This is a genomic window from Paenibacillus polygoni (assembly GCF_030263935.1).
GTDB lineage: Bacteria > Bacillota > Bacilli > Paenibacillales > Paenibacillaceae > Paenibacillus > Paenibacillus polygoni.
Window position 1 is genome coordinate 2,549,732 of the sequence record NZ_CP127162.1, and the last position, 230,686, is coordinate 2,780,417.

188 protein-coding genes, 15 tRNA genes, 1 rRNA gene and 2 pseudogenes (1 of these 206 only partly in view) are annotated in these 230,686 nt (G+C 40.7%); 26 read left to right on the top strand and 180 right to left on the bottom strand.

The genetic code is table 11. The annotated features are described in order from the left end of the window. Nucleotides 1–232: 232 nt before the first annotated feature. The 3 genes from QPK24_RS12380 to asnB all read right to left on the bottom strand — a co-directional run bounded on the left by QPK24_RS12380 (nucleotide 233) and on the right by asnB (nucleotide 2,853). Entirely contained in the window at nucleotides 233–1,183 is a 951-nt protein-coding gene (locus tag QPK24_RS12380; RefSeq protein ID WP_285741448.1) for a hypothetical protein, read from the bottom strand. A 411-nt stretch (nucleotides 1,184–1,594) separates the two neighbouring features. Continuing rightward, nucleotides 1,595–2,056, bottom strand: coding sequence for an asparagine synthase C-terminal domain-containing protein (locus QPK24_RS12385; RefSeq protein WP_285741450.1), 462 nt, complete (start codon nucleotides 2,054–2,056; stop codon nucleotides 1,595–1,597). A gap of 29 nt (nucleotides 2,057–2,085) precedes the next feature. After that, nucleotides 2,086–2,853 (bottom strand): asparagine synthase (glutamine-hydrolyzing), encoded by a 768-nt coding sequence (gene asnB, locus QPK24_RS12390; RefSeq protein ID WP_285741452.1) that lies wholly within the window; start codon nucleotides 2,851–2,853, stop codon nucleotides 2,086–2,088. Between the two features lie 405 nt (nucleotides 2,854–3,258). Here asnB and QPK24_RS12395 point away from each other — a divergent pair, with 405 nt between their 5' ends. Continuing rightward, nucleotides 3,259–3,495, top strand: a complete 237-nt coding sequence (locus QPK24_RS12395; protein WP_285741455.1) for a translation initiation factor 2 — start codon at nucleotides 3,259–3,261, stop codon at nucleotides 3,493–3,495. Between the two features lie 213 nt (nucleotides 3,496–3,708). On the opposite strand, the gene QPK24_RS12400 is transcribed toward QPK24_RS12395, so the two are convergent. The 7 genes from QPK24_RS12400 to QPK24_RS12430 form a co-directional block, all read right to left on the bottom strand. Beyond that, nucleotides 3,709–4,557, bottom strand: a complete 849-nt coding sequence (locus QPK24_RS12400; RefSeq protein WP_285741456.1) for an AraC family transcriptional regulator — start codon at nucleotides 4,555–4,557, stop codon at nucleotides 3,709–3,711. 165 nt (nucleotides 4,558–4,722) lie between these two features. Continuing rightward, nucleotides 4,723–5,322 (bottom strand): DUF2441 domain-containing protein, encoded by a 600-nt coding sequence (locus QPK24_RS12405; protein ID WP_285749291.1) that lies wholly within the window; start codon nucleotides 5,320–5,322, stop codon nucleotides 4,723–4,725. Nucleotides 5,323–5,434: 112 nt separating this feature from the next. Next, complete coding sequence (locus QPK24_RS12410; RefSeq protein ID WP_285741458.1) at nucleotides 5,435–6,316, bottom strand: phosphotransferase family protein; 882 nt, start codon at nucleotides 6,314–6,316, stop codon at nucleotides 5,435–5,437. Between the two features lie 141 nt (nucleotides 6,317–6,457). Continuing rightward, entirely contained in the window at nucleotides 6,458–7,219 is a 762-nt protein-coding gene (locus QPK24_RS12415; protein WP_407083020.1) for a helix-turn-helix domain-containing protein, read from the bottom strand. A 113-nt stretch (nucleotides 7,220–7,332) separates the two neighbouring features. Continuing rightward, entirely contained in the window at nucleotides 7,333–7,926 is a 594-nt protein-coding gene (locus QPK24_RS12420) for a class I SAM-dependent methyltransferase (RefSeq protein ID WP_285741462.1), read from the bottom strand. Between the two features lie 174 nt (nucleotides 7,927–8,100). After that, complete coding sequence (locus tag QPK24_RS12425; RefSeq protein WP_320416923.1) at nucleotides 8,101–9,231, bottom strand: phosphotransferase enzyme family protein; 1,131 nt, start codon at nucleotides 9,229–9,231, stop codon at nucleotides 8,101–8,103. 315 nt (nucleotides 9,232–9,546) lie between these two features. Beyond that, on the bottom strand, nucleotides 9,547–10,341 hold the full coding sequence (locus QPK24_RS12430; RefSeq protein ID WP_285741466.1) for a Cof-type HAD-IIB family hydrolase: 795 nt from the start codon (nucleotides 10,339–10,341) through the stop codon (nucleotides 9,547–9,549). A gap of 744 nt (nucleotides 10,342–11,085) precedes the next feature. Between QPK24_RS12430 and QPK24_RS12435 the strand changes: the two genes are divergently transcribed. The 3 genes from QPK24_RS12435 (at nucleotide 11,086) to QPK24_RS12445 (ending at nucleotide 15,152) form a co-directional block, all read left to right on the top strand. Then, nucleotides 11,086–12,324, top strand: a complete 1,239-nt coding sequence (locus tag QPK24_RS12435) for a saccharopine dehydrogenase family protein (protein WP_285741469.1) — start codon at nucleotides 11,086–11,088, stop codon at nucleotides 12,322–12,324. Nucleotide 12,325: 1 nt separating this feature from the next. Further along, on the top strand, nucleotides 12,326–13,453 hold the full coding sequence (gene nspC, locus QPK24_RS12440) for a carboxynorspermidine decarboxylase (protein ID WP_285741471.1): 1,128 nt from the start codon (nucleotides 12,326–12,328) through the stop codon (nucleotides 13,451–13,453). A gap of 316 nt (nucleotides 13,454–13,769) precedes the next feature. Beyond that, the gene (locus QPK24_RS12445) at nucleotides 13,770–15,152 is read left to right on the top strand and encodes an SMI1/KNR4 family protein (protein ID WP_285741473.1); all 1,383 of its coding nucleotides are present in this window, start codon (nucleotides 13,770–13,772) and stop codon (nucleotides 15,150–15,152) included. 210 nt (nucleotides 15,153–15,362) lie between these two features. Here QPK24_RS12445 and QPK24_RS12450 read toward each other — a convergent pair whose 3' ends face one another. Together QPK24_RS12450 and QPK24_RS12455 are read right to left on the bottom strand one after the other, a co-directional pair. Then, complete coding sequence (locus tag QPK24_RS12450; RefSeq protein WP_285741475.1) at nucleotides 15,363–16,433, bottom strand: HAMP domain-containing sensor histidine kinase; 1,071 nt, start codon at nucleotides 16,431–16,433, stop codon at nucleotides 15,363–15,365. Continuing rightward, nucleotides 16,430–17,107 (bottom strand): response regulator transcription factor, encoded by a 678-nt coding sequence (locus QPK24_RS12455; RefSeq protein WP_285741477.1) that lies wholly within the window; start codon nucleotides 17,105–17,107, stop codon nucleotides 16,430–16,432. The genes QPK24_RS12450 and QPK24_RS12455 overlap by 4 nt, the downstream gene beginning before the upstream one ends. Before the next feature lie 150 nt (nucleotides 17,108–17,257). Here QPK24_RS12455 and QPK24_RS12460 point away from each other — a divergent pair, with 150 nt between their 5' ends. Further along, on the top strand, nucleotides 17,258–19,186 hold the full coding sequence (locus tag QPK24_RS12460; RefSeq protein WP_285741480.1) for an ABC transporter ATP-binding protein/permease: 1,929 nt from the start codon (nucleotides 17,258–17,260) through the stop codon (nucleotides 19,184–19,186). Nucleotides 19,187–19,391: 205 nt separating this feature from the next. Here QPK24_RS12460 and QPK24_RS12465 read toward each other — a convergent pair whose 3' ends face one another. From QPK24_RS12465 to QPK24_RS12535, 15 genes and pseudogenes are all read right to left on the bottom strand, one after another. Then, nucleotides 19,392–20,255, bottom strand: coding sequence for an ADP-ribosylglycohydrolase family protein (locus tag QPK24_RS12465; RefSeq protein WP_285741482.1), 864 nt, complete (start codon nucleotides 20,253–20,255; stop codon nucleotides 19,392–19,394). 134 nt (nucleotides 20,256–20,389) lie between these two features. Next, complete coding sequence (locus QPK24_RS12470) at nucleotides 20,390–20,566, bottom strand: hypothetical protein (RefSeq protein ID WP_285741485.1); 177 nt, start codon at nucleotides 20,564–20,566, stop codon at nucleotides 20,390–20,392. Further along, nucleotides 20,563–20,898, bottom strand: a complete 336-nt coding sequence (locus QPK24_RS12475) for a hypothetical protein (protein ID WP_285741487.1) — start codon at nucleotides 20,896–20,898, stop codon at nucleotides 20,563–20,565. The genes QPK24_RS12470 and QPK24_RS12475 overlap by 4 nt, the downstream gene beginning before the upstream one ends. Nucleotides 20,899–21,005: 107 nt before the next feature. Further along, nucleotides 21,006–21,890 (bottom strand): YwqG family protein, encoded by an 885-nt coding sequence (locus QPK24_RS12480; RefSeq protein WP_285741489.1) that lies wholly within the window; start codon nucleotides 21,888–21,890, stop codon nucleotides 21,006–21,008. Between the two features lie 71 nt (nucleotides 21,891–21,961). Next, nucleotides 21,962–22,642: a DUF1963 domain-containing protein gene (locus QPK24_RS12485; RefSeq protein ID WP_285741492.1), complete on the bottom strand. Its 681-nt coding sequence runs from the start codon at nucleotides 22,640–22,642 to the stop codon at nucleotides 21,962–21,964. Nucleotides 22,643–22,720: 78 nt separating this feature from the next. Then, entirely contained in the window at nucleotides 22,721–23,047 is a 327-nt protein-coding gene (locus tag QPK24_RS12490; protein WP_285741494.1) for an NUDIX domain-containing protein, read from the bottom strand. 243 nt (nucleotides 23,048–23,290) lie between these two features. Further along, complete coding sequence (locus tag QPK24_RS12495) at nucleotides 23,291–25,555, bottom strand: hypothetical protein (protein ID WP_285741496.1); 2,265 nt, start codon at nucleotides 25,553–25,555, stop codon at nucleotides 23,291–23,293. Nucleotides 25,556–25,920: 365 nt separating this feature from the next. Then, nucleotides 25,921–28,204, bottom strand: a pseudogene (locus tag QPK24_RS12500) (preprotein translocase subunit SecA). Between the two features lie 306 nt (nucleotides 28,205–28,510). Further along, on the bottom strand, nucleotides 28,511–30,475 hold the full coding sequence (locus QPK24_RS12505) for an elongation factor G (protein WP_285741498.1): 1,965 nt from the start codon (nucleotides 30,473–30,475) through the stop codon (nucleotides 28,511–28,513). A 146-nt stretch (nucleotides 30,476–30,621) separates the two neighbouring features. Continuing rightward, entirely contained in the window at nucleotides 30,622–31,347 is a 726-nt protein-coding gene (locus QPK24_RS12510; RefSeq protein ID WP_285741501.1) for an alpha/beta hydrolase family protein, read from the bottom strand. Nucleotides 31,348–31,581: 234 nt separating this feature from the next. Next, nucleotides 31,582–32,112, bottom strand: a complete 531-nt coding sequence (locus QPK24_RS12515) for a CueP family metal-binding protein (RefSeq protein ID WP_285741502.1) — start codon at nucleotides 32,110–32,112, stop codon at nucleotides 31,582–31,584. 141 nt (nucleotides 32,113–32,253) lie between these two features. After that, the gene (locus QPK24_RS12520) at nucleotides 32,254–33,558 is read right to left on the bottom strand and encodes an alpha/beta hydrolase family protein (protein WP_285741504.1); all 1,305 of its coding nucleotides are present in this window, start codon (nucleotides 33,556–33,558) and stop codon (nucleotides 32,254–32,256) included. A 179-nt stretch (nucleotides 33,559–33,737) separates the two neighbouring features. Beyond that, the gene (locus QPK24_RS12525) at nucleotides 33,738–34,166 is read right to left on the bottom strand and encodes a DUF3021 family protein (RefSeq protein ID WP_285741506.1); all 429 of its coding nucleotides are present in this window, start codon (nucleotides 34,164–34,166) and stop codon (nucleotides 33,738–33,740) included. 12 nt (nucleotides 34,167–34,178) lie between these two features. Continuing rightward, entirely contained in the window at nucleotides 34,179–34,625 is a 447-nt protein-coding gene (locus QPK24_RS12530) for a LytTR family DNA-binding domain-containing protein (protein WP_285741509.1), read from the bottom strand. A 265-nt stretch (nucleotides 34,626–34,890) separates the two neighbouring features. After that, nucleotides 34,891–35,763 carry a hypothetical protein gene (locus QPK24_RS12535; RefSeq protein WP_285741512.1) on the bottom strand — a complete coding sequence of 291 codons (873 nt, stop codon included), beginning with the start codon at nucleotides 35,761–35,763 and terminating at the stop codon, nucleotides 34,891–34,893. A 738-nt stretch (nucleotides 35,764–36,501) separates the two neighbouring features. Between QPK24_RS12535 and QPK24_RS12540 the strand changes: the two genes are divergently transcribed. After that, entirely contained in the window at nucleotides 36,502–36,816 is a 315-nt protein-coding gene (locus QPK24_RS12540; RefSeq protein ID WP_285741514.1) for a DUF2071 domain-containing protein, read from the top strand. 25 nt (nucleotides 36,817–36,841) lie between these two features. On the opposite strand, the gene QPK24_RS12545 is transcribed toward QPK24_RS12540, so the two are convergent. After that, nucleotides 36,842–37,992, bottom strand: a protein-coding gene (locus QPK24_RS12545) for an IS3 family transposase (protein WP_407082915.1) whose coding sequence is annotated in 2 segments (ribosomal slippage) — nucleotides 36,842–37,731 and nucleotides 37,731–37,992 — 1,152 coding nt in all. Because the reading frame shifts where the segments join, the coding sequence is not laid out codon by codon here. Nucleotides 37,993–38,092: 100 nt separating this feature from the next. Here QPK24_RS12545 and QPK24_RS12550 point away from each other — a divergent pair. Further along, nucleotides 38,093–38,545: pseudogene (locus QPK24_RS12550) on the top strand (DUF2071 domain-containing protein); the annotation flags it as partial. Nucleotides 38,546–38,832: 287 nt separating this feature from the next. Here QPK24_RS12550 and QPK24_RS12555 read toward each other — a convergent pair. The 19 genes from QPK24_RS12555 to rrf all read right to left on the bottom strand — a co-directional run bounded on the left by QPK24_RS12555 (nucleotide 38,833) and on the right by rrf (nucleotide 45,037). Then, complete coding sequence (locus QPK24_RS12555; protein WP_285741519.1) at nucleotides 38,833–39,966, bottom strand: ABC transporter permease; 1,134 nt, start codon at nucleotides 39,964–39,966, stop codon at nucleotides 38,833–38,835. Continuing rightward, nucleotides 39,963–41,096, bottom strand: coding sequence for an ABC transporter permease (locus tag QPK24_RS12560; RefSeq protein WP_285741521.1), 1,134 nt, complete (start codon nucleotides 41,094–41,096; stop codon nucleotides 39,963–39,965). The genes QPK24_RS12555 and QPK24_RS12560 overlap by 4 nt, the downstream gene beginning before the upstream one ends. Nucleotides 41,097–41,116: 20 nt before the next feature. Beyond that, nucleotides 41,117–42,049, bottom strand: a complete 933-nt coding sequence (locus QPK24_RS12565; protein WP_320416891.1) for an ABC transporter ATP-binding protein — start codon at nucleotides 42,047–42,049, stop codon at nucleotides 41,117–41,119. Between the two features lie 1,372 nt (nucleotides 42,050–43,421). Beyond that, a tRNA-Gly gene (locus QPK24_RS12570) sits at nucleotides 43,422–43,492 on the bottom strand. Nucleotides 43,493–43,501: 9 nt separating this feature from the next. Next, nucleotides 43,502–43,575: transfer RNA gene (locus QPK24_RS12575), tRNA-Pro, on the bottom strand. A gap of 9 nt (nucleotides 43,576–43,584) precedes the next feature. Further along, nucleotides 43,585–43,664: transfer RNA gene (locus QPK24_RS12580), tRNA-Leu, on the bottom strand. 13 nt (nucleotides 43,665–43,677) lie between these two features. Continuing rightward, a tRNA-Arg gene (locus tag QPK24_RS12585) sits at nucleotides 43,678–43,754 on the bottom strand. Nucleotides 43,755–43,843: 89 nt separating this feature from the next. Further along, nucleotides 43,844–43,924: transfer RNA gene (locus QPK24_RS12590), tRNA-Leu, on the bottom strand. Between the two features lie 8 nt (nucleotides 43,925–43,932). Next, a tRNA-Lys gene (locus QPK24_RS12595) sits at nucleotides 43,933–44,008 on the bottom strand. 11 nt (nucleotides 44,009–44,019) lie between these two features. Continuing rightward, a tRNA-Gln gene (locus QPK24_RS12600) sits at nucleotides 44,020–44,094 on the bottom strand. 20 nt (nucleotides 44,095–44,114) lie between these two features. Beyond that, a tRNA-His gene (locus QPK24_RS12605) sits at nucleotides 44,115–44,187 on the bottom strand. A gap of 31 nt (nucleotides 44,188–44,218) precedes the next feature. Then, nucleotides 44,219–44,292: transfer RNA gene (locus QPK24_RS12610), tRNA-Trp, on the bottom strand. Between the two features lie 6 nt (nucleotides 44,293–44,298). Continuing rightward, nucleotides 44,299–44,384: transfer RNA gene (locus QPK24_RS12615), tRNA-Tyr, on the bottom strand. A gap of 9 nt (nucleotides 44,385–44,393) precedes the next feature. Beyond that, nucleotides 44,394–44,469, bottom strand: a tRNA-Thr gene (locus tag QPK24_RS12620). An 87-nt stretch (nucleotides 44,470–44,556) separates the two neighbouring features. Further along, nucleotides 44,557–44,632: transfer RNA gene (locus QPK24_RS12625), tRNA-Val, on the bottom strand. An 8-nt stretch (nucleotides 44,633–44,640) separates the two neighbouring features. Next, a tRNA-Glu gene (locus QPK24_RS12630) sits at nucleotides 44,641–44,712 on the bottom strand. Between the two features lie 2 nt (nucleotides 44,713–44,714). Continuing rightward, nucleotides 44,715–44,790 (bottom strand) — tRNA-Asn (locus tag QPK24_RS12635). Nucleotides 44,791–44,794: 4 nt separating this feature from the next. Then, a tRNA-Ala gene (locus QPK24_RS12640) sits at nucleotides 44,795–44,870 on the bottom strand. A 50-nt stretch (nucleotides 44,871–44,920) separates the two neighbouring features. Next, nucleotides 44,921–45,037: ribosomal RNA gene (gene rrf / locus QPK24_RS12645) — 5S ribosomal RNA — on the bottom strand. Between the two features lie 616 nt (nucleotides 45,038–45,653). On the opposite strand from rrf, the gene QPK24_RS12650 reads away from it, so the two are divergent. Next, on the top strand, nucleotides 45,654–46,187 hold the full coding sequence (locus tag QPK24_RS12650) for a copper amine oxidase N-terminal domain-containing protein (RefSeq protein WP_285741527.1): 534 nt from the start codon (nucleotides 45,654–45,656) through the stop codon (nucleotides 46,185–46,187). A gap of 530 nt (nucleotides 46,188–46,717) precedes the next feature. Here QPK24_RS12650 and QPK24_RS12655 read toward each other — a convergent pair. From QPK24_RS12655 to QPK24_RS12690, 8 genes are all read right to left on the bottom strand, one after another. Next, the gene (locus QPK24_RS12655; protein ID WP_285741529.1) at nucleotides 46,718–47,986 is read right to left on the bottom strand and encodes a cytosine deaminase; all 1,269 of its coding nucleotides are present in this window, start codon (nucleotides 47,984–47,986) and stop codon (nucleotides 46,718–46,720) included. After that, the gene (gene codB / locus QPK24_RS12660) at nucleotides 47,955–49,232 is read right to left on the bottom strand and encodes a cytosine permease (protein WP_285741531.1); all 1,278 of its coding nucleotides are present in this window, start codon (nucleotides 49,230–49,232) and stop codon (nucleotides 47,955–47,957) included. The genes QPK24_RS12655 and codB overlap by 32 nt, the downstream gene beginning before the upstream one ends. A 532-nt stretch (nucleotides 49,233–49,764) precedes the next feature. Continuing rightward, nucleotides 49,765–50,736: a 3-oxoacyl-[acyl-carrier-protein] synthase III C-terminal domain-containing protein gene (locus QPK24_RS12665; RefSeq protein WP_285741533.1), complete on the bottom strand. Its 972-nt coding sequence runs from the start codon at nucleotides 50,734–50,736 to the stop codon at nucleotides 49,765–49,767. A 14-nt stretch (nucleotides 50,737–50,750) separates the two neighbouring features. After that, nucleotides 50,751–51,110: a hypothetical protein gene (locus QPK24_RS12670; protein WP_285741536.1), complete on the bottom strand. Its 360-nt coding sequence runs from the start codon at nucleotides 51,108–51,110 to the stop codon at nucleotides 50,751–50,753. Nucleotides 51,111–51,373: 263 nt separating this feature from the next. Continuing rightward, a complete protein-coding gene (locus tag QPK24_RS12675) occupies nucleotides 51,374–52,597 on the bottom strand; it encodes an RNA polymerase sigma factor (protein ID WP_285741538.1) in 1,224 nt (407 codons plus the stop codon). A gap of 104 nt (nucleotides 52,598–52,701) precedes the next feature. Next, complete coding sequence (locus QPK24_RS12680) at nucleotides 52,702–53,658, bottom strand: IS30 family transposase (protein WP_285741540.1); 957 nt, start codon at nucleotides 53,656–53,658, stop codon at nucleotides 52,702–52,704. Nucleotides 53,659–53,823: 165 nt separating this feature from the next. Then, nucleotides 53,824–54,996, bottom strand: coding sequence for an MFS transporter (locus QPK24_RS12685; protein ID WP_285741542.1), 1,173 nt, complete (start codon nucleotides 54,994–54,996; stop codon nucleotides 53,824–53,826). A gap of 141 nt (nucleotides 54,997–55,137) precedes the next feature. Then, nucleotides 55,138–55,902 carry an MBL fold metallo-hydrolase gene (locus QPK24_RS12690; protein ID WP_285741544.1) on the bottom strand — a complete coding sequence of 255 codons (765 nt, stop codon included), beginning with the start codon at nucleotides 55,900–55,902 and terminating at the stop codon, nucleotides 55,138–55,140. Between the two features lie 139 nt (nucleotides 55,903–56,041). Here QPK24_RS12690 and QPK24_RS12695 point away from each other — a divergent pair, with 139 nt between their 5' ends. Then, nucleotides 56,042–56,455, top strand: a complete 414-nt coding sequence (locus QPK24_RS12695) for an Lrp/AsnC family transcriptional regulator (RefSeq protein WP_407082916.1) — start codon at nucleotides 56,042–56,044, stop codon at nucleotides 56,453–56,455. Nucleotides 56,456–56,806: 351 nt separating this feature from the next. Here the strand turns inward: QPK24_RS12695 and QPK24_RS12700 are convergent, their stop codons facing one another. After that, nucleotides 56,807–57,652, bottom strand: coding sequence for an aldo/keto reductase (locus tag QPK24_RS12700; protein WP_285741546.1), 846 nt, complete (start codon nucleotides 57,650–57,652; stop codon nucleotides 56,807–56,809). A gap of 145 nt (nucleotides 57,653–57,797) precedes the next feature. On the opposite strand from QPK24_RS12700, the gene QPK24_RS12705 reads away from it, so the two are divergent. After that, the gene (locus QPK24_RS12705) at nucleotides 57,798–58,178 is read left to right on the top strand and encodes a hypothetical protein (RefSeq protein ID WP_285741548.1); all 381 of its coding nucleotides are present in this window, start codon (nucleotides 57,798–57,800) and stop codon (nucleotides 58,176–58,178) included. A 231-nt stretch (nucleotides 58,179–58,409) separates the two neighbouring features. Here QPK24_RS12705 and QPK24_RS12710 read toward each other — a convergent pair whose 3' ends face one another. The 10 genes from QPK24_RS12710 to QPK24_RS12755 all read right to left on the bottom strand — a co-directional run bounded on the left by QPK24_RS12710 (nucleotide 58,410) and on the right by QPK24_RS12755 (nucleotide 67,361). Then, nucleotides 58,410–58,766, bottom strand: coding sequence for a DUF3221 domain-containing protein (locus QPK24_RS12710; RefSeq protein WP_285741550.1), 357 nt, complete (start codon nucleotides 58,764–58,766; stop codon nucleotides 58,410–58,412). Between the two features lie 195 nt (nucleotides 58,767–58,961). Then, on the bottom strand, nucleotides 58,962–59,450 hold the full coding sequence (locus QPK24_RS12715) for an NUDIX hydrolase (protein WP_285741552.1): 489 nt from the start codon (nucleotides 59,448–59,450) through the stop codon (nucleotides 58,962–58,964). Between the two features lie 93 nt (nucleotides 59,451–59,543). Continuing rightward, nucleotides 59,544–59,996, bottom strand: a complete 453-nt coding sequence (locus QPK24_RS12720) for an amidase family protein (RefSeq protein ID WP_285741554.1) — start codon at nucleotides 59,994–59,996, stop codon at nucleotides 59,544–59,546. 14 nt (nucleotides 59,997–60,010) lie between these two features. Beyond that, on the bottom strand, nucleotides 60,011–60,841 hold the full coding sequence (locus QPK24_RS12725; RefSeq protein ID WP_285741557.1) for an amidase family protein: 831 nt from the start codon (nucleotides 60,839–60,841) through the stop codon (nucleotides 60,011–60,013). Nucleotides 60,842–60,944: 103 nt separating this feature from the next. Then, nucleotides 60,945–61,556, bottom strand: a complete 612-nt coding sequence (locus QPK24_RS12730) for a histidine phosphatase family protein (protein WP_285741559.1) — start codon at nucleotides 61,554–61,556, stop codon at nucleotides 60,945–60,947. Between the two features lie 11 nt (nucleotides 61,557–61,567). Then, entirely contained in the window at nucleotides 61,568–62,593 is a 1,026-nt protein-coding gene (locus tag QPK24_RS12735; RefSeq protein WP_285741561.1) for an ABC transporter substrate-binding protein, read from the bottom strand. A 134-nt stretch (nucleotides 62,594–62,727) separates the two neighbouring features. Beyond that, entirely contained in the window at nucleotides 62,728–63,696 is a 969-nt protein-coding gene (gene yjfF / locus QPK24_RS12740; protein WP_285741564.1) for a galactofuranose ABC transporter, permease protein YjfF, read from the bottom strand. After that, nucleotides 63,686–64,726 (bottom strand): ABC transporter permease, encoded by a 1,041-nt coding sequence (locus tag QPK24_RS12745; protein WP_285741566.1) that lies wholly within the window; start codon nucleotides 64,724–64,726, stop codon nucleotides 63,686–63,688. Before QPK24_RS12745 ends, yjfF begins: the two co-directional genes overlap by 11 nt. Before the next feature lie 6 nt (nucleotides 64,727–64,732). After that, nucleotides 64,733–66,244, bottom strand: coding sequence for a sugar ABC transporter ATP-binding protein (locus QPK24_RS12750; RefSeq protein WP_285741570.1), 1,512 nt, complete (start codon nucleotides 66,242–66,244; stop codon nucleotides 64,733–64,735). A 103-nt stretch (nucleotides 66,245–66,347) separates the two neighbouring features. Beyond that, nucleotides 66,348–67,361, bottom strand: a complete 1,014-nt coding sequence (locus QPK24_RS12755) for an ABC transporter substrate-binding protein (RefSeq protein ID WP_285741572.1) — start codon at nucleotides 67,359–67,361, stop codon at nucleotides 66,348–66,350. A gap of 260 nt (nucleotides 67,362–67,621) precedes the next feature. Between QPK24_RS12755 and QPK24_RS12760 the strand changes: the two genes are divergently transcribed. Genes QPK24_RS12760 through QPK24_RS12770 form a run of 3 tightly spaced genes read left to right on the top strand, consistent with a single transcriptional unit; the run spans nucleotide 67,622 to nucleotide 71,981 of the window. Further along, nucleotides 67,622–69,427, top strand: a complete 1,806-nt coding sequence (locus tag QPK24_RS12760; protein WP_285741575.1) for a sensor histidine kinase — start codon at nucleotides 67,622–67,624, stop codon at nucleotides 69,425–69,427. A gap of 11 nt (nucleotides 69,428–69,438) precedes the next feature. After that, nucleotides 69,439–71,025: a response regulator gene (locus tag QPK24_RS12765; RefSeq protein ID WP_407083021.1), complete on the top strand. Its 1,587-nt coding sequence runs from the start codon at nucleotides 69,439–69,441 to the stop codon at nucleotides 71,023–71,025. Continuing rightward, entirely contained in the window at nucleotides 71,022–71,981 is a 960-nt protein-coding gene (locus QPK24_RS12770; protein WP_285741580.1) for a sugar ABC transporter substrate-binding protein, read from the top strand. Before QPK24_RS12765 ends, QPK24_RS12770 begins: the two co-directional genes overlap by 4 nt. 87 nt (nucleotides 71,982–72,068) lie before the next feature. On the opposite strand, the gene QPK24_RS12775 is transcribed toward QPK24_RS12770, so the two are convergent. The 8 genes from QPK24_RS12775 to QPK24_RS12810 all read right to left on the bottom strand — a co-directional run bounded on the left by QPK24_RS12775 (nucleotide 72,069) and on the right by QPK24_RS12810 (nucleotide 88,516). Further along, nucleotides 72,069–78,269 carry a family 43 glycosylhydrolase gene (locus QPK24_RS12775; RefSeq protein WP_285741582.1) on the bottom strand — a complete coding sequence of 2,067 codons (6,201 nt, stop codon included), beginning with the start codon at nucleotides 78,267–78,269 and terminating at the stop codon, nucleotides 72,069–72,071. 227 nt (nucleotides 78,270–78,496) lie between these two features. Further along, on the bottom strand, nucleotides 78,497–80,203 hold the full coding sequence (locus QPK24_RS12780; protein ID WP_285741584.1) for a cellulase family glycosylhydrolase: 1,707 nt from the start codon (nucleotides 80,201–80,203) through the stop codon (nucleotides 78,497–78,499). A 408-nt stretch (nucleotides 80,204–80,611) separates the two neighbouring features. Beyond that, a complete protein-coding gene (locus QPK24_RS12785) occupies nucleotides 80,612–81,178 on the bottom strand; it encodes a DUF4256 domain-containing protein (RefSeq protein ID WP_285741586.1) in 567 nt (188 codons plus the stop codon). 676 nt (nucleotides 81,179–81,854) lie between these two features. Beyond that, nucleotides 81,855–83,411 carry an ABC-F family ATP-binding cassette domain-containing protein gene (locus QPK24_RS12790; protein WP_285741588.1) on the bottom strand — a complete coding sequence of 519 codons (1,557 nt, stop codon included), beginning with the start codon at nucleotides 83,409–83,411 and terminating at the stop codon, nucleotides 81,855–81,857. A gap of 158 nt (nucleotides 83,412–83,569) precedes the next feature. Further along, on the bottom strand, nucleotides 83,570–84,730 hold the full coding sequence (locus QPK24_RS12795) for an oxalate decarboxylase family bicupin (RefSeq protein WP_285749294.1): 1,161 nt from the start codon (nucleotides 84,728–84,730) through the stop codon (nucleotides 83,570–83,572). Between the two features lie 50 nt (nucleotides 84,731–84,780). Next, entirely contained in the window at nucleotides 84,781–86,412 is a 1,632-nt protein-coding gene (ggt, locus tag QPK24_RS12800; protein ID WP_285741591.1) for a gamma-glutamyltransferase, read from the bottom strand. Between the two features lie 74 nt (nucleotides 86,413–86,486). Then, nucleotides 86,487–87,815, bottom strand: coding sequence for a uracil/xanthine transporter (locus QPK24_RS12805; protein WP_285741593.1), 1,329 nt, complete (start codon nucleotides 87,813–87,815; stop codon nucleotides 86,487–86,489). 269 nt (nucleotides 87,816–88,084) lie between these two features. Further along, the gene (locus QPK24_RS12810) at nucleotides 88,085–88,516 is read right to left on the bottom strand and encodes a hypothetical protein (protein WP_285741595.1); all 432 of its coding nucleotides are present in this window, start codon (nucleotides 88,514–88,516) and stop codon (nucleotides 88,085–88,087) included. 462 nt (nucleotides 88,517–88,978) lie between these two features. Between QPK24_RS12810 and QPK24_RS12815 the strand changes: the two genes are divergently transcribed. Then, the gene (locus tag QPK24_RS12815; RefSeq protein ID WP_285741597.1) at nucleotides 88,979–89,311 is read left to right on the top strand and encodes a hypothetical protein; all 333 of its coding nucleotides are present in this window, start codon (nucleotides 88,979–88,981) and stop codon (nucleotides 89,309–89,311) included. A 192-nt stretch (nucleotides 89,312–89,503) separates the two neighbouring features. On the opposite strand, the gene QPK24_RS12820 is transcribed toward QPK24_RS12815, so the two are convergent. From QPK24_RS12820 to QPK24_RS12885, 14 genes are all read right to left on the bottom strand, one after another. Next, entirely contained in the window at nucleotides 89,504–90,574 is a 1,071-nt protein-coding gene (locus QPK24_RS12820; protein ID WP_285741599.1) for a leucine-rich repeat domain-containing protein, read from the bottom strand. A gap of 35 nt (nucleotides 90,575–90,609) precedes the next feature. Then, the gene (locus QPK24_RS12825; RefSeq protein ID WP_285741601.1) at nucleotides 90,610–93,660 is read right to left on the bottom strand and encodes a DEAD/DEAH box helicase; all 3,051 of its coding nucleotides are present in this window, start codon (nucleotides 93,658–93,660) and stop codon (nucleotides 90,610–90,612) included. A gap of 233 nt (nucleotides 93,661–93,893) precedes the next feature. Next, nucleotides 93,894–94,979: a 5-methyltetrahydropteroyltriglutamate--homocysteine S-methyltransferase gene (locus QPK24_RS12830; RefSeq protein ID WP_285741603.1), complete on the bottom strand. Its 1,086-nt coding sequence runs from the start codon at nucleotides 94,977–94,979 to the stop codon at nucleotides 93,894–93,896. 156 nt (nucleotides 94,980–95,135) lie between these two features. Beyond that, nucleotides 95,136–96,008, bottom strand: coding sequence for a tetratricopeptide repeat protein (locus QPK24_RS12835; RefSeq protein ID WP_285741605.1), 873 nt, complete (start codon nucleotides 96,006–96,008; stop codon nucleotides 95,136–95,138). A 22-nt stretch (nucleotides 96,009–96,030) separates the two neighbouring features. Further along, on the bottom strand, nucleotides 96,031–96,990 hold the full coding sequence (locus QPK24_RS12840; RefSeq protein WP_285741607.1) for an ATP-binding protein: 960 nt from the start codon (nucleotides 96,988–96,990) through the stop codon (nucleotides 96,031–96,033). 193 nt (nucleotides 96,991–97,183) lie between these two features. Beyond that, nucleotides 97,184–98,056 carry a YitT family protein gene (locus tag QPK24_RS12845; protein WP_285741610.1) on the bottom strand — a complete coding sequence of 291 codons (873 nt, stop codon included), beginning with the start codon at nucleotides 98,054–98,056 and terminating at the stop codon, nucleotides 97,184–97,186. A gap of 210 nt (nucleotides 98,057–98,266) precedes the next feature. Further along, the gene (locus QPK24_RS12850) at nucleotides 98,267–99,121 is read right to left on the bottom strand and encodes a P-loop NTPase family protein (protein WP_285741612.1); all 855 of its coding nucleotides are present in this window, start codon (nucleotides 99,119–99,121) and stop codon (nucleotides 98,267–98,269) included. Nucleotides 99,122–99,169: 48 nt separating this feature from the next. Then, a complete protein-coding gene (locus tag QPK24_RS12855) occupies nucleotides 99,170–100,744 on the bottom strand; it encodes a S8 family serine peptidase (protein WP_285741614.1) in 1,575 nt (524 codons plus the stop codon). A 215-nt stretch (nucleotides 100,745–100,959) separates the two neighbouring features. Then, on the bottom strand, nucleotides 100,960–101,292 hold the full coding sequence (locus tag QPK24_RS12860) for a DUF3221 domain-containing protein (protein WP_285741616.1): 333 nt from the start codon (nucleotides 101,290–101,292) through the stop codon (nucleotides 100,960–100,962). A 115-nt stretch (nucleotides 101,293–101,407) separates the two neighbouring features. Then, nucleotides 101,408–102,571 carry an aminotransferase class I/II-fold pyridoxal phosphate-dependent enzyme gene (locus tag QPK24_RS12865; protein WP_285741618.1) on the bottom strand — a complete coding sequence of 388 codons (1,164 nt, stop codon included), beginning with the start codon at nucleotides 102,569–102,571 and terminating at the stop codon, nucleotides 101,408–101,410. Further along, entirely contained in the window at nucleotides 102,565–103,503 is a 939-nt protein-coding gene (locus QPK24_RS12870; protein ID WP_285749296.1) for a D-alanine--D-alanine ligase, read from the bottom strand. The genes QPK24_RS12865 and QPK24_RS12870 overlap by 7 nt, the downstream gene beginning before the upstream one ends. A gap of 16 nt (nucleotides 103,504–103,519) precedes the next feature. Next, a complete protein-coding gene (locus QPK24_RS12875; RefSeq protein ID WP_285741620.1) occupies nucleotides 103,520–104,971 on the bottom strand; it encodes an aminotransferase-like domain-containing protein in 1,452 nt (483 codons plus the stop codon). 99 nt (nucleotides 104,972–105,070) lie between these two features. Continuing rightward, a complete protein-coding gene (locus tag QPK24_RS12880; protein ID WP_320416892.1) occupies nucleotides 105,071–106,672 on the bottom strand; it encodes an alkaline phosphatase family protein in 1,602 nt (533 codons plus the stop codon). A gap of 226 nt (nucleotides 106,673–106,898) precedes the next feature. Then, nucleotides 106,899–107,891, bottom strand: a complete 993-nt coding sequence (locus QPK24_RS12885; protein ID WP_285741622.1) for an NAD-dependent epimerase/dehydratase family protein — start codon at nucleotides 107,889–107,891, stop codon at nucleotides 106,899–106,901. Between the two features lie 164 nt (nucleotides 107,892–108,055). On the opposite strand from QPK24_RS12885, the gene QPK24_RS12890 reads away from it, so the two are divergent. After that, nucleotides 108,056–109,738: a DUF2339 domain-containing protein gene (locus QPK24_RS12890; protein WP_285741624.1), complete on the top strand. Its 1,683-nt coding sequence runs from the start codon at nucleotides 108,056–108,058 to the stop codon at nucleotides 109,736–109,738. 300 nt (nucleotides 109,739–110,038) lie between these two features. On the opposite strand, the gene QPK24_RS12895 is transcribed toward QPK24_RS12890, so the two are convergent. From QPK24_RS12895 to glpX, 22 genes are all read right to left on the bottom strand, one after another. Continuing rightward, entirely contained in the window at nucleotides 110,039–110,944 is a 906-nt protein-coding gene (locus QPK24_RS12895; RefSeq protein WP_285741626.1) for a type II CAAX endopeptidase family protein, read from the bottom strand. Between the two features lie 35 nt (nucleotides 110,945–110,979). Then, nucleotides 110,980–111,606 carry a copper amine oxidase N-terminal domain-containing protein gene (locus QPK24_RS12900; protein ID WP_285741628.1) on the bottom strand — a complete coding sequence of 209 codons (627 nt, stop codon included), beginning with the start codon at nucleotides 111,604–111,606 and terminating at the stop codon, nucleotides 110,980–110,982. A gap of 168 nt (nucleotides 111,607–111,774) precedes the next feature. Further along, on the bottom strand, nucleotides 111,775–111,942 hold the full coding sequence (locus tag QPK24_RS12905; protein WP_285741631.1) for an N-acetylmuramoyl-L-alanine amidase family protein: 168 nt from the start codon (nucleotides 111,940–111,942) through the stop codon (nucleotides 111,775–111,777). A 133-nt stretch (nucleotides 111,943–112,075) separates the two neighbouring features. Continuing rightward, entirely contained in the window at nucleotides 112,076–113,218 is a 1,143-nt protein-coding gene (locus QPK24_RS12910) for a copper amine oxidase N-terminal domain-containing protein (protein WP_285741633.1), read from the bottom strand. A gap of 278 nt (nucleotides 113,219–113,496) precedes the next feature. Next, a complete protein-coding gene (locus QPK24_RS12915; protein ID WP_285741635.1) occupies nucleotides 113,497–114,063 on the bottom strand; it encodes a hypothetical protein in 567 nt (188 codons plus the stop codon). 59 nt (nucleotides 114,064–114,122) lie between these two features. Further along, nucleotides 114,123–114,410 (bottom strand): hypothetical protein, encoded by a 288-nt coding sequence (locus tag QPK24_RS12920; RefSeq protein ID WP_285741637.1) that lies wholly within the window; start codon nucleotides 114,408–114,410, stop codon nucleotides 114,123–114,125. Between the two features lie 129 nt (nucleotides 114,411–114,539). Continuing rightward, nucleotides 114,540–115,196: a GAP family protein gene (locus QPK24_RS12925; RefSeq protein WP_285741639.1), complete on the bottom strand. Its 657-nt coding sequence runs from the start codon at nucleotides 115,194–115,196 to the stop codon at nucleotides 114,540–114,542. Continuing rightward, entirely contained in the window at nucleotides 115,193–115,972 is a 780-nt protein-coding gene (locus QPK24_RS12930) for a MerR family transcriptional regulator (protein WP_285741641.1), read from the bottom strand. Before QPK24_RS12930 ends, QPK24_RS12925 begins: the two co-directional genes overlap by 4 nt. A gap of 24 nt (nucleotides 115,973–115,996) precedes the next feature. Then, complete coding sequence (locus QPK24_RS12935) at nucleotides 115,997–116,122, bottom strand: hypothetical protein (protein ID WP_285741643.1); 126 nt, start codon at nucleotides 116,120–116,122, stop codon at nucleotides 115,997–115,999. Between the two features lie 283 nt (nucleotides 116,123–116,405). After that, nucleotides 116,406–118,379: an FUSC family protein gene (locus QPK24_RS12940; RefSeq protein WP_285741645.1), complete on the bottom strand. Its 1,974-nt coding sequence runs from the start codon at nucleotides 118,377–118,379 to the stop codon at nucleotides 116,406–116,408. A gap of 21 nt (nucleotides 118,380–118,400) precedes the next feature. After that, nucleotides 118,401–118,841, bottom strand: a complete 441-nt coding sequence (locus tag QPK24_RS12945; protein WP_285741647.1) for a MarR family winged helix-turn-helix transcriptional regulator — start codon at nucleotides 118,839–118,841, stop codon at nucleotides 118,401–118,403. Nucleotides 118,842–119,065: 224 nt separating this feature from the next. Then, complete coding sequence (gene cntE / locus QPK24_RS12950; RefSeq protein ID WP_285741650.1) at nucleotides 119,066–120,292, bottom strand: staphylopine family metallophore export MFS transporter CntE; 1,227 nt, start codon at nucleotides 120,290–120,292, stop codon at nucleotides 119,066–119,068. 315 nt (nucleotides 120,293–120,607) lie between these two features. Further along, a complete protein-coding gene (locus QPK24_RS12955; RefSeq protein ID WP_285741652.1) occupies nucleotides 120,608–123,424 on the bottom strand; it encodes a glycoside hydrolase family 2 TIM barrel-domain containing protein in 2,817 nt (938 codons plus the stop codon). Between the two features lie 106 nt (nucleotides 123,425–123,530). Further along, a complete protein-coding gene (locus QPK24_RS12960; protein WP_285741654.1) occupies nucleotides 123,531–124,157 on the bottom strand; it encodes a polysaccharide deacetylase family protein in 627 nt (208 codons plus the stop codon). A gap of 72 nt (nucleotides 124,158–124,229) precedes the next feature. Then, nucleotides 124,230–125,087 (bottom strand): carbohydrate ABC transporter permease, encoded by an 858-nt coding sequence (locus tag QPK24_RS12965; protein ID WP_285741656.1) that lies wholly within the window; start codon nucleotides 125,085–125,087, stop codon nucleotides 124,230–124,232. Nucleotides 125,088–125,098: 11 nt separating this feature from the next. Further along, nucleotides 125,099–125,968: a carbohydrate ABC transporter permease gene (locus QPK24_RS12970; protein ID WP_285741658.1), complete on the bottom strand. Its 870-nt coding sequence runs from the start codon at nucleotides 125,966–125,968 to the stop codon at nucleotides 125,099–125,101. Nucleotides 125,969–126,041: 73 nt separating this feature from the next. Then, a complete protein-coding gene (locus QPK24_RS12975; protein WP_285741660.1) occupies nucleotides 126,042–127,361 on the bottom strand; it encodes an extracellular solute-binding protein in 1,320 nt (439 codons plus the stop codon). Nucleotides 127,362–127,498: 137 nt separating this feature from the next. Next, nucleotides 127,499–129,082: a response regulator gene (locus tag QPK24_RS12980; RefSeq protein ID WP_285741662.1), complete on the bottom strand. Its 1,584-nt coding sequence runs from the start codon at nucleotides 129,080–129,082 to the stop codon at nucleotides 127,499–127,501. Beyond that, on the bottom strand, nucleotides 129,070–130,899 hold the full coding sequence (locus QPK24_RS12985; protein ID WP_285741664.1) for a cache domain-containing sensor histidine kinase: 1,830 nt from the start codon (nucleotides 130,897–130,899) through the stop codon (nucleotides 129,070–129,072). The genes QPK24_RS12980 and QPK24_RS12985 overlap by 13 nt, the downstream gene beginning before the upstream one ends. Nucleotides 130,900–131,232: 333 nt before the next feature. After that, on the bottom strand, nucleotides 131,233–131,454 hold the full coding sequence (locus QPK24_RS12990) for a hypothetical protein (protein WP_285741666.1): 222 nt from the start codon (nucleotides 131,452–131,454) through the stop codon (nucleotides 131,233–131,235). A 74-nt stretch (nucleotides 131,455–131,528) separates the two neighbouring features. After that, entirely contained in the window at nucleotides 131,529–132,056 is a 528-nt protein-coding gene (locus tag QPK24_RS12995) for a hypothetical protein (RefSeq protein WP_285741668.1), read from the bottom strand. A gap of 187 nt (nucleotides 132,057–132,243) precedes the next feature. Continuing rightward, nucleotides 132,244–133,362, bottom strand: coding sequence for a class II fructose-bisphosphatase (gene glpX / locus QPK24_RS13000; protein WP_285741670.1), 1,119 nt, complete (start codon nucleotides 133,360–133,362; stop codon nucleotides 132,244–132,246). A 257-nt stretch (nucleotides 133,363–133,619) separates the two neighbouring features. Between glpX and QPK24_RS13005 the strand changes: the two genes are divergently transcribed. After that, nucleotides 133,620–134,405, top strand: a complete 786-nt coding sequence (locus QPK24_RS13005; protein WP_285741672.1) for a glucose-1-dehydrogenase — start codon at nucleotides 133,620–133,622, stop codon at nucleotides 134,403–134,405. Nucleotides 134,406–134,904: 499 nt separating this feature from the next. Beyond that, on the top strand, nucleotides 134,905–135,486 hold the full coding sequence (locus QPK24_RS13010) for a hypothetical protein (protein WP_285741674.1): 582 nt from the start codon (nucleotides 134,905–134,907) through the stop codon (nucleotides 135,484–135,486). 142 nt (nucleotides 135,487–135,628) lie between these two features. On the opposite strand, the gene QPK24_RS13015 is transcribed toward QPK24_RS13010, so the two are convergent. Together QPK24_RS13015 and QPK24_RS13020 are read right to left on the bottom strand one after the other, a co-directional pair. Continuing rightward, the gene (locus QPK24_RS13015; protein ID WP_285741676.1) at nucleotides 135,629–136,414 is read right to left on the bottom strand and encodes an AAC(3) family N-acetyltransferase; all 786 of its coding nucleotides are present in this window, start codon (nucleotides 136,412–136,414) and stop codon (nucleotides 135,629–135,631) included. A 55-nt stretch (nucleotides 136,415–136,469) separates the two neighbouring features. After that, complete coding sequence (locus tag QPK24_RS13020) at nucleotides 136,470–137,750, bottom strand: SGNH/GDSL hydrolase family protein (protein WP_320416893.1); 1,281 nt, start codon at nucleotides 137,748–137,750, stop codon at nucleotides 136,470–136,472. A 359-nt stretch (nucleotides 137,751–138,109) separates the two neighbouring features. Here QPK24_RS13020 and QPK24_RS13025 point away from each other — a divergent pair, with 359 nt between their 5' ends. Beyond that, a complete protein-coding gene (locus tag QPK24_RS13025) occupies nucleotides 138,110–139,813 on the top strand; it encodes an RICIN domain-containing protein (RefSeq protein ID WP_285741678.1) in 1,704 nt (567 codons plus the stop codon). Nucleotides 139,814–140,498: 685 nt separating this feature from the next. Here the strand turns inward: QPK24_RS13025 and QPK24_RS13030 are convergent. The 5 genes from QPK24_RS13030 to QPK24_RS13050 form a co-directional block, all read right to left on the bottom strand. Continuing rightward, nucleotides 140,499–140,924: a hypothetical protein gene (locus QPK24_RS13030; protein ID WP_285741680.1), complete on the bottom strand. Its 426-nt coding sequence runs from the start codon at nucleotides 140,922–140,924 to the stop codon at nucleotides 140,499–140,501. Between the two features lie 131 nt (nucleotides 140,925–141,055). Beyond that, a complete protein-coding gene (locus QPK24_RS13035; protein ID WP_285741683.1) occupies nucleotides 141,056–141,364 on the bottom strand; it encodes a hypothetical protein in 309 nt (102 codons plus the stop codon). 13 nt (nucleotides 141,365–141,377) lie between these two features. Further along, entirely contained in the window at nucleotides 141,378–141,800 is a 423-nt protein-coding gene (locus QPK24_RS13040) for a hypothetical protein (RefSeq protein ID WP_285741684.1), read from the bottom strand. Nucleotides 141,801–141,846: 46 nt separating this feature from the next. Beyond that, on the bottom strand, nucleotides 141,847–143,286 hold the full coding sequence (locus tag QPK24_RS13045; RefSeq protein ID WP_285741686.1) for a stalk domain-containing protein: 1,440 nt from the start codon (nucleotides 143,284–143,286) through the stop codon (nucleotides 141,847–141,849). Between the two features lie 436 nt (nucleotides 143,287–143,722). Beyond that, nucleotides 143,723–144,304, bottom strand: coding sequence for an LOG family protein (locus QPK24_RS13050; RefSeq protein WP_285741688.1), 582 nt, complete (start codon nucleotides 144,302–144,304; stop codon nucleotides 143,723–143,725). 85 nt (nucleotides 144,305–144,389) lie between these two features. Here QPK24_RS13050 and QPK24_RS13055 point away from each other — a divergent pair, with 85 nt between their 5' ends. Next, entirely contained in the window at nucleotides 144,390–144,707 is a 318-nt protein-coding gene (locus QPK24_RS13055) for a MazG-like family protein (protein WP_285741690.1), read from the top strand. Between the two features lie 99 nt (nucleotides 144,708–144,806). Here QPK24_RS13055 and QPK24_RS13060 read toward each other — a convergent pair whose 3' ends face one another. From QPK24_RS13060 to QPK24_RS13125, 14 genes are all read right to left on the bottom strand, one after another. Further along, nucleotides 144,807–146,282, bottom strand: a complete 1,476-nt coding sequence (locus tag QPK24_RS13060; RefSeq protein ID WP_285741692.1) for a DUF4179 domain-containing protein — start codon at nucleotides 146,280–146,282, stop codon at nucleotides 144,807–144,809. After that, nucleotides 146,269–146,796: a sigma-70 family RNA polymerase sigma factor gene (locus tag QPK24_RS13065; RefSeq protein ID WP_285741694.1), complete on the bottom strand. Its 528-nt coding sequence runs from the start codon at nucleotides 146,794–146,796 to the stop codon at nucleotides 146,269–146,271. Before QPK24_RS13065 ends, QPK24_RS13060 begins: the two co-directional genes overlap by 14 nt. 276 nt (nucleotides 146,797–147,072) lie before the next feature. Beyond that, on the bottom strand, nucleotides 147,073–147,879 hold the full coding sequence (locus QPK24_RS13070) for a polysaccharide deacetylase family protein (RefSeq protein ID WP_285741696.1): 807 nt from the start codon (nucleotides 147,877–147,879) through the stop codon (nucleotides 147,073–147,075). Nucleotides 147,880–148,088: 209 nt separating this feature from the next. Beyond that, nucleotides 148,089–149,849, bottom strand: coding sequence for a thiol reductant ABC exporter subunit CydC (cydC, locus tag QPK24_RS13075; protein ID WP_285741698.1), 1,761 nt, complete (start codon nucleotides 149,847–149,849; stop codon nucleotides 148,089–148,091). Between the two features lie 13 nt (nucleotides 149,850–149,862). Continuing rightward, nucleotides 149,863–151,632, bottom strand: a complete 1,770-nt coding sequence (cydD, locus tag QPK24_RS13080) for a thiol reductant ABC exporter subunit CydD (protein ID WP_285741700.1) — start codon at nucleotides 151,630–151,632, stop codon at nucleotides 149,863–149,865. Beyond that, nucleotides 151,632–152,645 (bottom strand): cytochrome d ubiquinol oxidase subunit II, encoded by a 1,014-nt coding sequence (cydB, locus tag QPK24_RS13085; RefSeq protein WP_285741702.1) that lies wholly within the window; start codon nucleotides 152,643–152,645, stop codon nucleotides 151,632–151,634. The genes cydD and cydB overlap by 1 nt, the downstream gene beginning before the upstream one ends. Continuing rightward, nucleotides 152,632–154,041 carry a cytochrome ubiquinol oxidase subunit I gene (locus tag QPK24_RS13090; RefSeq protein ID WP_285741705.1) on the bottom strand — a complete coding sequence of 470 codons (1,410 nt, stop codon included), beginning with the start codon at nucleotides 154,039–154,041 and terminating at the stop codon, nucleotides 152,632–152,634. The genes cydB and QPK24_RS13090 overlap by 14 nt, the downstream gene beginning before the upstream one ends. Nucleotides 154,042–154,284: 243 nt before the next feature. Further along, nucleotides 154,285–154,923, bottom strand: a complete 639-nt coding sequence (locus QPK24_RS13095) for a response regulator (protein WP_285749300.1) — start codon at nucleotides 154,921–154,923, stop codon at nucleotides 154,285–154,287. Nucleotides 154,924–155,090: 167 nt separating this feature from the next. Beyond that, on the bottom strand, nucleotides 155,091–155,435 hold the full coding sequence (locus tag QPK24_RS13100) for a type II toxin-antitoxin system PemK/MazF family toxin (protein ID WP_285741707.1): 345 nt from the start codon (nucleotides 155,433–155,435) through the stop codon (nucleotides 155,091–155,093). A 209-nt stretch (nucleotides 155,436–155,644) separates the two neighbouring features. Next, nucleotides 155,645–156,481, bottom strand: a complete 837-nt coding sequence (locus QPK24_RS13105; protein ID WP_285741709.1) for a formylglycine-generating enzyme family protein — start codon at nucleotides 156,479–156,481, stop codon at nucleotides 155,645–155,647. A gap of 135 nt (nucleotides 156,482–156,616) precedes the next feature. Further along, complete coding sequence (locus QPK24_RS13110) at nucleotides 156,617–157,252, bottom strand: glycoside hydrolase family 11 protein (protein WP_160031541.1); 636 nt, start codon at nucleotides 157,250–157,252, stop codon at nucleotides 156,617–156,619. A 286-nt stretch (nucleotides 157,253–157,538) separates the two neighbouring features. Next, complete coding sequence (araA, locus tag QPK24_RS13115) at nucleotides 157,539–158,963, bottom strand: L-arabinose isomerase (protein ID WP_285741713.1); 1,425 nt, start codon at nucleotides 158,961–158,963, stop codon at nucleotides 157,539–157,541. A gap of 71 nt (nucleotides 158,964–159,034) precedes the next feature. After that, nucleotides 159,035–159,730 (bottom strand): L-ribulose-5-phosphate 4-epimerase, encoded by a 696-nt coding sequence (locus QPK24_RS13120; protein WP_285741715.1) that lies wholly within the window; start codon nucleotides 159,728–159,730, stop codon nucleotides 159,035–159,037. A gap of 16 nt (nucleotides 159,731–159,746) precedes the next feature. Then, nucleotides 159,747–161,348 (bottom strand): xylulokinase, encoded by a 1,602-nt coding sequence (locus tag QPK24_RS13125; protein ID WP_285741717.1) that lies wholly within the window; start codon nucleotides 161,346–161,348, stop codon nucleotides 159,747–159,749. 343 nt (nucleotides 161,349–161,691) lie between these two features. Here QPK24_RS13125 and QPK24_RS13130 point away from each other — a divergent pair, with 343 nt between their 5' ends. Then, entirely contained in the window at nucleotides 161,692–162,774 is a 1,083-nt protein-coding gene (locus QPK24_RS13130; protein WP_285741719.1) for a GntR family transcriptional regulator, read from the top strand. Nucleotides 162,775–162,840: 66 nt separating this feature from the next. On the opposite strand, the gene QPK24_RS13135 is transcribed toward QPK24_RS13130, so the two are convergent. Beyond that, complete coding sequence (locus QPK24_RS13135; RefSeq protein WP_285741721.1) at nucleotides 162,841–163,737, bottom strand: LysR family transcriptional regulator; 897 nt, start codon at nucleotides 163,735–163,737, stop codon at nucleotides 162,841–162,843. A gap of 135 nt (nucleotides 163,738–163,872) precedes the next feature. On the opposite strand from QPK24_RS13135, the gene QPK24_RS13140 reads away from it, so the two are divergent. Then, nucleotides 163,873–165,063, top strand: a complete 1,191-nt coding sequence (locus QPK24_RS13140) for a coenzyme F420-0:L-glutamate ligase (protein ID WP_285741724.1) — start codon at nucleotides 163,873–163,875, stop codon at nucleotides 165,061–165,063. 147 nt (nucleotides 165,064–165,210) lie between these two features. Here the strand turns inward: QPK24_RS13140 and QPK24_RS13145 are convergent, their stop codons facing one another. From QPK24_RS13145 to QPK24_RS13155, 3 genes are all read right to left on the bottom strand, one after another. Continuing rightward, entirely contained in the window at nucleotides 165,211–166,446 is a 1,236-nt protein-coding gene (locus QPK24_RS13145) for an erythromycin esterase family protein (RefSeq protein WP_285741726.1), read from the bottom strand. 71 nt (nucleotides 166,447–166,517) lie between these two features. Continuing rightward, nucleotides 166,518–167,096: an LPXTG cell wall anchor domain-containing protein gene (locus QPK24_RS13150; protein ID WP_285741728.1), complete on the bottom strand. Its 579-nt coding sequence runs from the start codon at nucleotides 167,094–167,096 to the stop codon at nucleotides 166,518–166,520. Nucleotides 167,097–167,141: 45 nt separating this feature from the next. Further along, nucleotides 167,142–167,435, bottom strand: coding sequence for a hypothetical protein (locus QPK24_RS13155; protein ID WP_285741731.1), 294 nt, complete (start codon nucleotides 167,433–167,435; stop codon nucleotides 167,142–167,144). 302 nt (nucleotides 167,436–167,737) lie between these two features. On the opposite strand from QPK24_RS13155, the gene pelA reads away from it, so the two are divergent. Further along, complete coding sequence (gene pelA, locus QPK24_RS13160; RefSeq protein ID WP_285741733.1) at nucleotides 167,738–168,667, top strand: pectate lyase; 930 nt, start codon at nucleotides 167,738–167,740, stop codon at nucleotides 168,665–168,667. Between the two features lie 168 nt (nucleotides 168,668–168,835). On the opposite strand, the gene QPK24_RS13165 is transcribed toward pelA, so the two are convergent. From QPK24_RS13165 to QPK24_RS13260, 19 genes are all read right to left on the bottom strand, one after another. Next, complete coding sequence (locus tag QPK24_RS13165) at nucleotides 168,836–169,927, bottom strand: CHAP domain-containing protein (protein WP_285741735.1); 1,092 nt, start codon at nucleotides 169,925–169,927, stop codon at nucleotides 168,836–168,838. 96 nt (nucleotides 169,928–170,023) lie between these two features. Further along, nucleotides 170,024–170,827: a hypothetical protein gene (locus QPK24_RS13170; RefSeq protein ID WP_285741738.1), complete on the bottom strand. Its 804-nt coding sequence runs from the start codon at nucleotides 170,825–170,827 to the stop codon at nucleotides 170,024–170,026. A 223-nt stretch (nucleotides 170,828–171,050) separates the two neighbouring features. After that, nucleotides 171,051–173,021 (bottom strand): hypothetical protein, encoded by a 1,971-nt coding sequence (locus tag QPK24_RS13175; RefSeq protein ID WP_285741741.1) that lies wholly within the window; start codon nucleotides 173,019–173,021, stop codon nucleotides 171,051–171,053. Nucleotides 173,022–173,106: 85 nt separating this feature from the next. Next, nucleotides 173,107–174,753 (bottom strand): glucuronoarabinoxylan endo-1,4-beta-xylanase XynC, encoded by a 1,647-nt coding sequence (locus tag QPK24_RS13185; RefSeq protein WP_407083022.1) that lies wholly within the window; start codon nucleotides 174,751–174,753, stop codon nucleotides 173,107–173,109. Nucleotides 174,754–174,913: 160 nt separating this feature from the next. Then, nucleotides 174,914–176,299, bottom strand: a complete 1,386-nt coding sequence (locus tag QPK24_RS13190) for an ABC transporter substrate-binding protein (protein WP_285741743.1) — start codon at nucleotides 176,297–176,299, stop codon at nucleotides 174,914–174,916. A gap of 26 nt (nucleotides 176,300–176,325) precedes the next feature. After that, the gene (locus tag QPK24_RS13195) at nucleotides 176,326–177,144 is read right to left on the bottom strand and encodes an alpha/beta hydrolase (RefSeq protein ID WP_285741745.1); all 819 of its coding nucleotides are present in this window, start codon (nucleotides 177,142–177,144) and stop codon (nucleotides 176,326–176,328) included. A 107-nt stretch (nucleotides 177,145–177,251) separates the two neighbouring features. Next, nucleotides 177,252–178,277 (bottom strand): endo-1,4-beta-xylanase, encoded by a 1,026-nt coding sequence (locus tag QPK24_RS13200; protein ID WP_285741747.1) that lies wholly within the window; start codon nucleotides 178,275–178,277, stop codon nucleotides 177,252–177,254. 148 nt (nucleotides 178,278–178,425) lie between these two features. Next, on the bottom strand, nucleotides 178,426–180,747 hold the full coding sequence (locus QPK24_RS13205) for a glycoside hydrolase family 95 protein (protein ID WP_285741750.1): 2,322 nt from the start codon (nucleotides 180,745–180,747) through the stop codon (nucleotides 178,426–178,428). A 26-nt stretch (nucleotides 180,748–180,773) separates the two neighbouring features. Beyond that, entirely contained in the window at nucleotides 180,774–181,271 is a 498-nt protein-coding gene (locus QPK24_RS13210; protein ID WP_285741751.1) for a DUF1854 domain-containing protein, read from the bottom strand. Further along, nucleotides 181,264–183,462, bottom strand: a complete 2,199-nt coding sequence (locus QPK24_RS13215) for an ABC transporter ATP-binding protein (protein WP_285741753.1) — start codon at nucleotides 183,460–183,462, stop codon at nucleotides 181,264–181,266. Before QPK24_RS13215 ends, QPK24_RS13210 begins: the two co-directional genes overlap by 8 nt. Nucleotides 183,463–183,580: 118 nt before the next feature. Further along, nucleotides 183,581–184,531 carry a carbohydrate ABC transporter permease gene (locus QPK24_RS13220; protein WP_285741755.1) on the bottom strand — a complete coding sequence of 317 codons (951 nt, stop codon included), beginning with the start codon at nucleotides 184,529–184,531 and terminating at the stop codon, nucleotides 183,581–183,583. A gap of 17 nt (nucleotides 184,532–184,548) precedes the next feature. Beyond that, on the bottom strand, nucleotides 184,549–185,460 hold the full coding sequence (locus tag QPK24_RS13225) for a carbohydrate ABC transporter permease (RefSeq protein WP_285741757.1): 912 nt from the start codon (nucleotides 185,458–185,460) through the stop codon (nucleotides 184,549–184,551). After that, the gene (locus QPK24_RS13230) at nucleotides 185,457–188,021 is read right to left on the bottom strand and encodes a DUF5696 domain-containing protein (RefSeq protein WP_285741759.1); all 2,565 of its coding nucleotides are present in this window, start codon (nucleotides 188,019–188,021) and stop codon (nucleotides 185,457–185,459) included. Before QPK24_RS13230 ends, QPK24_RS13225 begins: the two co-directional genes overlap by 4 nt. A gap of 16 nt (nucleotides 188,022–188,037) precedes the next feature. After that, nucleotides 188,038–188,664: a YIP1 family protein gene (locus QPK24_RS13235; protein ID WP_213532336.1), complete on the bottom strand. Its 627-nt coding sequence runs from the start codon at nucleotides 188,662–188,664 to the stop codon at nucleotides 188,038–188,040. Next, a complete protein-coding gene (locus tag QPK24_RS13240; RefSeq protein ID WP_213532335.1) occupies nucleotides 188,661–190,121 on the bottom strand; it encodes a hypothetical protein in 1,461 nt (486 codons plus the stop codon). The genes QPK24_RS13235 and QPK24_RS13240 overlap by 4 nt, the downstream gene beginning before the upstream one ends. A 16-nt stretch (nucleotides 190,122–190,137) precedes the next feature. After that, on the bottom strand, nucleotides 190,138–191,001 hold the full coding sequence (locus QPK24_RS13245) for a carbohydrate ABC transporter permease (RefSeq protein WP_285749307.1): 864 nt from the start codon (nucleotides 190,999–191,001) through the stop codon (nucleotides 190,138–190,140). A gap of 14 nt (nucleotides 191,002–191,015) precedes the next feature. Further along, nucleotides 191,016–191,909 (bottom strand): carbohydrate ABC transporter permease, encoded by an 894-nt coding sequence (locus tag QPK24_RS13250; RefSeq protein WP_285749309.1) that lies wholly within the window; start codon nucleotides 191,907–191,909, stop codon nucleotides 191,016–191,018. A 78-nt stretch (nucleotides 191,910–191,987) separates the two neighbouring features. Beyond that, entirely contained in the window at nucleotides 191,988–194,792 is a 2,805-nt protein-coding gene (locus tag QPK24_RS13255; protein ID WP_407083023.1) for an extracellular solute-binding protein, read from the bottom strand. 188 nt (nucleotides 194,793–194,980) lie between these two features. After that, complete coding sequence (locus tag QPK24_RS13260) at nucleotides 194,981–196,366, bottom strand: ABC transporter substrate-binding protein (RefSeq protein WP_285741766.1); 1,386 nt, start codon at nucleotides 196,364–196,366, stop codon at nucleotides 194,981–194,983. A 272-nt stretch (nucleotides 196,367–196,638) separates the two neighbouring features. Between QPK24_RS13260 and QPK24_RS13265 the strand changes: the two genes are divergently transcribed. Further along, complete coding sequence (locus tag QPK24_RS13265) at nucleotides 196,639–197,388, top strand: helix-turn-helix domain-containing protein (protein ID WP_285741768.1); 750 nt, start codon at nucleotides 196,639–196,641, stop codon at nucleotides 197,386–197,388. A gap of 137 nt (nucleotides 197,389–197,525) precedes the next feature. Here QPK24_RS13265 and QPK24_RS13270 read toward each other — a convergent pair whose 3' ends face one another. The 11 genes from QPK24_RS13270 to QPK24_RS13320 all read right to left on the bottom strand — a co-directional run bounded on the left by QPK24_RS13270 (nucleotide 197,526) and on the right by QPK24_RS13320 (nucleotide 212,496). Further along, nucleotides 197,526–198,422, bottom strand: coding sequence for an ABC transporter ATP-binding protein (locus tag QPK24_RS13270; protein WP_285741771.1), 897 nt, complete (start codon nucleotides 198,420–198,422; stop codon nucleotides 197,526–197,528). 3 nt (nucleotides 198,423–198,425) lie between these two features. Continuing rightward, entirely contained in the window at nucleotides 198,426–201,302 is a 2,877-nt protein-coding gene (locus tag QPK24_RS13275) for an ABC transporter permease (protein ID WP_285741773.1), read from the bottom strand. Nucleotides 201,303–201,344: 42 nt separating this feature from the next. Then, nucleotides 201,345–202,409 carry an efflux RND transporter periplasmic adaptor subunit gene (locus tag QPK24_RS13280; RefSeq protein ID WP_285741775.1) on the bottom strand — a complete coding sequence of 355 codons (1,065 nt, stop codon included), beginning with the start codon at nucleotides 202,407–202,409 and terminating at the stop codon, nucleotides 201,345–201,347. Continuing rightward, nucleotides 202,390–203,097 carry an ABC transporter ATP-binding protein gene (locus QPK24_RS13285; RefSeq protein ID WP_285741778.1) on the bottom strand — a complete coding sequence of 236 codons (708 nt, stop codon included), beginning with the start codon at nucleotides 203,095–203,097 and terminating at the stop codon, nucleotides 202,390–202,392. The genes QPK24_RS13280 and QPK24_RS13285 overlap by 20 nt, the downstream gene beginning before the upstream one ends. Before the next feature lie 19 nt (nucleotides 203,098–203,116). Then, a complete protein-coding gene (locus tag QPK24_RS13290; protein WP_285741780.1) occupies nucleotides 203,117–204,583 on the bottom strand; it encodes a glycoside hydrolase family 43 protein in 1,467 nt (488 codons plus the stop codon). A 239-nt stretch (nucleotides 204,584–204,822) separates the two neighbouring features. Then, nucleotides 204,823–206,469 (bottom strand): response regulator transcription factor, encoded by a 1,647-nt coding sequence (locus QPK24_RS13295; RefSeq protein ID WP_285741782.1) that lies wholly within the window; start codon nucleotides 206,467–206,469, stop codon nucleotides 204,823–204,825. Then, complete coding sequence (locus tag QPK24_RS13300) at nucleotides 206,454–208,205, bottom strand: sensor histidine kinase (protein ID WP_285741784.1); 1,752 nt, start codon at nucleotides 208,203–208,205, stop codon at nucleotides 206,454–206,456. Before QPK24_RS13300 ends, QPK24_RS13295 begins: the two co-directional genes overlap by 16 nt. A 100-nt stretch (nucleotides 208,206–208,305) precedes the next feature. Continuing rightward, nucleotides 208,306–209,979, bottom strand: coding sequence for an extracellular solute-binding protein (locus QPK24_RS13305; RefSeq protein WP_285741786.1), 1,674 nt, complete (start codon nucleotides 209,977–209,979; stop codon nucleotides 208,306–208,308). A gap of 282 nt (nucleotides 209,980–210,261) precedes the next feature. Next, entirely contained in the window at nucleotides 210,262–211,581 is a 1,320-nt protein-coding gene (locus QPK24_RS13310) for a DUF4179 domain-containing protein (RefSeq protein ID WP_285741788.1), read from the bottom strand. Continuing rightward, complete coding sequence (locus QPK24_RS13315; protein ID WP_285741790.1) at nucleotides 211,508–212,110, bottom strand: sigma-70 family RNA polymerase sigma factor; 603 nt, start codon at nucleotides 212,108–212,110, stop codon at nucleotides 211,508–211,510. Before QPK24_RS13315 ends, QPK24_RS13310 begins: the two co-directional genes overlap by 74 nt. Before the next feature lie 173 nt (nucleotides 212,111–212,283). Beyond that, nucleotides 212,284–212,496, bottom strand: coding sequence for a hypothetical protein (locus QPK24_RS13320; protein ID WP_285741792.1), 213 nt, complete (start codon nucleotides 212,494–212,496; stop codon nucleotides 212,284–212,286). Between the two features lie 253 nt (nucleotides 212,497–212,749). On the opposite strand from QPK24_RS13320, the gene QPK24_RS13325 reads away from it, so the two are divergent. Further along, nucleotides 212,750–213,427, top strand: coding sequence for a pectate lyase (locus QPK24_RS13325; protein ID WP_285741794.1), 678 nt, complete (start codon nucleotides 212,750–212,752; stop codon nucleotides 213,425–213,427). Nucleotides 213,428–213,727: 300 nt separating this feature from the next. On the opposite strand, the gene QPK24_RS13330 is transcribed toward QPK24_RS13325, so the two are convergent. Then, nucleotides 213,728–216,295 (bottom strand): rhamnogalacturonan lyase, encoded by a 2,568-nt coding sequence (locus QPK24_RS13330; RefSeq protein WP_285741796.1) that lies wholly within the window; start codon nucleotides 216,293–216,295, stop codon nucleotides 213,728–213,730. A gap of 637 nt (nucleotides 216,296–216,932) precedes the next feature. On the opposite strand from QPK24_RS13330, the gene QPK24_RS13335 reads away from it, so the two are divergent. Next, nucleotides 216,933–217,796, top strand: coding sequence for an alpha/beta fold hydrolase (locus tag QPK24_RS13335; protein ID WP_285741798.1), 864 nt, complete (start codon nucleotides 216,933–216,935; stop codon nucleotides 217,794–217,796). Nucleotides 217,797–218,038: 242 nt separating this feature from the next. Here QPK24_RS13335 and QPK24_RS13340 read toward each other — a convergent pair whose 3' ends face one another. The 5 genes from QPK24_RS13340 to QPK24_RS13360 all read right to left on the bottom strand — a co-directional run bounded on the left by QPK24_RS13340 (nucleotide 218,039) and on the right by QPK24_RS13360 (nucleotide 222,273). After that, the gene (locus QPK24_RS13340; RefSeq protein ID WP_285741800.1) at nucleotides 218,039–218,833 is read right to left on the bottom strand and encodes a phosphotransferase; all 795 of its coding nucleotides are present in this window, start codon (nucleotides 218,831–218,833) and stop codon (nucleotides 218,039–218,041) included. Nucleotides 218,834–218,890: 57 nt separating this feature from the next. Continuing rightward, the gene (locus QPK24_RS13345; protein WP_285741802.1) at nucleotides 218,891–219,775 is read right to left on the bottom strand and encodes a class I SAM-dependent methyltransferase; all 885 of its coding nucleotides are present in this window, start codon (nucleotides 219,773–219,775) and stop codon (nucleotides 218,891–218,893) included. Nucleotides 219,776–219,876: 101 nt separating this feature from the next. Further along, on the bottom strand, nucleotides 219,877–220,377 hold the full coding sequence (locus QPK24_RS13350; protein ID WP_285741804.1) for an RrF2 family transcriptional regulator: 501 nt from the start codon (nucleotides 220,375–220,377) through the stop codon (nucleotides 219,877–219,879). Nucleotides 220,378–220,489: 112 nt separating this feature from the next. Next, the gene (locus QPK24_RS13355) at nucleotides 220,490–221,269 is read right to left on the bottom strand and encodes a Cof-type HAD-IIB family hydrolase (protein WP_285741806.1); all 780 of its coding nucleotides are present in this window, start codon (nucleotides 221,267–221,269) and stop codon (nucleotides 220,490–220,492) included. Nucleotides 221,270–221,289: 20 nt separating this feature from the next. Then, nucleotides 221,290–222,273, bottom strand: a complete 984-nt coding sequence (locus QPK24_RS13360; protein WP_285741808.1) for a phosphotransferase enzyme family protein — start codon at nucleotides 222,271–222,273, stop codon at nucleotides 221,290–221,292. Nucleotides 222,274–222,577: 304 nt separating this feature from the next. Between QPK24_RS13360 and QPK24_RS13365 the strand changes: the two genes are divergently transcribed. After that, complete coding sequence (locus QPK24_RS13365; RefSeq protein ID WP_285741810.1) at nucleotides 222,578–223,165, top strand: hypothetical protein; 588 nt, start codon at nucleotides 222,578–222,580, stop codon at nucleotides 223,163–223,165. Nucleotides 223,166–223,169: 4 nt separating this feature from the next. On the opposite strand, the gene QPK24_RS13370 is transcribed toward QPK24_RS13365, so the two are convergent. The 9 genes from QPK24_RS13370 to QPK24_RS13410 form a co-directional block, all read right to left on the bottom strand. Beyond that, complete coding sequence (locus tag QPK24_RS13370; RefSeq protein WP_285741812.1) at nucleotides 223,170–223,682, bottom strand: hypothetical protein; 513 nt, start codon at nucleotides 223,680–223,682, stop codon at nucleotides 223,170–223,172. 314 nt (nucleotides 223,683–223,996) lie between these two features. Beyond that, nucleotides 223,997–224,752 carry an ABC transporter ATP-binding protein gene (locus QPK24_RS13375; protein ID WP_285741814.1) on the bottom strand — a complete coding sequence of 252 codons (756 nt, stop codon included), beginning with the start codon at nucleotides 224,750–224,752 and terminating at the stop codon, nucleotides 223,997–223,999. After that, nucleotides 224,752–225,561 carry an ABC transporter ATP-binding protein gene (locus QPK24_RS13380; protein WP_285749311.1) on the bottom strand — a complete coding sequence of 270 codons (810 nt, stop codon included), beginning with the start codon at nucleotides 225,559–225,561 and terminating at the stop codon, nucleotides 224,752–224,754. The genes QPK24_RS13375 and QPK24_RS13380 overlap by 1 nt, the downstream gene beginning before the upstream one ends. Before the next feature lie 13 nt (nucleotides 225,562–225,574). After that, complete coding sequence (gene opp1C / locus QPK24_RS13385) at nucleotides 225,575–226,411, bottom strand: nickel/cobalt ABC transporter permease (RefSeq protein ID WP_285741816.1); 837 nt, start codon at nucleotides 226,409–226,411, stop codon at nucleotides 225,575–225,577. A gap of 2 nt (nucleotides 226,412–226,413) precedes the next feature. Continuing rightward, nucleotides 226,414–227,343 (bottom strand): nickel/cobalt ABC transporter permease, encoded by a 930-nt coding sequence (gene opp1B, locus QPK24_RS13390; protein ID WP_285741817.1) that lies wholly within the window; start codon nucleotides 227,341–227,343, stop codon nucleotides 226,414–226,416. A gap of 65 nt (nucleotides 227,344–227,408) precedes the next feature. Next, the gene (gene nikA / locus QPK24_RS13395) at nucleotides 227,409–229,007 is read right to left on the bottom strand and encodes a nickel ABC transporter substrate-binding protein (protein ID WP_407082917.1); all 1,599 of its coding nucleotides are present in this window, start codon (nucleotides 229,005–229,007) and stop codon (nucleotides 227,409–227,411) included. 34 nt (nucleotides 229,008–229,041) lie between these two features. Continuing rightward, the gene (locus tag QPK24_RS13400; RefSeq protein WP_285741819.1) at nucleotides 229,042–229,572 is read right to left on the bottom strand and encodes a GNAT family N-acetyltransferase; all 531 of its coding nucleotides are present in this window, start codon (nucleotides 229,570–229,572) and stop codon (nucleotides 229,042–229,044) included. A 147-nt stretch (nucleotides 229,573–229,719) separates the two neighbouring features. Next, complete coding sequence (locus QPK24_RS13405) at nucleotides 229,720–230,373, bottom strand: M48 family metallopeptidase (RefSeq protein ID WP_285749314.1); 654 nt, start codon at nucleotides 230,371–230,373, stop codon at nucleotides 229,720–229,722. A gap of 37 nt (nucleotides 230,374–230,410) precedes the next feature. Beyond that, nucleotides 230,411–230,686 carry the 3' end of an AraC family transcriptional regulator gene (locus QPK24_RS13410; protein WP_285741821.1) on the bottom strand. It continues 516 nt past the right edge of the window, so only the last 276 of its 792 coding nucleotides appear in the window; the start codon falls outside the window, past its right edge; it ends in the stop codon at nucleotides 230,411–230,413.

A 230,686-nucleotide genomic window follows, 5' to 3' on the forward strand; every position in this document is an offset into this window, starting at 1 on the left:
GCTTTGCCATATCCTTAACTGGCTTTGCATAGAGACATGCATGTAAGAACCCCACCCCGATTGTTTTCAATAGTCTCACCTCCATAGAAAACAGATAGCTGCTACCAGCAATTATATCAGAGTGTGTTGTTCAAGTGTTTAACCATGTCCTTTTTAAACTGCTGTTTTTTACTAACGTATTCTCCGTCAGAGAAGCATTTTCAGTACATTTTTTGAAACGTCCGTAAATATCTTAAAGGACGAATTCCTTTAATCCAGGTTCAAAATTTGTTAAATCAGAAAAGCTTTGACCTGTTTCGTTTATCTCCAAGAATCGGTTCATAACAGTATCTTTATCTCCTTCTGTTATCCATAGTGAAGATAAGTATTTTGCAAGACCGTAAGAATTCAGTTTATGTCCGTTATCTAACAAAAGTCCAAACATCCTTAGAGAATCTTCATGTTTTTCTATTCTAGTAAATGAGCATCCCAAATTATTTAGAGCGATGAGTAATGATTGCTTTGAAGTCCGGGGATAGTTTAGTTGACTCCAACTTCCCAACAATGGTGGTACTGATTCAACATTTTCTATCGAGCAAATTTCATCCAAAAGTGTTGGAAGTAATTGATATATACAAGAAATAATTGAATTTATCCCCTCTTCATCTTTATGTAAATAATTCCGTTCCAAGAGTAACGAAAAATATGTAATTTTTGAGAAAAGAAGATTCTGCCAAGTGTCGTCCTCTTGAATTAACCTCAGCATATTTTCAAGAGCAATATCGAGTAATTGTATATTATTTAATTTTAATGAGGATGCCGCAGCGGTCCGATGACTTTCAAAACGCACAGCCCGGTTTTCACGCGATCTATTCGAATGTGTACAGGCGTATAGATACCATTCAGTCCATTCATTGAAATGGTCTGCTAGGGACAAAGTTAATGCTTGGGTACCGTCTGATACTAACCAGTGGAGTTTTTCAGGATATAATGCTGTCTTCCCCCAGTTAACAAACTCTAAGTGATTCTGGTACAAATCATTCGTGTTCCTTAGTAAAGCATAGTTATCGGATAGATTCCAATATACCCAGCCTTCTTCATCTAATGATAGCTTCTTCGATTTCTTGAAATCATGAAGGAGGTCAATTATTTCGATACTATCGTTAGCGTTAACTAGTTGATTGAATTTTTCATAAATATCCATTTTTCCACCAACCTTTTCGAAGGGATATATGGATTATACATACTTATTCAAACTTATAACAGACTGGTAATTATTCCCTTCTTTGGTATAATTAAATTATGGTGAGAGGTAACGCTCATTAGAATCGCAGGTCTGGTCGAATTCATAGCAATCTTCTCACGTTTAGGTTGCCACTTATCTGGCAGTCTTTCTCCTAATTCACAATTATAATTTCAAACAAGGGATTTAGCGATTCATTAAAGCCTCAAAATCATCTGCTCATCACTATAACCATAATAATCATATCTAGATGCATTCCTTAACTTCTTTAAATTCATCATGAACAACTCTTCAGCTATCCTTATTGACTGCATAGTCACTGCGAACCCACAAAATATGCTTTCTTCTGTCCAGTGACTATGCCTTGGTTATTTACAACATGGCACTCTTTAAATGCCTCAGATCTTGTTTTATGAAAAGATTGTACCACACTGAAAAAAAATATATTAACCATATTCGACGTGAGTAGTCGCCTTTATTACTCCGATGCTGGATAAACATCTTTTCGATTATATTGGTATTGAATATCTCTTCAATGCCGCTATATCGTATTTCTTCAAACAATATATCTGAAGCTGGAGTCCTCAGCCAATCACGAAGGGGTACGGGAAATCCTAATTTCGGGCGATTCACTATAGCTTCGGGAACGATTCCTTCCATAGCTTTACGCAGAGCAAGCTTTGTTGTTTTTTTGCCAATCCGATTGGATACAGGTATTTTTTTCGCCGTTTCGAAGACCTCTTTATCTAAAAAAGGTACTCTTAATTCTAATGAATGTGCCATGGACAACTTATCTGCTTTTGATAAAATGTCTCCAGGTAACCAAAAATTCATATCAATATACTGCATTCTCGTCGTAGGATCTAGGTGAACTGTCTTATCGTAAAAAGGTCTAACAATATCCGCGGGATGTAAAAAACTACTATGAGCGTGGAGTCAATTCCACTGGACAAAAAACATCCTCTACTCACATCGCTTTGTAAATGAAGATTTACAGACTCTTTCAATTTCCACTGAATTTCTTCTGCATAGTCTGCTAATGATCTTTCTACTGGTTGAAAATTAGGTTCCCAATATTTCTCGATCTTCATGTCACCATTTGAGCTAACCATTAATCTTTCTGCAGGTCCTAATTTATGAATATCTTCAAACATCGTATCGGGTTGCGGGACATACTGAAAAGTTAAGTAACTGAATAAACTTTGATACTGAAGCTTTCTAGGAACCCCTTGAACCGCAAGTATGCTTTTGATTTCCGATGCAAACAAAAAATTATTCTCGTCTTTGAAATAATAAAAAGGCTTGATCCCGAAATGATCTCTTGCAGCAAAAAGAGTTTGCTCCTTAAGATCCCAAATCGCAAAACTAAACATTCCACGTAAATGATGAACACAGTCCTTACCGTACTCCTCAAATAAATGCACAATGACCTCTGTATCTGACTGCGTATGAAAATGATGTCCCTTTAGCTTAAGTTGATCTCGCAGGGTTTTATAGTTGTAGATCTCACCATTAAAAACAATCCAAAGGGTACCATTTTCATTCGCCATTGGTTGGTTGCCGTCTCGTAAATCTATAACCGACAACCTGCGGAAACCGAGACCCATCGAGAATCGAGCCAAACACCTCATGATCAGGACCTCGATGGTTCATTGCCCCAGTCATTTGTTTTAAGGTTTCTTCTTGTGGTTGCTGTCCGTTATACTTTAATATTCCTGCAATTCCGCACATACTATTCTAGTCCTTCCTATATTAAAGATATAGGATGTAAAGTGCCCACGATTGTTTGAATCAATCACCATTTTTCTAAAAAGATCACTTACTCATCTTTCGCAGTTCAGATCTTCAAATCTGACTCCGCGCTAGTCTTTTGTTCGAGCTACATGCTTGAACTTAGAAATATGAATCCTACAATTAAAGTAGAAGAAGTAATTGGATTAATCCACTTTTTCACAAACCGCTCACTGAAACGTGTACTTAACAATTCACGATTAAGAACATATATTAGTACATATAGAAATAAGGAGGCGTAGAAATTGCCCATTGATAAGGACCTACGAGATATAGAAATTGCCAAGCTTGCTTTTATAGGGAGTTCCATTGCTACATTAGGTGATGGAATCGCTGCGCTAGCTGCCGGATTAGCGCTAGAAGCTTTACAACAGGATTATAAAACCAAAAACAATAATCGTACCGCTTCTATTAAATCAACTAAGAAACAACTTGATCATTTTATTAACGAGTTAGTTAAGATCAGGAATAATGTTGGTTGACATTAACTAAATCCCCAGCTCTTCACCCGTTTTTTATTGCGCAGTATGCGTTAAATGTGACATAAAACCTCCACTTATTTTGTTCAACTCATCTGCCCATTATCATTATCCTTCAAGCAATATTTCCCTAATAAAAAGAGAAAAAAACGTCCACAACGTTGTGGACGCTTTCTCTTTGACTTGGTTATTCAGACCTGCCGTATGAAATAAAAACTATTTTTTCTTTACTGGTATCCAAATCTCCCCTGTATGGTGTCCTGCCGGTCCATAGTACATTTCAAAACTAGGTGCTTCAATCTGTTCATACTCCGATGTTGGAAACCACTCGAAATATATACGATCCCATAGTTTTTGTAAGTCACATTGCGGATCTGAGAAAATAGCCCAGGTTGAAGCAGGAACCGTAAGTTTTGTGAATTTATCGGGGATTTCAAGCCCCTTTGGTAGGTTGTAACATACCATGTACTTAAAAGATTCTCCGTTATCATCATATAAGGCAGCATGCAACATCGTGTCTGTAAAGCGTCCCAACAATTCGTTCATCAGATCAACACTGCCATCCTCATCACATTGTTTACGGAACTCAGGAACTTCAGAAAAAGCTATTTTCCTGTCAGAATTAATGAGACCATAAACTCCAAACATCTCAAAAGACCCTCTTTGTTCAATTCGGTAATTCATTTCGACATCTCCTTTTATTGAAATAGAGAAGGACATTCGAGGATAGGCTTTTAGAGAAACACCTTTATCGCGCGCAGATATCGGCATGATCCCATGAAGATTTTTAAACGCCCGTGCAAATGCTTCTGGCGAATCATATCCATATTTCATAGCTACATCAATAACCTTTGCACTCGTGGTCTGAAGTTCAAATGCTGCGAGTGTCAACCGTCGACGTCGAATATACCCAGATAACGAGACTCCTGTAATAAATGGAAACATTCTTTGAAAATGGTATGTAGAGCAACAGGCTTTCTGTGCTAATTCATCATAGGAGATGTTGTCCGCTAGATTTGTTTCGATATATTCCATGGCGCCGTTCATCCTCTCTAACCAATCCACCCGCTTCCCCTCCCTTCCATATCAATTTATCGTAGATAAGAAATGAATACCTAGCATTTACTGCACGAAAAAGTCAGTATGCCGAAGATAACTCCATCTATTAGTACAACCCCTGCTGCCTGTTACAGCATCATGCAACTACCTGCTACCTGCTACCTGCAAAATTTATAAATTCGCGCAGAAATCCTCAATAATTTCAATCACTTCAATTTTTCCATTAACTAAAAGCTCAGGGAGTTCCTTTTCGGCATTTCCCTTCCAATAGGTTCTAGCCTGTTCAATTTTTACGGAGAAGGGTACTGCATCCTCTTTCGGTAAAAGATTTCCATCACCCTCAAATATACTTCCTATAACACGAAGTTTAACAAGTTGCAATACATTTCGGTTATAGGAATCGAATAGATCTTTCCATTTCCATGCGTCTTCATAGCTTTTAGCAGCGTACAAACAAGATAATCTTGATGGGTATTCAGGATATTCTTGTAGTCTTACCATTTCAACGATAACTTCCCTAATCGCTCTGATTGTCTGTCCAACATAACTTATGGCTACTTCCGCATTTTCTTTATCCATCTTTAAACCGTTAGCTGTATAATGACCATTTAGAATCTGAATAAAGTCCTCGCCTTTGGAATTCAAACGCTCCTTTTCAAAAAAGAAGTGATACAGAGCATTTTTTTGGTTGTCATCAAAGCAGATGAACTGTCCCAAAGTCATTTTTTTCTTGGTAACTAAGTGATATACATAGTATTCGTTATCCTCCATGGTTTCTCCCCTACTACTTCGTTTTCCAACGGCATGATTCAATTCCATACTTTCAATCTCTCGATTCAATTGTCTGGTTATACACTAGGAAAAAGCTTCTTTATCTGCTAGCTCAATAACCTACGGATTTCTGCAATACAGAGATACTTTCCATGAGGAACGCTTTATTTTTATCAATCCCTCTATTTTTACACCAGACAACCGCACTAAAAGCATCGTAAAAAGTATAAAAAGGCAGTATCGTTTCCAAATCGATCATAGGACGAATTGTTGTATACCCTTCTGTGTAAGAAGTTTTACTTTGAGGATTCACTTCCCAGACATATCGATTGATTTTAGTAAAATCTATTTCTGAGGATCCGCCCCGAGCACTTTCAAAATCAATAATTCCAACAACTTCATTATCATTTATTAATATATTGCCTGGTCTAAAATCCATATGTACAACACAGGGACCATCAGGTTGTGGTAAAACGGAAAAGGCACTTTCAAAGTGATCTATACACTTTTCATAAAGCTCTCTTTCAAGCACATCCTTAGCAGGTTCTTTATGCTTTTCAAAGTTATTTTTAATATAGAGTCTCCAATTGTTCTGATTGGATAGTTGAAAACCGTCGGTTCCTTGAGCACCATATCCAGGCATCTTAGTTTCATGCAGCATTGCATGTAATACTCCCATTTGGAAAGCTAATTCATCGTTTATGGTTCCTGTACACGGTATACCCTTTATCTCCGATAAAAGTAAAGCACCTGAGATTATGTCGTCCCCACTCCAGATATCTAACACTCTTGGAACCGGTATTACCTCTCTCAACATTTCTAGCATTCGATATTCGCGATATAGTTTATCTCTGTTATATGGAACCTTCGCATATACCGTTTCTCCATTAGTAAGACTCAGCTTGTATACTTGTGAACTATAAGACTCAGGGACATGATCTATACTTATAACATTCAGGTTAAATCTATCTATAATCGTATGTACTAAGTTCAAATCGCACCTCGTGTATTATGAAATGAAATGGCAACCTATGGATTTCTGCATCTTATTGAGAAAGTCCTGCCTATGAACATAAAAGAAAAAGCAACCGGTCTTTTGATCGGCTGCTCATTTGTTTCGGATCAAGGCGAGATTTTACGAAAAATCAAAGGAAAACGAACTAGGTTTACTTACCACCCTATGAACGATGGAGAACAACCGAGTGGCAATATCACCTTTAACATTAAGCCTGTACCCACCTCGAACCCTATCCACAAAGCCAAGTTCAATGCAATCTATGATAACTTTGTCAAAATTTATGTCCTCGGGTAGACGTGAGCGAAGTATTGAATCCTCTACTGGAGTGAAGTCAGGCTGTAAGTTTTCATTGTTAAGCAATAACTCATATAGCACAGTGATCATATCCGGAGGTAGGATATTCATTGGAAACTCAACTGATTCATTCATTGCTTCAGTAGCTTTGTTTAAAAAAAGCGAGGTAGCGATACAAACTAATCTATCTTTCGCCCATAGCCCTAATCCAGATGGACCTAGCTGGATTTGAGTCAACGATGGATTTGATGCGGGTGTCTGTACATTGAATGATGTGGCAGCAATCACCTCGCCTAAAAAATTGATTTTTTGTTCTTGAGTCATCGTCCGAAGTTCCGTTTGAATTTGAGGCAGCATGGCGTGTAAATTGCTAGTTCTTCCAAGCAAAAAGTCGGTTGTGCAATCAAAGACCGTTGCCAACTCCGTTATAAGGGAAATATCGGGTAAGGAGTCGCCTTTTTCCCATTTAGACACTGCTTGTGCAGAAACATTTAGTAATAGACCTAATTGTTCTTGTGTCATACTTTTGCTGTGACGAAGCTGACTGATTCTTCCACCAAAATGACTAGCATTCGCTTCTATGATTTATAACACCTCCATGAATTTATACTTTAATTATAATTACACTGCTATCTAATGGTATGGAGGTATAGTTTACAACTAAACCATAAGTTGATTTTCTGTATCCATGAGTTGAATCACTTTTTGATTTTACAAATGAAGAAAGCGTATTCAGAATAAACTTCGTACAAATTCTTTTGTTCTAACTGAAAATTGGTTGTTGTTAGATATTCTTCTAACCTTTCCAACAATGAGTATTTTAAATTAGCCATAAACATAAGAAATCCACCTGTATTCAGTAAATCAAAACAGGAATCTAAGCATCTTTCAAAATCTCCAGTTTCTTTGATTGCAGAGCCGATTAAGGTTACAATATCATACTTTTCATTCGTTATTTCCTTATCGAAAATACTTTTACATAACACTTTAGATGGATTAGGATGACCTTCTCGTTGCTGTCTGTAAGCGAATATTTCGCATATATCTTTGTTAATATCAATGCTTGTTAAGTTACCTTTTCCTTTTAGCCAATATCCCAAGTAATCATCCCAATCCCCTGTTCCAATTCCAACATTACATACCTTAATTCCATCCGTGACTGGGAACTCTCTTCTTACGTAATCTCTAGTGATCAATTCAGTATGTATACATTCAGGTGAGGAATTCCATTCACCAGCTTCAGGACTTTTAAGTTCCAGATAATAGTTAAATAATTTGTCATCCATGTTCATTGAGGAACACCTCCATTTGTATTCGATATCTATATCTATTTTCTCTCTTAACATTCCCTTATGAAGTCTCGTATTTAATCAAGCAAACTGCCTGTTAGCTTAACTCTAGGAAATGGTTAGCAATCCGTCGTTTAATAAGAAGGCAACCGACGTTTACCGGCTGCCTCCTATTTATTAATCCATATTTTTGGGTATCTCGCTCTCGCTCAAAGCTGTTAATCGTTCCTCAAACTCAAAGGGTTCTTCGTAAGAATAAATTTGATGAAAGAAGCCTTTATACGGGATATCATCTTCTAAACATTTTATGAGATAGGATAGTTCCTCGTCACATGTCGGTTCCTCACTGGTGTGATGCATTACTTCAAATGCATCAACAATACTTTCCAAGATGTTTACCTGAATAAATAAAGGCAACTTATCCAACATCGAATCTTCGATGTTTGTCTCAGATCTGTACCCTGCGAGGACTGTTTCAAAATAATCATCCATAAACTTTTTGCGTTTACCAGCGTCTGGTTCAAATTGTATCCAGCCTACCCCGCTGATCCAGAGTCCTGCCAGATCAAACATATACCAGCAGTAACATGTATTATCAAAATCATATACGGTTATTTGTCCGGTATCAAAATCAATTGAATAATTCCCATCATTATAGTCAAAATGGTTCATACCGAAAGTCTCTTGGTTTCTCTCTAATCCTTGTAAGGTATTAAGGAGCTCGACTAGTTTCTCCTTAAGCAAAGAGAAGGATTCAGGTATCCGTTTATCGATATACAAGGCATTGTATTTATCAAAAAAGCTATAACGGCGATGGATAGGAGTATATCTTTTTGATATTTGGTGCAATTTGCCCAGGACTTTACCGGAATTATAGTAATATTCAGTAATTGGAGCTCCATCCCGGTACTGATAATTATTTTCGACTAGCATCTTCCCTTTCGCCTTATGAAACAGGGATATAAAATAGCTATGATGATTATGAATGATTTCTTCCAGCAAATTCCCCTTCTTGGAGCTGACAACATTCGAGACACTTCCTCCGTGCTCGAATAAATACCTGATATACTCAAGTTCTCCCAGAAAATCTTCCCGGCTCCTGTCAGGTAAGAATGCAATCCTGAGTATTTTGGAGTCGTTCCCCTCTTTTTCACAGGAGTATACAACATTCCGCCCACCTTCATGTGCCGGAATAAGCTGCATATTGTAACCTTCTAATTCGAACAACTCTGAGGCTAATGGAAGTAAATATTCTTCACTGATTTTAATAACCTTATTATGATTTATACGATCTCCTCCAGCTAACATTTTTGCAACGATGAAATTGCCACAGAGGAAATCCAATTACGAGATAAATCCTCTGTGGACCTAAATAATAACCACCTTGTTTAACATTGTTTGATCGCTCCTTTCAGCTATTCTGCTATAAATTCTACCTCAAAATTCCAGATGATTTCCAGGTAAAATATTTTTATAATCAATTACTTTTAAAATACAAATAAAAACAATTATTCTACCTGGGTATATAAAAAACAGCCGTTTTTATCGGCTGCTAACATGCTTTTGCTTAAGTCCTGACTAAAATAAAGGATCCCCGTTAGTTCAATCACCATCTGCACATCATTACACCATAAACCTTTCGATTGCAACAGCAACACCATCGTTATTATTTGATTCGGTTACATAGGCTGCACAATGTTTAAGTTCGACGATTGCATTTTCCATAGCGATGGGAAATCCGGACATATGAAATAGGCCTAAATCGTTAAAGTCATCCCCAAACACCATTACATTTTCTGAGTTTACACCGATATCATTTAACACCCATTGTACCCCTTGTTCCTTGGAAGCTGACTTATGCATAATTTGAACTAGTACCCCTTCATCGGTTGCGATTACGTTCACATGGTCACCGAATTGTTCGCCTATATCCTTCCATGCATTGCAACCTAGAACCAGTATTTTGGTAGGTGAAAGCGAACTTATATATTCTTTATCCATAACTTGGGGTTTGGGGTCATTTATACGGATACCCAATGGAGCGCACTCGGAGTCAGGTACTGGACTACTTGTATACCACGAATCGTTCACTTCATATGAGATAATGGACTTAGGTGCGCGTAACTCGATGAACTGGCTTATCTGTTGGCTTATCTCTATAGGGATACTAATATGCTGCTCATTCTGCTTCGATTTACATGTAACTAAAGCACCATTGTAATAAACCATATAGTCTACAAAAGGAAATTCTTTCAAAAATTGATCAGCTGCTCTAGGCGGCCGTGCCGTAGCGATAATAATATGAATTCCTGAATCAAAACATCTTTTGACAGCCTGATAATTCCTTGGAGATATTGATTTATCATTACTCAGCAAGGTCCCATCCAAGTCTAGTACAAGTGCCTGAATATTAGACATATGTATCCTCCCAGCATATAAGCTAAATTGGTAAGATCCTACTCCTTATTAAGAGAGCCGTCAACAATAAAGTATGAATTCAACGTTGTTAAAAGTAATAACTAGACTTTTTCTCGGTTACGAGAACCACTTTATTCAAGCAGCAGTTTTCCACATCTTACCCTTATCTAACCCTCATCTGACTCTAAAGTGATTTCAACCTTTTCATCTTTTTTGAAAATTTTTCTTGCGCTATAACTTCAAGCCTGCTACTATGAAGAAGCATTATTTTTGGAAAGCAAATATTCAACTCCTATTTAGGATCTTTCCAAGCAGATAATCTTTGACCACTTTCTTTACTGGAAGTCAAGGCCATACGGACAGCCGGGTCAAATGCCGATTGGCAACTTTGTTGCCTTATTGATTGAGTTAAAAGCTCGAATTTTATAAGTTGGTTACTTTACAACCAGTGCATTTTGCACACAACTTGTGAAACGGTCAATAAGAGTGGTAAAAGTAATTATTTGCTATATAGACTCTGATCCTAACATTGTATAGTTGAATATTAAGAACCTTTCCATGAGACGATTTATTTTATGATTGGCTGATGAACACGCAAGAGGTTTGTCCAGTCATGTTTATTGGGACTTTTCTTATTATTTGACTATATATTGAAGCAAGTGTGATGCGCATGATGCGTGTTTCGCTTGCTTTTTTTGTTGCCGTTTTTACATAAAAATCTAATTTAGAATAGGGGATTGAAAAATGGGAAAAGCACTAATCATTGGCGCCGGCGGCGTAGCTTCAGTAGCAATTCATAAATGCGTTCAAAACAGCGAGGTATTCGAAGAAATTTGTATTGCAAGCCGTACGAAGTCCAAATGTGATGAGCTGAAAGCAAAATTGGATGGTTGCAACACGAAAATTACCACTGCACAGGTGGATGCCAACAACGTAGATGAGTTAATCGCTCTAATTAACGAAGTAAAACCAGATATCGTCATGAACCTGGCTTTACCTTACCAAGATTTAACGATCATGGATGCTTGTTTGGCTACTAAAACGCATTATATGGATACAGCAAACTATGAGCCGGAAGATACGGCAAAATTCGAATACAAATGGCAATGGGATTATCGCGAACGTTTTGAAAAAGCAGGAATTACAGCACTTTTGGGAAGCGGATTTGACCCCGGCGTAACAGGCGTGTTTTCCGCCTATGCACTGAAACACTATTTTGACGAAATCGAATATATCGATATCTTGGATTGCAACGGCGGAGATCATGGTTATCCTTTCGCAACCAACTTCAATCCGGAAATTAACATCCGCGAAGTGTCCGCTAATGGACGTTACTGGGAGAATGGACAATGGATCGAAACGAAACCAATGGAAATCAAACGCGAATATAACTTTGCTGAAGTTGGCCAAAAAGATATGTATCTTCTCTATCATGAAGAGCTTGAATCCCTTGCGCAAAATATCCCTGGACTGAAACGCATTCGTTTCTTCATGACTTTCGGTCAAAGCTATCTCATGCACTTGAAAGCACTTGAAAACGTAGGAATGACTTCCATTGAACCAATCGAATTCGAAGGAAAACAAATCATTCCGCTTCAATTCCTGAAGGCTGTGCTTCCAGACCCTGCTTCTCTCGGTCCCCGCACGGTAGGTAAAACAAACATTGGCTGTATCTTCAAAGGGAAAAAAGACGGCCAAGACAAGACTTACTATGTTTACAATGTGTGCGACCATCAAGAGTGCTTTAAAGAAGTGGGCTCCCAAGCTGTCTCCTATACAACGGGCGTACCTGCTATGATCGGTGCGGCAATGGTCATGACTGGCAAATGGAATAAACCAGGTGTATTCAATGTTGAGGAGTTCGATCCAGATCCATTCATGGAAGAACTGAACAAATGGGGCCTTCCATGGGTAGAAGACTTCAATCCGGTGCTAGTTGATGCATTGCCTGAGGAAGCTAAAGAGTCGGAGCGCGTTCGCTAATATGAGGTTCGAGGAATTACCGACACCCTGTTTCGTAGTCGATGAAGCACTCATTGAAAAAAACCTGAAGATTTTGAACGGCGTTATGCAGCGTACAGGAGCCAAGATTGTGCTGGCGCAAAAAGCTTTTTCTATGACCGCTATGTATCCCCTCATCGGAAAATACCTCAGCGGGACAACGGCGAGCGGATTATTCGAAGCGCGGCTGGGTCATGAAGAGATGGGCAAAGAAACTCATGTCTTTGCCCCAGCTTATCGTGAAGATGAAATCGATGAGATTGTGTCTATTTGCGACCATATCATCTTTAATTCCTTCTCCCAGCTGGAAAAGTATAAGGAAAAAGCCATTGCGGCCGGCAAAAAGATTGGGATCCGGATCAACCCGGAATGTTCAACACAGTTAGGACATGAAATCTATGATCCTTGCTCACCGGGGTCTAGATTCGGAGTCAAACGGGAGGATTTCCTCCCCGAACTGCTTGTAGGCGTTACGGGACTGCACTTCCACACCCTTTGCCAACAGAACTCGGACGACTTGGAGACCACGCTGAATGCAGTCGAAGAAAAGTTCGGGCCTTGGTTGCCGCAAATGGAATGGATCAATTTCGGCGGCGGTCATCATATCACAAGAGATGATTATGATATTCCAAGACTGGAAGCCTGTATTTCGCGGATGCAGAATAAATACGGTTTGGAAGTCTACCTTGAACCTGGAGAAGCAATTGCACTGAATGCAGGCTATATGGTTACCTCGGTGCTGGATATCCATAAGAACGGGATTGAGATTGCCATCGTGGACACGTCAGCAACTTGTCATATGCCGGATGTTCTGGAAATGCCATACCGTCCGCCGCTTATCGGTTCCGGCGAAGCTGGGGAGAAGTCATACACCTATCGGCTTGGCGGTCCTACCTGCCTTACGGGCGATGTCATTGGGGACTATTCCTTCGATCAGCCGCTGAAGTGCGGTGACCGATTGGTCTTCGAGGATATGGCGATCTACTCTATGGTAAAAACGAACACCTTTAACGGAATGCCATTACCTGCGATCGCTGTACAGGACAAAGATGGAGATTGCCGGATCGTGCGCGAGTTCGGTTATCAGGATTTTAAATTCAGACTAGCTTAATGAATAAGAAACGAATAAGAAGCCGTAGCCCTATAAGTAGGGTCACGGCTTCTTTTATCGTTTCTGTTGTTTCTTATGGTAATGTGGCCAGTCATTATAGCACAATATTTCGTTTATACAGCAGGTTTTTTCCTCTCTCTTCTCTCTCCTTGTTAAAATAGCCTTATTTTCTAAATTATCTCGGAATACTTGCCCAACTTTAGTACCTCATTATGGAAAATTATAGTATCCTCTATTATAGTTCTTACTATTTTAAAGGTTGAAGCTTTCAAGAACAAATGAAGCTATTTTCTAAATAATCATCTTGGAGGTAGACATGAAACAAACGCTTATTGAACAACTAAACAATTGGCACGAAGAAGAGGAATACCAGAAAATTGTAGATTTGCTGAAAACTACTCCAGATGTAGAACAAAGTTATGAAGCAGTCTCTCTCCTGGCTAGAGCTTATAACAATTTGGGGCTTTATAAAGAAGCGCTCCACCAACTTGAGAACATTGCTGAAGCTGGCAAACAGGATCCCCTGTGGCATTATCGAGTAGGTTATAGTCTTTATCATTTGAAACGATATGAAGAAGCGGCTCAAGCTTTTCATAGATCAGATCAATTAGAAACCGGTGATCAAAGTACAGAGTACTTTTTAAGACGGAGCTTTCAAAAAGCAGAAAAACAGAAAAGAGAACAACTTCGGCTCGCGAGGAAGAAAGCTTCCCTCAAGCGTGGCGATTACATAGAGAGAAAGCTTCCTTTCTCAGATATGAACCTAACTGATTTTTGGGATGACAGCGAGTATGCGAGAACCTCCTATCAGTCTGATCCGCCTACGGATGAACGAATTGAATCTATTGAGAAAGAGCTTGGTTACAAGCTCCCCTCCTCTTATATCCAACTGATGAAACAGCAGAATGGCGGGATACCGAGAAACACCATTCTTCCAACAGAAGATTCGACCTCATGGGCTGAGGATCATATTGCGATCACAGGCATTATGGGCATTGGGCGCGAGAAAGACTATTCACTATGCGGTGAGTTTGGCAGTCCGTTTATGATAGAGGAATGGGGATATCCTGACATTGGAGTGGTAATCTGTGATTGTCCTTCCGCAGGACATGATGTGGTGATGCTAGACTACCGAGCTTGTGGCAGAGATGGCGAACCTGAAGTCGTTCACGTCGATCAAGAAGATGATTATGAGATTACCTTCTTAGCAGACAACTTTGAAGCTTTTATTAGAGGTCTAGTGAGTGAAGATGAATATGATACTTCTGAGGAAGATAAGCAGCATGATGTAGATAAAGTAATGCACGGGAAATTCTCTCCTCTGCTGGAGGAACTCTGTTCCCGTGTAACCGAAGTAGAACAAATGGAACAGAAAATCCGCAGTATATGTGCACGGATTGTTGAAGAAAAAGGGCATTTTACTTTTCATGCAAATGAATTATCTTATGTGATGTATGATGTACAGTTTTGGTTGTATACGAAGTCATACCCGAACACTAGTCGCGATCAATATGTGTCAGCCTATCAGAACATAATCGCTTTTGGAGGGGAATTCGGGCAAGGTGGATACGCACCTTCCTTTGTTACAGATTGGCTTGATCAACGCATCAAGGAAGGTCGGATTGTACAGAATGATGGGATTCTCCGATTAACCAATTCGTTTACAGAGGAAATAATGAAGCAACTAAATGAAGCTTAATAACAGATTAGTTCAATTTCTAGCAACGAGAAAAAGTCTGCTTCAGATTGAAACCTATAAAGCAGACATTTTTTAAAGGATTTAAGCGGCAGTGGGATGACTTTGGTGTGCTGCCGGAATCATCCCACTGCCGCTTGCTTTTTCTAATATATAGTGAACCATGTATTATCAATTATTTAAATCTAAAGGAAAGAAGACATTGATTTATCTTTATCCTTTTTTTGAATAAAACAAGACAGTAAATATACTGCCGCTTCCCAGCTCACTTTGTACTATAATCTCACCACCGCATAGATCAACGATTCGTTTGACCAAGGAAAGTCCCAGTCCGTTTCCCTTTTTGGCATGAGAAGCATCTCCCTGGAAGAACTTATCGAAAATATGAGCTATCGTTGCCTCATCCATCCCTACTCCTTCATCTTGAATCATAAACCGAATTTCATTATCCGATTTCGTCAGTCTAATATCAATCGAACCGCCTGGGTAAGAAAATTTGATCGCATTATCTAACAGGTTGATCCAAATCTGCTGAATGAATTCTTCGTTCCCGACAAAGGTCACTTCCTCTAAATCTAGATTTACATTCAAATCTTTGACCGACCATTTCGGTTCCATCAAAATAATGGTTCTTCGAATTTGTTCATCCAATCGGAATGGTGCTTGATCAACAACAATCTCTAAATTCTCATATTTAGCTAACGTAAGAACATTGGAAGAAAGCGTCGCTAAACGCTCTGATTCTGCCACAATAATATCTAAATACTCCTGCCTTTCCTCCTCGGTCAAATCATTCTCCTGAAGCAGCTTCGCGAAACCGCGAATAGACATGATCGGTGTTTTAAATTCATGAGAAAAGTTGTTGATAAAGTCACTTCGGAGTGTTTCGATGCTGGCTAATTCCTGCGTCATTTTATTGAAGCTTTCCGAAAGCTCCTCCAGCTCTCCTATTCCCTTAATATCAACCTTTACACTAAAGTCGCCGGCTGCGACCTGGTGAATTGAGGCAATGACTTTACGGATGGGGTTTAAAGCTTTTTTACTTAAGAAAGCGGTTAAGGACGTTCCAATTGCTATACAGATGATAAATAGATTAAATAAACCGAGCAGCGGACTTTCTTCATTCCCCGGTTGATTTTGGGATTCAGAAAACGTAATAACCCCAAGGTAATGCAGCAGTATAGCAATGAGTAGAATGGAAATAAAAGTCGTCACCAACACACCAAAGACTAATAACACTAACGTTATGGTTAGACTTAATCGCTTCTTGAAACGTTGGATCATATCTTGTGCACCACCGCTTTATAACCCAGTCCTCTAACCGTCACAATTTCGAACTCCTGCCAATCCTGAAATCTATTTCGCAGACGGTTTATATGGACGTTAAGCGTATGATCATCGGTTTCTGATTCAAGTCCCCATATTTCCTCCATCAGCTGTAATCGAGTAAAAATGACGTTTGGGTACGAGAGTAATTTAAATAGCAGCTGAAACTCTTTTTGTGGTAACGAAAAGACCTGTTCCTCCCTTGTTACGGTCAATGAATCATAATCGAGCACCACTTTCCCGATCCTCAGTTTATGTTCACTGGCAATCCGCGCTCTGCGAAGCAGTGCTTTAATACGTAACACCATTTCTACTTCATCCACCGGTTTTGTCATATAATCATCCGTTCCAGCAAGGAATCCTTTTCTTTTATCCTCACGTTCCTGTTTGGCTGTCACCATTAAAATCGGCAAATCTCTCCATGAAAGCCGGATTTGTTTTGTCAATTCATAACCGTCCATATTCGGCATCATTAAATCAAGAACGACTAAATCAATATGCTTCTTTTCCATTACATCAAGTGCTTGAATGCCATCCTCCGCCCAATAGGTAGTAAAGCCATGTTGTTTTAACACAGCACACATTAACTTTCTTATATTTTGATCATCTTCAACTACGAGAATTGTAAACAAACGGTTACCTCCATACGATTTGATGAACTTATTTTAACGAAAAAAGATAAATTAAAAATCAACAACCAATGTTCTATCCAGTTGATATTCAGTTTATGTTCAATCCTTACACTCTAAACAAGCAACCATATTAGAAAGTGGAGGAACAGAATGAACGTCTTAGAACTGCATCATATTGACAAAAACTACAAGTTAACTGGCGGAGAACTCTATCATGCTTTGAGAGATATCAGTGTTTCATTTAAGAAAGGTGAACTGGTCTCCATCATTGGTGAGTCTGGCAGCGGTAAATCAACGCTGATGAATATCATCGGCGGATTGGATTCTGATTTTACCGGCAAGCTGTTATTTAACGGCGAAAACATAGGAGAATACAGTGAAAAGCAGCTAGATGAATACCGAAAAAATAAAATCGGTTTTATTTTTCAGAGCTTTAATCTAATCTCCCACCTTTCGATATTGGATAATGTAACGATTGCAATGACTTTATCAAATGTGAGCAAAGAAGAACGTAAGAAACGTGCTGAAAAAATTCTCGAACAAGTCGGCTTGAAACAACACATACACAAAAAGCCGAATCAGCTGTCAGGCGGACAAAAGCAAAGAGTTGCGATTGCCCGGGCCTTAATCAACGATCCGGAAGTAATTATAGCCGATGAACCGACAGGAGCACTTGATTCAGGGACAACCGACCAAGTACTGAAAATCATCGAAGATATTGCCAAACGAGGTAAGCTCGTCATTATGGTTACCCACTCTGACAAAGTGGCAGCACACTCTTCGCGCGTCATCCGTATCGCTGACGGTGAAATTATTGATGACCGTAAAGGCAGAGAACTAGCATATGTAGAAGAAACAGCGGACTCTTCAGACTTCCCGAAAGGAACGAAGAATTTAAGCTTTGCCTCTGCTGTTACATTAGCTTTTCAAAATATGAAAGCGAAAATAACCCGAAATATTTGGGTATCTTTAGGCGCAAGTATCGGGATTATGAGCGTCATTCTCATGCTCTCCCTCGGCGGCGGATTAAAAGCGTATGTGAACCAAACGATTAACAGTATGATCAATCCACTTGTTGTTGAAGTAAATATGGACAATCATACGGAAGAACCTTCCGTAAGCAAGGAAGAGATGAACCCCCTGTCAGGTAATTCGACACCTTTTACAGAAGCCGATCTTGAAACATTATCGAAGATTGAACATGTAGATTCAATGGACAAATCCGTGAACATCATGGGTTTTGGTACCAATTCTATTATCTATGGAGACGAAAGTACTTCTGTGTTATCCATATCGACCATGTCACCGAATGTAACAGACTCGGCACTTCTGGATGGCTCCTTCCCGGGTGACAATGAAATTGTGATTCAAGATGAAATAGCCACTGCGCTTGGCGGTGATATGATTGGCAAGTCTGTCACACTCAAATGGCTCGTAGACGAACAATTTTATAGCGCCGACTTTATCGTCAGCGGGATTGCGAATAACAATTATGTGAACTTTGAAGATTTGGCGCAAGTCTATGCTGACAACGGCAATGAATTACAGCCGACAACTGTTTACTTAGTAACAGATGATGAAAGTCATACAGATGCGATTAAAGCAGAAATAGAGAAATTAGGATACAAAGGTTCTGCACAAGAAGCGATGATGAAGTTATTCAATGATATGATTGATGCCTTGACGTTTGTACTCGCTTCGATCTCCGGTGTATCTTTATTTGTATCAGCAATTATGATTCTGGTCATTCTCTACATCAGCGTTGTAGAACGCACGAAAGAAATTGGTGTCCTAAAAGCGATTGGAGCGAGGAGAAAAGATATTAAGCGGATCTTTGTATCAGAAGCTTTTTTGATTGGATTATTCAGCGGAATGATTGCCGTTACGATCACTTCTATATTAGGCTGGATTGCAAACCGCATTTCTTCCAGCTTGTTTGATATGAATATTGTACAAATGGAAATGAGTTATATTACTTTCGGGATCGTGACAAGCATTGTCATAAGTATGTTATCTGGACTATTACCAGCAAGCAAAGCTGCCAAATTGGATCCTGTTGATTCTTTAAGACGTGAATAAAGAGAAAAACTAGCATGAAGATAGCTCCTTTAGGCATTCTCATTTATAACGGGTGAGGGAAAAACTCTATTTAAGTTCAATGGTACACGAAAACCAGTCGATAACTCATCGGCTGGTTTCATTTTATTTCTTCAAATTTCAATTGTATCTTTAACTCACCTCAGGTCAAAGTTCACTTTAAACCTATCCTGTTTACTATTTGGCCTTAGGAAGTCTTCATTACATATAACTTCGTAATCGTATGGTCCAGTCTCTCTTTAATGAGAATCGCATTTTTATATTTAGCTGGAATGCCTTCATAACTATAATAAATACCAGCCAACCCTCCAGCAATGGCACCAATGGTATCAGAATCACCACCTAGATTAGCCGCCTTTTGTACAACTTCTTCAAAAGTAGTTGTATGAAGCAAAATATGTAGTACCCACCGGAAAGTATGGACGACAAAACCACTTGGCGGACAATCCGGAACTGATTTTATACTTTCTTCGTATTCACTTCCTGCAATCTCCGCCTTGATTGATGTTACAAGATCTTCCCCCTGCAGTAGACGGTGAGCGATTCGGTTGTACATGACACAGACTTCAGCACACCTAGGATCATAATGCGTCATTCGAGACTGCATGATTGTCACTCGATCGATATCAGACAGCTCCTTGTATGCCAGCGCCACCGGCAGACATCGCATGAGCGAGCCATTCCCGCCGCTTTGCCCCATGTCCATGTGTGCAATAAAAGCTGCTTCAAACCAATCTCCTTCAAATTGTTCAAAAACACGGCGAATAATGTTTCCTATATCTTTCGGCCGTGATTGGTACCATTCCTTAAAAAAACGCCCGATGGCTTCTACAGGTTCCTCCGTATTTTCGAGTATCCCATCAGCTACGCAAAGCGTCATCATTGTATCGTCGGTTACTTCTCCAGGTTCGAGGCTCCATACCCCGCCGCCAATGATTTCCGTCAAATATCCATGCTTTTCCTTAATCTCCTGTTCCGTCATAAACTCTGTTGTTCCGCCAAGAGCATCTCCGACAGCTACACCGTACATTCCGCCCTTGATGCGGGTCATTAATTTGTTGTCTATTCTAATCCCTCATTTCTGTACTAACATAACTTATTGAATTTTAATTTCCTTCCTCATCAGCTGAGGCATTGTAGAATCTAATACTACATTTTTAGAAAGGTGCAAATAGGCACCTTTACCTACTGACTTCCCGTCACTTCGGCCCGAGTAAGAAGTATCCAGTGATTAACTTCATCGTATCCACATACTTCAGCAATCACACGATAGCGTGGATACATCCATTCAGCAGGAGTTACGGATTTCAAATCGGATGTGCCCGTTATACCTACGGCATGAGGTTCCAGTAGGTTAATCAAGGTACCTTGTGGAAAAAAGCTTCTATATATCCTTCCACTCGAGTTCCAACAGGGAACAGACTTTTGGTGTTGCGCCAGTCTTCCATACCTAATTGAAGCTGCTCGGACCATAGCATCTCGAATTCTTGCTGACTAATCTCTTCGTAATAAGGTTCCTCCGCATCTAATGGATGTTCTGCCAGCATAAAGTGATAGGAATGATGCTTTCGATTCGATGTGATACAGATGTCGTCATCATGATACACCATCTGTCTGTACGCTGCACCGGCATTATCAATTTCAAAATACCAGGTCCCCATTCCTGACTCCTGTATATCTTTTAAATATTTCAATATCTTCACTCCATTTCGCTTGGTTGATCATACCGAGCTAATGTTCTTCAATAACGATAGGGTGTTTCGGGTTTTCGCAGGATAATGCATAATATCCGAAAGAATAGCTAACTCGAATATAAAGAGCAATACGTATTTGCGAAGTTCCCTGCAAGCAAATCTTCCTTTCGAATATAAAACTGCAGTTCTCCCGCATCCCACCAGCAGAATCCAACATCCTGATCGGAGTCTAGCGCGAGCAGCAATACGGTATCCTCAATTTCCTGCTTTGCTCTAATAGAATCACCTTGAAAATGATCCGTGATCTGTTTCAATGCTGATTCTGCCGAATAGTTATATTTGAGGCCAGTCAACAGATGAAGAGCTGCTTCGTATTCGCAGTCTCCGTGCTGAGTCGAGGGATAACCAAACATAACTGCCAAATCAGCTGAGTTTTCATCACTTAGCTCAAAACATAACTCTTCATACTGTTCATAGTCATGTTCATCATCTTCCACTATATCGTAATCTACATAGCCATAATTGGGAGGTTCCATGGTTGGTCTGGCGCTTACACGGTAACCGGTAAATTCACTTTCAAGGGCAGTCACTTCTGGTGAATGGTAACGTTTAGCTTCTTGCAAATTATCATCTGATAGATAGATCACCTTGTGCTCAATACCATAAGCAGGTTCATCTACTCCTACAAAAAAGTACAACATACCTTTTGCAGGAAGCAGTGCTGATACATCATGGGGAACCAATTCTATTAACTGGAGCTGGGCTAGAAAGGTCATTGGAATGCCATCGGAATTCACCGGCCATTTTACGGTAGCGGGAAGATCGGGATCGCCTCCTATACGAGAAACACCTATTTCGTTGTATGTTTCCATCTCTTTTTTAGATAAGCGAATGCCTTGCCGTACAGTTTCCTTTAAATAATCCATCGCATGTTCAAACTGATATTCGCGAACGATCCGTTCGAGTTTATTTTGATTATTTTCACTCAGCAATCGTTACACCTTCCTTATGTATGAATTTTCTATAACTTTGACCACCATCTACAGACAATAATCACTCCCTTTTAAAAACAATCCCAATATAAATACCAATCATTATCAATCTTTGATTTGTAAATATAGATGTTTCCATTATCACCGATCATCAGCCCTGGCTTTTCCTCTGAAGAGATTTGTAGAATAAATTTATATTCATCAGAAATAGGCGATTGAATATACGATGCATATCCTCCTATTTTGGTTTTAGTGTATCTATTAAACTCATCAAAGAATCGGTCGTTTAATTCTTCTTCTTCATTAATTTCGGTCAAGTCAACATATTCCCATGCTTCTTCCCAACACGGATAATCTAGTACTTCGTTCAAATTCCAACGTACTGGAAAAGGTTTAAGTATATTAGCAGGCTCAGGCGTCTCTGTAATTTCTAATAGATTTATGTCTTTATAAAAAACAATCTTCCAACCATCTCCGTTCCTATTTATATCCATAGGTAGATGATCTTTCTCAATGTAGATTTGCACTAACATATGATCTCCAAAAATCTTATGACCATCTTTGATATCTGGAATATAGATTTGAAGAAGCGGTACTAATAATGATCCATTAACTTCTGGCCATGCTTCCTTCGGATCACGTAAAAAATTCCCGCCGAACCAATCAAGATCTGTATTTTCAGGGCGGAATCCACCTATTTTTGCAACACAGGTATGTTTTCCAATTGATTTCATTTCATCGAAAATGTCCATTATTTAAAATCCTTTCCTATAAAGATGATATGTATTTCATCTAAAGTTTTTCTATGTGTTACGTATAAACGATGTGCTTTAAAATATCTTTGGATCTTTAAGTTCGGACCACTGCATTTCTGGTTCTTTTCCGAAATATACAAATTGCTGTCTAATTTCTTTCTCTTTTACTCGTAATAATATGTATCTTAATTTTAGTTCCTCAATCTCTTCCTCTAGTATTCCAGATTCTTCAAAGATTTCTCGAACACAAGCCCTCTTCGGAAAATTCAACTCATCAGCTTCTAAATATCCGCCAAGTCCAGTCCAAAACACAGGATCTGTGATTTTACTTGCTTCTTTCTTCATCATAATTACCTTGTTCTCATGAAATAAGAAGGCAGTCGACATTTGCCTTACTTCCATTTTTCATCATTCCCTTTTTAATATTCAGTTTTAAATATCAAATAAGTGTGCAGATTTTACTTCTCATGTATCTCAATATCATGTTTCCCGTCCTATTTACGTCTCTTTAATTATCAGATTAACAAAAAGTTGATAGACACTCAAGATTCAACAAATGTTGAAAATATATCAAAACAAATAGCCTGCCAAATCGACAGGCCTAGTTGTTTCTACTAAAGTTCTCGCGGTGTTCAAATTATCTTACTACCTAGAAGAATAATTAATAATCATGGCTTCTTTCGTATGTTCATCATAGGCTATCCACAATTCATCTCCCGCCACCACACCATGCACTGGTTCAATCGTCTGTTTAATGTAGTAGGTAACTCCATCCTTCTCTACGATAATGTCGGCTAGTGGTCGTTCTCCTTTTGTTCCGTCAAACTGAACGGAGAATACTTTAACCGCACCTTGCTTACCTCGAAGTAATCGGGTTTCCTTTTGTAAATCGTCTATTTCCATGGCGACGGGAAGGACGGTACCCACATTTACAGACTGATTTTGTGGCACAAAAAGACTATTAACTTTACGTATTCTATCCGCCCCGCTTGTTATTATGATTTCCATAAGCATAAGTTGCTTATTATCAATAACGATCGGCATCTTTTGCACATGGATCACTTCTCCCTGCAGAGAGAGTTGGTTCGATGCCTTTTCTAAGTTTTCGCTGCCGTATCTTAAGATTCTAGCCATTCCCTGAATCAAAATAAGGCTGGCTCGTTCACCCGTACGATATTCAAATCCTATAGGCTGAACAACCGGTACTGTGTAGTTCTGTCCTGCGGCTGAGAAATGAAGCTGAAGGGCTTCTCCTCGGTTTACTTTTCCATAACGTTCGATACGGATAAGAACCGCGTCTTTAATAACTTCTGGTTTGGACTCTTGCGCCGTATGTTTAAGATCCTCTTCAGTAATGAACATAGCCTTGTGTTTCTTGCGGTTGTAACTGATCAGCACCGGATCACCAACTTGAGTAGGATCCACAAAGGAGATGACCTGCTTGATTTCTACCTCTTTCAATTGACCCTCATCCTCAAACTGAACGACAAATCGAACCTGCGGACGTTCATTCACATATAAACCGGTCTCTTCCATATTAATAATCCGGCCTTGAATTTGCTTACCCTCCCTCATTTTTTTCGTTCTTGTTCCGGCCAACATTCGAGGGGCGACTGCAACGCTTAGAAATGTGAGCAGAATGATGAAGACCCAGACCGCCCAGTTAATAACGATCGGCCCACCTTGTCTAACATAATTCCAGAAACTTTGAATCGAGACTTTATTTTCAGATTCAGTAAGCATCCACTTTTCGACCTGTTCACTCGATAGAACCTTAGCTTCCTGGCTTTCCATATCGACATAGCCTGCTGTAATATCTCCACCACTATAATAAAGGACGTCACTGTCCATATTCTTATAAAATTCAGTTTGATCATTTTTCAAAATCTCGTAGGACAGCTGCTCCAGTAGAACAGTAGCATCTTGGAATTCTCCCGATTTCTCATTGAACACATATCCCATAACACTTCCATTTAATTCATCTTCTGCAGTAGATCCGGCAATCAGAACTTCCTCATCATTCAATAGAAATACTCGAGCTTGATAGATCGGCTTTGGCGTAGGAACGGCTTTACCCCAATGGTTCTCGTCAGCGTTATAAAATGATGCTTCTTCAGGATAGTTCCCATTCTCACGTACCAACTTGGCGTTATTGAAACCAAAGACCTTAGCGAACAAAGCGCCGGCCCGATCTTGTGCAGCAAACGTTCCTTCGTCCTCGCTCTGAAGCAGAACGGATAAATCACCATTTTCGTCTAGTATTCCGCTCACAAATGCCGTACTATCGTTCTTTAAAGCCACTGAAAATAGGGGTACTGCCTTTTCGTTCTTAAAACTACCATGCACTTCATCTATCCGAACAGGCCTGGCTGGAAGCAGATCCTGTTCAGCTAAATTAACTTTATTCAGCTTTCCGTCTTTTACCTGAGCTATGTACCATTCAGAATTATCCGATTCCCCTGCTACAATGAGTCTGCCGCGCCAGGAATAAACATTTGATCTCCATGATGCTGGAAGGTGCATCGTATCCTGAGCCAGCTCTTCAACCTTACCTGTTGAATGGAAGTAATTTATTTGCAGCCCATGTGAATCGTCGTAGGTTGGGATAATGATTCCATCTTGGCTGTAAGTTGCCGGTCCCAGACCAGCTTGAAAATTGGTATGTACAGTCGTATCTTTCATTATGTTTTCTTTATCGGTATCAAAAAGATAAACATCGTATTGCTCTCCAACAGGGTGTTTAGCTAAGCCAATTAATTTCTTTCCCTCATCCAGCATATAGACACTCTCAAAGGAGGGTTGATACTCATCAATGTAATCCTTGTAATCATTCCACATGAAATAACTTAACAATATTACTGGAATAAAAAACAGTAAATTGCCGAGAGATATCGCTCTGTTTTTTTTCATTTTGTTTCTCTCCCTTACATTATGTAAAAACTACAATTTGCCTAAGATCCTACCGCATTCGTTAGAATGATATAAGAACCCAGATTATTAGCACACTACCATACATACCCATAATGAGTCACTACCTTTTACGATTTTTGTGAATAAGGAACGGAGGCAATTACTTTTTATACCCGCTTTTTTAATAGCCCGAGAATATACGGTTCTATCTTGCTGCTTAACCTCAATTAACGATCTCTTGGTCTACGAATACAGAAAAAGCGTAATGGTCAACTGTGGCAACTGACCTTTCGCTTCTTCTGTTTGCTATGTTTTTTTGCTTGTTCAAGCTTTCGACCGTATATTTCGTCGGTTCAAAATTTCTGCTAACCGAATACCGGTCTCAAGATCTTACGGAGCCAGAAAGCGATTACCGTTCCTGGTGACCATGAACCGGGATTTTGAGAATATTCCATATACTGATCGTTCATAGTATAAGTCCAAGTTGAAGTAGGGGTCTTCAGTCCGAACTTTTCCCACAAGGCTGGATTATTTGAATCTCCCAGCTTTGAGAGCATATTTGCCGACTCTCTCCTTATTTTATCCGGTAATTCCTCGTATGCCTGGATAATTTGCATATGAAATTCGTCTATCGGATTTCGGTTAGCAAGGCTTGTCAAATGGATGCTTTCGCGTATGTAAGTAACGAATGCCAGATGGTCAGCCCAGAACTTGTCCATATAATAAAGTCGTACCCGCTGCTCCGATGGGCTCATCGCTGTCTCACCTTTCAAAATTCCAAGCCGTTCCTCGTATAAAAGACGCCTCTGTTCCTCTACCATATCAGAATAGCGATTCAGTTCCTGACGAATATGAAAGTTTTGTCCCATAATAACGCGCTGTATATGCGTGATTTTGCTATGGAGTACCGATTCTCCAAGGGCTTCTTCCTTCCTTAGACCTCGATACATAGGCGGGATCGCTTTATCGATTCCGAATTGAAGGATTAAGTCATCTTCTAAACTTACAAAAAATACGGAAGCTCCCGGGTCGCCTTGACGACCAGAACGCCCGCGAAGCTGATCATCGATCCGCATGCTTTGGTGCACATGCGTACCAATTACATACAACCCGCCAAGCTTAGCGACAACTTCCGCTTGGACGGGGTCACCGCCGCCAAGCCGAATATCGACACCGCGTCCAGCCATATTTGTAGAAACTGTCACAGCACCAATTTCTCCTGCTTTGGCGATAATCTCGGCTTCTTTTTCGTCGTTCTTCGCATTGAGTATATGGCAAGATACACCAGCTGTGGCTAGTGCCTCTGCCAATATGTCAGACTCTTCCACACTAGATGTACCAATGAGAATTGGACGTCCTGTCCGGTGGACGGAGGAGACTTCCTTAACAAGCGCCTTATGTTTGGCTTCTCTATGGGTGTATATCCGGTGAGGATGATCGATCCGTTTGTTTTGGCGGTTTGGCGGAATTTGCACCACCTGCAGCGCATAAATTTCTTCGAATTCCACCTTGGAAACGTACGCGGTAGCTGTCATTCCACAAATCTTGGGATATAGGCTGAGGAAATGTTGAAGAGTGATTGAACCTAGAATTTTCCCGCCGGATAAGGACTTGAGTCCTTCTTTTGCCGCAAGCGCGATTTGAAGTCCTTCCGGCAAATGTCTATTCTCTGCCACACGCCCGGTATATTCGTCGATGAGCTCAATTTTTCCGTCACGAACGATGTAATCAACGTCTTTTTTCAATAAGGTTTCCGCATGCAGCGCACAATTTAATGAAGACAACAAATGACTATTACGGCTTTCGTACAAATTGCCACATCCCAGCAGTGATTCCGCTTTTGCGGACCCCGCATCATTAATAAAAACGTTCCGCATGAACTCATCGAATTCGTAATGCTCATCTTGCACGAGCTGTCTTGCCACCTCTGCGAAACGAATGCCGTTATTGTTTGAAGATTCCGGGTCTCCGGCTTATAACTAGCGGCACTCTTGCTTCATCGAGAAGCAGTGAATCCGCTTCGTCAACGATGACACATTGAAAACGACGATGCACAGTATCTCCCTCACTCAGAGCGATCGTGTCTCGCAAATAATCGAATCCCGCCTCTTTGGCCGTAACATAAGTTATATCCGCAGCATAGGCTTCTCGTTTCTCAGACAAGCTCATGCCTGATTGAACCGCGCTTACCGTTAATCCGAGGAAATGATAGACCTTGCCCATCCAGTCCGCATCTCGCTTTGCCAAATAATCGTTAAAAGTGAGCACATGAACGCCATTGCCGGTTAACGCATTTAAATAAGCAGGCATAACAGCAGAGAGTGTTTTCCCTTCACCCGTATGCTGCTCGATTAAAAAGCCTTCATGAAGAGCGATAGCAGCCATGATTTGAACATCAAAAGGTTGTAAACCAAGCGTTCTCTTCGCTGCTTCACTGACTAATGCATAAGCATCAACAAGCAGTTCATCCAAAGGTGTACCGGACTTTGCTTCTTTTTTCAGCCGGAGAGATTCAAGCTGCAGTTGCTGTTCGTCCCATGCTTCTAAACTCCTTTTCCTGACAAGCTCTGCTTTATCCCGAAAGACTTTCAACCTTTGCCGATTATCATAGTCTTTGAATTCCCGCATTAACTTGACGGCTAAATTCATCAGAATTCAATTCCTCCTCGGTAGAAATACGCGTTTCTATTTTGGCTAAGAGTATAATTAAATTTTATGGGTATGGCAATGTTTGGAACAAAAATGGGGATGAGTTAGGCGAGAAAAGTAGTGATATCTGGTAAACCCCAGTCAAGTAACACCTTTACCTTTCGATTTTTCATATAGGTTTGTAAAGGTTAAATAGAAAAGACACTCACTTGGAGTGCCTTTATTTGCATTCTCGTTTTATCAGATTAACGACAGATGATAATTTCGCAGCTGCTTAGTATCCTATGAATTTTCCTGATTAATAACTCAAGCTTCTAATGCAAGATGCATCTTGGCTTCAGCCTCATCCCATGGAACCGAGTATCCTGCCCCTTTAGCACAAAAGATGGAGGAAGAAGTATATAGTGAATCTGCCTCTTTGCGGTAACCTATCTGCTCAATGACTTCCTCAGTATTATGGCATCGATCGTAACCGCCAAACACGCAGCGAATACTGCCTCGTCCATGTGTAAAAGATGCAAAATCTGTACTGTAGTTCATGAAAGTCGACACGGGCACCCTGCCTGTAACCACTGCTTGCGTTTCGTTCGTTTGCGGTGGATCAAAAACACCTGAAGCCCGCTGAATATCAGACAGTACCCTTCCCAGTTCATCCATAGCAACCTTGATTTTGAAATCGTAATAAGGCTCAAGCAGCACATTATCAGCTTTCTCAAGCCCCTGCCGCAGCGCCCGGAAGACAGCTTCACGAAAATCACCGCCATGGGTATGTTCTTTATGTGCACGGCCCCTCAGCAGTGTAATGTTCACATCGGTTATCGGCATACCTGTCAGCAGACCGTGATGCTCCCTTTCGTATAGATGATCCCGAATCAAATTCTGATAGCTGACATTCAAGTCATCGACATGACATTTGCTAACGAACTTGATCCCGCTGCCCCTTTCTCCTGGTTCAATCAGCAGATGGACTTCTGCATAGTGCCTGAGTGGTTCGAAGTGACCATATCCTTTTACAGCTGATTGAATCGTTTCCTTATACAAGATTTCGGGTTGTCCAAAAGAGATAGCAAAACCAAACCGCTCCCTCACGATCTGTTCCAGCACTTCTAGTTGTATTAGTCCCATAACGCGGATAGAGATCTCTTGGAATTTCTCATCCCAGACGACGTTTAGAGACGGTTCCTCTGCCTCCAGTATACGAAAAGCCGCTAGAACCTTCTGTAAGTGTACCCTATTGTCGAATAATACCTTCGATTGTAACGTCGGCTCCGAGTCGTAAGTTAACTTGTCTGATAACAATCCCAGGCCTTGCCCGGCCGCTGCCGCGGACAGTCCAGCAACCGCAAACAAATCACCTGCTGCCACTTGTTCTACGGGTTGGGACCTAAGGCCGTTCATCAAGAAGATCCGTGTAATTTTCTCATCATATGTAACCCCGTTGCTGTCGTAAGAAAGCTCTTCTCTCACTTTCAACTGCCCGCCAAGCGCTTTAATGAATGTGAGTCTCATTCCGCTCTCATCGTGCCGAATTTTATAAACCCGTCCCTGAAATGGAGCTTTCTCATCATAAGATGTTGTTGTCAGCATATGCAGCTGTTCTAGAAATTCAATGACACCTGAATCTTGTAGTGCAGAACCATAAGCATAGGGAAAGAGAAGACCTGCTGCTATCATCTTCTGCAAGGCATCCATCCAGAAGTTCGGATCCTCGCTTCCCTCAAGGAACGCTTCCAGCAAATCTTCGTCTCGCTCTGCCATCGTCTCCCGCAGCGATTCACCGATCATGCCGTCAGCCAAGTTCTGAGTTACGCAGCATACTTCCTCCGTCAAGTGCTGACGGATATCCGCCACCGTTCTGTCTACGTCTGCGCCGATCCGATCCGTTTTGTTAATAAAGAAGAATGTAGGAATCCGGTGTTTTCGCAGCAGCTGCCAAACCGTCTCCGTATGACCTTGAACTCCTTCAACCGCACTTACAATCAGGATTGCATAATCAATGACCTGAATTGCCCGCTCCATTTCCGGAGAGAAATCGACGTGTCCAGGCGTATCTATCAAATAATAGGTATCTCCTTTATATTCCATAACTGCCTGATCTGCAAATACCGTAATGCCTCTAGTTCTCTCGATGTCGTGGTTGTCCAGAAAAGCATCTTGATGATCCACCCGCCCGCGCGACCGGATACTGTTCGTATGATACAGCAGCTGTTCCGCAAAAGTTGTCTTACCTGCATCCACATGGGCGAACAGGCCTATTGTTAGTCGCTTCATAGAATCCCACTTTCCTCGTTTCTTGTTGATCCTGCTCATTTTATTAAAACATAAGTACTCCTATAAGTCCTCATAACGATTGACAACCGTAAAAGTTAGAATATGTTTTCATTCCAAAACGTATGGAACATTCAATTTTCACTAGATTAGCTATCCTGAGAATTCGTTTCCTGATCCAGTTCGTGAATTTTAGCGACTAATTTTTCTGAATTGGAACGAAACACTTGGTTCGAATCCGTCCAGTCCGATTTCAAAAAATAGGAAGCATGAAACTTCCATCCTTGATGGGCTGGGTTAAATTCCATTTGAATTTCACGTCCCGGTTTACCTGCGTATACCCTAGAACCCGGCTTACGCCATTTGCCAATTTGTGTGATTCTGTCCCGAATCTGTCCTGTAATATATGTAAACCTATGATTAAATGGAATGTCTTTCAAATGAAACTTTGGACACCCGACAGCAAATACTTGAAGCTGCTGAAATCCGTATTTTTGCTCCAATACAAGTCCTGTTCGATAAGCGATCACGCCTCCAGCACTATGCCCAATAAGGATTACGCGATCCGAAGTTTTCGCCCGCTCGCTGATGATTTGTGATACATTTGTTACTCGCTTAGACTCGTCATGGAATAGATCATAGCTGACTTTAGTAAGCTGCTTTGTCAAAAGCCGGATAAAAGAGAACCTCGTTATACCGTTTGCAGTCCCATAGGGAAAGATCGTCATCACTTTTACATCTTGATATCTCTTTGCAATCTCACTAGCCGCTGCTTCAAAATTATTACGATAAGTCAGTACACCAGCAAAAAAGCAAACCACCGTACGGCAATTTTCTGTACATGTACTATTGGAGGATAGGAATGTTTCGATCATGACTTTACTCCCAACATGAAACGATTATATTTTTAGGTGCAACTGAATCAATTTCATAACTTATTAAAATGATGAATTTGTAACTATATATAGACAAACAAAACCATTTTGATCTATATATACCCCTGATTAAAGCAACTAAAGGTATTATGAAATTGATTCAACTACTTTAAATTATAAAACAAAAAAAGCCTGAATGATCAGGCTTCGTTATATATGGAATGGAATGGAATGTTATGTTAGTTGCATCGTTGTAATACAAGTATTGCTATCCTTAAAAGTACCGATCTCAGATTCTGCTGTTTTGCCCTCATACGCTATCTTCACTTGATATGTCCGATCACGCGGTAGCCATAGATCAATAAAACCATTCTCAAATGAAGTCATCGTGTCATCCATCACTATAGTACCTTCTTCATCTTGAATAAGTACGTCGAAGGTTTTTTCTACTAATTCCCCTTGGCACCCCGTGAGACTGTGGATAGCACATTCATGTGTGTTTTCAATAAACGGTGCAATGGACACAAAAAACTCGTCCTCTGGAAGGTCAAAAGATGTCTTTTTGCCATGATCCGTCACAATCAGTTCCTCTGATGTAATAGATGCACTTACATCCTCAAAGGAACCAATACTATACGCATGCACTTTTTCTTTAATATTCGATGTTCCAGCTTCATTTGATGCACTATTATTACTTTGGTTATTACAAGCTGCGGTTACCAAAATTAATAAAACAAACGAAGCAATGAGCATACCTTTTTTCATAATATCCTCCCGTTATCTTATTTAAAAAGTAAAAGTCATATCATTTCGATGATATCACATTTCAGTCCATATGAATTATGAAATACCTATTAATCTTCATATTGATAGATTAGTATTACTCCCTGCATACAAAATAGAAACTTAATAGGTTACTTTCGGAACAAACTGGCCTTTATTCTTTAGCGCATAGTCGAAAAAATGAAGGATAATTTCATTTTGAGTTTCAATCGCATAGTATTTATTGATATCTGCTTTTCCACCTTGCAACAGGTATGTCAATATAGGAGAAAATAAAGGCAAGTCAGTTAAACTTAAATGTTTTGCGCCTTTAAAATGAACTGTATATGCACCAATAAAATTTTTATTTGAAATCTTATTTGCAATATACGAAGGACTGTTGTCCAGTTGTTTCCATACATCATCCGAATAAATGTTAAGCAGCGGAATGGTATAAGGTTCGGATTTTGCAGATATTTCGTTAGTAACTTCATCATACACAAGCTCGCTAAAGAACGGAGCATCTATATTTACCACGGCGTCAATGTCATGGCGTTCTCTACTCAGTGCTACGCTTGCTGCGCCGCCCATAGAATGACCGAACACGCCGATCTTCTGTGTGTCAATGAGCTTATATACTGAATCTTCTCCATGCCCCGCTTTTTCCCGAATTGTATCCATGACAAAATTCATATCATCTGTTCGTAGTTTCATCCATTTTTGAGTAAGCTCGAAATACTCTCCAAGCGAATAAATTCCTGCTTTATTTGCATTGTTTACTTCTCGCATATACTCGGGATTAACTGTCACGATCTTTCCATCCTCGGAAAAGGTATAAAAAGAATGGTAGGGATGGTCGATGGAAACAATCACATAACCGTGACTCGCAAGTTCTGTATAGGTAGAAGAGTTGCTTGCTTTTATCCCGTATGCTCCATGGGAGAACATGAGCAAGGGATAGGTTCCGTCTGCCTGTTCTGGATACCAAAATTCTACGTTCACAAAACGATTGTCATCTTGATCCGTAAATTCTTCGATACGATTCTTGTCCACATAGCTGTAAGTAGAGGTCGCCACTGCATAAGGACTTGTCACTTGCGGCAGCCTATGCTGTGGAAAAAGTAGGACCGGAACAAGGGTAACAACTATGGTCAGCGCTAACAAAAAGAATTTCCATATCATAGAGAAAGTTTTGTAACGAGGAGTTTGTTTTTGTTTGCGCAGGAGTGCTACGATTTCCTTGAACGCTAGTATAAAGAGCAAGCCTTGAAACAACCCCCAAGTTAAATCCCATACAACAACTTTCCCCAAGATCAGCATCATAAATCCTATAAATATTGCGATTCTCATCAAACTTTTGATCATGCTGCGGTTTTGCTTGGTTGCAATAGAATAAACGCAAATTGCCAGCTCAATGACCAACGTACCAACAAGTATTAAAGTCTCCATAAGATTTCTCTGCTCCTCCTTCACCTTCTATGAGTTCATCATAAGAAATGGCAGAGCAGGTGTATACGCATAAAAGATAAGCTGTAGCTGAGGGCCAATAAGTTGCAAAAATTCAATACAATGAAGTGTATTCTTACACTGCGAATAGGAATTAATTTAGGTGCGTTTATGTATATCTTCTAGATCTCTTTTTTAAATGAATTTAGTCTTTCATTGATCTTTTGAGCTTCCTTTTTGTCACTTTTATATGACAGTATGCGAACGATAGCATATACTGCGGCAATTTCTAAAGCCAATAATACAATGTCAAATGTACTGTATACAAGATTCAATATAACACTCAGAGTAATTAAGAATGCTTCCAGAAAAAGAAAATGGAAAATCACACGGAGACGCATTTTATTTTCGCTAATCGCATGCGGTGTATATAAAATGATTCCAGTCAAAGCACCTAGTAAAGAGAAAGCTATAATTGTAAAAATCGTCTTTAATTCGAAATATGCATTTGGAGCATAAATTTGTCGCAGGATCGTGATGATTATCATGATGGAGCCGAATATAGTTAGGAAGTCTCTGATCATTTCTTTAATGAGCTCGGAATACTTCATATAGGTCCCCTTTTATAATCCAAGGATGTGTTTAAGCATGGGCACATACTGCCGTGATATCACTACCTTCTCCCCATTGTCCAATAATGCTTGGAAACGGCCGCTAATCGATGGGTGAATACTGGAAATCTTCGTTACATTTAGAATGGTAGATTTGGAAGCGCGAAAACAATGTTTCCCTTTGCAAAGTTCTTCTAGTTCATAAAGCTTTTGTTTTACTTCATGGATGTTGTCCCTACAATACGCAAACACTTTTCCGTCAACAGCTTCAAAATAATAAATATCACTAACTTTGATCCGGCTGATTTTATCCTCATAATAACCGAGTATAACATGAGTTTCGGTTTTTATTTTATTAACGAGCGCATGTATTTCTTCATCAGCTTGGTGACACCTAATGAGAATCTCTTCCTCTTCTGTATATTCTATTAGTTCAACTGAAATTTTGATGAATATCACCCTCGGGAACTGGAGTTATAACGTTAATCATTCAACGAAACGCCCCTTAACTTCTTAGTCAACAAGTTTATTATTATGAAAAAAAGAGACAATCGATTTGGTACTGCAGGTCAAATCACCTTATGTGGGCAAAGAAGTTGTAAGAAGGCCAATTGAACGAACTTGGCCCTTTTCATCTGAGGTGCTTACGAGTTTGAAATAAATCTAAAGGAGTTAGATGAATATTTGTTATTTTCAATATATCACAAAATGCAAAAGAGAGAGATTACCAAGAAGATAGTTCTGTACGTTTCCAGTTATTTTCGGCTACACAAACATATACATGGTCATCATCCCACGCCATCTGTCCCTGGCTACAGGCGCTACTAGACGATGCAGGAGTATACTTCTCGCGAATACGCAGTTTGTCCCCATTTATATCGAGCTTAGTGTCAGGATCATTCGTGCCAATCCCAATGTTACCATTAGTGCGTTGTATGCTGAGCGGGGAATCAACTACTTTACCATGATCGTCATAACGGATAAACTGCAGGTTGGATCCCGTATTATCGCCCGATTCTTGTGAACTATCTGCCCGCATGACCCATCTTGGTGTCGTCTCATTCTCCTTACCGGATACACTTAACTCAATATCTCTATTCGAACCTTTTTCCCCAGCTACTCGCAATACTCCGCTCATCACATTGAAGTTAGATGAATGAGTACGAATCTCGCTTATATCCGTATCGAATGGAATTTCCAATCGGGTGAACAGTTGGTTGGCATATTGGCCAGTCGGTGACATTGTCGTCTCGAACGAGATATGTTTATGATCGTGTTGCTCAGGATTGTTTGCCTTATCATGGGAAATAATTGCTGTCTTGTTCTTGCCAGCTTCGTCCACCCAGACTATTGCAGGCTTAGCTCTTTCTGCCGTCCATTGCAGCCGGATTAGGTCTGATTGATGGCCTTCCTGCTCAATCCATTTCTTATCCGTGGATAAATTTAGCCGATCATTGTGCGGAATCATAATGTCGTTACCATTTTGCACGGCTTGTCCAAGTGTTGTCTTTCCTCCCTGACTCTGCTCCGCACACCCTGCACCAAGCAAACAAACGCCCCCTAATATAACGGTTACTGCCAATTTCTTTAATTTCATTTCGTATGTTCCTCCAATGATCGATATGAATTGAGTTCATTTCGTATTTGTGTAAAAAAGACCTTGTCTGATCGTAGTACATACACCACGCTGCGTACACCCATTTCATCAAATTTCCCGGAAAAATGATTCTTTTTGTCTATAAAATTCTCGCTAAAAATTGTCGATGCCCTTAACTATAGGACTCACTTTCATATGAATTTCTTCAATAAAAATGGGAGTAATAATCAAATCAGTCATAGGACTAACGTCAGAATTTCGTAATCAGCTGGAGTCATTTTGACCCACGATAAACCTGTTCCTACTTTCTAAAAGCGTTTTGGATTTGCTCAGTCTGTAACCTTTAAAGAAGTTAGTTCATCCATTTATTTTAACTCGCTCAATGAGGATTCTAGCGAACAGCAACACAAAAAGCCGCGTATTATGTGATTCATAAGTCAATTAACATTTAATTTAATTCTTTTTTTCTTTTTTCTACTTTTTAGATTGGATGAAAACAATCCGCATGATTAAAGCACTATATATACTTGTTGCAGAATGAAGTGTTTTTCGCATTTTATATTTAGTATTCCTTCTATAGTTAATACTTGTTCTGACTGGGTTAATTATCATAGATGATATTCTGGCTGCTGCAAAAGCTGTTAGGTATGTTTCACCATCATCATTAAAATATAAATTATAAGAGCACCCTTTTTTTAGATTGAGGAAGCACTTCTGTTTTAGAAAGGAGTAATGAAAATGAATCCCAAAGAAATTTTATCTCACACAAAGCATCGGCCGTTTCCGATTCCAGAAGGGCCATGGCTGATGAAACAGGGATGGAATGATTTGTTATGCGCCCATTGGCCGGTACATACTGAAGATCTGCTCCCCCTCATTCCCCGCGGTCTGGAATTAGAACTTTGGGAAGGTAGACCATGGATTAGTTTAATCCCATTTCGCTTGTCTCCTTTACGCGTTCGCGGGGTACCTCCTCTTCCCTTTGTTAGTGATTTTCTTGAACTAAACGTTCGTACGTATGTGACTCGAAATGGTCATAGCCCCGTCAAGTAGACATTAAAAAAAGAGGATTTTCCATTTACGCGGCGACTTTTTCCCGGAATTCGATTGGGGAGAGGTCGCCGAGTTTGTTTTGGAAACGTTCCTTATTGTAAAATGAAATATACTCCGTAATTTGGCTTCTTGCTTGTTCCAGATTATTAGGCTTTTCCAAATACAGCTTTTCCGTCTTTAAGTGGGAAAAGAACGACTCGATACAAGCATTGTCATAGCAGTTTCCACGTCGGGAATGACTCCCTGTCAACTGCTTCTCTTCAAGCAACTTAGCATAGCTTTTCGAGGTATACTGAAACCCTTGGTCCGAATGGAGCAAAGAGGGTCCATCTTTTAGTTGCTGCACAGTGTCCATAACGAGTTTTAGGTCATTGCGCTCGGAGAGTTCCCAGGCTACTATTTCGTTGTTATATAAATCCATTACAGCCGAGAGATAAGCAAATTCATGCCCAATCCGGACATATGTAATATCTGTCACAAGCTTCTGCACAGGAGCAGTCGCAGAGAATTCCCGATTTAAGACATTAGGGAACAAGGCCGATGGTTTGCGGCCACAAAACGGACGTTTCTTGCGAATAACAGAACGAATCTGAAGTTCTCTCATTAAGCGACGGACCTTCTTGTGATTCACAACGAAGCCTTCTTTTCCTAAAGCAGTACGCATTCGCTTGTAACCGAAATACGGACGAATTCGATGAATGCTCAAGATGTGTGCCTTTAGATCTGCATCACGATTTGCTCGTTTCTCTCGATGAACTAAATTCTTCTTCCATTTATAGTAGCCTGCACGTGATATTTCAGCGATTCTACATAGCCAAACTACGGGAGCCACTTTGCTTATTTCTCGAATGGACTGGCACCGGGCTTCGAAATCCAGCTTCCCTCCCCGTGCAAGTTTGGATTTAGCTTTTTTAGATATTCTACCTGCGCTTTCAGATATGCATTTTCTTCTTCCGCACTACTAAAATGCTTCTTCGCCCAACGTCCCCGGTAATCCTCAAACCCCTCACCATTTTGGCATTTACGAACCCATGTGATAATCTGGCTCTCACTTTTGATTCCAAACTTCTCCATGATTCGACTGTACGTCCACCCTTCTTCTACTCGCAAACGGACAGCCTCTTTCTTCGTTTCTTCACTATATCGATTAAAAGTTTGACCTTTCTTCGCTGACATAACAAAAATCCCCTCCGGTTTTCCAGTGTTTGAGTTCATTGTAACATGTTCTCTTTTTTCACTGTCTACCATGAGGGGATAATACCAAAAGGGCAAACCGGGTATTTTCTTTTTTAATTTGGAAGCTTCCAGCAAACTTGCTGTAGCCGGAGCGCGTACGGCAGCTCACCTTCCGTACCATCATGCACAAATGTCTATTCGTTACGGTAATCAAGAATCAATTCATTATGAAAGTGTTCGTAAACATCAACTTGCAGGTGATGTAGCATTTCAAGGTACGTATAAACCTTTGAACGATGAGGTTGCCCATGCTAATCCCGGTTCACTTATTCATTGGTTAACTGAACGTTACTGCTTGTATACGGTAAGTTCGAGCGGAGAGATCCTAGTTGGTGATATTCATCATTTGCCATGGCCGATTCAAGAAGCGGAACTTCAAATAGATACGAATACGATGACGAATTATCATGGGATTGAGCTGGCCGCTCCTCCTTCAGTAGTGACCTATTCAAAACGACTTGAAGTTTTATTCTGGGCTCTAAAAAAATGCTAATCACGATTAGTTTCACAACATAAGGCTCTGTTTATAACATAAGCAGCTTAATCCATTATCCTTTTTTTAACATTAAAATATAGTTTATACTTTTCACCAATACAAAAACCCTTCAAGCTAACACCCTATTATTAAACAGGGGAGCATTACTTGAAGGGTTTTGATTTGTTACACATTCTAAGAATAGAGTAGTAATTGAAGTGAATTGAAGTGAATTGAAGTGAATCACAATGTCTATTTCGAGTGTCACTTCCAGTAAGTTTTACATAACATAGGATTATGTAAACTCATCTCACCTTTTCTGACTTAATTGTAAACGACACGATCAATAACAAAGCAGAGAAGCCAATTAAGTACGACAGTTCAAGAATGGCACCGTTTAAACCTTTTCCATACAACACCGTTTCCCCTGCTTGTAAAAACCAAGTTGTCGGCACAAAATCGCCGATTCGCTGCATAAAGTCTGGCATGATTTCTCTCGGCCAAAAACATCCACCAAGCATCAGCATCGGGATATTGACTAATGCCGTTAGCGAGCTCACCATCAGTGCACTTTTTGCAAATCTGCTGATTGTAACGCCAATGGCTACGCAAGCAAGAGCAAACGCAAGACAAACTGTCATGACTTCCAGTTGTTGAACCAGTGTTGATCCATAGGATATATCGAATATTTTCGGTAACAAACTGATTAATACGACAACCTGAATCGTTGAAACTAGGAAGCTTGCTATCATATGTTGTGAAAAATAACGAGAGCGTGTCAGCGGTGTTGCGGTGATCCGATCATAAACTCCAGTTAGCTTATCCTCCAGGATTAAGCTTGTGGAGAAGGTAATCAAGAATAGCATACCAAATGCAATATAACCTAGGGACATTACCGCCGTGTTTATGTCTTTTTCAGATTTTTCAGAAGTTCCAGTAGAGAAGCTCTTATATTCTGCAGCGAATGCATTCTTCTTATAAGCTTCCATCCCCTTATAGAAGGCATCTTCATTCCCGTTGGCAGCTGCCGCAATTTGTTTTGCTGAAGATATATAACTCGATACGTATACTTGAACGGGTCTCGCCACATTAGAAGCCTCAAGGGCATAGCTCAGAGCAGATACATCTTTTCCTTCAAGCATCTCCGCAGTGAACCCCGCTGGAAAGGTAAAAGTACTGTCTAATTTTTTGTTTACAATCAAGCCCTTTACATCATCACCAGGAGTCAGTAATGTTACATTGTATTTCTCCTGCATATCCGATATAAGATCCACTATGAATGGGGTTGAATCCTGGTCCAGTATGCCTACATTATATTTTGTATCTTTGGTTACCGTCGAAATCAAAAACATATTTAGCAGGATCGGAAGCACAAGCATAAATAAGATGTTTATTGGTTTCCGAAAGATCCGTTTGATGCTGTTAAATAAGATCGTCATGCTCTCTTCCTCCTTGAAACCACAATGCTGATTACCGCAAATAACAACGTGATAGCCAACATCTGTCCAATGTTTACAAAAGCAGAACCTAGCTCGTCGTTATATACAACGTTGAATATCGCTGATTTTGCATAGTAGCTTGGGGAAATTGCTGCGATAGCTCCAAAATCAATAATAATAAACCCGCCGATAAGAAAAGTGGATATAAGAGTTACAATATTGGCAAGGGTGTCAGCCTTTACGGAATCCTTTAAGATAATGGTCAATAGGCCACCAAGTGTCGTGGTTAATAACGAGAACACAAACACGATCAATACGATGACACCCAAGTTATTTCCCCAATCGACGTCATATACATACTTGGTAAACAGGATAATTACCATGCCCTGTAAGAAGGTAACTAAGGAAAGACCGATCGTTTTACCTAGATACTGTTCGAAAGGTTTAATCGGTGCTAGCTTGAGCCGATCACCCAGTGTACCCAAATAGTCCTCTCCCATTCCTGCAGCGCCATATTCCTGCCCACGCATTAGATACATCAGCAGCATTGCAATCGCATAATATCCCATGGCTGTAGCCGATTTAGAATCAGTTAGAGGTACTTCCTTCAGGCTAGTATCCGAATTCACTTGATCCATTTGCGAATTGCCTGACATGGTGGCGACTACCCCTACGGTATTCAGCCCATTAATCAGACTATCCACGACATTCCGTACCACCGTTGTATCAACACCGGAAGATTTGGCCAGATATACTTCCACTGTTTTACTTGATCCATCGGCTTCCCCTTGGCTTGAGAATCCTTCAGGAATATAGATAAACGCATCTGCCTCTTCCTTATTTAGAAACTCTCGTCCCTCATCAAGAGAAAATACGGGATCGAACTCCGCCAGTGAGCTAATATCTTCCGCACCGGTCATAGAGCTAATGAACATTTCTCCAAGTGGACCAGAATCTTCATTGCTATAAATGACCCTTACTTTTTCCAAAGAGGTAACATTAAATTGGTCTTTAAACGCAGTACCTAATATTAAAATAATTAACAAAAAACTGAGTAATCTAATGAAAATCGGTTTAGGGTCAATCAAGATCCGTTTTGCCGAATAAAAAATTTGAGTGAGTATATTCATCGTTTCATCACCGTCCCGGATTAGTCTCTCAGTTTTTTACCAGTCAACTGCAAGAATACCGTCTCCAGATTCGGTTTTTCCAGTGTCATGGACTTAATTTTAAATTCTTTTCGGATCAGATTTTCCATTATCCCCGTAAGAAACCGTTCCTCTTTTTCCAAGTGAATATCGAGCACTCCATTTATGTTGTTGCAGGCGGTGACACCTTCCAATTCTTTAATCAATGAAATGGCTGCGTCCGTATTCGATGCAAGCTCTAGACTTAAGCGAGTTCCCGTTGAAATGGAATCAATCAGCTCATCTATACTTCCGAGTGCAATCACTTTTCCAAAATCCATAATAGCGACTCGCTCGCAGATGGCCTCGATCTCTTCCATGTAATGTGTAGTATAGATGATGGTCATCCCATTTTGATTCATAATTTTAATCGATTCCAAAATATTATTCCTTGATTGGGGATCTACTCCAACCGTAGGTTCATCCATAAAAAGAATACGCGGCTTATGTACAATCGCACAAGCGATGTTCAGACGTCTTTTCATACCACCCGAAAATGTCTTTGCTATACCTTTTCTTCTGTCCCATAATCCAGTAAACTCAAGTGCTTCCTGTACGGATGTATGCAGCTCTTTGCCTCGAAGACCATATAACTTCCCCCAATATGTTACATTATCAATGGCGCTTAAGGTTTCGAAAAAAGCTAAGTCCTGCGGTACATAGCCAACCGACTGTTTAATTTCTTTTGCATGCTTGGAAAAATCCTTACCAAACATTTTCACTGTTCCATTGTTTATTTTTAACAAGCCCAGCAATGTGTTCATCGTTGTTGATTTGCCTGCGCCGTTGGGTCCGAGCAGTCCAAATATCTCACCTTCCTGGATACTGAGATTAACCCCGTCTACAGCTGTGTAATCTTTGTATCTTTTGACCAGACCCGTTACTTCTATGATCATCTTCATTCCTCCTCAAACATTTGATTATGTGATTAGATATCTGTAGCGATAAACAACAAGCGCGAGTGCCTCATGAATCATTGATGGGGACACTCGCGCACTTACGATTTCCATATGAATTTTTTAAATCCATCATAAGAAATCTAAAAAATTCCGTTTTCGTCTTATATTATGTGGCTATCCTTAAAATCCTTTTTGAATAATTGTTCATGCTGTTGCATTATAACACAAGAATATACAGTAAATAGTACTCAATGTTGATTCACACAAAAAACCTAATCCCCGCACTGTAATACGAAGAAAAGGTGACTTAGTTCCACATGATTTGATACCGTTGCCCGGTAAGAATATATCAAAATCACAATTAAATTTTTCTGAAATTTGATGTATTCAATTTTTTTAAACACCTATTTATCCCACATTTTAATCATTTCTACAATGTCATTAAATGTATTCTCAGCCTCTAAAGTAGAATGTAACTCAATAGCTAAAATTCTAATATTCATCCTAATCGTACACGTCCTTCTGTTTACGGGTACTGTCCATATATTTTCCACTAAAAAAGAAGTCTTTTACTTACGCCCTTTATTCGCTATGTTGCCTCACTCGCTCGGACAGAAATCTGTAATGTTCTATTCTTGTTAGATTTAGATTTATCGCAGTACACTAGGATATATTTCTTGGGTTATAAATAAATAGTAAGGTGTAAGATAATAAATCTTTACATCCGTACTAGTTTAAAATATTTGCTATTTTAAACTTATAGAGAGGTGTATTTGGTGGATATGTTCGAAGTATGTAAGTATGTTTATTATTATCTATTGTGAAATATTCATATAGTGTGTTTTTCATGTCATCGTATAAAAAGAACCCCAAGCCTATTAAATCCATTCTGAGGCTTGGGGTTTAAGGAATAGGGAAGAGTAAAAAAATGACTTATTGTACTATACGATCACTTTAAATAGAAGTCGATTTTCACTTCACTGTACTTTTTTAATTTCGAATACCATGGTTTACTTCTATCTTGACGCTGTATGTAAGAAGTAATTCAGTAAAAACAGGTCTATGTTCATTTGGATCTTCCATAGCAGTCACTTCTTCAATGAATTTATCTATTTCAGCTTCCTCGCTTTTAGGTGTGTATCGATATCTAGCCTGGAAAAGGAAAACCCGAGTAGATCATTACTTACGCTTCTGTAAAATCAGATAAATCAGGACTACTAGTAAAATGAACTACATTCTATTGATAGACATCAACTAACATCCGAGTGCAGTTCATAGCGGGTAATTTTTGTTTTGCGCGTGTCACACACTCATCTGACTAAATCCATAATAAAAACCCCTACGCTTTCGCAAAGAGGTTTATTCATGAAGCGGGTGATGGGAATCGAACCCACGCTATCAGCTTGGAAGGCTGAAGTTCTACCATTGAACTACACCCGCGTATAAATATCGGGATGACACGATTTGAACATGCGACCCCCTGGTCCCAAACCAGGTGCTCTACCAAGCTGAGCTACATCCCGATTTATAAATGCCGGTGAAGGGACTCGAACCCCCACGGTTTCCCTCACGATTTTGAGTCGCGCGCGTCTGCCAATTCCGCCACACCGGCTTGTTAAAAAAAATGGCGCGCCCTGAGAGATTCGAACTCCCGGCCTTTTGATTCGTAGTCAAACGCTCTATCCAGCTGAGCTAAGGGCGCAAAAAATATAAAAGCAGACAACGGAAATCAGCGGCTCTTGCCTTGGCAAGGCAAAAGTCTACCGCTGACCCATGTCCGCAATGAAAGGATGCGCGTGAAGGGACTCGAACCCCCACGTCAAAGACGCTAGATCCTAAGTCTAGTGCGTCTGCCAATTCCGCCACACGCGCATATATCATGGTGAGCCATGAAGGACTCGAACCTTCGACACCCTGATTAAAAGTCAGGTGCTCTACCAACTGAGCTAATGGCTCGTACTAAAAAATGGCTGGGGATATAGGATTTGAACCTATGCATGACGGAGTCAAAGTCCGTTGCCTTACCGCTTGGCTAATCCCCAACAGCGATAAGTTGTACAAGGGCGATCGATGGGACTTGAACCCACGAATGCCGGAGCCACAATCCGGTGCGTTAACCCCTTCGCCACGACCGCCATATATCATTATTCTATACAATTAGAAAATTGGCAGGGGCAGCAGGAATTGAACCCACACCAACGGTTTTGGAGACCGTTGTTCTACCTTTAAACTATGCCCCTAAAAACTGGTGGAGGATGATGGATTCGAACCACCGAACCCGTAAGGGAGCAGATTTACAGTCTGATGCGTTTGGCCACTTCGCTAATCCTCCATATGAAACTGGTGCCGGCGAGAGGACTTGAACCCCCAACCTACTGATTACAAGTCAGTTGCTCTACCAGTTGAGCTACACCGGCTAATTAATACGATTATACCATACACCCCATATTGGGAGCTAGAATAAATTTGATGAATTCACAGGATTTCGTCCTGCTTCAATTGTATGGTGGAGATTGAGGGGATCGAACCCCCGACCCTCTGCTTGTAAGGCAGATGCTCTCCCAGCTGAGCTAAATCTCCATATCAAATGACCCGTAGGGGATTCGAACCCCTGTTACCTCCGTGAAAGGGAGGTGTCTTAACCCCTTGACCAACGGGCCGCTGGCTCCCCGAACAGGACTCGAACCTGTGACAACTCGATTAACAGTCGAGTGCTCTACCAACTGAGCTATCAGGGAATAGTGGTGGAGCCAAGCGGGATCGAACCGCTGACCTCCTGCTTGCAAGGCAGGCGCTCTCCCAGCTGAGCTATGGCCCCTCATCGTTAAAATAAATGATTCAGTAAAAATATAACCTAAAAGGTTAACTGCTTGGCGGCGTCCTACTCTCCCAGGACCCTGCGGTCCAAGTACCATTGGCGCTGGAGGGCTTAACGGTCGTGTTCGGGATGGGTACGTGTGGAACCCCTCCGCTATCGCCACCAAACAATGATTTTTGCGCTGTGATATCTTCAGTGAACACTCACCAGCAAAATATCAGACCTTAGAAAGGACATTCAGCTTAAAATCTGTCAGAAAATCCTTACCGGATTTATAATTTATCATATTTCAAAAACATATTCAACTAGTAATAAAAACCATCGATCAATAAATTAAATATCTTTAATTACTGCATCATATGCACATTGTAAATGTCTCTTTCTTAAGAGGACATAAATAATATATCATATTGAATAGAGCTATTCTAATAGTAAATCACCCCTTTTATTCATGAGAAATAGGGTATCGCACCCTCCAAATCATCACTGTCCTCATTGATCATCTTTCATTTATCATCTCACTTAAAAATAGTCTCATATTTTAATATCAACTTTCAAAAGATAACTATATAGAATGATAAACAATATTTCTAATGTAGAAGTTTTTCGTATAGTGAAACCAAATAATGTAACTACAATCAAATTTATAACGTCTTTCATTATATACATTTACAAATGGAGGCGATAAAAATAAAGAAGAAACTATTCATCTCACTTTTTGTGGTTGTTTTTTCTCTTAGCATAATGGTTGGTTTAGCTTTTGCTAAGGTGAACATTAGGATCGTGGTTAACGGTCAACAAGTTAATTCAGATGTAGCTCCTCAGATCGTCAATAACCGAGTAATGGTGCCTATAAGTATGGTAGCAGAGGCATTAGATGCGAATGTAGGTTGGAACCAAAAGAATCAAACGGTAACTATCAATGACAAATCGATACCTTCTCAGGAAGATATATGGAAACAAGATCTTGATTTCATTGGTAGTGGTTGGGCAAGTCTTAAAAACATTATTGGAACATTTATGATTGGTTACGATGAAAGAGATGATGCATTAATTAAATCAGTATCAGTGGAAGGTTATGATAAGTTACCTATAGGTGGAATGTACCCAGCGATTATGGACTATAAAATTGTTGATGCACAGGAATTAACTCATTCCTTAAAAGTTAGAGTGAAAGTTATTCTATATGAAGATATTTTAAAAGGAGAAATATGGGATTTTGTAATAACTAAACGGAAAATTGAAACTATGAAAAAAGTAGACTTTTTCAACGTCGATGAATATACAGTTTTCCCAGGTCTTTCGTATTCAAAATAAGTCCTTTTATTTACCCAAATGATCGACTATGTAATTCTCTCTTCTTAGTTGTAAGAAAGGTTGTGGAAAGTTGAACAGTAAATTTTTATCGAGTTTTTTATTAAGTTTTGTTTATGTAATCGTTTTTTATTTTGGTGCATATGGCTTGATGTTACTCGGTATGATCGATGATGGTTTCTTTATATTAAATCATGTATTTGTTGGTTTTTATCAATGGCTTTACTTGGTACCACTTATCATTTACCAAAAAAAGAAAAACAGAGTATTTACAGGTTACCTTATAGGCGGATTATGTCTCACTTGTTTAAACATCGCGTTGATTGTATGGATATTTTTAGACCCCTCAAAATTCTTTTAAGTTAGCCATTAAAAAATGACATAGCAGATAATATAAATTTATTATTACAAAAAACCCCCTCATGTATGCAGGAAGAGTTCGCGGTATACGTTCTCTTTTCACCCTGTATACAATGCGGGGGTTTAAAGTTAATGAAGCAAGCAATGCTTGATGCATCGCTTGCTTCATTTAATTATTTATTGAAAGTGACTTTTTCCAAACCATTCTCAAGAATGATTGACGTGTCCCTAGGTTTTGTTTCGGCAATTTTGCGGCCGCCTCTGAAAGAATAAAGCACTGCAGCTTGTTTACGGATCGCCTCATATTCATTCTCTGCTTCAAGAACGATGAAGTTCGCTGGTTTACCTTCTTCAATACCGTACATATCTTCAATATGCAGGGTTCTTGCACTATTTTTCGTAATAAGATCAATTGAATTCACGATTTGATCGTAACCAAGCAGCTGAGAAGCATGGATACCCATGTGCAGTACTTGAAGCATGTTGCCTGTACCAAGCGGATACCATGGATCAAAGATATCATCGTGTCCGAAGCACACATTAAGCCCGGCTTCTTGCAGCTCTTTGACGCGAGTCAGCCCTCTTCTTTTCGGATACGTGTCGAAACGTCCTTGCAAGTGGATGTTGACCAGCGGATTGGATACGAAATTCAGGTCCGCCATCTTAAGAAGTCTGAACAATTTATAAGTGTAAGCATCATTATAAGATCCCATTGCCGTCGTGTGGCTTGCTGTTGTCCGGGAACCTAAGCCGCGTTCGTAAGCTTCTTTAGCTACAACTTCTAAGAAACGGGATTGTTCGTCATCAATTTCATCGCAGTGAATATCGATAAGACGGTCATATTTTTCAGCAAGGTCAAATGCAACCTTCATTGAATCCACGCCATATTCTCTCGTAAATTCGAAATGAGGGATACCGCCGACCACGTCAACGCCCATCTTCAGCGCCTCTTCCATTAGTTCCACGCCGTTCGGGTAGGAGTGAATACCTTCCTGTGGGAATGCAACAAGCTGAATGTCAACATAGGGTGCCATTTCTTCTTTCACTTCGAGCATTGCTTTAACAGCGGTGAGACTTGGATCGGTCACGTCTACATGTGTCCGTACATGCTGAATACCTTGTGCGACCTGCCATTTTAGTGCTGTTTTGGAACGTGTTTTAACGTCTTCATGTGTCAGGAATGCCTTACGTTCAGACCAACGCTGAATCCCTTCAAACAATGTCCCGCTCAAATTCCATTCCGGCTCGCCTGCTGTTAACGTTGTATCCAGATGAATATGAGGTTCAATGAATGGCGGCAGCACAAGTGCACCGCTCACGTCAAGAACTTCCTCATTCGTTGTCGTGTCCAAAGATTGTGTGATTTGCCCAAACTTCCCGTCTTTCACGACAATATTCCATAATCCTTCTTTACCCCGCAATTTTGCGTTCTGTATAATCATTTAAATTCCCCATTTCTTTGGATTCTTTCGCAGGAACGACCAGCATTAAAACGATGTAAGCTGCTGCCGTACCGATTAGTGCGTTTAGTGGTGTAATTCCTGGGGCCAGCTGAGCAAAGGCTACACCGATTGCCCATGCAACCATCGCTACCCAGTTTACATTTTTGAATGTCATTTCGGCAAATGGCTTATAGTTTCTACGCTTCACAACAAAGTAGTCTGCAATAATGATGGCCCCGATCGAAGGAATCGCTGCGCCGAGCACATTCAGGAAACCAACAAAGTTGTTATACATCCACATAGCAAATACGGTACCCACGATGCCGTTAACAATAACGAAGAACTTTTTCGAAATTTTAGTGATATTTGCAAAACCCAGCCCGGAAGCGTATAGGGCGTTATCGTTCGTCGTCCAGATATTCAGTCCCAAAACGATGATCGCTGGAAGGATCAACCCCTGCAGGAACATAACCTCCGAGATATCTGACAGGTTATAAGCCATTGCGCCGACTGCTCCGAACAAGAACATAAGTGAGTTACCTAAGAAGAAAGAAATAACTGTCGCAGTCACTGCTTGTTTAGATGTTTGAGAAAAACGCGCAAAGTCTGGCGTCAACGTACCGCCGCTAATGAATGATCCAATACAAATCGTTAGTGCCGCTGCCACGGTAATCGACTCTGTCGGCATGTAATCTAACAAGCCTTGAAAACCGCCCAGCGTGTCTACTCCTTCAAATACAGAGTAACCGCCAAGAATGGCAATAGCGGGAACCGCAATATATCCAAGAATAACGAGTGACTTGATACCGAAAATAGCTGTTGCTGTCATTGCTAAACCAAATATGAAAATTAAAAGATACACGTTCCAATCCATCGCTTTAGCGACGGGTACAGCGAACATCGCCACACCAACACCGAACCATCCTACCTGTGTAAATCCAAGCAAGAACGAAGGCAGGTATGAACCTTTCCCACCAAACGAATATTTGGCCAACAAGTGTGTGGAAAGACCTGTTTTAGCAGCAATATGTGCCAGTGCTCCGGTATAAATACCTAAAATCAAGTTACCCCCAAGCACAATTCCCATGAACTGCATAAACGTCAAACTGACTCCGAGCGTCCCCCCTGCCAGCATACTAGCCGAGAAGAAAGTGAATGCTAGCATTACTGAAAACGTCTTTCTAAAATTGTTTCTTTGCGTCTTTGGCACCTCTTGCCATGAAAACTCTTGATCGTGTTTACTCATCAGAATACCCCCAGGTTAAAGTCTCCTGATACCAAAAAGCAGAAAAAAGAGGCTACTCGTCAAGTTTCAAACTGACAGGTAGCCTCTTTTTCACATCATAATCCGCGCGAAGATGCAGAGCATCTCCTAACGGACTATGCCCTGATTCTCGCGTGATTATAAAATCCGCTGCCCTTGTCAGCCTCTCTGGACTGAATTAAAGGTACCCGTATTCAATTACATTCTATTATTTTTGAAATCTACTTGAATGTCAATGGTATTATTATCCTTACGTAATTTGAAAAATGCATTTCTAAATAGAGGGAGTAAAAAGGGAATTAACTCGTTATTAGATGAGATGGAGATACTATCTAACTATTAAACGTCTAAGTAACAGGATTACTATGGAATCAGTGATTTTTTACATGGAAGTTGTTTGGGTTGCACAACAAAGAGGCTCACACTGATTCGGAGAGCCTCTTGTTTTCTGCTATTTTCATTTGCTTGTTAACGTAAAAGAACGACTACTAACATAAAATAACTGCTGCACTTTTTATAATCTTGCTAATAATCCGCAGGAAGTAAAACCTGCTCCAACCGACCACATGATATGGTGATCCCCTTGCTTAAGCTTCCCATCTTCAATTGCATGATACAGGGCAAGGAATGGACTTGTTGTTCCCGTATAAGCATATTTGTTACCTACATAGGTGAACTTTGATGAGTCTTCTTCTAATGCTTCTGCTAAGTAAGCAATCTTTGTTGAGAGGACCTGAGAAATTGAATAATGGGTGATGGCATCTTTAGTAAGATCATGATCTTTTAAAAGATCATTTATTACAGCGGGTGCCTTAGCAAACATACTATCCACTTTATAGGAATCGGACACTCTTGTTTGAATTACTTTTGAATTCTTAAATCCATGCTCAGGTAATACTAAATCTTCCGGTCTTTCAGAATGGGTAATATAAGAAGAATCAATTAAACCGTACCCGTCTTCTTCTACTCTTTCTAGAATAACAGCACATGCTGCGTCACCGCTTAAACCTATATGTACCAAGTTCTCAGGCTTATAGAAGTTGCCTACTTGCTCACTTCCTACGATAAGCGCGTATTTCATTTTTGGATTATGTAACATTGCTCTACTTACTTGATCATATGACACAACCATACCTGCACAATTCGCGTTCTGATCATAGATAGCACATTGATCTTTACCACCAATTGCTTTATGAATAAAAGCTGCATCGGTAGGTATATTGTACTCGTGAGTACCGGACGATATGGTTATCAGATCTAGCTGCTCACCACTCATATTTGCTGCTTTTAGTACTTTTTTAGCTGCTTCAATCGCCATCGTTACGGTGGTTTCTTGTTCATCTGCTAGATATCTATTATCTCTTCCTAAATGGGCCCACATCCCAAGAAGTCTTTCTCGATCGGGTGAAGAAGAAGCCACTTCCTCATTCGTATATGAATTCTCTGGATGATATACTGCAATCTGTTTTAATCTAACACTGGGCAATCAAAACACACTCCTTATAATCCTAGAATTGCTTTAGCTTCTTCTGTTGTTTTTACAAACTGACCTGTAAACCCTTCTACTTTTTTAGCCGTATTATGAAGCTGAATGTTAACAATTGCTTTCTTAGCTTCTACCATAATGCATCTTCCAAATTTAGAGTAAATCTCATAACACTCTGCTAAAACCGGTAGAATCTCTTGTTTAAATACAGCTAGATTCGTAGAATCAATAACAATTGTCTGATTTGCAATGTGTGGACCTAAAGTAGCTTTCAAGTCAGCAACCTTCTGATTGGTTAACTCTAAACTGGCGAACCCTTCAAGATCTACCCAAATAATATTACCTTCATTATAAAACTTTGTCGTTGCTTCCATTTTTAACATCTCCTTTTGATTTTTTCTAATATGAGATATCACCGACGGGCTTTTTTTAGCCTACCTCCTTAAAAAAAGAACTTTTTTTCAATATTTGGTCATACAGAGAGGTTATCGGCATTTTTTAGTTTAAAGTGAAGATATTGTATGCAAAATTGCTAATTATGTATGCTACAAACGGATTAATGGATGAGCATGAGGAACTTTCTTTATTTTTCACAGAAAAAAAGCCCGGCTCATAGCCAGGCTCAAGGTTACTAAAATTACAGTTTGATATATTCTACCCACTGCTTATACAGTTCCGGCTTGGTACACTTAAAAATCCCTTCAAAATCATGAGGATTTCGGATTACTTTGTTTAAAGCATCTATGCCGTATCGATCCATCACAAATTCCACCATCATATAAGAGAATTGAAATCCTTTCATCGTTTCAAAGTCCCAGGTATCGTTATCTAAATCATCAAAAGAAGGGATCGCCAAATGGCGAATGGCATCTTCCGTTGAACTTTTTATATACTCTTTGGTCATCTGCTTGGCCTCGTATCCGCCTATTCCCTGTCTGATCCATTTGGGAGCCGAAGGATTAATATCTTCGATTAACCACATGGTAAATAAATGGACCACTCCTTTTAAAATAGACTCATAGGTATGATCAGGTCCCGGGTTTAGAGGAGATACTATTTTCAGAATATGACCTTCATACGTTCCCATAAACCAATCCGGTGCACCTGGTTCGCCGACTGCATGATGGAATGCTTGCAGGTCGGGATAGATTTCAATAACGATTTTACGAGAAGGCTGGTGATTGTACTTGGTTGTCACTCGTTCCACATTTATCTTTAATTCATCAAATAAGTCTTGATGTACCTTATTTAGACGTTCATTTGTACCTTGACTGTCACCCTTATTAACAATGGAAATCATATCCTGAATAGACATGATGGCAATGTCCCCCCATTCATTCAATTCTTTTCTTAATTTTTCTAAAGCTCGGTATAATCGGTTCTTCACTGCACTCTCGCGCAGTCCAACGATTTTAGATATTTCAGACAAGGTGCAATCTACAAAAAAACGCAGTGCAATAATTTCCTGGTCAAGCTCACTCAGTTTCCTTAACGCAGAACTAATATCAATTCGAATATCCACATGTTTCGTAAATTCAAGAGAGATTGACTGCGATTCATAATCTGTAAAATCAAATGGTGATTCTTTTTGCCGTGATAACCTGCGATATTCGTTCTTCACTGTATTCTGAGCAATCTTAAAGATCCAAGTGAACAAATGAGCGTTGCCTTTAAAGCGGTGAAAGTTCTCGACAGCTTTTAAAAATACCTGTTGTGTCAAGTCATCTGCAGCCATGGGATTCACTTTCAGTGCGAAATATTTGCGAATTCTCTCACGATACTGCTCATACGTGTGATCGAAACTTGTATTGCGATCCTGTTCATCCGGATAAACAGAAGTGTTGTCATGAGCTCCTGACATGGTGTGAACCTCCTCTTGATTTACATTTAATTAGACACCGGCGGGAGCCAAAAAGCCACGTATAAATAAAAAATAATTTTATGCTTTATATATAAGACGGATTGTCAATCCAAGTGCGACACTTCTTCTTCAAATGATTCGTGAGCAGTTTTCCATCCCAAACATTTCCTTGGTCTGTTGTTAATAAGTTGGAGGGCGTGTTCTAATTCTTCCTCGGTCACCTTTGCAAAGTCCTTTCCTTTTGGGAAGAACTCTCGAAGGAGCCCGTTTCCATTCTCATTGGAGCCTCGTTGCCATGAGGAATAAGGATCTGCAAAATATACCGTCATACCGTGTGACTCTTCCAATTCACGAAAGCACGCGAACTCTTTACCACGGTCTACGGTAGCTGTCTGGAAGGTTTGGGCAGGGTACTGTGCAGCAACTACACCAATAGCAATTTCCATTGATAATGAAGTGCGATCTGGCATTTTAATAGCAGTGTATAGCCTTGTTTTTCGCTCGATACATGTAGCGACACAAGCCTTACTTTTTCCTCGGCTGGAGACGACCGTGTCCAGTTCCCAGTGTCCAAAGGTTTCACGGGAACGAATCTCTTTAGGCCGTTGTTTGATAGAAGTGCCTACGAGGAAGCGACCTCGTTTTTCTTGGGGTTTTTGTCTTTTTCCTTTGTGTCTTAACTGCTGAACGGTGTTACGAATCATACGTCCTTGATAAAGCCAGCGATAGATCGTTTTGAACGAAACCATGGGCTCTCCTTTCAGTCTATAACGCATAGAGATTTGCTCAGGAGACCAGGTTTCGTGAAGTCGCTGTTCAATTTCTTTTCCGAGTGTCTCCGTCCATTTTTCTCTAGGTTTCTGAGCTTGGCGAAGATGCTTATAACGATGCTCTGATGCTACCGCTTGATAACCATTTAGGCTTTGATTTTTCCTCAGTTCCCGGCTGATCGTGGAATGATGACGATCCAATTCGCGAGCAATGGCTCGGGCGGACAGCCCCAGTTGATGTAATACTTCTAGTTTACTGCGTTCAATTATGCTAAGATGTGTGTAGCTCATGGCGGATTCTCCTTGTAGGTGTTGTGTGGTAACTCCATTCTACACGAATCCGGCCATGGGCCATTTTTAATTTTGAACTAGGTGTCGCACTTCATATTACAATCCGTCATAAAGAAAAAACACCCTGAAATTCACAGGATGTTTTGTTTGTTTTAGTTAAATCCTTTAGTTTTGAATTTTACGTTCTTTCCTTCCATACAACAGGTAATATAGGAAAAGTGTTGCTAATACAATGAACCCGAGTGTTACATATAAACCATCATATCCTGTCGCTGGAATGAGTAATCCAAGAATAGAGGGGCCAAAACCGTTTCCTAAATCATAAAATATAAAAAAAGTCGCAGTTGCTAAGCCAACTCTGTGCGGTTCAGCTAAACTGATTGCTAGAGCCTGAGATATGGATGAAATATTACCAAACCCAAGAGCTACTAAAGCTCCTGCCAATAACAAAATAGCACTGCTAGAAGCAGAACCTAAGAAGAGCATTCCTGCGCCATAAACAATAAGAGCCGGATATATGATGATGTTTGCTCCTTTTTTGTCCATCAAACGTCCTGTAAAAGGTCGTGATATCAAGACAAATACAGTATAGATCATAAAGAAAAAACTTGCTGCTTCTATTAGCCCTAATTCCAAAGCATAAACATTCAAATAGGAAACGATACCTGAAAAACAAAATGCCATTATAAACATAATAATTCCTATTGGTATCGCTTTAGGCTCAATAAAGTCAGAGACTTTCAATCCTTTTTCTTTCTTTATCGTTGCCTTATTCGTTACAGAAAACTTCACAAAAATTCCGATGACTACATTTATAATTCCTAGGATCAGTGAGAAAATGAAAATCATATTTAAATTTGCGTTTTGGCTCATATTCAAACCAATAAATGGACCAATTCCCGTGGCCAGTGCCGTACTAATTGCAAAGTAACTAATCCCTTCCCCTTTTCGTGAAGCAGGAAGGTTAAGTACGACAACTGTACTTACAACCGTAGTTATTATACCTAATGTGATCCCGTTCAAAAAACGACTTAAGATGAGAAAACCAATGTTAAAATGAACAAAGTAAAGTAATGTTGTTAAAATGAAAAAAAGTAACGAGGTCATCAAGATTTTTTTGGTTTGTACAAGACGTCCTGTAAATAAACGTCCTAATAAGGAACCAATAATAAAGATCCCTGCTATAATTCCCGCCTCGCCGGTAGATGCATTAAATTCTTGAATTGAATATAGCGTAATCGTCGCGTTTAATAAAAAGAAAATTAATGTCATAAAGAAATTGATTAACGAAAGAATAATAAAATTTTTCGTCCAAAGTTTCGTGTTTATCTGACTCATCGTTGTTCTCCTGCCTACCTTATTAATTCGGTAAATAAATAGATTCTTAATTTCACAAATAAATCGAGACCCTTCAAGGGCCCCGATTTATTTGGTCACTGGTCTTTACAGCGACTCATATTCCTCACGTCGTCGTGGATATTAAAAAGTGTACGATTCTCCGTCTTCGGGGATGAATAAACGGGAGGAAAACCTTTTTTCTTCTCCAAAGCGTTTCAGTTCTTTTCTAGATAGTGTCCAGTGGTTAACTGCTTCCATGTGTACAGCGATAATGTTGGCGTTGGGAGCTGCCTTATGCACCTCATAAACATCTTCTTTGCCCATGATAAGTGAACCCATATCATTCCAAACATTATCGCCAGCGTTCAAGACGATAATTTCGGGATTGTGGGAATCGATTTCTTTTTGGACACCGTCATACCATACTGTATCTCCAGCTATGTATAATGTCTTCTCGTTGGCATGTTTAAATACAACACCACACACCTGCCCCATCCTTTCTAACAATTCTTCCCCTCTACCGTGCTCACCTTGTGTTTTAATTAATTGAATACCCTCAAAAATCGTATCTTCAGCAAGTGTTTCTACTTGTTCAAAACCGTCGTTTTTAACTTGAATAGCATCCTGTTCGTTCTGTACAAAAACTTTAATACCTTTTGGAAGCATTTCTTTTGCTATATCATCGTAATGATCTAGATGCAAATGTGTCAGTATTACCGCATCGATATCTTTGATGATATCGTCAACTGACATCGGCAGATCGATTATAGGATTTCTGATGTCCTCTCTGATCCCTGCCAAAAATGGAGGATACAGACCTTTGTCCGCGAGCAGTGGATCAATCAAGAATTTTTTACCTGCATAATGGACAATGATTGTCGCATTTCGAATTTGTTGAATGAACATGTGAAAGTAAATTCTCCTTTTGTTATCTGTTTTGTTTCGCAACAAAGTTCAGTTTATACTAGATGCTACGTTCAATTACACAGATTAATTAAAGTGTATTGACCTTTTCACTTTATTTTTTAAAGGAGATGCGCCAGATTTGGATCAAACGGATAAACGAATTATTGAAGAGCTAAGTCAAAATAGCCGAATTACAATGAAAGAACTAGGGGCAAGAGTTCACCTCACTGGTGCCGCAGCAGCAGCCCGTGTGGAGAAACTAGAAGATACGGGAGTTATAGAGGGGTACAGCATTAAGGTTAACCAAACAAAATTAGGTTGTTTTACGTATGCATTTCTTAACATTTATATAAAAAGCACACACCACCAACCATTTCTTTCATTTATTCAAGAAAAAAGAGAGCATATCCTCAATAATTATAAAATAAGCGGTGATGGTTGCTATCTGCTTGAATGCAGGTTTCCAAGTAATGAATCATTGAACCAATTTTTATTAGATTTAAATAATTACGCCAACTACAAATTATCTATTGTGATTGATAAAACCTTGTAGGAAAGAACCTAAACAGCGGTTTTAGACAAGTTAGATATTAGTAGGAATCTGTTCATTAAAAAAAGGAAGCCAATTTGTATCCGATGGCTTCCTTCATATTTTTATTTCTTCTTACTTTCTCACACTGTAATTAATCATTTCTAAAAAGAATAAGTATCTCCATCGCTAGAAACCAGAATATCATTAGTTAATTTCTTCTCTTCGATAAACTCATTCAATTCTGCTCTAGACAGCCTCCAATGATTAACTGCCTCCATGTGAACAACTACAATTTTATGACACTTGCATGCCGAAGACTTTCGTACCGATATTTTTCTCCCTTTAAATTCTCAAGTTCTAATTCAAATCAATTTATTGAGGAAAATAGTTCTTAATCTGATCTAGATCCTCTTTATCTAATTCCCAATCTAGGGCTTTTATATTATCATCAATATGCTCTTTGCTAACTGCCTTTGGTATGGTAACGATACTTTCCTGTCTTACTATCCAATTCATCGCAACCTGATATGCTGTTTTACCGTACTTGCTCCCTATAGTATCCAGTATCTTTCTTTCCAGGGAACCGACCTGAGGAAAACCTTTCCTACCAAATTTATGTGGCGCAAAACCAAAGGGTGAATATCCCATGATTGTTATACCATTGTCTTTAGAATACGGTAAAATCTCCTTCTCTATTCGTCTATCATGTAAATGGTAAGCTAATTGATTACATACTAATGGGATGCTGCCTAAATGGGACTGGGCCTCTTGCATTAACGGGATCGAAAAGTTACTTACACCAATATACCTGACAATACCCTTCTTAACTAGTTCGGCCATTGCTTCCATCGTCTCTGCAACACCATAGCGCTTGCTTGGCCAATGCTGTAAATACAAATCAATATAGTCTGTTTTCAGGCGTTCTAAGCTTGCCTCTGCTGCTCCAAGAACACCTTTGTAAGAACAATTATTCGCTGAAACTTTAGTGACTAGGAATACGTCGCTTCTAATATCATGGATTGCTTGTCCCACAATTTTCTCTGCTCCTCCATCGCCATATTCTTCAGCAGTATCTATTAAATTAAGTCCATTGCTAATACCGTAACGCAGTGCCTTTATCTCATCTTTCTCTTTTCTTCTATCTTCACCATATTTCCATGTTCCCTGACCAATAACCGGGATATATACTCCCGTATTACCTAGCTTACGATACTGCATCTATTAGTCCTCCTCTTTCACTCTCTATTTTCATTTATAAGCGACTTGAGTGGAAAAACTTACGGAAAAAGGTTTTCTGTTTTGTAACTATTTTCGGATTATAATGTCTACATATGTTAACTACCTAAAGGAAGGATGTAAGAAGTTGAAGACAAAAAAGAAGTGGTATGTACTGTCGGGTAGTCTTGTTCTCTTATTAGGACTTGGTATTTGGTATGTTTTAAGTTCTGATATTTTACTAGGATGGCCCTCTCCTTCTAAGCAACAGGAATATTACAGAGGTACTATTGTAAATATCGTTAAAGAAAATTCCACAATTGATGGAGATAAAGTACTCCATTCTATACAACTCGATACCGGAGATGTGTTAACAGTAACTAAAAATACAATGTTTTTTCACCAGTCAAGTGATGTCAAACGAACAGAATCCGATTTTGAAATAATACAAGAAGGTGTTGAAGTCGAAGCATGGAGTAGACAAGTCAATAATCATATGTTTGAAGCATTTGAAATAACAGTGAAATAGAAGATCAATAAAAAACGAAACTTAATAACCTACATCAATGTGTTGAAATGGGGCCTGAAGTAATGTCTTCACCTAACTTAAAGCAAAGTTGATCTATTAAGGTATAATCGTAATTATTTTTATCAGATCGATAAGGGGCGGAATTTACCGTGCCTTTTTCCCCGTTCAAACAACGATCCGCCCATTAATTTAACAATGATAACATTTTGTTTAGTCACCATAACCGTCTTATCAGTCCTTAAGTCTTTCTATCTGACCAGCTATAATTTGCGGGGGATCGGACTGCATTACAGCATATTCACCTTTGTCATTCGTCTTTGGGGTTACATTGACTTTTTCACCTATCTCAAGCTCGTTATATAGCTGGGCATCCTCGACAATATAATTGATTAATTCGATATTATTCTTTTTGAGCTCAGTAAAGGTCTTACTATCAGAATCTTTCTGTGTAATATTCTTCGCTACTAAGATTTTTTGGTCTTCCTTCGAAATAATATAATCCCCCTTAGTGGCTTCGGGCGACGCTTTGCAACCGCTAAGTATACATAGGGCAAGTACCAAGGCAAGTCCTAAAACCAACTTTCTCATTATTTATAGCTCCTTCGCGTAAGACTTTCTGCTTTGTTAGACGAAGATGGAATAGATTGGTTGCGTAAACTACCCATAAGATTAACGAAAAATAGAGCTGCTGCCAACCGGCAAACTGCTCTATACTGTTACAGCACTACAATTCGATTTGTAATAAGATTTATTAAAAAAGTGGAGATATTACTCTTTTTACAGCTAAACATGCCTTTGAAGTTTGATACTACAATCTGAGGTTGTCGTGGTGACATACTCCATGTAATTTACAGAGCCGTTAAAGTTTAAATAAGCTTCATAACGCATGCGGATACCAGGTAAAGTAATGAAATCTAGAACATTTTCCTTTGGAACCCATCTGCAATCGCTCGTTTCATTAGAAGTAGCTAACTCTCCACCCACGGCCTTGCACACGAAATCAAACATCACCTTGGTAGGAACATCTGTCACACCGTCATACCACTTATGGATTGCTGTATTAGAAACAATGCTAACTACATGGCTAACCGTCGCGTCTATTCCACTTTCCTCTTTGATTTCACGAATCACACCATCTATCAGATTTTCTCCAACTTCTGTTATCCCACCAGGATACACCCAGCCATCGTCATGGGCTTTTACTAAAAGGATATTTCCATTTCCATCTTCTACAATTCCGCCAGCCGATACAATATGTGTCGGAAACGCCATTTAAAGACCTCCTAATACTGCAAGTTGTATATTTATTACACAAACTTCCTGTATTCTCCTTCTTTCGTGAATTTGATCTGTTCCATTCTAACTCTAAGGAGTTCCTGCACTACTCACTTCATTTGGGGATTCAGCAAGTTCTATTTCTTTTGCCCAAAATAATAGTTCTTCATCGTTCCCATGGCTGCCAATACATTGAAAACCTAATGGCATTCCGTCAACTTTCATTATCGGGATGCTGATCGTTGGAAGTCCTGCATAAGACCAGATCGCTGTCATTCCTGCCCAACCGGTTTTTTCAAAACCTTTTGGCGCTGCTCCACCTTGCGCTGGTGTAACCCACAAATCGATACCTTCTTTTCTTTTGGTCTTTTCAAGCTCCATTCTAAGTTTCATCTGTCCATTACGGAGTTGTTCTAATTCCTCTGCTGGTATGGCTTGCCCGCTTGTGATTGCCGCTTTTACTGAAGAACCATACAGATTCTCATACTGACGGAACCACGTTTCGTGAACCTTTGCCATTTCGCCTTGTACCATTCTTACCATGGCATCGCCTAATATTAAATCTTCATCCCAGGCATATCGACAAAACGAATGGTGTATCCACTATCTTCTAATGTTTTAAGCTGATTCTCAAAAGCACGTTTAACATCATCGAACATAAGATTCATGAAAGTACCCTTTGGAATGCCAAGAACAGGTCTTTTATCTGATTGAAAGGAGCGCCAGTTAGGAATGAAATGAGAACATGCATAGATCATGCTGTTGGTATCCTGTGTGAAAAATCCGATGGTATCAAATGAGGGAGATAATAAGATAACTCCGTCAAGTGCAATACGAGCATAGCTCGGTTTAAATCCAACAACACCGCAAAATGATGCTGGGGCAACGACGGAACGAAGGGTCTGAGTTCCGACCGCTATGGGACATATACCAGAGGCAACGGACGCAGCAGACCCAGCGCTTGAACCGCCAGCTGTATGTTCCACGTTATGAGGATTGCGAGTAGGGATTATGCTATGGTAAGCAAACTCTTCGGTAATTGTTTTTCCTGCAAATATCGTACCCATTGATCGAAGATTCGAAATAAAGGACCCTTCCTTAGTCGTCAAAACGTTATCAGGAAGCTCAGAACCGGCTCTAGTTGGAAATCCATTAACATGAATTAAATCTTTAATAGCGAAAGGAACACCGAAAAATGGAGGTTTTTCATTGGGAAACTTTTCTAATAAACTACTGAAATCTCTCTTTAATCGATTATTTAGATCATCTTCAGGAATAAAAGCTTTTACATAGGGTTCTATAGTAGAGTAGCGTTCATCACAATTTGTTAAGTGATCTGTTAACGAAAATTCACTTCTATCTGCTAATGTTGCTCTATTAAGAAACATTCTTATACCATCCAGAAAATGATATTTTCATATGTTCACAAACTCGATATCACATTGATAATTCATTGAGCTATCCTCATATTAGGGTGGCAATTCGCTAAAATTATAAATGCTCCAAAAAATTCTTAACGGTTACATTCCACTGTCCATTTGAATATTCCACTTTATGAATGCCAGTATTGGAAGCTGGGTATGATTTGTTCTTATTTGTCCATTCTAGATTTTTTATAATATGGTAGACGACATTAATCACTCCGCCATGAGTAACAATGAATACGTTCTCAAGATGGTCGTTCGTTAATTGCTCTTCGCATAACTTTCTAAATGTTTCTTTTATCCGCTGGTAAAACTCCCTAGGACTCTCCCCTCCAGGGTACCTCTCTTCCATTCGTAAACTCGAGAAATACAGCCCTGGGAATCGTTCATTCACAATTTCATTAGGCATTCCCGCAATGACACCATTATTCGTTTCTCTCCACTCGCTGTTACTTTCAACAGATATATTCAAATTTTTAGCGATCTCATTCGCTGTATCGAGTGCCCGCTGTAAGTCGCTGCTCACGACCCGATGTACTTGGTATGAACTCTGGTTTTCTTTTAGATAAGAACCTAACTTTTCTGATTGCCGATATCCTTCCACATTAAGTCCTCTTTGACTCCAGCCTCCGCGATATCCTTCATCGTCCGCCCCATGTCTTACAAAATAAATAGTCATATGCTTCCCCCTTAATATGTACGATTCCCTACTTCCATTGCCGCCAGTTCCTGAGGGAAAATATCCTCCGGAGGTACCATCCGTTTTGGAAGAGTCCGTCCCGACATAATCTCTTGGGCAGCCTGCATCAATAAAGGACCAAGAAATGGATTGCATTCAACAACTGCATTTATATTTCCAGCAATCATTTGTTCAAAAGCCCGCCGCGTTCCATCAACTGAAATAATAATAAGATCTGTGCCTGGTTTCAGCCCAGCTTCCTGGATCGCTTTTACTGCGCCAATAGCCATGTCATCATTATGGGAAAATAACACTTGCGGCCATTCTTCATCAGGCAGCCTCAGAAATTCCCGCATGACTTTATATCCCCCTGCCGTTGTAAAATCTGCAGACTCGGTCAGCGTAATTTTAAAGGCATCCTGCCCTTTGATCATTTCCCGAAACCCACGTCCACGGTCAATCGAAGGTGTTGACCCCGTTGTACCCTGGAGTTCGGCAATTTTTATTCGTCCTGAATAGTTACGCATTTTGTCCAGCATATATTTAGCGGCTTTTACCCCTTCTTCAAAAAAATCGGAACCAATGCAGGTTACATATAGCGAGTGGTCTTTCACATTAACAGCGCGATCAAGAATGATGACAGGAATACCTGCCTGTTTGGCTTCCCTGAGAATATCATCCCAACCCGTCTGTACGACAGGCGCGATTGCGATGATATCTACTTTGCTCTCTATAAACGAACGGATTGCTTCCACCTGGTTTTCTTGAGATTGCTGCGCATTTTTCATAATTAATGTGATACCAGCCTCACGGGCTGCCGCTTTGATCGAATTCGTATTTGCAGCTCTCCAGGTACTCTCTGAACCTAACTGGGAGAAACCAATGACAATGGGTTTGGCTGCAGGCAGCTCTGCAGATGGATGATTAATATTTGTCGGAATTTCCGCTGGGGCAATTGAAGGCTGGGCTATCCTATCTCCTGTTTGAAAACAACCCGTTAACAACAAAAAAATGAGGCATGTCAGCCATTTCGCCAATGTTACTCGTTCCCCCTATCTCTCAATGATAGCGATTACATATAAATACAAAAAAAACACCGGATAACCAGAACTGGGTTCGAACTGGATTCCCGATGTTAATTGTATCAGCATTTCTAACGTATGGACAGCAATTACTGCTTTAACACCGCACGTCTTTCACTGAGTATTCGCTGAAACAGAATAAAGACGAAAAGAAGCAAGCCGATAACGATTTTCGTCCACCATGAGCTGAGTGTGCCATCAAAGCTAATGAGGGTTTGGATTACTCCCTGAATCAGAACACCAAAGAAAGTTCCCAGGACATAACCGACCCCTCCAGTAAGTAAAATCCCACCAATGACGACCGCTGCAATGGTGTCCAGCTCAAAGCCCACGGCATGCAGCCCATATCCTGACAACATATAGAACGTAAACACAACTCCGGCTAATGCAGAACAGAATCCGCTAAACGTGTAGACCAGTACTTTCGTTCGTGCTACCGGAAGCCCCATGAGGAGTGCTGATTGCTCGTTTCCTCCAAGAGCGTACACATTGCGGCCAAACCGAGTATAGTGTGCAATGAAGATTGCAGCGGCTGTAACAATCAAAGCAATAATAGCGCTAATGGAAATAAAGCTTCCCCCTGGGAGTGTGATTTTCGTCTGAGCAACCGTGGTATAGAAGGCATTATCAATTGTGATCGTATCAATACTGATTACATAGCATAATCCGCGAGCCAAGAACATCCCTGCTAAAGTCACAATAAACGGTTGAATTTTAAAATAATGAATAATAGCTCCCATTCCGGAACCGAATAAGGCACCCATAACCAGTACTAGCGGGATAACGATTGCTGGAGACCACCCCTGCTGCTGAATTAAGCTCGCTGACACCATTGTTGTGAGCGCAATCATTGAACCGACAGACAAATCAATCCCACCCGAGAGGATGACAAAGGACATACCAACAGCCGTGATCAGCAGAAAAGCATTATCTACGAATAGATTCAACAGCACTTGCAGAGAGAAAAAGCCAGTATATAGAAAAGATCCTGCAACGAACATGATCAGAAACAGCGTTATCGTTACTATAATCGGAATGTATTTGCTTTTAAGATACATGGCGTGAAATCTCCTTCTCTCCTGGATAATGCCGCGTTTTCCAGCGCAAGGCAATGGCGGATCGGAAAGCAGGTGACTGGACTAAACAGACCATAAGAACTACGAAAGCTTTCACAACTAACGTAATCTCCGGCGGAACGCCTATCATGTAGATCGTTGTAGTCAGCGTTTGAATAATCAAGGCACCTACAACCGTTCCGAGCAAATAGAATCGTCCTCCGTTAAGTGAAGTTCCGCCGATTACGACTGCGAGAATTGCATCAAGTTCATACCATAATCCAGCGTTGTTGCCATCTGCGCTCGATACGTTTGAACTTAACAGCAATCCAGCTATGCCGGCACACAATCCGCAGAACATATAAACAGATATGATAACCGAGTGGGCTCGAATACCAGACATCAGACTCGCAACGGGGTTACAGCCCACCGATTCGATGAACATCCCAAGTGCAGTCTTACGTGTGAGCAGTGCTGCAATCAGGAGAACAGTAGCAACTACAAAGATGGAGAATGGTAAAGTAGCAAGGGAACCGGAACCGATGTAAGAGTATTTTTCACTTGTTACGGTGATAATCTGCCCTCCCGTAATGAGTTGAGCTATTCCCCGCCCAGCCACCATAAGAATCAAAGTCGCAATGATCGGCTGAATTCCAACAGCGGATACCAGTACCCCATTCCATATACCTAGAATAAGAGATAGTCCCACTGACATAAGCACCGACAACAGGATCAAGGAGAGCATATTCTGATCCGAAGCTTTACTGATAGAAAGACAGGAAATAGCACCTGATATCGCCACAATCGATCCAACAGACAAATCAATCCCTCTCGTAGCCACTACAAGCGTCATTCCAATCGCTACCAAGATCAGAGGGGCTCCAAAGTTGAGAATATCGATCAGACTACCGTATAAATGTCCATTTTGCAGCGTAATTGAGAAGAAATCAGGTGAATAAATAAAATTAAATAACATCAGTGCAGCCAGTACGCACAGCGGCCAGAATAAATGATGTTTATAAATGGTTTTCATATGACCTCAACTCCCTGCTATCGCCTGCATGATTGTATGCTGGTTCATATCCTTATCTGAAATTTCCGTTACGATATGGCGGTCACGCAGCACAGCGATTCGATCGCTGACGCGTATTACCTCTTCGAGCTCTGAAGAAATAAACACAAAAGACATTCCTTCACGTGAAAGTGACAATACCAGCTTCTGAATTTCTGCTTTTGCACCAATATCAATGCCTCGTGTCGGTTCGTCTAGTATTAACAAATTCGGCTTCGTCAAAAGCCATCTGGCGAGTAATACTTTTTGCTGATTTCCTCCACTTAAATTCTTGATCAGATGATCAGGATTAGGTGGATTAATATTCAGAATGCGGATATATTCATTTACAATCTCGTCCTGCCGCTTGCGGGATATTGTCTTGAACCAGCCCTGTTTAGCCTGCAAAGCCAGAACAATGTTTTCCCGGATCGTAAGGTCTCCGATAATGCCTTCTGTCTTTCTATTCTCTGAACAAAAGGCAATCTGCCGATGAATGGCATCACGCGGGGAATGTATAGTTTCTCCTCCATCCGCAAACTTCAGCTTACCGGTATCAGCCTTATCTGCTCCAAACAGTAACCGTGCTGCTTCAGTGCGTCCAGAACCCAAAAGACCTGCAAGGCCGACTACTTCTCCCTCATTGATCGTCAGATTAAATGGCTCAATTGCGCCCTTTCGGCCAAGCCCCTCCGCTCTAAGCAGCTCCTCGCTCGGTTTATCTTTATTCGTTCCTGTCAGAACAGGCAGCTCTTCCAACAAATTCAGTTCTTTGCCGATCATCTTCAAAACAAGATCAAGCCTGGTTAACTCTTCCGCTAAATACTCACCGACAAATTCCCCATTCCTAAGAATAGTTACCCGGTCCGAAATCTCATACATTTGATCCAAGAAATGAGTAACAAAAAGAATAGCAAGGCCGTCACTTTTCAACTTTCTCAAGACAATGAATAATTGCTCGACCTCATTTTTGTCTAGACTTGAGGTTGGTTCGTCCAGGATCAGAACTTTGGCAGAAATATTCAATGCTCTGGCAATCGCAATCAGCTGCTGAACAGCCACTGAATACATGTATAAAGGCTGATCTACGTCTATATCCAGATTCAGGCGATCTTTCAGCAGCTTCTCTGCCTTTCGGTTCATTTCTTTCCATAAAATCCGGCCTAATTTACGCGGTTCTCTCCCAATAAAAATGTTCTCAGCCACTGTTAGATTGGGACATAGATTCACTTCCTGATACACCGTACTGATTCCGGCCCCCTGTGATTCTAACGGACTGTGAATATTTACTCGGTTACCTTCCATCTCTACAGTCCCCTCATCGATGGAGTACACGCCGGTCAGCACTTTAATCAACGTGGATTTTCCAGCACCATTCTCACCCATCAGCGCATGAACCTCTCCTGGAAAAAGGCGGAGACTTACATCGGTAAGCGCTTTGATTCCTGGAAAGCGTTTATGTATGTTGGTCATTTGCAATAAGGGGGTAGCATCACTCATCACTTCATCCACTCCTTGGCTTAGAAAACTACTACCACTCCGCTGGCTAAGAAGGGGCGGAGTGGCGCTGTAAACCATTTTTTCTTGAAATACTAAGTTAGGTTTAATATTGACGGTTCGGCAGAGCTTCCTTCGCTTGTTCAGAGGTAAACGTCGTTTCTTCCGTTACAATACGGGCTTCAACTGATTTACCATCGACCACATCTTGAACCACCTTCATTAACTGAGGACCGAGCAACGGGTTACACTCAACGATGAAGTTGATTTTTCCTTCACTGGCAGCCTGCATTCCGTCCTTAACCGCATCAACTGAGATAATTATAATATCTTCCCCAGGCTTTAGACCTGCAGCTTCAATAGCTTGAATGGCACCAAGCGCCATATCATCGTTATGTGCATATAAAACATCAATATCTTTATGGGCTTTCAGAAAAGCTTGCATAACTTCTTTCCCCTTAGCCCGTGTAAAATCGCCCGTTTGCGAAGCAATGATCTTAAGATTCGGATTGCTCGAGATCACTTCTTTGAATCCTTGCATCCGGTCATTTGCAGGAGCAGAACCTGTTGTTCCTTGCAGTTCAACGATATTAATATCTTCAGCTGCGTCCTTATATTGTTCAGTCAGCCATTGACCAGCTTTCCGTCCCTCTTCAACAAAATCTGATCCGAGGAATGTAACATACAGCGAAGTATCCTTTGAATCGACTGCCCGGTCAGTTAAGATGACGGGAATTCCTGCATCTTTGGCTTCTTTAAGTACTGTATCCCACCCGGATTCCACGACGGGTGAGAAAGAAATGACATCCACTTTTTGCTGGATGAATGAACGGAGAGCTTTGATTTGGTTCTCCTGTTTCTGCTGTGCATCCGAGAACTTTAAGGTGTATCCTGCCTCTTTCGCAGAATCCTGAATTGATTTTGTGTTTGCACTGCGCCAGCCGCTTTCTGCTCCAACTTGAGAGAAACCGAGCGTGATGCTTTTCGTTGATTTGGTTCCGGAATTGCCACCAGCGTTCTCCTCTCCAGCACCTCCGCTGTTATTACTGCTGCAAGCTCCAAGCATCAACATGGACAAGGTTAACGATAACACCAAACTTATTTTTCCAAATCTCTTCATAACTGTTGTACTCCCCCTCATCAATCACCATTCCCTGGCGTTGTCTAATTATAAACCGCTTACAAAACAACATGATATGGACTGTCTTATGCGTTTGTTTCCTAATTTTTTGATTTTCATCACAATCCTGTTTTCCATAGTGTGATTTTTTAATTAAAAAGTATAATATTTGGTTACGCTTACTTTTCCTTCTTTCGAATAGATCATAGTTGGTATACACTATAAGTGGTTAGAACCATATCCCCTGAGAGGAACTGCTGATGAGGATGAAGCGATGGATTTCGTCAAGCCTACGGACAAAACTGCTGGCCTTGTTTATTGTCCTCACCACCATACCGCTAATGACGGTGGGAATGATTTCATATCAGAAATCCTACCATTCAGTTGCAAGCCACAGTAAGGCATCCACTATGCTCCAAGCTGAAATGCTAGGGACTAATATCGATAATTTGTTTATAGATACGGAGAGGCTTCTTGAACTAAGCAATAACCCCAAGGTTATCCATTTTCTTCTATCACCGTCGGAGACTTATAAGGAAGCCAAAGATATTCTTCGGACTTTTTCTCTTTACCGAGACACATACAAATATGAAAGCGTACTCAATATTAGCTTGATTAATCTCTATGGAAAAGGAATCAGCGAACGCCGAGGGATTTTTCAGTCCAATACGAATCCACTGCGGAATCAACATTTTCAGAAGCTTGCTGAGAACCCTGATTCCGTGCTGCGAATTCCATCCGCGCAAATGAACAACCTTGATCAAATCGATGGTTTTGCTTATGAAGATCGGGGAGTTATTTCGATTATGGCAGCAGTTAAGCAAAAAATTACCCATGAAGTCATTGGGTTTATTATCGTGGATTTAGACGATTCGTTTATTAAGACATTCTGTGATCAGGTGAAGATCGGCAAGACGGGTTTTTTTTATATTCTGGATCAGCATAACAATCCGATTTTTGTCCCTCCCATAGAGAACGATGACAAAAACATCATTCAAAATACGCCCCTTCCTTTTCCCGATCAGTCTAGTAAAGACGGATATGTACTGCGAACGGGCGGTAAGCCGCGTTTTATCGTACATACGGCTTCTCTTGCTACAGGCTGGACGATTATCGGTATCGCTCCGCTGCAAGAGATCGTTGCCGAAGCTAACAGCATCAGGCAGCTGATCATACTTAGCGTAGTGCTCAGTATCATATTTGCAATTACGCTTCATTACTTGCTGACCAAGCGGCTAACCCGGCCTATCCAGCTTCTTCAACATAAAATGAGGCTTACTGCAAGCGGTTATCTTGAAGCTAAAGTTAAACCGGTTGGAACAGATGAAATTGCGGATCTTGGGCAAAGCTTCAATATCATGGTAGAGAAGATAAAAGAACTTTTGGAACAAAGTATACGGAAACAACAGCAGCTGCAAAAAGCAGAACTGCGAACACTGCAAGCTCAAATCAATCCCCACTTTTTATACAACACACTGGATTCAATTATCTGGATGGCCGAAGCGGGCAAAAACGATGGAGTAATCCAGCTGGTGAAAGCTTTATCTGACCTATTCAGGATCAGCTTAAATAAAGGCCGAGACTGGGTAATGATTCGCACTGAATTAGCTCACGCTAACAGCTACCTGATTATTCAACAGATGAGATACAGGGATATACTCGACTATCGGATCGACATCGATCCTGAACTTTTAGATTATCCAATTTTAAACATGACTCTTCAGCCGCTGATAGAAAATGCCTTGTATCATGGAATTAAAAATAAAAGAGGAAAAGGCCTTATTGTCATTGGAGGTTATTTGGAATTATCAGCCGTTATTCTTACTATTACTGACAATGGGATAGGAATTCCACCAGATCGACTAGCAATGCTAAGACATCAGCTCGAACAACCCCTTCAGTCTGAGGAAGAAGAACCCGCCGAAGGAGGGTTCGGACTGCAAAATGTACATCAGCGGCTACGACTTTATTTTGGCTGTGAATACGGGGTTGAACTTGAAAGTATCGCAGGTGCCGGTACGACCATATTTGTACGAATACCTAAAAATAAGAACAGGGGGAACTGACGATAAAGAAAATTGTACTCGTCGACGATGAAATTTTGATTCGGGAGAGCATCAGGGATTCTATCGATTGGAAGAAGGAAGGTTTCTTATATTGCGGTGATGCTCCTGACGGAGAGTTAGCACTGCCGCTCATTGAAGAACAAGTACCAGACATTCTAATCACAGATATTAAAATGCCTTTTATGAACGGTCTCGAACTGGCTTCCGTAGTTAAACAAAGATTTCCTGACATCAAAATCATCATCTTAAGCGGCCATGATGATTTTCAGTATGCCCAAACCGCTCTTCGGCTTGGGGCCGAAGACTACTGCCTGAAACCAGTTAGCGCCGCGGAACTACTCCAGTTACTGAATGCGGTCAGTACCAGGATTGATGAAGAGAATCGATTGAAACAGAAAAATATGTATAGTCCTGATAAGCTATATGCCGACCTTTGCGGAGGACTAATTGGTACTGGAGCCGCGATCGAAGCTGCTGCTGAGCTGAATCTGCAGCTTATCGCTCCTTATTACGCTGTCATTATCTTATCTATTGTTCCACCCATCTTGGACGAATTGAGTCTTGTACATTCTAAGATTCAAGCGGCAGAGTTAGTTATTATGAATACACTAATTGAGTACCCCGAACTTTATTACTTTAGGCGCAGCCGTACAGAAACGGTGATTATTCTAAAGGACAGTCTCCCGGATCAAATATCAACCAGAATCGGTCTTCTGATCCAAGTACTGGAACAACGAAGTATTCATCTTGGTCTGCAACTGTCCATCAGCTGCGGAAGTGTCCATGAACGCCTTCAAGGCATCCATCTTTCCTTCCAAGAGGCCGAAGATGACCGAATGATCAAGAAGCTGTCAAAGCAGAACAAAGCAGCTCTGATTGAGTCCTCAATCGACCAGACACCAGGCAGTGTGCCGCTTGACCGCTACAGTCTAATTGAGTTTCTTAAGGTAGGTAATCCTCAAGAAGCGCCCTCTTTTATTCGTCAGCTTGGGACCGGCCTTCATCAGATCAGTTTTAATTCCATGTATGCCTACTACCTGATCAACGATATCACCTTAGAATTAGTTCAGACCGCAAAGTTAACTTTCCGCACAGAAGGAAATCAAGCAGAAATGATACATGAGTTGCAAAAGGAAATTCGGAAAATTTCAAATGTGGAAGAGTGCCTTCATTATTTACTTGGAGTATATGAACAGCTATGGGTCTGGCGGTCAAAAGGGTCTGACAAGTATGGAGAGTTAATCGAAAAAGTCAAACTATACATTCGGCAGAATTATCACAATGACCAGCTCTCCCTTCATGAAACTTCAAGACAGATTGGAGTCAGCTCTAGCCACCTCAGCAAAGTATTCAGCCAAGAAACCGGACAGACCATGACAGAGTACTTAACCGCCACGCGAATTGGCAAAGCGAAAGTATTACTTAAAACAACTCGCTGTAAAACCTTCGAGATTGCTTTTCAAGTAGGTTATAGTGATCAACATTACTTCTCTAACCTGTTCAAGAAAGTAACCGGAATGACACCCATGGAATATCGCAAACATGGACTTGAGGGCGAGTCAGTTGAGATCACTGCGAAAGAAGGAGATCGCTTGTGAATTTCCGATTCAAAGCCGTTCAGACGCTGACGTTACTACTCGGAATCACATTAATTCTCTGTGGATGTATGGAGGCTCGTACTACAATGGAGACATGGAATCAGAATCAAGAGGTTCTTTCGCTCCCTTCAAAAAACGATCCTGAACTTACCTTTGGCATCATCTATCCTATGGTAAACGACACATACGAGATGATTACGGAAAACGCGGAAGCCTCAGCCAGCGATTATAACATTAAACTGATCGTTCAAGCGCCAGATGAAGCAAACTTAGAGCAACAGATTCGAATCATGGAGATGATGATCAAGCAAAAGGTCGACGGCATAGCAATTATTCCGGTGGACTCCGAAGCTTTAATTGACGTCATCGACAAAGCGGTGACCAGCGGAATCTCTGTCATATGCTTCGAGTCGGACTCTCCGTCCAGTAAGCGGAATGCTTTTATCGGTGCGGATAACTATAAGACGGGGAAAGTGATTGCCCAAACCGTAGACAATTTGCTTGGCGGCAAAGGGATGGTCCTAGTCCAGTCTGGCATGCCGCAAATGCTTGGATTAACTCAGCGGCTAAAAGGGTTTCAGGATTATTTACATGAGTATACCGAAATAGACGTGCTCGAAGTTCGCCATAACCATGCCAGCGAAGAAAAAGCCATTCAGCAGTTGGAAGAAATGATATCGGCTCACCCGCACTTCAGTGCGCTGATCAACCTGGATTTCGTTTCTAGTTCGAGTTCAGTTCTAGTCTGGAAAGCTAAAGGGCTTAAACGATATAATGTCGCGCTCGGTCTTACTCCCTATGTCAATCAATCCCTCGAAAACGGTCAAATTACCCGCATCATCTCCCAAAATGAGCAGAATTGGGGCGAAGCGATCATTAACACCCTGCGCAGTCTATCACAAGATAAAACAATGCCAGAATTTATTAACACAGAAATCATAGAAATGCATAATTGACCATCATAACAAAGAGAAAGGGCAATCCGATTAAGGACTGCCCTTTCTCTTCGTTTATCGGTTTTACTTTACAACCTGTTTACATAACTAGAACAGCCCTGATTTTTTCATCAGTTCATGAATCAATTTAGCTGCTTCAGCACGGGTGATATACGCCTTAGGCGCTAGATTCGATGAACTTCTTCCGGAGACGATACCTGCCTGCAAGCTATCTGCCACACCTGATTTGGCCCAGCTTGAGACGCGGTTTGCATCTTCATAACTGCTTAGCATCTCTTCCACTGATCGTTCTGTCAAACTTCTCTTCAGCTCAGTAATTTCCATCGCTTGAGAGGCAATGTGCATGGCTTGTTCCCTTGTAATCTTCTCATAAGGCCGGAAAGTGTTGTCTTCGTACCCAGTGATCAGGCCGTATGTTTGCGCCGTTTTCACATGTTCAGCGAACCAATCCGTAGTCTTTACATCCGTTAATGTAAGTTCTCCTTGCTCTGAACGAAGTCCAAGCGCCCGCACAAGCAGTGCAGTAAATTCGGCACGAGTGATTTCCGTATTTGGAAGGAATAAACCGCTTCCCGTTCCATCAATAATCATCCGAGATCCGAGATTGTTGACGCTGTCCTGTGCCCAGTGCGAGGTCAGATCAGTAAATGTTACGGAGTTCGTAACCACTGCATAGGTGCCGCCAGTCAAGCTGCGAATTTTTGCGTAACGTTTCCCGTTCTCTGTAACGATTTGAGTCGGCACCTGATAAACTGTACCTTTTGATTCGATCAAAGCACCAGTAGATACCTGGTTAGCTGATGAATTATCCGAAAGTGGAATCATTCTCTCCACATATCCAGTAAATGGAGTGATATCTGTAACGTTATTTCCTTGTACTGCTCTAACATTGAAGTCAAGCAGATCCGAGCTAAGCTTAAAGCCTTTTACCTTGGCTACCTGTTCTGCAACCTTGCTCATCGATGAATCTGGAACAGCAATCTCAATTTGAATCGTCGTTTCCGTGCTTGTTCCATCGCCTGCTGACGGCAAAGAATTCGTACTAATTTTGGAAGCTGGAACCTTGAAAATCCCTAGACCCGTCCATAGTTCCAATATGATTTTCTTATCCTGAAGGGCTTTTAGAATATTCTTATTAAATTGAGTAATTACATGCTCCGAGTCTGCCTTAACTGTAACGGCAATCACATCGCCTTCCTTCGCTGTTGAAAGCCAAGTTTCCAGCTTCTTCTGATCAAATGCTATTGTCGTAATTTTCTTGTTTTGCTGGGTTGTCGTGCCGATCGTACCCAAGTCCACTTCTTTGTCGCCAACTTTTATTTCTGCATCTTTCTTACCGACAGGTAAGGTCTGCTGTGGTGCCGCTGGAGTCAAAGGTCTATCGGGTGGAGCTGGTGTGGAAGGGGCTGGGTTTGGAACAGACGGCGTACCGCTTCCTTCGTCTTCGGTGCTTACCTTAATTGTAATATGAGTAGTAATCTCTTTGCCGCCAGCAGTAACGGTTAAAGTCAACGTACCATTGCCAGCTGAGATTCCTTTTACATTTACCGTCTCTTTATCACTGTCACCTGTAATCTCAAGATTATTAAATGCTTCCCAGCGGTATGTTGGATTTGTCGCATTGACTGGATTTAGCTGAGAATCAAACGTAAGTGAATTGTTCACTTTAACAGATGTAGCTTCTCCTATAATGGAGACAGACTCCAGAGGAATCACTTCCGGTTCGATCTCATTCTTCGTAAACTGCCAGTAATCCATTCGAAGAGAATCTTGACCTTTTGTCTTAAACATAAAGAAGATATTGTGAACACCGGTAACCGGTTTGACGTCTGTCTTCAGCGTTTTCCACTGATTTGCGCCACCCGTAGGCGTCACATCAAACGTACCAATGACATCACCGACTGGACTGTCCTGTCGTATTTCAATCGTTCCCCCAGCAGTTGCTGCTACGCTGGCTTCAAAAATACTTGGTCCACTCGTACCGAAGTCTGCGTTTGCAACAGCAAGCCAATCTCCATCATTGACATCGGTTATATTGAGGTTGATGCTCTCCACCATGTTACCAGGCTGCAAGGATTTCTCCGTCATCATCCCGGACTGCCATGCCATCGTTTCTGCCTCGGTGCGCTGGTATGGATTTAGAACAGCTAACTGTTCCACTCCTTCCATATCACCCTTGATCGGTTTAATAAATCCGTTCTCATAAAACTCCACTTTATTGATGTGTGTAGAGCGATATCCTTTCGCTTTATTCATCGCCTTAGCAAGGGTTTGAGCGTGATAAGCAACATACCACTGATCTTTAAATTCGAAAATGGCATGATGATTGTTCCCACCGACATCGAAAAAGACGTTTGGATTCTGCAAAATGGTTCCGACGTAAGTAAATGGCCCCATCGGATCATCGCTGACCATGTATGCAATTTCTCCTTTCGGCGGAGAACCTTCCGGATGGGTACCGGCGAAATTAGAACAGTAAGAATAATAGTACTTACCGTTATATTTGTGAATTCCGGAATCCTCAAAAAGATAAGGAGCATCAATGAGTTTTGCTGATCCTACTGTGCTTATCATATCGTCACCCAATTGAATTACTCTGCCGCTCTTCGGATGAGCAATTTGCTCTTCTGTCGGATTATTTCCGCCAGGGATTCCCCCGCCAAAATACAGATAACCTGTTCCATCATCATCCACCAGAACAGCCGGGTCAAACATCCACACTACCCCGTTTGTTCCTGGTACACTGCTGTTAATAAATGATTTCCCCAGTGGATCCGTCCACGGCCCGATTGGACTATCGGCAGTAAGGACACCAATGCTGGAAGCATTATTAGCAAAGTACAAGAAAAATTTATCCTTTCCTTCAATTACCTTATGAGCAATCGCAGGCGCCCAAGAGTTATTCGCCCATTTGGCAGCACCATTCGGGCCTGCTACGGGAATCTCTCCATGATCGGTCCAGTTCACCATATCCTCTGATGAGATGACAGTGATTGTATTGATCTTGGAATAACTATTATCTTTCAAATTCCCATTTGCGTCATATTCAAATGCATCACTTGTCATATAAACATATACTCTGTCGTTAAAGACAAGCGCATAGGGATCTGCGCCAAACTTATGGCTGATTAGCGGGTTCGCATATCCAGGTACTTTAGCAAGAGCTTTCGTGTCCAATGCCTTCAAATCAATAGCAGAAACTGCTTCACTCACGTTATAAACTACATTGCTGCCTTCTGTTTTGATATAATCCGTACGAATTTTTACTGTTTGATCCTTCGGAACAAAATCTTTCATTTTCAGTTGAATCGTAGCGAACAGATCAGATGAGGTATTCGTAAAATTCACGTTACTGCCGGAAACCTTCAGTTCCAGTCTGCGGTCAGCAAATGAGTAAGATGGTGTACCACTAATATTGTCTGTATGAAATGATACTCCGGTTACGGATACAAAATCCGGAATATCGAAGGAAGCAGAGATTCCATTATAAGTTCCGTCAGGCAATGCCTCCATTTTTACCGGAACTTCGAATTCTACATTTGGAACGCCTAGAACGTCCGAGACATCATCCAGACTTGCAGAAAGAATAGGAGCTGACTCCCCTGTTCCAGTCATCTTGTTGTCTACTCTAAAATAATCGAAGTCGACGTATCCGCCTACCGTTTTGGTCGCGTAATTAAATAAGGCATAACGATAACCCATAAAATGAGGCAGGGTATACGACATTTGCAGCTGCTCTCCAATTGCTGTCCAACTTACCCCGTCAAGACTGTAATAAAAATAAGCTTTGTCTGTTTGCTTTTTAAAATCCATATCAATTTTCAGATAAACTCGATCCGCAGCAAGCGGGATGCTGGCAACTTCTTTCGGTTGTTCGCCGCTGCCATTAACCATTACGATCGATTTTGCGGTTCCTGACTTTTTAACACCGACATAACCATAATTTTTTTGGAAAGCGGCAAGACCCGCTACATCTCCGTCTTTCATATGATCAGTTTCAATAGCAATATAACCTGAACTTTCAGGTCCAAACGTTCTTTGTGTAAGTGTATTGCGTGCATCTAGAATTCCTGTGCTTTTTCTGCCCGTTGTTAGACGTAAGAATCCAGAACGCTGGGTCAGCGACCAGTTGTTATTATCTGGATTATGATTCCACTGCCACGAAAGCCCTAGATTGGAGCCATTACCTTCACTCTCTCCTGGCTTTTGTGTATCTGGAATGGGAGCAGAGGAAGCTGTAAACGAGATGTCGTCAACATAGAAGTCCATTAGATCTGTGATAGGATCCGGAGTTCCGGTCCATGGTGTCTCAATGAAAATAAAAGTATGGGATAAATCCGCATCGGAAGGGAGTGTATATGTGCCTCGGAGTGTTCCCCATTCCCCTTTCTTCATCGTAGCCGAACCAAGCACCTTGATTCCTTGCCAGCTCGGTCCGTTCTGGATGTTGAAGTTGAACTGTTTCTGCTCCGGCCCTTCATCGTACCTTACCTTCGCAGAGAAGGTATAAGTGACATTAGTATCCACCTTTCCGGTAATCAACTGCATCGGCCCGTCTCCCGTTGCCTTGCGTCCGGTCGTCTTCAGTGCTGATATACCGCTGTAATATACATCATTTGAAACAGATACCGATGCTGCTCCATTAGCAGTCCAAGGCTCGATACCGCTTTCAATATCGCTGTTGATAATTAGCTCTGAGACGGAAGTATCTGCAAAAGAAATGTCATCGACATAGAAGTCCATCAGATCTGTGTTTTGATCAGGCGTGGCGGTCCATGGTGTCTCAATAAAAATAAAGGTATGAGATAAATCGGCATCCGCAGGAAGCGTGTACGTACCTTGGACCGTTCCCCACTCACCTTTGTTGATCACAGCCGAACCAAGCACCTTAATTCCTTGCCAGCTTGGACCGTTCTGTATGTTGAAATTGAACTGTTTCTGGTCTGGCCCTTCATCGTACCTTACCTTGGCAGAGAAGGTATAGGTGACATTGGTATTTACTTTCCCCGTTATTACCTGCATTGGACCATCTCCGGTCGCTGTCCGCCCCGTCGTTTTCAGAGCAGATGCGCCGCTGCCATAAACATCATTCGTAACGGATACGGAGGCTGTGCCGTTTCCAGTCCAAGGTTCAACACCACTCTCGATTCCACCGTTAACTAACAGTTCCCTCCCTGATCTCTCAGCGGCTGCAAGCATATCCGTTTCAAAGAGTTCTGAAGATACATCTGGTGCGTTGCTGTCTTCAGAAGTATATGGGAGACCTGATCGTGCTGAGCGATTATAGAATTCATCAGAACTTACAATATTGGATTCCCCATTATGTAATGGAAGAGAAATTTCAGCTGGGACTTTGCCATTGACACCAAATACCGGCCAGTCATTCTCCCATGTGACGGGAACTAAGTATGGAATACGCCCGACGGAACCACGGTCACCGAACAAAAAGGCATACCAATCTCCTGAAACCGTATCGATCAGCCCGCCTTGTGCAATCCCCTGATCCTGCAATACGACTTTCCCTTCATAAGGGCCGTCTATGGTGTCAGAGCGGAACACCAATTGTGTTCGCATGCCGCCGCTCGGCCAAGTGATTAGTGAAATATAATATTTCCCATTCACTTTTTGGATATGAGCACCTTCCGCTTGAAGTCCCACATTTGGTCCTGCAATTAAACTCGAATCCTTAATAATGATTTTATTCATTCCATCTTCTTTCACCGCAGTGGCGTCCGAATTTAGCTCAACAATCCGAATATCACCGCCTCCATGTACAAGGTACACTCGTCCATCGTCATCGAATAGAAGGGACATATCGTGATAGAAAGGAAGCTCCGAGTGTGTCCAAGGTCCATTTTCGATATCCGTTGTTTGATAAATATAAGTCTTTCCTGCTGTACTGGAAGAAAACACTACATAATACTTACCGTCATGGTACCTGAGACTGCTAGCCCAAGAACCTTTTCCATACTCATTTTTATTATTACTCAATCTCTGATGATCGGTCTCGTCCAGAATATCATATACATAATTGACAATATCCCAGTGTACGAGGTCATACGATTTCATAATTGGAACGCCTGGGTTCATGTGCATTGTCGTACTGGTCATATAATAGGCATCACCCACACGAATGACATCGGGATCAGGCACGTCAGCCCAAATAATCGGGTTATTCGCAATTCCCAGTTCTTTGGGGATTTCCTCTGCAAATGTGAGCCCAGCCGGCATCAAATTCAGAAATAAGGCGGCTGTTGTAAGAATCGAAATTAGCTTCTTTTTCCCCACTATACTGATTCTCCTTTAATATAATAGTAATTAAAGCGCTTTCTAAAATGACGAAAAAGTGCAGCCGAGCTCGAAATTATCCCTTTGCCTCCCTTCTAGTTGTTTCTTTTATAACTACTTTGTTTAAAGTTCGAGATCATTATATCTCGCCCCTGCATAAATCACGATGTAATATCTTTTTTAAAAGGTGAATTTTTTTGTTTTTTCAAAATGGAACCACAACTACCTCAGGATTTAATGGTAGTTACGCTAGTCCCCTCTTTCTCAATGATGTACTCTATCATTTCGCCGCTCCAAAAATGAAATTTCAAAGTCACTTTCCCATCTTTGATTTCATCAAAGAAAGCTTTCGTTAATTTGATCTCATTTGTCTCATAGGATGGAATGAATGAGTGCCCGAATTCTTTGAACGAAGTCCAATCCGCCGGCCCTGCATTTTGTCCATTCTCATACAGCGATTCCATCGTAGCCAGCTCATCTCCATTGAATTGGACTGGAATGATCAGCTCATCTGAAGATCCAGACGCCTCACTTAGCTCAGGTACATCGCAGGTAATTATGTTAAGTTTCCAATCAGCCCCTGAATTAAAAACGATACGAAGCTCTGCTTGCTTTCCATAAGCAGTATCAGACCACTGACCAAGGAAGTAGGCTTTTAGCGTGAGCATGTTCTCATGAATAGTGTAATCTTGGCCCTTTATTAGTGTCTTTCCGTTCATAATGACATTTCGAAATTCGTTCCCGTTAAGCTCAAGAGGAATGGATACGTCCTGTACATTCTCCCCCTTCTTCAAATAGACAAAATCAGACATCGCATGGGAAGAACGACCTTTGAAACCAGCTTGGATAACAGCATACAAATCTTCATCAAACCATTGGAACTCCCTGCGATTAAAGTGTTGGCCGTTATCCCACAGCATCGTGGTAAATCCTTTTTGAGTGGCATAATCATTTACAAAATCAAAATATTTCAGTTTCTCTCCCTGCTGGATCGTCCCCAAAAACTTGTCAAATCCGAGTAACCCGAACTCCCCCACAATGACCGGAATCCCTTCCTTCGTAAACCGCTCATATGTCCGATCAAACGTATCCATGATATCTTTCTTAGCAGCTTCATCAAACCGAGTTGCTCCTGCCATATTGACACTAAAAGGATAAAATCCGTAATAATGAATGGTCGCAATTAGATTCGGATCGTTATAACTGGTTATTGTCTTGTAGAGTTCCTCTAATCTGACTTCGGAAGCAGAGGTCGTTATACTAGGTATAACTAGCGGGCGTTTTTCATTTTCCCCTCCAGAAGTCCGTACGATGTCATGAAAAGAATCATTCAATTCACCAAGCATGGTAAAATACTCAGGTTCATCTTTATTCCAATCCTCTGAGAATCGAGGTTCATTTATACTCTCAAACATGAGCTTGCCTGGATGATCTTTGAAATGATCCGCTATTTGTGTCCACAAGGCACTGTATCGCTCTAATACTTCATCATGATTCGTATCCATGTACCTCACCCATTCGCTGGAGTCGTGATGGATATTAATCATGACATACAGTCCTTCATCCAGTGACCAATCTACAACTTCCTCAATTCTTCTCATAAAATCCGGATCCACCGTATAGTCAGGAGCATCGCCCATACGGTGCTGCCAAGTGATTGGAATACGGATACTGTTGTACCCTTGTTCCGCAATCTTGGCAATCAACTCTTTGGTGGTGCGTGGGTTACCCCAAGATGTTTCATCACCTGTCGCATCAAACGTATTTCCGAGGTTCCATCCTGGCTGCATTTTTTCTACATATGTTTGCATTTTACTTTTCTTCTCCTTCTGCTTTTCAGCTGAAATGAGGGGACCCACTACAAAAAGAACACCTGCTATTAAAACCAAAGACATCAGCATTGCCCATAAAGGAAAACTCTTTTTATTATTCATACCCAGTCCTTTTATTATATTTTTGGCTTTGATAATCTGTTAGAACACGTTGAAGTGGGTGCAATTGAGCGGTAAGCTAACAAAAAGGGGATTGGTTACCTGCCCTCCTTTCTCTGTAATCGCTTTCTTTATCTGAGAGTATAAGCTTTACCTTTCTCTAACTCAATAGCTAAGGGGAAATGAATCTTATATTTATTAACGAATTATGACCCAGGCTCGATAACTATTTGTTGATCGCATTCATACAAGGAATTGTAGTCGGACGAAGACTTACTATTTCGCTCGTTACTACTTATGAAAGCAACGCGAAAAAAGTCGCCATATAGGCGACTTCTAATGGGACTATCTACTTCTTTCCGGATAACTCCATTGATTCATCGTAACATCTTTAGAAAATAACAAACAAATTCAGACTCTTAGCGAGCCACGAAAACCTCTGACACCATAATAAGAATCTGCTCCATTGTGATACACAAAAACAGTGTCGTAGCGACGATCACAAAAGATGGCACCACCGAGTTGTCTAATATGATCAGGTGTTTTCACCCAGCTCGATGTTTTCGTATCAAATTTCCCAAGTCTCTGTAGCTCCCGGTATTGCTCTTCTGTCAAAATTTCAATCCCCATCTCAACTGCCATATCCATAGCACTATTCTGCGGTTTGTGTTGTTTCCTTGATTCGAGCGCGGCCCGATCGTAACACACACTTCTGCGGCCTTTAGGGCTTTCTGCCGAACAATCACAAAAAATATATTCCCCCGTCTCCTTATTATAAAGTGTAACATCAGGTTCCCCTCCGGTTCTTTCCATTTCAAAAAGTGACCACAGTTTTTCTACATTCCGTTCCAGTTTTGCTTCTACTGCTGCCCATTCAAGTCCTTCGTGGCGATTCATGTTTTTCTCAAAACGAGTTTTTAATGTTCTGAGTATTTCGTCACGTTGTTCTGGTGACAACTCTTTATATTCGTTGTTCATAATAAACCTCCCATAATAGGTTTGGATCTTTATAAAAGCATCATCACTTTCATTTCTTTCTTAGAACATATGTAATTATTCGGTTAATTTCCGATTATTTTCGCCAGTAATAATTTTATAATTGACCAAATAATAATTAGCCCCGGCAGTATCGTTCTTAAAGTATAGTTCGACGTTGTCCTCTTTGAGTCCTACTCTACATAAGCTTATTGGTGCTTCATTTATATAAAATTTATACAAGTCATACGTTTATTTCTCACACTATTTTGGAAAGTTAACATACTAAAAAGCAACTGATCGCATTGACCAATTGCTCTTTTTAAATTCTAATCCCCTTGGCAGAATCATCCCTCTAAGGTGATTCGATTGGTGAAGGATCCCAAAACACTCTACCCCTCATATGTAAGATACTGTTGTACCCTTGTTCCGCAATCCTGGCGATCAACTCTTTGGTGGTGCGTGGGTTCCCCCAGGATGTTTCATCACCTGTCATATAGGAATATAAGCTTAACCTTTCTCTAACTCAATAGCTAAGGGGACATGAATCTTATATTTATTAAGAAAACAAAGAGAACAAAAAAGCCGCACAAAGGCGACTTTTAAAATTTACCAATTATGAAGTTTTGATGAGAATTATGAACAGTTATAGACAAAATCTATATAGGTCCATTTGACCTTAAAATACTTTGGTCGTCCATGATTCGCAGTTCCAAACATCCGTTGCGATATCTTGGTAAAATTCAGGTTCGTGAGAGATCATTAGAATACTGCCTCTATACGCTTTTAGTGCACGTTTCAATTCATCCTTAGCATCGACATCCAGATGGTTTGTTGGCTCGTCGAGTACAAGAAGATTCGTTTCACTGTTAATAAGCTTACATAAGCGTACCTTCGCCTTTTCTCCACCGCTAAGTACAGCAATTTTACTTTCAATATGCTTCGTTGTAAGTCCACATTTAGCTAAAGCGGCACGCACTTCAAATTGAGAATATGAAGGGAATCTTTCCCATATTTCCTCAATGCAAGTGTTGTAATTCCCTTCCTTCATTTCCTGCTCAAAATAACCAATTTCAAGGTTATAACCAAGCTCAACAGAGCCGGATATTGCAGGAATTTCACCTAAAATACTGCGAAGTAAGGTAGTTTTACCGATTCCGTTCGCACCAACTAAGGCTACTTTTTGTCCTCGTTCCATTTGAAGATCAAGTGGTCTGGATAGCGGACTATCATATCCAATAACGAGGTCTTTTGTTTCGAATATCATTTTACCGGAAGTTTTAGCTTCTTTGAAGTTGAACTGTGGCTTCGGTTTTTCCTTCGCCAGTTCAATTACTTCCATCTTATCGAGCTTTTTCTGTCTCGACATCGCCATATTCCGCGTTGCCACACTTGCTTTGTTACGAGCTACGAAATCCTTCAAACCAGCAATTTCTTGCTGCTGACGGTTATAAGCCGCTTCAAGCTGCTGCTTCCGCATTTCATATACCTGCTGGAATTGATCATAATCACCAACATATCTGGTTAGCTTCTGATTTTCCATATGGTAGATCAGATTAATTACACTGTTCAAGAATGGAATATCGTGCGAGATTAGAATAAACGCATTTTCATATTCCTGCAGATAACGCTTCAACCATTCAATATGCTGCTCATCCAAATAGTTTGTAGGCTCATCGAGGAGCAAAATATCTGGCTTCTCAAGTAAAAGTTTAGCAAGCAAAATTTTGGTTCTCTGCCCGCCACTCAAATCATTAACGTCCCGATCGAGTCCTATATCAGTAATACCAAGTCCACGCGCAGTTTCCTGAATCTTCGCATCGATCAAATAGAAATCCTGATTCGTCAATGTGTCCTGAATGGTTCCAACTTCTTCAAGCAGCTTTTCCAGTTCTTCAGGACTAACCTCGCCCATTTTGTCATACATTTCATTCATTTCTTTCTCAAGATCGAACAAATATTGAAATGCACTGCGAAGAACATCCTGAATCGTCATCCCCTTCGTCAGTACAGCATGCTGATCAAGATAACCAACACGCACACGTTTGGACCATTCTACCTTACCTTCATCAGGCTGAAGCTTGTTCGTAACGATATTCATAAAGGTCGATTTACCTTCACCGTTAGCTCCAATCAATCCAATATGTTCGCCTTTGAGAAGTCTAAAGGATACATCTTTAAAAATGGCACGATCGCCAAAACCATGGCTTAAGCCTTCAACATTTAATATACTCATCAATAGACACCTTTTTCTTGTATTTATCGATCTATTATAAGCATGATAAAGCTAATATTTCAATACAAATGGAACATAAGCATGTTTCAAATACCACATGATAAAAGCAGGAAGCTGCTCTTTTATCATAAAAGAGTGCTCCCTGCACATTATCATTCTTACTTATTATATTTAACATTAGGTCTTTTATCTTTATGAAGCGCTTTTTCAATAAAGTTATCATCTACATTTAAATGCTCTTTTAATAGGGAAGATGGGGTTTGAGACATCCACTGATTAAGAGACACATCTGCGAAATGGTCGCTTCTGAACATCTCTAGGAATCTAAGAGGTTTATCACCGGTATTTTGTATATAGTGACCCATCGCAAACGGCACATAGCCTACATCACCAGCCTGGTAATCATAAGTGCGCGCTTTTCCTCCTGAAGCGAATACCGTCATTCGTCCTTGTCCTTCAAGATAATACTGCCACTCATCATCGTTAGGATGCCAGTGTAATTCTCTAATCCCTCCAGGCTCAACTTCAACCAATGCCGCAGCAACGGTAGTAGAGACTTTAAAATTGTTGGAATCCGCGATCCAAACTTTCCCACCGCAAGTTTCTACCGGCTTTTGATTCATTAGCTTAAAGCTGAAGGACTCTTGTACAGCTTCATTGACTTCCTTAGGCAGTTCATTGACAATGGGACCGGGCACTTCGCCTTGGTACATATATACTTCTTTTTCTGGTATTTTATCAAAAGATTCTTCACATATACCAAAGTTAGCGGCCAGGATTTCTTTTGGAGTGTGAGCCATCCAGTCTGTAAGGGAGAATGTACTGTTTTCAGAGAAACTTCCATCATCAAAAACAAGAATGAACTCAACTCCTTCGCTTAGTCCTTTAATTGAGTGAGGAATACCTGAAGGGAAATACCATAGATCGCCTTCCTCTACATCATCAACAAATATGTTACCGTCAGGATTAATAGCAGTAATTCTTGCTGAGCCTTTAATTATAAAGGACCATTCTGCTTCCTTATGCCAATGAAGCTCCCTTACACCACCTGGCTCCAAATGCATATTCACACCGGCAATTTTTTTAGATGCCGGCATTTCACGAATTGTAACTTCACGTGACCAGCCTCCATGCTCAACTCGCATATGAGAATCAGCATAAGAATATTTCAAGTTCGGCATCGTACCGTTATCTGTATCTGGTGGAACGAGAATATCAGGGTTTTGTAAATCTCTTTCAATATTGCGTGCTCCCCAAATGTCGCCACCTTTGTCTCCTTTTTTCGGCTGAGGGATGTTTCCATTCATTGTTTTATTCATCATAAAAAGATCACCTATCCTTTTTTTGATTTTTAATACTTTGAAATGTACTAGTCGCCAGTCGCCAGTCCATTTGCTCTCGGATCAGCACCTGCTTCTAAATGATCAGGCCAAATCCGTATCGCTTGAGCATGTCCCATCAAATCGCTAAAATTCTCAATAATTTCTACATTATCGTGGCCTAGTTCACGTAATTTCTCAGCTAATTTATGATTATATCGACCTTCAAGCCGAAGACCTCGCACGTGATCTCCCCACGTCCGCCCTAGAAGCCATCGGGGCGCATCAATAGCTTCCTGAACTGTATAACCTTGATCAATGACCCTCATCGTAATAAGTGCTTGAGTTTGCGGTTCTCCGTCACCGCCCATGGCACCTAGAACCATCTCAGGCTTGTCGTCCTTCATAACCATCGAGCAGGTTAATGTATGCGCTGGGCGTTTATTTGGCTCAAGGTTATCACGTGAATTCGAATTTAAAGAGAAATGAGTTCCACGGTTCTGGAGAAGAATGCCAGTATCGCCCGCCACAAGACCTGAACCCCATTCCCAATAAAGGCTCTGAATGACACCAACTGCATTTCCATCCTTATCCACCGCACAGCTAAAAGTCGTATCACCCTTTTTCCCCATTCCTTGTTCAGGTGGTCCTAAGGAAGGGTCATATAAACGTTTAACTCGATCCTTGAGATATTCTTTGCTGAGTAAGGTATCCATAGGAATATGATTAAAGTCTGGATCGTCTAAGTAAGTATCCCGATCAATAAAAGAAAAAGCTGTGGCACGAGTAAAAGCGTCGATAAACTTGGCCTCATCCTTTGCCAGCTCCTTGATATCCAGCTGTTCCATCATCCCAAGAATCTGCAAGGTTACGAACCCTGCTGAGTTGGGTGGTGGAGCAATTACCTTTCGATCTCGGTAACCAATCTGTAAGGGTTCATTCCAATCTGCTTTATGATTAGCAAAGTCTTCTTTTGTTAAGAAGCCTCCTTGTTCTTGTAAGAAACTGCAGATTTGCTCCGCTATCTCACCTTTATAAAAGGCATCTGCACCATCTTCAGCAATTAGCTCAAGCGTCCTTGCTAAGTTCGGATTGTTCATAATATCTCCTGACACAAATGGGGCAACCCCATTCTTTAAGAAGGTTTGAGCCGTTGTAGGATATGTTCTAAGCAGATCGAGAGCAAATTCAGAAAATCTGGCCACAGAGTCCTCTACAGGAAATCCGTTTTTTGCATAGTCGATTGCAGGCTCTAGACACTTGGCAAGAGATACCTTTCCAAACCTCTGATGGGCTTCAATCCAGCCACTAACGGCTCCAGGGACGGTAATAGCTGCCTTTGGGCCTCTTATATCAATCCCCTCATTCTTCGAGTATTCTGTGATAGAGACCTTAGACCCAGACCTTCCCGATGCATTTAATGAATGTGTTTTTCCGGTTTTCGCATCATAGATCAACCAGAATGAATCTCCACCAGCACCGGTCATATGCGGGAAAACAACGCTCAACACGCTGTTAGCCGCAACCATAGCATCCACTGCACTGCCACCTTCATTTAGTATACGGTTAGCGGCCATGGACGCTAAATTGCTCGGTGTCGCTACTGCTGACTTTCTTGCAATGTAAGATCTTCCATAACGAGGATCAATTTCACGTCCTACCATGTAAGATTTATTATCCATCTGCTCACCTTCCCTAAATTAGAGTTGCTTCTTCAGTGGGCTAGAAGCACTAATTAGTCCTTTAACCAATTCATTTATTCTAAAACTTTTTTATCCATTTTTTCCTGGATACGATCCCAATTCATAATATTTTCCAAAATTAAGGACAGAGTGATTCCTACAAGAAGACCATTACTAATAAAAGGCTGAATAAAACTAGGAAAAGAAGAGAAGTATTCGCTTGGGAGTGTCATAACGACAACAGCCAAAAATATAGGAACCGCACACCGGTATATATTTCGTTTATTTAATGGCACTTTTTCGAAAAATTCAAAGGACGATAATAACAGCTGTAAATAAGATACAAACAAAACTGTGCTGCCTACACTTAAGGGGATATCCGAGAAGAAATGAGCCACAGGCGGAATGACACCCATAAGTAAAAATAGGAAACCTCCAATAATAAACGGCAGCCGATTTATAATTCCTGCTTGCTTCAAAAAGCCAATGGAGGATACGAAAGGTGCATACGGAACAAGTCCGAGCACACCACTGATCGCAGTGAAGAACCCAGAAATCATTAAACTAGCACGATATTGTTTCTTGCTTGTTTCTTTTTTATATAACCCTTCTGTTCCCTTCAATGCACCAAAAGTATTTGCTAAATTTAATATTCCTGTAATGACAGCTACAATGATAATTCCGACATTCCAGGCTGGATTACCAAGTGAGAACCATTCAAAATGAAATGAGGCACTATTCTTAATCGTCTCTTCTTCTCCCAAAAAAATACTGTAAACACCCCACCCAACAACAATCCCTAACAGAAGTGAATACTTACTAATCTTGCTCGGCATCATTACATTCACAATGATGATCAAGAGCATCATGATCATAGATATAAGTGAAATATTTAGATCTATACGAGCATGATCCGGAGCATTTCCCATTGGAATACCTAGCATCCCCTTGAGGAAGATTTGAATGAGCTGAAATCCAAAGATCATCATAAACACGCCCATCACAGCCGGTTTGAATAATCTGGAAAGCAAAGAGCCTAATCCAAATACACCTGTTAACACGGTTAATAACGCAGAAATCAATACTCCGACGGTTAAACTCCCACCTAATTCTGCTAACGAAATCCCTTGGGAAGTGGCGATGCTAACTGTAGTTAGAATCATTCCCCACCATAAACCAGATTGACCCTCGAGGATCGCACGCTTATGTCCCCAAAAAGCTTGGGCTATACATGCTGCACCCGTTACTACAAAAGAATATTGTAAAGTGGTCATGATGGTATTATCTGATAAGTCAAAGGCCTTACCAATGGTTAGTGGGATAATCACGATATTCGCAAAAATAAAAAAAAACCATTGAAACCCAGCTAACCAGTTTTCTGATTTTTGAAGATCTTTAAACATTATTCTCCTCCTCATGTGATCCGGCTGAAATAAGAATAAAACGTTGTCTTAAAGACAACGTTTATTAACATATATTAACTTACAGGTTATAAATTACTTACCCACTTTATGTAAAATCATGTCATAATATAATAAATCATGAATATACCCATATAGTTGAGACTTATTAAGTCGACTGATTCTATTATAAAATTTCCAATTATCGTTCTAGCGAAGCTGTCCCCATTACACAGCTTACTCATCTCACCATCGAAATGGTACCTCTGTAATTATTCGTTTAATTTCTGACTGTTTTCGCCAGTACTAATTTTATAATCGACCAAATAATAATTAGCCCCGGCAGTATCGTTTCTAAAATATAGTTCGACGTTGTCCTCTTTCGGTCCTACGCTGCATAATCTTATAGTTAGCTCGAAGTATTTCCCGCCACTCATTGCATCTACATTGATGCTTCTCTTTTCACTCTGATCTATCATGGCTTCGAGCTGCTGAATATTTGATATCTCTGTACATCCAACCATAACATATTCTGTTTTATATATACGTTTGAGTGCTCCAGTTATGTTGGAATGAAGCTGTTGCAACAAAGCTTCCTCAAGCTGTTTTTCCCTTACCTCTGAGTTTGAAGCTAACGAAAGAGTTGGAATACTACAAAGAACACTCATTAAGATGACAAGAAGCACACAATGTTTGATTTTCAAATGAAACATCCTTTTTAAATATACGGTGCTTCATTTATATGGAATTTATACAAGCCATACGTTTATTTCTCAATCAATCTAGAAAGTTAACATACCAAAAAGCAACTGATCGCACTGACCCGTTGCTCTGTTTATATTCTAATCCTCTCAGACGAAATCATCCCTCTACGGTGATTCGAGTAGTGACGAGCCCAAAACACTCTACCCCTCATATGTAAAAAAAAAACAAAAAAAATATACATATGGCTCAATAATTGATATATACTATATATACGAAAGAAGCAATGTCGGTACTTTTTGCTAATAAGAATTTCATTCTACTTCAAAGACAGGTGAATCATACTGAACATAGAACTATTTAATCAGGCTGTAACTGAGCTGCTCGAACGCTCAGGCAGTCTTGCGCTTGTCCAGATTGAATCTACTTTCCCGGACAATCGCCTCGTTGGCGGCAAATATCACATGAGTAGTCATACTGTGTACCTATATCAAAAAGAAATTATGGAGCAATGCAGAATGTTATTCGGCTCTCTCGCTCCCTTACAATCCTATATTTCTGTCATTCTAGCTCATGAATTGGGTCATGCTGAGGATGCAGAACTGGAACATCTATCAGGCCTTCTTGATGGGCCTCTCACTGTATCTGAACAAGCTGAAATCCGGCTGCGCATTGAAGAGAATGCTTGGCGTTATGCGGAATCACTACTCTGGGACATAGATCCCGTTTTCTTGCATACCATCATTGACGAATCCCTATACAGTTACCATCAAGCGATCGAACCACATATCGCTTAATGTAATCCATGATATAGTTTTATTAAATACAAGGTCATTCTTCCCTGCTCATAGGAAAGATTTGACCTTGTTTTTTTCTTTGACAACACTTCAGGCATCTATATACATCCAATTTAATAAACTTCATGATTAGACAATGAATGTAACATCTATCTCTTTACTTACCCTCTCTACGAGCTTTCAAACATAATTTTAATCCATTTTATTTTTATTCAAAGCAAGACTTTCTAAGATTGAATTCCTTGAAACATTAATGTACTCTAGCTGCTTCATCCGTTGAAGAAAAGCAGGTTCCTCATCTATCATACAACTTACGATATGTAGAGATCTAAGACACCTAAGTTTCTCTAACTCGATTGGTAGTTCATAAATCGAAGTATAGTTGATCGTAAGCTGCTCCAAGTGCTCAAGTTCTCCAATCTCAGGGGGGATACGATGCAAACTGATCTCTTCCTTTGATTTCATCCGCCAAGTGGAATCCGGTCTATCTGAACTAGCACAACTGATTTGCAGTTCTTTTAGTTTTTTTAATTTACCAATGGATTCCGGAATGCTTTCAAGGTCTGCTGTCATAATTTTCAAACTTTCTAACTTACTTAACTCGAATAACGCCTCAGGTAGTTGATAAAGATCTTGTTCGAATATTTCTAGCCATCGCAACTCTGTAAGTTCGCGGATTCGATCTGGCAGTTTCTTCAGTCTATATCCACTTATATAGAGCCGATCTGTTTTTTGCTTAATAGCATCATCCAGCAGACGATTGAAGTCCCGATGTGCCTTTATTTCTATGAAAAGTCCTGTAATTTGATCCATCAGCTCAACTGCCTCATTCTCTGTCACATTAATCCCGTACATACGCTCATGAACAACGGAATAAAGATAGTCTTCGCCATCTTTTGTTAAGAAGCACAAATCTTCTGGTAGGTTGGGGAAAATCCAATCCGAAAGGCTTCCTGCAAATTTCTTTAAGAGGAGACCGCTTTCTTCACATGATTTATAAAAATAGTAGGTTCCCGAGCAATAAAAAGCATGGCTGCGATATGCTTCTCTCATTTCTGTTATTTTCTCCATTTGATTGTCAGGGATTACGATGGTCTTCATTAAATATGGTTTTAATTCTTCCAGTACGTTTTGATACCTTTGATTCTCTCTAGGTAAATCCCCCATTTTGTAACCAAACACAAAACATTCTGAATTTTCTATTGCTAAATCTATCACTTGCTTATAAGCTTCCCCTTTAGGGTCTGTATACATTCTTAACATACTCGTCCTCCCCCTGTAGAAATACTCTTTATACATTATTGAGCGTTTACCGCCAAACCACTACCGCTTTTGACTTCATCTACGTTTTCTACAATAGAAGAATAATAAGGTTTCTTAGAAAATCGCTGATAATCACCAATTACATAAAACTCTTTTTTAGCGCGCGTCACAGCTACATTTAATAGATTAGGCTTTGAACATGACCAGTTTGCTGCTCCATCACTGTTCTCGTCGGTTCCCGTTACTAAATAAACAAGATCTGCTTCTTTTCCTTGAAAGGTATGGACCGTCCCTACAGAATTCCTCAACCAATCATTTAATACTTCTTTAGAAATCCCTAATTTCTTTAATTTCACTCTTAGAATTCTTTTAATACCATCCTTAACTGCCGTAAAGGGAGAAATGATATATACATTCGGAGGACCCGCGTTTTTCTTCCATAGTGTAATTATATGGTCTGCCACCAATTCACCTTGTTCTTCTACGAATTGACGATTATTAGCTGATCCTTTACAGTCATACCAGATACTTTTGCCCCGGCCCTCTTTACCCAATACCATTTTGTTATCATAAGCTATTTCGTTTGCAACAGTGAACATAGGATTTAAGCATCTTCTATGCACCCATAAGGGTATGCCGATCCACTGACCATTACTGCTCGTCAGTCCATATCGATTAGCTGTATCTGCTATCGTTTGAACGGAGGAACCCATTCCAATATATCTCTCACTTACATTAAAATATTTCTTGATATCCCCTAAAATGGTTTGATCTAAGGTGATGACCGGCTCAATTTGAATTGGGTCACCAACTACTACTACATTTTTAGATCTCCATATTGCACCCGCCGATTGTTGTGGACTCGCTTGTCCTGCCTCATCTATAAATAAATAATGGATAAAATCTTTTTCTATTCCCTTATACATCGAACTAAAACTTGCAAAAGTTGTACTTACCAAAGGAGTAATTAAATGAACCGTTTGCCACATATTCTTCAAGTATTCTCTATGTTCCTCATTGTTAAGATCTAGATTTGCACGATTGATCAATAAGCGTAAAGTTGATTTAATGGCATTATAATTGAAGGCCAACATCATTTTATGGATTTTCATAGCCTTTAAAAACAGCAATCCTCTTTCGAAATTCAGTTCATCTGTCAGCCAAATCGTATTTAATTGCCGAAATTCATATGCTTGTTGTGTGTTCGACCAATAATCTTCATCCGGTAATATTAACCCCTGCTTTTTATAATCATCCAGCTGTTTTGCAAAAGCAGATTCTCTTTCTTTGAGTTCTTCTATCCTCTTTTTAGATTTTTCGACCTCGGCCTTTTTTATATAAAACTTGTTTCCTTCTTCTTTTAACCGAGTAATTATATCGTAGAGTTCATTATCTAATTCTATTTTTTTCGTATTCTTTTTACCTAAGACTCTTTGTAAAAGAGAAAGCTTTGGCAACGATTGAATTTGTTGTTCAGTGAGCTGCTTTTGCTGTTCTAAATGGAATTTCTCGCTCCCAAGATCCATTAGTTGTTGATTAAGTTCAGGGTATTGTTCCTCTAACTCTCTTAATAGGACAATAGAAGATTTCATACTCTTATATTCGTCGTGAAATTTCTGGAGACTCTCCTTCTTATTCTTCACTGAGTTAAGCGTATCTTCGAATTCTTTTACAGCATTCTCCCAGGACTTCGTGTCTACCTGTTTACTGTCTTGTTCCAGCTGTTGTAGAAAATCGGTTCCATCCTCTTTCTTCCTAAACAAACTCCAAGCATATGCTGATATATTATCTGATTTGCCAAGAGCTCCCGAAAATAATCCCCATGCCTCATCGTTACTGCCTAGCAAATCCATTGCCGCAACTTTATACATAGATAAATCCTCGGCCTCTACAGCGTACGACTCTTCATAATGATTGAACTTACTTTTATCCGAAGAAGAACGTATAACTTCATTTCGTTTAGGTAGATCCTTAGAGATATTTTCAACTGCTCCATTATTACTTGAAGCCACTACCATAGAATACTCCGTAATACTTGAATCCAATAAATAGATGGGATAAAACCTACCATTTAAATTAATTGACTTTACTTTTGTAAAAGCTTGGGACGGGGTTTCCAATTGCGCTATTTTTTCAGCTCTTTGAACTACAATGTCAGCAAAGATGTCTTTAAATAAAGTGGTCTTTCCTGTGCCAGGCGGTCCATTCACCGAACTTATTTTTTGATTACTATTAATAATTTGATTTACAGCAACTTGCTGCATTAAAGATAGTCTATGTTCTACGGGAGATGGCCACCGGCCATGGGGTAAATGGATGGGCTGTAAAATATCTTCGATATATTCCTGATTTTCATCTATATCTAAGCGGTGTTCAATAGCTACTCCTTCTACAAACTGACGAAGCGCTTCATTTTCTCCTTTCTTTATAATGAGTTCCAAGTCACTTATATAGAAACTGTTAAAATTCTTTTGATTAGAAATTCGGCCAACTTTCATCACTTCAATCTCTACATATTGTAATGAATTATCCTCGAATCTATGGAAAAATTGCTCAAATTCTTGTTGAATTAAGAGGATGGCTTCCTCAGTTACTCCATTCATAAAAATGGTTTGTGCTTGTTCTTCGAATAATTTCAATTTACTTTGAAAAGGAGTTAACAGATCCTCATATTTCAGCTCAGAATTTTTTGCTAGAAACTGTATTACATACATCAAAAATGGAACAAATATGGACTCTTTTATATAATTGCCTTGATCATCAACCAAAAAAGAAAAACTAAACAATGTTTTATGATCCTTATTTACAATCTCATCCTGATTCATAAAAGCTTCCCGTATAAAGCTGACCAGCTTGTGGTGCTCAAAACAACCTAGATAATAGCGGAATTGAATCTGATATTCATGATTCTTTACCAGGTCCTTCTTCCACGGAGTTTCACTAAGATTAATGAACCGTGTGCGGTTCCGATTTTTATTGTCTGTGAAATAACTTTTATTCACCGTTTCTCCCTTACCAGGCACTTCACTTGGGACCAACGCTTCGACTAAGTGCCAAGTCTTTAATACTCGTTTGGTAATTTCCATCTTTACACTCCTCTGGTCTCCAGTTACATAATATTATAATAAAATTTGGAAAAATAAGTTATAATTTGATGAAATGAATGATGAAATTCATGGATAAGTTTAGGGATAAAAGCAAAGGAGCATATAAAAAAGGGAGCGAATTCGCTCCCTTCACTTAAGTCAAGACATTTAACATATATTACATATAATAACTCCATCTCAATCTAGGAACAGCTTAACATGTATGAATTAAATTACTTCCAGACTTCATCTGCAATTTCTTTAACAAAACGAAGTTTACTCCATTGTTGTTCTTCACTTAGAAGATTGCCTTCCTCCGTAGATGAAAATCCACATTGCGGACTTAAACATAGCTGTTCAAGCGGTACATAGGTTGCCGCTTCTGCTATACGAGCTTTGATCTTCTCTTTATCTTCCAATTCACCTGATTTAGATGTGATCAGTCCTAATACAATTTTTAGATCTTTGCGATTCACATATTTTAAAGGTTCAAAACTTCCTGAACGCTCATCATCGAATTCAAGGAACAACCCGTCTACATCTAAGCCGCCAAAAATCGTTTCGGAAGCATAATCATAACCGCCGCTCGCGAAAAAGTTAGATTTATAATTCCCGCGACAAATGTGCATCGTGATCACTAAATCTTCTGGTTTATGAGCAATCGATTCATTAATCATGTACTGCATTACCTTCATTTCCTCGGCTGGGTCTAAGCCTTTGGCACGCAGTTTGTTATGACCTTCTTCTGAGAATAAATCTGCCCAAGCAGTGTCATCTAATTGTAAGTATCTGCAACCCGCATCATAAAATGCTTGAATTGCCTTTTGATAAGCTGTAATTGTATCTTTGAGGAATGTTTCTCGATTCGGATAAATCTCTTCATTATAATCAACCCGGCAGACTAGCATATTAGGACTTGGAATGGTTTGCTTCGCTACTGCATCCCCCGCGTGATCATGAAGAAACCGGAAATGATCTATGAATGGATGGGATGAGAAATCCACTTTACCTGTAATCCGGATGCCTTCCTTACGAGTCTCCATTTTATGAAAATGCAGCCCCGTCTCTTTTTCATAATATTCTACTCCATCAAGACCGCCCAAAAAATCAAAGTGCCACCAGCTTCTGCGGAATTCACCGTCCGTAACGCCAAGTACACCATTTTGTTTTTGCTTATCAATAATACGGATAATCTCTTCATTTTCTACGGCTGTTAATTGCTCCATGGAGATAATGCCGGATTTATATTGTTCACGTGCTTGTGTTAGGTTTGCAGGGCGAAGTAAGCTGCCTACATGGTCATGATGAAATGGTATCATAAATGTCTCTCCTTGAATTTTGATGTAACAAAAAGGATAGCATAATACAGTAGAAAACATGTAATACCTAAAACCTATCACTTGTTATAACTTTTAACTATAACGAGGTTTCAGTAATAGATTCTTTACATGTTTAGATCTTGCCTGAATATAAAGTTAGATTCCTCTTCGTCTCCAGCCAAAAACTTTGACATGCACGATGGCTTTGGTTACCCAGTGCGAGAGTACATATAAGACAAGGAACAGGATTAACAGCGGCTTAAATAACAGTACGGCCACAACCCAGGTGAGCAAAATCTGCCAAGTCTTCATTTTCCGCACGAATTTCCCTGGCCATAAAAACACTTTAAAGAGTACTTCGTTATGTTGAAGTGCCTCTAAAAATTCTTCCTGATACACCTTGCTGTCTGGATTTAGACGAACTGCATTCCGCATATAAGTTTCCTTTAGCTTATACTCTCCGCGCTCGCCAGCCGCCCAGCCGAGGTACAAAAAGACTTGAGGCAATTCCGTATTATATTTCAGGGCGAGTTTTTCGACTCCTGCAGAATCCTCATAGTTTTTGAGTAATGCTTCTGTATAGCTTAACAAAGCCAAATAGACCGGAGATTCCGGACGCAGTTCGAGCGCTTGTGAAAGAGCCGTTTTTGCATTGTTTGGCCTGTCTACTTTGTTATATAAATGCGCTTGCAAGAAATAATAATGAGGCTCGTAGGGATCGATCCGCAGGGCTTCCTGTATAGCTTCTTTGCACTTCCGATCTTGATTCGTATCGTAGAAAATACCAACACGCACGAACCAAGCTAGTTCATGTTCTGGCTCTCGGGTAAGTGCTTGATTGGACCAGTACAGTGCTTTATCATATTCATCCATTAAAAGGTGAATTTGCGAGATCAACGCAAAAACATCCGGGTTCTCCGGCTCTTCACTTAGAAGCTGTTCCGCTTCCTTTAGTGCTTCTTTGTACCGCCTCCATTCGATAAGCTGCTGCGCCTTCGTATAAGCGACGTTATCATGTACGTTCTCCACCAGCTCTGACCCCCTGTTACGATTATGACTTCACACCATGCTTACTAATGTAATCCAGCACAATTTGATAATCACGGTTCACATCACTGAAGGTCGCATAATTCTTTGCTGTAGCAAACCAGTCCAGCGTTGTCGCCTTCCGTCCTTTAGCGGATCTCTTTAGATCGTCCTGAGTAATGGGCTGGATCTCCCCCTTCTCAAAAGTGCGCTCCATCGCAGACTCCACCGCATCCTTGACTAACTGCTCCAAATCAGCTCCGGAATAATGCTTTGTCTCTGCGGCAATTTTGTTCAGGTTCAGCAAGCCCAGCGGCATACCGGAAAGCTTCAATTCTAATATCGTTTGACGCTCATTCTCTTCAGGTGGCGGTACAAAAACAAGATGGTTAAATCGGCCCGGACGTCTCAGAGCGGAATCAAGGTACCAAGGTGTATTGGTTGCGCCAATGACAAATACGTTATCGTTCTCTGCTTGCAGACCATCTAGTTCCAACAATAATTGGTTAACGAGCATGCGATCATGATGCTGGCGCATTTGATGACGACTTCCCCCAAGTGCATCGATTTCGTCAATGAAAATAACACATGGTTTGCTTTTTCGTGCTTTTTCGAATATATCGTGTAAATTATGTTCGCTCTGGCCAGCATACATGGACAGAATGGACTGAAGCTCAATATGCAAAAAGTTAGCCTCGATCTCACCTGCCACCGCCCGCGCCAAGAACGTTTTGCCGCATCCAGGAGGACCGAATAAAAGAAGACTTCCTCCCGCTTGTTTACCGTATGCAGCAAACACTTCCGGCTGTTGCAGCGGTAAGATGAAATTCATTCTGATTTTTTTCTTCACTTCTTCGAGGCCACCGACGTCAGCAAACGTCTCCTTTGGTTTCTCCGACTCAACAAGTGATTGATCCTCTTTGCTGAAATGAATCAGCTTTAAATTTTTGCGTCTTTGCTCTGCTATTTCATCATGATCCGACATATCCGTTCTCTCCCCCTGGCATTTTTTATTTAGTCTACCATATTTCCATAATTTAGGGAGATTGCTAGTCAAAAAAGCAAAAAATTACTCTTGCTGATTTGTTGAGCATAATAATGATAAATTCGAAAATATCACCTCACAAAAAACGCGCTGGTGAGAAATGCTCTTCTCTGCCAACGCGTCAATTTTAATATTAATGAATATTTTGCTTTTTGAAACTTCCGCCCTTCACTTCTGCTACATCGTAAACGACAACAAAGGCATTCGGATCAATTTCATGAATGATTTCTTTTATTTTGCTTTCTTCCATACGGTTAATTACACAAGTAATTTCTTTGAATTGCTCATTAGAGTAACCGCCGTATGCTTCTGTATAAGTTGCTCCACGACCTAATCGGTCACGAATGGTCTCTACCATGATTTCCGGATGTTTAGTAATAATTTTGAACGTTTTAGAGCCGCTAAGACCTTCCTCAACAATGTGAATGACCTTAGAAGCAATAAAGTAGGCAAGAGCGGATAATATGGCGCCTTGTAAACCGAAGACAGTAGAAACAACAATAAAGACAAACATGTTTAAGAATAAGATTAGGTCACTCGTACCGAAAGGCAGTTTTCTGGATAATAGTACAGCCAGCATATCGATTCCGTCGAGTGCTCCGCCATTACGCAAAGCTAAACCCATACCAAACCCGAGGATAATCCCGCCAACGACAGTAATTAGCAAGGTGTCGCCTTCAATAATCGTTGGTACATGGTGCATAAGACTAGTGCTTATTGCAAGCGTCGCAATACCGATCACCGAATACACAGCAAAGCTTTTACCTATTTGTTTATATCCGAGCCACACAAAAGGAATGTTAATGATTCCAATTAACACCCCTAGCGGTAATCCAAACAGCTGGGAACCCACGATACTTAGTCCGGTTACCCCACCGTCGGAGACATTGTTAGGTATTAGTACTGCTTCTAAACCATACGCAGCTATGATCGCCCCAATCATGATCAGTAATACTTTAGAGACTATTTTGGGTGTATTTAGCTTTTGTTGTTTCCTTTGAATCATTACTTTTCCTCCTTGGACAAGATCTGCTAGGAAACAGTCTATAATAATTTTCACTACTTTGGCAAATTAGTTGTCATATGTATGAAAAGGAGTTCTTCTAACACAGATGTTAAGCTTCTATTCATTCTTTCTATCCTCCGAGTAAACATACATTTTTGGCGGGGTAAAGATAAAAAAGAGGCAACCGATCACTTTGACCGGCTACCTCTTTCATTTTATCAAGCTATTCCATTCTGAAAGAATACCCTCTAAACACGGTTTATAATCGTTCCTATTATAAGCCGTGTTATCGACTTTTTTCTTTGCTATATTCAGACGGTTAACTATTTCTTCTTCCCATTCTCTTCTTGCCTTAAGAACCTGAATCGTTCCTTCTAATCCTTTGTAACCCTGCTGTTTTCCATATCCCTGGTTTGTGTAGTATTCAATAAACCCCTCCGACCATTCTTTAGGCCTCTCCTTTATCGCTTTTCGAAAAGAATGATCAAGATCGCTTTGTTCTACGTAAATTAACAGTGGATTTAACTTCTCTACAATAGCCTCAAGTTCTATAACATAACTGATAATTTCTTCTTTCTTAGCACCATATTTAATCATTCCCATCGTTACAGGGTTCTGTATAAAACAACATTCAAAAATATAGATGTCTGGTTCCTCCAAACTACGCTCAGCAAACTGCCTCCATCTTGCGGTGATCAGTTTCCTATTTTGATTCAGCGACAATTCATAGATATCGTTTTTAAAAATTTCCTGCACTAATTCATTTGGAATTCGGGACCCATATTCATTGACCATTTTACGATATTCTATAAAATAATTATCATCTTGGATCGTAGTATGATTATTTAATACACTTCTGAACTCTTCATGAGCTCTTAGTAGTTCATCGTATGTATGCTGCTTAAAATAAGCGACTCCATCATAGTCTGCTGGATGATCCAAATTCCCTTCTAAGAACAATTGAGACCTTATGTTATGCTCTGTAAGGATTTCATGAATGAGTTGAGCCGTTGTTGATTTTCCGAAACCCGGTAATCCTTCAACTAGAATTAATTTTGGTGTCATGATACAGTTCCTCCAATTCCATTCCAGATTTCCATCCATCTTTATTTCTCATTTTTCAATGTACTGTTGCCATTTTAAAGCCATATTTACCCGAGATTCCGTGCTTCGTTCCGAATACCAGCATTGTCCATCTTGGAATTCTGGTTCTAGTTCATAGGTAATACCTGTTAAAAGCTGAAGCGCGTCGCATCTGGCTCCAAAAATGGATACTCTCAGCTGCACTGCATCTTCTAGCAAACCGTTAATGAGTGGCTTTAAGAAGATAGAATCGCCTATTGTTGAGGCAAGTTTGATAGCACAGTACTGAATGTTGAGATCCTCATCCTTACATAGATCAATCACATAATGGATCGAATCATTCCATAAATCTTTTCTATGATGCAAGGTATACAATACGGCCATTTTAATATGACTGCTTGACTCTCTCAGCAGGTCTTTTAATTCTATATAGGTAATTTCAGAGGAGGCTGCTAATAGGGCAGCAGCACGAACCTTAGGAGACACTGAATGGATCATGAGACTCTTCAACTTGTCTGTCGATACTCTAGAATTCGTTTCGTTATAGGAAGAAAGAATATTCGAGATCATGTCCCTCTCCCTCCGGGCAGCAGTGGAGTCGTCCAATTTCTGAGGGTTATAGGTATGTGTTAATGACTGGACTGGATACATAGCTGCTGCCTTGACGTGAACTAGCCCGGCTTCAGCTTCATACCATTCAGCTTTGTATTCTGCCGTACTCACCATAGCTGTTTTCACCTGACTTGCTGTCCACTCTGGATTTGCTTGCCAGATACATGCAGCACAGCCAAGGATAATGGGTGCAGCATAAGAAGTTCCTTCGGTTCTAGCGTAGCCGTCTGGTAAGTTATCGAATTTAGCAGTATAGTGTTTCTCAAATTCCTCAGCGGACTTAAAGGGCGATGGAAGAATGATATTTTCAGCAGGAGCCAAGAGTTCAGGAATTCTTTTCCCTTCAAAAGTGATACCCTGACAACCGTGATAAGGACTCATCTCATGTAGATGTTGAGGAACGATGACCCCTCCAATCGATAGTACAGACGGAGAAGAAGCGGGTCCGCTGCATGTCAATTCTTTTGTATTACCCGAAGCGACAATAATAAGAAGTCCTTCTTTAGCCAATTGTTCGCAATGAACTTTTATCGGATCGACCTGCCAAGGTAATAGTCCTGTATCTATCGTATAAGCTACCGTTAAAACGACCGCGCGGATATTATATCTTCGCCAATTCTTTAATAGCCAGCGTAAAGCCATGACAAATTTTGATTCCGTTTCCTCCACTGTAGTAAATGCTCCGGTCTCAAGTAAGTATAGATCAGCTTCTGGTGCGGCACCTGAATAATATCCCGATGAAAGTGATCCAGAACCTGCTGCAGCTGCTGCAGTCATAAGTCCATGAGAATTTCTCCATGGTTCTTTTTCTGCATGGAATATTAGAGGTTTGACATCGGTCGATACGGTTTTCACAAGATAAGTATATCGCCGGTCATTTGTCGTTATATCCGGATGAGGCGGGAAGTGCCCATCAATTACAGCAATGGCGATGTCTTTTCCTGTAAGATGTGCTGGAATACCTAGGAATTCTCTAACGGATGGCCACTCCATGTCTTCAGCTCCTTATCATGAGATACTTAACTTATTCAGCTAACGCACCTGTTTTCCTTTTATTGTTGATTATTTTGATGATTTTCCGTCCTTTAATAAAAAAACAGCGTCAGCCATGGACCGAAAGAAGGTCCATGGCTGACGCTGTAATTGAATGAGCAAGAAGTAATTATTTATTTAATAACAAGTAACAAGAAGACTCCATTATCTATTCGTTAATTGATTATTTCTATTTTTATAGCTTCCCCTTGAATCGGATTGCTCTCCTCATATTGTCCTGTAGTCCAGACCTTTACTTTGTCACCAGCTTCTGCGGCGTAGTCTATTTCCCTAGTCACAAGGATATATTTTTGACCCTTTGTGGACACCGTTACTGATGTTTCATCCTTATTTACTACAATTGCTTGAAAATCTTCTTTTGTATCTGCTTCTTGAACTCCCTCTATCCTCATATCGCTTTTGTTACCATTCTTTATTTCAGGAACACAACCAATCAATAGGAATGACATTAGTAATGTAATAGACAAGAAACTTAATAAAGCTTTCATACTCAGCCTCCATAAGATTTCGTTATATGAAGATGGACGCAGAGCATGATCACTTAGTTCCATTAAATTCAAATAGTATTCAATTGGTTGTTTTTTCAATTCTCTATTCCTGTGGTTATATTTTCACCTTCATAAAACGACCCATCCGCTCAAGCGCCTGTGTTAATTTGTCCGTGGATACCGAGTAAGAACAGCGGATATGACCTTCTCCCCCTGAGCCAAACACATGACCGGGAACGGTAGCAACACCCGATTCCTTCAGTAACTGATGGGCAAACGTCTCCGAGTCAAGCCCTGTGTGAGCGATACTTGGAAAGGCATAAAACGCTCCTTCCGGTACATGACAGGGGATTCCAATCGACCGAAATCCGGTCACCACAAGTTCACGTCGCTTCCGGTACGCTTCTCTCATCTCATTCACGGACTCAAGACCATGGCGCAGGGATTCGAGTGCAGCGATCTGCCCTAGCACTGGGGCACACATCGCCGTATATTGATGGATCTTCAGCATGGCTGCCAGCAGATCACGGTGACCGCAGGCATAGCCAATTCTCCAGCCCGTCATTGCGAATGCTTTAGAAAAACCGCTGAGTACAATCGTTCTATCCTGCATTCCTGGCAGCGAAGCAATGCTGACATGCTTCGAGTCATACGTAAGTTCAGCATAGACTTCATCTGAGATGACGAGCAGATTATTCTCCTTCACGATATCGGCAATCGGTTGCCAATCCTCTACCGTCATGATCGCTCCCGTCGGGTTATTCGGATAATTCAGCATCAGCAGCTTGGATCGCGGAGTAATCGCCTGTCGCAATGACTCCGCAGTTAACTTAAATCCCTCTTCCGCCCTCGTTTCTATCTCTACCACGGTACCACCGTTCAAAGATACAATCGGTGAATAAGCGATATAACTGGGTGAAGGAAGAAGAATTTCATCGCCCGGAGCGGTAAATGCTCGCAGTGCAAGGTCTAGTGCTTCGCTGCTGCCTACCGTGACAAGCACATCGCTGGCAGGATCGTAGCGAAGGTGGAAGTTTTTCTGAAGATAGCTGGCAATTTCCTCTCTAAGTTCGGGCAGACCTGCGTTGGATGTATAACTCGTAGCTCCCTGGTTTAATGCCTCTATGCATGCTTTCCTAATATGCTCTGGAGTAACAAAATCCGGTTCACCTACTCCAAGTGAAATGACGTCCTGATTGCCGCTGCTAAGTTCGAAGAAAGCACGTATTCCAGAAGGCGGGATGTTTCTAACTTTTGGGGTAATCCAATGACTTAACATGAACTGTCACCCCTTTGTTCTTGCTGCGCTTTCGTCAGAGAACAGCTGATAATCCGGTCGAGTAATGAGCTGAAAGATATTCCAGCTGCGGCAGCACTTTTGGGAAAAAGACTCGTCTTTGTCATTCCAGGCAGCGTATTTATCTCAAGTACATAAGCAGCACCATCCGTCAACAGGATATCGACCCGGGCATATACACTGCACTTTAATGCTTTGTAACAGGTCATTGCCGTCTTACGAACCAACTGATCTAATTCATGAGGCAGGTTTACCACCACCTCTTCCGCTCCGCCATCGTTATACTTAGCACGGTAATCGAACCATTCCGAAGACGATGATGTGATTCCTACCACGGGCAGAAATTCTCCATTTAGAATGGAGCAAGTAATCTCCTGACCTGTAATATATCGTTCAATCAAGATCGACTGATTGGGATCACTTGCAAAAGCCCTCATTACCGCGCTATGCAGATCCTGTTCGTCGTTCACTTTTTCCATCCCTATGCTGGAACCGCCTGTATTTGGCTTCACCATCACTGGGTATCCCAGCTGCTGAACAGCTTCTGGCGAATAATCTTCCATACTGTCCCAACACAGCCAGCCTGGTGTATTCACTCCTTCATAGCAGAGGATTTTTTTGGACAGATCCTTATCCATGCACAGACTGCTCGCCAGTACTCCGCTTCCTGTATAAGGGATACCTAGTGTTTCTAGCATCCCCTGTATTGTCCCGTCTTCACCGTAAGCCCCGTGTAGAGCTAGTAGAGCAATGTCGAGTCCCTTTACCTTCTCCACAAGTTCTGCAGGCTTACTGAATACCACAGGGATCACCTCATATTTATTACGGTCCAGATGATTCATCATCTCTCTGCCCGTGTTCAGAGATACCTCCATTTCGGAAGAAATACCTCCCATAATTACGCCAACCTTCAACATGATTATCATTCCTTCATCCCATTAATTTGTGTGCTTCCCTGCCAATAATCTCGATTCCCTTGCAGATATCCTCATCCGTCACCCTAGAGAACCCAAGCCGCATGGTATGCTGTCCCCCGCCATCGGTATAGAACATCTCTCCTGCCGTAAAAATAACACCTTGCGCACGACACGCCTCAAGCAGTTCTCTCGTGTTAAATCCATCCGCAAATTTCACAAACAAATGCAGTCCGCCGTCTCCGGTTAATTCTTGGTAAGGAACATGCTGTTTGCAACATGCAAGCGTCAGCTCATATTTCCGTTTATATTCCGCTTTCGCTTTTTTCAAATATTTATCTAGATTACCGTTGTATAAATATTGATAGAGTATCGATTGATCCAAGGTTGATGTATGAATCGTCTGCGCCCGCTTGATGCTCTCCAGGTAATAGATTAGTTCCTCATCTGCGAGCACCCATCCTACCCGAAGACCCGGGAACAAGACTTTAGAAAAGCTGCCAAGATAAATCACACTATTGCCTGCACCGGCCGTTGCAATCAGCGGCGATACATGGGATCCCGAGTAACGAAGTTCTTCGTTAAAACCATCCTCGATGACCGGAATATCATATCCCGCCATTAGCTTCATGAGACCCTGTCTTTTCTCGGGAGACATAACAATCCCTGTCGGATTATGGTACGAAGGTACAAAGTAAGCACAATCATATTCCCCTTCACTGAGCGCTTTCTCCAAATCTCCCAAGTGAATGCCATCTCGTTCCATAGAAATTCCTCTGATTCCGAATCCTTTCAGTTTCAGATTCTTGATCGCCGTATGATGCGTCGGATTCTCGGTCAGCACCTGGCCACTCTTCTGGTTTAATGCGGAGAGCACGATATTAAAACCTTCCGTAAAACCATTGGTAATCAGGATGTCCTTGCCCTTCATATCCACGCCCTTGTGCTCCATGTATTGGTGCAAATAATCAATAAGCGGCTTGTAACCTTTGGCGTATCCGTAGTTCAAGAGAACATTACCTTCTACGGCCATTCGGTCCATAAAAGCCCGCTTTACATTGTCTAGGTCAAACAGCCCTTCATCAGGAGCAATACTCGTAAAAGAGATCGTCCCCTTCTCCGCACGAATCCCGCGTTTCATAATATCCAGTTCTTCTGCCAAGATGGCATTGTCGTTCATATGCTTCTTCCAATCCATCATTCGAGACGAGACCTTCATCGTACCCGGTGCTGATGAGGCTACGTAATTCCCCTGCCCTTTAACCGCGTAGATAAACCCATCGTCGCCGAGTCCCTCGTAAGCGGCGATGACCGAGTTGCGGCTAACCTTCAGCAGTACACCCATTTCACGTGTGGACGGGAGTTTTTGTCCGCTTTGCAGTGCGCCTTTTATAATTAAGTGCTTCATATAGTCTTTAATTTGTATATATACCGGTCGTCCGGCAATGAGCTTGAAATCCTTAAACATTTACCATCGCCCCCATAGCTATCATGGCACACTAAGCAAGGTAAAAAAAGAACCACGATCCCGGATTTTTTATCCAGTCGTGGTTCTTAGGTGTTTACCTCAGTCTTTTGTTAAAAGTTTCAGTAGATATGGTTTTACATCAACTATCCGTAAATATTGCGGTTTCTCATTCGTACCGCATATGATAAGAGGAACAAGTGATTCTTTTTCATGAAGCGAACCGTGGCCTCCTCCGCCTTCATGTGTTGGTGAACTTCTGTCAGCAAGTTCATATCCCGGTTTAGCCGTAACGACTAAAAACTCTCCTGAATGTGAATGTAATGCGCCTGATAAACGCTGCAGTACGTCGGGGTATTTTCCATATGACAATGTTTGATTCTTTGTATTTACATTTGTATTTAATTTTAAATCAAGCACATCTAAATCTTGTTCGACCGTCCATTTTTGCTGATAGCGATCGACCATACTTCCATTTGATGTATACTTCACTTCTTTATTTGTTTCTCCTTGCAAGACATGAATCCATTCCTTCTCTTTCCAAGATACGAGATCGATACGGGGATCGGTGGTTAATGCCTGAGCAACATCTCTTAGTGAATTTTCTTTGTTAAGGTTGTAAACATAAGCCATCGCTTCATTTACAGCAAGTACAATGTCCGTTTCGTCCGTAACGGATTCACCTTGTTTTAGTACACTGTAATCTTTAAGTAGAGAAGGTAAATCAATAACCGAGTTGTTCTGAGCAGAATAAAGGGAAGTCATTCCGCTGTCACCTGCAATAATAAAAATATTTTTTCTTAATGCTTCCTGCGGTGAACCAAATTGTTGTAACAAAGAACCTAGCTGCTTATCAAGTTCTTCCACACCGCTTCGTTCTTGTGGTCCTTTCTTATGTAATTTCTGATCGAGATCTGGTAGATAAACGAATAAGAAATCAGGTAATTTGTTCTCCTTAATCAAATACTTTACGGCTTCCATGGAATACTCGTTGCTTAGACCTAGTCGCTTCGTTAAGCCGTCTGGCAACTCTTTTACATTCTCTAGTGGATTTGCAAGAGAACCTAAGGCAAAAAAATCGGGACCCTTTACTTGCACTTCTTTGGGTAACGAGGTAATGCCTGTAAGCCAATCTGGCATCGTCAACCTATGATTCGCCGCCCCTCGGTAGATGAGGCCATTAATAGAACCCGATTTTAAACCATGCTTAGCCAAATCTTCGTATATCGTAGGTGTTTGTGGATTTAAATGATTCCCATTTAAGTTGATTAACGCATCCTGTAATACCTCATTACCTCCCTGTTTCCAGATCTCCATCGGCCCTGTACCATAATTAATTATCTTTTTCTTATCCGCCGAATACCATATAAGACCTGGCACATGATGACGGTTTGGGTACGTTCCTGTAATTAGAGAACTATCGATCGTTACCGACATAGTGGGAAACGAACTAACCATGTCCTTATAGTACATCCCATGTTCCGTTAGATACTGGAAAGCAGGCAGTTTATCTTGCTTAATTCCGTCATCAATGGCTTGAGACATTAAAGAATCGACCATAAAGAAAATCACTTTCTTAGCGTCTTCTCTCTTTACTGATTTCACTTGTACTACATCTTGTTCATCAGGTTTTGCTTCTTCCTTTTGGCACCCAGAGGTCAATATAAACATAATGAGCAAAGACCAAATCGTGATTTTCCTCAAGCGAAGTCCTTCCTCTCTACCTAAAACTTTGATAACAAATCTCCAGAATAGGGTAGATTTGCCTTGTGCAAAGTGTCTCTCATTTTAGCCATGATCATGTATGTGTTCATTTGGTAAATAATGAATGTAGCAAAGCCTGCTTATTCGCATAGAAAAAACAACCGAACATAGTTCGGCTGCCTCATCAAATTTATATAGATAATACCTGTAACACTGGATTAATTGATTAATGAAAATCAGCTTTCGCCCCTTCTTGAACACATTTTTGGAGCGTCTCCCTGATAGATGAGCGGATATCATAATCATGATATGTAAGAAGAGACATGGTTTCAGCGGGGTCAAGATAAGCGTCTCGGTTTTGGATCTCTGCCATCATACTATTGAGTACTCCCTGTTCTTTACCTGCCTTTGCATTGTTAGCATCAATCTGCTCCATCATTGGTTTCATTTGATCTAGTGGCACAACCTTGACCGTACTGTCTTCCTGTCCCAGTGCATCCACTACCATTTGATAAAACTCGCTATGCTTCATATTCATGCCGCAAATCGCATATTTTCCGCCATGTTCGCCATACTCCATCGCTCCAATCGTAGCTTCTGCTACTTGCTGCGCAGTAACCATTGCTGTACCACCGCCAAGTACGGGAACAATCTTCTGATCTTTCACTCGATTGACAAACATGGACCATAGCGGCATGCGTCCTGGCATCACACCGAAAATATAAGGCAAACGAATGCTCATCACATCCATTCCGCCTTCACCTTCAAGACAAGCTAATTCTTCTTGAAGCAATCGAGAACGAGGATAAGCATTTTGTTTCAAAGGAATATCGGTCCACTCTTCTGCAAAATGCGCAAAATACGAGCTAAGGATGACAAACTTTTTCACGCCTGCTTGTTTCGCTAATCTAGCAAGACGCTGAGTAGGAAGTACATTGGCTTCATAAAAAAACTTGATTGCTGGTGCTTCAGGTAATGTCCGTTCATCTGCTCCAGCAGCGTATACAAATCCATATACGCCTTCTAGCATCTCACGAATCTCATCATCTGACATGTTATTGATATCCCCTACAGTGTGCTCGACTTCTCCAGGCAAAAGATCCTCTGTTGGCATGGGATGCCGCGATATAGTCGACACATTATATCCTCTTCTTTCTAATTCTTTAATCGTAAAATAACCTAGAAATCCAGTTCCGCCTAATACAAATACCTTTTTCATGAAGTTCATCTCCTATGCATTTTGGTAAGACAAGTAATTCACCATAATCCTCCCTTCTGTTCTTTACCCATTTTAACAGACATAAGAAAAATTACTTCCAATATCATGTAAAGGAATGCTACATTAAAAAGAAACCAAAAATTGGATGAGGGAGGATCTTGTTCGTGAGTCATGATGAACGTTTAAATCTTTTAGAACAACGAATCATGGAACTTGAGAAAGAAGTACAAGAATTAAAACAGTATAAAATATCAACGAAAGTTACTACGGATACAGAACCACCGTCCAAAACATGGATTGAGGGGCCTGTCCCCTCCGGTACAACCTACGATGTAACGAGAAAGAAAACGCCTCAAGAGAACATCAGGAAAAAAGAGACCGATTGGGAGCACCTCATTGCTAGGGTTTGGCTTCCTCGAATATTCTTATTTGTCTTTTTAATCGGATTAATTTGGGGTTTCAAAGCAGCAGTGGATGGTGGTTATATTACGGAGGAAATGCGATGCTTGATTGGTTTTCTCGCGGGTGCGCTTTTCTTTTATCTCGGTATGAGACAACACAAACATCAGCGCTTCTTGTTATCACAAGTACTTTTGGCGGGTTCCATAGGAATCTTTATGCTTACCACATTCGCAGCGCATTATTTATATGACTTTATGAATGCCCCTATCGCTTTTGTTCTCAACGTACTTTGGACAGCACTGGGACTTTTGTTCTCATACCGCTACAAATCACAGACATTAGGCGTACTCGCCATTATTTCGGGAATCTTGACACCCTTTCTGGTCGATAACAACCCATCTACACCTTTCTTTGTATGTTACGAAGTACTGCTCTACATCAGCGCCATGATCTTTGCGATCAGGCACCGTTTTGTTACCTTACTTTATACCTCATTTATTTTGATACACCCTGCTTTTCTCATTTTTAGTATGGTGGGTACGATCTCAAATGACAGATGGATTGTCTATGGTGTAATGGTCCAGCACCTCATTCTTTTAGCCTCCATCTTGCTTAGAAAAGGAATGATAAATCATGAGCTTCGTATATTGATATCAAGCTTTGTCTTAACCGCTGTTTGGTCCAGATTAATTTTGGAGTCAGACATTATTCTTATCTTGTTATCCTTCACACTGCTATACAGCGGGGTTTCAGCATACACCTGGAGAAAAGGTTTAAAAGATACACTGCCTTATATGCTTACCATATCATCTTACTCTTTACTTTTCTTATTGATGGAAGTGGCCGAGAATAAATGGGTTATCGGTCTTTTCATTATCGAAGGTTTTGTCGCTCTTGCTCTGGGTTTCATTATTCAATCATTGTTCCAAAAAATAAACGGTCTTCTCATTTATGTAGTAGGGATTCTCGCAGGGTGTATCATCTTATTAGACGGCATGGATTCCATTGCATCCGTTAATACTTTTATATGGATTGTGATTCTGCTTAGCTTAGCAGGCATTATCGTTTTATTGAGACAATACCCTACAGAAAATCAAACGCAAACGAAAGAATGGATTAGAGTTCTTTACTACGGACTCGGCGTACTTTTCCTTATCTTTATAACCGATGTCACTTCTGTACTGACACAAAATGTAAGTGAAAATGCTCAACATTTGATTATATCATCTACTTGGGTGGGCTACGCCATCTCCGTAATAGCTTACGGTCTCAAGAAAAAAATCAAACAAGTTCGACTTGCAGGGATTGCTCTCCTATTTTTAACTTTAATCAAAGTCATCTTCTTCGATCTTCCAACGGTTTCGATGATCATAAAAGCTGTCCTATTTATCGGACTCGGAGGTATTGGCATCTTGCTTTCTCGATTCTTTTATAAGAAAGAATAAGATGGAACATCATAAAAAAGGCTCTCCATTTTTAAATGTACTCTTTAAGATAGACACTTTGAAAAAGTCATCTTATTAGAGTACATTTTATTATTGGAGAGTTGCTTTTTAATTAGGAGTTTCCCTTAACGCTTACGGGAAAACAGGATTTATTTTTACTCAAATCCATAAATGATAGATAGTTAAATCAATTTCATAACTCATTAAAATGATGAATTTGTAACTATATATAGACAAACAAAACCATTTTGATCTATATATACCCCTGATTAAAGCAACTAAAGGAATTATGAAATTGATTCAGTTAACTTTAATAATAAACACAGCTATGGACAACACGATAGGAAGACTCCAACCAAAGTAACGGAGCGGGGAAGATCCATTCTTCTTCTGTTCTATCATTCCTTCAGACGGGTCAAATCGTGTAAACAGCCGCCAGCAGATCATAAAAGCGACAATAGAAGCAGCGCCTGTTATCCATATGATTGCTGCACCAGGACCTCCAGGAGTAGAAATATTTTCAAGCATATCTCCGCTCTGAAGGTATGAGCTGACTACATAAGCCGAGTTTGTTATTAAATGAACAATCATGCCTGGAATAATAGAGCCTGATTTAATTACCAATAAAGAGGAAACAAGAGCCGCCCCGAATAATTCGATCAGCCGGTAAGGATTGTCATGGAACAAGGCAAATAGAAACGAGCTCATCACAGCGGAAAACCATATTCCATGTCTTGCATACCCGGTAATGAGAACTCCCCGAAATAACAGTTCCTCACATATAGGCGGGATTATCCCGATACTCAGCAGAAGAATACACAAGGAAAAGAGTGATTCCGCAACTGGATATTGTGATGTTTTATAGGATGCTCCAAGCAAGACGGATACCACTTCCGTAATCTGGTGAAAAAATAGCAATATGATTTGACTGAGTGCATAAATCACTAAAGAGAGTAAGATATTTTTAAGAGAAACTTTATGTAGCCTGAATACGGTACGAAGGGATATATGCCGGTACCGGCACCAGATTACAGCGGGTAACACATTTAGTATAATTTGTCCGACCGCCACATAGCCCAGAAATAAGAATAGATTATCGTGATGCGGGCTTCCATTCGAACGCATCCATCCAGACAGTATGATGCCAGTGACATAGGATACAAAAAAAATCCATCCTGCATTCTTCATTGTCAGTCTATTGGTCATGTGCCACATCCCTTATCATCTTAGCCGTATTGTGATTAATCTGTATACGTCAGGCCAGGAAAAACAGTATATTGATCCACGTCAAAATGCTGTACCATTCTCATAGATTCTATCTTACCCTTGGCAATCACAAAATCCCACATCTGTCCTTTAAGCTCATCTTCAAATAGGATAACTTTTACTCTTACTTTTAAGAAATTCTTCTGATCTTGTGCATCAACAATGGTATAGTCGATAATCGCCGGGTACATTCCGCCTATAGGTATCATATCAAAACCTTCAACCGTAACAGATTTAATCAGCATATCATCTCTTTCGTCAAAACCAATCATATACGTTCCAATAAGGTTTCTAACACCCGCCCAATTACTGCTGCTAAGTTCAAGTTCCTGTTTCCAAATATCATTTTGATTAGAACGATTGTTGTTATGAATGGTGATTGTTTGATTCTTTTGATCCCAGTTTACATTAGCCCCTAATGCCTTCGATATAACACTAATAGGTACCATAACTCGATTATTAACCATTTGAGGTGCCGCGTCTGATGTAATGATCTGATTATTAACTACAATTTTAATGTTGCCTTTGGCAAAAGCTAGTCCAATGATACTCGTAAAAGAACATAGAGCAACAACAAGTGTGATATACAACTTCCTTTTCATTTTTTTCAGCCTCCTGTTAATAGTCGAACATAATACATGACGCTACAGATTAGATATCGTTACATTTATTTTTTTTCATATCCATTCTGTAATAGAAGGTTGTTCCCATATAAAAAGCCGCCATATCGGCGACTGTTTTCGGATTATAGTTATTAGCGGTGACTTAATCTATTTCATAAACTCGATGATTCCATTTACGATGGCTTGTGCTGCTTTATCTTGAAAAGAATCCGTGAACATCAGCTTTTCATCTGAATAATTGGATAAGAATCCGATCTCTAGAAGAGCGGCTGGCATATTCGTTTCCCTTAACACATGATAATTTGCTTCTTTCACACCTCTGTCTTTTAATCCTAGAGCTTTGGGTTAAATTCTTATGAATCACACTTGCGAGTTCTTTACCTTTCGCACTTTTATCGTTTCCATTGACTGACCAGATTGAATTGATTCATTATTTTAGAAATCTGAGTTATTTAGAAGTATAAGAGATCGTCTTCTTCTCCCCGTTAACAGTACTCAAATAGCTAAAATCGAACGTTTTTCCATTATATTTAGTTAACTTGAGCAAAGAAGTTCTATACAAATTATCAAAAGTGTCTCCTAACGTTTCATCCCAATACTTTTGTTCTTCTTTACTTAGTAAACTTTTATACAGTAAATCACTAGTTTTCTTTTCTAAATCTACAAGGGTAAGTTGAAGTGTTTTATAGGATCTAACAAATAAAAGATCATCTCTAAAATACTCTATGATAAATGGTCCTTCTTGTCCGGTTATATCCTCTACATCGTATTCATCTGAAACTTTCCCATCTGATCCAATGATATAAATCATTTTTCCATCGGAAAGATAATTTATATTATTGGAACCATCTATTTCAAACTCAGAAGAATTGTATGTCCCCTGATAAGATTGGCTAGTTTGTTTTGTTACCATCTCACTGCTTACTAAAAACTGCTGTTTATTACGAAAAAAAGTGAAATGAGACGCATGTTCATCGTCAATGTCTAAAATATATGAACTGTCATTTACTCTTTTCAATGTGATCTTAGGATTTACAAATTCTTTTATATCCGATTTAGCTAACTCAATAATCTTTCCTTTTTTATAAAGCCAGATCTGCCCATTTACTGTAGAGTGCCACATCGAATTTCCACCATCAACGAATAACTTCAAACTCTTATTATCCGTTATTGTAATTTTTTTAGAGTCTTGATCCCATTTTATATTGGCATTCATTACTTCAGAGACAAAACGAAGAGGGATATAGGTTATTCCTTTTTGTGTAAAAGGCGCCTCACTCATTTTCACTTTCTTTCCATTTACCTCAGCTTCCTTCATTCCCATTACAAATGTAACTTTTAAATTAGGCTGTAAAATTTCTATTTCTTTTTGTGTGTTGTTGTACAACACTTTAAAATTCATTTGCTCCGTCAAACTTCTTAAAGGTAAATAAGATACTCCTTTTCGAATTTCAATAGGTTGTTTAAGAGTGATTTCATTATTATTTATAGCTAACTTTGGTTGAGTAGTTGTTGCAGCAAAGACCATAGGAGAAGCTGCAGAAATAGATACAGTTAAAAGTAAAGTCGTTATTAGTTTTGTTTTATTCATGCTTTTCCCTCCAGAAATAAGTAACTGAACTTTTAATGTAATTGAATAAAATAGACTTTTTTTTCTTTTATTTATAAACACTTAACGTTCTGTAAGTTCATAATGTTTCATTTTAATATGTATTTTTTTACAAAAGGTGTGAGAGTATGGAATGATGTGCAGATCGATCTGCAGTCAATTATGTTATTATAGTAACTAGTACACTATAAATGTCCTATAAAAAAACACAAAAACGTGTATTCTTTTGTGTTAAGTGCAATATATCAATTATAGCTCTCCTAATTTCCATCCATCGTTGCTATTAACCATTCATTGCTATCCTGATCATACAGCAATGAATAATCCAAAATTCCTCTTTGAATCTTATTTTCCTCCTTGCGCAGAAATGATACAACCACTTGTATGCGATTCTGCTCTTCTAGATATTTAATTTCATTTACCTCTTGAAAATCATACTGCATACCTTCTGCTTGATAAGTTTTGAGCCAAGCTAAATTCGATTCTACGTAAGAATCATCCAACATATTTTTCACAAAAATCTTTTCGTCATTATCTACGATGGCTTTCAAATTCCCTTGGATTTTATCTGCAATGTCTTTAGAGAAAAAATCCTGTACGTATTCATTCAAATCGAACGATACACCCTCTTTAAAATCTGAGGAATCTACCTCATTCTCGTTAAATTCCTTTTGGATAAGGTAAGTTATTGCTTCTTGATTATCCAGTATCTGTTCCTCATTATTTACATCCAAAAAAGTTACATTTGATTCTGTTTCTATTTGTCTTTTATCTAAGCACCCAGTAGAAAGAACCACTGACATCATAATAAATTTAAGAATCCCCATTTATTTCAACTCCATATCATTGTCTGGGTTACCGATAATTCTCCTTGTATAAATGCCTATTAGCAGTAGTCGATCCGAATCGGGTTGATTAATTGATAATCACTTAAAAAATCATCGACTTCTTCTATCGTTTTCAATCCATTTTGACAAACAAAAGCACCTGCGATTTGCAAATCAGAATCTATGAAAGCAACTCCCGCGTTTACTTCAAATACATCATTTTCAATAAGATAGATAAACGGTGCTTGTGGAGTAAAGTGAATGAGTACACTATAGAGACTTGGATCTGTGCTTTGTTCTTCATATTTTGACGTTTCAAGGTCTTGAGATTCATTCCATCCAACCATAAAAATCCCTCTATTCTACTTGATTTTTTCTTTTAATAAATGAATCAATATCTAAACACCACGGGTCCAATGAATGTTTCTTTCTTTAACAATAATTCTCTAATAATAAACTCCGTTATCATTTTCTAGTTATAAATAATCCACACTATAAAGCATTAATAACAACCCAACAATACACATGATCCACGAAGCGAGTGAGCTTGTACTCTTCGACACCTGATTTTGGATGAATTTTAAAGGCTTCTGCATTATTGAACCTAATAACATATATAACATGTACAAAATGAATGGCGGGAGTACCATGACTACATTATAAGCGAACAGTAATGGGAGCCACTCATACCATACCAAACCTGAATTAGTCATTAGAGCAATGGCAGTGAAATAAGGAAGAGCTGTCCCCACTTCTACCAGTGATGTGGTAACACCTAGAGCAATCATTGTTGAATTCGTTTTGGTTATTGGACTTGTATAGGTAGATTTCTTTTTTTTCGGAACATAAAAACTCCAAATAAACAAAATCCCACCTACAATAAATAGCATCCAGCTGACCACACGATTCTGTAAGAACGTAGAGAACACTTCGAAAAGAAATCCAAATCCTAACTTGATTGCCACACCTGCGCTAAAATAAAATCCAATGACTGTAAATAAATATACCATTAATTTTAAGCCTACTTTTTTCTTTTCAGTTAGAAGTAAATATACAGTGATCCCCAATGTGGCTGGACTAAGGGTATCGAGTAGGGATAATCCACCGATCATGAGTAACAGTTCAGTGTTCATGTGCACCCTCCCTCCTCGTTACTTGTTTGTTCAACGCTAGATATAAAAATTCCGTAAGCCTGGTCCATATATTCAAGGACTTCCATTTTAATAGGGTATAACCCCAGTTGTTCAGACGCTGATGGATTTTTTCGCATTTCCCATAACTTATCGATAAAGGCGTCTTGACCTCCATACTCCTCTTCTTGTTTCTCCAGCATTCTCCGAATAACATTTTGCACACAAGGTGATGATAACGGTTCCTTACACGTATAGTATTTTGTTAATAGGCCAACAAGGGCTATCCATTCCATAGACTCAGGATTACCCACACTCATTTTCGGCAGTTTAGCCCATAGACCCAGTTCAGCATCCGTAAATGTCGATTTTCTATATTGATCAAGTCCTCTTTTATCCTGCAAAGATAACTTAATCAGATGTTGCATTGCTTTTTCCTGATTCCCTTCTTCGACGGCAATGCCACTTACTAACGCACGTAAGGTTTGCTCCATTTCATTTAACCTTGATTGCTCTTCCAAAATAAATGTTAACTGATTGGCTAACCCATCACTCCAATTCCACTCAGGGTCAGTTAACATCTCTTTAATATCTGAAAGTCGATACCCCATGTTTTTATAAAATTGAATTTGCTGAAGCTTTTGTAAATCTTCCTCTGTATATAGCCGATGTCCGCCTTCCGTTTTTGAGGAAGATACCAATAGTCCAATTTGTTCATAGTAACGCAGCGTTCTCACTGTAATTTTTGTTTGCTCTGCTAAGTTTTTTATATGTATCAATTTCTCATGCCTCCAAATTTCAGATTACTTCCTACTCATCATGAAATTAATTAGATAACCTGCTCCAAGACCGATACATACCGCTGACAGCGGGTGATCAATATAAATACCAATTCCTGCACCGATAATTACGCATCCATATATAATCAAGTCTTCTTTCTTTATGTTCCCATCCCCTTTTATTAAGCGTTTCTATTCAAGGATTATCAATAGTGCCATTATAATGAATGACGTTACGTCACTTTCAAGCTTTTATTTCGAATATGGGCAAAAGCTAACTTATGAAAGAAAATGTGTTAACAATTAAGTGATCGTTTGACTGTTTGACTATCCAGGATAATTGGTTGAAATCTTTCGTCACATAAATAAAAAAGCGCCTCAGGATTGATTTCCTGCGACGCTCATTTTCGGTATTCTTTTATATCAAGTGAAATTAAAGTCTCGTAACATTCAGTGAAGAGTCAAGGACTCGAAGTGAACGCTTTAGCTGCATAATGTCTTCATATATCGAAGGGAATTCAGGCAACGCAGGCATGTCCATAACTGGTTTTTTGTTATTTTCAATGGATTCCGCTAGCACTGCAAAACCATGCTGAACCTTCTCAATTCGATCACTTGAAACATGATTAATACGGTTATCCTTACGAGACGCAGCTAGTAACATGTAGCCAAGAATTAAGCTATCACCTACAGCTGGCCATAATATAGTGGTTCTTGCGTTTCTTCTCATCGATTCAGCAAAAGCATTATCATACACAAGTCTCAGCTGAATGAGTGAATTTTGAAGTTTTTCTTCGATTGATTTTCTGACCTCTATACTTTCACAGTTTAATATGGCAGCTAAAAGCTCACCTTCTCTTTCTACCGCCTCTTTAAAAACAGAAGGTAATCTTTTCGAAGCCGTTCTCCTCCATAACCAGGTAATGCCGACCATTGCTACCGCACTACCTATAATAATATCAACGATCCGTGCAGAAATGAAATATTCGCTTGTCAATTCGGGTTGTAATGTCGAACCGATTAATAAAGTGCTCGGTGTAATAAAGATAACAGCTATTGAATAATTCCGACCATAGATTAGCTCAACAACGAACTGCAGACTGGCTAGTATTAACGGAACCGCTACGTATTGAGGGTGCAGCCATAATAAGATGGCACCTACAATAATGCCGATGATTGTACCCAAAGAGCGCTGCATACCTCGATGAAGACTCGCCACATACGTTGCTCCGCCCATAACCGATGCGCTGGATAGAGGTACCCAGTAAGACCGGTCGAAATGAAAGCCATATGCAATTGCAGCTGAGATTACAAGAATAATTCCGTATCGAAGCGCGATAAAAGGAGCGTTGGACCCTGAGGTAAACACATTTCTCCATAGTACGCGAAATCCTGTTTTCGTTTTGTAGTCCTTCGGATCTGTTTTAAAATCATTGGCATTTTTCGAGTTTATCTCAGCAGCCATCTGAATGTTAAGACACAGGTTCTTTATCGAATGATTTAATTCATTTTCAAAGGTGGGCATCGTAAAACCTGATACGTTCTCTTTTTGAAGCAACTGATCACCTATGATTTGTAAAGCATTACTGAGTTGTTCCTCTCCTTCATGTTTTGGAAGTAAGGAGATATCAAGTATGGAAAGGAAAATCTCTCTTGCCTGTGTATTAAGGGCTCTTAATTTCTCTGTGTATGGCTTGTCTTTCCGTCCGAACCACTTGGAATTCATTAACGTACGATCTGCCTGTTGCATGAGTGAGGCCGTCTGGTGCTGCAGATCCGTAAACTCCGCGGTCCCTACAGCAGATAATAGATTTGCCAGACTATAATATACCGCAGAACTTGCTTTACTCTCCGTACGATGAGGATTTTTAATCACTCCAGCCATACCTACCACCCAAGCAAACATCCCGCCAAGAAGTAGAATAAGACTATCCTGCAAAATCACATGCAGATTTGCTGTCATAGAGGTACCAACTGCATACGCAAGAACAAAGAACATTCCGCTTGGTCCCGTAATCTGATAAACCGTAAACATAAGGGTAGATAATCCCCCTACGATCCCAAACATTAGCACCGTTAACATTGTATTGTAAGAGCATAATGATCCCAGCGCAAAGGATACTGCGAGTCCAAGAGCAACCCAAAATAATCGAACAGCACGCTGTGCGTAGGTCTCATTAGACACATATAAAAAAGTGAAACCGCCTATCGAAGCCAAGATTCCTAAGGCAGGATTCCCCATTAATACACCCAGCAGGGCTGGTGTCCCGACACTAATTGCAGAGCCTACTCCTCTAAACCAATTCAAAGGAATAGGCTTGATTTGAAAAGCTTCTTTGTACATAGGTCTCTTTGGAAACGTGTGTTTAGCACGCCGCCGTGAGCTGTAAGAAATATGATTATTCATCTTGTCTACCTCAATTCAAAACTAAATATCCGTATCGTTTATTGCGTTTTTTTCAATCTGTTGAAGTACTTTAGTAAAAATCGTTAATTCTTCATCAGATATTCCTTCTAAAACTTGTCCGAATAGGTGTTCTAAGTGTACATAAACTTCATTTCTTAGATTTGTTCCTTTTTCAGTAATAAATATGAAGTAGGAGCGCCGATCTGTATGATTCGTTTTGCGAATGACGAATTCGCCTCGTTCCAATAGATCTAGGATCTTCGCCAACGTTGCGGGATCTTTGTCTGCGATGGAGGCGAGTTCTTTTTGTTTAATACCATCATTTTCATAGACTCTTTTTAGTACGGTCCATTGCTCGGGTGTAATGGAATACCTTTTCAGATGACCTGATAAAAAACGAAGTAAAGCCCTACTGGTTTTCGTTATGGAATATCCGTACATCTCTTCTGTGCTAAGATTCATCGGCAACCTCCTTTTTTAATTCGTATGTATACAAATAATGTGTATGCTAATTAATTATAATTAAAATATTAATAAAATTCAATGCTTCTGCCAACTTACACCTTTTGACTTAAGCCGTAACAAAACACGAAACTCTCCCTGCTCAAAAATAGCCCCCTTGAGCCTTCAAGGGAGCTATTCGTTGCAAATAAGAGTTTTTTCAACTTTCATTACATAAGTTCTATTCAGTTTGGCGCTGCTGATTGGGCCCTATTCCCTGCTTCCATCTGCTCTTTGAAAACCAATACCAAAATTAAGGCTATGATGGAAAGAAGTGTACAGATCGTAAACATCGTGGAATACGAGCTGCTCTGTACAACCAGACCCATTACAAATCCGCCCAGAGAGAAGCCCAAATCATACGAGGACATAAAAATGCCCATAAGCACATATCGGGATTCAGAGGGGAGTACGAAAGACAAATAAGTAGTTAATGTCGGGTAAAGAAATGCCACGGCGAAACCGCTAAGTACTGCGGACAAGTAAACCAGCGGCCCGATCGCCTCCATTAGCGCAAGCAGCTGGGTTCCGAGTGCTGCACATAACAGCAAACCCGCCATTAGCCAGGTATTCCAGCTGCCGTCTGACGGGATTTTTTTACGTAAAATGAATCTGCATAAAATCACAATGAGCCCCTGGATCGTTAGAAACACGCCCGCACTCGCTTCCCCTGTCGATACCATGTACAAAGGAAGAAAGGTCGCAGTTGCCCCGAATACACACGAAGCAAACAACATGACACTACTGCTAATTAACAGCGGGGTGCTATGCCAGATCCTGCCGAATGAACGCATCATATCCCACAGCGTATATGATTTGTTCTGCACCGTAGTCTGCGGTAAATCTACCTTGTGTCCAATGATAAGCGGGAAAACTGCGAGCCCGATCATCAGCACAGTAAACCAGATATTGTTCGCATTCTCCCAAATTTGAATAGCAAGTATAGGGATGACCAGAGAAGGAACCATAGTAAACAAGGTATACATCGACAGACCCTGTGCCCGGTCTTTATCTTCCAGCTTTTCTACAATCCCTGCCTGCATCGTCATGGAGAAAAACGCAGTAGCCACACCCTGCAGTGCCCGCAGCCAAAGATACATTTCCACTCCAGTAACGATAAATAAAACCAGTGTTAAAGCATGTAAGATCAGCAGCCATTTCATTACACGAAGCGGCCCATACTTCCCTAAAAGTCCAGCCGCAAACGGTCTTAGAAGCATACATGTAAACATGTACGCTCCCATCATGAGACCAATTTCAGCCTGGTTTAATCCAGCAGCCTCACTCCGCAAAGGAAGAATGATCGTTAGCGCCGAGTTCGCAGCAAAGAATAAAAAAGCTAACATATAAAACCGAATAAAAGAAAAAGATACCGGATTTAATTTTCCTTTGGTAGTTACAGTAGAATTCAAAACATCGTCCCCACTTTCTTTATCTAGCAGTCAATCCATAGATGTGCCTGTGACCTGTGACTGGTTTTCACCGTTCATGGCAAACCAATCATCACTTCTGCTAGAATAGCATAATTTAATTACTTAAATGAATTGGAGAAGAATCCAGCGAACGTCCCATAATTATAAAATATACATTTTAGGATACTACCAAAGATTTGTTTTCGATTGTAAAAGCAAAAAAACCGCTGATCATTTAACGAGATCAGCGGTTTATTAATTTAATTATATTACTTTAATCTATCCATTGTATTTCGTAGTATGAGGATCAGCATTTCAGCTAAATAAACGCTGAAGCTCTTCTACTTCAAGACGGGTCACGGGCTGATAAGCTGGACTTGTCACATATTGAAGGAAGCTGTATATCAGCTGTCTACCTGCAAGTGTAGTCATCAGGTGCTCATGATGAAGAGCACCCATAAGAACTCTTCCATTCAAAACACGACATTCCATCAAGAGACCAAGTTTATGGTTTCTCTCAAAATTATCAATGGTTTGAACTAGAGGTTTCAGATCTTTTTCCAAATGATCCAGAATAATAGAAGATGACTGCGAGACAATATTCCACCACGGATACGTCGAATATTCTTCTGTGGCAAAGTGCCCAAATATAGGATGGTCTTTTTGGATTAGTAACCCCATGGTACCAACAGCAACCTCCTTGTGCATACTCTCAGAGATGGAGCGAAACATCGGATAGGACCAAAAATCAGTACAATAGAACCCTTGAACCGCATTCTGTATGCGATCAGGTGACGGGAAAAGCATGATATCTTCCCCTCGCTCAAGCAGCTCCAGGGCTTTCTCTGAAATCTCGGTAAACAGGTTTACCCCTTGCCAGTCAACTTCCAGCTCATTCGGATAAATCCATAGAGCATAGGTTTTATAAATATCGGTATCTGAAATAGACAGCCGCAGGATCACTTTTGTCATGACCGAGACACTCGGCATAGGAATATGGACATCCGTAATCGTGATATATTGCTGACCATCTAATAAAGGTATTTTTGTAGTCCCTTCCGCTAGATTATAACCTTCACATTGCAGCTCCCATTTAAGGTCACATCCGTCTAAAGCCTTTTTCCTAAAATAGCTCAGTTCAATCCGCGCCTCGAAGAGTTCGCCGGCTTCATAGTTATACTTTGGGAACCTCGCTAAAAGAACGGCGTCTGAACAGAATGTTCTCCATTCTTCAGGTGTAATCAATCCCTTTGAATCCATAAAAGCATCCAGGATGCCAACTAACGCTGTTCCCTGCCCGCTAAAATCCTGGAGATCAAGCAGTTGAAACCCGGCAAGACGCTTAGAGCGAAAAGCCGCTTCTAGTTCTTCTTTGTAACACGCTACAGCCAGTTTACCGGAAGCTGTAAAGTACTTGGCAGCAAGATGACCCAAACCCTTAGCTTCTAAGCGCTCCTGAAATACCTCAAAATTCTTCGCTTTTATAGAGCCTGTGTACTTCTTAATCTCCTCAAAATTGGGGAAAGTAGCATACTGACCTATCTCATGTGAAATGACGGGAATAGGAGAAACAAGCTTGTGACTTCCAGCTTCAGCCTTAACTGTCGTCGAAATCGTACCATATTGGATTTGAATTTCTTCTCCCTCCGACATGACGGATTCGCTTATCGTACAGTCTCTCCCCGGTAAAATGCTTGCATCATAGTCTTTTAATGTGTTTGGCAAATCTGTTTGGACATGACCCAGAGGAGCATCACACATTGCATACGAACCTCTGAACAAGCGATCTTTAGAAAATCGCACGCCGCAAAAAAACTCACTTTCATCCAAAATGTCTGGGGCAAACTGAAAGTTATTGGATCCTTCTGTATATAAATGACGACTGTCATGCTCTTTATAAGCCTTTAACATTGAATTCAATTTATCTTTACTTCCCCACAGTTCATTCCCCATGGACATCATAACAAACGAAGGATGGTTGCCAAAAGCCTGCAGTATTGCATAGCCCTCACGAATCAAGTAGTCCTGCTCAGCTTCATTATGCGAATCAGAGGATTCATCTGTGATCGTTCCCCAAAATGGAAGCTCAGGTTCCATATAAATTCCGAGAAGGTCCGCAGCGATAAAGGCAGCTTCAGGAGGACAACAGGTGTGAAAACGGTAGTGATTCATCCCATAGGATTTGGAGATGCCAAGAATACGAAGCCATTCATCCACGACTGTTGGTGCATAACCTGTAAGCGGGAAAATCAAGCAATCATTTTTGCCGCGGAGAAATGTGTTATGCCCGTTGATCGAAAACTTGTCACCATCCGCTTTGAACTCTCGTAATCCTGTTATTATTTCTTCCGTATCGAGCGTCCTCCCACGGACATCTTGTAGACAAATATGAAGTTTGTAGACATGAGGTTCATCGTCACTCCATAATCGTGCGTCCTTACCTAATTCGTACGTAAAGCGCAGATCATTAGAATCAGGGATACATATTTGCTCTCCTGGCGTATGAACTGGATCAGTATTTATGCTATGGGTCGATACAATGATCCGAATGTCTTGCGGGTCCCCAACAAGCTCTGCTTTAATATCAAATGAGCGGTGAACAAGATTGGGGTACACTTGGACATTTTTTAGAAAAACACGTTCATAAAATTGAAGCTCTATTTTCCCAGTAATCCCGTTCCAGTTGGTCTGTGAATCTTCTGAGGTAAGATGACCCCCTTTAGTTGGATAACTGGTATTATCTACCCGAATCGTAAGATTGTGTGTTCCTGCAGTTAGTCCTGCTGAGATTTCGTAACGATGAGGCGTACTCAAGCTATTTTGTGTCCCATATAGGACACCATCAATCCAAAGGGTTGTTATTCTCGTTCTTTCCAGATGAAGAAAACAACGTTTACCAGCCAAGTGATCTGGAATCACAATGTCTTTTGAAAACCAAGCGTAACCCTCAAATAAATATTCGTCAGTTAAAGATCCAACTAAGATCGTTTCATTCTTTCGCCCTTTTTTTGCATGAGAGGTTGTATTAGGCAATGAAATGGTGTCTGTGTATATGGGTAAGGACTCGCTATCGGTCTTTTGTTCATCCAGATGTAAATTCCAGGTGCCCTCCAGATTCATTTTAGTGAGCATAATACTGTCTCCTTTAAAATTTCATTTATTCATGTTTGTACGACCAAATTAACGGATCTAACAAAAAAAGGAACAGAAATATAGCACTTCTGTTCCTCCTTCATTTTTAAGAGTGATTCGCAAGATGGAGCAACTCACGTACGGTCAAGAACCGATATCCTTCATGATGAAGTTCATCCACTAGTATCTTGACAGCCTCAATCGTTTGAGCACGCTCACCATATCCGTCATGGAATATTAAAATGCTGCCATGATCAATGGTTGGTCTCGTATGTTCCAAAATATAATCTACACCTGGCTGTTCCCAGTCCTTGGCCCCGCCGTTCACTGTACCAATCGCAGTGTATCCGAACTCATCCGCAAGTGCAAGGATATCCTCATTAACTGAAAAGTAGGGAGGTCTGAAATTTAGTACAGGCTCTCCTGTTATTCGGCGAATTCTCCCATCCGCCTGCTGTAATTCTGCCCGCACTTCCTCTAGCTTTAGCTTGGTTAAATCAGGATGGGAGAAGGTATGATTCGCAATCTCATGCCCAGCAGTATGAACTTCTCTTGCGATCTCCTCATATGAATCCATCTCCTGACCAATCATAAAAAATGTTGCTTTTCCATTAACACTACGAAATATGTCCAGCACTTGTCTGGTATAAAGCGGATGAGGTCCATCATCGAATGTAAAGGCAACCACTTTTTCCGGAGTAGACACCTTATGTACTATAGATAACTTGGTCATAACTAGTCCTCCAACTTTTCGTTAAATTATGAAATCGATTTCTATCTATAGATATTCTCGCTTTAGAAGGTCTTATCCTTTAACCGCGCCTGCAATCATACTTTGCTGCACTTGTCTATTGAGTACCAAGTAGATTATAACGGTCGGAAGTGTAGTAATCATCAGTCCTGCTCCAATAATTCCCCACTGTGTAATATAAGTCCCTACCATAGACATCATTCCAACCGTAAGCGTCTGATAGGATTCTTTATTGATAAACGTCACCGCAAACATAAGCTCATTCCAGCAAGATAGAAACGTAAATATCGCTACCGTGGCAATGGCAGGACGTACGAGCGGTAATATAATGGAAAAGAAAGTTCTATAAATGCCGCAGCCATCCATGACCGCCGATTCTTCCATCTCCCTTGGGATCCCTTTATAAAAGCTGCCCAGTATGAACACTGCCATAGGAATTCCAAAAGCTACATACGGTATAATCAAAGACCAATAAGTGTTCAATAAATGCAGGTTCTTGAGGACCATAAAGAGCGGCAGAAGTGTTGCCTGAATGGGTACCATCATTCCAAGAAGGATGGTTGTCATTGTTACACTGCTCAGTTTCCAGTTCATTCTTGTGATTGCATAACCCGTCATAGAGGAAAGAATCAGAACAAGCAGGATGGAAATAGAGGTGACAAGCACACTATTGAAAAAGTACGTTAACACATTCCCGTCTGATAGAGCCTTCGAGTAGTTACTCCATAAAAATTTGTCAGGCAGCCCTAGAACATCTCCACTGAATATTTCACTATTATCTTTCAGGGAGAAAAAAGCCAGCCAGATCAGGGGATAAATCTGTACAATAGCAACAACGATTAAAAAAGCTTGTATTATGATGTTTCTAATAAATGTCGTTTTTTTCCGCAATCGTACTTCTGCTGTTTTCATTTTTCTCCCTCCTATTCTATCTTGAAAAATTTATTGATAAGAACAGTCACGATCAAACATTCCAAAATGATAAAGACGGAAATAGCACTTCCGTAACCATATTGATACGTTCCGAAAATGGTCGTGTACATCAAGGTGCTCGGCACTTCAGTAGAGAAAAGCGGACCGCCTCCAGTCAGTACATAAATCAGATCAAACACCTTAAAGGCACCGATGACCGAAAAGACGAGACAAACTTTAAGAATCGGTTTCATTAGCGGTATGGTAATAGCAAAAGCAGTCCGCATGCGTGAAGCCCCGTCCATTTTGGCAGCTTCAAATATATCTTGAGAGATCGACTTCGCTCCGGCATACATTAACAACATGTGATAACCCATATACTGCCACAAGGTAGGGATAAACGATGCCGCAAGCGCAGTATCCTTCTGTCCCAGCCAGTCTTGGGCCAGACTCGAAAGACCAATGTTCTCGAGCATTGTATTTAAAAGGCCATAATCCGCATTATAAATTTTCGACCATAGCTGCGCGACAACGACCGTCGAAATGAGTACCGGCAAGAAATATACAGTTCGGTAAAACCCTTCTCCTTTGACTGACGATGCCAGGATCAGTGCAAGTAAAAGAGAGATAGGCAGCTGAATGAAAATAGACGCTGCCGCAAACAACAATGAGTTATATATGGATTTTAATGCTCGCGGATCCTGAAACATCTGCGTGAAATTGTCCAGTCCAATAAACGTACCTTTGGAGATGCCATTCCAATCCAGTAAACTGTAATATGCAGAGACAACGATCGGAATTAATACGATGGTACAAAATAAAAGGAGGGTAGGCAGGACAAATATCATAATGGCCTTCTTGTTAGAAAATACTGAATTCATGCTGATCGTTCTCCTCTCAAAGATAAGGTCAGGGAAAGTCCCTGACCACATCTCATTTGGGTTTATGCACGGATCAAAGTTTTAGTTCTGTTGGTTTTAGCTGTGCCATCTGTTTGCAGAATTCTTCCGGTGTGATCTCTTCTGCCAGGAGCTCTGCGATTAAGTTTTTATGCGTTTCTGCAGAATCTGCTGGGAGAATATTGTCCCACCATGCAATAAACGAGGTTGCTGTCTTCATAATATCTGCGGCAGAGGTATCAAGAGTAGAAAGGCTCGAAGTATCCAGTCCATCAATATTCCAGCTAGGAAGTCCTGCGCCGGCAAGATATCCCTGTGTTCCAAGCTGCTCGCTCAAATACATCAAGAACTCAACGGCTTCTTTAGGATGCTTCGTGGTGTTGCTGACATAGAAACCGTCAACGGCTCCGCCGAATATTTCCGTACCTTTACCTTTTCCGTCCTCAAAAGTTGGGAATGGGATCACTTGGACGTTGCCTTTTACAGCCGAGGACGGGTCTTCGATCCCTGCATTAACCCAGTTGGCTTGGAACATCATAGCGCCATTCCCTGCGTTGAACGCGCCTAGCATTTCATCATAACTCATGCTGAACATACTGCTGTTAAAGGCGCCTGCCTTAGCGAGTTCCTGCATTTTGGTTGCAGCCGCCACAAACTCAGGTGAGTCCCATTTGGATGGATCTTTAAATGCCTCGATTACGGCTTCATTTCCAGCTTGGCGCATCGCAATAATGTCGTACCAGTACATGCCCGGCCAGCGGTCTTTTTCTCCAATAAGAGCAGGCGTAATGTCTGCCGCTTTCAGTTTTTCTACGGCATCAAGCAATTCCGTATAAGTCGTTGGAACTTTGGCACCCGCTTTGTTAAATAAGTCGGTATTCACGTATAGATTAGCAATATGGGTGTAAACCGGCAGGGTATATATTTTGCCATCCACTTCAATGGCCTCTGCCATACCCGGTCCCATCTTCGACTTAATATCATCTGTTAAGTAACTGGATATCTCCAGAACATTGCCTGATTCGATATAAGGTTGCATAAAACTGCCGCCTCCCATACCGTAAAAAAGATCAGGCGCTTCGCCTGCGGCGAGTGAAGTCTTTACTTTCGTTTTATACTGCTCACCTGTCGTTCCCGACCGATCAACCTGGATATCTGGATGTTCGCTATTCCACTTCTCGATGATCTCAGGCAGCAACTTCGCTGACGGATCCGTATTTCCTACGGACTGATCCCATAGCGTCAGCTTTATGGAACCGCTTGCATCTTTATCTGCTGATTTACCTTCGGATGAACCAGCAGAGCAGGCAGCGAGACTGCCCGCAATCCCCACCGCTAGAACGAGGCTCATTGATTTTTTTAATAACGCTTTCATTTTCTGACCTCCCTAAGTGTTTTTACGCTTCTAAAGGACATTATAGGGAAGCTCCCACGTTTACTCCATTCAAAATCCGCACATTCCCTTTTAAAATTCGAACATCTTTCCCTTCCTAATTTAGAACATCGTTCTCTTCATAATTTACCGATTCGATACTCGTTCATAGACCTTCCCATCGTTTTCTTAAATAAGACACTGAAATAATGCGGATCGATGATACCCACCCTTTCTCCTATTTCGTATCCTTTTAAATCGGTCGTTTTCAGCAGATGCTCTGCTCTTTTCATGCGTATATCTGTAAGATACTCGACAAACGTCTGACCTGTTTCTTTCTTCATAAGTCTTCCCAAGTGTCCTGGGCTGATAAAAAATACAGCAGCGGTGCTGGCAAGTCCTATGTTAGGATCCCTCATATGATTCTCTAAATACGCTTTCACCTGACTGATCAGATTACCTGCTTTGGCCTGATTCTCCATGTTAATTATATTTGAAATGGTAAAAACGTAACTTTCGAGTATTCTTTTTAGTTCTGGCAGATTATCCGCCGTTAGAATGGAAACGAGTGTCTCTGTATTCAGCGTATGCTCGTCCTCGATGCCCCGCTCCATCGCTGCGCGCTGGCACTCTGTAATCACATCCATGGCCGCCGTACGGAACTGACCTGCGCTGGAAAATGAAGCGTCAAATATTTGTGTTAACATCTGAGCCGCCCTTTCTGTCGAACCGACGCTGATATAGAAATGCAGCTCCTGAAGAACCTCTGGCTTATACCGGTAATGATCTTGCCTGCCTTCCATGATATCTTTGAAACAGACCACCTGATTATGACCTGCAAAAACTTTATAATGAAGTGCCCTGTTCGCTTCTTGATAACTGAGATGAGCTTCTTCGATATTGCCGCGCTTTCTCCCAATTCCGATGTTTACGAAACATGGAAGTGAATCTATAAGAATTAATTTGAGGGACTCGCACTCATCGACAATCCTTCCATCCTCGCTAAATGAAATAATTACAATACGGTCCTCCGTTTCGGATAATATAATGACTTCTGAATCTTGTGAAAAAAATGTCTCTATTCGATTTCTACACTCCATTCCGAGCAGAATCAGTTGTTCCTCCGTCTGCTTCTCTTGGGATGCAGAGATTTCTATAATAGCTAGCTGGTATGCGGCTCTGCGGTTGAACATAGGAAATCTAAAAAATTCGGCTTTTTCAACAATTTCTTCTATAGAAAGAGTTCCTTTAAGCCATTGATAGAGAAATTTTTCTCTAAGATACGGAAAATTCCGCTCCAGTTCTTGCTTCAGCTTCTCCATTTCTTGATCCCGTCTACGTTCTTCATTAATTATACGTTTTACCTTTTCGGTAACATGGAGTAAATCGGAAGCTCGAATCGGTTTAAGAATAAAGTCAGAAATTCCAATTTTAATACTCTGGTGTGCGTATTCAAATTCATCATGACCAGTAACAACGACAATTTTTATGTCCGGATATTTTTTCAGCACTCTGCTGCTAAACTCAATTCCGTTAATATGCGGCATATAAATGTCTGTGAAAATGATGTCTGGTCTATGTTTATCTACCATATCCAGGGCTTCCTGAGCATTGGAAGCTTCACCTATGATCGTCAAACCTTGCTCTTCCCAATTCATGCGCATTCTAAGGAGATTTCGAATCAGATATTCATCATCCACAATTAAAACTTTCAATTTTCCCATGAGGTATCCACTCCATTCGGTATCGTTAGTGTAATATGTGTTCCCTTCCCCGGTACGCTGTTAATATGTATACAATCCTTGTTGCCATAAAATATACGCAATCGTTCCATCGTTCCCCATAGTCCAAAACTCTTGATTTCTCCCTTTCTCTCCGTAGTAAGAATTTCATCAATTTCTTCTTTCGACATGCCAATCCCATCATCAGATATGGTTATTATTATTACATCCTCCGCACTTCGTGAGCTGATTCGGATGGTACCTTTTGTTCCACTGGGCCTTATCCCATGATAGAGCGAATTTTCAACCAATGGCTGTATAATCAGTTTGGGAATCGGGGACTGACAGCTATTTTTATCTACATCAAATTGTGCCTCAAACGCATCTTGATAACGTACCTCCTGAATTTTTAAATAATTACGAACCATCTCTATTTCTTCACCGACCGTGATTACCTCTCGCCCTTTGCTCACACTGATGCGGTAATAGCTTCCTAAAGCTTCAACCAGCTCGCATACCTGTTCGTTTAATCCCAACATGGCGAGTGAAGATACGGAGTCCAGCGTGTTATATAGAAAATGCGGTTTGATTTGGGACTGGAGCACACTTAGTTCTGCCTTCCGAATTGTTTTTTGTTCTTCCATCATGCGCTTGAGCAGTTGATCAATTTTTTCTATCATGTGGTTATATCCGTTATAAAGCTGTTCAAATTCATAACTATTGAGCTCTACGTTTATTTTCATAAAGTTACCGCTTTGCGCCCTGTTCATGGAACGAAGAAGCTTATGAATTGGATTAATAATACTGCGTGAAATGATAAATGAGCTCATAAAGAAGATCATTCCATTAACCACCAGCAAAATCAGCGCGAGAAGTACAAGCGATTTATTGGTAGACTTCGTCGTATTGTGTGGTGTAATACTTACATATTTCCATTGATTCTCCTCGCCCGAAACATAGGAAGTCGTATATCTCTGTGAATTCAAACTCATTGTAAGGACACCTGATCTGTTTTGCTGAAATTGCTCTTCAAATCGGTCTTTGTTTGTTGCAAGGATTTCTTTAAAGGCGGCATCACTTTGGTCTTCAGCGGAATCAGCTACGATGATTTCATTGTTTTCATCTAAAATAGCAATTTCAAGCAGGTTTTGACGGAGCAAATGAGAATAGGCCTGCACAAAAGCATCGTCTTTAATATTAATAACAAGAATCCCAAGGCGAGATGTATTGTCTATATCCCGAATCAAACGAATGAAGGATACGAAGTTTCCATCAGGATCACCCTCTGAAAAAGTTCCGCTGCCATTTAATCTCAGCATATACTTTCCTTTATTTTGTACCACTTGCTCATACCAGGGAGCGTCGTCTAAATTCACTCCCGTTAAATAGGGTAATTCCTCAGTCCCTACCGAGAAACGATGGCCTGAATTATCAAAAATATGTACAGAATCAATCACTGGAACCGCTTGCATAAGATTATATAAATAGGCGCTTACTTTAGACTGGAGTTGAAGGTTAGAATAGACATTGCCTTGCCTTAACAAGCTTTGCAGGTTAGGATCTGAGAATATCATTTTGGAATAGTTATTTACGTTGTCGATCATTAAATCCACATTTGCCTGTATAGAAGTAATGGTCTGCAGCGATGCCTCATTTACTTTTTTCTGAGCTGAATTAGTAGTTATTTGATACAAGACCAAGTAACTGAAACCGACTGTAATTAAAATAACCAAGAAATAAGAAAAGGATATTTTATAAGCTAATTTTCTAGGTTTGTGATGGAATAAAGATTTTATACTTCTTATCATCTGATTTGTCACTATACAATCCCCCACCTCTTATGTTATATCTCGCCTTCTTAAATATAATCTGAATCAACTGCATAGCGCATATGAAAATGGTTGATTTGTAACTATATGTTAAAAAAGAAACTTGCTCTTCTAGATCCAGCACTGATTATAGAAACGAAAGGTTGTATGATTGTATGAAATTGTTTTTCGTGTCAGATGATAAAAGAAAAAAGCCGCCATTAGCGACTTCGTTTTGTATGTATTAAGATATACAACCTTATAAGTTCATTCATTGAGAAGGAATGGAATATAAATCTTTCTTTCTAATGTCCTTCTTTAAGTCTTTTTCACGTTACTCTCTGTTCATCTCGTGTATCTTTCAACATCATCAGTGTATGTGTTCTCTTTATATTGATCCATCTCCGAATTGACACTATTCTTCACTTGTACCATCGTTCCCCACCCTGAGATAACTAACAAGAGAACTCCCATTAGTGCATAGGCGAGAGTGAAATATTCCAAATAAAAATTCAATACAATGCCGCCAATGACAAGAATAAAGCTGCTCCACAAGATCCACTTCATAGTGCTTCCTCCTAATAAGACGATTGAACTTCTTACTTTATTATTCTTTCTACGAAATATTAAAAGAAGCGTTTCTAATCTCGCATGATTTCTACATTCGTCACCCTATCTTGTTCATCAAAATCAAACACAAGCCACTCACTATCAATTGAAATGAAGCCGCGCTCATTTCCAAGATAATACACCGACCGATCAGGTGCTTCGAAATAGGAAGTTTCCGTTTCTTTGCCAAGTATCGATTCGATCGATAATGCATCCATACCAACAAAGTCGTATTTTGCTAACAGGTCGTCAACCATCCACACACGATTTTCCGGCTCATTTACCCAATGAACCATCGTAAAATGTGATTTTTGCTCATGCACCCATAATTGATACACAGCACCCGCAAAAATAGTTACACATATCACTAATGCTGTATGGGTGGCCCAACTACCTGCTTTCCGATTGACCATATATAACGCAATCAATAAGATAAGTGGCAATACGATCCCGGTAATACTAAACAGATTAAAAGTGCTATGCATCAATTGAATCCAGCAATAATAACCCGTGAATAAAACAATGAATGATAACACATATATTCTCCACATCATTTTCACAGTACAGCCCACCTTTTTAATCTCAAATCTTAAAGCAATAATAAGTATTAGCAAGATGATTATACCATCGTGAACCTTTTATTATAAAAAATAGCGCTTATGGTCTTCTTCTATAGAATAAAGGAATTCTAATGTTCTCGAAGACCACAAACGCATATTCTGCTCGCTACTCAAACAGACCTGAACATCAGCCTTTTTCCAATGTTTCTATCACTGGCTCTTGTCCTGTTTCTCTTACGGATACTTTCAATGACTCAGCGAGACTCTCCTCTTTTTGTACCTTCACCTGTTGCTTAAGTTCACTCGCTTCCTCTGATTCCTCTGCCGCTTGTGCTTTTCTAACCTTATGAAGTACTTCCTTCCCTGGAAGGAAATGCTGTGTTCGTATGTAGCGAATTGTTTTGGTTTTGACTCTCATGACAATGGAATGTGTCTCCGCTCTGTCGTCAGCAAGATATCTTACTCCGCCGAGGATTTCACCAGGGGTCACTCCGGTAGCCGCAAAAATAACATCGTCTTTGCCGATCATGTCCTCCATTGTAAGCACTCGATAAGGATCTGCAATTCCCATCTTTAAGCAGCGCTGAAATGCATCCGCATTAGCAGGCATGAGTCTTCCCTGGATTTCGCCGCCAAGGCAAGACAACGCAGCTGCCGCAAGTACTCCTTCAGGTGCTCCACCTGAACCCACATAGATATCTATACCTGCTTCGGGAAATGCAGGTGCCATGGCTCCTGCCACATCACCGTCACTCAAAAATTTAATTCGCACGCCCACCTTCCGTAGTGTCTTAATAATGCTCTCATGACGATCACGATCCAAGATCATTACGGTCAGGTCAGAAATATTCTTGTTTAACTCTGCAGCAGCTTTGCGAATGGTCACATCTATGGGATCTTCAATACTTACTTTTCCTACGAGTGCAGGACCAACAGCGAGCTTTTCCATGTACATATCGGGCGCATGAAGCAGATTTCCTTTATTCGCAACTGCAATAACGGAGAGTGCATTGTTAAGCCCCTTTGCTACAATTTCCGTTCCTTCCAGCGGATCAACTGCAACGTCCACTTCAGGTCCCTCACTGTTCCCAACCTCTTCGCCAATGTAGAGCATGGGTGCTTCGTCCATTTCACCTTCTCCAATGACTACGGTTCCCTTAATAGATACCGAATCGAACATGGCGCGCATCGCCAAAGTCGCTGCCTCATCCGCACTGTTCTTATCCCCTCTGCCCATCCAAGGAGCAGAAGCTAGTGCTGCAAGTTCGGTTACCCTAACGATCTCAAGCGCCAATTCACGTTCCACTTAACTACACACCCTTTCTTCCGTTTGAGACTTATGATAATAGAATTAGAATTATAAATCTACCAATAAGTACCATGTTTTGTGTGTAACTGGATGAATATTGGATGAATATTTCTTCATACTCTTTTTAAAAATCATCTGTTTTCAGAATCACAATACCTCTTGATCTTTAAAATTCAAAGCTAACCTGCTTACTTTTATGTAAATAGTTTAATAATAATAGACAGCTAAACTTATTCATTCTTTAGGAGGTTACTATGTATACAGAATTGGAAGGCAAAACAGTCATCATTACAGGTGCATCTACAGGATTAGGAAAAGCCATGGCGCTAAGATTCGGCCGGGAGAAAGCAAATGTAGTCATTAATTATCACAGCAAAGAAGAAAACGTGAAAGAGATCATTCAAGAAATTGTCCAAAATGGAGGCCGTGCGATCAGTCAGAAAGGCGACGTCTCTAAAGAAGAGGATATAAAAGCACTTATACAAAGCGCACATGAAAACTTTGGGTCAGTTGATATTTGGGTGAATAATGCGGGAATTGAGAACGAAGTTCCATCGGAAGAAATGACACTCGAGAATTGGAAAGAAGTAATTGATGTAAATCTGACCGGTACCTTCTTAGGATGCCGTGAAGCAATCAGTTACATGCTGGATCATCAAATTAAAGGGAAAATCATTAATATATCTAGTGTTCACGAGCAGATCCCATGGCCTCATTTTGTCCATTACGCAACTAGCAAAGGCGGCGTCAAATTAATGACTGAAACGCTGGCGCTAGAATTTGCACCTAAAGGCATTCGAATCAATAACATCGCGCCAGGTGCTATCGAAACCCCGATCAATGCTGTGAAGTTTGCAGATCCAAAATCGAGAGCCGCTGTTCAGGATCTGATACCGATCGGTTATATTGGGAAGCCGGAAGAAATCGCATCCGTAGCAGCTTGGTTAGCTTCAGACGAATCCAGCTATGTGACGGGTACTACTATTTTTGCTGATGGAGGAATGACGAAATATCCTTCCTTCCAAGGCGGTAATGGTTAAATTAACGTAGATGGTTTCCTTTAACTCATTATTTAATTGAAAAGCTCATTCACTTGAGAAGCTTTACTAAATAGATGGCTAGACCTAACACATATAACTAGTTCTTTCTTCGAATGGTATTCTTATAGAAATGAGATTTGCTATAACAGTTGAAAAATATAAAGGGTACAAATAATAACTTTTCGTTGTTATTCGTACTCTTTTTTTACATTTTTACTCTATCCTTATCGATCAGTTCGATCTTTTCCCCTTATTTTTCTGCTTTTTCAATACTGTCAAATCTTTGCAAAACATCAGTAAAGTCATTAACATCTCCGTAAAATAAATCCCCTAGGTTTCTTAATATTGTTTTTCTTATTTTATTCCGATGATCAAAATCCTATTTCATAGATTCCACTTACAATTATTGAGAAAATAGTATTAAAAGATAAAACAAACTATAAGGACTTCTATATTGTTTAACATGTATGGTATGATCGTTGAATAAGGAGAGGATTTTATGCGTAAGAAAAAAACTTGGATCATCCTTCTAGCTTGTCTTGTTGTGCTTTTCTTCGGTGGAAAGTGGGCATATAATACCGTAATTCATACGGCTGCAAATCAAATATCAGCAGAACTAGCTAAGCCGGAAGTAGAACAAGCAATTAATCAATTGAAAGAAGAGTATTTAACAGGTGACTCCAAAAATCTAACAAACGATTTAAAAAATATAGCAAATGAAAACAAAGATATAATTCAAGATGAGATTAAAGACTTAACCAAAAATGATAGTTCAGATATAACTAAAAACACAACCGATTCAACAAAAAACACAAACAATTCAACAAACAATAGTGCGAAAGATAACACAGTAGAACCCTCCTCTAAAGATAATAAAGAGGACAAAGAGGATACGGTGTTTAAAAATCAAGATGAGGCTTTAAAATTCGTCGTTAGCCGAGTATCCGTATCCGATCTAAAAAATGTCAAGGAAATCGCATCTGAAGGGCTTACCGAAGAAAACAAACAGAAACTACAAAAAATGGCGCTAGAGAATTTCACAGTTGAAGAAATTGAAGCTGTGCTTCAAGCGTTACAATAAAAGTTCATATCTTTCGTACAAGAATGCGATACGACCCCAATCTTTAGACTAAAATGAGCAGATAAAAAGCAACCACACCTTAATAAAGTGGTTGCTTTTTACGTTTTCTTTTATAGCTTTATTGTAAGATATTTACATGTTACTAAACGGACTTCACTAATATGTACTCACGATCCAAGGGGTTATTATCTGAGAATAAATCCGGATTTACTTCAAGCATTTCTGTGATGATGCTCGCAGTCTTAGCTGCATCACATACCCTGACAGTGGCATCTCCAAGCTGTCCTTTAACCATCGCACCGTTATCTTCAAGAACCTCATCTACTTTCCAAAAATGTTCTGACCACGATAACCCGCAATGTCTGCGGGACGGTACAGAAATTTCGGTTCCACCAGGTAAAACGGTATAAAGCATCTCATGGGCATCCGTTAATCTGCCTGGTATGTCCACCCACTCTTCCACTCCATGAATAAAAGTATTACGCTTTAAATCGACCCCAACTAATAATATGGTCGCTTGTCGGTCAAGTAATTTCCCCCAGGCAGAACCTCTCGCACAGGGAGTATCAAAACGATGATCGTCCTTAGTGAATTCTATAGCGTCCTGACCTAATGCTGCCACCGAATGAGTGGGATGAAACGACCGCACGACATCTTGCCGTTTACGAAAAAGCTCAGGCAGGATTCCAACGCAGGAAGGTGAATCTTCTACATTAAATCTTGGGTTATCACCATTTATGTAAGACCATGTATGGGTAGGCAATACCAACAGACCGTCCTTCATATACTCTGTAAATGCATCCAAAACGGTGTCCGCACCGCCTTCGACTTGACCCATACTTTTCATTGATGAATGTATCAACAACGTACCTTCCCTATCAATATTCAACTGTTCTAATTGTTTCATTAAACTTTCTATCGTGTGCATATTTATCCCCCTCTCTGTGGACTATTATATCAAACTTGCAGGCGGTAATCTTTACTTAGGACACATAACCGAAACCTAGAATGGTAAATCGCTTATTTTCCTGGTTATCTTCCATTCTAATCTCAATCGTATGCTCATCCGTTTTCTGTTCATTGTATAATAAAATCGCATTACAGTGAGTCCAATTTACCTTATGCGGATCTGCTGTCCTCACCTGTTTACCATTGACCCAAATACTTGCAGTTCCAAAATCCTCATTTCCCGAGTCTTTAAAAACCAAGATGAGCCGTTTGCTTCGCAAGGTCATTTTAAAATAGTGTTTGTCTGATGTGCCTGTATGCATCCAATTATTAGGAAATAATGGGGTGCCAAATGAGTGATCATCCATCTCTGCCTTCTGCAGATCAGTATCTGCCTCCTGAAAGCCACCTTCATCAATTACAGCAATACGGTCACCGTTCAGGCGATCCAGCAGTTTAATATCTACAAAATCATTTCCGATCAGCGGCGGCTTCCCACTCGCATCATCTTCTATGTCAGGTGAAGATTGGTCAACCTCTTCAAATAACTTTCCAAGACAATCGCTCATAATCTGATGTCCTGCATTGGTTGGGTGATAAATATCGTAAAAAAACTCTTTTTTAGAAATAACGTTTCCTTGTTCCTTGGTCCACTGAAATTGATCTACTACGGCATCCTTCACACTGACCATAGGCAGCTCATAATGCCAGCCGACTGGAGCGAGCCGATCTTGAAGATTCCAATCACTCTCAAACACGCTGAACAATAGGATGACCGCCGGCTTGTTTTCTGCACCAAGTGCTTTAAGGACAAGACTCTCGTAACAATTCCCTTTTGTCTCATCGTCAGCATCATTCACAGCAAATTCTATGACCACGATATCCGGCTCGGCTGCACCATCTCTCAGCACATCTCGTTCATAACGAACAATCCCAAGCTCTGAGGGTGTCCCCCCCACACCTGCTTTAATCAAGCGTACGGAGCTTCCATCTTCTCCAGCGAACATACGCTTAAATAGATCATATGACCGGTAAGCATAACAATTAAGATGAAGCGGTACTGCACCCGCCCCGTGAGTAATTGAACCTCCAATGAAAGCCACTGTGACAAGCTCGCCACGTTTTGCTTTCTCAATTGCCTTTTTCAGTCTGTAATTATTCCCTTTGGATAAAAGCGACTTATCAATCATATTACGATAGGCTTGCGATTCAAAATCAATTGCAGGCTCATCCAAAGGTAAAGGAACTTGAGAGGGATCGCGGGGTGCTGTCGGACCCTTCGCTTCATTCATTGAATCCGGTGCAGAGTTAGACATGTATCATCATCCTTTCGATTGCGTCTTATTAGGAATCTTCTAAGTAATCATAAAGGTTTTGGGTGTGCCGGTTTAAGAGTTTATCCCATCATTGTATCTTTAATTTTCAGTTGCGCCTACCTGTCAATAATGGTTTGAATCATGAAACTACCACACATCAATATTTTGACAGGTTGTTATCTTCTCTACTAAGATTGTACACTCCTATTGTAAGCGCATACAATATTGGGTTATCTAGTTGCTTTGAACTTCATATCTGCACTGGATACTCATAGAAATGGAGGTGATTTTCCTTTTATCCAGCAGCCATAGTCACACATACTTGGAACGCAAAAAATCAAGAAGGAGTTGACTGATTAATGCAGAGGAGAAGTATGATCTGGACAGTAAAATGCCTGCTCGTGGTAACCCTTATGATCCCCTTATTGCTGAACGGACAGACGGCAAATGCATGGGAAGGTGTGCCTGCACCAAAGCTTCACGTTAGTGGAAACCAGCTGGTAAACAGCAGCGGCCAAACCGTTATATTAAATGGATGGCATCAACCAGGGGGCTCCTACTGGACTTACCAGGCTAGTAATTACTATTTAGATCGTAACGGCGGTAACCGACATGCAGCAATTTTGGAATATTTAAAGGATATTACGAATACGTTTACCGACACTTCTCCGAAATATGGAAACAGCCATGGATGGTATATGAATCAGGTTCGCCTATTTATCGACAGAGAGGACATGGGCGATGTTGCAGCAGGCACATACAATTTTGCTGGTGCACAAGCTTTTACGCAAAACGTCCTTATTCCTTATATTGAATATGCCAAGACTAGAGGCGTTTATGTAACCATTGGACTTGATTTTACACTAAAAGACAATCAAGCCACCACAAAAGCAAATCTTGATAAGTTCAATCAAATCTGGGGCTATCTCGCATCCCAGCCGAAGATTAAGAGCGCAGATAACGTGATGTTTGAACTCGTTAATGAACCGGTTCTGTCTTATGCTAATGGAAAGTGGGGAGGTCATCCAGGCCAGTCTGATTTTGTAGATCACTGGCGTGCACTTAATGATTTCCAGAACTCCATGATCTCAACGATACGAAGCAAAGGTGCAGATAATGTGATTTGGGCAGCAGGATTAGGCTGGGATCAGTACTATCAACTGTGCGCATCTCACCCGCTAACCGATCCGCTGAACAACATCGGCTATTCTGTCCATTGGTATCCAGGTTACGGTGCTAAAGATGACTATTCCATTTTGCAGCAACAATGGGATACCAATATCAAGCCTTGTGCTGATAAATATCCTATTAACATTACAGAAACAACTTGGTTCAAAACACTTCCTGGAGACTCTTCCTATTGGGAGTTGTTTAATGGTTCCAATGAAGGTTTTGGCAAAAACACAAAAGCGATCTTCACGACTGCAGGCAATGTCAGTATTGCCGTTCATATGAATGGATTTTTGCTTGGTACAGGCCCAAGAAGTACTTTTGCGGACCCAACGGCCGGTTTGTTGTATGACGGAAATACTTCTCGGGATGGCATGGCTCGTTTCATTTTCGAATGGTATTATGAGCGTGCGCAGATGAACCCGTGGAATGGGATCTGGAACGGAATAACATCCGGCAACACCTATAAACTAATCAATCGAGCTTCCGGTAAAGCCATTGACGTGCCGGGAGGTCAGAATACAAATGGACTACAGCTTCAGCAGTGGCCTGATAATAATGCAACAGCTCAGCGCTGGGTGGTTCAGGACCTAGGCACTTACAACAATTTTTACAAACTTAGCAGTGTAAGTTCATCTGACAAAAAAGTCATGGATGTACGAAACGGAACGAAAAACAACGGGGAACCCATTCAGTTATGGGAGGACTTAGGCAATACCGCGCAACAGTTCAGATTAATTAAGCTAAGCAGCGGGTATTGGAGCATCCTTAATATGAATAGCAATAAGGCTGTAGAAGTAGCTGGTTCCTCAACGGCTGACGGGGCGAAGCTGCAGCAAAACCTATACCGCGGCAATCTTAATCAACAATGGCAATTAGTCAAAGTGGATTAAGGAAATGATTGAATTGAAAAGATCACACAATAAAATACGAAAATAAATGTAAAGAAAATAACCGGAACTGAACCCAGTTCCGGTTATTTTTCTATTTTATCTAATAGGCTTTTTGCGCACCCATTCGTGAAATAAACAAACACTGTAACTCTCACATATATTTTTTAACATCCAAGCTCTATAGAATTCTTGTGGGATACCCGTCAGTTTAGAACCAGAGTAGAAACAGTCAAGCGCAGTTTCTTTATTAGGGAAAGACATTTTTGTAGTACATTATATCAACTTAAAAGATTCAGGATATCCCGCCATGTATGTAATCATTTCTTCGTTGATTTCCCATTTAAACGCGGCACTCAAAACGGGATCATGAAAAAAAGATTCTACTATAATACGGTTTAAGTCGGTGTTATATATGACAGAACTGGTTTCATTATTCTGCTGTAAGTTTATAATTATTTCCTTGGTTGCAAAGTTAATCTGTTGAAAACAGATTTCTTTTCTGTCAGGAAATCTAGTGGTAAATAAAATTTGATAAGAGCGTAAGAAAAAACAGTAGCCGGATACTTGACTACTGTTGCATTATTTAATTTATTGAGTTAGCATCACTGGTTAGTTTCATATTGTTTCATTCGAGTAAACTTAAATCCTAAGTTAACTTTACTTCTTATTCTCTTTATCCTAGATTTTAGAAGCTACTAATTATTACGTTCCTGTATAAATGACCTTCTGGGAGATACAGAGGGGAATCAGGCTCATCCTGAAAGGCACCATGTATTTTATTCTCGCCTTCATTAGCGACAACAACAGATATGCTTTCATCTTCTCTATTTTTAATCCAATCCCCCACCTTTAAAATGGACAAATTCGGGTCGGTGATAGCTACATTTATATTCTCCTCTGTCCAAGTTAAACCTTGGTCTCTGCTAATCGTACAAAGTTCGAAACGCGGCTTGTGTCGATGTTCTTTTAGAAAAGAGAATAAAGCTTCCCCAAAGATCCTCCCGACTTCAATGTCGTTCAGTTCGTTAACAAGACTACTGTTTCGTAACTTTGCAGCAGCCCTGCGTTTTATTCTCCGTGCTTTTCGCTTATCTACTTTGTGTATACTCATTGTTGGCTAAGCTCCTCTAAAGAATTCAAGTAATCAATACTAATTTTCTACAATTTGAATCCCTCTATGTTCATTAATAACTATGAATTAATACGCGTAATATTTGTATTAGTTGTGATCTTCAACACCAATTAAAAAGATATTGTTGCTTCAGGCACGATATCACCTGTATTTTTGACCCTAACTGCAACTTTATCATTATACTTGTCAATATTAAGCCAGCCGATAAAGTCATCTGGACCATAGACATTTACATAATCAGCAAATGATATCTTTCCATCACTTTCCACCAACTCTGTATATATTCTAAATGGGTGATTTCCTTCGATCGTACTCATCCAGCTATCAAACTCATGTTGTAACTCCTCTAAATTAGTACCAATCTCTTCGATTACATTATAATAAAACGGATCCTCATGTATCATAATCGCAATAATCATAATAAGAATCACCTCAAGTCAGTTTTAGGATTTTCATACCCTCAATTAATCCGGGAGCCAGGGTTACTCGGTGAAAAAAGAAGTCCATTAACTCTTCATACGAAAGCAGTGCGATATACCTACTATGCTTATTTAGAAGTTCTTCCTCATTCTCTTTAATGTCAATTACAATCATTTCTACCGTGTTATTATAAAAATGATGTCTTTCCCCTCTTTCATGATTTCCAATGGAAGCTACCGCATAAATAGTTTTCAAATCTTGAAGATCACAATTCGAAAGAACTTGTTCTAGCATCGATTTTATGGTTGCAACATTTATCTTCCGCTGAGCATCAGCACTTTGTTCTTTTGAAAATAAGACTTCTGATTGTCTATAAATATCAATGAGCTGGTTAATAATCCCCACATTTTTGTGTGCGATCAGATACATTATCATTTTTCATCTCCTTGCAGAAAGTTTATTCTCGTCTTGTTTCTGATCTTCACTTTGGTAGATTAATATAAATGGTATTTTTATCTGACTGCCACTTGACTTCGGCTCCTAACGTTTCTGAAAGGAAGCGAAGAGGAACCATTGTCACGTAATTCACACTTATTGGTTTCAGCTCGCCCGTTAAACTCTTACCGTTCAGTTTCATTCCTTCAGAAGAAGTATTAATCTCAATCGTAATATCGTCTTTTTTCACCACACCTGTGAAGTTACCTTGGTTCCATTCAATGGTAGCGCCTAGCGGTTCGAATACTCCTCGTAGCGGTACATAGCTAATATTGTTAATAATGATCGGTGGAATAACTAGACTTAGTGTTTCTCCTTTCATGACCACGCTTATAGGAGCATTAACAGGTTTTGGTTCAGATGGCTCTCCAAGTTCCATGGTCCATTTCATAACTGTCCCGTTTTTGAGAAGTGCGTAATGACCGCTAAACTGGCTGCTTGCCAGATCCACCGCATCATTGATTCCCTTAACTTGTAAAGCTTTGTAAGAAGAGGTTTTATCCCAGTAACTGTCCCATGTCCAGACTGTACCGTCTTTTTTAATGATGCTAAAAAAAGAGCTGCTGCCGCCGACAAGTTGACGCGCATTTTCTGTCCTCTGGACTTTTACCGGATTCAGCAGTTCCCCCGGAGTAGGAAACTGTTTAGAGTTGTTCCATGTCCATACGGTTCCATCTGTTTGTATAGCAGCTCCTCTCTGTTGAGAAGCAGCAATTGCCGTATATTCCTTTGATCCACTTATTGCTGTTGGGTTTCTTAATTTGTCTGGGTTCGTGTCATATAGCCTCGTTCCCCATACATGTACTTTTCCTTGGTTATCCAGCATCATCGCCGATCCATTACCAGCCGAAATATCCAGACCAGAAGAAAGACCTTCAACCTTAACGGGTTTATTAGAAGGGGGATTTACTCGATCTGTCTTTCCCCATTGCCACACTGTACCGTCCTCAAGTAGCGCCAGACTCTGATTACTTTCAGCGGCAATCGCCTTCACATTTACTAACTCTTTTATCTGTACAGGTTCTAGTGCCTTGTCATAAGATGTCATCCCAATACCAAGCTGTCCATCTTCATTTGATCCCGTTGCCCAGACTGTACCATCCTTTTTTAAGATCAGTGTATGTCTAGACCCGCTTGCAATATCTTTCGCGTTGTCGATCTTCATCTGAACAGGAGACGTAGATGGAACCGTATATCCGTTTCCGAGCAACCCGCTATCTCGAAAACCACCCCATGCCCAGACTGTACCATCTCTTTTGATCGCATAAACTGCCCTCTCTCCTCCAGAGATCGCTACGATATCCGACAATATCTTCTCGTTGTTACCTGATAGATCTGAAGCATAGAGGTTCGTTGGTATTAACAAAATAACCACCGCTATCAGTCCACTGAGTACTGCTGTTTTAAAAGTTCGACCCCTCATCATATCCATTCCCTTTCCTGTAACTTTGAGTTACCTATCAGCCAAAATCTAATAAACCAATAACTAACCACCAGTATTTTGGATAACCTAACTGCATATATACATGCTCTGCAACTTCTCTATAAAAGTTAACGGACCAGAATAAGAGAATGTTTCAAATAATTCACAACCGAATCAATTTCATATCTTATTAAACCGATAAATTTGTAAGTATATATAGACAAATAGAACCATTTTGATCTATACATACTTCTGATTAAAGCAACTATAGGTACTATAAAATTGATTCAACTAATAAAAAAAGAGCACCTCACTATGATGGGTTACGGATGAGGTGAACACCTCAATCTCCATCTGGTGAATGCTCTAATATGAAATTTAAGAGGGAATCAATGATAGACATCCCCCTTAAATGATTCTAAATCCATCGCTGTCTAACTTATGTCTGTTGCCGTGTAATATATGTTTTGATTGCAGGAGGTTCGTAAGTATGGAATAGTTGAAGAAGTTCACCTATATCCTCCGTAGATATCGCCATACCTCGGTATTTCTCCTGTAGAAAGCCCTCTTTCACCATATGATTAAATAGCGTTAACAGTGGATCATAATATCGATTCACGTTGAGAAAACCAAAGGGTTTTTGATGTAGTCCTAATTGAGCCCATGTGAAAATCTCAAAGAACTCTTCCAGAGTACCTGGACCGCCAGGCAACATGATAAAGCCATCTGCTAGTTCAGCCATTTTTGCTTTTCTTTCATGCATGGATTCTACTACAATAAGTTCTGTTAAACTTTTATGTGATATCTCTCTTTCTTCTAGAAATCTAGGCATGATGCCAGTAACATGACCCCCGTTTTCTAAGACGGCATCTGCTACGGCTCCCATGACCCCAACACTGGCTCCTCCATACACAAGACCAATATTACGTCTTGCTAATTCCTGTCCTAATCTCCTAGCCGCCTCCTTATACTCCTCACTTGTTCCATCGCTCGATCCACAAAATACAGCTATTTTTCTCATTTAATTCTCCCCCTCATACCATATATTGTATCAAAAAACTTGTTATATGTTAAACTACATAGAGTAATAGAAAGGATGAATACATATGGATGTAAGAGAATTTCAGATGTGGGTTCAGCAATACTATGAACAAAGAGGATGGTCTGAGTTAGATATTTTCATTCGAATTGGGTTTTTAGCAGAAGAAACGGGTGAGGTGGCACGCGCAATAAGAGATTTGGAAATCGGCAGAGATCGTCCAGATGAAATATCCGGTTCCTATTTGGAAAAGAAGCAAGAATTAACAGAGGAATTAGGCGATGTTCTAGGCAATCTCACTGTGATAGCAAATAAATATAATATTTCTCTTGAAGATATTTTACTATCCCATAAAAATAAGCTTTCTAAGCGATATTCAGAATAGAAAGAAGTATAGAATAGGGTCACCCTGCTTCTTAAGCAAGAGGTGACCCTATTTTATTTCACCACTAGTATTCATTTTATGACCTTTACTCTCTTTATATCATTCAATTAATACGGACCAATTAAGATCATCACTATATCGTTTATTCACGACTTCCCTGACCAAGGTAATCTCCTCTGGAATTTGATCTAACCCCGCAATTCGGAATTCATAAGGCTGCTGAGTGTTTCGATCGCCCATACCAATCAATCCATCTCTCCAACTATTAGCCAGAGCATTTATTAATGAGGACACCCCCCTCTTACTAATCTCATACGGATTGCCTGCCAAATCGTATGCTTTCCATACCTCATAACCTATTTCATTTTCCATTTCCCCATAGAATGAGACGGCCATTTCATACGAACTATCATCGATTTGCGATTTCTCAAGCGAAGTCCCAACAAGCTCAACTGTATCATTTAAAATTTTAAAAACTTGAGGCTCTGACAGCTCCGACGGCTTAAAAGAAATCTTGCTACCATCCAATTCCGCGACCGAGTATCCATCCAAGACAAAACGGTACGGTTCGTTCTCAGGAAGATACTTAAAAGTATAACTCCAACGTATTTTTCCGTTTTCGATCACTGTATGGCTAGATGTCATTAGACTGTCCATATAACCCATTTTTCTTGGATTCACCGAATGAATCTCTTCATTCTCTATGGTTTCGAAGTGAAAGCTCAACATTTGATTTTTCCATAATTCACCGGGTGATCTTGTCATTGCTGTATCATTAAGTTCGGTCTCAAGTTCCATGCGTACTCCCTGAACCATTCTTGTTAGTCTTTTTAAAGTGATAGTCATTCCGTGAGGTGTTGTGTAGCTTCCTGACAGTTCCTCTACTTTAGTTTCCCTGTTTGCCTCCTGCATATCTATATCAAAGCTGAAGTCCCAATTTCCTTCTATTAAAGGATCGTTCTTACGCCCAAGTGCCTCGATATTCCCTTCGATCGTGATCTTGTCTGTCTGCAGCGGTTCACTAAAGAAAGCAACCATATAATAAAAATCATTCGTGTAACCCATATCATACATACTCCCTACTACATTTCCTTTAGCATCTTTGATCGAAATCTTGTTTGAATCTCCAAGGACCAGCTTGTCCCGATCATGCTTCCCATTCTTATCGAAAAGTTGAAGAGCAATTGTCACTCGGGTAGGATCTGCAACAGCTTCATCAATCACCAGCGTATAACCTTCGTCCTTTTCTTTAATATGCGGATTATACACTAGCCCCAATTCTTGTGCTCGTAGAAGTCCGATATCTGGGTTGTCCTTGGAAAATAAAGACCGGAACATTTCTGCAAATGCTGGCACTGTATACATCGAAACCGTACCTAGAACAAACAAGAGAGCTACGACTGCAGCTACCCATCTCCATCCCTTATGAGGAACCCTCTTTTTCACATTTTGTTTAGATAGTGAAGAAAGCGCGTTATCCACTGCAAGCTGTACTGTATCAGGAACGACTAACTCTTGCGTTTTTGACGTTAACAATTGTTTGAGCTCACGGTCAACCGGATCATGATAATTCATACTTGTCTTCTCCTTTCCCTAGTAAGAGCTCGGATAATTGCTTTCTTGCCCTAAATAAACGTGATTTTACTGTTCCTTCGGATACTTCAAGTACTTTAGATATTTCCTTGACAGATAAATCCTCAATATAAAAAAGAGTCACCATAGTTTGAAGTTCTTCATTCAGGTCATCAATTACCTCAAACAGCTCGATTTGTTCATACTCGCCTTTATATGATGTTTTTCTCAAATCATACGGAATGGGATATACTCGCTTGTTCTTCCTAATAATTCGATTACACTCGTTAATCAAGATCCGAATGATCCATGTTTTGAAATACGCGGGTTCTTTAAGTGTATGTACATTAGTAAAAGCTTTGGCAATGGTCTCCTGTAAGGCATCTGCACAATCTTCATCGTTTTTAACGATGGATCTTGCTATAACAAATAGACTTTTCTGTACCGCTTGTATTAAATCCATGAAAGCTTCCTTATCCCCTTGTATTGCAAGCTCTGCTTTCTCCGATAAATCCACGCTTCCTCCCCCTTCCTTTCCTATCTAACTATAAATTAGATCATCAAAGGGTTGATTTGGTTCTCAGGAAAAATAAAATTAATAATTTCAAAATACAAACTCCTTAAGGCTAGGCATACTATAACTATAATAACTTTCAGTTTAGGTCCTATTTAGACCTATGATGCTAAACTTAATGTAAAAAGCTACCCAGGATGTAGGTAGCTTTGTTTTAAACCTAATTACACTATCGTTTTTCGATTATTCAATTAATTTTAGTGAACGAATTTATACAGATCAGAATAACGTTAGCGTGCGTCCCCCAGGAATTTCAACAGGCTGCTCGTCGAGCAGGATCCACACACTCTGAGCAGAAGGGTTAAAGACTAAATGTTGATCTGCTGAAAATCTAAGATTCTTGTATGCCTTTACATAATCAACGATCTCTATATTCGTGGCGTACCATATATCTTCTCGCCCGCCAATATAATCGCAAAACTGTTCTATGACATCCCAATTGTCTTTATCATCAAATTCGTAACTATGACCCCAAACATACATCAGGTTAATGTTCTTTGGAGGCAGTGACACAAACGTTTCGGCATGCTGCATCAAATTCTGATTGTGGTGGCAGGTAGCTTTCCACTCCAAAAAGTTTTCTGGAAGCTGATATCCGCCCGTTGTCTGCACCACCCTTGCATACTCAATTCCGAAAACAGGCAGCATTTCGATAATCTCCTGGCTATACGAACCATTAGGATAAGACATTCCTCTAACCGGATACCCAAATAGCCGTTCGAGATTCTTTCGATCATCCATGATTTCATAGAGAACTTGCTCCTTAGGACAGCGGGCAATCGAAGGATGAGTAACCGTATGTACCGATACTTCATGACCTTGATACACTTCGAGAGATTCTTCTTCACTCAGCCGGGCCCGGTACCTTGTATCGCCAAACATCCCTGAGTTAATATGAAAGGTTCCCTTGATTCCATTCTTGTTAAAGATCGAAGCCAGTCTCCTGTCAGACAGGACACCATCGTCATAACTCATCGTGAGTGCTTTCAGCTTACCTTCCGGATAACAGCTAAGAATTTTGGGCATAGGAATACAGCTCCTTTTTCATATGATGATGACCTACAAATTGTATCACACAAGCAGACTGTAAATTACATAATAAGGAAATATTTGATTGTCGTATAAAAAAAAGAGCGTAAATGATCGCTATCATCTCATTTAATGACAGCCAACATTCGCCCTTTTCTAATTTAAATCATGATCATAGCTCGTCGGATAACCTTACAGTGTTCCCATCAAAATGAATATGAAAAATGGTCCAACTCATAAAGATTTCGATATCTTTCATTTGCCATCAGCGTGTGATGACTTCCTCTCATTTTTACGAATCCATCCTCCATAAAAATGATCTCATCCATTTGCTCAAGTCCCGTTAGATGATGTGTAACCCATACAAGTGAGCGATCCTTCAGCACATCAAGTATAGTATCAATCAGTTTTTTCTCTGTGATCGGATCTAATCCCACAGTAGGTTCATCTAATAACACAATGGGACGATCTTGGAGCAATACACGCGCCAAAGCAATACGCTGCCTTTCCCCACCTGAGAAACGACTCCCTGCCTCATGCATAGAAGTATGAATGCCTTGCGGAAGACCACCGATAAGACGATCAAGTCCTACCATCTGAATCACTTGATGTATTTGCTCATCATCAGCGTCTGGACATGCCAGCCGTATATTACTCGCAACGGAAGTATCGAATAAATAAGGGGACTGATTGAGAAAAGAGAATAAGTTATTCTGTCCCCCATCTGCTGGAGCTCCATTGATTCGTATGCTGCCTTCAGAAGATAAGATCGACCCTTGGATCAGCTGAAGAAGTGTTGACTTGCCAGAACCGCTTCTCCCTAGAATTGCCACCTTTTTACCTTGAGGGATTTGTAAATTCACCTGACGAATTGCCCATTCTTCGGATCCAGGATACCTGAAACCAACCTCCTGCAATTCAAGCATAGCAGACTCTAGGTTATCAAAAGATGCTGCTTTATCCGCAGCCTCTCGACATTTCATTTCCTGAGCAACCATGTTAGCATCTTGTTCCATCTGCTTGATTCGCTCGATAGAACTACGATATTCCGGAAGCTCCATAATGGCATTACCCGTCCGAAGCAAGGTATCCATTAGCGGAAAGGCTACCAAGCCAAACGCAGCAATCCATACCACGTCTAGCTTTCCTTCTGCCGCAAAATTACCCGCCCATAAAGTCATACAAATGATAACCAGGCCAGATAGGCTATAAACTAACCAGTTCAGCCGCCAGTCATATCTTCTTAAATATTGATTAATACGCGTGGATGCAAGCTGTGTTTGCTTAAATTTCTCTATAAATCGGCCGCTCTGTCCGCTCATAATCCAGTCAGTCAATCCGAGTACCGCATCCGTAAGTTCCTGATAAGTACGACTGCGATGCTCTTTCCATTCCTGTCTTCGTCTTATGGTACTGAAGAGTGCGATACAAGGGATGATAAAAGCGAGAACACCTACAAAACATCCTAACCATAAAGCAAACTTCACATCATACATCCCAAGCGCAGTGATTCCAATACCAAAGAGCAAAACGGAAGAACATAAAGGCAGAAGTGCTCTCAAATATAAATTTTGTAGCCGCTCGATATCCTCTGCTAACAGCCCTAACACTCTACCCGTACTAATACTGCGCCGAACCGTCAGCACGTGGGGTTCGATCGTTTGATACATTCTTACTCGCATTTGTCCAAGCACTTTTAAAATCGTACTATGGCTCAGCAACCGTTCTGCATACTGGATAACACCTTTACCAAATCCAAAGGTTCGAACAAGTACAATGGGTACATAAATCATGAGTATATTTTCCGGACGCAGTGCTGCTTTTGATATTAGCGCGCCTGCGGTATACATCATAGCAGCGGCACAGCCAGCGGACAAAAAGGACAGCATAATGATAAGCAAAAACAACCAAGCATATTCCCTTACGTAGGAAGCAACCCAGGTTGGCTGCTCTTTGTTTTTTTGCATAAATCTCCGCATTTTATATGCTCACTTCTCCTTTTTCTGCTTCATCGCTCCAATTTGCCTTGGTCAGCCAGGCATTCGAAGTTCCGCAATCGGTAAGCTCGCCATGATTCATAAGCCATACATGCTCCATCTCTTTCATCCAATGAAGGCGGTGTGTAGCAAGTAGAAGATGTTTGTCTGCGAGCAGTTTTAGTATGGTTTGCTTTAGTTCCCACTCGGTTTCAATATCAAGGTGAGAGGTCGGTTCATCCAAAATAAGAATAGGTCTCTTGCTGAGCAGAGCTCTTCCTAAAGCAATCCGCTGCGCTTGCCCCCCGCTAATACTTCTGCCGCCTTCTCCAATCGGTTCATGAATACCTGAAGGCAGTGCATCAATAAGTGAACGAAGACCTACGACATCAATTATTTCTTCCGCTTGCTCTACAGTCGCATCTGGACAATAGAATCGCAAATTATCCAGAACAGATTCACTGAAAATATGGGGATGCTGCGGAATAAGAGCGACTTGCTGCTGCCACTGAATCCGTACATCTCCTTCAATCTTGATTCCATTTACATGAAATGCCCCTTCTGCGGGTTCGATTAATCCTGCAAGTAAGTGGAGCAAAGTCGTTTTTCCGGCACCGCTCATTCCGACCATGCCTAATTTAGCAGTCTGCGCTGAAAAATCCGCCGAAATGGTGTTCAATACCGAATGATCATTCTCTCCTTTTACAACGACATCTGATAATGTAATCGATAAACCGGAGGACAAATGAAATGGATCTCCATCAAGCGGCTGAACTAGTTCCTTACGGTCAGGTTCAAAATGCGAATTCGCATTCCTATCTTTCCTACTGGCAGCCTGCGCAGCTAACATGCCTTTTATCGATTGCCAGGCTTCACGGCCATCAAGCGAGGCGTGATAATCGGAACCGAGCATCCTTACAGGTAAAAACACCTCCGGAGTCAGCAAGAGCACAGTGAGCGCTGCTGTAAATCCCATTGATCCGCCAATAAGTCTGATTCCTAAGCTTACTGCAACCATCGCAATAGACAACATACTAAAGAAATCAAGAGCAAATGATGATAGAAAAGCAACTCGCAATGTTTTCATCGTCGCTTTTCGGTAATGGTCACTCACCAAGCGAATCGTTTTGCCGTGTTCTTTACTTCGTCCTAAAAACTTTAAGGTCTTAAGACCGCGTAGCGCATCGGTATAGTGATGAGACAACATCTGATAAGATGTCCATTGCCGCTCAGCCTGTGTTTTTGCAGCAAGACCAAGCAGGATGAAAAATATAATAAGAAGAGGTAAGGTAACCGTGAGGATCCCACCTGATATTAGATCAAGCTTCATGGTCCATCCCCAGAGTACGAGTGTTAAAACCATCATATCTACAAATCTAGGAATTGCTAGCTCCAGATAAGTACGAACCTTGTCTACCCCTTCCATGACGAGCGTAATCTTCTCCGCACTGCTGCCAGAAGTATGGCATAGATTACGTTGCCCGAATATGCTCTCAATCAGCTGCTCCCTCATTCTCTCTGTTGCTTCCTCCGCAAACCGCCCAGATACTTTTCGCTGTATCCAGACGATGGTATATCTAGCAATGAGACATACAAAAAATAGAGTGAGTGGTTTATAAGCCATTTCTAGTGGATGTTCTTGAAATAACATGCTGATTCCTTGAGCAAGAAATAGAGCCTGACCTATAATAGCTGCACCAAGGAGCAGAGAAATCAGTCCGAGAACCGTCAGATGAATTTTAATCCCTCGTAAAGTGAACCATGATCTGTCCATTAGTGATCCAGGAGCTCCTTCTCCGATACTCTTTTACGGAATACATAATAGCTCCAGCACTGATAACCGAGTACGAACGGAAGAAAAATGGCGGCCACAATTGTCATTGACTTCAAAGTATACGGACTTGATACAGCATTATAGATGGTCAGGTCGTAGGCACTGCCAAGTGAACTCACCATAACACGTGGAAACAGTCCAATAAATAAAGTAGCAAAAGTTAATACAACAAGCAGACTTGTCGCAATAAAGCTTAACTTTTCTTGTTTTTTACGTAAGAACAGTGCTGCCAGTACAAACACGACAATTCCTAAAATAATAGCCGCGATTAACCATCCACCGCGCTTTGAAAAGAGATCCGTTTCACGGGAAGTAAGGAATGCTAGTCCCGCAAGGAAAAATGCCGTAATCGGCAGCGTAACGAGGGCGTATTTGTTCGAACGTTCTCTCAAATTTCCTTCTGTACGCAGTGAAATGAAAACAAATCCGTGGAGCAGACACAAGGTTAGCACGGCAACGCCTGCCCATACGGTATACAGGTTTATCAGATTTCTTCCTTCTACAGCAATGTTCATATCACTGCCAATAGGAACTCCTTGTACAATCCCAGCGAAAATAATCCCTATCAGAAGTGGAGTAGAACAGCTGCCGATGATAATACAGATATCCCACAGCTTCCGCCAAACAAGTCCGCTCATTTGATTGCGGAATTCAAAAGCTACCCCCCGCAAAATCAGTCCAAGCAGAATGAATGTAAAGAGTAAATAATAACCGCTAAGCAGAGTTGAATACCAATGAGGAAATGCGGCAAACATTGCTCCAATCGCTGTAATCAACCATACTTCGTTCGCATCCCAGAATGGCCCAATCGTTCGAATCAGCATTCTTTTCTCGGAATCGCTGCGCGGTAAAATGCCGAGGGACATGCCCACTCCAAAATCAAAACCTTCAAGAAAGAAAAAACCAACAAATAGAACGGAAATGAGTAAAAACCATAAATCATTCAGTGACATGACGATCTCTCCCTTGATGTGTATATGGATCCTCTATCGTCGGTAATGCATTGTCATTGTGATATGGGCCCTTACGAGCTTCACGCACAAACAGGAATGCTAAAACACCTAGTAAAATAAGGTACAGACTCGTAAAGGAAATCACAGAAAACAGAACCTGGTTACTAGTCACAGAAGTAGATACAGAGTCTTCAATCGTAAGCAGTCCAAAGACGGTCCATGGCTGACGACCGATCTCTGTCATAATCCATCCAGCCGTATTACCAATAAACGGAAGCGCGATTGCCCAAAGCATTATTTTTAAATACCAAGGTCGTGCCTGATCCAGTCTTTTGCGCATAGCCAGGTAGATTCCGTAGAACGCAAGCAGGATCATAGCACAGCCGCTTGCAATCATGATTCGAAAACTCCAAAAAGTGGTTCGGACTGGAGGAATGTAATCACCAGGCCCGTAAGCCATCTCATATTCTGCCTGTAATTCATTCATTCCAGTAACTGCGCCGGAAAATTTACTATATGATAAGTAGCTGAGAATATATGGGATTTTAATTTCAAATGTATTCTCTTGATTCTCTGGATCGATAACGGCAAATACTGTCCAAGGAGCAGGATCTTCACTCGTATTCCAAAGTCCTTCACTTGCCGCCATCTTCATAGGCTGTGTCTCAACAAGATACTGGGCTTGTCCATGACCAAACAGCGCAACGCACATTGAGGAAATACCTGCCACAATTACAGCTGTAGTAAAGGAAGATTTGAAAAATTCCATGTCTTTTTTTCGAAGCATTTTAAATGCACTAATTCCCGCTACAAGAAAACCGCCTGTTGCAAAAGCAGCAAATATAGTATGCGGGAATTCCCATAATACCTGTCCGTTGGTGATGACTGCCCAAAAATCAGTCATTTGCGCTCTTCCGTCTACCACTTCATATCCGACAGGACGCTGCATAAAGGAATTAGCAGTCAAAATCCAGAATCCGGAGAGCATAGTACCAATCGATACGAGCCATATACACATTAAATGCAGTTTTTTAGGTAACTTATTCCAACCAAATATCCATAGTCCAATAAATGTAGACTCTAGGAAGAAAGCGAGTAAAGCTTCAATCGCAAGCGGTGTACCAAATACATCGCCGACAAAGCGTGAAAACTCCGACCAGTTCATTCCAAATTGGAATTCCTGCAGAATGCCGGTCACCACTCCAAGTGCGAAGTTGATCAAAAGAAAGTGTCCCCAAAACTTCGCCATTTTTTTGTACAATTCTTTTTTTCGTACAACATACATGGTTTCCATAATGGCAATCAGTAAGGATAAACCAATGGATATCGGTACAAATACAAAGTGCAGAATTGTCGTTGTAGCAAACTGAATTCTTGCTAAATCAAGCACATCCATGATGTACTGCTCCCTTCGCGTATGATATAACTAAACCATTATACCCAGGAGTTTAGAATCATACATGGCTCATAAGGGGGATGAAAATTGACAAATCGCCGACAACAAATTGACAACTTTGTGAAAAAAATAACTTATATCCCGTCCTTGTGACATTCATCATATTCTTATATGAAACAAGTACAAATTGGAAGTCCTATACCACTAAAATTCAGTTCGACTTTTTATCATTTTCAGCAAATATCAAATAATTCCTTGCTCCATAGCGTACCGAGTCAATTGAACTCTGTTATGAACCTGAAGCTTTTGCAATATATTTTTAAGATGATTCTTCACTGTGTATTCTGAAATTTCATATCTTAAAGCAATCTCTTTATTCGTCAGACCTCTAGCCACCTCATATAAGATATCCTGCTCTCTTGAGGTAAGCTGATTCACTGTTAACATTTCCTTTCTTTTCGAAATTTGCACTTCTTTCAAAATTTCATAAGCCAGTTCTCTACTCAGAGATGCTTCTTCATTCAGTAAGCAGTCTAAATATTTCAGCCAAGTGGATTGATTTAGATTCTTAAACAAATAACCTTGAGCCCCGTATTTAAGAGCTTCAAGCAGGTTAAGCATATCATCAGATACAGTAACCAATACGATCTTGACGAAGGGATAGCGTTCTTTAATGTGTTTCGTGGCTTCAAACCCATTCATTTCGGGCATTTCAATATCCATAAGAATCAGATCTGGAAGCCTTTGCTCCACAAATTCTATGGCTTGTAAACCGCTCTCTACTACACCGATGACTTCATATCTCTGCTCTGATTCTAGTATCTTACATATTGTATTTCTTGCCTGTGCGTGGTCATCAACCACCAGAACTTGGGTTTTCATGGAGTCCATTAATGAGTCCCTCTTTTTCTATCTTTGTTTTAAAATCATGCTGTCATTCTCAGTCTCGCATAAAAGGCTGCCGTTGTACCGGCAGCCTTTTATCATTGTGCTAAGTATGAACTTATTCGTCAAGAAGAAAAAGCCGCCAACAGCGACTTTTCAGCATCCTATTTCTTAAGCTCACGACTGAAATCAAACATAACATTGACGATGGTTGATAAAACTTTCTTCATGTCCTCAGGAGACAAACATCCCATCTTTTCCTTTAGATTAGATATAGGTATCGTATTCATTGTATTTAACATAACGACAGCACGATCCGCTCCTATTGCTTGACCATCCACTTCTACCTCGAGAATATGATTAGATTTTCCACGCAAAAATTGAACTGTTACGATCTCCGGTCCTTCCTCATCTTCCGTTTCCTCACGTGTCACAATTAACTGAGTTACTATGTAATCACGTGTATGCGAAAGTCCTGACCAAATTTCTCCCCGTTTCATCTTTGACATATTGATCCCTCTCTATGATGACTTTTACTTACTCATTAATTTACGTAGGAGGGAAGCATTTGTACAGTAAATTAATACCGACATTTTGCATACTCTTTTCACTTCGAGCAGATAAATATTGTTTAATTCTTGTTAAAAGAAACACTTTGATCTTCTCACCTTAATATTCCAGGTTCATTTTGATTGCACAGACTTCGTGCAGCAGCGTCTTACTCGCCCCGAACAACTCGGAAACCTTGATCTGCTCCAAATCCATTCGGATCAAATTTCCCTTGAAAAGATATCTCATTGCTGTTAATATCACCTATCCAACCGCCGCCTTTCACGATACGGAAAGAGTTGCTATTTTCCTGGTCCTCATACCAGTCCCAACACCATTCTCTTACATTACCTGACATATCATAAATTCCTAGTTCGTTAGGCTCCTTAAGCCCTACGTTTTTCGCCTTTGTTCCGTTATTTTCGATCGCAGGCCAATTCCAATCACCTGATAAGTATTTTTCTCCCGCGTTTCTCCAGTACCACGCCACTTCATCTGCTTGATCACTGCCGCTGTATGTGTATCCTTTGCTCATTTGTCCTCCGCTTGCGGCGTATTCCCACTCCGCCTCAGTTGGCAGTCTATAACCGTTAGCTCCCTCATTCACCGTAACAGTCCATTTTATGGGATCATTCTCATTCTTATTGTTCGGATCTTTTTTGCTCTTATCTATATTATAAAATGGTTTCAAACCCTCTTTTTCACTTCTTGTATTACAATACTCAATCGCATCATACCAACTTACCATTTCGACGGGTAATTGTTTCCCTCTAAAACTAGAAGGATTACTTTCCATTACATCTACCCACTCTTTTTGGGTCACTTCATATTTACTCATATAAAAGTTTGGAATGGTTACTTCCTTGTCATAATAACTGGAGTTTTCATTAACAAATGACCCGCCTTCCACGAGTACGAAGTTATCTTCTTTTGCTGACTTTTGTTGTGAACAAGCACTAATTAGAACGAGTAATAATGATAAAAAGAAAATAGATCGCTTTTTCATTCATTTGTCTCCTTTTACGTATAGAAAAAAGTTATAGGCCGCTAAGGGCCTATAACTTGTCTCCGGCAAAGCCGAAAGACTTCTTTTTTTAAAGAGTGAACTGCAAAACACTCCTTAGTACCTTTGATCAAAGTGTTACCATACGGTTACATTCGAGCTGCCGCTGCTTTGGTAACCCTCTGTCGCTAATACTTGATAAGACCAACTGCTTCCGAGGTTCATCCCAACATTCTTCCATGCGTTAACATGGTTGCCAAACGTGATGGACGCGTTAACTCCGGTTGGTCTTTTGGATTGACGAACACTCCAGTACTGTGTAAATGTTTGTGTTCCGTCTATGGAAGGTGCATTGTACCTTGTTGTTGTGTAAATATCGTAAGTACCTCCATCACTAGTCACGGTCCCTTTAAAAGTTCCCGTCGGTCTATATGTGCCCCAGCTATCAACGACATAGTACTCAATCAATGAGTTCCTAGTCCATCCATAGAGGGTTAAGTATCCGTTACCTGAAGGAGCAAAGACCCCCGCATTATAATTTACAGTACGGGTCGGTGATCCCGTCGTCCAGCCTTTACCGACAACAAAATTGCCAGTATTACTCCAGTTGACACTGTAATTCCCGCCAGAGCCATTGACCGCATTCACGGTTCCGCCGCCATCTGTCCAATTTTGCCAATAATCGGTTGCTGCACTCGAGGTTGCTGCAAAAATTCCTAAACTCATGGACACTGCAAGGATTACGGCTCCAACTTTTTTCTTCATTTTAAACATAAACTACCTCCTGACCTATTTTTGATTCATTCTCGCGTTACAACATACAGCAGTTTCTTGGTTGTTTTTGTTCCCGTAGCAACAAACCTATTTCTGCCTGTGCATCATTCTTGAACCGGTATAACCACCTCCTTTACGGAAAGATTATAAATTGAAAGCGCATACAAAACTATTATGTAATTTAAAGGTTTTACTTCACTTTTCACAGGTAAATCGGTTCCAACAGAAAAAAACCGTCCTTATTAGGACGGTTTTAATGATTTATTTTATGGAAGTAAATAAATAATTACTTGATTACTACATAATCCAGGTTAACGAGTTTAGCGTAAGTTACAATTTGATCTGTTGTTAAGTTTAGAGATACAACGGTATGGTGGCCGCCGCCATTTTCGATCCAAGCTTTAACCCCGTCTTGGAAGTTTGGTTTCACGTTCCAAAGTACGCGAGCTACCGGAAGTTTTGGAGCTGGTGTTGTTGGTTCAAAAGCAGTAACTTCGTTGATCAAAAGCTTGTAGTGTGTTCCGAAGTCAGCCATAGATACGACAACTCCGTCTCCTTGTTTTCCATCGAACACCAAACGAGCTGGATCTTCTTTATCGCCAATACCTAGCGGTGAAACGACAACTTTAGGTTTGCTACTAGCGAGTGTTGGATCCACTTCAAGCATGTGAGATTGTAGGATAGACTCTTGACCAGCTGTAAGTTCATAAGTGTAATCTTCCATAAAGCCAGTAGACTTATTATGGCTCATGACTTTGAGCAAACGATCCAGTGCTGCTGTCTTCCAGTCGCCTTCTCCAGCAAAACCATATCCTTGTGCCATCAAACGTTGGACAGCAAGTCCTGGAAGTTGTTTCATTCCATGTAAATCTTCAAAGTTTGTTGTGAAAGCATTGTAGCCGCCTTGATCCAAGAAACGTTTGATCGCGATTTCATAGCTGATTTGTACTTTTACACTTGCTTCCCAATCTTCTTTACTGTAAGAGCCGTATTCAAAATCATACAATTCTGCATATTCAGCAAACAGATCATTAATTTCTTCTTCTGTAACTTCATTGATCACCTGAACAAGATCACCGATACCAAAGTAATCAACCGTCCAGCCAAATTGAATCTGTGCTTCAACCTTATCTCCTTCAGTTACCCCTACATTACGCATGTTGTCGCCAAAACGAGCAACTTTGATATGGAAGCTTTCATTATAAGCAACTGCTACGTCCATCCATTCTGCAATTTGTTTTTGCACTTCAGGACGTTCCCAGTAGCCAACAACAATTTTGTTTTGTTTGTTCAAACGCGCATTAATAAATCCGTATTCTCTGTCACCATGAGCAGCTTGGTTGAGGTTCATAAAATCCATGTCAATAGTCGCCCAAGGAATGCTTTCGTTATACTGAGTTGCCAAGTGAAGCAGAGGTTTTTGAAGCAGCTTTGTGCCGCGAATCCACATTTTTGCTGGTGAGAAGGTATGCATCCAAGTAATTACACCCGCAACTTCATCACGATAGTTGACTTCTTTCATAATGCTTGTAATCTTATCTGCACTTACGGCTAGATCTTGTAATACGAGCGGGTAAGGAAGAACACCGCTATTATTTAATGCGTCTGTCATTTCTTGCGCATGCGCTTTTACTTCTGCTAATGCTTCTTCTCCGTATAGATGCTGGGAACCAACAACAAACCAAAATTGTTTTGTGCTAACTGTTGTCATATGAATCCTCTTTTCTAATATTTATAGTAAAATCAATTTCAAGTTAATAAAACGATGTCTAATTCGTTAACTTACTTTTGTCCGTAGTAAGCGTTTTTTCCGTGCTTGCGTAAGTAATGTTTATCTAGAATGCGCTGCGGTAATTCCTCAGCAAAATGATTTAAATTTCTAGCAAATAAGTTCATTTTCGAAACTTCTTCCAGCACAACACTATTCATTACTGCGGTTTTTGCATCTTTTCCCCAAGTAAATGGTCCGTGACCTTTAAGCAAGACACCAGGAACTTCCATAATATCGATACCGCGATTCTTAAAAGTCTCGATGATGACATGACCTGTTTCCGCTTCATAACCGCGGTCAACTTCCTCTTGTGTCAAGAAGCGTGCACAAGGAATAGAACCATAAAATGTGTCTGCATGTGTAGTTCCCATGACCGGAACATCAAGTCCCGCTTGAGCCCAGATCGTTGCCCACGGTGAGTGCGTATGAACAATACCGCCGATTTCTGGATAATGTTTATACAGCACTGCGTGAGTTGGCGTATCTGAAGATGGTCTAAATTCACCTTCTACCACGTTTCCGTCAAAATCAACTACGACCATATCACTAGCTTTCATCGTTTCATAGTCAACACCGCTTGGCTTAATAACAAACAAACCGCTTTCACGATCGACAGCACTTACATTACCCCATGTATATTTAATAAGTCCTTGTTTAGGCAGTTCGAGATTGGCTTGAAACACTTCTTCTTTTAGTTGTTCTAACACCGAATTCCCACCCCTTTTATACTAAGTTGTCAACAGCAGCCTGCTCAATCGCGAGACCTTTTTTGTACCGTTCAATAAAGTTTTCAAAACCTTTGACATCTACTTCATCCGGATGAACTTCCTCGGCCACAACATCTTTAAAGACTTTTTGGTCTAGGAAATCTTCTAAACTTTCGTCTGCGTCTTTATTCATCAAGTAAGAGGCAAGAACGGCCATTCCCCATGCCCCGCCCTCTCCAGCTGTGCTTGTCACAGATACAGGAACATTCAGTGCTGCTGCAACCATCTTCTGTCCAACGAGAGGCGTTTTAAACAGTCCGCCATGAGCTAAAATGCTGTCGATTTCTACATTTTCTTTCTTCGTCAGAATGTCCATTCCGATCTTAAGGGCTCCAAATGCAGTGAAAAGATGGGTTCTCATAAAATTAGCTAAATTAAAGTTGCTTTCAGGTGTGCGGACAAAGAGAGGTCGCCCCTGCTCCAAACCAGTAATATTCTCACCTGAGAAATAACCGTAGCTGAGAAGTCCGCCGCCATCTGGGTCTGCTTCGAGTGCCTTATTGAACATGACACTGAATAGTTTTTCTGTATCCGCTTTATACCCCATCGCTTGAGAAAATTCGCGGAACAGCCCCATCCAAGCATTAATATCACTAGAACAGTTGTTGGCATGTACCATTCCCACAGGACTGCCATTTGGAGTGGTTACCATATCAATTTCCGGATGTAATTCGGAAAGATCATTTTCTAATACAATCATCGCAAACACGGAAGTTCCTACGGAGACATTCCCGGTGCGTTTTCTGACACTATTGGTAGCAACCATTCCTGTACCCGCATCACCTTCAGCAGGACAAAGTGGAATACCTGGTTGTAAATTTTCTGATTTATCAAGGATTTTGGCTCCAGCTGCCGTTAATTTACCAGCTTCTTCACCTGAGACATATACTTTCGGCAGAAGATCTTGCAGCTTCCAAGGATAACCTTTGGCTGAAGTAAGTTGATCGAATTGTCTCATCATCGATTCGTTGTAATCTTTTGTTGATTCATCAATAGGGAAAATACCTGAGGCATCACCGATGCCGATTGTTTTATGATCTGTAAGTAAAAAGTGAATGAATCCAGCCAGCGTAGTGATAAAACGAATACGAGGCACATGTTCTTCTTCATTAAGAATAGCTTGATATAAATGAGCAATACTCCAGCGTTCCGGAATGTTGAATTGAAACAGATCCGTTAACTCTTTTGCTGCGGCACCGGTTGTCGCATTACGCCACGTTCGAAACGGAACAAGCAGCTGATTATTTTCATCAAATGCCATATAACCGTGCATCATTGCGGAAAATCCTATGGAACCAATCGTTTGTAGTGTTACTTCATATTTCTTCTCAACTTCCTGCTTCATTTCGCTATAGGCTGTTTGCAGCCCGCTAATGATATCCTCTAAGTTGTACGTCCAAAATCCATCGACTAACTTGTTCTCCCACTCATAACTCCCCGAAGCAATCGTTTCAAAGTTATTCGCAATGAGGACTGCTTTGATGCGTGTAGATCCAAATTCGATACCAAGTGAAGTTTCTCCCTTAGTAATTGCTTGTTTGATATTTAGCTGGCTCATTCTTACGGTTGTCCCCTCTCAGATAGCACTTTTAAAAACCTTTTGATCGAAAGAAGGCGCTTTCCTTTTGACAGATTCAGTATATTTTTTGTTCGTACATTTGTCAACAATATTTAAAATATATACATACAAATTAATAATGATTGTTCCTTTTTATTGGAATTTATGTATAGATAAAGATATGATGTGACATAAAGCTGCTTAGCGAATATAATTATTTTGAACTTTGTACATAAATAAGATAAAATAATTGTTTTGATTAGATATAAATGAAATTTGTACTTACAACTATTTTATATAAATTGAATGTATTAACTAACAACGATGAAAGAAGTGAACTCCAGTGAAACCAAAGTATCAATTTATCATTGACGATATAAAAAGTAATATTCTTTCAGGCGTTTATAACGTCGGGGAACAGATTCCTACGGAGTCTGCATTACAAGAACAGTACCAAGTCAGCCGGCAGACCGTACGAAAAGCGATTTTAGAACTCTCCAACGAGGGTTTTCTCAGAAGTGAAAAAGGTTCCGGTACTTATGTCAGTAACCAGTACCGATCTAAATCGAATGGAAATTCAAATAATAAAATCATCGGCGTCATTACGACTTATATTTCTGATTACATTTTCCCCTCCATAATCCGGGGTATTGAAGGCAGGCTTAATGAGGATAATTACTCATTGCTATTAGCAAGTACAAATAATGATGTCGCACAAGAGAAAAAGGCACTAGAAATGATGCTTTCTTATGGTGTAGATGGTTTAATTGTGGAACCTACAAAAAGTAACTTATACAATCCCAATATTGCTTACTACCTAACATTCAAAGAACAAGATGTTCCTTTCATTATGATCAATGCTTATTATGAAGAGCTTGAAGTCCCTTTCTTTTGTCTTGATGACGTACAATCCAGCTATCTAGCAACAAAAGAATTGATCTCAAAAGGACATCAAAAGATTGGAATTATCTCGAAAATGGATGACCTGCAAGGTAAATATCGAATGAAGGGGTATATTAAAGCGCTGGGTGAAGCTAAATTACGGTTCCAACCGGAGCAAGTGCTCTCATTTGATACGGAGTCAAAACAGAATTTATCTGTTAACATAAAGAATTTTCTAATTGAAAATAGAGATGTGCTGACAGCGATTGTTTGTTATAACGATGAGGTAGGGCTCGAAGTCGTAAATGTGTGCAGACAACTCGATATTTCGATACCGAATGAATTATCTATTATCGGTCAAGACAATTCTTATATCGCAAAAAATGCAAACATTAAACTAACAACGCTGACACACCCGCAAGAACAAATGGGACGAGATGCGGCAGATTGGGTCATCAAGAAATTACAAGGTAAAAAAGATCTACCTGCGACCACTTATTATCAGCCGGTATTAATAGAAGGTGAGACTGTGGTGGAGAAATAATATTCCACTACCTAGTTGATGATTGAAAAATACGTGTAAACTGAATTTAATACCAAAATGCTCAGTCTAGATCGACTGGGCTTTTTGGTTTATATTTTCTAAAAACTTCTGTGCTGCACGTGATAAGGGGACATTTTTCAGATAGCATATCCCGATATTTCTTCTTGGGACTTCTTCTTCTAGTATGATCTCGTGTAAGTCTCCTCTTTCGAGATAGTCCATTGAAAACTCTTTAATGACGCAGGAAATGCCTAAATTAATTTTAGTGAACTCTAATACTAAATCATGTGATCCAAGTTCAAAGACGGGAGAAAGATGATGTCCTCTCTTTTTCAAAAAGTCTTCTACGTACATTCTTGAATTCGACTTCTTCTCTAGAAAAATAAGGGGCATCTCCATTAAATCGTCTAAGCTAATCGGTTTTGAAATCAGATCTTTGTACTTCTCTCCACACACAAAAATATCTTGAATTTCCTTACAAGGAATGACCTCTAGATGTTCTCCTTGAATGGGCAAATTACAGATGCCAAGATCCGCTTTACCCGTTTTTATAAACTCACAGATTTCCATTGTTGTTCCATTAATAATATTTAATTTGATGCCCGGGAATTCTTTGTGGAACTTCTCTAAATAAGGCAGTAAATAATAACGAGAGATGGTATCCCCTACTCCGATTCGCAGCTGCCCCGTCTTTAAAGACTTGAACTCCAGCATCTTATCTTCAGCAGCATGAATAATCCCTAGTGCAGAATTAATATGTTCATTTAATAATTTACCTTCTGTTGTTAGAACCACGCCTTTTGACGTTCGATAGAAAAGTGCAATTTCTAACTCCTTCTCAAGTTTTGTAATTGCCTGGCTTACTGCAGATTGGGTCAAAAACAGTTCTTCTGCCGCTTTAGAAAAGCTTTTGTGCTGGCTGACGACATTAAATACGCGATATAAATCTAATTTTCCGATCATATTAATTCTCCTTATATCAAACATTACAAATATTAATTTTACTTATAACACTTTTCAGAGGTATAGTAAAATCATAGTGTTTAAACATTTCGTTATTAAGATACATAACGTGAACTCGGTAAAGGGGAGATTATTATGTCAAGAGCAGTAGGAACCGTAGTACGTGGACTTCGTGGTCCGATCATTAACCAAGGTGATTCTATTGAAGAAATCGTAGTGGATACAGTATTAAATGCAGCAAAAAGTGAAGGATTTTCGATCGAGGATCGTGACATTGTTACCATAACAGAATCCATTGTTGCTCGTGCGCAAGGGAACTATGCGACAATCGACCATATTGCGACAGATATAAATGAAAAATTCGGTGACGAAACGGTTGGTGTTATTTTCCCAATTCTAAGCCGTAACCGATTCGCTAACTGCTTGAGAGGGATTGCAAAAGGCGCGAAGAAAGTCATCTTAATGCTTAGCTACCCTGCGGATGAAGTAGGTAATCACCTGGTAGACATTGATGAACTCGATGTTAAAGGCATTAATCCTTGGACGGATGTATTATCAGAAGATCAGTTCCGTGAACATTTTGGTTATAAAAAGCATCCATTTACAGGTGTGGATTACATTGAATATTACAAATCTCTCATTGAAGCAGAAGGTACAACTTGCGAGGTCATCTTCTCTAATAACCCTAAAACCATTTTAGAATATACAAAATATGTCCTGACTTGCGATATTCACTCCCGTTTCAGAACGAAACGCATTTTAACGAACAATGGTGCTGAAAAAGTATTTGGTCTCGATGATATTTTATCCAAATCCATTAATGGCAGCGGCTTTAACGAAGCTTACGGTCTTCTTGGATCTAATAAAGCAACCGAAGAAAGCGTGAAATTATTCCCGAATAACTGTCAACCGATCGTTGATCGTATTCAAGAGAAATTGAAAGAACTAACAGGTAAAACCGTTGAAGTCATGGTGTATGGAGATGGAGCTTTCAAAGATCCAGTAGGAAAAATTTGGGAACTGGCAGATCCTGTTGTCTCCCCTGCTTACACTGAGGGACTGAGCGGTACTCCAAATGAAGTGAAACTGAAGTACTTGGCAGATAACAACTTCTCTCATCTTCGTGGTGAAGAATTACAACAAGCGATTACGGAGTTTATCCAGAATAAAAACGATGATCTCGTTGGTGAGATGGAAGCTCAAGGTACTACGCCTCGTCGACTAACCGATCTCATTGGCTCATTGTCTGATTTAACATCAGGCAGCGGCGACAAAGGTACACCAATGATTTACATCCAAGGTTACTTCGATAACTATACAAAATAAGATGAACACGAACCTTTGGACATGATTGTTACATCACAATCCGGTTATCATCTTTCAACATATTTTAAAATGTACACCTTGCTAAATTCAGTTTTAGCAAGGTGTATTTTTTATTTTCGTTAACGTCTCTGCTTGATGTACAGACGATTATAGGTAACGAGGTGGTGAAACCTTTTTCACAAAAAACACTCCACTCAATTGCTCAGCTGGAATAATAAATTTCCTTACCGTTCCATGCTCTAGGATCCGTGTTTTCTCAAAAATCCACTTATTGTAAGGTTGCTCCGTGACATTAGAGAAATCAAGAAACGATACAGAAGACTCGGTATGATTCATGTAATCCTCTAGACTCCTTTTTGGAGGAGGGCCTATTCTATAGACTGTTCTATTCAATAAGTGTGCCTCTCCTTCATACATAAACAGCCCCAAATAATAGGAGTCATCCATCAACGTTTTGCTTATTAGTGAACCCATGGGTCTGTAATTATTAGATGTCTGATAATTTTTATAAATATGAGCATTGTGAGCCCAAATTATTATCTTTTCATTCGGATATAATTCACTACAAATCCATTCTAAGTTAGCTGCCATGATCTGATCCCGATATTTCATATAATCTTGAAAGTTATCTGTTAAATGTTTTAGAAAAAGGCGCCTATTTTCGAGTTCTTTCTGAATGAATGTAAAGGGTAAGTCTAAACCAAGATTAATAAAATCCTTTTTCTTCTCCATCAGAAGATCGAGTAATTGATCTATAGTCTGATTTAGTTCATTTTGAATGAACTTATACTCTTGCAGCGTCTCTTTGGGTATCCTCTTCCTTCTCCCTGTATATTTGCTAATACGACCATACCAATGAGCTGTGTTCTCTTCTACTGTTTGTATGTTCTGTATAAATTCTAAGGGAAAATCAATATTGATTTTATTTAAAAACGCTATCAACAAACTCTGTTTGCTGGAGGGCTGAGAATCAAAACCGATCAGATTAAAGTCCTCGTTAGCTTTTAATGATTGGAATAATGAATAGGTTTCTTCTGTTTTCCAAAACGGAAAGACAGAATGGTCTATGAATTCATCAACTGAAAGTTCATCTTTTAGGAAGTTCGAGGTATAACATTCCGTAATTCCGCTCTCGAATGCTATCACTTTAAATCCCATTTTATGATAGAGAAAATCGATCAATTGGGTCTTGAGAAGATTATGCTCAGCAATACCGTGACCATTTTCACCTAGCCATACAATTCGTTTATCCTTTAGAATGTTCTCTAAAAAGTTGAAATGATCCGATCTAGTTTCGGACAAGGTATCCACATGATGAGCATGTTCCTTTACCCACTCTACTGACCTGTTATATGTTGTCTTTCTTGACTGAAAAATTGCCACCCTTATCCCCCTTTCGATCAATGAATCCTGTAAAATATACTAAGTTAGATAATGAATATAAAATTAGCTGCTTATTTTTTTCTTACTCTTCTTCCTACCAAGAAAGCCACAAGAACAATCAAAACAATTCCAAGCGCTGTCATCCATATGTTTGAGCTTATAGAATTCAATTCCCCTGAAAGATCCACTTGTTCTGTAGGTGCTTTACCTTCACCTAAAATCGTTAAATCTTCTGCTGCTTGAGCTAATACACTCGTCCGATCACAAATAATTGTTACAAGCTCTTCTCTGTCACCATACATAGAAGATGATTTCGCATATACTAAATAATCCTCCCCTTCTTTAAATTGAATTCCACAATCACCTCCACCGCCACCGGTACGAATGATGATTTGAGATTCTGAACCTCCCTTCCAGACCTCACTGATTTCAAATAATACAGTATTTGATAAATATCCATTTGTTCTCTCTTCCTTCACTTCAATTACGCGTCCTGAGAAAACGGCTTCAGATCGACTAAGTTCATCTTGAACACTTATAGGCTCCACACAAGAACAAGCATATGCATTTGAAGGTATGGAGATTGTCATGATGCTCACTAATAGACAAATGGATAGAAATATATTTATTTTCCTTTTCACCATCATCATTCCCCCTATTCATATTCTGTCGTCAATGTAACGACATTCAAGAATCTAATTATTATCTTTGACGATCTTAACTTCATTGTTTGTCACATAACAGGTGTAATCCGAACGCATCTGAGGTCCCTCTCCGTCTATTGGTTCACAGTCTTGCTGAATAGTAATCAGAAATCCATCTTCCTTTTCTTGGCTGTCATTAACCTTATTAAAGGTTTCTAAGTCATTTCCACAGACAGGAACCTTATCTAGTGCCCTGCTTGTAGCAGTTTCTAAGGTAAGGTCTTGTTCTGAAACACATCCGGATAATAATACGGATAGCAAAAAAACAAAAAGAAAATTACGCATGACGTCCCTCCTTCTACTTCTTAAACGCACCAACTCACCATTTGTTCCACCTAATCTTATCTAGCGATTAAAATCACAACCTAATCATTGCAAAAAATGCACATATTTTGTTTCTGTTTTATTATAATAAGGTATATTATATGGAAGCGTTTACAAGAATTCTGTTCTTTAGCCTTTCATACCCCTTTTTCTTAGAGGATTAGGATAGGTTTGGTACAGTGTATTTGCTTCACATGTATAACCAAAAATGAACAAAGGAGCTGGTTTATCTGCGTAAAACAACAATGAAAGGAATTCCCTGTTTGCTCGGTTTAACAATCTTCTTCTCCACTCTAAGTATCCTGCTCTTATCTCCTTCTGCCGTAAATGCCGCTTCTGGGGAAACGGCAAGCATCTCCGACATTTTAAAATACCAACAATCTGATGGCGGTTGGAGAAAGGATTATACGACAACCAGCGGAGAGTGGGCCAAGTCTACGATTGATAACAAAGCTACTTATACCGAGATCAGGAGACTTGCAGCTGAGTATCAAAAAACGAAAGATAGCAAGTATTCTGCTGCAGCGATCAAAGGAATTCAATTCTTGTTGAACATGCAATATGCAAGTGGCGGCTGGCCGCAAGTGTATAACAGCTCCGGTTATCATAAACACATTACTTTTAATGACAATGCCATGATTAACGTAATGATACTGCTGGATGATGCGGCTAACAAAAAAGGAGATTTCACCTTTATCGACAGCACTCTAGCCGGAAGATGTACAACGGCAGTGACAAAAGGGGTGAGCCTTATTTTGCAAATGCAGGTTGTTGTCAATGGAAAGCTAACGGTTTGGGGACAACAGCATGATTCAGTTACTTTAAAGCCCGCTGGGGCAAGAGCATACGAAGTTCCTTCTCTCTCCGGCCAAGAAAGTGTGGGGATTGTTAAATTCCTCAAGACGAGATCTTCCACAACTCAAATTGCCAATTCAATCAAAGCTGCAGAAGATTGGTTTAAAGCTGTGAAAATTACTGGGATCAAAGTTGTAAAAACGAGCGATGATGTCATCGTGACGAGTGATCCGACTGCTCCAGCAATTTGGGCACGTTTTTATGAGATAAATACAAATAAACCGATCTTTGTCGGCCGTGACGGAATTGTTAAATACAAACTTAGTGATATTGAGCAAGAAAGACGAGTAAATTACTCATGGTACGGAAATTGGGCTAATAATCTAGGGATCTATTAAACAATGTTCGTAATAATACGGAGTAACAAACAAATAATTAAATAATTAATTAAACAACCAGTCTCCGACTTAGAGGCTGGTTATTTCTAATTTTACATTCACTTATTGTTTACATGCTGATTGTAAAATAACTCCGAAATAGTATATACATCTTTTCTCCGCGTAGGATTATTGGATGGGGAAATACTCTCCATTGAATTGATACTGATAGCTGTCCTTTATTCGAATATATCCGAGTATACAGTGGTTTCTATCCCTATATAGAATGCCGGAAATATTCTTATTGTCTACATTACCTTCTGCCACCATAATTTTGGGATCATCACAAGCTAACACAATACCAATGTGATCATGAGAATGATCAGATAATAGTTTTTCATAAATAACAATATCACCACGAGCCGGACTAAACTCTTCTTCATTAACGTCATAAAAAAATCCAGTATCGGGCAGTTTTGCCCAATCTAGCAGTGCTCCAACTCCGGCAAGCCGATACATATGGTTTGGATAACGAATTGGCAGTAATATTCCCGCATGCATACAGCAGTGATATACAAATGCAGCACACCAGTTATTCTCTAGCACTTTATATATATCAACGTCTGGCCAATACTTACAAATCTCTCTATAATCCTCATTATTAGGTACTCCTATTATATTCTTCTTTGCCAAGGTTTCTGCATAATCAGCAAGCATAGAACGTCTGTCTTCTCTAAGTGGATTTATTAATTTCGCATCGATATGATCAGTGGTAGCAAGCGCTTTTACTGTTTCTTCCGGCATTCCTAACTCTCTAAGTACATTTTGTAGTCTATGTATATCCATGGTAGATACATGTCTAGCCGTATTGTGAAAGTACATCTGCAGTAAAATAGCATCTTTCAAAATTTCCTCATAGGGACCATGACCGCGCTGCCGATCATCTTGATAAAAAATCGATCTAAGAATAATAGACATCTCTTCATCAGAAAAGAGTTCGGAGCTGCGTAAGATGGGTCTTATTGCATCAGCACTATTGTGGCCTGGAAAGGACTTTACTTGCGTCTTAACAAAATAATAATTGTGAAGTAACCCCGCGATTGCGGCTAATTCCGGGTTTTGTCCTCTCCTTATAGCAAGCATGGAAGCAAAACTTGAAACCCCAGACAATTGTGACCAAACCTGATGTTTCTTTAAGTTGCTGCCTTCAACTAGTAGAATATTATCATGAACAAGAGATTGAACAAAATCCAGTCTCCTTGATTTCTTATCACTTATCAAAATTATACCTCCTCATCTCGAACGATCGCAGACTTATCTTCTACATATTGATCTATCTGACGACATTATGCCGTATCTATCCTAGCTTGTATATTCCTAGCGCTTCTCTCCATTTACAGCAATCATTTGAACCACCGTTCGGGAGTCACCCTTTAGCTTCACGTTACCGGCGAGCAGCTGTGAGGAACCATCTCCGTCTAGAAAAATGCCTTCCTGTAATTTCCCAGCAGCAACACTGCTCTTTATGGCAGTACGAAACTGTTTAGCCGTACATTTGGTAGAAGAAACAATAAGGTAGATGTCTCCTGATGTATCATAAGCCATTGCACTTCGCAGCCGATTGTCGCCAGGAAAAGGAAGCCCTTCTTCATCGATTGCAATTTGATACCATCTGTTATCATCCCTTAGGTTCATACTTACTCCACCCTGTGCCCAGAACTTTGTCTCATCTGTCATCGTTAGATCTCCGGCACTTGCAACCCGCTGAACGTCAACCTTCTTTGTAATCCGATCAAATACCATCGTTCCACGGTCGTATTTGGTGTTAAACCAGCCTGATCCATATTCTTTGACGCTACCGTTAACAGGTACACCATCCATCACTGCAATACTAAGTAACTGATCTTCCCAAAAGAATCCGCCATTTATTCCAGGGAACCCCGAACGCACCACATTCTCGTTAATCGTCAGCAGCGTTATATAATCTGGTTTTGTCTGCAATACGTGTAGAGTAACCCCATTGTCAGTAGTTGTTTGGGTATACTTCAGTCCATCCGGAGTGTCTTCTATACTTATAAAGGGCCATGCAAATACTATGCCAAGTGTTAACATGAAAATACTAAAAAAGATCAGTAAAGAACGACTTACAAGGACTACCCTGTCAATTGCTTTATCTTTCAATACGCACTCCTCCTACTGATCAAGCACCTTATATTTGACATCAACCTTATGAAATCCTTCTCCTCTACTTTTATATAAAAAACAGCCGATCACATGGACCAGCTGTAATTAATTTAATATTCAACTATAAATCATTACTGCATCAGTTTTGTTCGCGAATCCTAACCCGTACATCATCATGTCTTACATAACGACAGAAATAACATACCTTATAATTGAGAACTTATTGGGTCTCCCAGTAATCACCAACTAGACCTTCAATAATACTTCCGCTAGCCCACGGCATGAGACAAAACCATGTACTGGCCGGGGAACCATCACTATATTTTTCGGTAACCAGTCCTTCAGAATGACAAAACCGTTCAGACATCCATCCTTTTTTTCCAAAATCAAATTCACCATCATAACGATTATATGTTTGACATCCCCAGCGAACGGTATCCATCAAACGCAAATCTACATAAGGATCATCACGCTTTGCGGTATAATAGTATAACTCATCTACAATACTGCTGGACATGGGATGAATATGTGGATTCGCTACTGAGGTTACACTGCCCCCACTGCTAGACCAACCGAGCGTGCTAAGCGGAGGAATTTTCACCGGCGAATTATAACAAAATTTGAAAGTAAACTCATAACAAATAGCATTCCGCATATGGTCTAGATACAGATCATCTTTCGTTAATGCATGAAGATATCTGACTGCCCGGATGTAAGCTAAAATCCCCTCCGAATCCACAGCCTTCTCTGCATCCAATGGGGCACCGTAACATTCCATGCGTTTTACGTAAGTCTCATAATAGTGTTGTTCACTATCTTTAAGACTTTCTATATAAGACTCATCTTCAGTTAGCCAGCTGTAATAAGCCATTGCAGCCAAGCACCAAGCACCGCTAAATGCGTCATATTCAAGCCCAGCACCTGTTTTTTCTGATAGGATGGTCGGATATTCATGGTCTGTATTCTTTGTTCGTTCTAATTTATCCAGAATATCTTTAGCGAAAATCAACCAGTCATCATGAGAAATACCTTTGATTCGTTTCTCATATTCGTATGCCTTCAAAATATAAAACATGGCTTGTCCTGAAAGGTAAGCAGAATGCCCCGGTGTGCGCATACCGTCAAACCACCATCCTTTGTTACTCCATACACCATTATGGTAAGCACTATATGGGAGACCTGTCTTGGGATTAAGTGAGTTATCAATAATATTTGTAATACAAGAAATCGCTTGCTCCCGCATAGCCTCATCTCCCAGTCGCAGAGCTGCCATAAGTACAGGTGTAGCAATGGTTAGACCATTCGTCCAACTGATAGAAATAATTTTATTATATCGCCATCCTCCTGTTTGTTTATCTTCAAATACAAAAGTAGAATAATGGCGTTCCTCGGGAAGCCAAGCATATGTAAAAATTGCACTGGATAAATCACTGGCAGCTGTTTTAATGTCGCTTCCTTCCCTTGGCTGCTGATGATAACGATAATAAATATGTTCTAGCGCTGGATTGATACCAAGTTCTGATTCAGCTTCATATTCATACAGATCTATCGTAAATTGAATCGTCTCTCCTGCCTGAATCTCAAAGCAATTGTCTTCAAGCGGCGCTTGTTCTTTGACTAGACGAGATTTAATAAAATGCAATGGTGCGTTTTCATAACCAAGCGTATACCCTACTGTCCCTCGGTCAATAGAGCATGTATATCCGCCATACTGATAAAATTCACCTGTTTCGCCTGGGTACCACTGCTGTTTCACTCCATCTTTCGTAATAAAATAAGGACTTGCACATAGTCCATAGACTTTTCCACTGTCATATACAAATGCAGCGGGATGCGATAAACGATCACTTCTAACCATCCACCAAGAAGAGGAAGGCCTTCCTGGGTTCCCTGGTCTCAGTCTTGGAAACTCATTAGGAACATTCTGCGGAGCTTCTCCCCGGTTTAATCCATACATAAATGCAGGCAGAAAAAATCGAGGTTCCACCTTTTGAAACGGTAATTCTACATGGATTACACCCTGCCAGGGATTACTTTCTTCGTTGCATATTGTGATAAGTGCCTGGATCGGAAATTCCGGATTGCCTATATTTCTTTTTATATTTATTTTTGCTGTCAGTCCATTCTCTTGTAGTTCTCCGTATTCCTTACTATCACTTGATTTATTTCTTGCGGTTATAATGAATTCCATGAGATCCTCCCATCCTCTAATCAGGAGACTGGCTCACCAATCACTCATTTTCCTGAATTGGTAAGCCAGCCATATTTTAAGACAATTAATACTGAGCAGATACTTCAATTTTATCGATATTTGGACCTTCCGTTCCTGTCGTTACCATCTTCACTATATTATTTCCACTGTTCATAGGAACCTGTATCGTTTTTTCGCCCCATGTTCCCCAAGCGCCCGTTGCGGAGAAAGGAACGTTACTTAATACCTTTGTTCCGTTAACATAGATATCAAGATTTCTAGTGCCGGACTCCAGTCCATACCTAATTTTAATATTTTTCGTTCCTGTCACTGCACAGTAGATCGAATTCCACTGAATTGCCGAATTTGAGTCAGCACTAAAATTAACATATCCAGTTCCGCTGTATCCACTGTAGAGAGATTCGACTACCGCATCTGTCAACGTTGTACCAGACTCCGCTTCATAGGCGGTAGACTCACTTCCACTGACACTTCCTAAATCAGCTGTAAATGTCATGACACTTCTAGCAGGCAGCTCAGCAGTAAAAGAATTATTCGTTACCGTAAGATCGGTACCTGCTGCCATGCTTCTGCTGCTGTCAGTAATCCAAGTGGATACTTTGGAAGCAGTTCCATTTTGCAAATTAAATTTCTGATTTACACTTGAAGCACCGCGGTTAACCGCTACAATTACAGCCTTGTTGTTACCTTTGTAGGCAGATACGAATACATTCGTGTCCGGATTCTTAGTGGCGTCGACTCTTTTATATCCAGGACGAACAAATTTCGAAAAATGAGCCATGCTGTATCCGCGTTTACTGATCGTACCATCCTCATTCATCGGGCCATATTGTCTCCGAATATACCACCACACATAGGCCTGAAAATCCGCTTCTACCATCGCGTGATGCATATGATAAGCAACATCCAGCGCTTCAGGCCAGAGATTTGCTGAGTTATTATTGCTGTTTGGGTAATAGACTTCCGTCATCCAAAGATCTTTTCCTGCCCCTTTTTGTTTAAACAATGGATAGGCAAAGTCAGAAAAGTTAGTGCCATATGTGTGTGCGCCAAGAATATCCATATTCGCGAGAGCTTGCGGATCATTCAATATAGGATCTGACATATTTTTAAGATAAGAAAATGACTCGGGAGCAATTACTTTAGTCTGTATAGAACCTGCATTCTCTTTCATAAAACGCAGTATTTCTTGAGGTGTCCACCAGGTCCATTCATGTGCATAATCGGGTTCATTCTGAACAGAGATCGCGTACAAATCAACACCGTTCTCTTTCATATAAGCTACGAAATCATTTAGATGCTGAGCATAAGCTGCATATTTATCATACTTAAGACGCTTTGCGCTCGTATCCCCATTACGGTTGAACGTCTCTACCATACTGCTAGGAGGATTCCATGGCGATGCAAAAACAATAGCGCCTTGTTCAATGGCACGTTTCGCCGTTGGCAATTCCTTGTACCAATTGCTACTATTTTCATCCACATAAATTCGCAGTATAGAAAAACCTAGCTGATTTACTCCGTTACCAAACGCAGTATCTCTTTGAGCAGGAGTTAAATCGCCGATCCATACAGGGTGGTTAATCCCTCCAAAACCTCGGATGACTTGTTTTTCAGAAGAAAAATTAACATTTACATCACTTGCAGCCACTACTTTCGATTGGTCTGAAAAGGAAAATAGAAGCTGCATTACAGAGGCAAAAACAAGCATTGCACAAATTGATTTTTTAGTAAGTGAATTCAAATTTTATCATTCCCTCTCTAAATGAATTTGCGGTGTAAACTTGTTTTAAAAAAAGGAAAGCAGTCCGCTCGAAGTTAAATAAATTTAGGCTCCGCTCGGACTGTTTTTCTACGTGGGTTATACGATTTTACTTTTTCCAGACTTCATCAATTGCCGCTTGGAACGGTTCTTTGTATTTCTCAACAACCGTTGATACGGACACACCTTCAAAAATCTCACCGCTCAACTCATAAAACGGCATATTTGGATATCCGTTAACTGTATCAATTACTTTCATACTATTTCCTGCAACACGGGCATTGTTAATATCATCCTCATTACTAAACAGTGTTTCCAGTTGAGCTTGTTTTGGATAGTCATACATAGATTCGATGTCAAACATCTTTTCATAGATGTATACCAGTTGCTCAGGGTTATCAATTGCTTTTGGAACGGTTAAATAGTTAGGAATCGTATTGCTTGATTGATATTCAGTAGCGCTTGGTCCCATAGGGAATGGTAGATATCCTAGTTCATAGTCCGGCATATCCTTTGAGTAGCTTTCCATCTCATAATCACTGCCTGCTACCATTAATGTGTTACCTTGTCTGAAGAATTGTCCCGGCTCTGTCCAGTCTCCACCTTCTGTTGGTCTTGCAACAGATTCGGTTGTAAGTTTAGACAAGAAGTTTAGAACCTCTAAAGTTTTAGGATCCTCCAAATTTTGTTTGTCGTCAGCAACCAAATTTGCCTCATTTGCTGCCATAGCCTGAACAAGAATGGAAGCAGAAGCAAGCCCCCAAATATCTAATTTACCATCGTTGTTTGAATCTTTATTCGCTTCTTTAGCGACCTGTGTAAACGTATCCCAGTTCCAGTTATTATCATTCACATACTCTTGTAGCGGTTTCATTCCTAACTGATTCATTAACGTACGGTTATAGAAAATTCCCGAAGAAGCTCCCATATTCCCTGTTCTAAATCCGTAGCCTCTTCCCTCAAATTGAGAATATTCGTTCGTGTACTGTTGAAGGAATATCTTTTCGTTCTTGGTATATTCATCTACCGGGTGGAATAGACCCTGTTTAACCAGTGTCGGAATCATCCAAGGTCTGGCTACCCGGATAATATCACCAAGTGGTTCGCCGGCAACGAGTGAAGCAGTCACTTTATCTTGATATTCCCCGTAATCAACTACCACGTATTCGATTTTAAAATTGTGTTTCTCCATTAGTGCATCCAAGTTTTTCTTTATGGCAACGTTATCTGGGTTATCTTCATTAATGGACTCATCGTACCAAGATACCCACTTAATTGTTCGGCCGCCCATGTCGAAATCCATCTCAGGTGTTCCAGTAACTTCTTCCTCTTCTACTGGTGCTTCATCTTCTTTATTTGCGTCTTCTACTTCCGTTCCTGTGCTTACATTTCCTGGTTCTGGTTCATTAGCTGTACCTCCGCCGCTACCACTGCATGCTACGATGAACACTAGTAGAAAACAGCATAACAGCATCCCCATCTTACGCATCCACATGTTTATTCCCCCTATAATTAATAACCTCAATATACAGCGCTTTCATTTTTTGTTTCTATAGCCCATTTCAAAGCATCAGCTATATGATCATTCCAAAAATCCCATGTATGAGCACCTGAAGTTTCGACATATGTATGTTCGACATCTTCGCTCAATAAAAATTGATGCAACCGCTGGTTGACATGAAGTAAAAAATCTTCTGTCCCACACGCCAAGTATATTCGCGGTATATCTACCTCTTCTGTCTTCAGACAGCGAATCAATTCCTCTGGGTCTTTGTCACTTCCAAGAACAAGATCGAGGTCTCCAAATACACTTTTGTAATAATCGTAACTAGCAATTCCATTGTGTACGTCTGGCCTCATATCAGGTAATGAGTAGGGAAGCAATGCTGATGACAAGGCGATAATCCCTCCAAAATGGTCAGCATACTTTAGTCCGTTACGTATGGCGCCATATCCGCCCATTGACAGTCCGCCGATAAAGGTATCCTCTCTCTCAGAGGATAAGGGAAACATACGCCGAGTATATTGTACGAGTTCACGTCCAATATATTCCCCAAGCCATTCTTCTCGCTCTTCATTATCGAGATAGAACTTATTCTCTCCTGCAGGCATAAACACGGCTACATGATGCCGATCGGAAAGTTCTCGTATCCTCGAATAACTAAGCCAATCCGTATGGCTTCCGCAATAACCATGAAGTAAATACAGAGATTTCAGACCTTTCGTGTTTTCTTTAGAATCTGAACTTTCCTCTGCGGCTTGATCAAGCGGCAACAATGCATTGAAGGTGACCTCTCTTTTCATACACTTTGAAAAGAAGCTGATTTGCATTACAGCCATATCCTTGCTCCTTTCTCATATAATCGGTATTATTAAAATTCAGGCTTAAATTCACAATTCCCTTATTTCGTTTAACTTATAATCCTCTAGTAATTCGCTATACGATCTTAGGACTGAACAGCATCAATTACATCCCAATAGGAAGCTTTCGGTTTATGCTGTGTATCAAAGAGAAATGGCCAGTTTTTACGATTACGGACAGGAAAATGATCCAGCCAAGTGTAATCATCAGCGGCGCCCCAAAAAGTAACGGAAGTGATGTGATCACTGTACTCCTTAAATAATCGGAAGAACCCGGCATAACGCTCAGCTTGAAGTTCAAGCATCTCTTCCGTTGGTGCAGTGAGATCCGTCCTCTTATCCTCATGAGCAAAGAGCGATACATCCATTTCTGTAATATGAAGTTTCATTCCGAGACTCGCATATCGTTCAATCGCTTCTCTTATGTGATCCAGGGCCGGATGTAACAGGTTCCAGTGTGCCTGCAGACCAACACCATGGATAGGAACCCTCTGTTCGATCAGCGACTTGACAAGTGCATAGATTTTTTCACGCTTTTCAGGAACAGATTCGTTGTAATCGTTATAGAATAAAAGCGCATTCGGGTCCGCTTCATGTGCATATTCGAATGCTTTTGCAATAAAGTCTTCACCGATCACATCAAGCCATTTAGACTTACGCAGTATTTGTTCACCGCTGTCTGATACGGCTTCGTTAACAACATCCCAGGCATAAATACTTCCTTTGTAGCGACCAACTACTTCATCGATGTGAGATTTCATTCTGGTAAGTAAAGTCTCCCGGTCGGCTTTGCCTCCTGAATGACTTTCAAAAACCCAGTCAGGGGTTTGATTATGCCATACAAGTGTATGGCCTCTGACTGCCATATTATTCTCCATTGCAAAAGCAACTAGCTGATCTGCTGCCTCAAAGGTATACCTTCCCTCCTCTGGTTGTATTCTTTCAAATTTCATTTCATTCTCTGCTGTTACACTATTGAAGTGCTGTGACAACAGTTCTTTCTGTGTAATTAATGTCGTCGGATTAACAGCCGCTCCAATGTGAAATCGTTCCCTATAAACCTCATGGAGCTTAGGTATGGCTACCTTCTGATCGACTGTCTGATCTGTCAATTTTGCTGACCCCCTCTAACCTCATTCAGAATTGGATGACTGGCATAATGTGGTGGATGTTCTCCTCAAAAGTTTAGCTTTTGCTTTTATCTGCAACAACCTGCTAAACGGTAGATTTTTCCCGCCCAAAATAATGAAATCCATACTTTCACAGGTCTTTTTCAACGACAGGATCTTCAGTCTCTATAAGATAGATTTCATCCGCTATTGTATCGAAGCGAACTACATCACCATCCCTGACCGTCTTGATGTTTGTCCCCGTTTTGGTCCTAACCGTTAACTGATTTCCTTCACTTCGAACTTGGCATACGGTGCTGAATTTCGCGTGCACAGCAGCCTGTAGAAGATTGTTCTCTTCCCAGTGAATGGTAACTTCGAATCCTCCGCGTGCCCGTAAACCGCTAACCATCCCGGAGGTCCATGCCTGCGGCAAGGCAGGGAGCAAATCAATCATCCCTTCATGGCTTTGCAGTAACATCTCCGCAATACCGGCTGTTCCGCCAAAGTTCCCGTCAATTTGAAATGGGGGATGGTTATCCAGCAGATTCGGCAGTGTTGAACCACGTAATAGATCAGATATATTTCTATATGCTTCCTCTCCATCACGGAGTCGTGCCCACATATTGATGATCCAGGCTCGGCTCCATCCCGTATGTCCTCCTCCAAAAGAAAGCCTGCGATGTAATGTGATTCGAGCGGCCTCAGACCATTCAGGCGTACTTCGCGGAGTAATCCTGCTACCGGGATGAAGTGCAAATAGATGAGAGATATGCCGGTGGCCAGGCTCTACTTCTTCATAGTCTTCCATCCATTCCTGAAGCTGTCCGTGACGACCGACTTTCGGCTGAGGCAGACATGACCGCACTTTTCGAAACCGTTCACGCATTGTATGATCAATATCTAGCAGTTCAGCTGCTTCAATACAAGCCCCAAATAAATGGTCAAGGATTTGACTGTCCATAGATGGAGCAATACATAGTGCACCTGTCTCATCACTTGGTAGACGATATCTATTTTCTGGCGAGACCGATGGTGAAGTCACTAGCTTTCCATCCGAAGTTTCAATCAGATAATCCACGAAGAAGACCGCAGATTCCTTCATTGTTTCATATGATTTTATAAGAAAATCTCGGTCTAATGTATAAAGGTAATGCTCCCATAGATGAAGACATAACCATGCTGCTCCCATTGGCCAGACTGTTGAAGATATCCAAATATCTTGAGGGGCCGTATCTCCCCATAAATCGGTATTATGATGAGCAACAAATCCACCGCAGCCGTACATCTGGCGTGCTGTTACCCTTCCATTTGGACGCATCTTCTCTATCAAATCAAATAAAGGGTCGTGACATTCGGCTAAGTTGCACATTTCCGCCGGCCAATAATTCATTTGAGTATTAATATTGATCGTATATTTGGAATCCCACGGCGGTGTAAAATGTTCATTCCAGACCCCTTGTAAATTTGCAGGCAATGAACCTGGTCTACTACTTGAAATAAGTAAGTAGCGCCCATATTGAAAATAGAGCTCTATTAAACGGAGATCTTCCATACCATCCTGAAGTGCAGTCATTCGCACATCCGTTGGACGGTTGTCAAAATCTTCATCTGTCTTGGCAAGGGATAGGGAAACTCTTGTGAACAAACGCTGATAGTCAGCAACGTGCGTTAACCGCAGCTGTTCATATCCTTTCTGTTTCGCTTCTCTCACCGTTTCACGGCTATACAGTTCGGGGTTCTCATACCGATAAGTTGTTCCTGCTGAGATGAGAATGACGGCTTCATCTGCTTGATCGACAAGAAGAAACTCCCCGCAGTTCGTGACCTCTCCCCCGCTGACCTGTATGTCGATAACGGAACTAATTTGAATTCCGTCCTTCCCTCCCGTTCCTGCACTCATGATAAGCCGGCCCTGAGATTCCGTATGCAGACTATCTATGAATCGCTGTCCTCCCCGTGTAAACCGGAGTCTGAACGATACCGCTTTTGTTTTGTCAGCTTTGATTCGCACAGCAATAACCTCGTCAGGAAAACTCGCGAGATGCTCTCTTTCGTAACGTATACCTCGCCATTCATAATGTACGGTAGATATACTGTGCTCAAGGTCAAGCTCTCTCCGGTAATTGACAACTTCCGATTCATCATGGCCAAATTCCATAGTAAGTTCACCCAGCGGTTCGTAGTGTCGCTGGCTCTCCGGCGTTCCAGATAAGGACATCGAAGCAAGTTTCTCAGCTTCGCTAAGACGTCCCTCATGAAGTAACTGGCGAATCTTTGGAAGATGATGAAGTGCATCCGAATTATTACGATCCATGGGTCCTCCAGACCAGATCGAATCTTCATTCAATTGGATCCGTTCCACGTGAGTCCGTCCGAAGATCATTGCTCCGAGTTTTCCACTTCCGATTGGCAATGCTTCGTTCCAGCTATCCGCAGCTTTTTCATACCATAATTTCAGCGTTCCACTCATCGATCGTACTCCTTTCATCCTGAGGATTAAATGATTTCTTGAAGTTGTTTCTGGCTGTGGGAATCTAACATCCGCCAGTCCTTGATTTCGCATCGTTTCCCATTCATATCTGTTATAATAATCCAGCCTTCTCCAGGGTAGAGAAGATGTTCATGGAGATTTCGCATCACCATTCGAGTCGGCCCTAAGTTCGTTTGTAATTCCCATATCCATAAACCAGATTTATTTTTTACACTGTCTATGCGTGACACTTTTGGCAAGAAGTAACGAAGCTCAAGCTCTTCTTTTAGGACGCACGCACTTTCTTTGTCCAGCTCCTCAATCTCGCGGATAATGCCTAGTTCTTCGTCCTCCGCATTTCGGATGGAGATATAGGAAGAATCATATTGAAATGGGAAGCAGCGATAGACAATAAGTTCGTCGTAATATTTCTCATTCACCGTACCTTGTATGACCCCTCCCTTGTTTCTTGAGAGGATAATATCCTGCTGTCTTAGCATCCGAATATCAAAATGTTCAGCCATTCACGCCCACTCCCCTAATCTGTGACATTTCTTTCTGAGCATCGACTAATTTTCGGTATACCCCATCGGGTTGGTTAAGCAGCTGTTCATGTGTTCCGACTTCAGCAATCTTGCCCTTGTCCAGGACAACTAGTCGATCAGCATTTCGCAGGGTGGACAGTCGGTGAGCAATAGCAAACGTAGTTCTGCCTTGTACAAGACGATTGATTGCTTCTTGAATTTGCCTTTCTGTCTCCGTATCAACAGAAGCTGTAGCTTCGTCTAAAATAAGGATTCGGGGATCATGAATGATTGCTCGTGCGATCGCGATCCGCTGTTTTTCTCCGCCAGACAGCTTATGCCCTCTTTCTCCTACTCTTGTATCGTAGCCATCTGGCAATCTAACAATAAAATCATGTGCGTTTGCGATTTTTGCCGCACGCATGACTTCTTCAGGCGTTGCCTCTGGTTTAGAGTAGGCAATATTGTCAGAAATCGAGCCATCAAACAAAAAAGTTTCCTGTAAGACAACGCCGATCTGACTGCGAAGATCATGCTGACTAATCTGACGAATAGGAACACCGTCAATACGAATTGTTCCTTCGTCCGTATCATAGAACCGGCATATTAAGTTAATAAATGTTGACTTTCCTGCACCTGAATGACCAACGAGTCCAATCATCTCTCCAGCTTTCACTCGTAAATTCACATCTTTTAGTACAGGATGATGCTTTTCATACCCATAGGTGACTTGTTCAAAATCTACGTCGCCTTTGATCGTTTTTATCGGTACGGGATTACTGGATTCAGGTACTTCAGACGGTGTATCCATAATCTCGAATATACGATGAGCTGCTGTGAATGCATTGCTCGCCCAGCTTACCATTTGGCTGATCCATTGCAGCGGCCCGAACAGCATCCCAAGATAAGTAACAAGCGCCAATAGTACGCCTAGCTGAATCTCATTTCCGAGAACTTTTCCCCCGCCGTAATACCAGATGAGCAGGGTCCCCACCCCAGCAATGAGCTGGAAAGCAGGAAAAATAAACTGCCATAGTCCTTCTGTTTTGATATTATTTCGAACCACTTCCAAATTGGCATGATCATAACGTGTCATCTCTTCCTTTTCACGCCCAAATGCTTTCACTACCCGGATTCCTTGCATGGATTCTCCAACCATCGTGTTAAGACGGAAGATAGATCGCCACTGCTGGTATATCCTGCGGCCAACCTTAGGCCAGATGGTAACGGATACGATGATGATGAAAGGAACGGGCAGCAAAGCGAGCAAAGACAATTGCCAATCCAACCCGAAAATGATGACACAAATCGCTGCGATTCGCAGCATCTCGCCACCGACATACATCACACCATCTGTCATGAACTGGCGCATGGATTCTGCATCACTATTGACTCGGCCGATAAACTGGGAGGTTTGCCTTCGATCAAAATAGGCGAGTGACAGCCTCATAAGCGAACGATAAATATCATTACGAATGTCGCCCATCAGCTTCGAGCCAACCCAAATACCGATATACCCGCGGATGGTTTGCATTAATGTCATCATAACGGTTGTTGTTCCGAGCGCTAATACGAAAAAGAGCAGTGTTGAGACTGCCGCCTTCGGCTGAAGCACATCATCGATAATTAGTTTTATTAAATAGGGCGGAGCTAGTTCTACAAGTGTTGTAAGAATAAGCAAAATCGCCGCTATAGCCATTCTTAATCGGTAAGGTTTCGCGTAACGGAGTATTCTTGCTGCCGCCTGGCCTTTATTCATACAAAATTGGCAAACCTGAGTCCCCTCGCTAAGTGGGAATTCGCATGTTGGACAGCGGCGCGGCAGGTCTTTCTCTGAAATCATCGGGATCGTCTCTTCTTTAACAAGCGCTTCAATCAGCTTCGCTGCGAAACCAAATATGGATGAAAGTTCAGCAGTATATCGACCAATCACTATAGGCCCTTCCTTTGTATCAACAAGCAGGGTCCCACCGCCGATTCCTTTTGCGGTTCTCGCTTTACTTATTTCTGACAAGGATATGATTTGTTCGGGCAAATCCCCCGTTCCCCACAAGTAGATCACATCGTCTGTCACTACAATCCATTGCTCACCAAAACTACCGTTTCGAAGCAGGTCCGTTTTCGCGCTAAACAGCACTTCCCCCGTTAATTGCTCTGCAATAACCTTCGGAATCTGGTCGTAATAGGACATAGCACCCTCCACATAAAAATGATTATTCATTTACATCCGTGATTTTTGAACAAGTAAAAGCGCCTTGCACAAGCTCTTAGAGTGGCAAGACGCTTTCTTTTGAAATGATCTTATTGGACTATCCGACAATGCCTGTTCGCTCTATACTTTCAACAAAATAACGTTGAACGAATAAATAAATGATAATAAGCGGTAGAATCGCAAGCAGAATACCCGTATCCTGCACCATACTTAAGTAGAATGGATCTGCTTTTGAAGCATCCCCTCCTGAGAGTTCGATTGCCAGATTATATGGCAGTGATGACAACTGGGTTGACATAACCTTACTTGAAGTCAGATACGTAGTTGTATAGAAACTGTCATTCCACTGCCAAACAAAAGAGAAGAGAAGGGTTGTAACAATAGCAGGAACGGCATTCGGTAACATGATTCGAATAAATGTTTTACCTACACCTGCACCATCGATATAAGCCGCTTCTTCCACCTCTTTAGGAACACCTCTAAAGAACTGACGGAAGATAAAGATATATAATCCAGCCTTAAGTGAATTTGCTGTCAATGATGTCAAAATAAACGGCCAATACGTGTTTAGCAAATTAATAGATTTTCCACCTGTAAATAACGGAACAATCCCCATTAGATTAAAATCTTTTAAATTCAAATAGATAGGAATTAGAATCGTTGTCGGCGGAACGAGGATCGTCAAGATCACTCCAGCAAATAACAGATTGCTTCCTTTAAATTTTAGACGGGCAAAACCATACCCCGCAAATGCACATGAAATCGCTGTCAGTATCGTCGTTGTTGCGGATAATGTGAATGTATTCAGTAAGGTCTCCCAGTAATCCATTATCTTAATGGCATTTATGAAATTATCAAGTGTGAAATTCTGCGGAATCCACACCACAATGGGAGAATACAAGTCGTTCTGATGCTTAACTGCCGTTGATATTTTTTGAAGTATCGGAAACAAAATGACAAACGATAATCCTATAATTAGTGTAAACCGGACGATTATCCATAACCATTTCTTCCAATTGTCAATTGATATAAACCTGGAAAAGATCATCCTTACCCACCTTCTTCCTAATCCTGATAAAAGACTTTTCTAGATACGAGATACGTGCTGATCAACAGGATAATGGCTATTGCCACAAAATAAATCCAGGCCATTGCCGAGCTAAGACCAAAATTAAAATTCACGAAACCCGTATTACGAATTAGCTCCGTAAGATCATTACGAGAGAAGGAATCGATAATGGTATAAATCATATTTACCAGAATAATGGGACTTACCATGGGAAAGGTAATTTTCCAAAAAGCTTCATATCCTGTAGCACCCTCGATTTTCGATGCTTCATACAATTGAGGCGAAATGGTCTGAATGGCTGCCAGGAAAATGAGGATCTGAACTCCAGATTGGCTGACAATCTGATAAATTCGGTCCACAGCTCCCGTCAAATAATCAACGATGGTTTCACTGACACCCGCCTGAAGCATCATATTCGAAAGTTCAAAACTGCCAAACCCTCTTAGAATACCTGAGCTCTGACTTTGATCATTGATCGCTTGAACCAAGCTTGAGCTCTCTAAACTCAGAATGATACCAGAAGACAAAATTACGGGTAAGAAAAACACTGATCTGGCTATCGACCGTAAAGCAAATTTCTGATTCAAGAGAACCGCCAGGAACAAGCTGAAGATGACAATCAGCGGCACATTGACCACCATATTAATGATCGCTTCCGTCAATGTACGGTTAAAGCTCGTATTGACTGTTAACGCTTCGATATAATTCTTCATTCCAGCAAACGATACGGTAATCCCCGATGAATTGGCTTCTACATTGCTGAAACTGTATCTGAGTGAAGATAACAATGGAACCAGAAAGAAGAAAATGAAACCTAATGCCCATGGCAAGACATAGATGAATCCCCAAAATGCTTTTTGTTGTGCGTAAGTTCGTTCTTTCAATCCAAGCTTCATAAAGGACTTCATGAATCTGCACCACCCGTCACATAACTCTCGGCTTCGATTGTTCGCCCGTCGAATGTAACGGCAGAGCGATTATAATTCACAATAATGAATAAGCCATTCTCATATTCTGTCCGAAACACACCGTCAGCAAGTTTCTCATGATGAGTAATGCTTTCATTCTTCACGTTCTTCAGGATGGCATTGACTTCACGGTAGATATCCGAAGCCTCATCGATCCATAGTTTGTAATTCACGGCATATAAATGACTATCTTCTGAATCTTTTACTTTGTAGTTAGGTTCGTGAATCCATTCAAAATATACATTAGCCCCATATTCCAAACTTTTTAAAATGTATGGCTTCACATCGGTGTACGTAGATAGATTATAAGGATCGCCGGTGTAATCGATGTATCCACGCACGACCATTTGATAAAATGGAATCTCTTCGTCTTCAATCTTAAACTTACTGCTTGTCATCGGTGCATTCATAATGTCTGTAAGGTATGGAAGTGTATAAGCATTTCCGCCCTCTGCCAAAACATCGATCCCCGATTCTTTTATTTTTTCAAGAGACTGTATGGATAACTGCTCAGATTCTATCCGATCAATCAGCTTATTTTTACGAAAATCACTGTTAAGTACATCTGCCAGATCTCTCAGTGAAATACCGCCTGTATCATATTTCTGGAATTCCTTTAGTAAGTCATCCATCAATGCGTTTGCTGTCTTTGGAGAAATAATGTACGAAGGCAGTCTGCTGCGATCTCGGCGTCCCATAGCTACATCGAGAGGATACAGCGTTGCAGGATCCCCTTTGAGTGTTCTTGCTGCTTCTTTTGCTTTATTAAAGCTAGAACCTGAATTGGCCATTAAAACGGCGACATCCGGAAATAAGGAAATGTTCTGCTCTTTTGCAAACGAAGCGAAGGATTTCATTCCTGACTTCCCGCCAATCGCCTCATCAACCGAGATTTTTTCAGGCACCTTATGATTGAGTCCTTTGTTAAACCATCCAGCATACCTTAGCTTAATATCACGGATATCACGTTCTTGTAATTCCGTAATAATGTCCTTAGCTTGATCGAAGGTAGTTAACGGTTCTAATGCCTGATAAGGAATACCGGCAAAATGCTTTTGTTTTGAAATACTGCCAATCAGCTGCAGATAAAACGGAATATTATCCGAATCTTGTTCTGATTGTTCTTTTTGCGGAAGACCATTGTTCTGAGTTAGATATTGTTGATAATAAGTTGCCATTCCTGAATAGGAGGCTTGATTACTGCCAAGGAACGCATACCGAATAGTAAAGTCGGTTGACATGGGGCGCTCTTGAAATGAAGGAATGGAACGTTGTTGTCCGTTCGCATCCAAGGTCAAGTCTCTCTTATTCAGTACGGTAAAGCTTGGGTATACATAATTGTAACTGTTTACCTTGCCGCTAATATCCGCATTGACCGTTGCTGCGGGTGCTCCTTCTTCAATAATACCGAGGAATGCTGCATTCTCCCGCATAATACCGAATACCGGCAATCTTATGGCTTCCGTACTTAGCGCATCTTCCGTTCGATCCATGGTTTTATCTGTACCATAGACCGGCTGTTGATAAGCAGGATACTGCGTTTTTCCATTGTTAAAATGAATGAGTGCACCTGATCCGTCCGGTACGAATAGAGAACCTTCCTCCTTTGAACTACCTGCCCCAAAGTAACTAAGAAGAGACAGCGTTCCAAGAGGATACTTTTCTGGGTATTCAATTCGATCCGCAGGCACTCTTGCTACAAGACTGTCACCGTCCAGCGTGTATTCAATAGAAGCTAGGAACAATCGAGGTTCTGGTTTTGTTTGATCCAGGTTGTTTTCTTCAATATCGATGGCAAGCTCTTCTTCCGTATACCCTGCCTCTTCAAAAGCTTTGAGTGCTCGGTCGAGCTGAAGACCCTTTAACGCTCCATCATTACGAACAAAAACCTCAGCATCACTGTCTTCTGTGTAAACCAGCATAAGTGCGCGTTGATTCGTTTTATCTAATTTAGCGAGGAGTCCTTCATAGCGCGTTTTACTAATCTTCTGCGGCATATCCTCAGCTGACTTGGCACTTGTCCCGAATTGATAATTCACTCTTACTCCATTCTCAATCGGTTCAAAATTAATTTGCTTATGCATCACTGCATCTGTATATGAGTTAACCGAATTCACTTGACCAAACGAGTTGTAATATTGAAGCTTCATCTGAGCAGATAACTCACTTTTATTGACACCAGCAGCCAAAGCATCCGTATCTCGGTCAGAAGGATTGCTGTACCAAATTTCACCGCTGGCTTTATGAATGACCGCTACTGATCCAGATTCTTCGTCCACGAGAAATCGTAATGAATCATTTTCGGCTACTCCCTTCATATTAGCTGCACGGGAATCGGTGAAGGAAGCTGTGAGCGGCTTACCCTGTTCAAATACTTTCGTCTCGGTCTCCGTTTGATTTGCGCTGACCAGTTTAGCTGAATTCGTACCTGAACAACTGCTGAGAAGCAGGCAGCACACGATACCTACACCAATAAGTGCTTTTTTAGAATTCATATTCATCTCTCTCCCTCCTTCCCTAACTCCTCATAACCAGTTCTTGATAGATGACGGATATGAAGGACACAATTTGCTGAACCAGACTGAAAAACAGCATACCGATAAAGGCCATGAACCCCATTGCAACCACCGTTAGCAGCATAATACCAATGGTTTTTGCAGGAGTGAATTGATGTACGGTCATATTGCCTACGAATAGCAGGAATAGAAACCAAAGAATAGAAAGCGCATTGGAAAAATAATAAAAAGTAGCTTCCTGTAAGGAAATGATGTTACTCAGCCAAATCCAAGGAAAGTTAATGATAACAAGGGGGAGTAAGGCAAAACATGTCGATGTAAAGATTTCAACAAATTTTCCTTCTCCATCCATAAGCGTAGTCAGTGACCAGTTGGCAACGCACCAAAATAGTACGGGAACAACGATATATACGACTTCCAAAAGACTGTTCATGTCCTTCGGGTTATACAAGTTGACCAAAATACCACTGTACTGTGTGCTTAAAATATTCGTAATCACCAGAAAAAACAGAATGAGGTATGAGATCATCAAATTCTTTTTCTGGGTTTGCTCATATTTCAAATCCCAAAATCCGTTAAACGGATGCACGATCAGCTGTAAAGGGAATGTTATGAGTTCTTTATTCAAGCAGACACACCTCTTTTTCTCCGCACGGATTTTCGGTATATACGAGCTCCTACGAAGGCTACAACACCCAGGACGAGTAAAGTCATGATCGTACCGAAATAATCTCGTAACAATTCTTTGCGGTAGAGCAGGAACGACTTGGAGTAATTAGCCAGATCCATACTTCGATCAAAATAACTCATTGCATCTTTATAATCCCCTTGCCTTAGCAGCGCTTTACCGATTCCAGAATAAGCAAATTCTAAATTTGCGTTCATATTTATCGTTTCATTAAATAACTCATAAGCTTTCTCTTCATCACCGCGATAATAGCTGCGTACAGCTTCATTAAGTGTTCTTCCATAAGCAGTCGTACGGAACAAAGTGATCTCACCCAATGCTTTATCAAGCACGATAAAGTCATCCCCTACACGTTCGATCGCTGTCGGTGTTTTAAATTCACCAAGCAAGTTACCAATACCGCCAAAGATATACATTAAGTGTCCATCTCCGTTATATGTGAAAATTCTTCCGCGCTTCGAATCCAGCACGCTGTACATTTCACTATCGGAAACTTCGATATCAATCAATCGGGAAGGGCCTGCATCTACCGTATAATTAATATCGCCTTGGGGGTTAAAATAACCCGTACGCCGTAAGATATCATTGCCTTGTGCGTTCAGTTTTTTAATATTGTCTCCCCACTGATCTCCGTTGGTCGCATAAATAAAACCTTCGTTATCAATGTCAAGATTCGTAAATTCCGTAGGTGTATACATTATCATCTGACTGCGCTGCGCTTGTGTGGAGATTCGCTTCCAAAAATAATCGATAGGATCGATCTTTACTCGGTTCGCACCAATAAAAGAAGTGAATACGCCCTCCGCATTAAATTCCATAAATCCGTCAAATACACCCGTCGACATGACGTACAGACGCTGTGCATTATCCATTACCACACGTACGGGCTGAAACTGAAAATTAGCTTGCAATAGATCCGACTCCGGCGCCCCAATCACTTTTACTAAATGAAAATCCTGGTCTAAATGAACGATTCGGTTATTTCCTGTATCCGCAACGATTACATGATTCTGATCTGTAACGAACAGCCCTTGAGGATTGGAAAAAGTATCCTCCTTCCCATCATGATCGAAAGAGGTAATTGTAACCGCATCAGTGAAGCGATTATTCATCACAACAACTCTGTTGTTACCCGAATCAAGTACATAAATCCGCTGATCACTTGATACATGCAGATCACTAGGTTCTTTTAATGGTCCTACACCAAGATCAGCTCCGCTATACAACTCGGTTGCCTGATAGGCTGCAGGCGCTTCAACGGTCTCTCCCCAAAAAGAATAATTATACGAAGCTCCATCACCAGCAGCATTTGTTACTCCCCCGCCCAGCGTAACACCAAGCATGAAGCAGATTGCTGATAGGAGCAGCTTCTTACCTTTCGATTTCGTCTTCCGCATCGTGCAAGGCTCCCTTCTAATCCTTCATACCTGATGTCGCCATCGTCTGCATAACACTGCTCTGGGAAATAATGAAAAGCGTAATGGGTACAATCATCAGCAGCAGTGCAACGGCTGCTCCGACACCTGCTCTGGCGATACCGCCTTGGATAATCTGACCCAGCGCATAATGAAGTGTCTTCAAATTTTCGCTGTAGATAAAGCTTCCTCCGTCAGATCCCCATAGTGCTGGAAATTGCAAAATCATTAGTGTAAGCCAGGCCGGCTTCACATTCGGCATAATAATACTCCAAAAAATACGATATTCAGTTGCTCCGTCAATTTTTGCAGCTTCGATAAGTGCATCCGGAATCTGTTCCATGAACTGCTTCATTAAGAACAAGCCAAGCGGAAAAGCAAGAGACGGAATAATGATGGATGCATGTGTATTAATCCAGCCAAGCCAGGACATGACCATGTAGTTCGGAATGGCTGTAACATGTGCAGAGAACATCAGGGATAGAACAACAATAGAAAACAGTATTTTTGAACCGAAAAATCGGTGTTTCGCCAGCGGATAAGCAGCTGCAGAAGCGAGTAAAATATGTCCCACTGTTCCAATAATGGTAATCAGCAGTGTATTAGCGATATACCTCGTTAAAGGTACCCACGAATTTCCCATTAAGGACACCAAGTCATAGAAGTTATCCATCGTTGGATTGATAACAAAGAAACGAGGTGGAAAAATGAATATCTCATCCAGCGGTTTAAATGCGTTATTGATGGCATAAATAAGCGGTAATGCCATAAATGCGCCAAATAGTGCCAGGATGATGAACAACATAATGTTGACAGGTAAGGAACGGTTAAGTTTCTTCTGTGTTCGGAAAATATTTCTCATTTTTAATACCACGTCTATTCTCCCACCCTTCTAAGGAGTCTCTGCGTCAGCTTGTTCGAGCCAATCATTAAGAAGAACAAGACGGTTGCGATCGCTGAAGCATATCCCATCTCAAACCGAATGGTGCCATAGTCCATCAAATGCGTCACGACGGTATGAGCTGCATAGTTAACACTTGGGAAGCCTGCTAGAGCAATGGAGATATCTGCAACAGCAAAGGAGGCTGTGATTTGCATAACTGCCCCAAACATCAGCTGAGGTCTCATCGAAGGCAGAGTAATGTACCATAGTTCCTGCCACCGATTTTTAATGCCGTCTACTGCTCCTGCCTCTACGAGTGTTTTGTCAATCGTCTGCAGACCCGCAATAAATGCCAAGAAACTCGTGCCTAGACTGAGCCATAACTGAACGATCATTACAATGGCAAGGATATACTTCTCATCAAGCAGCCATTGAATAGGTTCTAGGATAAATCCCGCTTTCATTAAGAACCCATTCAAATAGCCGTAACTATCACCTGAAAAAATGATGAGCCATATAAAGAACACGTTTCCAGAAATCGAAGGTGCATAGAAAATGAGAGTCATGAACGCTCTGACCTTCGGTGATAATTCATTAATGATCCATGCAAATATAAAACAGGCTATATAACTGACTGGTCCTGTGATGACAGCGAACAGCAATGTGTTCTTTAAAGCAATCATGAAGATATCATCATTCAAAAACAGTCTGGCGTAGTTCTGCCAACCGACAAAACGCGGAAACTCCAACATGTTGAAATAGAAAAAACTGAGACCGAATGACAATACAACAGGTATTACCGTAAACAAGAAAAAGATGATCATGTATGGACTCATTAACAGGTAATAATGTTTGCTTCGATGAAATTCTTTCTTAATTCGTAACATTCGGCTTGGCCGTGTTGGATGGACGGCTTCTTTTATTGGCTGAACATTCGTTCTTGTCTGCACCTTTTCCCCACCCCCTTATTCATAAGGCAAATTGAATTCCTTTCGCTTGATCTCGATTTCATCGTTAATGTAAAGGATATAATCTGAGAATGCTTCCCGTGGATTCTGATTTGCGTTCACAACTTTACGGAAGGCATTATCCAGATGCCTGCCTGTAAAATAACCGCCAGGTACTTGCGGAATCCCTTGTACCCATTTCCACTGACTTTCCAGATTCTTATAATCCTTCACAGGCCAAGGAAGTTCTTCCAATGCTTCTGTATTGGCTGTTGGGTACCTTGCCGCCTCACCCATCAGACCTTCCATCTCTCTGCCGTAACTAATCTGAACATCTTTGTCTGTCCACCATTTCATAAATTCCCAAGCGGATTCCTTATCGTCCGCATTATTCAACATCATAACTCCTGTTGTATGACTCGCTACCTCGTGGTTCACCGATCCATCAGCAAGTTTAGATCCGGGTACAATCGTGAAATCCCAAAGTCCTTTTATTTCAGGAGCCATTACGGTCAGCATGTTGTAGGTGGTGTAATCAGCGATACCGATTGGCATTTCTCCTGTCCGGAATCGGTTAGGGAAATCCGCTTGCAGCGGGAACTTATAACTGGTATAGAATTGTGTCCACTTTTTAAATGCATCCATGGAGATGTCAGAATCAAGCGTGCTTCGCATCCCGTTATCTTGATAGAATTCTCCGCCATTTTGGTACAAGAGCATCGAAAAAGTCGCATTAGGTACAAGACTTGCGTTCGATGATTCCAGAGGTAAATAGAATTCCATATTATGTTTTTGCAGTACAGAAATCATATTGTAGATGTCCTGCCAGGTTTTTGGAGGTTCAAGTTCCAGTTCTTTTAATATATCTTTGCGATAAAATAACATAGGGAACGTCTGCTGCTCAGGAAGTGCATATACCCCTTCATCGTACATATACGGCGTGAGTCCACTTTCGCGGAACCGGGCAGCAACATCATCATAATCACCAAATTGGGTTAGATCCGCAGCAGCACCCCGCATTGCATAGTTCACTGGAAGGTCTTCACCAATCTGCATTGCAATGTCCGGTCCTTCATCTGCAAGAGTAGCCGGCAGCAAGATGTTGGAAGGAACAAGTCTAAGATTTACAGAGATGTCCGTCTCGGGGGTGAATGTATCGTCGATTAATGCTTTCAGTACCTGAGCCTGATCTCGCCCTGTAGTTACCCATACATCAAGGGAACGATTGCCTTCAGCAATATTACCAATACTGTCGTAATCCTCCGTATAGGAAGCAATATAAGCACCAATTTCGTGCTTTACTTCTTCAAAAAAGGTAGCTTCCGCTCTTGGTAGTTTCACGTCAGGTGACGAAACAACCATATAATCAAGAGAAAGCGGTTGTTCACGTACAGTCAGAATCCAGGTTCCAAGTCCGCCGACATTAATTTTGAATGAATCCAGTCGCTGCGCGATTGTCTCAGGACGCTGCATCATTTCTTTTAGCTGATATACCATCGCATAAAGAATAGCGACCTTATCACTCTTTTCTCCTGTCACTTTCTCTAGATAATCAGCTACATTTTGAATCGTCTCTGCTTGCTGTTCAAATACTTCTATCATATCTGGGATCCGCTTCTCGAGTTGATAATCACGATAAGGATCCGGTGTATTCGATGTAATCATCAGTATTTTTCGGTACATCTCATTCAGTTCCAGGACACTTGATTCAATTGTTCTTAGCAGCGGGGCAATTTCCCCAAGGGAGACGGTCATACGAATGTGGTGTTTCCCTTTTGTTAAGTGGAATAAATAAGGCTCTTCTCCACCAAGGACGTTCATCTGCCAATCACGATGAAATTTGAATCGAATTCGTTTCATTTCTTGGAATGGGTATTCCCCGTCAATCATTAAGCTTCTTGTTGCGTATATTCCGCGAAGTTGATCCTGTTTTTCTTTTAGCGCAATCTGATATAATCCGTCCTCAGGAACTTCAATTTCCCATTCTATCCATTGACCTGGGAGTTTCCAGTTCGTACCGCCGATTGAGTTGATTCGAATTTTTGATACATCATATGGAATTACGGTTGGACTCGAGCGGTCTGATATCGGAGCCAACGTTGGGGAAGACTTAAATGCCGCATCCTCAGCTTGAATCAGCATATATTGATCCTTTACTGGCGCTAGTCCAGCAGATGCATATTCACCGGTTACCTGCTCATATGTTTTCTGTCCTGACTGCTGATACAGTTCAATATAATCAATTGCCATCGGTTCTCTTAATGCGGTCAAAGAAATTTCTTGTTCACCGGATTCAAAATAAAACGAAAACGGTTCATCATAATAACCTTCTCGATCTGTTAAAGTGCCATATTGCCATGAAGGTTTCTCCACTTGTCTTGGACGAAGATCATTATTCCGATCATCTTGCTGGATTTCATCCATTTTATTTCCCCAGATTCGGTCAAATAAAAGAATTTCCGCACCTTTGAAAGGAACCTCTCCGTTAATTTCTAATTGCCTTTCAATAGCCGAGCTTTTCCCTTCGATCGGATAGTAATGTACTCTCACGTTATATAAACCTGCTTCCTCAATGGGCACAGACCAGGATATCGTTCCTTCTTCTGGTGTTAAGACAGCAGTCCCATCAAGTTCATATGGATGGTCCGCTATTTCGAATTTACCGCCTGTAGCGTTTACATAACTTTCCCCTTCAATTCGGACTACACGGTCAGGTCTTGCCGCACTCGTATGACGTTCTAGATATGCGGAATAACCGTTCTGATCATCTGAGCTCACGATCGCTTCGAAATCAGAAATCGGTTCGATCTTTTCGCTGGCCATGATGGATTTTAAAGGATAAAAAGAGCCTATAAATACGGCGCATAAACTACAAACGAGCAATGAAATGGCACATCGTTTCTTATAGATGTTCAACGCTTTCTCCCCTCCAGCTGCATGACGTAATAAATTGATCCACAGCCCCTCTAAACAAATGCTTAAAGGGGCTGGCAAGGATCAATATCTAACGTTTAATTGCCGTATACTTCGTCAATCGCTGCTTGAAAAGTTCCTTTGTACTTCTCAATTACGGTTGAAACAGAAACCCCGCTGTTCAGCTCTCCTTGGAAATCATAGAATTTCAGATTTGGAAACGTATGATGATCGAGCACGAGCATATTCGGTGCAACCATTTTTGCATTGTTCAGATCTTCTTCAGTTGAGAATACGGTTTCATATGAACTTTGATCTGGGTAATCATATACGGAATCGATATCGTTAATCTTTTCCCATATATACATTAACTGCTCCGGATTCTCTACAGATTTTGGAATGGTAAGGGCTTGGAAAAGTGCCTCTGCCGAATGGTATTCGGTTGCACTTGGACCTTTAGGGAAAGGGACGAAACCTATATCATAATCAGGCATATCCGTCTTCAAACCGTTAAGTTCATGCAGTGCACCGGCGTACATTAACGTATTTCCTTGACGAATAAACTGACCTGGTTCAGTCCAGTCTCCGCCTTCTGTTGGTCTTGTGATTTGCTCATTAGCGATACGGTTAACAAAGTTAAGAGATTCCACTGTTGCTGGATCGTCTAGATTCTGTTTTTCGCCTTTGGTAAGTGAAGTATTATTAGAATACAAAGCTTGCTCTAAAAGAGAATTATTTGCTAACCCCCATGTATCGAGCTTGCCATCGTTATTCGTATCTCTGTTTGCCTCTTTAGCAACTTGAATAAAAGTATCCCAGTTCCAATTGTCTTCATCTACGTAATCTTGAAGCGGTTTAATACCAAGTTGGTTCATTAGAGTACGGTTGTAGAAAATCCCCACGACAAGATTCGCCTGATTCTCAGTAAATCCATACCCTCTGCCTTCATAAGTGAAGTATTCGTTCGTTACCTTTTGATTAAAGGCAACAGGATTCTTCGTATATTCATCGATAGGCCAAAGCAAATCTTGTTTAACCAGAGCTGGAACCGCATATGTTTTACCAAGACGGACAATATCTCCAAGAGGCTCGCCTGCAAGGAGCGAAGCTGTCACCTTTTCTTGATACTCACCATAATCAACAGCCAAGTATTCCACTTTGAAATTATGTTTTTCCATTAATGCTTCGAGGTTTTTCTTACGCTGAATATTATCTGGGTTATCTTCGCCGATCGTCATATCCCACCAAGAAACGATTTTGATTGTTCTGCCACCCATATCAAAATCCATTTCCGGGGTGCTGTATACAGCCTCTTCATCTGTATTGCCATCTCCATCTGCATTCTCACCGCTGTCTACCTTACCTACATCTTCCGTTGGTGTATCATTCGTGTTGACCTCTTTCTCGTTGCCTGAGCCGCTGCTACAAGCTACAAGCAACACCATTATCATGAATAACACAATGATCGTTTTGCTGATCCGCATGATTCAATCCCCCTCTTGATTTATGAGCACAATCAAAGTGTAGCGCTTACATAATAAGGCAAACAACCTGCGATATACGTGTTTTAATACCCCTCAAAATATAGGTTCCCGAGCAGCATTCAGTCGTAATGTGAGAAGAAGTAAACAAAAGTTAGATAAATAAAGATATGCACATTGAGAACTTCCCAATATTTTTCCATAATGAAAGCGTAATCATTTTTACATAGAGAGGATCACATGATTCATAAATAAACACATGGGGGGCTATGATTATGTATAAGATCCTGTTCGTTGATTTACATCATCATTGGGATGCAAAAAGTCAAGATTTCTTTAATTGGAATAATCTCGGTTTCATATTAGAAGATTACACGAATGAATCCGATTCTGCTTTATCTCTCCTCAAATCAAAATGTTATTCTCTGCTGATCATCGATATTGTAAAATGCCCTGAACAAGGGATTACCCTATGCAAGCATGTACGTGCAATAAGTCCTGTTCCCATTATTCTTATTAGCGATAGTACTGACTTTCAGCTTGCTCGAAAAGCAATGCAGTATCAGGTCAGCGACTACTTACCTGCCCCAGTTTCCAGCGAAGATATGAGAATATGTCTACAGCTTATGAATCGAAAATTAAATGAAGAAAAAGCAGAGAATAAGAAAGCCAGTTTTGATATAGCGGATGATCTAGAAGAATCCGTTATTGATAAAGTGAAAGAATATGTGACCGAATCTCTTGGACAGAATATCACCTTAAAGGAAATATCGAGCACTTTACATTTTAACTATTCGTATTTAGGGCAAAAATTTAAATATCACGAGAATATGACCTTTAATGCCTATTTGTTGCAGCAACGTATGGAAAAAGCAAAGCAGCTTCTTGAGAAGACCGAAATGAAAGTATACGAAATTGCCAATGAAGTGGGATATTATGAAATGGATTGGTTTTATAAAAAGTTCAAGCTATACACGGGTGTGAGTGCCAACGAATATCGAAAAATGAAAATGGTCACTGCGTAACATGGTTGAACGAAACCCTTCTTTTTCCCATACAAAATAGCCGCTTACTTATCTTTAAGTAAGCGGCTATTTTCGCAGATATTTGGGTATTATTAGTTACTCAATCTTACTTCATCTTACTCAATCTCTTTCTTGATCTAACCAGACAACTTTGTCTCATTAGGAGGGTAAAGAACAATCCGCCCCTCCTCCATTTCAACACGAACTTTATTACTGTCCTTAAATTCTTCTGCATCGAGGTACCCCGCTGGGATCTGAAGTCTCCCCGCCTTGTCAATAACCGCATATTCGATATGACTGTCTGACATCTTTTGCTTTTCCTCTGCATCCAATAGAGCAAGTTCCTCCGAATAAGAGGTCCGCCGAATCATTTCTGCTGAGGTCTTACCATCACGAATTTGCACAACCCGGTCCACCTTCTGGGCTAAATGCGGATCATGTGTAACAATGACGACCGTAAGACCCGTAGACCGGTTAAGCGATCGAAATAGATCCAAGACTTGGTCTGATGTGCTCGTATCAAGCGACCCGGTGGGCTCATCTGCCAGCAGTAAACGCGGGTTATTTGCAAGTGCAATGGCGATGGCTACCCGCTGCTGTTCCCCACCAGACAGCTCGCTTAAGCGGTTTTTCATCCGTTTTTCCAGTCCAACCGCCGTGAGCAGTTCTATTGCACGCGCCCGGCTCCGCTTGCCGTGCAGCAGCATCGGCAGTTCCACATTCTCTATGGCTGATAAATACGGAATCAGGTTACGGGAGTTATTTTGCCATACGAACCCTACAGTCTCTCGTTTATACACTTTTAAATCTTTCTCTGTAAAAGAAAGCATGTCTTTACCATCTACAAATAGTTTGCCTGCTGAAGGCTTATCAAGCCCGCCAAGCATATTGAGCAGCGTAGATTTACCGCTGCCTGAATTGCCGATGATAGCCATAAGTTCGCCATCTTCTATCGTCATATCGAGTCCTTGAAGCGCAACGACTTCAAGTTCGGCCGTTTTATATATTTTTACAAGTCCTTCGCAGTATATCAAGGCTTACTCCTCTCCCAGTCTCAACGCCTCGGCAATTCGGGTACGTGATAAACGGAAACTGATTACGGTAAGTCCAATGATCAGCATACTTCCGATAATACCGTATACTTGTAAATAGTCGCTGAGCTGATAGGTGATTTGAAAAGGCGGTACCTGATCTGTAGTCGCAAATGACATTTCAAACAAAGGAACAAACCGTTCGCTTGTTACATTACCGATCATCACTCCTATGAGGACAGCAGCTACCGAAGTTAACATCTGCTCGCTGACAAGCATACCGATGATGTGCCGAAAAGGCATACCCATCGCCCTGAGCACTCCATATTGGAGCGATCTTCCCGCTAATGTCAATGTCCAGAACAGCAGAAAACCAAAGAAACAAATGAGCATAGAAATGACAAATCCAAGCGTCATTACTCCATTAATAGCCATACGGAAAGGGTCATTCACGGAACGAACCAGCTCTTGCGTCGCGTCCCGAAGGCTTGTAACGGGTACCTTACTCTGTTCCAACTGCGTATAGATCTCTTGGCTGGACACCCCGTCCTTCAGCTTGAGCCATACTTCATATGGCTCAATGGCCAGCCTGTTCTGAATGGTGCTTAGATGTCCGACAATCAGAAAGGGATCTGTCCCCTTACCTTCTGCATCACGACTAACAGCGAGCGGATTCCAACTTGGCCAGTAATCGATAATGCCATAGACGGTAAGCGGAATTTGATTGAGTCCATCCCAAGCAACACTGATGGTATCCCCCGGTTCAAGCTTCGCTTTATCCGCGAGCGAACGGGAGATGAGAACTGCTTTCGGATTTGGAGCAATCAGATTTAGATAGCTGTTTAATGGATAATCCATTAGTCCGTTCTTCATCCACGCTGTATTTCCAAATTCCAGCGTATTGATGCCTACGAGTTCTACCTTTCCTGATGTGCCGCTCTCTTTTGCACTAAAACGTGCTTCCTCTTTCCGAAACACTTTAGCTACTGACTCTGCACCTTCCAGTTCTTCGAATGGAGTAAAAGGAGGTTCCGTATACTGCACACGTCTTTGTTCGGTAAATTCACTATTCGCTGAACCCGTCTGAGCTGCTGAAGCCATATTGACAGGCGGTAGTGCATTACTTTCCCATTTGGACGTAATTACGATATCTGTTCCTACAGAATACTGGATTTTGCTATCTAGATTATCGTTAATCGTTCGAGCCGCATTTGCACTGAATATACCTGTTGCGACGGTCATGATTAGAAACACATTGATTGTTAGATACTGTCCGGAAGAGCGGCTAATCTGTACGAGTGAGCTATAAAGCGGCGGGGACCACCATTTCTTCCCTGATACGTAGATGATCCGAATCAGCCAAGGATATATCCGCAGCACAAGGAGTCCGCCGCCGAGAATGAATAAGGCAGGAATTAAAAACACGAGTGGATCCATTTGCAGTAATTCTGAATCCAGTGCCAACCGCTTTAAATCAGCCTGTCTTTTATTGAAATTATAAAGCAGATACAAAGAGATTCCGACTAAAAGGAAATCGATTCCCGCCTTATACCAGAATGGGGTATGAGCAAGCCGGGCACTCTGCTGCTTATGGCTGACGATACTTACTTTGGAAGCAAGAAACGCAGGAATTAAGATAAGCATAATGGCGCCTGACACAGCAATGACGGCAATTCGATAAGCATCACTTGATAAGCTGATTTCGAGAGCGGAACGCTGAACAAACTCGAGGAACCCGTTAGAAGCTCCAAGTATTTTAGTGAACCATACCCCAAGTATAGGACCGACAGCCAGTGCACTGATGCCTAGAAGTGTACTTTCGAGTACGTAAATACACATAATCTGAAAACGACTGGCACCTCTGCTTCGCAGTACAGCGATTTCCGTCTTCTGCCGATCAATTATAAGATTCGCAGACATATATATGTAGAATGCCAACATCATCATAACGGGAACATAGAGAGACAACATCATTAAGTCAAGCTTCTTTTGTTTCCCCTCATACGATGCTACCGTCTCGGTCGCTGGAATATTTACTTCTTCCACTCCAAGTTTCCCGCGAAAATAACGTTTCACGTCCGTAGCTGCTTTGGTGAACTGTCCTGTTTTCTCTACCGTTAGCTGTTCGTAGTTCAAGGCAAAACGCCATTCTAGTTCGGTAAGGCGGGCTTTTCCACCTTCGATAAATTCACGCTCAAATTGCTCGAAAGGTATCAGAAAACCATTTTCTTCGTCTGTTGTCAAATAGGGGAGATAGGGGTCCGCAGCCGGATCCGTTTCAATCAAACCAACAGGAATTACACGGAATGTACTACGATCTGCTTCCGGCGATACCATCAACAGTTCATCGCCAAGTCCGCGTTTTACTGACAAGAGAAACTTCTGTGTCACAAGCGCTTCAAATATACCGTCTTGCCGGTCCTGCGGCATGCGACCCTCAGTCAGTTTGACCCGTTTTTCCATATCAGATAAAGACTTGAAAATACCTGTTGTTTTCTGTATCTTCTTTTCCTGATCAGAAGCGTCGGCTCCATATACTTTCATCTTATGAGTCTTGCGCTGCTGGTAGGAAGACATCGCCTCAATTCCCGTTCGCTCCGGGATACTTGCAGCAAATTGATCAGCACGAGAGATCGCACTAGTCGTCTTCTCATCCATTACAGAAGAAGATACACTTGTACTAATGCGCATAAACCCAGGATATACACCGCTCTGATGCTGGATCTCCTGTAATTCCTTGGTCAATGTCCGCTGCAAAATGGCATCTGAATAGAGCGGCATAGAACTAAACAACGCCACACATATGGTTAGGCCAAACCACAAATTAAGCTGCAGCCATTTGTTACTTGCCATTTTGCGAAGGATCATCGTCCACAAAGCCATATGATCACCCCCTCCTTCCTGCCCTGAAAGTAGATACAAATTTTAATTATTTAAGATAACTTGCTGAGTTTCTTCGAGACCTTTCACAACCTCCACCTGTGTAGGTGTGGTAAGTCCAAGTTCCACATCGACTTCTTTCCGCTGGTCACCTTCAGCTACTTGAACATAACTGCGCCCCATGTAAGAGCGAATCGCAGACCTTGGAAGAAGGATTACGTTCTCACGGCTTTGTAGTTTTATGGTGAGTTCCGCGCTGTGACCGATTTTCACATCACTTGGTGCATCTTTCATGCCGATAATGATGGTCACTGAATTACGTTCCGACTTTGCTTCATCCGTCGTCTGAGGCGCTTCTGCAGGAGATTGTAACACCGTACCCTCATAATCCTTACCTTTGTATTTCAAACCTACCGGCATTCCAGTTTGGACTGATAGTAAATCTTTGGAATCAGAAGCGGTATAAATAAGCTTCATATCGGAAGGATCAGCAATCGTAATTATGGTTTGATAAGCGCTTACAATATCACCTGTGTTTAGTGTTTCCGTAAAGGTAACAATACCTGAGATCGGAGCATAAATTCTTGCTGCAGACAGTTTCTTCTCCATATTGTCCAGCTGCAATTCCTCTCGCTCCATATCAATTTCACGCAGTCGGAGTTCTGTTTTAACAAGACCGGATTGCTGCGCCTCTTTGTACAATAATCTCGCACGCTCAACGTTCAATTTCTGTAAACGGATTTGAAGATCGAGATCGTCTGTTTCCAGCTCCGCCAGTAATTCCCCGGCCTTTACCTCTTCTCCAACTTTCGCCTTCATAGACTTTAGACGTCCTCCGTTCTCTTTAAAGAACAGTGTCGCTGAGCTTGCCGAAACAAAATTGGCCGTTCCTCTTAAAGAAGTCTCGATATTGCCACGGGTCGCCTCCACAATATCAAGCTCTTCCTCGGCAGGCTGAACGAGCGGCGGCTGAAGACTTTCGTCTTCAACCGGAAGAAGAGAACAGCCTGTAAGAGTAAGCATGGCAGCGAGAAGAATGCTTACCTTTACATTTAGTTTTCTTTTATACGTACGATGATGCTTATATCGATTAGGGTACAATTTTGCCATCCTCCAATGCAATAACATAGTCAGCAAGCTCCATGATCCCCGGATCGTGTGTTGTTAAGACAATCGTCATTCCTGAATCTTGCACTAGATCCCGAAATACACGCATCACCTGCAAACCCATCTTGCTGTCCAGCTCAGCCGTGGGTTCATCAGCAATTAGAATGGCAGGCTCATGTGCGATCGCTCTTGCGATCGCCACGCGCTGCTGCTCACCGCCCGATAACTCCATAGGTCGATGTTTCATTCTATCCTTCATACCCACTCGCTCCAGTGCTCGTTCTGCAGCTTCTTGATTTCCTTTAACAGACTCGCCTGCAATGCGAAGACCAAATTCAACATTTTCATATGCTGACATAAGTGGGATCAGCCCAAATGATTGAAAGACGAGTCCAATTTCTTTACGGCGAAGCTTACTTCTTTCTGCTTCCGACAGTCCGGAAATTTGTTGTCCCTGTAGAATAACTTTTCCTTCTGTCGGTTCATCTAGAGCAGCAAGAATATTAAGAAGCGTAGTCTTTCCTGACCCCGATCTCCCTTGCAATGCCACCATGCTGTGAGCGGGTACAGATAGATGAATGTTATCTAGTGCGGTAACCACCATATTCCCCCGCCCAAACCTTCGATACACACCGACGGCTTCAAGGATCGGATCTCCGTAAGTTTTCCTATCCTGCTCTGTATGTGGCATGAGGCACCCCCTCTTTAAACTAGCGAATGAATTGCCATGCACCTAATTGAAACAGTTCTTTCTCTGATTCACCTTTAAATACAAAATAAATATCATGGATCCCTGTCACATTTGTAATTTCTGTACTGATCTCCTCCCAGCGCTCCACGCTTTCTGAAGGTGGTACGACAAGGGTTCCTAACAATTCACCATTTGGTTGATCCATCCGAATTTCAATTTCGCCTGCACTTGTTCCAGCCACCCAAGCTTTGATCGAAGAAGCACCTTCCGCAAAGTCTGCATTTGCTGCTGCAATCCAATCACCATCATGTATATTAGAAATGACAAGTTTATCGGAATGTCCGTCTTCATCTGCCACAGTAAAAGAGCGGACGTTTATTCCTGCATTCCATGCCATAGTTACCGCATCAACAAGATGAAATGGATTTAGCGTTTTAATTGGGTCCACACCCTTTAAATCTGCCGTAATCTCTTTTATATCCCCATTTTCAGTAAACTCGACTTGATTAAGATGTGTGGAACGGTATCCTTTAGGAACACCCATTGCAGCTGATAAAGTCTGAGCGTGATAAGCGATATACCATGTGTCTTGAAGTGAGAAGATGGCATGATGATTATTACCGCCTACGCCAAAAAAGTGACCTGGATTTTTCAGAATCGTATTTTGATAAGTCCAAGGCCCCATCGGATGATCACTTGTCATATATGCAATCTCTCCCGCCGGCGGACTCCCCTCAGGACGTGCTCCCGGATAGAAATTAGAACAATACGTGTAGTAGTACACCCCATTATATTTATGGATGCCCGCAGACTCGAACATAAAGGGAGCTTCTATTACTTTTGCCTCGCCAACAACACTAATCATATCTTCACCGAGCTGAATTACACGGGCGGTATTTGGCATCTCCGATTTTCCTTCGGGGATCCCTCCTCCATAATACAAGTACCCTGTTCCATCTTCATCGACCAGAACAGCCGGATCAAATAACCAAGTCACACCTGCAGCTGCCGGCATTTCCCGAGAAATAAGCGGTTTACCGATAGGGTCCACCCATGGCCCAGTCGGGCTGTCACTTGTCAAGACTCCAATTCCGCTTGCATTATTAGCAAAGTATAAGAAAAATTCGTCTTTTCCGTTGCGCTTTTTATGAGCTGCAGCGGGTGCCCAGGATTGTGTCGCCCATTTTGCAGCACCTTCTGCACCTGCCGCCTTAATTGCGCCGTGATCTGTCCAATTGATCAGATCTTCAGAAGAAATTACAGAAAGGGTATTGATTGTCCCATATGTATTCTCTTTTACATTTCCTTCCGTATCATGCTCCAGTACATCGTGAGTATTGTATAAATACACCCGTTCCTTATACACCAGTGCGTAGGGATCTGCACCGAATTTATGGGATACGACGGGGTTACCATTCCGAGGCAGCTTGCCAACCGCCTTCGCCTGTGCGTTATGACTGAACTTTACTTCATCACTTGTGTTCATTGTTTTCTTCATCTCCTCGTTAAGTAATCACACTCTCAGATTGCGATCTCCAGATCATGTGCAATCGGATTGCAACTTCCTTTTTATTCTCTCTAAAAAGTGTATCGCTTACATTTACGGGCAACAACCTGCCGAATCGTATATCCAGTACCTGTCTATTTCTAGTCCTCACACACAGGCAAAAAAGCCTGCAGCATCTGATAACTAACTGCAGACTTTCTTAAGGGGATCGCACCTTTTTAACTATTACGGCCAACCGCCGACTCTTTATACAAACTGTCACGATACTCTTGCGGCGTTATGCCGGTCATCTTTTTGAAAAATCGCGTGAATGAATGGGCTGCTTCGTAACCCACGGATATTGAAACATCCCGTACTTTTAATTCGTGATTACGAAGTAATTCCTTTGCTTTTCGAGTTCTACATTTATCAATATACTCTGATAGATTGATACCATACTCTTGTTTGAAGAATCTAGACAAATAAGATGGATTGAAAAAATGAAGCTCTGCTAACCGTACTAATGAGAGATCCTCGTTCAAATTATCCTCAATATATTGACAGATATGTTCGATAACCTGAGTCGCACGATCTCGTTCGTCTTTATTTTTATATTGAAAAATCATTTCTGCTATCTTCTTAAGATATAAGAATCCTTCTTTCATCGTGGCATGTCCATCGAGCTGCATCAATTTATTGATGTTACCCACATGACGGTGCATTCCCATCCGGTTAATATGCGAAAATAAAACAAGAGCGGCTGCGTAATATCCCTCAATCGCTTTATGAACTGAGCTGCTTGTCTGCAGCAAAGTAACTGACAATTCGTCTAGTTCTTCCATGAACTCCGCCGCTTTTCCACTTTCCAAATGTGCCTCTAATCGTTCAATTCGGTGACTTATATAAGTAACATCCTTTAGCACAAGTGTATCGGATGTTTCGGCTCGGTCTACTAAGATCATAGAAATCCCGTTTCCAATCTTGAGCTGTTGCAATTGACGAAGTCTCTCATATTGGGATGTTATTTGTGTCCAATCGCACGCCTGGCCGCTTAGTGTAAAATTGAGTGTTAAGCTCAGTGAAGACTGACACGCTTCTTGAATGAGCTCAAGTGTTCCCTCCATAAAGCGAATAAGATGAAAAGAATCTTGTTTCTCATCACTGGGTTGAAGCAACCATAATAGGTCCCCTTGCTTATCTAGCGTTCCTATACTAATGCTTTTCTCGGACATAAAGGAATCCCAGATCATTCTAACCGACGTGAGAAGTCTGTTTTTTTCTAAGTAACCCGTTCCTTCCTCAAAAAACAATCGACCAAGCGCTAATATAACAGGAGCTTTGGGATCTAAAGCAATCCTAAGTTCTTCAAAGTCTTGGGCTAGAATTTCTGTGCGATCCATGACGACGTGACTTTCTGTTAGCAGCTGTCTAATATAGCCCCCCTGCGCCATGAGCTGAAGCGTACCCCTTTGTTCCTGAGATTTTTCAATTAATTGACGGGTTTGAATATCTTGGTCCAGTTCCTGGACGACTTCAAGTATCGTCTGGGTTACCTTTTCATACCCTTCTGTTTTTAATAAATATCGTGCACTCGGCAGCTGAATCGCTTGATACGCGTAATCGAATTCACTAAAACCGGTCAAGAAGACAATTTTACATCTTGGCCAGTGTGTTTGAATTTCTTGACTCAAATCCAAACCGCTCATTCCGGGCATACGAATATCCGTAAGTACAATATCAATCCGGCTTCTGGACATCCACTTAAGAGCTTCTTTAGCGGAATATGCTTTGTAAATATCAAGTATGTCTGGTTTACATCGCTTCAGTACTTCATATAATCCGTCTGTAATAATCTCTTCATCGTCCACAATCAAGAGCCTATACAAGTGATCTCCTCCTCTGTCTTGATTCGTATAAGCACTTCAAGGCCATTCAGCTTGCTTTTTGCTAGAAATAATCCACTTCCTTCGCCAAACGTAAGTACAAGACGCCGATGAATATTCATCATTCCTGTAATTTCATAAGAGTCGGCTGTATGATGAAGATGTTCACGAAGTGATTCAAGTTCCGAATCCGTTATTGCATTTCCGTTATCTTCAATACGGATTAATATTTCACCGGGGCTCTTCTCGAAAGCAACATGAAGAATTCCGTCCTCTTCCATTTTCTCAAGACTGTGTTCATAGGCGTTTTCAATAATCGGTTGGACAATCAAACGCGGTACCCGTATACTTTCCATTTCTTTTGGCAGCTCATCAAAAAAAACGGTAATACGTCTTGAGAATCGCAAATTTTGGATTTCAGTGTACGTACGCGAATGTTTTATTTCCTCTGACAGCGCAACAAAATCTTCTCCGTTACGAGTAATAAAGCGGAAGTATTCCCCCAGCATATTTGTGAATTTCTCAATCCGATCTGCATCACCCATTCTTGAGAGTGTATTCAAAATAAAGAAGCTGTTATAAAGGAAATGCGGATTGATTTGAGATTGCAGCTGTTTCAGCTCTGCTTTTTGCATCATCATTTTTTGTTTGAAATCCTGATCGATGAGGGTTTGCAATTTACTTAACATATGATTAAAACGAGTATATAAATAACCAAACTCATCTTTACGTTCATGTTCGATGGGGCTGTCTAAAGAGCCTCCTTCCATACGCTTAAACCCTTGAATAAGTTTTAACAACGGTTGATGAATAATTCGGTACGAAGAGTAAGAAAAAACGACGATAGCAAGCAGAGATGTCATGATGAAGATCCATGCCCATTTAGAAAATGTACTCAGCGGCCGCTTTACTGTTTCCTCAGGCAAATACATAGCTACAGACAGTCCTGTTGCTTCCGAATACACTTTATTCATTTGAAACTTTTTATTTTTCAGTTTCATTACAACAGCATCATTACTTGAAGGAGAATTCTTAATAAAATCTTGAATGGCTAGATCTGCATCCTTATCCGTGCTGAGCACGAAACCAGCTGACTCTGACAATAACAATGAACCACTTTCCGGATATAAATTTACTTGTTCCAGGGACTTTAACAGTTTTTCTATATCAAGCTCAATCTGAACTGTAAAAAGCGGTTCTGCTCCTTTTCTTCCGCTTTCTTTAGAACCATTCAGATAAAGGGAATTATTCCATTTTATTAATCGATGATCACTTTCTTTAGCCCCGGAACGAAAGAAATGATACTGAACGATATCAAAATCCTGAATAGCTCCAGCCGTAGATAGCGTCTTCGTGATCGATGGAATGTGAATATAAATGTCTTTAATATAGGGACTGCTGTTCTGAACAGAAGTCATTCGTTGAATTAATCTGCTTAATTCAGATCTTCGATCTGCATTATCAATGAAGTCCCATGTTACCGAAAGTGTATTAAGCCCGCTGTCTTCCACCAAATCGAACAACTGAAGCTCAATCCATTCTACTTCCCGATCAAGGGTTCCTAAGTAATAATTCAATTGCTTGGAAGTCGCTCTTGATATGTCCTCGCTTGCATTTTTATAACTCCACTGATAGAGATACAATCCCAATACAATAATTGGAATGACAACGAAGAGGTACGTAAACACCAGACGTACAAATATTGAATTTCGTAGGGAAACAGCGGGAAATTTAAACAAACAAATGCCTCCGATACAGCAAGATGATAATAAACCTATTCTCATAAGAAGACATCTTATTTTCTCAGTTACATCCTCTCCCTTTTTACGTAGGAGGACGTTATGGTTTTTGCGCTAAAAACCACTGATTGACTTCTTCCGTTATCTGATCGCCGCCCAGCTTCTTCCACTGCTTGACAAAACGGTCAAATTCCTCAATAGGTCTGCCAAGTATAATGTCCATGTACACTTGAAGCTGAATTTCATTCAAAATGGACTGCTTTTCGATCATGGTTTCCGTTGGAGTGCCTACAAAACTTTCGTACAATAATTGATTATTTTTTTCGTATTGATCAATAATGGCCATAGCCCCTTGTTCACCATAGGTTCGTTCCCAGCCCCATCCGATTTCGATATTGCCGCTTCCCGATAGATACGTCGTAATATTTTTCTGGATTGCTTTGGCCTCTTCATTCAGTTTAGACTGATCCCCTGTAATGCGGGCTTCCTTCAATTGTTGAAAAGCCTCCATGTTTTTCCTTGCTGGGTAGGGTGTTATAGGAGAAAGCTGCCACACAGGATAGGGAGAGCTATAGTATTTTTCGTATTCTGCTGTTTCTCCCCAGTTCTTTTCTAAATGCAAGTTAAACATCTTGATGATCGCTTCAGGATGCTGGACGCCTCTTTTTACAGCAATAAAATGAGTCGTATTGAACTTTAACGGAACTTTTGGTGCTTTTCCGGACACAGAAACGATAGGAAACGCTCGCCAATCCGCATTTGAATCACTCTCCCGGCTCACTTGAGCAAGAAACGACCCCCACTGTTCTCCGTATAACATTCCTATTTTTCCCTTGGCCACTTGTTCTTTGGCTTTGATCCCATTTTTCATGGCAAATTCACTATCCAAATATCCATTGCGATACATATTTTGCAGGGACAACAAAGCCGATTTGACCTCAGGCTGAATCCCTCCATACGTAAGTTTTCCTGAATCATCGTGAATCCACATCATTGGGAAAGCATCATAACCTGCCATAAAAGAGGTGAGCCCCATAACGGGATCCCATAAATACTGGGTTGCTGCCAGCCCAAATGTGTCATTTTGACCATTCTGATCAGGGTCTTGCTCTGTAAACGCTTTCGCAATTGCAATCAGTTCATCCATCGTCTGTGGCGGTTTCAGATTCAGTCTCTCAAGCCAATCGATACGAATCCAAAGTACCTGTGCAGTCTCAATAGAAGAATTCGTTTCGGGTATACCCATCAATTTTCTATCTATGGTGGCTGCTTCAAAAGGCCCTGAACCCTCTTGACTCAAAATCTCTTTGGTCAGCGGAGTCGCATACGTATCAAATACGTTCGTCAAATCTTGAATATATCCCGCATTACTTAACAGTCTCAACTGCTCAGCATCCACTCGTACCACATCAGGGATATTACCTGAAGAAAGATCAACACTAAATTTTTGTGCGTATAAGTCTCCTCTAGCAGTCCAATCGTACGTAATTTGGATTCCTAAAACTTCTTCGTAAAGCCTACTCCAAGTGTTATCGTTTAGTGTTTGTCCTGGCAAACTTTTAATTAGATCATCAAGCTGTGCACTCATTTCTCTTACAAAAGAGACCTGGATGGGCGGGTCGTACTTTTGTAGTCCCAACTCTTCATATTCAATTCTTGCAGTATTGTCATTAGCAATTGGATCAGAAACTTTGTTTACTTCGTTGTTAGGACTACAGGCATATAGCAACTGAAAACTAAGGAACACTGTAAGCGCAATACTCATCTTATTCATTACGCATAACCGCACGGACAGACCCCACTTTACTAGTTATATAGAAATGACGAGTTGCATTATGATAACGATCATGAACAGCCTTGATGTTGGCATATTGTATATTTTTCTATAATATTACCAACTCCTTACATATTCTATGATTATCGCATAGGTTTTCTTTGTCTACAATGGTATTTCTTCATTTATGAATACAAAAAACCGGAGATTGTCTCTTCCTTTACAGAAGTTACGGTCTCTCCGGTTTACATTTATCTGTTTTGAACTCTTACTTCTTACTTCTTACTTCTTATTTATTGGGATGGATATAGCCTTATTATGTTTTTCGATATAATCAAATTCGTCTAGTAAGAGGAAATCTGGTTTATCTGAAGTTTTAAAAGAATACGTCTGCTCCCATAAGATATTCCCATTTTTCAGGTCCCATGGACGGGAATTAGAAATGGATGATACGGGTATTACTTTATCCCCTGCTTGCACGGATAGATTGTCTGTTTTAAGGAACGTGAATTGTTTTCTAGCGATGACGATATCATAACCCGTATCTGTTTTAGTTACGCTTCGAATCCATATTTTTTCACTGCCTAGTTTAATAGATTGATCCGATGGAGAGGCAAGAGATATCGGTTCTTCTACTTTTTGTTTTCCTGGAAAACTTTCAAGGACCAGTTCAATGGTTTCTACTTTCTCGGTAGGAATCACATCATATTCGAGAACAAATCCAATTCCTTCTCCCGATCCACTCTCTGAGTCCCCACGCAATCCCCATTGATGTAATTCTATTTCATTCACATAGAGCTTTGTTGTGCCTGAAAATCTAGGTGAACCTTCAATATCCAATTCATAATGCCCCTTCACGATTGTTGAAGTTGGTGTAGCAGTTATGGAGTCATAATAGACAGCTCCCTGATCGACTGATACTGATTTTGAGATATCCTCTTTAACTATACTCTTCATCGCTTTGTTCGCTTCGTATTTAAAAGATATTGGATAAGTTACCCTCTTTCCATCATTCATCCATTCGTAAAAAGTAACGGTTAAAGTTCTTGAGAAGGGACTAACAGGCTCGAATTCTAGCCTTCCCTCGTAATGGATTTCGTCTTCGCTAGGATTACCGCCACCCCCCCGTGTTTTGGAATCCGTCATAAAACCTTTAATATCTTCGACATTATAACGATACGAACCATTGTCATCATACACGGAACCTTCAAGACGATCGATACTGTAATACATTAAAAATGCATTATCGTCTGCAATAACCCCTTCAATAGTAATGACCGTTCCATCATCTAATGTTGTGCTTTTATTGACCGTTTGCCCATATCCTCTCTCCGCTACTTCACTAAAGCTAAGAGAATTCAGTTCCATTTTATTAAGCAACATCCCCCCGTAGTAAGCAAATGCAGAATAATGATATGATCCGAAAATCAGAAGGAGAGCAGCAGCGGATGAGGCAAACCATGTCATCGTTTTATTTCTTTTCTTTTTCTTAACAGGCACATGTTCAAGTGCCCTTCGAAGTCTACTCTCAAGTTCTGATGGAGCTTTTATCATATGCGAGGTCTGTTTGTGTTTTTCTAATTGTTCCTCGATTATTGTCATCACGCTCACCTCCGATCATAAGTTTTAATTTCTTCATTCCTACTGAAATTCTTGATTTGGTTGTACCCAGCGGAACACCGGTCATGTCCGCGATGGTCTGATAGGAAAGATCATGAACATAACGAAGTTCTATGGCTTCTCGCTGAGGGCCTTCTAAATGAGATAACAACACCTGCATATCCATCTCCGACTCTGTATCGCGATATGGTGAGTCATGGGTAAAAACGGAATACGCTGATTCCTCATCGTCCTCAAGTAACAGGTAACGTTCTTTTTTGCGTAGTAACGTTTTGCATCGATTTACAAGAATGGTTTTGCTCCAGGTGTAGAACGCTTCTCCTTTATGCAGTTGATCGATCTTTTCATAGAGTGTAACAATCATATCTTCCATTGCATCCATCGCATCATGTTCATTCCCCATGTATGTATAGGCAAGACGATAATAAGCGTCCTGATCAGCTAGGATTAATTGTAATAGCGCTTCTTTATTGCCTTTTTTGGCTTGTTTGACAAGACGACTTATTTTCATGTTCTCCCCCCTTTCATAGATAAGAGATTGCAGAAGCTGAAAAAGTTCATTTTACACAAAAATACTTTTCATTTTCTTTTTCAGAAGAAATAATGGCTTTCTAAAATTTGCTATAGAGTCTTATAAAGGCAAACGAAAAACCAGCCCTCCGCTGGATCATAGGGACTGGTTTATTAAAAGATCGCTTTGAATAAAACGATAACAGCATTGAATAGATAGATTGTAATTGTCATTCCCGCTGTATTGATCAATACATTCTTCCAATTTATTTTTTCATCTTTCTTCATAAATTCAAGTATGATGATAAAACACAATAAAGATAAGGCTACTCCGATAAGCCCATATTCATTAACAATAAGAAAGTCTCGGGAATCAAACTCATCCACAATTTTTAGCACCTCTCGCTCTATTTTACATTATTATCCATATTAATCTATTTAACTCCAGCCGTCTATGTATTACTTCTTATTTCTTCTTAAAAAAATGTACGTTCTTCATGGTAATTCCCTTGTTCTATGTTAGCGCTTATAGAATACTCTTATAACCAGGATTATGCGTAAAGGTGCATACCTGCATATAACCTCAGTGGACCGACGTAAGGTCGGACCAAACAACCTACACTAGAAAGGGTGGAATTTATTGAAAAAAGTTTTAGGTTTGTTTCTGTCTTTTGTCATGATTTCCGTGTTTTATGTCACTCAGCCAGTTTCGGTGTCAGCCGCATCGCCAATTGTAGTCAACACAACGATTATCGTACCCGAAGGCCAAACTTTTGACGGCAGCGATAAAACCTATGTGGCTAATCCAAGTACCCTGGGAGACGGCGGTCAGGGAGAGAACCAAAAACCGATTTTCAGACTTGAGAAGAATGCTACCTTGAAAAATGTAATCATAGGCGCTCCTGGAGCTGATGGGGTGCACTGTTATGGAAACGCTACAATATCCAATGTGACATGGCTAGATGTAGGCGAGGATGCACTGACGCTCAAAGCATCAGGCACGGTCAATATTACAGGGGGCGGTGCATATAAAGCTTACGACAAAGTGTTCCAGGCCAATGCTTCCGGTACAATCAACATTAAGAACTTTAGAGCTGATGACATCGGTAAGCTGGCACGTCAGAACGGAGGAACTACTTATGCGGTGAATTTCACACTGGATAGTTCTAACATTTCCAATGTGAAGGACTCCATCTTCCGTACGGACAGCAGCAGCAGTGCTGCTAAAATAACAAATACACGTTATCATAATGTGCCAACCTTGTTCAAAGGATATGCCGCTGGTAAAACTACGCAATCAGGTAATACCCAGTATTGAAACAGCTATGATGCCGAAACACTCCAGCCCCATTCACTTAAAGCCTTCTGTTATAACCTATGATAACACTCGCAAACGTCGGGATATAGGTATTGAATAGGTATACTCAAGCGTTACACTAACCAAGCAGTTCCCCAGCCAAAATGAAGGGAAGCTTCTTCATAGCACTCTTCAAAATGTACGCTACAATAAAATAAAGAGGGCAGCCCTCATGGTGAGTGGCTGCCTTCTTTGACGTAATGTTAGCAACTAACTGCGTAATAGCGTAATAATATGCTCAGTATAATGTAGACCAGAACACTATTTCCACTGTTCAACTAACAGCTCCGCATGATGAATTAAATTTAGTTTCGCCTTCTCGCTAACCGCGTCTTTCCCCTCTCGTTTATTCAGTTGCGAGATGTATTTCTCAAGGAAGAATGAAGCCTGTTTCAGATCTTGCTTGTCATAATGATGACGTGCCTGCTTAAGTGAATTCGTTGCCTGATTCACCACAGCACCGCCAAGTTCTCCTTGTTCGACATACGTGCCATGTTGCTGTTCAAGAACATTCAGTAATCCGGGAATGAACACATTTGGAATGTTCACTTTACTAAAATCGGTATCCGAAGCAAAGTAGTAACTAGTGTACACAGGCTGATTGTAACCTGTATTCTGTGTAGCTACCCCCGCCCGGTACTGAGGATCGTGTAAGAGCGTATGCAGCTTGCGCTCTGTTACTTCCGTATTCGTATATATACGAATGGCGCTGCTGTCCACCGTGCGGACAAGCATTTCTTCCCGCCAATCTCCAAACACATCCGCCACAAGGGATGGCGTTCCCTTCGTGTGGTTATTCGTGCGTGTACCTTCCGCAGTAAGTAAAGTCCCTTTTTTCCAATCATCAATTGTCGGTGTATTCTCCAGTGCTCCATTGATGATTTGAGTTGTCATATCCTTCGACCATTTGATGCTCATGTTCGTACTCGGCATCTTGTCACTGATCTTTTCACCTTGAGCGGTGTAGACGCCGACGGCCCAGGTTTCGAGCCCTGGACGTTCTGGATCAATGTCACCAATCATACCGCGTCCTGTATCTTTTCCCGTGTAACCGCCATAGATGACTTCTCCTGTCTTGGCGTCTCTTAGAGCATAACCATAAGGGGCATAAGGTCCACCTTCGTGTACCATGTAAACTTCCAGCCCTTCCCGCATTGGATCAATATTCGCTACATGCAGTGCATCACCATGACCCAAATTGGCCACTGCGCCAGGGTTAGCACTTTCAGGAGGCATAACTGCAGAAGAATTGGACAACACAGACCCATCATGATCAATCGTCGTTGATCCATATACTATTTCCTGCTTACCGTCTCCATCCACATCAGCTACACTGAGCGAATGTGCTCCTTGAGTCGTAATTTGACCGTACTGAGGGTCCGTACCCGGTCTTCCATGCGGGCTGTCTCTGAACGGATTTTTCATTGGAGCCCAGCCGCTGTCTACATACCAATATTCATTCAAGTTAGTTCCGTCCCAGTTATAAGAAACTAAGGTTGTTCGAGTATAGTAACCCCTTGCAAATACAGCATAAGGCTGCTGTCCATCCAGATACGCAACACCGGACAAGAACCGATCTACCCTGTTCCCAGGCTCTATACGGTTCATCGCATAATCACCCCAGCGCAGTCCATCGTCGGTACGACCCGGTTTATAACGGATGGTCTTCAGCTCTTGCCCCGTTGCTCCCTCGAACACAGTTAAGTACTCAGGACCAGATAAAATAAACCCTTCGAATTCACGAAACTTATTCCGATTCGCATCTTTAGATGGAGCAAATACGTCCATAAAATAATCCGTCAACTGCTCCGCATCAGCTCGAGATAAAGGATATTCATACTTCGTTTCAATCCCGAAAGCTTCTTCGAGGGTTTGCGGCCAGCTTCCATTACGTACTTCCTCGTAGTCATGCCAGTCCATAAACATGTCCACCATGTGCTCGTAATATCCTTCTCTGCTTACTCGATAATCATCTTCATTTGTATATCCTGCAGCCAGATCTTCGTCCAGCATTGTGATATATTCTTCGGATGTAATCTCTCCTTGCTGATTATAATGAAGAATCTTAGTTCCCGGAGCCGTCTTAAACATAAGTTCTGCCTTGCCGTCCCCGTCAAAATCATAAACGAGGAACTGCGTATAATGCGCACCAGATCGAATATTAACACCCAGGTCAATTCGGTACAGCAATTCGCCCGTAATCGTATAGGCATCAACATAGGTATTTCCCGTATATCCCACTTGGGAGACGTCTTTAGCATTGCTCGGGTCCCATTTTACAAAATACTCTAGTTGTCCGTCCCCATTCACATCCCCTACGCTCATATCATTTGCAGAGTAGCTATAGCTTTCACCGGCTGGCGTGATCCCATCAGCAGGCTTTTGAATTGGAAGATCATAATATCCATGATTCCAAGGCGTAACGGAGTTGCTTCTATCCACCTCTGTCCCATTAGACACTGCACAGACGTAATAAGAGGAACCTGCTGCACCTGCGGGGTCAAGAAAATTCGTACTGTTTGTCACTTCACCTACAAATTCTCCGTCTCGATATACATGAAAATCAGTGCCTGTCAGCCCGGTTCCACTGCTTCCCGATACCTCTTGAGCGAGCAACCTCCAACTCAAAAAGTTACCTTCTCCTGTCTTTACCGCAATAAGCCCTCGGTCTAAATACTCCATCTGAATGCGGTTTTCCATATTCTGATGCCCCTTTCCGCTTAGGTCCTGTGCTGCAGAAGCATAACATCCCGTACTTAAAAGGACAGCGCTTATTCCAACTGCAGCGGCTTTTTTCCATATGGGAAGCTTGTTCGTACCTTTTGGCATGAAATCACTCCTTTTTCAAATATGGTCACGCTTACAATTCAGACTCTAACAATGTAACAAATTATTCATTCCCCCTTTTTATCGATTTTCATATTACATCAGATTATAGACTTGTCTTCTTCCTTTCGCCATTCACATATCAGAGTTTATTCGGTATTTTGGCTCATTCGCTCCACTTGTTTTGCTGCGCAAAGCCAAAAGTCGCTCACGATCCAAAAACCTCACCGGGCATCTATTGATCTTCACTTGTTTAACACAAGTTCCGCTTAAACTCCAAAACTGGAATAACGAGTACCATAATGAGTACTAAATAACGAGTTCAAATTACGAGTGAATCGCTGTGAATTGCTATGAATTGTGAGTGAATGTTTCTTTGCTATCGCAAAGTGATCCGTCGGCTTTCGCCGTACGTAGTTTTAAAAGATTTGAAAGATTCGATTCTACGGAAACGTTTCTCCGTAGAAAGGCGGTAAACATTATGAGAGTGGTTTACATATTACGAAGAGGACTTCTAATACATATGGATAACTTGACATATGCAAGCGGGAAGGGTAGTTTATTTTACTAGGAGTCGTATACACCAAGATTTACCACTCTAATAATATCTAATAATTTATTACGCTATAAGGAGATTCTTATGAACACTACAGTTACTACAACTACACTCAAAATGAATGGTATGGAGTACCGCTGCCGTACGGCGGGGTTAGAGCAAGACGGTGAACTGGTCATTTTCCTTCACGGATTTCCAGAAAGTTCGATTATATGGGAAGAAACAATGTCTAAATTGGCCGCGCTCGGCTATCGCTGTCTAGCTCCAGACCAAAGAGGATATTCAGACGGTGCCCGTCCTGACGGCTATGAAAATTATTCTTTGAGAAAACTTTCTGCTGATGTCATTGGATTTGCAGATGTAATGGGCTGCTCGGGTAAATTCCACCTGGTTGGACATGATCTGGGGGCAGCCGTTGGTTGGAGCGTTGTCACTTTATATCCTCAGCGGATACAGACTTGGACTGCTATGTCTGTGCCTCATTGGGAAGCTTACAAGTGGGCGCTCGAAAATGATCCGGTGCAAAAACAAAAAGGTACTTATGTAACTAAATTTATGGAACCGGAGGTTCCTGAATCCTTAATAGCTGCTAATGATTATGCTGTTTTGCGTCATTTATGGGAAGGCTTCGATCAAGAAACACAGGAAGACTATATGAGGATTTTCTCGCAGCCTGAGGCCAGAACTGCAGTTATCAATTGGTATCGCGGCATCATGCAGGTTGAAGAACAGATTCCATATAAAGATGTTGAAACTCCGACCGCTTTCATCTGGGGAAACGAAGATTTAGCGCTTGCTCGTGCAGGAGTAGAGAAAAGTCACACCTATATGAAAGGTTATTATGATTTCCATGAACTGAATGCGGGTCACTGGCTAACACAGTTTAATGAACCAGAGGTATCTGAAATTATCCTTAACCACATTCAAAAGTTCCCAATAGAAAAATAAATTTATATTTTCGAATATCTAAAATTTATGATTGTAGATCGAAAAACAACCGACTCTAGGAATATCCATCAGACGGTTGTTTTTTGTATATGGGTCTTAATTCCATATTTAACACGGTTGGAAAGCAAAATAGGATAATGTGATTCTCCCTACCTTGTACTCTTTTCATAATTCGCCATTTCAAAAACAGGAACGGTACCGAACTGTTTCTAAAGACAAACTAACTAAACCAATAAGTAGAACTAATACACCCACGCTTTCCTATGTTCCTGAATGAATCTAATATCACTCTGATAGTGTTCCAGATGCCCTTCATCTATCATTTTTTGAAATGCGACTTCCCCTTGCTTCGCTCTTCTCGTTATCGTTTTACACAGTCCTTCTAAACGCAGCAATACTATATTGAGAACATCACTTGTTATTTCTGTACCGTAAGACTCAAGAAACAAAGCGATCCTTTGTTTTATTCGACCTGCATGCTTCACTGGATCATAAGGAATAGGTTCCCCTGTTTTAGACAGATAGAATCTGCTTAAGGGAACACAGGTGTACAGCGTATAAGAGATATCCCAGAGTCTCGGTCCTGGCGCAGCAACATCATAATCTATAATACCTACCGGCGTTTCTTTATCAAAAATAATATTATATATCGCAAAATCATTATGACAGATGACCTCAAGAGGCTCTGGAGTAAGATCAATGGGTTTCCAGCTAGAATCAAATCGAAAATCTGTAACAGAATCATGGTAAAGACGGAGCATTTTCGCTATTTTAGTTAATGTTTCATTAGACCACATATACTCTTTAACGGGGTAATTACCAGCTTCCCCCTCGATGAACGATAATATCTCTCTTCCTTTTTCATCGATCCCTAAAAACTTTGGGGCATAATGAAAACCTTTATCCTCTAGATGCTGTAACAGTTTATGGATTCTAGAGCTGTCCGAATGAAGTTCTCGCCGTACCGTATCAGCTACTCGGTACACTTTAGAGACATTTCCCCCAGTTAACTCTTCTTCATGCTCTTGGTTTGCCACTCTATATAACCTCCCCAAAAGTAATCCGTTCCGCTTATTCACGTTTTCGCTCAGGCATCATTTCGTATACATCTCTTCAGCCTGTAAACGGACAAGTACCTTGCCATAACGCCCACTTTGCTTTATCACGACTTTACCAGATGGATAGGCTTCATCCAAATAGTCTGTAACTATCTTCTGGACTTGTTCATCCGTAGGCAAGTCATGATTCTTTAACCAGTGCAGTACTTCCTTTAACGCATCTTCTTTTGAGACTTCTGTTGTTTTAGTTTCCTTCGATATAAGCGACTCGTAGGAGTAGCCTTTAAGGTACAGAAGATGAAGCAGATAACCCATTTCCATGTGTTTCTTTTTGAAAGGTTGGTCCGTAATCAGCGGCCATATTTCATTGATTAGACTAATCTCGATGGAGCCCGCCGGCATACTGATATAACAATACTCACGAGCACAGAGAAGCAGCTTTTCAACACTTTGCCAATCTAGAATAACCGGACACATCGAGGCAAATACAAGATGGAAAGCATCTACCCATCCGCTTGCAATCACGTCGATATTTTCGAATGGTTCAGGGATGATAGTTACTTCATTTCCGGCGAGTGCAGCGACATTTTCTTTTAAAAGTTCTACCAGGGGCAGAGAAGACTCTACTGCAGTTACATGGGCTCCCCTTTCTGCGAATGGTATCGAAAACACTCCCGAGGCGGCGCCGATATCCAGTACAGACGCATTATTAAATTGTACCCCTTGCCCTTCAAGCCAGCTCATGATTCGTGAAGTTCTCTTTTTCCCTGCTTCATTAAATGACTGCTCATTAAACATCTTTGCTTTATGATCAAAAGCATTGGAGGGCTGAACTCCAGCGCTTTTCATTTTTTTCTGAGCGTTCTCACCATGCTCTTTCCACGCTTTTTCCCATATAGCTTCATTAAAAAAATCGTTCATAGTTACTCCTCTTTATCCTCTGTATTATATTGTATCTTCACATTACGAAGTTGCCGACCAATTATAGACATCACATATCCATAATTAGAATAAAAAAATACTTACTCCTTATTTCCTTCCTTATTTCCTTTATGATTACAGCGTTTTGCTGCCTCATCCAATATGGACCCAATTGTGTGTTCCTTTAAGTACTGATATAGATGTTGCTCTGCCCCGTCCATCACCTTTTCAATCAAACAAATACTATGATGCTCTGGATGTTCCTGACATAAGGGTGCATCTCCCTCGTGTGTTAGCAACTCATGCAATCGGGAATTGGCATGCGAACATTCAAACAGCTGCTGATTCCCTTCAATCACTTGAACCACATCAAGGAAAGAGATTTGCTCCGCCGGACGTGCTAGTTCATATCCACCATTGACCCCAGGAACAGCACGTACCATTCCATTTTGCCGTAACTTAGACATAATTTTAGATAAGTAACTTTCGGAAACACCAATGGATGAGGATAATTCCTTGATTCCAATATTGCTTAGACTGCTCGAGTTACCTAAATGTACTAATGCGTGCAAAGCGTAATCTGTACTTTTTGAGAATTGCATTTTCCTTGTTCCTTTCCTATCATCACCTTAATTATGGACCTAAGATGTCTATAATAAATCATTAGCCTAATTTTAGCAATTAATTAATAAAATTGAGACCATCGTACGCCAGCTACGAAATAACGCCAAATTTCCTTAATGCATAGGAAATGCCGTCTTCGCTTGCCTTTTTCGTAACAAAGTCCGCTCTTTGCTTGAGTCGTTCATTACCATTTCCCATCGCTATGCCGAGACCTGCATACTCCAGCATGTCGATATCATTTCCTCCGTCACCAAAAGCGATGGCTTCCTCTTTGGAAATGTCCAGATAGTCTAGCACTCTTTTGATCGCAGCTGATTTGGATACATCGGCTTCTTCGAGAACATTTGTAACATAATCATGGAAACGCTCAAATCTGAGCTGGGGGAATTGGATCTCAAATTTTTGAATTTCGTTAACATCCGCATATAAACATATACAGTATACTTCATCAGATAGGGAAACTACTTTCTCTGGATACTGCGTAATACTCAACGTCTCTTGCAGTGCCCCCATGATCCGCTCATCATCAATGCCAATCCCGTTCATAGTAAATTGTTCGGTGAAATAGGACATACCGTGACCGTTTTGTTCAGCAAAAGAAGAAATATCTCGGACCATTTCTATCGAAAGCACTGATTTATAGATGACTTCTTCATCACATTTGATCAGTGCCCCATTCGCAGAAATAATCGTGTCAATCCCCATCATCTTAAACTCTTCACACAGACTGTAGGGTCTTCCTGTTGCAACTACAACTTTTATTCCCCTCTCGATCAACTCTCTGATTGCTTCTTTCGTGCTTACGGGCAGGGTTCTGTCAATTTCACTTAATAGCGTACCATCGACGTCAAAAAACACAATTTTATACATTGATTTGCAAATATCCTCCCTTAGATCGGCTGACCAAATGAAGTTGCTTTTGCTTTGAGTGCAGCTGTCAGTTTCTCTCGTAGATTTGTTAGCCATTCAGGCTCATGATCCCATTTTTCCTCCGTAGATTTTAAAATTCGTACATACCCATATAGATTCGCAAAACGCCGGAATACGGGTAAGTAAGTGTCAAGATCATTTGAATATTCATATTCCGTGAGATAACCGTCTAAAAAGCATTGTTTCTTCTGCTGAAATAACTCCATGGGAGTATAATCCTGCAAACTATCCAGTGCTTGCTCAATATCCATGCCATACCAGTGGTACATCGCATTATCAAAGTCAATAACATAACAGGATTTAGTATTCTCATCGTAAAATACGTTATCGTTTTCAAAATCATAATGAATCAATCCATAATTCTCAGCAGATTTAGGAAGGGCAGCAAAATAAGATCTCAGTAATTTCATTTCTTTCTTTGCAGTCAGTTCATCTGGGTGATTCTTCACCACTTCTTCCATCCAATCTAATACATCGCCATAGGACCATCTTTCGAAATTTCGAGGTGTGTATTGACTAGATAAGTAATGCAGCCTTCCCAGTGATTTTCCATAACTAAAAACGATTTCATCACTAAAATCCGTGTTACTAATCTGCTTGCCGGGTACACGCTTAAAAGCCGATGCATAGTATTCGCCCCACGGAGTGTTTACCTCAACAAGCTTCTCTCCATCCTTTGATGGAATCGACTCTAGCACTCCATACTCTTTGCCAAGCAAGTACGAAATAAAATCAAGTTCTGCTAGTATATTAGATTTCATTTTCTCTGATACAGGGGAAAACCGTAAGAAATGAGCCATACCCTTATCGATATACGGATAAATGGCATTTGAGGATATGCGATAATAGGTAAACATCTCCTTTGATTCTTCATCAAAACTCCAATTTTTTAAAATCATTTCTGCTAAGTCTTCATTATTGAATAGATACTTCAGTTTCAGCATAGATTCGCATCGCTCCTCAGATCGGATATATTCAGCTAACATCGATTTCTCTTATGGTTAGCATAACATGAACCGACATCGTACTATGGGGAGAATATGACTATAACCGATTGTAACTAGTCATTATATAATTGTGGTTATTCTTAACGGATGTTAAAATATGGTTATTATATGGAAGCCAAACTATTTTTCAACCATGTACATTTCTTAATTAGTAGGGTTTTATATTGATTTTGTTTTATATTGATTTTTTTTGTTTTATATTGATTTTTTTTGTTTCTTAGTAAGTTAGGAGGCATTTTTTATGAATAAAAGCAAGAAAATCGGAATCCTATTCTTACTTATCACCATACTATTAAGCGGATGCATCTCAAAAGAAGCTACTCAGGAAGAAGTGAAAATAGTGCCCCTTGTAGAAGAACCTCAACCTCAAATAGAGACTAAACATAACGAAGAATCAGAAAGTAGAGTTGAACTCGTTATCGGACCTAACGATATCCCGCCTGTCGAGGAGAGTAAGTTTAAAGAAGGTGTGTTTATCGAATGGGCTGATGTAGAGGATAAAATGGATAAAGGGGCCATAGATACGCTACAAACGGTGCTAGAAACCATTATTAATCAAGATCTAACAACGTATGCTGCGCAGCTGAGATCCGATGTAAAGGACAGCGTGCCTATAACAGGACAAGACATCTTTTTTACAGAGGATAAAGACAAGGAATTTATGTTTTATGGTATTGATACGATTGAGAAAGTTTATAAAACGAAGTCAGAATATTACTATAATGCGGTTGTTATTTGCATGGAAGCAACGGAAGAGATAACGCAGCATTCCTACTCATTTGTAATTACAAAAAAGGATGAAGAATGGAAGCTTTACATGGTTGATTAATAAATTATTTTATAACATCAGAAACGGATGAACCCATTTTCCCAGTAAATTCTCCATTAACTTTATAACCAGCACCACTCCATTGAAGTATATATTCTCCATCACGCATTCCTTGTTCGTAACCATTGTCATAATTCTCCCAAGTTATAGATTTGTTTCCATCAATCTCTCTTGAAAAATATAACTTATCCGTACTTCTATGTATTAAGTTAACTCTCACTGGATGGCGGCTATTATTTTTTATAAGGAGCCTAAGATGACCGTATCCCTCATTTACAGTAAAATACTTTGATACAACGGCGCCTCCCTTTGTGGTATCGCCAATGGAGTTCGGCTTATCATCAGAAGTAGTGCTTTCTAAGTGATCCTCGATAGGAGGATGCGTAACAGCACTCTCTATTTCACTAGATTCAGGAGTCACCTTCTCCTGAGTTGTACTTGTGGAAGCAAAAGCAATCATCGCTGTTGTTACCATAGCTAAAGATAATGTCGCAATAAAAGCACCTTTTCTCTTCATAAATGAATCTCCCTTGTATTTTCTTATATGTATTCATTGCATATCTACATTAAAAGATCTATTGTAACTACAATTTAGGGCTGTGTTGTTGCTATGTAAACTTTTGTTTCTATCCCATCAAATAGATATCACTGTTATACCACTGCTATATGTCTATTAAAACGCTCAATGAAGGAATTAGGTTTGGTAAAACCCATAAATAATCTCGATCCCTGTAAACTATAGCAAAAAAAAGCTGCTAGATTAACCAGCAGCCTAATACCCAACCATTATACTATTCCTTGTCTGTTCTTCACCTTACCCAACTCACCCGATTAGACATGAAATGAAATAACAGAATCCAGCAGTCGTTTTGCATAGTCGTTCTGAACCGCAGAGAGGCTCTTAGTTGCAATCTGCTCTACAATTTGTCCATTCTCCATAAACAGGACTCGATCACATAAATGGGATACGGCCTGCAGGTCGTGGGCGATGAAGAGAATCGTCATATTATCGTTTTCTTTCAGCCTGAACAGCAGTTCCATAATTTGTGATTGTGTTGACACATCAAGTGAGCTAATCGCTTCATCCAGCACTAGAAATCTTGGATTTCTACTAATCGCTCTCGCGATGCACACTCTTTGTAATTGGCCGCCGCTTAGTTCATGGGGATACTTATTTGCCACCGATAAAGGGAGTCCCACTTTTTGTAACAATGATTCCACTTGTTCCTGAATATCTCCAGTTGTTCCAAAGGCTCGAAGCAGCTCACTAATGACGTCACTCACTTTATAATAAGGATTAGCGGATGAGGTATAGTCCTGAAAAACAACGCTCATTTGTCCCTTATTTTCTTTGATCCATGTCGTTATCTCTTTGTCTTCCATACGTATGGAGCCAGCGTCAGCTTTTTCAAGACCTAAGATGAGCCTGCCTAATGTACTTTTTCCGCTTCCGCTCTCTCCAACCAAGCCCACACATTCGCCTGCATGTATATGAAAAGAAACATCCTGTAATACGTTCAGCTTCTCTTTTCGAAGTCCCTTCCCAGATCGTTTATAGTACTTATATACATTTTTTACTTCAAGCATTACACAGGATCATCCTTTCTCATCGCATCTGAAAAGGACTTCGTTAATTGTTCTCGGGTATGAATTAAAAACTTCGTATAGTCCTGCTCTGGGTTTGAGAATACATCTTCTATTTTCCCGTACTCTACTTGTTTTCCATCTTTCATGACAAGTACCGTTTGTGCTAGTCTTTGTACAACACCGAGGTCATGTGATATAAAAATAACAGCCGTATCGAGTTCACTTCTCAGTCGTTCAAACTCTTTTACTACCTCATTTTGCGTGATCGAATCCAGCGCAGTTGTAGGTTCATCCGCAATAATAATATCTGGTTTCACTGCCATCGCAATCGCAATCATACACCGCTGCAGCATACCGCCTGATAACTGATGCGGGTATTTCTTCAGCACTTGTTCTGGTTCTTTAATTTGCATCTTTTCAAGCTCTATAATAGAGAGAACTCTCGCTTCTTTTTTCGATATTTCGAGGTTCTCACACAAGGTCTCAATCATTTGACTTCCCATGGTATATAACGGATCAAAGGCAGACATCGCGTCTTGCAAGATCATGCAGATCCGCTTGCCTCTTATCTTTCTCATCTCTTTCTTACCTAGCTGCAACAGATCATCGCCATCAAAATAAACATGCCCTGTAACCTTCAGTGAGGGCTGAGTTAGTCCCAGTATAGCCTTTGTGGTAATAGACTTACCGCTTCCGCTTTCTCCGACAATACCTAGACAATGATTGCGATCTAGCGTAAAATTCACATTTTCTACGAGGACTGTCTTTTTCCGTTCATCTGTAATGGATAAGCCCTTTACTTTTAACACACTCAAGTTCATCTCACCCCTTCTTCGTTCCCCGTTTCGTATCAAAGGCATCTTGCAAGCTGTCCCCTACGAAATGAAAAGCCGCTACCACAAGCAGAATCGCTATTCCAGGAGCAAGCATTTGATAAGGATGTACAATCATCACATTTTTTGCTTCATTAAGCATCATCCCCCACTCAGGTGTCGGAGCTTGTACTCCTAATCCTAAGAATGACAGGGCTGAAATGACCAAGATGACAGATCCCGTATCCAGTGTAGCTAACACTGCAATTTCTCCAGCTGCTCCCGGTAAAATATGTGTTTTTACAATATGCCTCGTACTGCAACCTGACACTTTAGCAAACCGGATATAATTTTTGTCCGTATATTTTAAAACAATCGTACGGATCATCCGAGTGTACCAAGCCCATTTTGCGATAATACTTGCGAGAATCACATTAAATAAGCCGGGACCCATCATTCCCACAATCGCCAGAATCATCACTTCACTTGGAAAAGATAAAAATACATCACATATTCTCATAATGAGTTCATCTACTTTCCCTCGTGAAATCCCAGCGATCACTCCGAGAAACGTACCTATGATAATCGTTGCTGCCATTGCTAAAAAGGAGGTAAATACCGTGGTACGTATCCCATAGAGTAACCTTGACAAAATGCAGCGCCCAAGTTGATCTGTACCCAGCGGATAGCTCATACTTATCCCTGCAAATTTCTCTTTTACGTTGGTTTCAATCGGATTATGCGGTGCAAGCATAGGTGCAAATATTCCAGCCAAAATGACAACAAATAGAAAACCTATACATATCATCGCTAAACGATCATTTTTTAATCTATTTATTACCCCCACAGTTAAGCCTCTTTTCTAAGTCTTGGATATAATAACATCGTAATGATATCAACAAGTAAATTACAGCCTACAAATAATACCGCCATCAGAAGTACATAAGCTTGAATGACTGGATAATCATGATTAAATATCGCTGTAATACATAATCGCCCTACTCCGGGCCATGCAAAGATATTTTCCACGATCACCGTACCTGCGATAAGTTTAGGGATGGACATGCCAAGTGCAGCAATCGAGGATTGCAGAGAGTTTTTAAATATATGTTCAAAAATCTTCCGTTCCTTTAAGCCGCGAGCTTTTGCATACAGTACGTAATTCTCCAGCTTGTTCTTCACCATGTTATTTCTAAGCAGTCTGACGTAGGTTGATATATAGGCAAAAGAAAGAGTCACGGCTGGAAGAATAACGGAGCCCGGGGACTCCATTCCACTTGTGGGCAGTAAATTTAGCTTTACAGCAAATAACCACATGAGGAGTAAACCAATCCAGAAGCTTGGTATGGCCTCCGATACAAAAACCAATCCTCTTATAAACCGGTCAATCATCGTACCCTCATAAACGGTACATATGACTGCGGCCACGATGCTAACCGTCAAAATAATCGCTAGTGACACCATGGCTAAATGCAAAGTCACAGGAATGGCTCGGCTCATTTCGCTAATGACCGGTTTGTTCGTAATATAACTGTTACCAAAATCTCCTTGCAGACTGTCCACTACCCATGCTGCATACCTCTCAATAAAAGACTTGTCGAGGCCAAGTTCTGAGCGCATTTCCGCAACCGCTGCTTCTGTCGGTGTGATTTCATTCACACGAAGTGCGACTTCAGCCGGGTCACTTGGACTTAAATTAATCAGAATAAAAGACAAAAAGGATATACCTAATAAGATGGGTATCATGCTTAGTAATCTTTTTATCATGTAATTTCCCATTTTGTGATTCTCCCTAAAATGAATGAAAAAGACAGATGCTTGGGATCTGCCTTTTTCACCTTAAATTATGATTGTTCGAAATACATCTTTTCAAATGGTATCTCGTATTGGGAAACATTAAATGTTACACCTTTTAACTCCGGAACATAAACTGCTTTTGTGCGCGAATACGTAAGAGGAATATATACTCCCTCATCATGAATATAAGAGAGAATATCTTTATACATCTCCTGACGCTTCTCTTCACTTGCCTCAATCATCACGGCTGTAATGGTATCATCTAACCATTCTTTTTTCTCCAGTCCAATCTGTGCTTGATAATCACCATGTGCTGGAATTCTCCATGAGGATAGATAAGATTGAGGGTCATACGGAGTACCCCATGATAAGGAGTACATGAGATCAAACTCCCCTGATTTTTGTCGATCTAAAAAGGCTTGTTTCTCTTCACCAATGATTTTTAGTTCAGCTCCAACGTTTTTAAAATCGCTTTGGATGAATTCGCTGATTGTTTTTTCTTGCGCATTGTTAGAGTTATAGTAAATAGAAAGCTCTAATTTTTTTCCATCCTTATATCGATAGCCGTCATTTCCAAGTGCCCAGCCTGCTTCATCTAAAAGTTTGTTTGCCTTATCGGGGTCAAACGTTCTTACCTCTAAATCCAGATCACTATAAGGCACCGTTGACGAGAGCAACGTATCTGCCACAGATTCCGAACCATTCAGAATCTCATCAGCGATGGACTTTTTATCAATTGCATATTGAAACGCTTCACGGACTTTAACATCACCTGTAATCGGCTTGTTGGAGTTGAGTAAAATAGCTCTAGAAGCAACCGGTTTACTTATATCTGTTGTATATTGACCTTGTTCTTCTAATGCTTTGAACGAATCAATATCTATCATATCGCCGTCAGCACCAAAGATAAGATCCACTTCTCCTTTTTGAAGAGCAAGCAAGATCGTTTGCGGATCCGGCATTACCTTCCACTTCACCGTAGAGACTTTTGGTTTTTCACCCCAATAATTTTCATTGGCGGTAAATATGGCATACTGCCCCTCTTTGTGTTCCGTTAACACCCAAGGACCTGTCCCTGCATAACTGCTAACTCCATCTTTTGTCTGTCCATCAATAAAAGATTTAGGCGAGATAAAACGGAATGGACGAGTAAGGCCGAGTTCAGTTAGAGCAGGATAGTAGGGATGCTTTAATACAAGTTTATATGTATATTCATCGACTACCACGTTTTCTTTGATCTCATTGACCATATCAAGCCAAGCATGGCGTTCACTATTTTTTAATATTGCATCCATGTTTAACTTTACCGCATCTGCATTAAAAGGCTCTCCATCGGTAAAAGTAACATCTTGTCTCAAATGAAAGGTATACCCTAACCCGTCTTCTGAAATGTCCCAACTCTCAGCTAGAGCAGGCTTTACACCTTCATTCGTATTAATCACAAGTGATTCAAACACCATATTTTGGGCTGACATTTCCCCGCTATATAAATGAGGGTTGATATCTCTTATATCTTTTGTGCTGGCATAGACGATTTCATCGCGTGAACGATCTTCCGTGCTAGATGTACCCCCTCCCTGACATCCTGTAACGAATACAATAAGTAAACAGAGTAATAAGGTCATATTGATTTGCAGTTTTTTCACTTCGTATGCTCCCTTTTTTGTATAAACTATAATTCTATGCATCATGCTGATCTACTTGCATATCCATATGAAGTGTATTCCAGATCGGATCATCTTCAGCTAATCTTTCTTCGAAACCTTTTGATTTCCAAAATGGAATCGCGCCAGGAAGAAACGGATGGGTATGCAAATATAGCGTTTCATAGTCAGCCTGCTTACAAAATTGCAAGGCTTCACCAAATAAAATCGATCCCAAACCGAATCTTCGATAGTTCCGATCAACATAGCATTTCACAACTTCTGCAGTTTTACTATGATGATAGAATCGATCCAGTTGAACAAATCTCCCATCATATGGAGTAATCGCGATGGTTCCAATCACCGTTCCATCCTCAAAAAAAGCAGCAAAAATCGCTGCATCGTCCTGCTCCATATAATATTCATTAAAATGAAGTAAGTCTGGCGGAAGCTCATCCTGAGTTAACATCGGGAAGATTTCTTTACGTACCCTCATCATAAACTCTACGATTTGGTCACGTTCGCAAGCTTGCACTTTTCTTATACTATACGGCTGCTGTATTTTCATTTTCTCTCAAACTTCCCCTTATCCTAAACATTTCTATGGATTAATATTAGTAGTCACAAAGCGAAAATTCAAGTTTTTGTGAGCAGTTTCGACATCTTACGCACAAGAAAAGAACAAACCTTACAATATATGGTTTGTCAGTGATGTTTACAATGACATATCTTGCCCATATCTCGCAAGGTAGGCCTCTTTTTCTTTGTAATCCTTCATTATACTTCCCACTCGTCTCCAAAAAGAACGATCATGATTCATATGCAGCAAATGGCAGAGTTCATGAATCACGACATAATCAATGACCTCGATCGGCGCCATCGCAAGACGGTAATTAAAAGTAAGCTGTTTCGCTGAGTTGCAGCTCCCCCACTTCGTCCTAGATTCCTCAATGACAAAGGATTTGGGCGTAACTTTGAGCTGCTTTTGATAGATTTTGATACGTTCGTTAATCACTTTCTTACAGCTTGTAAAGTAAAATTTCTTTAAATCTGCTCTTAACTCTTCTTCTGTTCGTCCCTGCGTCTCAATGAGTTCATGCAAGAAATAATACTTTCCCAGATGAAGGAATTTCCCTTCTTCTTCGTACTCCCTTATCTTTGACGGTGTACGAGCGGCTTCAATCGCGCGGAGTTGTTTTACAATCTTATCTCCTTGCTGACGTACAGCGTTCATGATTACCTCATCTTCTGTATGCTTTGGCGCTTTCACAATGATCAGGCCCGAAGGATAGATCTGAATGGAGAGTTTTTTACGTGGACCATATTCCACATGAAATTCAATTTGCTGGTTGTCTAGTTCAATTTTCATCATCAACATCGTTTCTATATATATTTTCTCTATATTACTATAAACGCATGGCTTCCGAAATATTTCTTCGAAATTCATTAGGCGTAGCGGCATATTCCTTTTTAAAAGCACGATAGAAAGATCGCAAACTATTAAATCCAGAATCAAATGCAATAGCAGTGACTGGTTTCGTAGTGGACGTCAGCAGCATGTAAGCATAAGCGGCCCGCTGGGCATTAATATAATCTCGGAACGAGATTTGGAACTGTTCGGAGAAGGTACGGGAAGCATGAAATTTACTGATCCCGAGCTCTTTTGAAAGGGTATCAAGCGT

Coding starts and splice junctions, on each gene's coding strand:
- QPK24_RS12750 (WP_285741570.1), bottom strand. CDS start 66,244: ATGAGTGATGCTACCCCCTTATTGCAAATGACCAACATACATAAACGC.
- QPK24_RS12885 (WP_285741622.1), bottom strand. CDS start 107,891: ATGAAAAAGGTATTTGTATTAGGCGGAACTGGATTTCTAGGTTATTTT.
- QPK24_RS12495 (WP_285741496.1), bottom strand. CDS start 25,555: ATGAAAAAAAACAGAGCGATATCTCTCGGCAATTTACTGTTTTTTATT.
- QPK24_RS13355 (WP_285741806.1), bottom strand. CDS start 221,269: ATGTATAAAATTGTGTTTTTTGACGTCGATGGTACGCTATTAAGTGAA.
- QPK24_RS13265 (WP_285741768.1), top strand. CDS start 196,639: ATGTATAAGATCCTGTTCGTTGATTTACATCATCATTGGGATGCAAAA.
- QPK24_RS12790 (WP_285741588.1), bottom strand. CDS start 83,411: ATGAGTATATTAAATGTTGAAGGCTTAAGCCATGGTTTTGGCGATCGT.
- QPK24_RS12960 (WP_285741654.1), bottom strand. CDS start 124,157: ATGACCAAGTTATCTATAGTACATAAGGTGTCTACTCCGGAAAAAGTG.
- QPK24_RS12975 (WP_285741660.1), bottom strand. CDS start 127,361: ATGAAAGCGTTATTAAAAAAATCAATGAGCCTCGTTCTAGCGGTGGGG.
- QPK24_RS12875 (WP_285741620.1), bottom strand. CDS start 104,971: ATGTTTAAGGATTTCAAGCTCATTGCCGGACGACCGGTATATATACAA.
- QPK24_RS13105 (WP_285741709.1), bottom strand. CDS start 156,481: ATGAAAAAGCGATCTATTTTCTTTTTATCATTATTACTCGTTCTAATT.
- QPK24_RS12730 (WP_285741559.1), bottom strand. CDS start 61,556: ATGACTATTTATTTTGTAAGACATGGGGCGGACGATGAAGGATATCGC.
- QPK24_RS12555 (WP_285741519.1), bottom strand. CDS start 39,966: ATGACGATCTTATTTAACAGCATCAAACGGATCTTTCGGAAACCAATA.
- QPK24_RS13375 (WP_285741814.1), bottom strand. CDS start 224,752: ATGCTTGAAGTAAAAAATGTATATAAGTACTATAAACGATCTGGGAAG.
- QPK24_RS12920 (WP_285741637.1), bottom strand. CDS start 114,410: ATGGTTGGATGGAATGAATCTCAAGACCTTGAAACGTCAAAATATGAA.
- QPK24_RS13015 (WP_285741676.1), bottom strand. CDS start 136,414: ATGCACACGATAGAAAGTTTAATGAAACAATTAGAACAGTTGAATATT.
- QPK24_RS13345 (WP_285741802.1), bottom strand. CDS start 219,775: ATGAACGATTTTTTTAATGAAGCTATATGGGAAAAAGCGTGGAAAGAG.
- QPK24_RS13210 (WP_285741751.1), bottom strand. CDS start 181,271: ATGGCTGAACATTTTGATATTCGGATGCTAAGACAGCAGGATATTATC.
- QPK24_RS13220 (WP_285741755.1), bottom strand. CDS start 184,531: ATGATCTTTTCCAGGTTTATATCAATTGACAATTGGAAGAAATGGTTA.
- QPK24_RS12715 (WP_285741552.1), bottom strand. CDS start 59,450: ATGGCGTTTCCGACACATATTGTATCGGCTGGCGGAATTGTAGAAGAT.
- QPK24_RS12385 (WP_285741450.1), bottom strand. CDS start 2,056: ATGAATTTTTGGTTACCTGGAGACATTTTATCAAAAGCAGATAAGTTG.
- QPK24_RS13010 (WP_285741674.1), top strand. CDS start 134,905: ATGCGTAAGAAAAAAACTTGGATCATCCTTCTAGCTTGTCTTGTTGTG.
- QPK24_RS12460 (WP_285741480.1), top strand. CDS start 17,258: ATGAACGTCTTAGAACTGCATCATATTGACAAAAACTACAAGTTAACT.
- QPK24_RS12990 (WP_285741666.1), bottom strand. CDS start 131,454: ATGAAGTGGATCTTGTGGAGCAGCTTTATTCTTGTCATTGGCGGCATT.
- QPK24_RS13185 (WP_407083022.1), bottom strand. CDS start 174,753: ATGCTTGTTTTTGCCTCTGTAATGCAGCTTCTATTTTCCTTTTCAGAC.
- QPK24_RS12420 (WP_285741462.1), bottom strand. CDS start 7,926: ATGAACATGGATGACAAATTATTTAACTATTATCTGGAACTTAAAAGT.
- QPK24_RS12785 (WP_285741586.1), bottom strand. CDS start 81,178: ATGAACAACGAATATAAAGAGTTGTCACCAGAACAACGTGACGAAATA.
- QPK24_RS13250 (WP_285749309.1), bottom strand. CDS start 191,909: ATGTTACGAATTAAGAAAGAATTTCATCGAAGCAAACATTATTACCTG.
- QPK24_RS12725 (WP_285741557.1), bottom strand. CDS start 60,841: ATGTTTCTTAATAGAGCAACATTAGCAGATAGAAGTGAATTTTCGTTA.
- QPK24_RS13230 (WP_285741759.1), bottom strand. CDS start 188,021: ATGAATATGAATTCTAAAAAAGCACTTATTGGTGTAGGTATCGTGTGC.
- QPK24_RS13350 (WP_285741804.1), bottom strand. CDS start 220,377: ATGCAATTCTCAAAAAGTACAGATTACGCTTTGCACGCATTAGTACAT.
- QPK24_RS12670 (WP_285741536.1), bottom strand. CDS start 51,110: ATGGAAGCAACGACAAAGTTTTATAATGAAGGTAATATTATTTGGGTA.
- QPK24_RS13150 (WP_285741728.1), bottom strand. CDS start 167,096: ATGATGATGGTGAAAAGGAAAATAAATATATTTCTATCCATTTGTCTA.
- QPK24_RS13285 (WP_285741778.1), bottom strand. CDS start 203,097: ATGCCACATACAGAGCAGGATAGGAAAACTTACGGAGATCCGATCCTT.
- QPK24_RS13205 (WP_285741750.1), bottom strand. CDS start 180,747: ATGAGTGGAACGCTGAAATTATGGTATGAAAAAGCTGCGGATAGCTGG.
- QPK24_RS13240 (WP_213532335.1), bottom strand. CDS start 190,121: ATGCGGAAGACGAAATCGAAAGGTAAGAAGCTGCTCCTATCAGCAATC.
- QPK24_RS13330 (WP_285741796.1), bottom strand. CDS start 216,295: ATGCCAAAAGGTACGAACAAGCTTCCCATATGGAAAAAAGCCGCTGCA.
- QPK24_RS12745 (WP_285741566.1), bottom strand. CDS start 64,726: ATGAAAACCATTTATAAACATCATTTATTCTGGCCGCTGTGCGTACTG.
- QPK24_RS13020 (WP_320416893.1), bottom strand. CDS start 137,750: ATGTCTAACTCTGCACCGGATTCAATGAATGAAGCGAAGGGTCCGACA.
- QPK24_RS12980 (WP_285741662.1), bottom strand. CDS start 129,082: ATGGGAAAATTGAAAGTTTTAATTGTGGATGATGAATATCTGATTCGA.
- QPK24_RS13195 (WP_285741745.1), bottom strand. CDS start 177,144: ATGGCTGTAATGCAAATCAGCTTCTTTTCAAAGTGTATGAAAAGAGAG.
- QPK24_RS12855 (WP_285741614.1), bottom strand. CDS start 100,744: ATGGAGTGGCCATCCGTTAGAGAATTCCTAGGTATTCCAGCACATCTT.
- QPK24_RS12965 (WP_285741656.1), bottom strand. CDS start 125,087: ATGAAAACAGCAGAAGTACGATTGCGGAAAAAAACGACATTTATTAGA.
- QPK24_RS12450 (WP_285741475.1), bottom strand. CDS start 16,433: ATGATCCAACGTTTCAAGAAGCGATTAAGTCTAACCATAACGTTAGTG.
- QPK24_RS13405 (WP_285749314.1), bottom strand. CDS start 230,373: ATGAAAATTGAACTAGACAACCAGCAAATTGAATTTCATGTGGAATAT.
- QPK24_RS12970 (WP_285741658.1), bottom strand. CDS start 125,968: ATGAATTCAGTATTTTCTAACAAGAAGGCCATTATGATATTTGTCCTG.
- QPK24_RS13370 (WP_285741812.1), bottom strand. CDS start 223,682: ATGAAGAGAAAAGGTGCTTTTATTGCGACATTATCTTTAGCTATGGTA.
- QPK24_RS12565 (WP_320416891.1), bottom strand. CDS start 42,049: ATGATCATAGAAGTAACGGGTCTGGTCAAAAGATACAAAGATTACACA.
- QPK24_RS13245 (WP_285749307.1), bottom strand. CDS start 191,001: ATGAGAAATATTTTCCGAACACAGAAGAAACTTAACCGTTCCTTACCT.
- QPK24_RS12755 (WP_285741572.1), bottom strand. CDS start 67,361: ATGAAGAGATTTGGAAAAATAAGTTTGGTGTTATCGTTAACCTTGTCC.
- QPK24_RS12780 (WP_285741584.1), bottom strand. CDS start 80,203: ATGAATAATAAAAAGAGTTTTCCTTTATGGGCAATGCTGATGTCTTTG.
- QPK24_RS12865 (WP_285741618.1), bottom strand. CDS start 102,571: ATGTTAAGTCATTGGATTACCCCAAAAGTTAGAAACATCCCGCCTTCT.
- QPK24_RS13280 (WP_285741775.1), bottom strand. CDS start 202,409: ATGGCAAAATTGTACCCTAATCGATATAAGCATCATCGTACGTATAAA.
- QPK24_RS12535 (WP_285741512.1), bottom strand. CDS start 35,763: ATGAAATTAAAGAAATTGGCAGTAACCGTTATATTAGGGGGCGTTTGT.
- QPK24_RS12445 (WP_285741473.1), top strand. CDS start 13,770: ATGAAACAAACGCTTATTGAACAACTAAACAATTGGCACGAAGAAGAG.
- QPK24_RS13275 (WP_285741773.1), bottom strand. CDS start 201,302: ATGGCTTTGTGGACGATGATCCTTCGCAAAATGGCAAGTAACAAATGG.
- QPK24_RS13005 (WP_285741672.1), top strand. CDS start 133,620: ATGTATACAGAATTGGAAGGCAAAACAGTCATCATTACAGGTGCATCT.
- QPK24_RS12910 (WP_285741633.1), bottom strand. CDS start 113,218: ATGAATAAAACAAAACTAATAACGACTTTACTTTTAACTGTATCTATT.
- QPK24_RS13365 (WP_285741810.1), top strand. CDS start 222,578: ATGAATAAAAGCAAGAAAATCGGAATCCTATTCTTACTTATCACCATA.
- QPK24_RS13225 (WP_285741757.1), bottom strand. CDS start 185,460: ATGAAGTCCTTTATGAAGCTTGGATTGAAAGAACGAACTTACGCACAA.
- QPK24_RS13060 (WP_285741692.1), bottom strand. CDS start 146,282: ATGAATTATCATGATCCGGTTGACCGTGAGCTCAAACAATTGTTAACG.
- QPK24_RS13070 (WP_285741696.1), bottom strand. CDS start 147,879: ATGCCCAAAATTCTTAGCTGTTATCCGGAAGGTAAGCTGAAAGCACTC.
- QPK24_RS12830 (WP_285741603.1), bottom strand. CDS start 94,979: ATGATACCATTTCATCATGACCATGTAGGCAGCTTACTTCGCCCTGCA.
- QPK24_RS12505 (WP_285741498.1), bottom strand. CDS start 30,475: ATGAAGCGACTAACAATAGGCCTGTTCGCCCATGTGGATGCAGGTAAG.
- QPK24_RS12860 (WP_285741616.1), bottom strand. CDS start 101,292: ATGAAAGCTTTATTAAGTTTCTTGTCTATTACATTACTAATGTCATTC.
- QPK24_RS12955 (WP_285741652.1), bottom strand. CDS start 123,424: ATGCTCACTAAAATGAATCTGGAGGGCACCTGGAATTTACATCTGGAT.
- QPK24_RS13140 (WP_285741724.1), top strand. CDS start 163,873: ATGTCAAGAGCAGTAGGAACCGTAGTACGTGGACTTCGTGGTCCGATC.
- QPK24_RS12795 (WP_285749294.1), bottom strand. CDS start 84,730: ATGAATAAAACAATGAATGGAAACATCCCTCAGCCGAAAAAAGGAGAC.
- QPK24_RS12510 (WP_285741501.1), bottom strand. CDS start 31,347: ATGATCGAAACATTCCTATCCTCCAATAGTACATGTACAGAAAATTGC.
- nspC (WP_285741471.1), top strand. CDS start 12,326: ATGAGGTTCGAGGAATTACCGACACCCTGTTTCGTAGTCGATGAAGCA.
- QPK24_RS12685 (WP_285741542.1), bottom strand. CDS start 54,996: ATGAGTCAGATAAACACGAAACTTTGGACGAAAAATTTTATTATTCTT.
- QPK24_RS12435 (WP_285741469.1), top strand. CDS start 11,086: ATGGGAAAAGCACTAATCATTGGCGCCGGCGGCGTAGCTTCAGTAGCA.
- QPK24_RS12845 (WP_285741610.1), bottom strand. CDS start 98,056: ATGATTCAAAGGAAACAACAAAAGCTAAATACACCCAAAATAGTCTCT.
- QPK24_RS12690 (WP_285741544.1), bottom strand. CDS start 55,902: ATGTTCATTCAACAAATTCGAAATGCGACAATCATTGTCCATTATGCA.
- QPK24_RS13035 (WP_285741683.1), bottom strand. CDS start 141,364: ATGATTATTGCGATTATGATACATGAGGATCCGTTTTATTATAATGTA.
- QPK24_RS13125 (WP_285741717.1), bottom strand. CDS start 161,348: ATGAGCCAGCTAAATATCAAACAAGCAATTACTAAGGGAGAAACTTCA.
- QPK24_RS13090 (WP_285741705.1), bottom strand. CDS start 154,041: ATGGATGTGCTTGATTTAGCAAGAATTCAGTTTGCTACAACGACAATT.
- QPK24_RS13310 (WP_285741788.1), bottom strand. CDS start 211,581: ATGACAATAATCGAGGAACAATTAGAAAAACACAAACAGACCTCGCAT.
- QPK24_RS13400 (WP_285741819.1), bottom strand. CDS start 229,572: ATGAAAATACAGCAGCCGTATAGTATAAGAAAAGTGCAAGCTTGCGAA.
- QPK24_RS12405 (WP_285749291.1), bottom strand. CDS start 5,322: ATGGAGGATAACGAATACTATGTATATCACTTAGTTACCAAGAAAAAA.
- QPK24_RS13175 (WP_285741741.1), bottom strand. CDS start 173,021: ATGGAATTCATTATAACCGCAAGAAATAAATCAAGTGATAGTAAGGAA.
- QPK24_RS13025 (WP_285741678.1), top strand. CDS start 138,110: ATGCAGAGGAGAAGTATGATCTGGACAGTAAAATGCCTGCTCGTGGTA.
- QPK24_RS12540 (WP_285741514.1), top strand. CDS start 36,502: ATGAATCCCAAAGAAATTTTATCTCACACAAAGCATCGGCCGTTTCCG.
- QPK24_RS12490 (WP_285741494.1), bottom strand. CDS start 23,047: ATGGAAGTAAGGCAAATGTCGACTGCCTTCTTATTTCATGAGAACAAG.
- QPK24_RS13110 (WP_160031541.1), bottom strand. CDS start 157,252: ATGTTTAAAATGAAGAAAAAAGTTGGAGCCGTAATCCTTGCAGTGTCC.
- QPK24_RS12700 (WP_285741546.1), bottom strand. CDS start 57,652: ATGCAGTATCGTAAGCTAGGTAATACGGGAGTATATATCCCGGTTATT.
- QPK24_RS12945 (WP_285741647.1), bottom strand. CDS start 118,841: ATGAATCTTAGCACAGAAGAGATGTACGGATATTCCATAACGAAAACC.
- yjfF (WP_285741564.1), bottom strand. CDS start 63,696: ATGTATCTTAAAAGCAAATACATTCCGATTATAGTAACGATAACGCTG.
- QPK24_RS13100 (WP_285741707.1), bottom strand. CDS start 155,435: ATGTCAAAGATGAAACGGGGAGAAATTTGGTCAGGACTTTCGCATACA.
- QPK24_RS13095 (WP_285749300.1), bottom strand. CDS start 154,923: ATGAAAACCCAAGTTCTGGTGGTTGATGACCACGCACAGGCAAGAAAT.
- QPK24_RS13045 (WP_285741686.1), bottom strand. CDS start 143,286: ATGATGAGGGGTCGAACTTTTAAAACAGCAGTACTCAGTGGACTGATA.
- cydD (WP_285741700.1), bottom strand. CDS start 151,632: ATGGACAGATCATGGTTCACTTTACGAGGGATTAAAATTCATCTGACG.
- QPK24_RS12710 (WP_285741550.1), bottom strand. CDS start 58,766: ATGAGAAAGTTGGTTTTAGGACTTGCCTTGGTACTTGCCCTATGTATA.
- ggt (WP_285741591.1), bottom strand. CDS start 86,412: ATGGATAATAAATCTTACATGGTAGGACGTGAAATTGATCCTCGTTAT.
- QPK24_RS12840 (WP_285741607.1), bottom strand. CDS start 96,990: ATGTCGGATCATGATGAAATAGCAGAGCAAAGACGCAAAAATTTAAAG.
- QPK24_RS13215 (WP_285741753.1), bottom strand. CDS start 183,462: ATGTCCTATTACGACCAGATTCCGAAGGTTATTGCAGAGCAATTAACG.
- QPK24_RS13135 (WP_285741721.1), bottom strand. CDS start 163,737: ATGATCGGAAAATTAGATTTATATCGCGTATTTAATGTCGTCAGCCAG.
- QPK24_RS12655 (WP_285741529.1), bottom strand. CDS start 47,986: ATGATTATACAGAACGCAAAATTGCGGGGTAAAGAAGGATTATGGAAT.
- QPK24_RS13040 (WP_285741684.1), bottom strand. CDS start 141,800: ATGATAATGTATCTGATCGCACACAAAAATGTGGGGATTATTAACCAG.
- QPK24_RS12680 (WP_285741540.1), bottom strand. CDS start 53,658: ATGAGCTACACACATCTTAGCATAATTGAACGCAGTAAACTAGAAGTA.
- QPK24_RS12720 (WP_285741554.1), bottom strand. CDS start 59,996: ATGGTAAGAATGGTACAAGGCGAAATGGCAAAGGTTCACGAAACGTGG.
- QPK24_RS13290 (WP_285741780.1), bottom strand. CDS start 204,583: ATGAACACAAGTGATGAAGTAAAGTTCAGTCATAACGCACAGGCGAAG.
- QPK24_RS12465 (WP_285741482.1), bottom strand. CDS start 20,255: ATGACCCGCATCAAGGGCGGAATGTACGGTGTAGCTGTCGGAGATGCT.
- QPK24_RS12940 (WP_285741645.1), bottom strand. CDS start 118,379: ATGAATAATCATATTTCTTACAGCTCACGGCGGCGTGCTAAACACACG.
- QPK24_RS13030 (WP_285741680.1), bottom strand. CDS start 140,924: ATGAGTATACACAAAGTAGATAAGCGAAAAGCACGGAGAATAAAACGC.
- QPK24_RS13335 (WP_285741798.1), top strand. CDS start 216,933: ATGAACACTACAGTTACTACAACTACACTCAAAATGAATGGTATGGAG.
- QPK24_RS12895 (WP_285741626.1), bottom strand. CDS start 110,944: ATGACCAATAGACTGACAATGAAGAATGCAGGATGGATTTTTTTTGTA.
- QPK24_RS13360 (WP_285741808.1), bottom strand. CDS start 222,273: ATGCTGAAACTGAAGTATCTATTCAATAATGAAGACTTAGCAGAAATG.
- QPK24_RS13315 (WP_285741790.1), bottom strand. CDS start 212,110: ATGAAAATAAGTCGTCTTGTCAAACAAGCCAAAAAAGGCAATAAAGAA.
- QPK24_RS12560 (WP_285741521.1), bottom strand. CDS start 41,096: ATGAATATACTCACTCAAATTTTTTATTCGGCAAAACGGATCTTGATT.
- QPK24_RS12515 (WP_285741502.1), bottom strand. CDS start 32,112: ATGAAAAAAGGTATGCTCATTGCTTCGTTTGTTTTATTAATTTTGGTA.
- cydB (WP_285741702.1), bottom strand. CDS start 152,645: ATGTCACTGAATGATTTATGGTTTTTACTCATTTCCGTTCTATTTGTT.
- QPK24_RS12485 (WP_285741492.1), bottom strand. CDS start 22,642: ATGGACATTTTCGATGAAATGAAATCAATTGGAAAACATACCTGTGTT.
- QPK24_RS12520 (WP_285741504.1), bottom strand. CDS start 33,558: ATGGAGACTTTAATACTTGTTGGTACGTTGGTCATTGAGCTGGCAATT.
- QPK24_RS12380 (WP_285741448.1), bottom strand. CDS start 1,183: ATGGATATTTATGAAAAATTCAATCAACTAGTTAACGCTAACGATAGT.
- QPK24_RS12825 (WP_285741601.1), bottom strand. CDS start 93,660: ATGGAAATTACCAAACGAGTATTAAAGACTTGGCACTTAGTCGAAGCG.
- QPK24_RS12925 (WP_285741639.1), bottom strand. CDS start 115,196: ATGAACACTGAACTGTTACTCATGATCGGTGGATTATCCCTACTCGAT.
- QPK24_RS12525 (WP_285741506.1), bottom strand. CDS start 34,166: ATGAAGTATTCCGAGCTCATTAAAGAAATGATCAGAGACTTCCTAACT.
- QPK24_RS12675 (WP_285741538.1), bottom strand. CDS start 52,597: ATGTCAGGAGCTCATGACAACACTTCTGTTTATCCGGATGAACAGGAT.
- QPK24_RS13255 (WP_407083023.1), bottom strand. CDS start 194,792: ATGGCCAGCGAAAAGATCGAACCGATTTCTGATTTCGAAGCGATCGTG.
- QPK24_RS13190 (WP_285741743.1), bottom strand. CDS start 176,299: ATGTGGATGCGTAAGATGGGGATGCTGTTATGCTGTTTTCTACTAGTG.
- QPK24_RS12815 (WP_285741597.1), top strand. CDS start 88,979: ATGAGTAGTCATACTGTGTACCTATATCAAAAAGAAATTATGGAGCAA.
- QPK24_RS12820 (WP_285741599.1), bottom strand. CDS start 90,574: ATGTTAAGAATGTATACAGACCCTAAAGGGGAAGCTTATAAGCAAGTG.
- QPK24_RS13305 (WP_285741786.1), bottom strand. CDS start 209,979: ATGAATAAGATGAGTATTGCGCTTACAGTGTTCCTTAGTTTTCAGTTG.
- QPK24_RS12900 (WP_285741628.1), bottom strand. CDS start 111,606: ATGAAAAGGAAGTTGTATATCACACTTGTTGTTGCTCTATGTTCTTTT.
- QPK24_RS12915 (WP_285741635.1), bottom strand. CDS start 114,063: ATGGGGATTCTTAAATTTATTATGATGTCAGTGGTTCTTTCTACTGGG.
- asnB (WP_285741452.1), bottom strand. CDS start 2,853: ATGAGGTGTTTGGCTCGATTCTCGATGGGTCTCGGTTTCCGCAGGTTG.
- QPK24_RS12805 (WP_285741593.1), bottom strand. CDS start 87,815: ATGTTTAAAGATCTTCAAAAATCAGAAAACTGGTTAGCTGGGTTTCAA.
- QPK24_RS13055 (WP_285741690.1), top strand. CDS start 144,390: ATGGATGTAAGAGAATTTCAGATGTGGGTTCAGCAATACTATGAACAA.
- QPK24_RS12760 (WP_285741575.1), top strand. CDS start 67,622: ATGAGGATGAAGCGATGGATTTCGTCAAGCCTACGGACAAAACTGCTG.
- QPK24_RS12425 (WP_320416923.1), bottom strand. CDS start 9,231: ATGTTAGCTGGAGGAGATCGTATAAATCATAATAAGGTTATTAAAATC.
- QPK24_RS12850 (WP_285741612.1), bottom strand. CDS start 99,121: ATGACACCAAAATTAATTCTAGTTGAAGGATTACCGGGTTTCGGAAAA.
- QPK24_RS13155 (WP_285741731.1), bottom strand. CDS start 167,435: ATGCGTAATTTTCTTTTTGTTTTTTTGCTATCCGTATTATTATCCGGA.
- QPK24_RS12430 (WP_285741466.1), bottom strand. CDS start 10,341: ATGTCTAATATTCAGGCACTTGTACTAGACTTGGATGGGACCTTGCTG.
- cydC (WP_285741698.1), bottom strand. CDS start 149,849: ATGCAAAAAAACAAAGAGCAGCCAACCTGGGTTGCTTCCTACGTAAGG.
- QPK24_RS13050 (WP_285741688.1), bottom strand. CDS start 144,304: ATGAGAAAAATAGCTGTATTTTGTGGATCGAGCGATGGAACAAGTGAG.
- opp1B (WP_285741817.1), bottom strand. CDS start 227,343: ATGGGAAATTACATGATAAAAAGATTACTAAGCATGATACCCATCTTA.
- codB (WP_285741531.1), bottom strand. CDS start 49,232: ATGAGTAAACACGATCAAGAGTTTTCATGGCAAGAGGTGCCAAAGACG.
- QPK24_RS13260 (WP_285741766.1), bottom strand. CDS start 196,366: ATGCGGATCAGCAAAACGATCATTGTGTTATTCATGATAATGGTGTTG.
- araA (WP_285741713.1), bottom strand. CDS start 158,963: ATGACAACAGTTAGCACAAAACAATTTTGGTTTGTTGTTGGTTCCCAG.